A 226,921-nucleotide genomic window follows, 5' to 3' on the forward strand; every position below is an offset into this window, starting at 1 on the left:
CGCCGACCGGGACGACGACGAACTGGCCGCTGTGCTGGAGATCACGGACGTCGCCCCGGTCGCCGTGCCGCACCGGATCCGCGGCCGGGCCTGGATCGCCGGCTGGCTCACCCCGGTGCCCGGCGGCGCCTTCGAGGCCGGCACCGAGCTGCTGCGGCTGGAGCCCGGGGAGATCTCGGTGGACGACCTGTGGGGCACCGGATCCGTCGAGCCGGACGAGTTCGCGCTGGCGGCGCCCGACCCGCTCGCCCGGTACGAGACGGAGGTGCTCCAGCACCTGGCCGCCGCGCACCCGGCCGAAGTGGCGCTGCTGTGCGGGCTGATCGCGGCCCCCGACGGCCGGTGCGCGCCGCGGGTCGCGGGCGGGGCGGTGCCGCTCGCGCTGGACCGGTTCGGGCTGCGGGTGCGGTTCAGCGCGGAGTCGGGGGTCTTCGACGCGCGCTTCGACTTCCCCGAACCGGTCACCGACCTGGAGGGCGCCCGGCGGTCCATGCGGGCGCTGTTCGCGGCGGCCCGGGAGGACTGACGAGCCCGCCGCCGGGCGCCGAACGCCGCGGGGGCCTCAGTCCCCGCGGCCGGCCAGCCGCTCCCTGACCCGCTCCAGCACGTCGAAGTACCGGGCCTCGGCCCCGTACCGGGTCGGCTCGTAGTAGCGGCGGCCGAGCAGCTCCGCCGGGAGGTAGTCCTGCGCCGCGATCGCACCGGGTACGTCGTGCGGGTACACGTAGCCCTGGGCGTGGCCGAGCCTGGCCGCGCCCTTGTAGTGGCCGTCGCGCAGGTGCGCCGGCACCGGCCCGGCCTTCCCGGCCCGTACGTCCGCCAGCGCCGCGCCGATCGCGGTGGTGGCGGCGTTGGACTTGGGGGCGAGCGCCAGCGCGATCGTGGCGTGGCTGAGGATCAGCGACGCCTCGGGAAAGCCGATCATGGCGACCGCCTGGGCGGCGGCCACCGCGGTCGGCAGCGCGGTGGGGTCGGCCAGGCCGATGTCCTCGCTGGCCGAGATCATCAGCCGGCGGGCGATGAAGCGGGGGTCCTCGCCCGCGTCGATCATCCGGGCCAGGTAGTGCAGCGCCGCGTCCGCGTCGGAGCCCCGGATGGACTTGATCAGCGCGCTGGCCACGTCGTAGTGCTGGTCGCCGTCCCGGTCGTACGCCACCGCGGCCCGGTCGACGGACTCCTCCATGGTGGCCAGGGTGACGGTGTCCTCGCCCTTGGCGATCGCCGCCCCCGCGCCGGCCTCCAGCGCGGTCAGCGCGCGCCGGGCGTCGCCGGCGGCGATCCGCAGCAGGTGCGACTCGGTGTCCTCGGGCAGCGCCACCGCCCCGGCCAGGCCCCGCTCCTCGGTCAGCGCCCGGCGCAGGACGTCCCGCAGGTCGTCGTCGGTGAGCGGTTCCAGGGTCAGCAGCAGGGAGCGCGACAGCAGCGGGGAGATCACCGAGAAGTACGGGTTCTCGGTGGTGGCCGCGATCAGCGTCACCCAGCGGTTCTCCACCGCGGGCAGCAGCGAGTCCTGCTGGGCCTTGCTGAAGCGGTGGATCTCGTCCAGGAACAGCACGGTCTCCCGCTGGTACCCGCCGGACTGGCGTTTGGCGCTCTCGATGACCGTACGGACCTCCTTGACCCCGGCGGTGATCGCGGACAGCTCGACGAACCGCTTGTTGGTGGCCTTGCTGACCACGTACGCGAGCGTGGTCTTGCCGGTGCCGGGCGGACCCCACAGGATCACCGAGGAGGACCCGGCGGGGCCGCCGCCGCCCTCGCCCACCAGGCGGCGCAGCGGCGAGCCCGGCCGCAGCAGGTGCTTTTGGCCCACCACCTCGTCGATGGTGCGCGGTCGCATCCGCACGGCGAGCGGGCTGCTGCCGGGGTCCCGCTCCTGCCGGTCTTCCACGGCCGCGGTGAACAGATCTGGCTCCACGTACGGAAGCCTAGGTGACCGGTGTGACAGTGCGGCCGCGGGCGGCCGCCAGCAGGGCGGTGACCAGTGTCGGATCGGCGCCGGCCTCCGGGTGCCACTGCACACCGAGCGCGAAGCCCTCTCCCGCACTCTCGACGGCCTCCACCGTGCCGTCGTCCGCGTACGCCCCCGCCCGCAGCCCGGCCCCGAGCCGGTCGACGGCCTGGTGGTGATGGGTCGGCACCTCGGCGGCGGGCATCAGCCCGGCCAGCAGGGTGCCCCCGACCGGTGTGACCCGGTGGGTGGCGAACCGCCCCGGGGTCAGCACGTGCCCGTCCAGGTGCTGGACGAGGGTGCCGCCCAGGACCACGTTCAGCAGCTGCATGCCGCGGCAGACCCCGAGCAGCGGCGTACCGCCGTCCAGAGCGGCCTGCAGCACCGCGGACTCCCACACGTCCCGCTCCGGCGCGGCCGGCCCGGTCCTGGCGTCCCGGGGCCGCCCGTAGCGGCCGGGCTCCACGTCGGGGCCGCCGGAGACGATCACCGCGTCCATCCGGGCCACCGCCTCGGCGGCGGCCTCCGCCCGGTCCGGCGGCAGCAGCACGGCCAGGGCGCCGGCCCGCTGTACGAGCGTCACGTACCCCTGCGGCAGCAGCGCGGCGGCCGTGTCCCACACACCCCACCGGGCCTGCTCCACGTACGTGGTGATCCCGACCAGCACACGCCCTCCGCTCTTCGCAGCCGACCCCTCAAGCCTAGCGAGTGGGCGGGCAGGGGGGCAGGCGGCGGTGCGCGGTTCCCCCGGTGCGGGCGAGCGCCTAGGTTGGGGGCCCGGTGTGACGAGAGGGGATCCCCTTGCCAGAAGAGCACGTTCCTGCGCTGTCCGTCGAGGAGCTCGGCCGGCTGGTGGCCGCCGGCGAGATCCACACGGTGGTGCTGGCGTTCACGGACATGCAGGGGCGGTTGCAGGGGAAGCGGTTCGCCGCGCCCTTCTTCGTCGAGGAGGTTCTGCCGCACGGCACGGAGGGGTGCAACTACCTGCTGGCCGTCGATGTGGACATGGCCACCGTCGACGGCTACGCGATGTCCTCCTGGGAACGCGGCTACGGCGACTTCGCGATGCGGCCGGACCCGGCGACGCTGCGCCGGATCCCCTGGGAGGACGGCACGGCGCTGCTGCTGGCCGACCTGGTCTGGGACGACGGCAGCCCGGTGGCGGCCTCGCCGCGGCAGATCCTGCGCGGCCAGCTGGACCGCCTCGCGGCGCTCGGCCTGCGGGCGTACGCCGGGACCGAGCTGGAGTTCATGGTGTTCCGCACCACCTACGAGCAGGCGTGGGACACCGGCTACCGCGGGCTGACCCCGGCGAACCGCTACAACGCCGACTACTCGGTGCTGGCCACCTCGCGGGTGGAGCCGCTGCTGCGCCGGCTGCGCAACGACATGGCCGGCGCCGGCCTGTACCCGGAGTCCGCCAAGGGCGAGTGCAACCTCGGCCAGCACGAGGTGGTGTTCCGCTACACGCAGGCGCTGACCACCTGCGACCAGCACAGCATCTACAAGACCGGCGCCAAGGAGATCGCCGCCCAGGAGGGCATGGCGCTCACGTTCATGGCGAAGTACGACGAGCGGGAGGGCAACTCCTGCCACATCCACCTGTCGCTGCGCGACGCCGGCGGCCGGCCGGCGTTCACGGACGCCGGCGGCGGCATGTCGCCGCTGATGCGGCACTTCCTGGCCGGCCAGCTGGCCGCGATGCGCGAGTTCAGCCTGCTGTTCGCGCCGAACATCAACTCGTACAAGCGCTACCGCGAGGGCTCCTTCGCACCGACCGCCGTGGCCTGGGGCCACGACAACCGGACCTGCGCGCTGCGGGTGGTCGGCCACGGCGCCTCGCTGCGGCTGGAGAACCGGGTGCCCGGGGGCGATGTGAACCCGTATCTCGCGGTGGCCGCCATGGTGGCCGCCGGGCTGCACGGCGTGGAGCAGGAACTGGCACTGCCCGAGCCGTGCGCGGGCAACGCCTACACGGCGGACTACGAGCGGGTGCCGGGCTCGCTGCGGGAGGCCGCCGCGCTCTGGTCGGACAGCGCTTTGGCACTCCGCGTGTTCGGCCCGGAGGTCGTCGCGCACTACGCGAACATGGCCAGGGTCGAGCAGCAGCAGTTCGACACGGCCATCACCGACTGGGAGCGGTTCCGGTCCTTCGAACGGATGTGAGCCGGGCGGCGGGCCGTGCGGACGGCAGGCGCCGGGTCCGGTCAGACCAGCGTCTGCCAGTACGCCCACCAGCGGGTCAGGATCAGCGTGGCGATGGTGCCGTACCACAGCACCGGCACCACCCAGTGGAACTCCAGCACCAGGGACCGGGCGCCCTCGGGCACCTTGATGATGCGGTGCTTGACGTTGTGCACGGCGGTGTACCAGAACGAGGCGATGGTGACGACCCAGGCGAGGCTGCACCACAGGCAGAGCGAGCCGATGCTGTACAGCGACTGGTACTGGAGCCAGGTGCAGAATCCGACGCCGAACAGGGTGCCCGCCTGCAGGCCGAGCCAGAACCAGGGCCGGTAGCGGGCACCGGCCAGGACGCCCACGGCCACGCAGATCATGACCGGGTACGCGATCAGGCCGATCATCGGGTTCGGGAAGCCGAAGGCGTGGGCCTGCTCGCTCTTCATGATGTTGCCGCAGGAGATGATCGGGTTCAGGCTGCACCCGGGGACGTAGCCGGGGTCCTCCAGCAGCTTGAACTTGTCGTCCGTGATCACGAACGAGGCGATGCTGCCGAGGACGCCGCAGATCAGCAGCAGCCAGGTGAAGGGGCGGCCCGCCGCGATGCCGTCGGCGGGGCGCTGCTCGCTCTCGCCTTCTGCGCGCGTCTCGTCAAGAGCGGAAGTCGTCATGATCGCCGATCTCTGTGTGGGGGGGCCGTGGGGCGGGCACCCCTCATTGTGCACCAGGGCGGTGAGGACGGAACAAGTCCGCACCGCCCCGGCCGCGCGGGCGGGCGGTTCAGGCCAGCCGCTCCTTGACGGTGGTGACGATCTCGTCCAGCGCGACCGGCCCCTGCTCCCCGGTCGCCAGGTCCTTCAGCTGCACCACGCCCTCGGCCAGGTCCCGCTCCCCGGCGACCAGCGCGAACCGGGCGCCGGAGCGGTCGGCGGACTTCATGGCGTTCTTCACGCCCTTGCCGCCGAAGGCGAAGTCCGCCGCGACCCCGGCCCTGCGCAGCGCGGTGACCGCGGTGAACAGCGCCCGCCTGGCGTCCTCGCCGAGCGGCACCGCGTAGACGTCGGTGGCCGCTGGCAGCGGCAGCTCGACGCCCTCGGCCCGGAGCGCGAGCACGGTGCGGTCCACGCCCAGCGCCCAGCCGACCGACGGCAGCGAGGGGCCGCCGATCATCTCGGACAGGCCGTCGTAGCGGCCGCCGCCGCCCACCGCGGACTGCGAGCCGAGCCCGTCGTGCACGAACTCGAAGGTGGTGCGGGTGTAGTAGTCCAGGCCGCGGACCAGCCGCGGGTCGTCCTCGTAGCCCACCCCGGCCTCCGTCAGCAGCTCGCGCACCTGCTCGTGGTACGCCTTGCACGCCTCGCACAGGTGATCACTGATGACCGGGGCGCCGGCCAGTTGACGCCGGACGGACTCGCGCTTGTCGTCCAGTACCCGCAGCGGGTTGATCTCGATCCGCCTGCGGGTCTCCTCGTCCAGGTCCAGCGCCCGCAGGAAGTCCTGGAGGGCGGCCCGGTAGACCGGGCGGCACTCCCGGTCGCCGAGCGAGTTCAGCAGCAGCCGGAAGTTCCGCAGACCCAGCGAGCGGTACGCGTCCACCGCCAGGACGATCAGCTCGGTGTCGAGCACCGGGTCCTCGGCGCCGATCGCCTCGGCGCCGACCTGTGAGAAGTGCCGGTAGCGGCCGGCCTGCGGCCGCTCGTAGCGGTAGTACGAGCCCGAGTACCAGAGCTTGACCGGCAGGTTGCCGGCCTTGTGCAGGTTGGCCTCCAGGGCCGCGCGCAGGACGGAGGCGGTGCCCTCCGGGCGCAGCGCGAGCCGGCTGCCGCCCTTGGTGGTGAGGGTGAACATCTCCTTGGTCACGATGTCGGTGGACTCCCCGACACCGCGGGAGAACAGCTCGACGTTCTCGAAGCCGGGGGTCTCGGCGTAGCCGTAGCCCGCCCGGCGCAGGGGTGCGGCGATGGCCTCGCGCACCGCGAGGTAGGTCGCGGAGTCGGGAGGCAGCAGGTCGTAGGTGCCCTTGGGGGCCTGGAAGGTGCTCACAGCTGAAGCCGTCACATTCCTCGTCGCGGAGCCGGGTCGCCGGCGCCGGGGCCGCGGGCCGCCGTGCCCAGGTAGGGGTTGGCGGCGCGCTCGCGGCCGATGGTCGTCTGGGGGCCGTGGCCGGACAGCACCACGGTGGAGTCGTCGAGCGGCAGGCACACCCGGGCCAGCGACTCGTACAGCTCGGCCGTGGAGCCGCCGGGCAGGTCGGTGCGTCCGACGGAGCCGGCGAAGAGCAGGTCGCCGGAGAACAGCACCGACGGGATGTCGGTGGTCTCGGGCAGCCTGTACGTCACCGACCCCCTGGTATGGCCGGGGGCGTGCGCGACAAAGAACTCCATCCCGGCCAGCCGCAGCGCGCTGCCGTCGGCCAGTTCCCGCAGGTCGTCGGGCTCGCCGACGGTCAGCTCGCCCATCAGTCGCGCTCCGACGCTCTGGCCGAGCGCCCGCTCCGGGTCGCTGAGCATGTAGCGGTCCTCGGGGTGGATCCAGGCCGGGACGCCGTGGGCGCCGCAGACCGGCACGACGGAGGCGACGTGGTCGATGTGGCCGTGGCTGAGGATGACGGCGACGGGCTTGAGCCGGTGTTTGGCGAGCGTGTCCTCGACGCCCCGGGTGGCGAGGTGGCCCGGGTCGATGATCACGCACTCCTCACCGGCGGCGGGGGCGACCACGTAGCAGTTGGTGCCCCAGGCCCCGGCGGGGAACCCGGCAATAAGCACGTTCGTCCTTCTGTCGTCCGCTGGCGGTGTCCGGGGTGCGCCGAGCGGTGGTCCAGGTCCAGGAGCGCCGATTCACAGCTCGGTGGTGCACGATCCGTTCCACGAGCCTACCGGCGACCTCATGACGGCCGCGAACTCGTATCGTGCCCGCCTCGGCCGGGACGCGGACTGGACGCGGACTGGACTGGGCGCTTGCGGGACGCGAGGATCTGCGAAACGCGGCGTGGACGACGACCGCGGCGCCGGCCGGGCACGGACAGCACGGACAGCACGGTCGGCACGAACGGCAAGGACAGCAGCAGACGGCGTGCCGGACAGCCGGCGCACAGGACACTAACGACGGAGACGGCGAAGTGGTCACCAAGGACCAGCGGCGGCGGCAGCTCGCCCGGGAGAAGTTCGAGCGGCAGCAGCAGCGCAGGGTGGAGCTGCGGCACAAGTCACGGACGCGCAACGCGGTGATCGCCGTGGTGGCCGTGGTGATCATCGCCGGCGTCGGCGGCGCCTGGCTGGGCGGCGCGTTCGACGGCGACGGCAAGAAGACGGACGCGGCGAAGGCGCCGGCCCCGTCGGCATCGGCGACCAGTGCCGCGCCCGCCGCCGACCCGTGCGCGAAGCCCGCGGCGGGCTCGCCGGGGACGCAGCAGTGGAAGAAGGAGCCGGCGCTGACGATCGACAAGGCCGCCAAGTACACCTTCACCCTGCAGACGACGTGCGGCAGCATCCCGATCGCGCTGGACGCGGCGAAGGCCCCCGAGACCGTCAGCTCCTTCAAGTTCCTGGCCGACAAGGGCTTCTTCGACCACACCAAGTGCCACCGGCTGACCACCTCGGGCATCTACGTGCTCCAGTGCGGCGACCCGACGGCGTCCGGCAGCGGCGGCCCCGGCTACACCATCGGCGACGAGAACCTGACGGCGTTCGGCAAGGCCGCCGGCGGCAGCGTCACCTACCCCGCGGGCACCGTGGCCATGGCCAACACCGGCCAGGCGCACACCGGAGGCAGCCAGTTCTTCCTGGTGTACAAGGACAGCCCGCTGGCGCCCAGCTACACCCCGTTCGGCACCATCAGCCCCGACGGCCTGAAGGTGCTCGCCAAGATCGCCGCCGCCGGTGAGGACTCCGGGCAGGGCGACGGGCACCCGAACGCGACCGTGGTGATCAACAAGGCGACCGTCACCGCGTCCTGACCGCCCCCACCCTCCCCGCGGCCCGTACCCGACCGCTCCGGCCCCGTGTCCACCGCCCGTAGCAGGGCGGGGCACGGGGCCGAGACCTGATCGGTATCTGAATCGCGACGGGGGCCCGTACCGGATGCGGACAGCCGGGGCGCCGGTCGCCTATGTTGGCGTTGGACCGGTCAGGGCGTGCGGCCCGGCCGGAGAGAAACTGTGGACGATGCCCGCCGGGTGCGATTCGGTGGGGCGTCACGTGGAGGAGGCGCTGTGAGCAGCGACCCGTGGGGCCGCGTCGATGAGACGGGGACCGTGTACGTGCGTACGGCCGATGGGGAGAAGGAGGTCGGTTCGTGGCAGGCGGGCTCCCCCCAGGAGGCCCTCGCCTACTTCGAGCGCAAGTACGAGGGGCTCGTCGTCGAGATCGGCCTCCTGGAACGGCGGGTGCGGACCACCGACCTCGCACCCAAGGACGCGCTGGCCGCGATCGAACACCTGCGGTCCCAGGTGACCGAGGCGCACGCGGTTGGCGACCTGGAGGCGCTGGGCAGGCGTCTGGACACCCTGGTCGCCCTGGTGGACTCCCGGCGTGAGGAGCGCAAGGCCGCCAAGGCGAAGCAGAACGAGGAGGCCAAGAGCGCCAAGGAGCAACTGGTCGCCGAGGCCGAGCAGTTGGCCGACAGCGAGCAGTGGCGCACCGCGGGCGAGCGGCTGCGGGCCCTGGTCGACACCTGGAAGGGCCTGCCGCGGCTGGACCGCAGGGCGGACGACGAGCTGTGGCACCGGTTCAGCCACGCCCGCTCGGTGTTCTCCAAGCGGCGAAAGGCGCACTTCGCGTCCCTGGACGCGCAGCGCGAGGAGGCCCGGCGGACCAAGGAGAAGCTGGTCACCGAGGCGCTGTCGCTGTCGGACTCCAAGGACTGGGGGCCCACCGCGGCCCGCTACCGGGAGCTGATGGCGGACTGGAAGGCGGCCGGGCGCGCCCAGCGCGAGGTCGAGGACGACCTGTGGAACCGCTTCCGCGGCGCCCAGGACGTCTTCTTCGCCGCCCGCTCCGAGGTGTTCGCCGAGCGCGACAGCAGCGAGCGGGACAATCTGGCGCTCAAGGAGGAGCTGGTCACCGAGGCGGAGAAGCTGCTGCCGGTGACCGACCTGAAGAGCGCCAGGGCCGCGTTCCGCTCCCTCAACGAGCGCTGGGAGGCCATCGGCCATGTGCCGCGCGACGCCCGGCCGCGGATCGAGGCCCGGATGCACACCGTGGAGCGGGCGCTCGCGGAGTCCGAGGAAGCCGAGTGGCGGCGCACCAACCCGGAGGTGCGGGCGCGGGCCGCGGGCCTGACCGGCCAGCTCCAGGCGGCCGTGGACAAACTGCGGGGCCAGATCGAGGCGGCCCGCTCGGCGGGCAACACCGCGAAGGCCGACAAGCTCCAGGCCGAGTTGGACGGGCGGCAGGCGCTGCTGGACTCCGCGCTCAAGGGCTTGCAGGAGTTCGGCGGCTGACCGCCGCTGACCCTACGGCGAAGGGGGCGGGACCGGTCCGGTCCCGCCCCTTCGCCGTGCGGTCAGCGCTGGCGGCCCGAGGTGACCCGGTAGACGTCGTAGACGCCCTCCACGCCGCGGACGGCCTTCAGGACATGCCCGAGGTGCTTGGGATCGCCCATCTCGAAGGTGAAGCGGGAGGTGGCGACCCGGTCGCGGGAGGTCTGGACGGCCGCGGACAGGATGTTGACGTGCTGGTCGGACAGTACCCGGGTGACGTCCGAGAGCAGCCGGGCCCGGTCCAGCGCCTCGACCTGGATGGCGACCAGGAAGACCGAGGACTGGGTGGGCGCCCACTCGACGTCGATGATCCGCTCGGGCTGCTGCGACAGCGCCTCCACGTTCACGCAGTCCGCACGGTGCACCGATACGCCGTTGCCGCGGGTGACGAAGCCGATGATCGGATCGCCCGGTACCGGCGTACAGCAGCGCGACAGCTTCACCCACACGTCGCTGACGCCCTTGACGATGACCCCGGGGTCGGCGTTGGCCCGCCGTTTGGTGCGGCCCTGCGTGGGGGTGGTGATCTCCGCGATGTCCTCGGTCGCGCCCTCCTCGCCGCCGAGCGCGTCCACCAGCTTCTGCACCACCGACTGCGCGGTGATGTGCCCCTCGCCGATCGCCGCGTAGAGCGCGGAGATGTCGGGGTAGCGCATCTCGTGCGCGAGGGTGACCAGGGAGTCGCCGGTCAGCACCCGCTGGATCGGCAGGTTCTGCTTGCGCATCGCGCGGGCGATGGCGTCCTTGCCGTGCTCGACGGCCTCCTCGCGGCGCTCCTTGGAGAACCAGGCGCGGATCTTGTTGCGGGCCCGCGGCGACTTGACGAAGCTCAGCCAGTCGTGGGAGGGCCCGGCGCCGGCCGCCTTGGAGGTGAAGACCTCCACGGTGTCGCCGTTGTCGAGGGTGGACTCCAGCGGGACCAGGCGGCCGTTCACCCGGGCGCCTATGGTGCGGTGGCCGACCTCGGTGTGCACCGCGTAGGCGAAGTCCACCGGGGTGGCACCGGCCGGCAGCGCTATCACGTCGCCCTTGGGCGTGAAGACGAAGACCTCGCTCTGCGAGAGGTCGAAGCGCAGCGACTCCAGGAACTCGCCGGGGTCCTCGGTCTCCTTCTGCCAGTCCAGCAGCTGGCGCAGCCACGCCATGTCGTTGACCGCGTCGTCCTTCTTGTCCGAGCGCGGGCTGTCGGTGCGCACCTTGGAGGTGCCGGCCACCGCCTCCTGCTTGTACTTCCAGTGCGCGGCGATGCCGTACTCGGCCCTGCGGTGCATGTCGAAGGTACGGATCTGCAGCTCGACCGGCTTGCCGCTGGGACCGATCACCGTGGTGTGCAGCGACTGGTACATGTTGAACTTGGGCATGGCGATGTAGTCCTTGAACCGGCCGGGGACCGGGTTCCACCGCGCGTGGATGGTGCCCAGCGCGGCGTAGCAGTCCCGGACGGTGTCGACCAGCACCCGGATGCCGACCAGGTCGTAGATCTCCGCGAAGTCCCGGCCGCGGACGATCATCTTCTGGTAGACGCTGTAGTAGTGCTTGGGGCGGCCGGTGACGGTGGCCTTGATCCTGGCCGCCCGCAGGTCCTGCTGCACCTGGTCGGTGACGACCGCGAGGTACTCGTCCCGCTTGGGGGCGCGCTCGGCGACCAGCCGGACGATCTCGTCGTACATCTTCGGGTAGAGGATCGCGAAGGCGAGGTCCTCCAGTTCCCACTTGATGGTGTTCATGCCCAGCCGGTGGGCCAGCGGGGCGTAGATCTCCAGCGTCTCGCGGGCCTTCTTCTCCTGCTTGTCGCGCTTGAGGTAGCGCATGGTCCGCATGTTGTGCAGCCGGTCGGCGAGCTTGATGACCAGCACCCGCGGGTCCTTGGCCATGGCGACGACCATCTTGCGGACCGTCTCGGCCTGCGCGGCCTCGCCGAACTTGACCTTGTCCAGCTTGGTCACGCCGTCCACCAGCAGCGCCACCTGGTCGCCGAAGTCGCGGCGCAGGGTGTCCAGGCCGTACTCGGTGTCCTCGACGGTGTCGTGCAGCAGTCCGGCCATCAGCGTGGCCGAGTCCATGCCCAGCTCGGCCAGGATGGTGGTGACGGCCAGCGGGTGGGTGATGTACGGGTCGCCGCTCTTGCGCTTCTGGCCACGGTGCCAGCGCTCGGCCACCTGGTACGCCGACTCGATCTGCCGCAGCTGGGCGCTGTCGCCCTTGGGGTCGTTGCCCCGCACGACCCGCAGCAGCGGCTCCAGTACCGGGTTGTACGGGCTGGACCGCTGCACGCCGAGCCGCGCCAGCCGGGCGCGGACCCGGCTGGAGGAGGCGCCGGGGCGGGTGGGCGCCACGCTGCCGGGCGTACGGACCGGCCGGACGGCCGCCGGGCCGCCGGGCGGCGGCTGCGGGAGGGCCGCCGGCTCGGCCGCGGCGTCCTTGCTCCCCGCGCTCTGGGCGGGGGCGTCCGACCGGCCGCGCGCCGGTTCGGTCCCGCCTGCGGCGTCGAGTGGCTGGGCCTGGTCTGGCAAGAGCACTCCTCACGCGGCTGGAAACTCCATGATATCGGCCTAGGGCGTGAGACGGGCGCCCGAGCGGGGCAAGGAGGCCCCGGCCGGCCCGCCGGGGCGGCGCGCGCCCCCCGGCGGGCCCGCGGGCGCCCGGGTGGCGCCGGGCCGGTCCGGGCCGGCGCGCGGGCACCCGGCTCCGGTCAGATCGCGACGATCGCGTCCAGCGGGGCGCCGGACAGGGCGCGCTCCAGCCGGTCGCGACCGCCGAGGAAACCGAGCTCCAGCAGGACGGCCACTCCGGCGACGGTGGCGCCGGCCCGGCGGACGAGCGCGAGGGACGCCTCGGCGGTGCCGCCGGTGGCCAGGACGTCGTCGATGACCAGCACCCGGTCGTTGGGCGCGAAGGCGTCCTTCTGCACCTCGATCTCGGCGGTGCCGTACTCCAGGTCGTAGCTCTGCCCAAAGGTCTCGCCGGGCAGCTTGCCGGCCTTGCGGACCGGGACGAAGCCCAGGTGCGCGCGGGCCGCGGCGGGGGCGGCGAGGATGAAGCCGCGGGCCTCCAGGCCGACCACCTTGGTGGCGGCGTGCCGGCGGCACAGCGCGGCGAGGGCGTCCACCAGCGCGTTGAACGCCACGGGGTCGGCGAGCAGCGGGGTGATGTCCTTGAAGACCACCCCGGGCTGCGGGTAGTCCGGTACGTCGCGGATCCGGGAGAGCAGCAGTTCCCGCAGCTCCGCGGAGGCTTCCGTCGTGGTCATCGCGTGTGTCTCTCCGGTTCTGCGTGTGGTCGGGTGAAACAGTCGGGTGACCGGCGGGATGTCCGGTCCGGCGCCCGGCCGGGGTCCGGCGCGGGGCGCTCGGGTCTCCGGCGCACCGGGCCGGCCTCCGCGGGGGCCCGCGGCTCGGGCCGGGTGCCGGGGGATACCGCGGGGGCGCGTCCACAACGTACCGGGTCGCCGCCGCGCAACGGCCGTCGCCGCCCGGTCCTGTACGGGACCGGGCGGCGACGGGTGGTGGAGCGGGGGCTCGCGCCTCAGCGGCGCTTGCCCGACGGGCGGCCGCGGCCGCCCCGGTTGTTGCGGTTGGCCGGCTGGGTGCGGGCCGGCCGGCTGCCGCCGGCCGCCGTGCCCTGGCCGCGCGGGCCGACCACGCCGGCCGCCGCCGGGGTGCCCTGCTCGTCGTCGGCGAGCCCGTCGTCCGCCGCACCCCGCTCGTCCTCGCCGTCCTCGGCGGGTACCGGCTCGCCGTTCTCGGCGGCCAGCCGGGCCTTGGTCGCGTCGGCCGCCCTCTTGGCCAGCACCCGCTTGCGCAGCGCCTTGATCTGCGGGTCGCGCTCCTTGAAGTCCGCGACGATCGGGGTCGCGATGAAGATCGAGGAGTACGCGCCGGCGGTGAGGCCGACGAACAGCGCGAGCGCGATGTCGTTGAGCGTGCCGGCGCCGAGGATGCCGCCGCCGATGAACAGCAGCGCGGCCACCGGCAGCAGCGCCACCACCGTGGTGTTGATGGACCGCACCAGGGTGCCGTTGAGGCTGCGGTTGGCGATGTCGCTGTACGTGAAGCGGTTCTGCTTGGTGATGTCCTTGCTGGCTTCCTTCAGACCGTCGAAGACGACGACGGTGTCGTAGAGGGAGTAACCGAGGATCGTCAGCAGACCGATGACCGTACCCGGGGTGACCTCGAAGCCGACCAGGGCGTACACGCCGGTGGTGATGGTGAGGTCGTGCAGCAGCGCGACCAGCGCGGCCACGGCCATCCGCCACTCGAAGGCGATGGCCAGGTAGATGACCACCAGCACCAGGAAGATGATCAGACCTTCCAGGGCCTTCTTGGAGATCTCCTGACCCCAGCTGGGGCCGACGATCTCGGCGTCGATCTGGGCCGTGGGCATGCCCAGGTCCTTGGCGATCGCCGCCTGGATCGTCTTGGACTGGTCGGTGGACACCCCGCCGACCTGGATGCGGATGCTGCCGTTGCCGAGCTTCTGCACGGTGGGGTCGTTGCCGCCGGTGTCCCCGGCGATCTTGTTCTGGACGTCCGAGACGGACAGCGACGTCTTGTGGGTGGTGAAGTCGGCACCGCCGGAGAACTCGATGCCCTCCTTCAGCCCGTTGACGGCGAGCCCGATGATCGCGGTGATCGTGATCAGGATCGAGACCCCGTACCAGATCCGGCGCTTGCCGACGAAGTCGTAACTGATCTCGCCCCGGTGCAGCCGGTGACCGAGATTGCCGAGCTTGGACATCAGGCTTCCTTCGTCTCGGTGCTGGGCGTACGGCGGACACGGCGCAGCGGGGTCTTGACGCCGAGGCTCTTCGGGTCGAGGCCGGACCACTTGTGTCCCTGGGCGAAGAACGGCCGCTGGGCCAGGATCGTCATCAGCGGCTTGGTGAACAGGAAGACCACCACGACGTCGAGCACCGTGGTCAGGCCGAGGGTGAACGCGAAGCCCTGGACCTTGCCGACCGAGACCACGTAGAGGACCGCGGCGGCGAGGAAGGACACGAAGTCCGACACCAGGATGGTGCGCCGGGCGCGCGGCCAGCCGCGGGCCACCGCCGGCTGGAGCGAGCGGCCCTCCCGCAGCTCGTCCCTTATGCGTTCGAAGAACACGATGAAGGAGTCGGCGGTGATACCGATGGCCACGATGGCGCCGCAGACCGCCGGCAGGTTGAGGGCGAAGCCGATCGCCTGGCCGAGCAGGCACATGATCGTGTAGGTCAGCGCGGCCGAGACCAGGAGGCTGACGATCGCCACCGAGGCCAGGCCGCGGTAGTAGGCGAACATGTAGATCACGACGAGGGCCAGGCCGACCGCGCCGGCGATCAGGCCGCCGCGCAACTGCTCACCGCCGAGGGCGGCGGAGACGGTGGTCCGGTCGGAGATCTGGAAGGACAGCGGCAGCGAGCCGAACTTGAGGACGTTGGCCAGGTCGTCGGCGCTCTGCTGGGTGAAGTTGCCGGAGATCTGGGCGCTGCCGCCGGACAGGGCCTGGGCCACCGAGGGGGCCGAGACCACGTTGCCGTCGAGGTCGATGGCGAACTGGTTGTTCGGCGGCTGCTGGCTGGCCAGGTCGCCGGTGACCTTGGTGAACTGGCCGGCGCCCTTGGAGTCGAAGCTGAGGTTGACGACCCACCCGTTGCCCTGCTGGGTGTCGAAGGCGGAGTTGGCGCCGGAGACGTTCTTGCCGTCGATCAGGGACGGGCCGAGCGCGTACTTGAACCACTGCTTGCCGACCTGGCCGCAGGCGACGACCTGGTCGGTGGGCTTGCTGCCCGTGCTGGCCTCGGCGCGCTGCTGGGGGTCGTTGCAGTCCAGCTTGTTGAGCTTGTCGGTCAGGGCGGCCGAAATGGAGGTGTCGGCGGCGCCGGGCGTGGTGGCCGGCGACGGGGTGTCCGCGGCGCCCGGGGTGGGCTGGGTGGCCGTCGGGACCGGCGTGGGGGCCTTGAGCGCGCCGCTGACCGCCCGGCCCTGGGGGCTGGAGCCGGTCGTCGGGGTGGAGCTGGGAGTGGAGCTCGGGGTACCCGCCGTGGCGCCGGAGGGCGTGGAGGTGGCCGAGCCGGACGGCTTCGGCGTCGCACCGCCGGACGGGGTCGCGGAGGGGCTGGGCGTGGTGGGCGTACCCGGAAGCTCCTGCAGCACCTGCCGGAAGTAGAGCTGGGCGGTGGTGCCCACCTGCTTCTCGGCCTGGTCGGCGTTGGTGCCCTTGGGGATGTCCACGATGATCGTGCTCGACCCCTGGGTCTGCACCTCGGCCTCGGAGACGCCCAACCCGTTGACCCGCTGGTTGATGATGTTGACCGCGGTGTCCATGTTGGTCTTGTTGACCGCGTCGCCCTGATGGGGCTTGGCGGTCAGCGTGATGCTGACACCGCCCGCGAGGTCGATGCCCAACCGGGGGGTCTTGTGGCCGGAGAGGAAGATCCCTCCGGTCAGCGCCACCAATGCGATGAGGATCACGGCCAGGGAGCGCCCGGGATACCCCTGGCTCCCCGTGGACCTGCGGCCCTTCTTGGCTGCTGCCACCTTCTTGATTCTCCCTGTCCTACCGCCCCCGGGCCTGCGCGCCCAGGGGGTGGCCACGAGTGATGTGAGAGCCGGACCCTACTTGGAGCCGGCGCCGGAGCCGTCCTGCCCCCGCGCCTCCCCGGCCTTGCTCAGGTCGACGTTCTCGTCGGCATGGGCGTCCCCGGTGTCCTTCTTGAGGAGATCGGGGTGTGCGTCGTCCGGACCGGACGCGTCCACCGTCTCCGGGGCGTCCTCGCCGTCCGCCTCGACGGCGTCGGCCGTCTCGTCGTCGTCGAGCTCCTCCGGCTCGATACCGTGCACGATGCGGTTGAACTCCGCCTCGCTGAGCACCGTGCCGATGGCGTTCTTCGCGAAGTGCGCGTGCACGCCGTCGGTCAGCTCAAGGAGCACCGTCTCGTCGTTGACCTCCTTGACCACGGCGTAGAGGCCACCGATGGTACGGACGCCCGCGCCCGGTTCCATCTGGTTGCGCATGGTCGCGGCCTGACGCTGCTTGTTCTTCGCCGACCGCGTCATCATGAACATGACGCCGACGATCAGGATCAAGGGGAGGAGAGTGACGGGATTCACGGTATGGACGTTCCTTCGCGCGGCCGGCGGTGGGGGTCGGCCTGGGTTTCGGGATGTGGGTGCCGATCCGGAGGAAGGGCGTCGGCGGAGTCTAAGCGCTGGCTCGCCGCTGGAACAACGCCAAGCATCGCACCGGGGTTCCTGAACGGACGAGTCCATCCGGGGTCACCCGCCGAACAGCCCGCTCTGTCCCGGTCCCGCCAAACCTGTCCCGGCTCCCCCGGCGCCCTGCGGCGGCACCAGTCCGAGGTGCGTCCAGGCCGCCCGGGTGGCCACCCGGCCCCGGGGCGTGCGGGCCAGCAGGCCCTCCCGGACCAGGAACGGCTCGGCGACCTCCTCCACCGTCTCCCGCTCCTCGCCGACCGCGACCGCGAGCGTCGACAGGCCGACCGGGCCGCCGCCGAACAGCTTCAGCAGGGCGTGCAGCACCGCCCGGTCCAGCCGGTCCAGGCCGCGCTCGTCCACCTCGTACACCTCCAGGGCCTGCCCGGCGATCTCCCTGGTGATCACCCCGTCGGCCCTGACCTGCGCGTAGTCGCGGACCCGGCGCAGCAGCCGGTTGGCGATCCGCGGGGTGCCGCGGGAGCGCCCGGCGATCTCGGCGGCGCCGTCGGCGGCCACCTCCACGTCCAGCAGCCCGGCCGAGCGGTGGATCACCCGTTCCAGTTCGGCGGGGGCGTAGAACTCCATGTGGCCGGTGAAGCCGAACCGGTCGCGCAGCGGCGGCGGCAGCAGGCCGGCCCTGGTGGTGGCGCCGACCAGGGTGAAGGGCGGCAGTTCCAGCGGGATCGCGGTGGCCCCCGGGCCCTTGCCGACGATCACGTCGACCCGGAAGTCCTCCATCGCCATGTAGAGCATCTCCTCGGCCGGCCGGGACATCCGGTGGATCTCGTCGAGGAAGAGCACCTCGCCGTCCTGGAGCGAGGACAGGATCGCGGCGAGGTCGCCGGCGTGCTGGATGGCCGGGCCCGAGGTGATCCGGATCGGCGCGCCCATCTCGGCCGCGATGATCATCGACAGGGTGGTCTTGCCGAGGCCGGGGGCCCCGGAGAGCAGGACGTGGTCGGCGGTTGCGCCGCGCTGCCGGGCCGCCTTGAGCACCAGGTCGAGCTGCTGGCGGACCCGCTCCTGCCCGATGAACTCCCCGAGGTCCTTGGGCCGCAGCGCCGCCTCCACCGCCTGGTCCTCGCGGTCGGCGGCGGAGCCGACCAGTCGCTCCGGCTCGGCGGTGGCGTCGTCCCAGTTCATCGTCGTCTCTCGTCGGGTCGGCGGGCGGCTTGCTTACGGAGGCGGGTCGGCGGACCCGCGGCTCGGTGGCGGTCAGCGGTCAGCGGTCAGCGGTCAGCGGTCAGCGGAGCCTGCTCAGCGGGTGCGGTTGAGGGTCTGCAGGGCGGCGCGCAGCAGGCTGCCCACGTTCGGCTGGGCGGCGGCCTCGGCCTGCGGGGTGACGGCGGCGACCGCCTCGTCGGCCTCCCTGGGGGCGTAGCCGAGGCCAAGCAGGGCGGCATGCAGCTGTTCGTGCCAGGAGGGGCTCACGGGGCTGCCGGGGCCGCGGGATGCGCCCGGACCCACCGGGGCACCCAGCCGGTCCTTCAGCTCCAGCAGGAGCCGCTGAGCGCCCTTCTTGCCGATGCCGGGCACCGCCGTCAGCGCCTTCTCGTCGCCGGCGGCCACCGCGGCCCGCAGCGCGTCCGGGCTGTGCACGGCCAGCATGGTCTGCGCCAGCCGCGGCCCGACCCCGCTGACGGTCTGGAGCAGCTCGAAGACCTGCCGCTCGTCGTCGTCCGCGAAGCCGTAGAGGGTCAGCGAGTCCTCGCGGACCACCAGCGAGGTGGCCAGCCGCGCGGGCTGGCCGACGCGCAGCGCGGCCAGGGTGCCGGGCGCGCACTGCACGGCCATGCCGACGCCGCCGACCTCGATGACCGCGGTGTCCGGGGCGAGGGCGGCGACCGGGCCGCTGACGAAGGCGATCACGTGGCGGGCTCCTGGGTTCGTGCGGTCCTGTGCGCGGCGACGGCCCGCTCCAGGCGGCCGGCGGCGGTGCCGCGCCAGATGTGGCAGATGGCCAGCGCCAGCGCGTCGGCGGCGTCGGCGGGCTTGGGCGGGGCGTCCAGCCGCAGCAGCCGGGTGACCATGGCGCCGACCTGGGCCTTGTCGGCGCGCCCGCTGCCGGTGACGGCGGCCTTGACCTCGCTGGGGGTGTGCAGGTGCACCGGCAGGCCGCGCCGGGACGCGCACAGGATGGCCACCGCGCTGGCCTGCGCGGTGCCCATCACGGTCCGCACGTTGTGCTGGCTGAACACCCGCTCCACGGCGACCGCCTCGGGCCGGAACTCGTCCAGCCACGCCTCCAGGCCGCGCTCGATCAGCACCAGCCGGTCGCCGATCGCCGTGTCCGCGGGGGTGCGGACGACCCCGACGCCGGCCATCGCCAGCGGGCGGCCCGCGGCGCCGTCCACCACGCCCACTCCGCACCGGGTCAGCCCCGGGTCCACGCCGAGCACCCGCATCGCGCCCCCCTTCCCTCGCTCATCGGTTCGTGCAGGCTATCGGTTCGCACCGACAGCGAGGGCGGGCACGACGGGGGTGTGTCCCGTCATGCCCGCCCTCGTACGGCGAAGGCCGGTGCGCGTCAGGCGTCGACCTTCTCCATGACCTCGTCCGAGACGTCGAAGTTGGCGAAGACGTTCTGCACGTCGTCGCTGTCCTCCAGCGCGTCGATCAGCTTGAAGATCTTCCGCGCGCCTTCCTCGTCCAGCTCGACCTGCATGGTGGGCAGGAAGTTCGCGTCGGCCGAGTCGTAGTCGATCCCGGCCTCCTGGAGGGCCTTGCGGACCGGCACCAGGTCGGTGGCCTCGCTGATCACCTCGTAGGACTCACCGAGGTCGTTGACCTCCTCGGCGCCCGCGTCCAGCACCGCGCCCAGGACGTCGTCCTCACCCAGCTCGCCCTTGGGGACGATGACGACGCCCTTGCGGTTGAACAGGTAGGACACCGAACCGGGGTCGGCCATCGAACCGCCGTTGCGGGTCATGGCGACCCGGACGTCGGAGGCGGCGCGGTTGCGGTTGTCGGTCAGGCACTCGATGAGGACCGCGACGCCGTTCGGCCCGTAGCCCTCGTACATGATCGTCTGGTAGTCCGCGCCGCCGGCCTCCTGGCCGGACCCGCGCTTGACCGCGCTGTCGATGTTCTTGTTCGGTACCGAGCTCTTCTTCGCCTTCTGGATGGCGTCGAAAAGCGTCGGGTTGCCGTCCGGGTCGGCGCCGCCGGTGCGGGCCGCGACCTCGATGTTCTTGATCAGCTTCGCGAAGAGCTTGCCGCGCTTGGCATCGATCACGGCCTTCTTGTGCTTGGTCGTAGCCCATTTAGAGTGGCCGGACATCCGACTGTCTCCTTCGCGTCACCCATTGCTGTTCTTTCGTCGCGCGGCCGATCCTACCGGGAGAGCGTCAGCCGGAAGCCCGCACCGTGTCCACGAAGAGTTCATGGACCCGGTGGTCCCCGGTCAGCTCGGGGTGGAACGAGGTCGCCAGGACGTTGTCCTGCCGGACGGCGACGATGTGGCCGCCGTGCTCGGCGAGCACCTCGGTGCCGGCGCCGACCGACTCCACCCAGGGGGCGCGGATGAAGACCCCCTCCACCGGGCCGCCGTCGACCCCCCGGACGTCGACGAACGCCTCGAAGGACTCGTTCTGCCGGCCGAAGGCGTTGCGGCGGACGATCATGTCGATGCCGCCGAAGGTCTCCTGTCCGGACCGGGGGTCGAGGATCTTGTCGGCGAGCATGATCAGACCGGCGCAGGTGCCGTAGACCGGGAGCCCGCCCCCGATGGCGGCGCGCAGCGGCTCGGTCAGGCCGAACAGCGCGGCCAGCTTGGAGATGGTGGTGGACTCGCCGCCGGGGATCACCAGGCCGTCCACCGCGGCGAGTTCCTCGGGCCGCCGGACCTGCGCGGTCGCGGCGCCGGCCGCGGCCAGCGCCGCCAGGTGCTCCCGTACGTCGCCCTGGAGGGCGAGGACGCCGATGGTGGGGGTGCTCGTCATGACGGGGTCACCAGCCGCGGCCGGCGTAGCGCTCGGTCTCCGGCAGGGTGTCGATGTTGATGCCGACCATGGCCTCGCCGAGGTTGCGGGAGGAGTCCGCGACCACCTTGGGGTCGTCGAAGAAGGTGGTGGCGCGGACGATGGCGGCGGCGCGCTTGGCCGGGTCGCCGGACTTGAAGATGCCGGAGCCGACGAAGACGCCCTCGGCGCCGAGCTGCCGCATCAGGGCGGCGTCGGCGGGGGTGGCCACACCGCCGGCCGAGAACAGCACGACCGGCAGCCTGCCCAGCTCGGCGACCTCCCTGACCAGTTCGTACGGGGCGCGCAGCTCCTTGGCCGCGGCGTACAGCTCGTTGTTGTCCAGGCCGCGCAGCCGGGAGATCTCGCCCTTGATCTGCCGCAGGTGGCGGACCGCCTCGACGACGTTGCCGGTGCCGGCCTCGCCCTTGGAGCGGATCATGGCCGCGCCCTCGGAGATCCGGCGCAGCGCCTCGCCGAGGTTGGTGGCGCCGCAGACGAAGGGGGTGGTGAAGGCCCACTTGTCGGAGTGGTTGACCTCGTCGGCGGGGGTGAGGACCTCGGACTCGTCGATGTAGTCGACGCCGAGCGCCTGCAGCACCTGGGCCTCGACGAAGTGGCCGATGCGGGACTTGGCCATCACCGGGATGGAGACGGCGCCGATGATGCCGTCGATCATGTCGGGGTCGGACATCCGGGCCACCCCGCCGTCCTTGCGGATGTCGGCGGGCACCCGCTCCAGGGCCATGACCGCGACCGCGCCGGCGTCCTCGGCGATCTTGGCCTGTTCCGGGGTGACGACGTCCATGATCACGCCGCCCTTGAGCTGCTCGGCCATACCGCGCTTCACACGTGCGGTGCCGGTCTCGGGGCTGGTGGCGGTGGACGGTGCGATGGACACGGTGGCCTCACTCCTGACGAAAGGTGGCTCTTACGGTCATCCTCCGGCGGCGGGGGGCGACCGGAAAGGGCCAATCCGCCGCGGGTGGCTCCCCGGCCGCCTCACAGCGCGCTCGCGCCGCCGTCGGTGGTGAGGGCGGCGGGCGGTTCGTCGTCCATCTCGAAGGCGAGCGGGAAGGGGGCGTGTCCGGCCAGGTGGAACCAGCGCACCACGCGGTGCTCGCGGACGGCGCGGGCGGCTCGGACCGCGTCGTTGTGGAACCGCCGGGCCATGGGCACCCGCCGTACGGCCTGGGTCAGTTCACCGATCGCGGCGGTGCCGCCGGGCGCCTCGCGTACCTCGGCGACCGCTTCCGTGTCGGGGAACACCGCCCGCAGCGCCTGGCTGAGCGCGCTCTCGGCCACTTCCCGCTGTTCGGCGTCGGCCTGCCGGGCCGCGTGCGCGGCTTCGTACAGCACGATCGAGGCGGCCGGGTCCAGTACGCCGGCGGTCGCCAACTCCTGTGCGACGGACGCCCGCCGCACCAGCTGCGCGTCGAGCGCGGCCCGCGCGGCGTCGATCCGCGCGTGCAGCCGGTCGAGCCGGCCGGCCGTCCAGCTCAGGTACAGCCCGATCGCGACGATCGCCAGCGCGACCCAGATGATGGTGCTCACGGGCCGCAAGGCTACCCCCGCCGTTGCCCGCCGCTCCTCCGGCGACCGCGCCGGACACCCGCCGGTGGCACGGCGGGCAACCGCGGCACGGCCGGTGGCCGGCCGCCCGCGGCCCGTCCCGCCACGGCCGCGCCCGGGGCCCTCACCTTCGGCCGGCGCGGTTCCGTCCTGGGTCCGCGGCGGGCAACCGGTGCGCCCGCGCGGCCGGTCAGTCCCTGGCGAGGCCGAAGCGGGCGCGGAAACCGGTGCGTTCGTCCGTGGCGACGCGGGCCGCGCCGTCGGTGACCGTCTCGTAGACGGCGAGGATGTCGGCGCCGACGACGGACCAGTCGAAGCGGCGGACGTGGGCGCTGCCCCGGGTACGCAGCCCGGCGCGCCGGTCCGGGTCGCCCAGCAGCCGGACCGCGGCGGCGGCCAGCGCGTCCGCGTCCTCGTTGGTGAACAGCTCGCCGGCCGCCCCCTGGTCGAGCACCTGGGCGAAGGCGTCGAGGTCGCTGGCCAGCACGGGCGCGCCCGCCGACATCGCCTCCACCAGGATGATCCCGAAGGACTCGCCCCCGGTGTTGGGCGCCACGTACAGGTCCACGCTGCGCAGCAGCCGCGCCTTGTCCTCGTCGGTGACCGTGCCGAGGAACTCCACCTGCCGCCTGGCCGCCGGCGGCAGCGCCTCCACCGCCTCCTGCTGGTCGCCGCGCCCGGCGACCAGCAGCCGCGTGCCGGGGCGTGCGGCGAGGATCTTCGGCAGTGCCCTCATCAGCACCGGCAGCCCCTTGCGCGGCTCGTCGATGCGCCCTATGAAGCCGATCGTGTCGCCCTGCCACTGGTCGCGCGGCTCGGCGCGGGCGAAGAAGTCGACGTCGACCCCGTTGGGGATGACCACCGCGTCGCCGCCCAGGTGTTCCACCAGGGTGCGCCGGGCGTACTCGCTGACCGCGATCCGGGCCCGGATCTTCTCCAGCGCGGGCTGCAGGATCGGGTACGCGGCGATCATCGCCCGCGACCGCGGGTTGGACGTGTGGAAGGTGGCCACGATCGGGCCCTGCGCGGCCCAGCAGGCGAGCAGGCCGAGGGAGGGCGAGGTCGGCTCGTGGATGTGCACGACGTCGAAGTTCCCGTCGTGCAGCCAGCGGCGTACCCGCGCGGCGGACAGGAAGCCGAAGTTCAGCCGGGCCACCGAGCCGTTGTACGGCACCGGCACCGCCCGGCCGGCGGAGACCGCGTACGGCGGCAGCGGCGTCTCGTCGTCGGCGGGGGCCAGTACGGACACCTCGTGCCCGAGCCGGATCAGGTGCTCGGCGAGGTCGCGGATGTGGAACTGGACACCTCCGGGGACGTCCCAGGAGTACGGGCAGACGATCCCGATCCTCACGGGCTCTCCGTTCCGGGGCGGTCGGCCGGGGAGGCGGGGGCGGAGTCGGCGGCGGGCCCGGCGGAGTCGGCGGAGTCGGCGGGCGGCGCGGGAGAGACGGCGGGCCCGGCCACGGGACCGGTGGCGCCGGCGACGTCGGCGGGCCGCGGCGGCAGGTCGGCGAGCCACAGCCGCTGCAGCATGTGCCAGTCCTGCGGGTGGCCGGCGATGCCGGAGGCGTACGCGTCGGCCAGCGCCTGCGTCATCACCCTGGTGCGGTACGGCCGGTCGCCGCCCTCGGGCACCGGGACCGGCGGGTGCACCCGGCCCTGCATGACGGGTGACGCGTCGTACCAGAGGGTGACCGGCAGCAGCAGCGCCCCGGTCTGCTGGGCGAGCATCGCCGGCCCGGCGGGCATCCGGGTCCGCTCGCCGAAGAAGTCGACCTCGACGCCGCCGGCCGACAGGTCGCGGTCGGCGACCAGGCAGACCAGGCCGCCGGCCCGCAGCCGCCGGGCCAGGGTGCCGAAGGCGGCGCCGCCGGTGTGCGGCAGCACCTCCATGCCGAGGCCCTCCCGGTAGGCGACGAACCGGTCGTAGAGCGTCTCGGGCCTGAGCCGCTCGGCGACGGTGGTGAACGGCGTCTCCAGCCTGGTGGTGACCCAGGCGCCCGCCAGGTCGTAGTTGCCCATGTGCGGCAGCGCCAGGACCACCCCGCGCCCGGCCGCCAGCCCGTCGGTCAGGTAGTGCACGTCGGCGGGGTCGAAGCCGCCGCGGATCCGCTCCTTGCTCCAGGCCGGCAGCCGGAAGGACTCCATCCAGTACCGCAGGTACGAGCGCATGCCCGCCCGGGACAGCTCCCGCAGCCCCTGCGGGCCCGCCTCCGGCACCACCCGGGCGAGGTTCGCCTCCAGACGCCGTACGCCCTCGCCGCGCCGCCGCCACGCCAGGTCGGCGACGGTCCGGCCGAGCGCCCGTGCGGCGGGTTCCGGCAGCGTCCTGACGGCGCCCCAGCCCAGTCCGTACAGCCCGTCGGTGAGGCGTTCCTTCACGCGCCGCTCCCGTGTTCTGCGACCTCGCGGGCCTGGGCGGCTTCCGCCTCGGCGGACTCCCGGCGGACCGTGACCACCCGCTGGACCAGGGTGATCAGGCTGCCCACCGCGACGACCCACAGGGCGATCGGCAGCAGCCACTGGATACCGGGCACGCCGAAGGTCCGGTGGAAGCCGGACAGGCCGCACAGCACCAGGGTGATCACCAGCCGCTCGGAGCGCTCCACCAGGCCGTTGACGTTGACGGGCAGGCCGATCGCCTCGCCGCGGGCCTTGGTGTAGGACACCACCTGGCCGCTGGCGAGGCAGAAGATGGACACCGCGCACAGCACCAGGTCGTTGCCGCCGCCCGCGTACCACAGGGCCAGGCCGCCGAAGACGGCTCCGTCGGCGACCCGGTCCAAGGTGGAGTCCAGGAAGGCCCCCCAGCGGCTGGAGCGGCCCATCTGGCGGGCCATGTTGCCGTCCACCAGGTCGGAGAAGACGAACAGCGTGATGACGACGGTGCCCCAGAAGAACTCGCCCCTGGGGTAGAAGGCCAGCGCGCCGGCGACGACTCCCGCGGTGCCGATCAGGGTCACCGCGTCGGGGCTGACCCCCTTGCGGATGAGAAAAGCGGCGAACGGCGTGAGAACACGCGTGAAGAACGCACGCGCGTACTTGTTCAGCATGGCCTTCCCGACGGGTCGGTGGATCGGAACATACGGAGCACAGGAAACACACAGGGACAAAACACGGGGACAGCGGCTGGAGCGGGGCGGTTGGTCGGGCCGCCGGAGGGCCATCGTAGCCAGCCCCGGAGCAGGTGACGCGTGTGGCATCGTCCCCGTCCCCCGCGGCCGCCTCCGAGCGCGGCGGCCCCGCGGTCGCGGCGGCGGGGACCGCGGCGGGGTCGGGGCCCGCGCGGACCGCCGCCCCGGCGGCACGTCTCCCGGACCTCCGGACCTCCGAGCCGCCGGGTTGCCGGTCGGTCGGTCGGCCGGCCGGGCAGGCTGAAAACCGTCCGTTGGGCGGCCGACCGGGCACGTACTGCCGTCCTTCCAGGGGCAATCGACCGCGCTCGGCCACCCGGCGGGGGTCGCGCCGCTAGTGTGGTGACTGCTCCGAACGTGTGATGTGACGGTCCGTGGGGAATGGGCCGGTGGGAGCCGTTGTGCTGCGCCGCGCCGTGCCGGGCGTCGCCGTACCGCGAGCGTGTTGTCCTGGTTGTGCTGGTGGGCGGTATCGGACCGGTTGGGGGCCGCGGTGACGAACGGGTTCGACTTCAGCCCGGGGGCGCAGGTCCCGCTGACCGGGATGGACGGCGAGACGGCCGCCACGCAGGCGCTCGCCTCCGTGGCGTACCGGGACGCCGCACCGGTCACCGCCCTGGTCGACATCCACGACGGCTCGGCCGTCTCCGCGCCCCGGCTGTCGCTGTTCGCGCCGACCCTCGGTGAGGCGTGGGCCCGCGCGGTGCAGAACCGGATGCTCGGCGCCGGCCGGGACCAGGTGGTGCAGTCCTTCGGTATCGAGCCGCAGACCGTCGTGCAGCACTGCCTGGCGGCCATCCGCATCCGCAAGGAGCGCGACACCCGGCTGACCGCCCTGATGTGCGGCTTCGGCCTGCTCTTCCTGCCCGGCGTGCTGCTCTGGCTGGGCGCCTTCCAGCTGCGCCGCTCGCTGGCCACCATGCGCGGCAACGGCAAGCGGGTGGGATCCATGGGCGGCCTGGTCATCGCGGTGGCGATCGGCTTCACGGTGCTGCTCGCCGTCCGGCCGCCGTTCACCGGTTTCTGGCGCGAGTACTTCCGGGTACTGATGATCGCGCCGGTCATCGGCTGGTACTGGGCCAAGCGCATCTGCGAGCGCACCGCGAGGGAGCTTCGCGAGGGCTGGGGCGCGCTGGCCAAGGGCAGCGGTATCGGGGCCAAGATCCCCAGCGCGGTGCCGCGCAGCCCCGACGAGGTGCGCGCCGAGACGCTGCGGCAGTCCTTCGCCCGGCTCGACGCCGAGCAGAGCAGCAACGTCGTGTTCTACGCGGGGCCGCGCGGCATACTCGGCATGGGCCAGCGCTGGGGCGTCTGGCAGATGGCGGAGCAGCTCAAACCGCGCAAGGACGTGGCCGACATCAACCCCTTCCGCAGCTGGGACGTGGTCCGCGCGATCCACGACCGTCTGCGGATGCTGGAGCGCACACCGCTGCACACCGGCGGCTTCTCCAAGCTGTCGGTACGCAACTGGGTGGTGATCCCGATCGGCGCCGGCGCCGGCTCGATCAGCCGCCCCAGCGGCTCGGAGGTCGACGGCTACACCGTCAAGGACGCCGAGATCCAGCGAATCTGCAACGAGCAGCAGTTCGGCAAGGGCAGCCGGCACTACCTGGGCATCCAGTTCGTCCTCTACGACGGCAATCTGGTGGTTACCTTCATGGTGACCGTCACGGTGCTGGGCGCGACCTTGCAGGCCGAGGTCAGCGGGTACGCGCTCGGGCCCATCCACGGGCTGTTCACCTCCGGGCCGCCCGGACTGGAGAAGAAGACGCCCAAGCCGATACGTGCCTGGGAGACCAAGACCGTCAAGCTGCCGCTGATCGACTCCGCGGAGGTGGTCCGGCTGGCCGCCCGCGCCCCGCTGACCTGGTTCCCCCACATACTGGACAACCTGGGCGGCAGCCTGAAGCTGCCCGAGCCGTTCGGCCTGCGGCACACCTGGGCCGGCCAGCCCTGGGACCACCGCTTCATGGCCGACGACGCGCTGCGCAGCGCCACCCCCGTGCTGCGGGCCGTGCACGACGCGGTCGTGCAGGTCATGGACGACAACGGCGTCGACACCACCGGCGTCGGCGGCGGACTCACCCCCGGCATGGACCCCAAGAAGGCCGACGCGTACGACGTCTGAGCCGCGGGGCCGCCCGGTCCCGCCGTGTGCTGCCGCCCCCCGCGCCCTCTCAGGGGGCGGCGGGCGGCCACCGGAACGGGGCCCGCACGGGCGGCTACGCCCGCCAGGCGTCGGCCAGGATCTTGCGGGTGTCGGCCAGCAGTTGCGGTAGCACCTTCGTATGGCCCACCACCGGCATGAAGTTCATGTCGCCGCCCCAACGCGGCACCACGTGCTGGTGCAGATGCGCGGCGATGCCGGCGCCCGCCACCGCGCCCTGGTTCATCCCGATGTTGAACCCGTGCGCGCCCGAGGCCGCGCGCAGCGCCGTCATCGCCTGCTTGGTCAGCTCGGCCAGCTCCGCCGTCTCGTCCGCGTCCAGGTCGGTGTAGTCGGCGACGTGCCGGTAGGGCACCACCATGAGGTGCCCGCTGTTGTACGGGTAGAGGTTGAGCACCGCGTACACGTGCCCGCCGCGCCGGATGATCAGCCCCTCCTCGTCCGACGTCGCCGGAATCGCGCAGAACGGGCAACCGTCCCCGGCACCCGGACCGGTGGGCTTGTTCTCGCCCTGGATGTACGCCAACCGGTGCGGGGTCCACAGCCGCTGGAACGCGTCCGGCTCCCCCACCCCGTTCTGGTGTTCCGGCTCACTCGTCATGCCGATCAGCATAGGACTTCACCCCCCGCGAGCGTGTCGGCGGCCCTGTCCGGCGACCGCGACCGCGATCCTGGGCGGATGGACGCCGACCGGCGCCTGTCCCGCTGGGAGGCCCGCGCCGAGCTCCCACTGTTCGCGGTCTCCCTGCTGTAGCTGGGCTCCCACACACTCCAGGTGCTGGCCCGCGGCCTGCCACCGGCCGCCGTGGACCTGGCTCCTGCCGTCACGTACGGGTCCTGGGCGCTCTTCACCGCCGACTACGCGGTCCGCTGGCGGCTGGGCGGCCCGCGGCGGTTCCTGGCGTACGTGCGCCGCCATCCGCTCGACACGGTGGTCCTGGCACTGCCGCTGCTGCGGCCGTTGCGGGTCATCCGCCTCTACGACGCGGTGCAGCAGCGCCGCGACGAGCCCCGGCTGAGCCTGTACGGCCGCGTCATCGCCTACGCCGGTACGACCGCGGTGCTGCTCGGCTTCGTCGCCGCGCTGGCGGTCTACCAGCAGGAGCGCGGCGCCCCGGGGGCCACCATCCGCACCTTCGGCGACTCGGTCTGGTGGGCGTGCTCGACGCTCACCACGGTCGGCTACGGCGACGTCACCCCGGTGACCCCGCTCGGCCGGGTCGTCGCCGCCGGTCTGATGGTCTGCGGCCTGGCCCTGCTGGGCGCGGTGGCCGGGGCGTTCTCCTCCTGGCTGATCCAGACGTTCGCCAGGGGCGACGAGCAGCTGCCCCCGGCGCGCTGAGCGGACAGCGCGCCGGGGGCCTCCCTCGGCCGTACCGACCGGCGGGTCAGACCTGGACGCGCCGCTCCACCACGTCCACCAGCTTCGCCAGCGCCAGGTCGCGGGGGATCCCGTTCTCCTGCGAGCCGTCGCGGTAGCGGAAGGACACCGTGCCGTTGGACATGTCCTCGTCGCCGACGATGACCATGAACGGCACCCGCTGCTTCTGGTGGTTCCTGATCTTCTTCTGCATCCGGTCCGAGGCGGCGTCCACCTCGACCCGCAGGCCCTTGCGCTTCGCCTCCTCGGCGAACTCCCGCAGGTAGGGCACATGCGCGTCCCCGACCGGGATGCCGACCGCCTGGACGGGCGCGAGCCAGGCCGGAAAGGCGCCCGCGTAGTGCTCCAGCAGTACCGCGAAGAACCGCTCGATGGAGCCGAAGAGCGCCCGGTGGATCATCACCGGCTGCTGCCGGGAGCCGTCGGCCGCGGTGTACTCCAGGTGGAAGCGGGCCGGCTGCTGGAAGTCCACCTGGATCGTGGACATCTGCCAGGTCCGGCCGATCGCGTCCTTGGCCTGCACGGAGATCTTCGGCCCGTAGAAGGCCGCGCCGCCCGGGTCCATGACCAGTTCCAGGCCCTGCTTCCCGGCCGCCTGCCGCAGCTGCTCGGTGGCCTCGGCCCACTCCTCGTCGCCGCCGATGAACTTGTCCGAGTCGCCCCGGGTCGACAGCTCCAGGTAGAAGTCGCTGAGCCCGTAGTCCCGCAGCAGGTTCAGCACGAAGGTGAGCAGCGAGTCCAGTTCGTCGGGCACCTGCTCCTTGGTGCAGTAGATGTGCGAGTCGTCCTGGGTGAAGCCGCGGGCCCGGGTCAGGCCGTGTACCACGCCGGACTTCTCGAACCGGTAGACCGTGCCGAACTCGAAGAGCCGCAGCGGCAGTTCCCGGTACGAGCGGCCGCGCGCGTCGAAGATCAGGTTGTGCATCGGGCAGTTCATGGCCTTGAGGTAGTAGTCCTGCCCCTCGAACTCCATGGGGGGGAACATGCCCTCGGCGTAGTGCGGCAGGTGGCCGGAGGTCTCGAAGAGCTTGGCCTTGGTGATGTGCGGGGTGTTGACGAACTCGTAGCCGGCCTCTTCGTGGCGGCGCCGCGAGTACGCCTCCATCTCCTTGCGGATCACCCCGCCCTTGGGGTGGAAGACGGCCAGGCCCGAGCCCAGCTCGTCCGGGAAGGAGAACAGGTCCAGTTCGGCGCCGAGCTTGCGGTGGTCGCGCTTCTCGGCCTCGGTGAGGAAGTCCAGGTGGGCCTTGAGCTCGTCCCTGGTCGGCCAGGCGGTGCCGTAGATCCGCTGGAGCTGCGGGTTGCGCTCGCTGCCGCGCCAGTAGGCGGCGGCGTTGCGCATCAGCTTGAACGCCGGGATGGCGCGGGTGCTGGGCAGGTGCGGGCCGCGGCAGAGGTCCTTCCAGCACAGGTCGCCGGTCTTGGGGTCGAGGTTGTCGTAGATGGTCAGCTCGCCGCCGCCCACCTCGACGTCGGCGCCGTCCTCGGATCCGGCGGAGGAGCCCTTGATGCCGATGAGTTCCAGCTTGTACGGCTCGGCGGCCAGTTCGGCGCGGGCCTCGTCGTCGGTGACCACCCGGCGGGCGAAGCGCTGCCCCTGCTTCTGGATCTCCTGCATGCGCTTCTCGACGGCCTTGAGGTCCTCGGGGGTGAACGGCTTCTCGACGTCGAAGTCGTAGTAGAAGCCGTCCTTGATCGGCGGGCCGATGCCGAGCTTCGCCTCGGGGAAGACGTCCTGCACGGCCTGCGCCATGACGTGCGCGGTGGAGTGCCGCAGGATGTTGAGGCCGTCCTGGCTGGTGATGTCCACCGGCTCGACCTCGTCGCCGTCGACCGGCCGGTAGGTGAGGTCCTTCAGCTCGCCGCCGACGCGGGCGGCCACCACGGAGCGCTCACCGGGGAACAGGTCGGCCGCGGTCGTGCCCGTCGTGACCACTCGCTCTTCCGGTTCGGCGGAATCACGTTTGATGATCACACGGAGGTCTGACACCGGTCTGCTCCTGACATGGATGATGCGTGACGGCTGGCCCGGCGGTCGCGGTGACCGCCTGCGTGAATCGTACCGAGCCAGGCAAGCCATATGTGTCACGGCCGGTGGCGGACGGTGGCACGGGACGGGCGCCGGGCCGGTGTCCGGCGGACGCGGGCCGGCCGGGGCCCCGCGTGGGCGGGGTCCCGGTCGGCGTAGGTCGGGCCGTCGGGGGGACGGCCCTCAGTGGTCGCGGGCGGTCGGCTACACGGTGACCGGCGGGGCGAAGTCCGCGGCGTCGGGGACGCCGTCGCCGCTGATCTGCACGGAGACGCTGTGCACGGTCACCTGGCCGCCGCCGTCGCGCAGCCGGAAGCGGGTCTGTCGGTTCTGGTGGAAGATCGCATTCACGATCTCCCGCAGATCACAGGACCCCGGATTCCCCGTCGCCGATCGCGCCATCCGGTCCTGCTTCCAGGCCCTGATCATCGGCGCGATCAACGCCCACTGCTGATCAGATAAATCGCCCGGATACGCCCGTCCAGCCATGTGACTGGACGTCCTATCAGGCGGGAAGTTCGGTGATGCTGAGGGCGAAGTCCGGGTTTCCCACACCGTTGTTGGTCAAGGCCACCGTGAGCAGGCCTGCTCCTTCCAGCCAGTGGGCCATCTTGAGGTTGCCGGTGTCCAGCGGGCGCAGTCCCATGCTCTTGACGAACGTCTCCACGCGGGCCTTGGCCTGTGCGTCGTCACCGGCGATGAAGATGTCGGGCCGACCCTTCTCCAGGACATGCCGGAAGACGGTGTTGAACGCCTTCACCACGCTGGCGTCGGCCGGGGCGACCTTGGCGACTTCCTGCGCGATCGAGGTCTCCTCGCGGTGGGCCAGCCCGTCGAACGTGGGATTGAAGGGATTGCTGATGTCGACGATGACCTTGCCCGCCAGAGCCTCTCCGTACTGGGCGACGACCGGCACGACGCCGTCGTACAGCAGGGCTACGATGACGATGTCCCCGGCCGGGGCGGTCCCCCACTCTCCCGCCGTGCCGCCGCCGAGAGTCCTGGCCAGGTCGGCGGCCCTGGCCTGATCGCGGCCCATGACCTCGACGGTGTTGCCGCCGGCTATCGCCCGTACGCCGATGGTGCGGGCCATGTTCCCGGTGCCGATGATGCTGATGTTGCTCATGAGATGTCCTGCCCTGGTGGTGTGCTGTTCGGCTCAGATGGCGGTGGTGCCGCCGTCGGCGACGAGTTCCATGCCGTTGACGTAGCTGGAGTCGTCGGAGGCCAGGAAGAGGGCGGCGGTGGCGATCTCGTCGGGGCTGCCCATCTGGCCGCGCGGGATGAGGGACTCGAACTGACGCTTGGTGGCCTCGTCGAAGAGTTCTGCCTGCTTGGCGGTGGCGACCTGGCCGGGGGTCAGCACGTTGACGCGGATGCGGCGGTCCTTGAGCTCGTTGAGCCAGACGCGGGCCCATGCCTGCTGGACGGCTTTGCTGCCGGCGTAGACGCTCCAGCCGGGGAAGGCGCCCAGCGAGGCGTTGGAGCCGGTCATGAGGATGGAGCCGCCGTCGTTGAACAGCGGGAGGGCCTTCTGGACGGTGAACAGGGTGCCGCGGGCATTGAGCCCGAACCAGGTGTCGAACTGGGCCCCGGTGATCTCGCCGAGCAGAGCGGGCTCACCCCCGCCGGCGCTGGCCCACAGCACGTCCAGGCTCCCCTTCTCACGCTTGACGGTGTCATACAGGCGGTCCAGGTCCTCCAGATCGGCGGCGTCGCCCTGGACACCGGTGACGTTGCGCCCGATCTGCGCCACGGCCTCGTCCAGGGCGTCCTGGCTGCGGCCGGTGATGAAGACGTGCGCCCCCTCCTCGACGAACAGCTTCGCGCCGGCCAGTGCCATGCCGCTGGTGCCGCCGGTGATGACCGCCACCTTGCCGTCCAGCTTTCCCATGAGTCGCTCCCTTAGGTCAGTGGTGCCGTGCGCACCTGGGGAGACGCCATTATGTACACCGTCTCGTATACCTAATGTACGGGGACGGCGGCCAGGGCGCAAACTAAGTACACCGGTCGTTACCAAGTCGAGGTAGCATGGCAGCATGACGGAGTTGGAGAAGGGCCCCACAGGCAGCCGCCGCGGCCGAGGCGCCCGCGAACGCATCCTCAGCGCGTCCCAGGAGCTGTTCCGCGAGCAGGGCATCAACCGCACCGGCATGGACCAGCTCTGCGCGGCGGCCCAGGTGTCCAAGCGCACGGCCTACCAGCACTTCGCCGGCAAGGACGAACTCGTCGCCGAGTACCTGCGCCGGTTCGACCCCTCCGTCCTGTCAGACGTGTTCGACCGCACCGACCTCACACCCCGCGAACGGCTCCTCGCCGCCTTCGACATCCCCGCCACCACCCCGCTGTGCCCCTACATCGCCGCCGCCGTCGAACTCCACGACCCCCAGCACCCCGCGTCCCAGCACGCACGCGACTACAAGAAGGCCGTTGCCGCACGGCTCGCCGACACCGCCCGCGAAGCCGGCGCCGCCGACCCCGAACAGCTCGGCGAACAGCTCGCGCTGCTCATCGACGGCGCCGCGGCACGCACCCGGGTCCTCAACGCCGACGCCTTCCCCACCGCCGCCGCCATCGCCGCCGCCCTCATCGACAACGCCATCCCCACCACACCAGGCGACGACCGGCGCTAGGCAACAGGCACAAACTGACGCGGCCGGACCGCAGGTCACCTCGGTGGCGCCGTTTGACTGACGCAGACGTGGACGAAGCCGAGCGCTTGTACGCACAGGGTCTGTCATTGGCTCGCGTCGCCGAACGTTTGGAACTCAGTGACGGCACAGTGCGCTACCGGCTGATGAAGCGGGGCGTACAGATGCGGGACACGCACGGGCGGCAGCACTGAGGCGCTCTGCCTTGCCGTGGTTCCGGCGAGCAGCATTTTTTCGGCAACGTAAAGCAAATCTTACGCTTGCCGTCACATAATGATAACCCGTCAATTTATTCGAAGGAAGGCTTGCATAAGTGAACAGCAACTAGAGGTACAATCTGACGTGCCGTCGGTAGTGCCACCGGCGGAAGAAGGCGAGTAAGTCGTTGTCTTTGCTGTGCGCATAGACCCAGGCCATCGCGCACAGATTGAGGGGCTGCGAGGCATAACCGGTCAGACGGTGAACGAAGTTGGCGTCGAGGCTCTTGACGGCTGGATAGCGGCTGAGCTTGGAGACCCAGAAGTCGGACAGAAATCCTTAGCCGAGTTAGACGCCGAGGAACAACGACTCAGGGCCCGTCGTGCCACCGTCGCAGGCATCCTAGGACAGCAGGCGGCCACACAAGCAGAAGAGCCCGGAAGCTCGCCGAAAAAAGACGGCGCACCTCGTGCCGGTCGCGGAAAGGCGCAACCCGGATCGTAAACTGAACAGTGCCCCATCCAACCGAACGGGGCACTGTTCATGCCAGGTACGCGTAACTACGCGTCCCCGAAGCTACCAGACACGACATCACGCACGAACGCTGCCCATGCGTCCTGGGAAAATACCAGCGCCGGGCCGGTCGGGTTCTTGCTGTCACGCGTAGCGATCTGGTCGCCATGCGACGTTATTTCCAGGCAAGCCGCATTCTCCGAACCGCTATAGGAGGACTTGCGCCAGTTAGGAAGCACCGACGCATCAAGCATGGGGAGAGCGGTCACTTGGCGTACCCCTTCAAATAGTGGCGGATAAGGTCAAGTGATTCATCTGTCGTGAGAGCCTGGGAGCGCGCCATGTCGAAGCGCTGGATGAGTGACAGCACTCCCTTCGGGGATTCTACACCGGTGCCAGAGTCGAAGCTCTCGACCAGCGCGACCGTGCTGCCATCCCGCAGGGTCAGCAGGGTCAAGCTGCCGCCCATCATCGGATGGAAGCCCCGCGAAAAAGGCAGGACTTGCAGCGTGATGTTTTGGCGCTCCGCCATCTGAATCAAATGCTCGATCTGCCGGGCCATAACTTCTTTACTGGTACTACCTCGCAGTAGAGCGACCTCGTCCATGATCGCCCAGTACAGCGGCGGCTCCTCTCGCTCGAAGATGCCAGCACGGTTCTTTCGCACTACAACACGCGCGTCCAACTCTGGCAGATTCTCACTAGGAAGCCCGAGCTTGAATGACTCACGTACGTATTCCTCGGTCTGGAGCAGTCCTGGAACAAGGCTGCTTGTGAAGACCTGGATGCGGATTGCTTCGCTCTCCTTGGCGACGATCTTTCGACTGTAGTCAGCGATGAGACCATCCTGCGCCAGAGCCAGCAGTTCAACGAACAGTCCATCCGTATGGAAGTACGTGTCGAATGCTTCGGCTAATGCTCCGGATGGCAACTGATCGCCGCGTTCCACTCGGCTGATGTAGGTATGCGGGTACCCTACAGCGCTCGCCAGTCCCCGCTGCGAAAGCTGAGCCTTCTCACGCAAGCGGCGAAGGCGACGGCCGAGCATGGCTCGCGGTGTCGCTGAACTGTCCTCTTCATGAAGTTCCATTGCTCGAACATACCTTCAACTAGGTGTCCACAGGCGGGCTTTAGTTACAGGCCAAGCATGGTAGGAGGCAGGCCCCTTCGGCAAGTCTGGAATTTCCAGTAATGGCCACTCCAAGGAGGCCCAGCCCCATGGCCCCGGCAAATGCCAGCCCTACCCCGACTCGCCCCCTCGGCACCTTCCCCCTGCGCGGTGTCGTCCCGTACATCACCGCCTGGTCGTCAGAAGAGACACTGCGGACCACGCTCACTGCGCACCGAAACCGCCTCGGCTACGAGGGCGAACACCCCCTCGACCGCGACAAGTTCGGCATCCTGTGGCGTCGTATCGGGATCAGCCCCGGCGTGGGCACGCCCGAGTACGGAGCGGTGCACAGCCTGCGCCAACGGCGCACCATGCTGCGCACCTTGTGCCAAGTCTGCGGTGGTCCGGCCGACCAGACCCGTGACGGCGTGCTGTGGCTCATGGGTCGCGCCGAGTACGAACGTGCGCCATGGCCGGCCCCGATTGAATCGCCGCACCCGCCCGTCTGCTTGAACTGTGCCGTGCAGGCGATCAGGCTGTGCCCGCACCTGCGCGACCACTACATCGCCGTGCGCGTCCGGCGCTTCCACCTGTCCGGGGTGTACGGCGCGCTCTACGTTCCGACGCTCCCGGAGCCCCGGGCCACCACGGTGGAAACGCTCGCCCTGAGCGACCGCCGGACGGCCTGGCTCCAGGCCAGCCAGTTCATCATGCGGCTCGTTGACTACCGCGTCGTTGACCTCGACGCCGAGGCCGCCGCGCAGGGCAAGGAGCGCTGACCATGGAACCCGACAGCTCCGTCACCGAGGCCCGTGACAGCTTCCAGGGCTTCGTCACCCAGCACACCGACCCGGACATCGACGACAGCGGGGTGTACCTCGAAACCCTGCTGGCTCAGTGGTTGTACATGGGGATGGGGATCGAGGACACCGCTGCCGACTACGACCACTTCTTGCAGGTGGTGCTCGCCATCGCGGACGGCGTCATGCAGCGCACGCTGAGCCTGGACTACAGCGGCCCGGACACCGCGCCGTACCGGCGCTACATCTCCGGCCTGGTTGACCCCAAGCGCGGAAACAGCGTCCTGACGCGCATCGGCTACGACCAACTGGTTGGGCAGACCCAGGAAGGGCGACGGTCGGAGGAGCTGCAACAGCGCATCGCCGCGACTCGCACCAAACCGCCCGAGCAGCAGGTGACCTCGTGATGACGCACACCAACCGCATCGCACTCGCGGCTGTGCCGAATGCCGTCCGTGACGCCCGGGACTTCGTTGCCCTGGTCCTGCGTCACCAGCAGCGCGATGCACTGGGCGACGCCGCTACCCTCGTCGTCTCCGAGCTGGTCACCAACGCCCTGCGAGCATCTACCGATGCCGGCCCCGCGGCACTCGCTGACGGTTCGTTCGATGAACCCGGCCTGAGCGCACAGATCATCGTCCAGCCGAATGCCGTACGCCTGTCGGTCCGCGACCCCAGCCCCCGGCTGCCACACCTCAGCGCACCAGACCGCGACGCCGAACACGGCCGAGGACTGCTGCTCGTCCAAGCGCTGACTTCTCGCTGGGGCGTCTACCGACTGCCGACAGGCGGCAAGGTCGTCTGGGCCGAACTGACCACCTCGCCCATTACCACGGGCGTGTCCTGCGACGAATCGCATGTGGGACTTACTGGATGACTGGCGGCAAGCGCACCCGTCCGCGCGCTCTCTACCACGAGCCCGAAGCCGTCACCTGGGCACGGCAGAAAGCCGGGCTGACCAAGCGGGCGCTCGCCCAAACAGTCGGCATCTCCGCGCAGTTGCTGGGTGAGATTGAGTCGGGGTGGCGGAACGCCACCCCGGCCAACCTGATCAAGATTGCTGAGGTGCTGAACTGTCCGGTGGTGGCGCTGGAGCGGAAGCACGCAAAGTGTTGAAGTTGCCGAGCCTAGATGAACGAATCCGAGGGTTCGCCTGCGGACATGGTGCGAGGGCGCCCATGGTCAGTGTGTGAAGACAAACCTGGACACCCTCGCGACAGCACTCTATGCCCGGATCGACGAGGAGTTGCAGGCTTCGCCGTGGCTGCTGCCACGACGCCCGAAAGTGGGGATCGGGCCCAGGCTCAGTGACGCGGAACTGCTCACGCTCGCGGTGCTGTCGGCGTTGCCCGGGTACGCCTCCGAGCGGCGCTGGCTGTGCGCCGCGTCGACCGGGACTTCCGCGGTCTGTTCCCCTATGTGCCCGGGCAGTCCGGCTACGGCAAGCGGCTGCGCGCCGCATCGTCGCTGATCACCAGCATCATCCGGATCCTGGCCCGGGACACCTCGCTGTGGAGCGACGACGTGTGGCTCGTCGACTCCACACCGGTCGGCTGCGGCTGCTCCCGGGAGACCGCCAAACGCTCGGACCTGGTGGGCTGGGCCGAGTACGGCTACTGCGCGTCGCACTCACGGTACTTCTGGGGCCTGCGCCTGCACCCGGTCTGCACGCCCGGCGGTCTGCCGGTCCTGTTCGCACTGACCGGCGCGAAGGCCGACGAACGCGAGACCCTGCGCGACATGCTCGACACCGCCCCCGACGTGACAGCCTCCCATCCCCGGCAGACGATCATCGGCGACAAGAACCACTACGGCCGCGAGTTCGAGCACGACCTCACCAAACGTCACCTGACACTGCTGAGGCCAGCCCGCAAGGGCGAGCCCGAGCGGGCCGGCGCCCACCTGTTCAAACCGCTCCGGCAAGTCATCGAGTCGGTCAACCAGACCCTCAAGGGCCAGCTCGACCTCGAACGACACGGCGGCAGGACCCCAGCCGGCGTCACCGTGCGGGTCCTGTCGCGCATCCTCGCGCTCACCGCAGCAATCTGGCACAACGATCAGACCAACCAACCGGTGAAGCGATCACTGATCGCCTACGACCACTAACCGTGACCCCACCCCTTGGACTCAATTATCTTGTCCTGAGTCGTTGATTCGTGTGCAGTATGCGGCGAGATGTCGTCGGCGGTCTTCGTCCAGACGAACGGCCTGGGGTTCTTGTTCCACTCGTTGATCCAGCCGCGGATGTCCCGTTCGAGCTCGTTGACGCTGCGGTGGGCCGAGCGGCGGAGTTTGCGGCAGGTCAGCTCGGCGAACCAGCGCTCGACGAGGTTGAGCCAGGACGCCGAGGTGGGAGTGAGGTGCAGATGGAAGCGGGGGTGCCGGAGCAGCCACTTCTTGACCGGCTCGGTCTTGTGGGTGGCGTAGTTGTCCAGGACGAGGTGGAGTTCGAGGTCCCGGGGGACGGCGGCGTCGATGACCTTCAGGAAGCGGAGGAACTCCTGGTGGCGGTGGCGGCGAAGGTGCTGGGCGATGACCGAGCCGGAGACGATGTCCAGGGCGGCGAACAGGCTGGTCGTGCCGTGCCGGACGTAGTCGTGCGTCATCTTCGCCGGCACGGTCGGCGCCATCGGCAGCACCGGCCGGGTCCGGTCCAGGGCCTGTATCTGCGACTTCTCGTCCACCGCCAGGACCAGGGCGTTCTCCGGCGGGTGAGGGGCCTCGCATTTTCCGGACAGTGATCTGACAGTTTATTTCACGCGGCTATACGAAACTCCATGTATTCGGCGTGAACTTCTCGCGGTGGGCGGTATCCGACAGCCGAGTGGAGGCGTTTGTGATTGTACCAGAGTTCGATGTATCGGGTGATGTCCTGTCGGGCGTCCTCTCGGGTCGGGTACGTCACGCGGGAAACCCGCTCGTTCTTCAGAGCGCCGAAGAATGATTCCGCCATCGCGTTATCCCAGCAGACGCCGGTACGTCCGGATGACCGGCGGAGTCCGAACCGTTTCAGCGTCGCCGCGAACTCGGCGGACATGTAGTTCGATCCGCGATCGGAGTGGAATATTGCACCGTCGGCGAGTTTCCTGTTCCGCGCCGCGTTGCGGATGGCCTGGGATATGAGAGGAGTTTGGTAGTGGTCGTCCATCGCGTAGCCGATGACTTCCTTCGTGCAGCAGTCGATGACGGTCGCGAGATAAAGCCATCCTTCTCCGGTTTTTACGTAGGTTATGTCGCCGACGAGTTTTTCGCCGGGCGCGTCGGCGGTGAAGTTCCGGCTGACAAGGTCCGGCACGTCGCTGGCTGCGGCCTGGGTGAGCGACCACCGCTTCGGCTCGGGCTGGCAGGGCACCAGACCCAGCTCACGCATCAGCAGGCGGACCAGCTCCAGGCCGGCGGGGCGGCCCCAGCGGACGAGCTGGGCGTGGACGCGCCGGTATCCGTAGGTGCTGTCCGACATGTCGAATGCCTTCTTGATGAGCAGTTTCAATTCCTCGCGCCGCTGGGCTGTGGCAGAATCCGGGCGGTTCCGCCATTCGTAGTAGCCGGACTTGGACACGTCGAGCCGTTCACACATGAACTCGACGGGATGCGCGTACTCCGTGGTGTCGAGCCGCATCGTTTCGATGAACTCGTACCTGCTCGCTACCGGGGATCCTTCGCGAAGTACGCCGCGCATTTTTTCAGGAAGACGTTCTCCATCTCCAGTTCACGGATACGCCGGTCCTGTTCCTTCAGGCGTGCCCGCTCATCTAGCGTCAACGGCGAACCTGCCGCTGGCTCGTTCTGCTTCTGGTACTTCTTCACCCAGCCCCGGAGCGTCTCCGGGTTCAATTCGAGCTCGCGGGCCGTCTCAGAGATGGTCCTACTGGACTGGAGTGCGACCCGGACAGCTTCCTCACGGAACTCCGGGGTGTACTTACTGGGTGGCGCCACTTCGTGCTTCCTCGTTTCCTTGACAGGACAACCCTATTGGGTCCCTGTCCGGAAGCTTCGGGGCACCTCAGGGGACAGGTAAATGCCCACCACGTCGCGGACTTTGGTCACGAACTGCGGGTCGGTCGACAGCTTCCAGGTCTCCACGATGTGCGGCTTGAGACCGAACGCCCGCCAGATCCGCGAGACCGCCGACTGCGACATGCCCGCCGCCTGGGCCATCGAACGCGTCGACCAGTGCGAATCACCCGTCGGCGGCGCCTGGTCGAGTGTCCTGGCGACCAGGGCCTCGACCTGCTCGTCTGTAATCTTCCGCGGCGCTCCCGCACGCGGCCGGTCCACCAGGCCCCCCAGCCGGTCCGCGACGAACCGGGACCGCCACTTGCGCGCCGTCTCCCTCCAGGCACCCAGGTCATCCGCAACCTGCGCGTTCGACAGACCCTCCGCACACGCCAGCACGATCCTCGACCGCAGCACCAGCGCCTGAGAAGCGGTCTGCTTGCGCGACCAGCCCCGCAGCACCCTGCGTTCGTGATCGGACAACTCCAACGGTAACGGCTTCGGGCCAGGCACCGACCCACCCTACAACCGCAAGCGAACTACCGACTCAGGACACTAGTTGTCCAACTATGGTGGGCGATACTGGGATCGAACCAGTGACCCCTTCGGTGTGAACGAAGTGCTCTCCCGCTGAGCTAATCGCCCGGGACGGGTTGAACCATACCGTTCGACGGGCGCGGGATTCAAACGGCATGGGCGGCTTCGGCGGCGGGCCGGGTCAGGCCGGTCAGGTGGGCCAGCAGGCCCGAACGGCCGGCGCGCAGCATCACGGCCTGGTCGGCACGGAAGAGCGGGCGGCAGGGTAAGGCGAGCGGGCGCATGAGGCGTTTGCGGACGACGACCTCCTGCTCGAAGAGCAGGTGGGTGCCGGGGACGGGTGGGGCGGGGTGGACGGTCCGGCGGACCAGCCCTCCAGGTCGCCGGCCAGGGCGACTTCGAGGATCCGCCGCTCGGGGGGTCGTGGCGGGTGGAGCGGGCGGTGACGTTCAGGTCGTACGGGAGGGCCGAGCGGAAGCGCAGCACGCCGCTGGTGTCGCCGTTCTGCCGGACCTCGCGGACCTGGGGCCGCCATCGGGGTAGCGGTCGGGTCGTTCCAGTACGCGGTAGACGGCGTCCGGCTCGGCGTTGAGGTGCCACGAGCTGCGGAACCGGGCGTGCGTTGCCATGCTCGAAGCCCGCAACTGCAAACGAAGTGGGAGCGTCGGTCGATGACACATGCGTTCGGTTGCAACGCTCTACGCTGCCGACCATGCCTGACATCGACAGCGTGACGTTCACCCACCACGACGGCCAGGAGGCCGCACGGCTCATCGGCGTACTCAGTAGTGCGTACGCCGACGCGTACGACGTTGAACCGAGCAGCCACAAGGCCACGGCCTTCGAGGAGCGGGCACGTAAGCAGTTCGACCGGTCCGGCTTCGACCTGGTGACGGCGCATGCTGCCAACATGCTCGTGGGGTTCGCGTTCGGGTACCGGCTCAAGGCCGGTGACACGCACTGGTGGGGCGGTGTCGAGCCGGAGCCCTACGCCGACTTCCTGGCCGAGAGCGGCTCGCGGACGTTCGTACTGTCGGAGATCGAGGTACGCCGTACCTGGCAGAGCCAGGGAATCGGCCGGCGGCTGCACGACGCCCTCCTCGGCGACCGACCCGAGGAACGCGCCACCCTGGCGACGGGCCCAGACGCGCCCGCCCAAGCCGTCTACGAGGGTTGGGGGTGGCGGAAGGTCGGCCGTATCCCCGGCGACGATGGCGACTACCTTTCGGCTTACGACCTGTTCGTGCTGCCGTTGGACTTCGCAAAACCGTAGTCGCACGCAGGCCGGCCAACACCAAATGGTCGCTCATCTGCAAAACTACGGCTCGGCTAAGATGACCGTCACCATAACGTTGGTGCGTCTCAATCGGACGGTGTGAAGTCCTTCCGCACGCTTCCTTACGCTTTTAGTTGACCGACCCCATAGTCACGCAGGGCCTCATCGAGTCGCCTGACAGATCTCGTACGCTGCCACGGTGAAAGGCTTGTGCGCACATCTCGAATGGTCTGTTCAAGCCGAGGTGAGCGGTTAACCGCCGTGATGCGCGCTGCATCACCGATAATCTGCGACGCCTCGTGTACGTCACCTTGCAACACATGAGCCTTTGCTTGGTAGGTCAGCGTGTGCGTGTAGTCCCGTACGTTTGTCAGGTCGAGCATCGGGAGCGCTGTTGCGGAGGCGTGCAGCGCGTCGGACGGGTCGTTGAGCTTGAGGCTGACTTCGCTTCGCGTAGCCCAGTAATAGGACTCGTCGTAGAAGTACCACCATGACGCCAGCGGCTCGCTGCTGCCGAAAACCTCCTCTGCGGCTGTGCGTTCGGCATCGAGCGCTGCCCGTGCCTTGGTGATGTCTCCAGCAGCCGCAAAGGCTCGTGCTGCCACATCTGCCGAGTAGGCACGCGCCATGTGACTGTCGGATTGCGTGGCCCATGCCTGAGCGGCAATGGCGTGGTCGATTCCGACTCGGGGTTTACCCTGCCAAGTTGCAAGCTGGCTCATGGTGCTCAAGATGTACGTCACCAACTCGACGTTCTCGGCGTCATGGGCGGCAGTGCGGGCGTCGTCGTAGTAGTACGCGGCGGCCCGGTAGTCCCCAATGTCGAACAGCTCCCAGCCGACAAGCTGGCTGAGTTCGGCGTACAGCGACAGCACTTGCGGTCGAAGATGGCTCGGGGCGTTGACCGCAAACTCCCCGATCACTTTGCGCTGAGCAAGCGCCGTTTGCAATGCGACCTGCGGGCCGAGTACGTCACCTTGCATACGGAAGCTCTTAAGCCCCCGCTCCGCCTGAGAGATTGTGACGGCATCAATCCGGCGCGGGTCGTTGAGGGCGTGTGCTGCTCGGTCGCGTCCGTCCGCGTCGGCCATGTCGAGGAGGGGCGCGGCAGCGGCAACCGTCAGCGCCGCGCTGATCTTCTGCAACAGCTCTCGACGGTTCATTTCGCCAGGCACGCCTTGCACCCACATGACGACCTCCTCGGCCAGTTCCACGTAATTTATATCAGCGGCGAATCGCGTGAGCGTATCGGCAATTGCCGGGACTAACGTTAGCGGTGTGGCGTTGCCGCTCATGGCGGCTAAGGCGCTGCTACGTGACGTTCCCGTCTTCGGGCCGTAGTTCGGCATATCCGTCAGTAGTTCGCTGACGGCACACTCGTATAGCTGCGCCAGACGATTAAGCGTAGGGAACGAGGGTGCATGTCCAGTCGGGCCGGGCCACAACTCCCAGGTCGAGAAGTTCTTGAACGTCTTCGGTTCGTCCGGCCACTGAGCGTTCCAGGTATCGGCGGCTTCGCGCTGGCTCCAACCACGCGCAAGCCGATGCGCCACCCGAGGGTTGACGCGGTACCGGCCGCAGAACTCGGCCGCCACCTGTGCCCAGCTCCGCCCCTGGGCGCGTAGTTCCTGGGCGGCCTGGGTCTGCTCTTGCCGACGGCTACGAGGCTTGACAGCCAACGGTCCTCCCACGTCTGCTACGCGTGCACGGTTCCTCTGCTTGAACGGTAACGCCGAAATGTGGGGCAGCAACACACCAGCAAAAGTTGGTGGTTGAACCGGGAAGTTCTGCGCGGCACCTGCCCTCGCCACACGGTGTGTTGGCGATCACGAGCGGCTGACAGTGGGTAGCCCGAGAGCCCCCAGCCGCAGGGAAGCGCAATGCACCAGTCATCAAGCTCGCACCTCACTACGCTCCGCAACCCCGACCGCCCCCCGATCGGCACGCTTCGCCTGACTGACCGTGTGCCGTTTATCGCCTCATGGTCGGCGGAGACGGCCGCCCAACCCGAAGTCACCATCCGCCGGGGCCGCTTGGCTTACGTCAACGAACGCCCGTGGGACCGCGACAGCAACGGCATCCTCTGGCGTCGAGTGCCGAGCATGCCCGGCAAGGGCAAGCCCCAGTACGCCAAGATTCACTTTCTCCGCCAGCGCCAAGCCATGGAGAGCCTGCTCTGCCAGGTCTGCGGTCAACCCGCCAAGAACGACGCCAGCCCTGACGGCGTGCTGTGGCTGCTGAGCGAGGACCCCGACGACCGGAGCACCTGGCCGGCTGACATGGTGACCGGCCACCCGCCGGTCTGCCTGTCGTGCGGCTGGTTGTCGGTACGTGTCTGCCCACATCTGCGGAAGCAGTACGCCGCGGTACGCGTTCGCCGGTTCAGTTTGAGCGGTGTGCACGGTGTGCTGTACCGCCCGAGCTACCCGGCCCCCGTGCCCCAAGACGTTGGGACCCTGGACTTTGGTGACCGCCGTATGCCGTGGCTGCAAGCCGCCCAGTTCATGATGCGCCTGGACGAGTTCAAGCTCGTGGACTTGGAAGCCGAATACCACGCCTACGGTGAGGGACGTTGACCATGGAACTCGCCACCCACCTCACCGAGACCCGCGACAACTTCCAGCGCCTCGTCTCTCAACACACCGACCCGGAGACCGACGACAGCGGGGTGTACCTCGAAACCCTGCTCGCCCAATGGCTGTACCTCGGCAGCGGCATTGAGGACACGGCCGCCAACTACCACCACTTCTTAGTCGCTGTTGTCGTTCCGGTCCTGAGAGATGCGTGTCGAACGGGAGTCCCGATTGGGTGGTCTCGGAGGCTTGGGCGCATAGAGGTGGGGCCTCCTGAACAGCTCGTTGGTGTCGAATCACCGAGCAACATCAGGAGGCCCCGGTGCCGCAGTGTTCCGTCTCGACGGCAGCACAGTCCAGTTGGGTCGCCCGGGAGTGTGACTGTCTGGCTCACCGGTTCGGAAACGCCGCCGACAACGGAACGCGTCAGCAGTGTTATCCGTCGGACATGACGGACGCCGAGTGGGCTGCTGTTCGGCCACTGCTGCCGGTACCGGGCTGGATGCGCGGGCGGGGCGGGCAGCCGGAGGCGTACTGCCACCGGGCAATACTGGACGCGGTCCGCTATCTGGTCGACAACGGAATCAAGTGGCGTGCGATGCCGGCTGATTTCCCGCCGTGGGACCGGGTCTACGCGTTCTTCCGCCGCTGGCGCGACCATGGCCTGGCCCGGGAGTTCCACGACCGGCTGCGCGGGCAGGTCCGTACCCGTGTCGGCCGGGACAGCGAGCCGACGGCCGGGGTGATCGACTCACAGTCGGTCAAGGCCGATGCCGTCGTCGGCACCGACAGCCGCGGCTTCGACGGCGGCAAGCTGATCAACGGCCGAAAGCGGCACATCGTCGTCGACACGCTCGGCCTGCTGCTTGGCGTGATGGTCACCGCCGCGGATATCGGCGATCGCACCGCCGCGACGGTCCTGCTCCAGCGGGTGGCCGACGCGCACCACCGCCTGGCCCTGGTCTGGGCCGACAGCGGCTACACCGGAAGCCTCGTCGAGCACTGCCTGGCCGTACTCGCCCTGGTCCTGCAGGTCGTCAAACGCAGCGACAACCAGAAGGGCTTCGTGGTGCTGCCCAAACGGTGGATTGTGGAGCGCACGAACGCCTGGCTGATGCGCACCCGCCGGCTGGCCCGCGACTACGAGCGCCGCACCACCACCGCCGAGGCGATGGTCTACTGGTCGATGACCCTGCTCATGACCCGCCGCCTGGCCCGGACACACCCGCAGCAGGCGTGAACCGGCCCGGGCCGGGCTCGGCCAGCCAGCCACGGGCGACCAGGCGTTTCGCCTTCGCCCGCAAGCCCTCCACCCGCGCCGGCACCGCGTCCATACCGAACGATGCGGCCATCTCCTGGCAGGTCAGCGGCCCTTGATGAAGCCGGACACGGTCCGCGAGGAGCTGCACGATGCGCTGGTAGTCCACCGACAGAACCGACCAGCCGAGGCCCTCACGCCACACCGGCACCTGCGATCCCGGCTTCACCGCATCCGCCGGCACCGCCGGCACGTGCTCGCCCGGCGGATCCGGGGTGGTCTTCGTGCTGATGGTCTCGGCGCTGCCGGGTGCCAGCACCGTATCGACGCGCCTGCGGGCGACCGTCCACTCCTGCCATTCCAGCTCGGCCGCGGCCAGCTCGGCCTGGATCCGGTCGGCCTCCTCCCGCAGCCGGCCAACGCGACGACGAGCAGCGAGCTCGTGCTGTTCCAGCAGTCCGACAACCGACGGCATCCCGGCCTCCCCGGCGAGTAACAACCCGACAGGCCACAACTCCCACGAACTCACCGAACCCATGCCTGACCAGTGAAAACGCCGCCCTCAAGTTCGGAACGACAACAGCGACTTACACGTGGTGCTCGCCATCACGGACGGCGTCATGCAGGGCACCTTGAGTCTGGACTACAGCGGCCCGGACACCGCGCCGTACCGGCGCTACGTCCTTGGTCTGGTTGACCCCAAGCGCGGCACCAGCGTCCTGACGCGCCTCGGGTTCGACCAACTGGTCTGGCAAAGGCAGGAGGGGCGACGGTCGGAGGAACTGGAGCAGCGCATCGCCGCGACTCTTGCGAATCCGCCCGAGCAAGGGGTGGCCTCGTGCTGACCCCCGCCAGTCGTCTCACTCTGGCGGTCGTACCGAGCGCTGCTCGCGACGCCCGCGACTTCGTCGCCCTGGTCTTGCGCCACTGGCAACTCGACGCGCTCAGCGACGCCGCCACCCTCGTCGTCTCCGGGCTGGTCACCAATGCGCTGCGAGCAGCCACGGATGCCGGCCCCGACATGCTCTTGGGTGACCCGTTCGGTGAGTCGGGCCTGAGCACACAGGTCATCGTGCAGCCGGATGCCGTACGCCTGTCGGTCCGCGACCCCAGCCCCCGGCTGCCACATCTCGGTACACCGGACAGCAACGCCGAACACGGCCGGGGACTACTGCTCGTCCAAATGCTGACCAGTCGGTGGGGCGTGTACCGCTTGCCCAAAGGTGGCAAAGTCGTCTGGGCTGAGCTGGCCACGCCCGCTACCACGAGCGTTCCCTACGATGACTCGCATGTGGGGCTGGCCGGATGACCGGCCGCAAGCGCACCCGCCCGAGCACCCTCTACCACGAGCCCGAAGCCGTCACCTGGGCACGACAGAAGGCGGGGCTCACCAAACGGGCGCTTGCCAACGCCGTGGGCATTTCCGAACAGCTCATGGGGGAAATTGAGTCGGGGTGGCGAAACGCCACCCCGGCCAACCTCGCGAAGATCGCCGAGGTGCTGAACTGTCCGGTGGTGGTGCTGGAGCGAAAACGGCGGGATTCTTCTTCACCACCGGGCTAGTCCAATGGCCATGAGTTAAGCCGTGTCGGGTGTCAGCTGGTGGAGCACGATGGTGCGAGTGACGCGGCGGGTGCCGGGGTCTGTTGAACTGCGGGTCTGGTAGCTGAGGTGGGGGCGTTTCGTGGTTCGGGGTGCGGTGCGTGTGGGGCGGTCGCGGATGAGCGTGTCGGGGAGGTCGGTTATGAAGAAGTGCAGGGCCTTGGCGAGGAGTTCAGGGGGAAAAGGCCGTCCGCACGGAGCTTTTCACGGCGTCCAGGACGGGCGGGAAGCTGATGCGGGCCGGGTCGACGCCCGCGATCACGGCTGCCTTCGTGATCAGCGTGCGCAGGGCCTGGTAGACGCAGAGCAGGGCCCACAACTCCTGACGTACGCCTTCGGGTTTACCTGACCGCAGGACGCCGCCGCTGGTCCGGAGGTCGACCTTGACCAGCTTGAACAGGACTTCCACCGACCAGCGCCCCGCGTAGTTGCGGGCCAGTTCCAGCGCAGGGGCCGCATCGGGGTCCAGCAGGGTGGTGATCAGGCAGAACACCTCGCTGAGCCCGTCGTCGTCGGCCACGCTGTACTCAATGACCCGCACGGTCGCACGCTCCGGTCGCCTGGTGCCGCGCAGCTCGGACAGGCAGGTGCCATCGGGCAGGCGTTTCTTCACGGGCAGGGCGAAGGAAGCCGAGACGCGCCACAGCAGTTCTGCCCCGGTCGCGGCGGCAGCCGTGTACAGGCCGTAGGAGGGAAAGCCCCGGTCGGCCAGCAGCAGCATGCCCGGGGTCAGCCGGTCCAGCAGGCGCTCGAACAGGGTCCGTTCACCGACCTCGATGGAGTCGAAGGCCGCCCCGGCCAGGGCCAGGGTGCCGCACTCGGCCAAAGCAACCAGGCGGGCCTGCGGGCGGCTGCCACCGGCCGGCACACCGAAGGCAGCCTCATTAGGCTCGCCCGAGGGCAGGTCGAAGACCGTCCCGTCCACCGCCATCAGCCGCAGTCCCCGCCAGAACGCGTCCGGGGTCCGCTCATCGGCCACCGGGGCGGCAACCTCGTCGAACAGGTTGCGCAGCGGCGCCTCGCCCAGCCGGTAGCGGGCCAGGGAGATCGCCCCGTCCGTGGGCACCCGGTAGCCGTCCCAGCCGCCCCGCGACCACCGCAACCCCTCCAGCAGGCCCCGCAGCGTGCGCACATACCCCTTGCCCGGCTCCAGCCACAACGCCATCGCGAGGTACATCATCAGCTTCGACGGCAAGGAGCGCGTCCGCTCCTCCCGCGCCCCGGCCTCGTCCACCGCGGCCTGCACCGCCTCCTCCGGGAACACCGTCGCCAGCAGCCCGACCGACACATCATCCGTCAGCCGCCCCGCGGCCCCACCCTCAGCTCGGCGCCCGCGGCCATGCCGCCCACCAGCGACATCAGTTTCGCCGCTGGGAAGGCGCCGGTGCCGTCCTTCGAATCGGGCAGCCGGACGTGCTCGCCGGCCAGCTTGGGCAGACCGCACCGCTCGGCCAGCCGCACCACCGGCTCCAGCCCGCCGTACGCGATCAGGTTCGGATCATCGAACGCGGATGAGACTGCCGCCGCGGCATGGGAAGACTGCATCTCGGAAGTGCCTTGTCGATCGTGCCTGATGTGGTCCTAGACAAACCCCATCATCGCAGGTCGCAAGGCACTTCTTCGTTTCTGGGTGAACCATCCACCAGCATCAAGCCGGTGGATCCGGGCTCAGGCATCGGCTACGTGGGCGAGGACGTGTACGACCGCGACACCGAAGGAGTGCTTTGGCGTCGGACGGCGCTCGGCCCCGGCAAAGGCAGGCCCGATCTCGGCGCCGTGCATCTTCTGCGGCAGCGTCCCGCCATGAACCACCTGCGGTGCCAGGTGTGCGGCAGGGCTCGAAAAGAGGCAGGGCGCACGAAACGAGCACTGCGACGGCCAACAGCGCCGCCGGCTGAACCAGGCTCTTTTCGAGGCGCTGTACGTCGATGAAGACGCGGACGGCGAACTGCGGATCAACCACCAGTTCAAGGAGCCATTCGACAGCCTGCACACGGCCCAGGCGGCCCAGCAAGGCCCTACTCACGGCCCAGCCGCCCCGGCCAACCTCCGGGCCGCCGCGCTTGGCCCCACACGCAAACAGCGCCCGCCCCGGCCGGGGACGGACGCTGGCCTGCAACCAACAGGGGCCGCCCTGGTGGGCGGCCCCTGGAAGGTGCCGGGTTCTAATTGTCTAACTGTGGTGGGCGATACTGGGATCGAACCAGTGACCCCTTCGGTGTGAACGAAGTGCTCTCCCGCTGAGCTAATCGCCCCGACGTGCCGACAACATTACCGCACTCGGGCGGGCCGCCGTGACCACCCCGGCGTGAGCGGGGGCGCGCCGACGCGGAGAACCGGCGTCCTGAGGGGGCAGGCCGACGCGGAACAGTCGGGCCGCCGCAGGCGCGCGGAAGCGGACAGCCGGCCGTCGCGGGCAGCGCGCGAACCACCGGCCGCGGGTTACGGACCACCGGTCACGGCCACGGCCACGGCCACAGCCACAGCCACAGCCACAGCCACAGCCACAGCCACCCCCGAGGATCACTCTCCGCGATCGAATCCTTAAACCTGTGACATGGGCGGGCGTCACCGGAATGGTGGTTCCGCAGGTCCGAACACTGGGCCGGACGAGGTACCAGAAGCCTCACAAACCGCTCAGAGGGGTTTACAACGGACCCGCAGGTGGCATGTCGATTTCGCCGACGTGCGAATCCCCGAGCGCACACTGAGCGAAAGGCCATGGCGCTTATGAACACCACGGTCAGCTGCGAGCTGCACCTGCGCCTCGTCGTGTCGAGCGAATCCTCACTGCCTGTACCCGCGGGCTTGCGCTACGACACGGCCGATCCGTATGCCGTGCACGCCACCTTCCACACCGGTGCCGAAGAGACGGTCGAATGGGTGTTCGCCCGCGATCTGCTCGCCGAGGGGCTGCACCGCCCCACCGGCACCGGGGACGTCCGAGTCTGGCCGTCCCGCAGCCACGGCCAGGGCGTCGTGTGCATCGCCCTCAGCTCCCCGGAGGGCGAAGCCCTGCTCGAAGCCCCGGCGCGGGCCCTTGAGTCCTTCCTGAAGCGGACGGACGCCGCCGTTCCGCCGGGCACCGAGCACCGTCACTTCGATCTCGATACGGAGCTCTCGCACATCCTCGCGGAGAGCTGAGCCCGTATCCCGCCGTCCGCGGCCGTCCTACTCGGGGGGACAGCCCGGATCGCCGGCTGCCGCGTCCGACCGGCCCGGCAGCCGGCCACCGCATGCGTGAGAGCCGTCGCCGTGGGGACCACACCCCACGGTGACGGCTCTCCCGCGCTAGAGTCACCGGAACCGCAGCCCGCGGCCCCGCCGGCAGGGAGCGATTCCGTGCTGATCAACCATGACACCAGGTGCGCGCTCGACAGCGTGGTCGACCTGATCAACACCCAGCCGCAGATCGAGGGCCGGGAGGGCCTCGGCGACGTCGCCGCGCTGCGCGGGTTCGTGGAGCGCAACCGCATCAGCGAGGTGGGCCGGCTCGACCAACGGGACATCGTCACCGTTCAGACGGTACGGACCCGGTTCACCGAGGTCTTCGCCGCGACGGACGACGCCGAGGCGTCCCACCGGCTCAACGCGATGATCGCCGCGGCGGGCACCACCCCGCGGCTCACCGACCACGACGAGTACGACTGGCACGTGCACTACTTCGCACCCGGCGCGTCACTGGCCGACCACCTGGCGGCCGACTGCGGCATGGCGCTGGCGTTCCTGATCGTCGCGGGGGAACGGGACCGGCTGCGGCGCTGCGAGGCACCCGACTGCCGCCGGGCCTTCGTGGACCTGTCCCGCAACCGCTCGCGCCGCTACTGCGACAGCCGTACGTGCGGGAACCGGCTGCACGTGGCCGCGTACCGGGCCCGCAGGCGCGAGGCCAACGCCGACGCCTGACGGTCGGCCCCGGCCTCCGGCCCCGGGCCTTGGACCCGGGCCCCGGACTCGACCCCGGCCCTCGCGCCCGCGCTCCCGGTGGCGCGAGGGGCTGTCCGGGCCCCGACCGCGGCACCGGACCCGGCCGGCCCCCGCCCCGGCTGCCGCCGCCACGGCCACGGCCGCAGCGGTCACAGGAACAGCATGTCCCAGACCGCTCCCCCGCCGATCAGCCCGCCCACCACGCACAGGAACAGCATCAGCGGCGGCTGCGACAGCGCGTAGAGGCACCCCTTGGGCTCGACGAACACCGGTTCCGGCTTCGCCCGCCGCTTCGGCGCCGCCTGCCGTACGGGCACGGCCACCGGTACGGCCTCGACCGTCGGGGCCGGGGCCGGACGCAGCAGCGGGGACACCCGTGACTCCACCGCCGGGGCGGCGGCGGGGGCGGGGATGCGGAGGGCTGGCGGGTGGGGCGCCGAGGGCTCGGCACCCTCCGGCCTCGACGGGGCGAGATGATCCCCGGGGTAGGTCAGCACAGGCCGATGATCGCCGCAGCGCGCAACCCTCGCAGGCCCCAACACGCAGAGTTTACAAGGCTGTTTAGCTGCGTCTCGGATGCCGGAATCCAACAGCCGAGACAGCTCGTCTCAGATAGCGTGCGTCGGATATCACCTCGCCGGAACGCCGGAATCGAACCATCCGGTTTGTGGAACCGGTGGTTCCGGCCGGTGCCGGCGCCCGGTCCGGCCCGGACCCCGGTCTGCCCGCCGACCCGCTCAGATACCGCGCCGCTTGAGGATCTCCTCCACGTCCGCGAAGTCCGACAGACCGCTGTCGGAGGCTCCCCGCCGCGGGCCCGCGGCGGCACGGCCGGCCGGCAGGGCCGGGCCGGATGCCCCGGGGACCGCGGCGGGCGCCCGGCCGCCGGCCGTCCGCTCAGCGGACGGCGCGCGGCCGGAGAACAGCCGGGTGATCCCGTAGAGCAGCACCGAGCAGGCGATCACGCCGAAGCCGAGCCACACGGTCGGCTTGAAGACCAGGTCGACGGCCCAGTCGCCGACGGCGGTGCCGATCCTGCGGCCGAGGGTGACCAGGCCGGCCAGCGCCAGGCCGGCGGGCAGCAGCGAGAGCGCGGCGATCCGGGTGGCCCGCAGATAGCGGCGGCGGTAGGCGGTGAGGACCGCGAGGGCCAGGCCCGCCGCGGTCAGCGCGACGCATAGGGTCGTGGTCAGCATCGTGCGGCTCCTGGGCACTCGGGTCGGCCCGTGAGGTCCGGCCAAGGGCCCCGCGGCAACTGCTCCCCCCATCCTGCCTCCGCCGCCTCCCCCGAGCCATGGGCGGCGGCCGGGTTCAGGGTCTTCTCGGGGGGCGGCTCCTTCCCGAGTGGGAGACTGTCCGTATGACCGACCCCGCCTCTCCCGTCGTCCTCGACGTCTGGTGCGCGTTGCAGTGCCCGGACTGCCGCACCGCCTTCAACGACCTCGACGCGCTGCGCGCCCGCTACGGCGACGCGCTCGACGTACAGCTGCGGCACTTCCCGCTGGAAAGGCACCGGCACGCGCTGGCGGCGGCGCAGGCGTACGAGGAGGCGTACGCGCAGGGACGCGGCCTGCCGTACGCGGCGGCGGTGCTGGCCAGGGTCGAGGAACTGGACCGGCTGGGCGAGCCGCTGCTGGTGGACGTGGCACGGGAACTCGGCCTGGACGCCGAGGAGGTCGACACCGCGCTGATCGACGGCCGGCATCTGCTGGTGGTCGACTCCGACCAGGCCGAGGGCAAGGCGATCGGCGTCACGGGCACCCCGACGTACCTCATCGGCGGCGAACTTCTCGACGGTTCCAAGGACCAGCGGGGGCTGCGCGAGCGGATCGCCGAGATCACCGACCGGCTGCTGGCCGCGCGGGTCTGAGCCTCCCCCGGCGTGGCGCTCGGCCTGCGGGCCGGTCACCGTCGGCCACCCCGTCGGCCACGTCGGAGCGCCCGCCGCCGCCTCGGCGTCCCGCCCGGCCGGGCCCCGGCGCGGACCGGCGAGCGACGACCGGCGACCGCCCCCTCCCGGCTCAGCCCGGTGCCGCCGGGCCCCGGCCCGAGCAGGCTCAGCTCAGCGACTTCGCGAAGTGCCGTTCCGTGACGCGGTAGCCGAGGGACGCGTAGAGCCGCAGCGCCGGAGTGTTGTCGGCGAAGACGCTGAGGGCGACGGCGGTCGCGCCCGCGTCCCTGGCGGTGTTCTCGGCGGCGAGCATCAGGGCCCGGCCGTGGCCCCGGCCGCGGTGGGCGGCGCCGATCTCGACGGAGAACACGAAGACGGGGTCGGTGAGGCCGAGCCACAGGTGTCCGACGGTGACGCCGCCGTGGTCCAGGCAGAGCAGGGCAGTCCCCTCGGTGGCCTGCCCGTCGGGAAGCGCGGCGGCGGAGACGGCGGCCTCGTGCGCCTCGGCCTGGTCGCGCGGCACCCCGCGCTCCACCAGTTCCGCGACGTAGCCGGCCCGCTCGTCCGCACGCCACTGCCGGTACTCGTCGGCGGTCATCGGGCGCAGGCCGCTGCCGGCCGGCAGCGGGTGCCGGCCGCCGCCACCGGAACCGCCGCTGCCGCCGGCGGGACCGCCAGCGCCGCCGGGCCCATCGGCGCCGTAACCACCACCACCGCCGTAACCAGCGGATCCACCGCCGCCGCCAAAGGGACCGCCGGGGCCACCCGAGCCGGGCCCCCCTGGCGCTCCGGGCGCTCCGGGCGCTCCGGGCACTCCGGGCACTCCGAGGGACTTGGCCATGCTCCGGTTGCGCTCGGTGTAGCCGAGCGCCGCGGTGATCCGCAGCGCGTGCTCCGCGTCAGCCGGTACCGAGGTCTCCACCCGGGCGCAGCCCCAGTAGCGCAGCACCTCCTCGGCGGCCAGCGCGGCCACCGTGCCCCGGCCGCGCCGCCGGTCGGCCTCGTCGACGCTCAGCGCGTCGATCCGGCCGACCGAGGGGCCGAAGCGCCGGTCGGTGCTCAGCGCTATGCCGCCGACGACGCGGCTGTTGACGCACACCGCGTACGTACGGGCCCGTGTGCCGTCGGCTTCCCGCCGTTCGGGGCCGGTGGGTCTCAGGGTCGTGGTCACGCCGGCGCTCCCGGGTCGGTCGCGCTCACAGGTCTGCTCACAGGTCCGCGCACGGGTCCTCCCGCAGGTCCGCTCACGGGTTGGGGTGGGCGGCGGACCGCTCGGCGAAGATCCGCATCGCCTTGGCGGTGACCGGGCCGGGGGCGCCCGGCAGGTCGCGGTCGTCCACCCGGCGCACGGCCTGGACGTCGCGCAGGCTGGAGGTCAGGAAGACCTCCTCCGCCTCGGACAGCGCCTCCAGCGGCAGATCGGCCTCCTGGGCCCCGGACCAGTCGACGACCAGAGCGCGGGTGATGCCGGCCAGGCAGCCGGAGTCGAGCGGCGGGGTCAGCAGCCGTCCGCCGAGGACGACGAAGACGTTGGAGCCGGTGCCTTCGCAGAGCCGTCCCCGGGTGTTGCCGAACAGCGCCTCGGAGGCGCCGCGTTCATGGGCGCGGGCGAGCGCGACCACGTTCTCCCCGTAGGAGGTGGTCTTCAGGCCGGTCAGCGCTCCCTTCTCGTTGCGGGCCCAGGGCACGGTGACGACGGTGGTGGTGTCGGGGCGGGGGTCGGCCGGGCCGAGGGCGACGACGAGGGTGGCGCCGGCGCCGCCGCGGTCGGAGCCGAGCGGGGACGGGCCGCCGGTGTAGGTGATCCGCAGCCGGCCGAGCGGCATCGGGTTGGCGGAGAGCACCGCCTCGCAGGCGCCGGCCACCGCGTCCAGGTCGGGCTCGGGCAGGCCGAGGCCGCGGGCGGATCCGGCCAGCCGGTTCAGGTGGCGGGTGAGCGCGAAGGGCCGGCCCCGTACCGCCTTGACGGTTTCGAAGACGCCGTCCCCGACGGTCAGTCCGTGGTCGAACACCGACACGGTGGCGTCCGCGGCGTCCCGCAGCCCGCCGTCGACCCAGATCCTCACGACTGCATCCTTCCCATCGTCCGGTGTCCGGCCGCCGTGCGGCCGCCGGTCCCTGCGCCGCCCGCTTCCCGATCGCCCGGCGGCTCTCCCGACGCTACCGCCAGCAGCCGCGCGGCCTTGAGTTCCGTCTCCGCCCACTCGCCGGCCGGGTCGGATCCCCAGGTGATGCCGGCGCCGGTGCCGAAGCGCAGTACGGGGGCGCCGGGGACGGTCCGGTCGATCCAGAACGTCCGGATGCCGACGGCGAGTTCGGCGGTCTTCCGGTCGGCGTCCACCCAGCCGACCGCGCCGCAGTACGGTCCGCGGGGCGCGGTCTCCAGTTCGGCGATGGCGCGCAGGGCGCTGGATTTGGGCGCGCCGGTGACCGAACCGGGCGGGAAGGCGGCGGCGAAGAGCTCCGGCCAGCCCGCGTCCGGGCGCAGCTCGCCGCGGACGGTGGAGACCAGGTGGACCAGGCCCGGGTGCGGTTCGACGGCGCACAGCGCCGGGACGGTGACGGTGCCGGTGGCGCAGACCCGGCCGAGGTCGTTGCGCACCAGGTCGACGATCATCACGTTCTCGGCCCGGTCCTTGGGGAGGAAGCCGGCCGCGGTGCGGGCGGTGCCCTTGATGGGGCCCGACTCCACACCGGCCCCGGTACGGCGCAGGAAGAGTTCGGGTGAGGCGGTGGCGATCTCCACGCCGTGCGCGGGCAGCCGGACCGTGCCGGCGTACGGGGCGGGGTTGCCGCGGGCCAGGACCGCGCCCAGGGCGTCGATGTCGTGCGCGTGCGGGGCCCGGCCGGCGCCGAGCGGGGCGGTGAGCACCCGGCAAAGGTTGACCTGGTAGACCTCGCCGGTCGCGATGCGGTCGCGGATCGCCCGGACCCCCGCCTGGTAGGTGTCGCGGTCCATCGAGGAGGTCCAGCTTTCGGCGGCCGGGCCGCGCCAGCCGCCGGGGTCGGGCGCGGGGCCGTCGCGGACGTCGCCGAAGCGGGCGCAGACCGTGCGGCCCTCGAAGTCCACGGCGACCGCCCAGAAGCCGGCCGAGTCGAGCGCGCCGAGGTCGGTGGTGACATCCCGCAGGTCGGAGGCGACGCGGCGGCCGAAGCGGGCCATGGGGGCGAGATCGCTCACGGTGCGTTCCCGGGGGCTGGAGGGGGTGGGACCCGAGTGTAGGCGGGGCCGGCGGGCGGGGGCTTGCGGCGGTCCCGGCGCGGTCCCGGCGGCGTGCGGGCGTCAACCGCTTGTCATCGGCCCGGCACGCTGCGGAAACCGGTTTTTGAGCTGGCCCGGGGATCCGCTAGAGTTCACCTCGTCGTCGGGGAGTGCGAACCTCCCGGCGCGGTGGAGGCCCGGGATTCGTTCCGGGTGGCAGTACCTGCGGACGTGGCTCAGTTGGTAGAGCATCACCTTGCCAAGGTGAGGGTCGCGAGTTCGAATCTCGTCGTCCGCTCGATGTGGGGGATCTTCCCGAGCTCCCGCTGTGTTGGTGGAGTGGCCGAGAGGCGAGGCAACGGCCTGCAAAGCCGTCTACACGGGTTCAAATCCCGTCTCCACCTCCAAGGACGATTAGCTCAGCGGGAGAGCGCTTCCCTGACACGGAAGAGGTCACTGGTTCAATCCCAGTATCGTCCACTGGACCCCGACCGGGTCCGCCGCAGGACCGTCCGACGAGGACCCCGCGCGATTAGCTCAGCGGGAGAGCGCTTCCCTGACACGGAAGAGGTCACTGGTTCAATCCCAGTATCGCGCACGCACCGCCGGTGGTATGCAGTCTCATCGGCGATACCAGGACGATTAGCTCAGCGGGAGAGCGCTTCCCTGACACGGAAGAGGTCACTGGTTCAATCCCAGTATCGTCCACAACAGTCCGGCCATCGCTATCCGGTACGCTCCTGGGGCCGCCTCCTAAGGTGGCTCCAGGCCGTTTTCTGACAGCGCCCGCCCTGCCCGGACGAGCCGGGCGGGGCGGGCGTTGGGCGCTGCTGGCGCGGTTACGGTTGTTTCCGCTCCACCATCCCCACCGCGTACACCCCCTGGCCGTCGATGTCCGGAGCGGCGGTATTTCTGGTGACGAAGCGCTGGAAGCTGTCGCGAACCTCGGTGATCTGGCTGTCGAGTTCCACGGTCAGTGCTCCGGATTGTGGGCCCGGTACTCGGCTTCCAGGTCCACCTGAGTGAACTCGTCCAGGCGCATCATGAGCTGGGCGGCCTGGACCCACGGCATGCGGTCGTCGCCGAAGTCGAGGCTGCCGGCGTCTACCGGTACGGGGGCCGGGTAGCTCGGGCGGTACAGCACTCCGTCCACCCCGCTCAGGCGGAAGCGGCGGACCCGCACGGCGGCGTACCTCCCACGCAGGTGCGGGCAGGCCCGGACCGACAGCCAGGCGCACGGCAGGCAGACCGGGGGGGGTGGCCGGTCACCATGTCGGCCGGCCAGGTGCTGCGGTCCTCCGGGTCCTCGCTCAGCAGCCACAGCAGACCGTCGGCGGTGGCGTCCTTCCTGGCGGGCCGACCGCAGACCTGGCACAGCAGGCCTTCCATGGCTTGGCGCTGGCGGAGGAAGTTCACCGTGCCGTACTGGGGCCCGCCCCTGCCGGGGATGCCGGGCATCCGCCGCCAGAGGGTGCCAGTGCTGTCGCGGTCCCACGGGCGCTCGTTGACATAGGCCAACCGGCCCCGGCGCATGGTGACTTCGGGCTGAGTGGTCGTCTCCGCCGGCCAGGAGGCGATGAACGGCACGCGGTCGGTCAGGCGGAGGCCGCCGACGGGTCGGCGGTCGGAGTGGCGAAGGGTGGCAACACGAGGGCTCGATGGCCGTTGCATAGGAGCTTCCCTGCGAGCGGAGGGGTAGGGCTACCCGCTGTCAGCCGCCTGCGATCACCGGCACACCCTGTGACGGCGGCGGGTTCGGTGCAGAACTTCCCGGTTCAACCGCCAACATTCGCCGTTGTATTGCCGCCCTGCGGTTCGGCGCTACCGTTCAGACAAGAGCCGTGCGTGCATAGCAGACGGGGGAGGAGCGTTGGCTTCAAGCCTCGTAGCCGTCGGCAGGAACAGACTCAGGCCGCCCAGCAGTTGCGCGCCCAGGGGTGGAGCTGGGCGCAGGTGGCCGCCGAGTTCTGCGCTCGCTATCGCGTCAACCCCCCTGGCAGGAAAAACCACGCGTGGGAATCGACCATGCCATCGCCGCCCAGACATGGGCCACCCAGTCCGGCAGCCACATGGCGCGGGCCTATTCGGCAGACGTAGCAGCCAAGGCATTTGCGGCAGCCGGACACGAAGGCAAGGCGAGGGCGGCCCTGGAAGCTGAGCGAACGGCAGCCGCGGAGTCTCGTGCCGACGGTCAACCGCCGGCAACCTGGTGGTATTTCTACGACGAGTCGTTTTACTGGGGAACGCGCAGCAAGGTCAGCCTGGACCTGCGCAATCCCGATGACGCCGTCTACCCGGCAACAACAACCTTGCCCCTCCGGGACCTGGCGAATGCCCGAGACTTCACACACCTTCTGACTCGTCTGGCTGAGGCTCGTGTCCAGCAGGGCGACATTCACGAAGCGAGCCAGGTCGTCACAGAGGCTGCTCGCATCACGGCCGTCAACCGCGCACCCCGGTTGGAGCAGAGCATCCGCGACGTACGCATGAGCCTTTCGCCGTAGCAGCGCACCAGGTCGGTGCGGCGGCTCGATGAGGCACTGCGAGCGTATGGCGTTGGCAGCGTCGGGGTGTGACAGCGCCTAACACAATGAGGTGGATGGGGCCTGGTGGCGGTGTCCGACCTGCGGATTGGGCGTTGGGCGGTCGTGGGAGCCTCCACGAGCCCGCGGAAGCGGGGTCCCGCTGATCGTGGAGCTGGTACTGGCCGACGAGGACACCGTCCGCGAGGGAGTCCACCGAGCCGAACGGCCTGCCGTCGCTCAGCCGGGGCGTCACTCGGGCGTGCCCTGCCGGGTCGGTCCGCGGCAGGCGCTTGCCGCTCCGGGGCCGGTGTCCGACAGCGGTCGCCGAACGGCCGGTACCGGCTCGATCCGGGCTCAGGCCGGGCGGGCGGCGGTGTCACCGCCGCCATCGACCTGTACGGGACGGAGACCGTGCATGCGGCGAGGGAGCTCGGCGTACCGGACGGCCGCATCTGCACCATCGCCGCGCACGTCGACGGCGTACCGGCGGCCAACGGCGCCGACGCGGCTCCCGGCGCCCTGGAAGAGGTCGCCCGCCTGGTCGCGGCGGGCCGGCTCCGGGTGCCTGTCGCGGCGAGCTTCCCGGTCGGGCAGATCCGCCGCGCGGCCGAGCTCCAGGCCGGCCGGCACGTGCACGGCAAGGTCGTCATCGACCTTGCGGCCAAGGCCGTCGTGACCTGAGCCCGGCGTGTCGCCGCGCCCCTGGGTTCGACGATCTCGCCCACCGCCAGGCGCCCGACGCCGGATCGGCCGGCGAGTCGGCAGCCCGGCGCGTCCGCGTGCGTGCACGAACAGGCCGGAGGGCCGGAAGCGATCTCGCTTCCGGCCCTCCGGTGTCTCACCGGTCAGGACGAGAACAGCATGTGCGCGAAGCCGTGACCGCCGCGGTGGCCGCCGCCGTGGTGGCCCCCGTGGTGACCGCCCTGGTGGCCGCCGCCGTACGGGGCCGCGGCCCATGCCGGGGCGGCGGGCTGCTGCGGGTAGGCGGGCGGGGCCGGATAGGACTGCGGCGGCGGGGCGGGCTGGGTCCACCGGCCTTCGAGCTGGGTCAGCGCCTCAAGCTCCCCGTAGTCCAGGAAAATACCCCGGCAGGTGCCGCACTGCTCGATCTGGACGCCGTTGCGGTTGTACGTCTGCATCTGGCCGTGACACTTGGGGCAGACCATGGGCTGTTCAACTCCTCGCAATAAACAGGTACGTTCATTTTAGGTGGGCGATACGGGCGCAGGTGGCCAGCAGTTCGGACTCGGCCTCGTCCAGGTCGCGTTCCTCGCGGGCCGCCTTGGTCACCGCGGTAGCGGCGCTCTGCACCGCCAACGTCCGTGCCGGCACGTCGAGACGGCCCCACGGGTCGCCGTCGCCCGGTACCGCGGTGCCGCCCGCGTCCCGGTAGGCGGCGAGGAAGCGGACCCACACCTCGGGTGCCAGCAGGCCGGCCGCGAACCACATCGCGGGCCGGGCCAGGTCCCAGCCGGGCTCCCCCAGGCCGAGGTCGTCGACGTCGATCAGCAGCCAGCGGCCGTCCGGGGCCGGGTAGCGGACCAGCTGGCCGAGGTGCCAGTCGCCGTGGCACACCGCGGCGCGGCCCTCGCGCGGCGTCTCGTCCCGGGCCCAGCCGGGCAGCCGGCGCCAGGCCAGCCGTACGGTCCGGGCGGCGGCGCTGTCCGGGGCGGCGCGCAGCCGGGCCATCGCGCGGGCGGCCTTCGCCGGGCCGCGCATCGGCGGCAGCGGACCGGGCAGTTCGGCGGGCGGTACGGAGTGCAGCCGGGCGAGCAGCACGGCGGCGTCCTCCCAGGGCGCGGCCCGCGGATCGCCGGGATCCACCGGCCGGCCGTACGGCCAGACGCTCACCGCCCGGCCCTCGGCCGACAGGGCGCCGGCGGCGGGCCGGTACGGGGGCAGCAGGATGTCCCGCATCCGGGGGTGGGCGGCGACGGCGAGCCGGCTGCCGAGCGCGGCGAGGTCGGTGTCGGCGGCGTGCGCCTTGGCCACCGCGCCGCCGACCCGGACGACGGTGGCGTCGGGCCGGTCGGCGACGACGACGGCGGGCCCGTCGCCGCCCGCGACCGCCGCGTACGCAGTTAGCGCGGCCGTCAGCGGGCCGGCGGCCGGCCCGGGCGCGGGCGCGGGTCCCGGCACTGACGTGCGTGCGGGCGCGGACACGGCTGGGGACGCGGACGGGAGCGCCTGCACGGACACGGGCTCCGGTGCGGACGGAGCTGCCGGTGCGGGCGCCGTCGGCGATACCGGCACCGGCTCAATTCCCGGTGCGGGCGCAGGCGTCGGCGCGGGCGGAGGTGCCGGCGCAGGCGCCGGTCCCGGCGCAGGCGCAGGCGTGGGCGTGGGCGTGGGCGTGGGGGAACGTACCGCTGCTGTCGGGTCGGCCGGAATCACGTGCTGCTCCCCGTCCTGGGCCCTGGGTCCTCGCCCCGCGGGAAGGGCGGGACCAGGACAGCGTAATGCCCGGGTATCTGGTGATACCCGGGCAACCGCAGTCGTCCGCCGTACCCCCGTCCCCACGGGGTTGTGCCGGTGTGTCCTCGGCCCGGACCGCTCTTCCGGACCACGGGGTGCCCGAGGGCGCCCCAGGCCGGCCACGGACGACGTATGTGGGGGGCGGCGGGCTCCTGACCTCGGGGGACGAGTGCATCGCCCGCCGCTTGACCTCAACACTAGGGGCGGCCCGGCACCCCGGTCGTCACTCCCTCGTACCCCTTCGCGGGCCTCCCGGAGGATGACGGCCCGGCCGCGGGGTACTCCCCTGGGTGGAGGAACGGGCCCCGGACGCCGGGGACATCCCCGAGACGCGGCGTCGGTTCAGCCGGCCTGGTCGTCGTCCCGCGGGATCGGCTGCTCGACCAGGGCCAGGACGCGGGTGGCCATGAAGCGGGCGGTACGGATCACCGTGCCACTGCGGGTGACCTCGCTGACCTCCACGACCCCGCGGCGTACCGCGGTCTCGACCCGGCGGCCGGCTCGGGTGGCGATGACCTCATAGGTGCGGGTGGTGTCCCCCGCGTCGACGACGATTTCCACACGATCACCTTTCACGGCGTCAATCCCCCTCGGCAGACGGTCCGTTGGCGAATCGGGGAACAGTGGCGGCTCGCTCCCCACTCCCAGGGTCCCACCCGGCACCGACAATTCACGGTCCGTCGCCTGCGGGGCTTCGGCACGGACGGGGACGTGAGTCCGTAAGCTGTGGGCGGCCGACCGGCCAGTCAGCGGAGTGGGGCCCTTCCCCCACCACCGGAGGTAGGGGACGGACAGGACATGGCGATGATGCGGCTCCGGCGCGAGGATCCGCGGGTCGTCGGCGCGTTCCGGCTGCACCGGCGGCTGGGCGCGGGCGGCATGGGCGTGGTGTACCTGGGGGCGGACAAGCGCGGTCAAAGGGTGGCGCTGAAGGTGATCAGGCCGGAGTTGGCCGAGGACCAGGAGTTCCGGTCCCGGTTCGCCCGTGAGGTGTCCGCGGCCCGGCGGATCCGCGGCGGCTGCACCGCCCGGCTGGTGGCGGCGGACCTGGAGGCCGAACGGCCGTGGTTCGCCACCCAGTACGTACCCGGCCCCTCGCTGCACGACAAGGTCGCCGAGCACGGCGTGCTGCGGGCCGCCGAGGTCGCCACGATCGGGGCGGCACTCGCCGAGGGCCTGGTGGCGGTGCACGAGGCCGGGGTGGTGCACCGGGACCTCAAGCCGTCGAACATCCTGCTGTCGCCCAAGGGGCCGCGGATCATCGACTTCGGGATCGCCTGGGCGACCGGTGCGAGCACGCTGACCCACGTCGGAACGGCGGTCGGCTCGCCGGGTTTCCTCGCGCCGGAGCAGGTGCGCGGGGCGGCGGTGACACCGGCCACCGACGTCTTCGCCTTCGGCGCGACGCTGGCGTACGCGGCGACCGCCGACTCCCCGTTCGGGCAGGGCAGTTCCGAGGTGATGCTGTACCGGGTGGTGCACGAGGAGCCGGACCTGGCCGGGGTGCCCGACGTGCTGGCGCCCCTGGTCTACGCCTGCCTGGCGAAGGACCCGGCGGACCGGCCGAGCACGGCGCAGTTGTCGGAGCGGCTCGGGGAGATCGCGCACCGCGAGGCGCGCGGCGTCGGGGCCCCGCGCCGGGAGGGCGTCCCGAAGGCCGCGGGGCCGCGCCCGGAGCGGCCGGTGGGGCGACGGGCCGAGGAGTACGCGGCGCAGCGCACCGCGCCGCGGACCGGCGGAGGCACGGGGCGGGCCACCGGCCGGACGCCGGCGCCGGGCGCCGGGGCGACGCGGCAGGACCGGTTCGCGCAGCCGCCGCATCACTCCCATCCGTCGCACCCCTCGGTCCGGACGCCCGCCGCACGGCGCGCGCAGGGGGCCTCACGCCGGCTGCTGCGGCAGCGGCTGGTGGTCTTCGTGATCGTCACGGTGCTGGCGGCGGTGTGCATCGCGGTGCTCCAGCGGTGACCGGGGCGGGCCGGCTCCACCGTGCGCCGGCTGGCGGGCCGTACGGCCGACCGCGCGATCCCGTTCCCGCCGCGGGCGGTTCGGCGACCGCCTGACGGTTCGTCAGGCCGGGTCCGCCCGTGGTCGCGGCCCACCGTGGCCGCATGGACACGTACAGTGAACCGAGGTACAGTGCCGGCGGCTTCGTCGGTTGTCGGGGGCGGTCCCGCCGGGACTGCTCCCCCGCGGACGGGCCGGTCCGCGGGGACGCCGGGCCGGACCCGCCCGCGCCGCGCAGGAGGGCACCCGCGGCCACGCCGGCCCCACCACACAGGCGTGCCTGCTGGCGGCCGAGGCCCGCGGCTGCGCCCTGCTCGGGGACAGGAGGACCTGCGAGTCGTCCGCAGGAAAGGCGATGGACGCTCTCGACCGGCCCGGCCCGGAGAAGGAGCCCGGTTGGATCGTCCACTTCGACCGGGCGTACCCGGCCGACGGGCAGGCGCACTGCTACCTCGACCTCCGGCAGCCCGAACTCGCCGCGCGCAAGGTTGAGGAGGCGCTGTCCTGGCATCCGGAGCACCGGGTGCGCCGCCGTACCAGCGATCTGCTGCTGCTCGCCACGGCCCGGTTCCAGACCCGGGACGTGGAGGGGGCGTGCGAGAGTGCCACACAGGCGGTGACGCTGCTCGCGCAGCTCAGGTCGACTCTCGACGTCGAGTACCTGAACAGGTTCCGCTCCCCGCTGCGGTCCTTCGAACGGGAGAGCGCGGCGCGCGACTTCGAGGCCGGGCTGCGCGCCGCGGCGGGCCGTTCGATCCTCGGCCGTTCGGAGATCCGGTACGCGTGAGGGCGCCGGGACCGGGCCGGTGGCGGCCGCCCGTCCCGCCCCGGGCCCGGCGGGCCGCCGCGGCGCCTTCCGGGAAAGGCGGGAGCGGGAGAACAACGTTATTCCGATTCCTGAGGATGCCAGGCGTTTCCGCGGCCTACCGTGCGCCGGCGATGGGACGGTGGGCGGCGGCGTCCCGGACCTCGGCGGAACCCACCGGGATTTCCGGGCGCAGGGGCGACCGGGTATCGAGCCGCGACGTACGAACGTAGCCCGCGGCCCGGCCCGTGGACGGGTCGGCATGCCAGGATTTTTACCCGCGTCACCTGAATGGCAGCACGCGATATATGCATCGCGGTCGTTGACAAAACATGAGTGAGTTCACCACCAATACCGCATCGGCGGAATCCGCCGCACCCGTCGGCCACTGGCTCGGCGCATGGATTTTCATCCCGGCCTCCCTCGGCCCCACCGGCGAGCACCGGAACGGCTACCTGCGACGCGGCGGCGATCACGTCCCTCTTCTGCACTGCTCGGTGGACCTGGCCGAGTTCGCCGAGCTGATGGCCGACATCGAGGCGGAGTTCTCGCGGGGATACGCCGCCCGCCAGGAACGCGTGTGACCGGATCATCGGGATGATCAGACCGCCGCGGCCCAGGGCCCCGGACGGCGCAGCCGGAATCACCGGGCCGGGCGAGCCGTCCGACCGGACCGGCGTGAAGCAAGGACACGAGACCTTCCATGTATGAATTCCCCTCCCAGCAGGGTGTGGCGGACAACGATTTCCTCACCGCCCCCTATCCCGGTCCGTGGCACGGCCACGCGACCGTGTACGAGACCATGGAAGAGCCTGGATCTTTCCCGCCCGGTCCTGACGGTATGAACGGAGTCCTGCAGTCGGACGCGGAGCTGCGGCAGTTCCTGGAAGCGTCGATGAGCCATGAGGCCACCGCCGGGCTCGCCCTGCACATCGACACCGGCGACGTCCCGCTGTCCCGGCGCCGTCACCGCAAGGCCCGTGCGGAGCCGCAGCGGTGGAAGCCGACCAGGGGGGAGGCGCTCAGCTTCTCCATGCTGGTCATGTCGGTCGGCATCATGGCCGTCGTCAGCGTGCTGGGCGGGACGGTGACGCACGATCCCCTGCGCCGGTTCGCCGGAGCCCAGACGCCGGGCGGGCTGGCCTGCTGGTGGCCGCTGCTGGTGTACGGCCCGTGGACGGCCGCTTCGCTGTCCATCGTGCGCGCCGCCTTGTACCAGCGCCGGGCCCTGCACGCGTGGGCCGTGGTGCTCGCCTTCTCCGCCTTCGCCATCGTGTTCTGCGTCGTCCAGACGCCGCGGACGTTCACCGGCGTGAGCGTGGTGAGCCTGCCGACCATCGCCACGCTCGCCTGTTTCCAGCAGCTCATCCGCCAGATCACCCTGACCAAACCCCCGGTCCCGCGCGCCACCGGGGCGCACCGCGGGCGCATCGGCCCGCCGAGGGCGCCGAGCCACGGGGGCGCACCGCCGTACCGGCCGCCCGGCGCCTGAGCGGGAGCCGGACACCGGGAGGGGAGCCCGGCGCCCGGCCTGGCGACCCCCTGCTTCCCGGCGCACGATGGGAAAAGAAGGAAAAAAGGGAACGGGAAAAGGGCCGGGGTACGGCACGGGTCGGCGGACGAGGCGACGGGTCCGGCCGGGCGAGGTGGGACGACATGGCATCGGACGACCGGACGGACGGGTCGGGCGCACCGGACACCCCCGTCGCGGGCCCACCGCCGGATCTGGCCGGGCGGGTGGCCCGGTACTGCGGGCAGCTCGGTATCACCGCGTCCGAACTCGCCGACCGCGCCGCGATGGCGCCCGCCTACCTCCGGCACCTGGAGGAGCTGGGCTACGGCTTCGACGAGGACGGGCTCCGGCGGCTGGCCGGAGCGCTGCACGTGACGTACGACGAGCTGCTGGCCGGGCGTGCCGACGAGCCCCCGGACAGACGCCGCCGGTGCCCGGCGCCCGGTTGGAGAAGCTGACCGCGCAGGAGTGCTGGAACCGCCTGGGACACCACGGCATCGGCCGGATCGCGCTGCCCGGCGGGGAGGGCACACTCGTCCTTCCGGTCAACTACGTCGTCGAAGGCGGCGGCATCGTCTACTCCACCGCCCGCAGCGGCGCCGCGGCCGCCGACCCGGGCCAGGACATCACCTTCGAGGCCGACCACACCGGCGAGCACCGCGCCGACGGCTGGAGCGTCCTCGCCTTCGGCTCCGCCGAGCACGTCACCGGCGAGCGGGCTGTCCGCCGCTACGCGCGACGCCCCGGCGCGCAGCCGCGGGCCGGCGGCATCCGCGACCTGTGGATCCGCGTCGTGCCGGCCCGGCTGACCGGCCGCGCCATCCGCACGGCGGGCTGACCGGCCCACTGGCCCACCGGGCAGGCGGCAGGCGGCAGGCGGCAGGCGGCTGATCCGCGCCGGGGGCTCAGCGTTGCCGGGGGACTCTTCCGAAAGCCGGCCGCGGCGGAGAGGGCGACCGCTGCCGGGAGCCGGCCGGCCGCCGGGGACCGTTCACGACTCCCGGCGACCGCGCCGGCGAGCCGGTGGCGCCGCCCCCTGTTGCCGGGCGGGCGGTTCGGTTACGTTTCCAAGCGCTTGCTTAGGCAGGGTCGGACGGCGAGAGGGTGGCGGTATGGCGAGGGCGGGAAAGGACGCGGGCCCCTTCGGGGCGGGGCGCGAGGTCGAGGAGGACCTGCGGCGCCGGGCCGCGGCACTGGCGCGCCGGTGGGACCCGGGGGACGGCGTACCACTGGACTTTCTGCGGGCCCGGTTCGACGCCGGGCTGGCGTGGGTGCATTTCCCGGTGGGGCTGGGCGGTCTCGGCGCGCCGCGCGCCGCACAGCGGGTGGTGGACGAGGAGCTGGCGGCGGCCGGGGTGCCGGACAACGCTCCCGGGCGGATCGGGATCGGGCTGGGGATGGCGGCTCCGACGATCCTGCGGTACGGCACCGAGGAGCAGAAGCAGCGGTTTCTGCGCCCGCTGTGGACCGGCGAGGAGGTGTGGTGCCAGCTGTTCAGCGAGCCGGGCGCCGGATCGGACCTTGCCGGACTGCGCACCCGCGCGGTACGCGAGGGGGCCGGTGCCGGCGCCGGGGGCGGGGAGGAGGCCGGCTCCGGGGACGGGACCGGCGGGGCCCCGGACTGGATCGTGGACGGGCAGAAGGTGTGGACGTCCGGCGCGCACAACGCCCGCTGGGCCATCCTCATCGCCCGCACCGACCCCGGCGTGCCCAAGCACCAGGGCATCAGCTACTTCGTGTGCGACATGACGGACCCCGGTGTCGACGTCAGGCCGCTGCGGCAGATCACCGGGGAGGCGGAGTTCAACGAGGTCTTCCTGACCGGGGTGCGGATTCCCGACGCGCACCGGCTGGGCGGGGTCGGTGAGGGATGGCGGGTCGCGCAGACCACTCTGATGAACGAGCGGGTCGCGATCGGCGGTACGGCGCTGCCCCGCGAGGGCGGGATGATCCGGCCGGTCGCCGCGCTCTGGCGGGAGCGGCCCGAGCTGCGGACGCCGGAGCTGCACGACCGGCTGCTGGGCCTGTGGGTGGAGGCGGAGGCGGCCCGGCTCGGCGCGGAGCGGGTGCGCCAGCAGCTGGCGGCCGGCGCCCCGGGGCCGGAGGGGTCCGGGCTGAAGCTGGCGTTCGCCGGACTCAACCAGCGGATCAGCGGCCTTGAGGTGGAGCTGCTCGGCGAGGAGGGCCTGCGGTACGGAGACTGGACGGCGGTCCGGCCGGAGAGCGTGGACTTCTACGGCCGGGACGCGGGCTACCGCTATCTGCGGGCCAAGGGCAACTCCATCGAGGGCGGCACCTCGGAGATCCTCCGCAACATCATCGCCGAGCGGGTGCTGGGCCTGCCGGCGGAGCCCCGGACCGACAAGGACGCCGCCTGGAAGGACCTGCCCCGATGAACCTGCTGTACACCGACGTGGAGGACACGCTGCGGGCCGCGGTCCGCGATGTGCTGGCCGACCGCTGCCCGCCGGCCGCGGTGCTCGGCCGGATCGAGGGCGGCGAGCCGTACGACCCGGCGCTGTGGCGGGTGCTCGCCGCCGATCTGGGGCTGGCCGGGCTGCTGGTGCCGGAGAAGCTGGGCGGCCAGGGCGCGTCGGCGCGGGAGGCGGCCGTGGTGCTGGAGGAGCTGGGCGGGGCGGTGGCGCCGGTGCCGTTCCTCGGCAGCGCGGTGCTGGCGACCTCGGCGCTGCTGGGCTGCGACCCGGCCGACCCGGGGGTCGCCGCTCTGCTCGGGCGGCTCGCCGGGGGCGCGGCGACGGCGACGCTGGCCGTACCGCTGTCCACCGCGCCCGGGGACCCCTTCCCGCACAGCGTACGGGCGGACGCCGACGGGCGGCTGACCGGGACGGTCACGAGCGTCGCGGACGCGGTGACGGCGGATGTGGCGGTGGTCGCGGCGGTCGGTCCCGAGGGCCCCGGGCTGTACGAGGTGGCCGCGGCCGAGGTGGCGGTCCGGCGGTTCGGCGCGCTGGACCTGACCCGGCCCCCGGCGGACCTGCGGCTGGAGGCGGCGGCCGGGCGGCTGCTGCCCGCGGCCGATCCGGCGGCGGCGCTGGGGTCGGCGCTGCTGACGGGTGCCGCCCTGCTGGCCTCGGAGCAGCTGGGGGTGGCCCAGTGGTGCCTGGACGAGACGGTCCGGTACCTCGGTGAGCGGCGTCAGTTCGGGCGGATCGTCGGTTCGTTCCAGTCGCTCAAGCACCGGCTGGCGGACCTGTGGCTGGAGGTCGTCAACGCCCGCGCCGCGGCCCGCGCGGCGGCGGACGCGGTGGCCTCGGAGGCGGTGGACGCGGCCGTCGCGGTACGGGTGGCGCAGGCGTACGTGAGCGGGGTCGCCGTGCGCGCGGCCGAGGAGGCGGTCCAGCTGCACGGCGGTATCGGCATGACCTGGGAGCACCCGCTGCACCTGTACCTCAAGCGGGCGAAGGCCGACACCATCGCGCTGGGCACGCCGGGCCGCCATCGCGCGGCGCTCGCCGCCCTGGTGGACCTGCCGCCCGCGCGGGGGTGAGGCGCGAGCGACGCGTGAGCGGCAACCGGACCGGGGACGCCGCTGCCCCCGGCGGCTGACCGACCAGGGGCGTGAGGAATCGCGCGCGCAACCGACCCCACCGGCGGATCGTCCGCGCACGACGCCAGCCGCCCCCTCGGGCCGGCACGGCGCCCTCACGCCGGCGGCGGCGCCGTGCTCTTCCTGACCACCAGGCTGGTGGCCAGCTCGATCCGGGTGGTGGTCCGCTCCCCCGCCCGCAGCCGCAGCAGCATCTCCGCCCCGGCCTCGGCCATCCGGCGCAGCGGCTGGTGCACGGTGGTCAGGGCCGGGCGCGACCACTGCGCGACGGCCACGTCGTCGTAGCCGACCACGGAGAGGTCGTCGGGGGTGCGCAGGCCCAGCGTGGCGGCGGCCTCCAGTACGCCGATGGCCTGGAGGTCGCTGCCGGCGAAGACGGCGGTGGGGCGGTCGGGGCCGCGCAGCATGTCGAGGGCGCGCACGTAACCGCCCTCGACATGGAAGTCGCCGTGGGCGACGAGGCCGGGGGTTGTCGTCAGGCCGGCCGTGGACATCGCGGAGCGGAAGCCGTCGAGCCTGGCCAGCGAGCACATCATGTCCTCCGGGCCGGTGATGACGCCGATCCGGCGGTGGCCGAGTTCGATGAGGTGGCGGGTCGCGGCCAGGCCGCCGGACCAGTTGGCGGAGCCGACCGAGGGGACGTCGGGTTCGGGGTCGCCGGCCGGGTCGATGATGACGAACGGGATGGACCGGGACCGCAACTGCCGCTTGAACTCGGCCGGCAGGGCCGAGAAGACCAGGATCACGCCGAGCGGCCGGCGGCGCAGCACGCCTTCGATCCACTCCGGGCCCGGCGCGTGGCGGGTGCCGCTCTGGGTGAGCACCACGCTCGCGCCGTTCTCGGTGGCGACCTTCTCCACGCCGAGGATCAGCTCCATCGCCCAGATCGCGTCCAGTTCGTGGAAGACGATCTCGATCAGCGGCGCGTCCGGCGGGGTGCGGGCGCCGCGCCGGTAGCCGTGGGCCGCCAGCAGCCGCTCGATCTTGAGCCGGGTCGGCGGCGAGACGTCCTGGCGGCCGTTGAGCACCTTCGAAACTGTCGAGACCGAAACTCCGGCGTTTTCGGCAACCTGGGCCAAAGTCACCCGGTCCGCGGTCTCGTCATCGTCGTCCATGGACCGCAGCGTACGTCATTCCGGGCGCGCGGCCGACGTAACGCTTTGATAACCGCCGACCCGAGGGTTGACCCCTCTCCGGTCGAACCCTAGCGTCACAGCACGACGCATGTTTCGGTAGAGATCTCGAAACTTTCGAGAGGCAGGACGATGACAACATACGCACGGCCCTCCCGCGGTGGCCGGCGGCGTGACGCTCGTACTCGGACTGTCCCTCGCCGCCTGCGGCGGTGGCGACTCGGGCGGCAGCGGGTCCGGCCGGTTCCACGTGCTGGTCCACGGGGACGCGACGAACGAGGTGGAGAAGCAGATCGTCGCCACCTTCAACAAGACGTCCGAGGTCAAGGCGGTGCTGGACACCATCCCCGGCGCCGACTACCAGCAGAAGCTGCAGGCCGTCATCAACACCAAGCAGGCCCCGGACGTCTTCTTCAACTGGGGCGGCGGCAGCATCCAGCCCTTCGTCACGGTCCAACCCCTGCTGCCGCTGGACGGCCTCATCGCCAGGAACCCCGCGCTCAAGGCCGACTTCCCGCCCTCGGTGTCCAACACCACGGTGATCGACGGCAAGCCGTACGGCATCCCGATGCGCGACACCCAGCCGGTGCTGCTGTTCAGCAACACGAAGGTGCTCGCGGCCGGCCGGGCCGGCTTCGAACTGACGGGTTCCTGGGAGTACTCCACCCAGCAGGACGCCGGCCCGGACTGCGCGGCGTCCGACCTCGGCTACGGTCCTTCCCCGGTGTCCAGGGCGGCAAGGGCGGCAAGGGCGACCCGGGCGACGTGGTCGGCAACACCAACGACTTCCGCTCGGTGCTGAAGAAGACCAGGTACCCCGACGCCATAGCCGAGTTCCTCAAGCTCCAGTACTCCGACGAGTTCGTGAAGGCGCGACCGGCCGTCGGCAACCTGCTCGGCACGCGCAGCGGCGCATCGGGGTGCTCGTCTTCGTCGGGGCCTGGCAGCACACGCCGTTCCACACCCTCATCTACCAGGGCGCGGCCCGCGCGATCCCCCTGGTGCTCACCCAGTCCGACTCGGCGAAGGTCCTCACCTTGGGCCTGTACAACTTCCGGACCCAGCACGGCGTCGACATCCCCGGCCTGCCGGCCGCGGTGGTGCTGTCCATGCTGCCCATCCTCGTCGTCTACCTGTTCGCCCGCCGCGCCCTGACCCAGGGGCTGATGGGCGTCGGAGGAAAGTGACCGGCACCGTGATCGAAGAGACAGATTCCGCTGCTCCCGCCTGGCGTGACCGGGCGCTGGCGCCGACCGCCAGGGCGGACGCGCTGATCGCCAGGATGACCCTGCGGGAGAAGATCGCCCAGCTGTTCGGCGTGTGGGTGGGGGCCTCCGACGAAGGCGGCGAAGTCGCCCCGTACCAGCACGAGATGGAGGCACCCGTCACCCTGGAGTCGCTGCTGCCGGACGGCCTCGGGCAGCTCACCCGGCCCTTCGGCACCGCGCCCGTCGATCCGGCACTCGGCGCGCTGTCGCTGCTGCGCACCCAGCGCCGGATCGTGGCGGCGGGCCGCTTCGGCATCCCGGCGCTGGCCCACGAGGAGTGCCTGGCCGGCTTCGCCACCTGGGGCGCCACCGCCTACCCGGTGCCGCTGTCGTGGGGCGCGACCTTCAACCCCGCGCTGATCCGCCGGATGGCGGAGCGGATCGGGCGCGACATGCGCTCGGTGGGCGTGCACCAGGGGCTCGCCCCGGTGCTCGACGTGGTGCGGGACGCCCGGTGGGGCCGGGTCGAGGAGACCATGGGGGAGGACCCGTACCTGGTGGGCACGGTGGGCACCGCCTACGTCCGGGGTCTGCAGGCCGGCGGGATCGTCGCCACCCTCAAGCACTTCGCCGGCTACTCCGCCTCCCGGGCCGGACGCAACCTCGCCCCGGTGGGAATGGGCGCCAGGGAGCGCGCCGACGTCATGCTGCCGCCGTTCGAGATGGCGGTACGGGAGGGGGGCGCGCGCTCGGTGATGCACGCCTACACCGACACCGACGGGGTGCCGGCCGCGGCGGACGAGCAGTTGCTGACCGGACTGCTGCGGGACACCTGGGGCTTCACCGGGACGGTCGTCGCCGACTACTTCGGCATCGCGTTCCTCAAGACCCTGCACGGGGTGGCGGCGACGCTCGGCGAGGCGGCCGGCACCGCGCTCGGCGCCGGTGTGGACGTCGAACTGCCCACGGTGAAGGCGTTCGGCGAGCCGCTGCTGTCGGCGGTGGCCGGCGGCGAGGTGGACGAGGCGGTGGTGGACCGGGCGCTGCGGCGGGTGCTGGCCCAGAAGGCCGAGCTCGGGCTGCTCGACGCGGACTGGGACCCGGTGCCGGCCGCGCTGGCCGACCTCGATCTGACGGACCCTCAAGCCCTGCGCGGGCGCCTGGAGTTGGACACCGCCGAAAGCCGCGCGCTAGCGAGGGAGGTCGCCGAGCAGAGCATCGTGCTGCTGCGCAACGACGGCACCCTGCCGCTGGGCCGGCCGGCCAGGATCGCCGTCGTCGGCCCCAACGCCGAGGCGCCGACGGCCGTTCTGGGCTGCTACGCCTTCCCCGTGCACGTGGGCGGGCAGCATCCGGACGTACCGGCCGGCATCGGGCTGCCGACGCTGCGGGAGGCTCTGGCGGCGGAGTTCCCCGCGGCCGAGGTCGTCACAGCCCCGGGGGCCTCGGTCGACGGCACCGACGAGAGCGGCTTCGCCGGGGCGACAGCCCTGGCCCGTACCGCGGACGTGGTCGTCGTCGCGCTCGGCGACCGGGCCGGGCTGTTCGGCCGCGGCACCAGCGGGGAGGGCTGCGACGCCGAGTCGCTGGCCCTGCCGGGCGTGCAGCAGCGGCTGCTGGACGCCCTGTTGGACACCGGGGTGCCCGTGGTGGTGACCCTGCTCGCCGGGCGGCCCTACGCGCTCGGCCGGGCGGCGGGCGAAGCGGCGGCGATCGTGCAGACCTTCTTCCCCGGCGAGGAGGGCACCGGGGCCATCGCCGGCGTGCTCAGCGGCCGGGTCGCCCCCTCGGGCCGGCTGCCGGTGTCCGTCCCCCGCGGCCCCGGGGCCCAGCCGTCCACCTATCTGACGGCCCGGCTGGGTCAGGCCAGCGAGGTGTCCAGCATCGATCCGACGCCGGCCTTCGGCTTCGGGCACGGGCTGACGTACACCACGTTCCGCTGGTCGGAGCTGGAGGTGGAGAGGCTGCGTGCGGCCACGGACGGGGAGATCCGGCTGGCGTTCACCGTGCGCAACACCGGTGCGCGGGCGGGGACGGAGGTGGCGCAGCTGTACCTGCACGACCCGGTCGCGTCCGTGGTGCAGCCGGTCCAGCGGCTGATCGGGTACCGGCGGCTCGACCTCGCGCCGGGAGAGGCGGCCCGGGTCACCGTCCGGGTGCCCACCGACCTGGCCGCCTTCACCGGGCGGGACGGCGGGCGGATCGTGGAGCCGGGCGCGGTGGAGCTGCGGCTCGGCCCGTCCTCCGCCGACCCCCGGCTGACGGTGGTCTGCACTCTGACCGGGCCGGTCCGGCGGTTGGACCACACCCGGCGGCTGCACGCGGACTTCACCGCCGGGCCGCACCGGGCGGACTGACCACCCGTCAGGGGCCGTGCCGGCCGGCCGGGCCCGGCGTACGTCATCTGCTGTTCACCTACCGTAATGCAGCGGAAACACCGCCTTGATGTGCTGTAACGGCAGGAAACCGCCGACGGGCGGCGGGCGGGACCACGGGGTCCTCCCTCCCCGTACCACCGGACGATCGGGACGGCCCCGGCTGCCCGTGCCAGGCCGTCGCGCCGGCGGTCCGCCGGAGCAGGAGGCCGCCCGAATGGTGTCCGACAGATCGTCATCAGCACGGGCCGACGACGCGGTGCCCGCCGCCGCCCGCGGCTTCGTCAGCGTCGAGCGGTACGAGCTCCCGCCCTCGCGGACCGCCCGCACACCCCTGCCGCCGGACGACGCCTTCGCGGCCGCGCCCGCGCTGTCGGTGGCCGTGCGCACCCCGTCGGGCGGGGTGCTGCTGCGGGCCACCGCGGGCGCCGCGCGGCCCGGCGGACCGCGGGTCCTGGACGAGCACTTCGTGGTCGACGCCGACGTCCACCGCGAACAGCGCTGGCTGGACTGCGCCGACGTGCTCTGCGGAAGCCGGACGCGCGGCGCCGGCGACGCGGCCGGATGGCTGCGCCGCATCGCGGCCGGGCGCAGTGGCTGCCGGATGGCCGCGGTACCGCTGGCCAAGGGCGGCTGGGCCGTCCTGGACACCGCTCGGCAGCAGGTGACGGTGCTGCCGGTCGACACCCCTCGCGGGCAGTGGTTATGGCCCTCCTGCCTGCTGGGCTGGCTGACGGCGGGCGGCTCGCTGCAAGAACTGGCGTCCGTGCGGCCCGCCTACCACTCCCCCGCCGGTCCCTGCCGCTGAGCCGCCCTCACGGCCTGGTCGCGTAGAAGGCCACGGCCGAGGCGGCGGCGACGTTCAGGGAGTCCACTCCCCCGTCCATCGGGATGCGCACCCGCAGGTCCGCCGCGCGCAGCGCCGCCTGCGACAGGCCGTCGCCCTCGGTGCCGAGCAGCAGGGCCAGCCTCCGGTCCCGGCGGGCGGCGAGTTGGTCGAGGGTGACGGAGTCCTCGGCCAGGCACAGGGCCGCCGTCACGAAGCCGTGCGCGCGCAGCAGCCCGACGTCGGCCGGCCAGGACTCCAGCCGGGTCCAGGGGACCTGGAAGACGCTGCCCATCGACACCTTCACCGCGCGCCGGTAGAGCGGATCGGCGCAGCGCGGCGTGAGCAGGACGGCGTCGACGCCCAGCGCCGCCGCGTTGCGGAAGGCCGCGCCGAGGTTGGCGTGGTCGACGGTGTCCTCGAAGACCGCGATCCGGCGCGCGCCGGCCAGCAGTCCGGCCGGCGCGGGCAGCGGGCCGCGGGCCATCGAGGCGAGGGCGCCGCGGTGCACGTGGTAGCCGGTGACCTGTTCGGCGACCGCCGGGGCGACCAGATAGACAGGCGCGGTGGACGCCGCGATCACGTCGCCCATCACGCCCCGCCACTTCTCCGACAGCAGCATCGAGCGCATCCGGTAGCCCGCGGCGGCGGCCCGGCGGATGACCTTCTCGCCCTCGGCGATGAACAGGCCCTCGGCGGGTTCGCGGCGGCGCCGCAGTTCCACGTCGGTGAGCGAGGTGTAGTCGGCCAGCCGGGGGTCGGCCGGGTCGTCCAGGACGACGGGTTCAGCCACGGCCGCCCGCCGCCCCCCTGCCGACCCCCACCACGTCGCCGACGACGACGACGGCGGGCGGCCGTACCTCTTCGGCGGCGACCCTCGCCGCGACCGTCGCGAGGGTGGCGTCCACCCGGCGCTGGGCCGCGGTGGTGCCCTCCTGGACGACGGCGACCAGCGTGTCGGCGGCCCTGCCGCCCGCGATCAGGGTGGCGGCGATGGCGCCGATCCGCTCCACCGCCATCAGCAGCACCAGGGTGCCGCGCAGCCGGGCCAGCGCGGACCAGTCGACCAGCGAGCGCGGGTCGTCGGGGGCGAGATGGCCGCTGACCACGGTGAACTCGTGGGCGACGCCCCGGTGGGTGACCGGGATGCCGACGGCGCCCGGCACGCTGATGGAGCTGGAGATCCCCGGTACGACGGTGACCGGGATGCCCGCCTCGGCGAGTGCCTCGGCCTCCTCCATGCCGCGGCCGAAGACGTAGGGGTCGCCGCCTTTGAGCCGGACGACGGCCCTGCCCGCCCTGGCGTGTTCGATCAGCGCCGCGTTGATGGCCTCCTGGGCCATCGCCCGGCCGTACGGGATCTTCGCCGCGTCGATGACCTCGACGTGCGGCGGCAGTTCGTCCAGCAGGTCGCGGGGGCCGAGCCGGTCGGCGATCACCACGTCGGCCTCGGCGAGCAGTCGGCGGCCTCGCACGGTGATCAGGTCGGGGTCCCCGGGGCCGCCGCCGACCAGGGCGACACCCGCGGTACGCATCCGGTGCTGCGGCGCGACCAGGCTGCCGTCCCGCAGGCCGGCGACCACCGCGTCCCGGACGGCCGCGGAGCGCCGCGGGTCCCGGCCGGTCAGGACGGCGACGGTCACCCCGTCGGTGCGGCCGGTCGCCGGGGTCCAGGCGGTGGCCGCCTCGGCGTCGTCGCTGCGTACGCACCACACCCGCCTCGCTTCCGCCTCGGCGGAGGCGGCGGCGTTCGCGGCCCCGTCCGTGCTGGCGACCAGCGCGTACCAGGCGCCCTCCAGGTCCCCGCTCGCGTACGCCCGGCGCTCCCAGCGCAGTTCGCCGGCCGCCGCCATGGCCTCCACCGAGGGGGTCGCCGACGGCGACACCAGCACGATGTCGGCGCCCGCCGACACCAGCGCGGGCAGCCGCCGCTGCGCCACCTGCCCGCCCCCGACCACCACCACCCGCCGCCCGGCCAGCCGCAGCCCGACGGGATACGCGGGCGCGTCGTGCGGCTCCATCTGTGACTCCTCGCGGTTCGTCTGCTTCTCCCAAGCCTCCGGGAGCCCCGCCCCGAGCCACCACCCTACGGGCCGCGGCCCTCGCGGCCTTCCGGGGAGCCGGGCGGCGGGCGTCCCATCGCGGCCGCGGGACCGGACGCGGACCGGGCACGGACCGGATGACGCCGCCGGCCGCCGCGGGCGGCCGGCGGCCCCGGTGGGGGTTACGCCTTCTCGGTGACGCCGGCCGCGTCGAAGGTGGCGACCTCGTGCATGACCCGGGCCGCGCTCTGCACCAGCGGGAGGGCGAGCAGCGCGCCGGTGCCCTCGCCGAGGCAGAGGTCGAGGTCGACGAGCGGGCGCAGGCCCAGGGTGGTGAGGGCGGCCACATGGCCGGGTTCGGCGCTGCGGTGGCCGGCGATGCAGGCCGCCAGGACCTCGGGGGCGATCGCGCGGGCCACCAGCGCGGCGGCGCCGGCGCTGACCCCGTCGAGGATCACCGGGGTGCGCAGGGCCGCGGCCCCGAGGAGCAGGCCCACCAGAGCCGCGTGTTCGAGGCCGCCGAGGGCCGCCAGGACACCGATCGGATCGGCCGCGTCGGGCTGGTGGAGTTCCAGCCCGCGCCGGACCACCTCGATCTTGCGCGCGTGCATCTCGTCGTTGATGCCGGTACCGCGCCCGGTGACCTCCGCCGGGTCGACCCCGGTGAAGACCGAGATCAGCGCGGCCGACGCGGTGGTGTTGGCGATGCCCATCTCACCGGTCAGCAGCGCCCTGTTGCCCGCGGACACCAGGTCCCTGGCCGTCTCGATGCCGATCTCGACGGCGCGCAGCGCCTCGTCGCGGGTCATCGCGGGGCCCGCGGTGAAGTCCGCCGTGCCGGCCCGTACCTTCCGCGGCAGCAGCCCCGGTGTGCTGGGCAGTTCGGTGGCGACGCCGACGTCGATGACGCACACCTCGGCCCCCACCTGGTTGGCGAACGCGTTGCAGACCGCGCCGCCGTCGAGGAAGTTGGCCACCATCTGCGCGGTGACCTCCTGCGGCCAGGAGGTCACCCCTTGGGCGTGCACGCCGTGGTCGCCGGCGAAGATCGCCACCGCCGCGGGTTCCGGAATGGGCGGCGGGCACTCCCGGGACAGCCCGCTGAGCTGTGCGGAGATGATCTCCAGCACGCCGAGCGCGCCGGGCGGCTTCGTCATCCGCTTCTGCCGCTCCCACGCCTCGCCGAGGGCCTTGGCGTCCAGCGGGCGGATCCCGCGCAGGGTCTCCTCCAGCAGGTCCTGCGGTTCCTCGCCGGGCAGTGCCCGGTTGCCGTACTCCTCCTCGTGCACGACCCAGGACAGCGGCCGGCGCTGGGACCAGCCGGCCTGCGTCAGCTCCGGTTCCTCGGGGAAGCCGTCGACGTAGCCGATGCAGAGGTAGGCGACGACCTCCAGGTGCTCGGGCAGGCCGAGCGCGGCGACCATCTCGCGCTCGTCGAAGAAGCTGACCCAGCCGACGCCGAGCTCCTCGGCGCGGGCCGCCAGCCACAGGTTCTCCACCGCGAGCGCCGAGGAGTACGGGGCCATCTGCGGCTGGGTGTGCCGGCCGAGGGTGTGCCGGCCGCCCCGGGTGGGGTCGGCGGTGACGACGATGTTCACCGGGGTGTCGAGGATCGCCTCGATCTTCAGCTCGCGGAACTGCCGGGCCCGGCCCTTGGGCAGCGACTTGGCGTACGCCTCGCGCTGGACCGCGGCCAGCTCGTGCATCCTCGTGCGGGTCTTCTCGGAGCGGATGACCACGAAGTCCCAGGGCTGCGAGTGGCCGACACTGGGCGCGGTGTGGGCGGCCTCAAGGACGCGCAGCAGGACGTCGTTCGGGATCGGGTCGGAGCGGAAGCCGTTGCGGACGTCGCGGCGCTCCCGGATCACGCGGTGCACCGCGTCCCGGACGGCGGGCTCGTACGGCTCTGCGGGGGCGTGGCCCGCCTCCCCCCGGCGCGCGGCCGGGGCCGGAACGGGCGCCGGGGCCGCCGCGGACGCGGGATCGGCTGCCGCCTCCGGACCGGGTAGGGGCTCGGGTGCCGGGCCGGGCTCGGGTGCCGGGCCGGGCTCGGGTGCCGAGCCCTCCGCCGGTACCGGTACGGGCGCGTCCGCCGACGGGGCCGGCTCCGGCGCCGGCGCGGCGCGGCGCCGGCGGCCCTTGCCCGCTTCCGGCTCCACGATGACCACGGTGGGCTGCTGCTCAGCCCCGGCGGCCCCGGCCGCTATGGCCTCGGGCGCCCGCACCACGAACTCCCCCGAGCCGTCCGGGATCTGCGGCACGTGCGGCACGTGCGGAGCAGGCTGATCGGGCGGAGCGGGCTGCTGGACGGCGACGGGGACCCCGGGCACGGCCGGCGGCAGGTCGGCCCCGCCGACTGCTCCCGGGCCGGCCGGGCCGGGAGCAGTCGGAGCGGTCGGAGCGGTCGCGGTCCCGGCGTCGGACACGGCGGGCGCGGGCGGTGCGACGGCTGCCGGGGGCAGCGCAGCCCCGGGCACGGGCACGGCCGCCACCGGAACTCCCGGGGGCGCCTCGACCGCTGCCGGACTCCCGGCGCCGTCCTGGGTACCCGTGGCGGCCGCCGTCTCGGGGGCCGTCGCACCGGGGGCCTCGGCGGGAGCGGGCGCGGCGGGCTGAACGGGTGCCTCGGGAAGGGGCGCCGGGCCGACGGCGCCGGGCAGGTGCCCCACCGGCCCCACCGGCTGCTCCGGTACGGGCTGGTCGGCCAGGGGCTGGTCGGCCAAGGGCTGGTCGGCCAAGGGCTGTTCGGCCAGGGGCTGCACACCCGCGGGCGGCTGCTCGGGCACCGGCTGCCGCTCGGCCACGGGCTGCGGGAGCGGCGCGGCGTCCGGTGCGCCCTCCGCGGCCGGCTCGGGCTCGGGTTCCGGCACGGGCGGGACGGCGGGGACCGCCTCGGGCACCGGCGTGGCCGACGGGGCGGGCGCGGCCACGCCCACCGCGGCGCTCGCCACCTGGTCGGGCGGCGCTCCCGGTGCTCCGGCCGGTCCCCCGGTCTCCGCTGCCCCCTGGAGCCCCTGCGCGCCCGGTGCGCCGGGCGCCGCGAACCGCGGCGCCTCCGCGTCGGGCACCGGCTCCTGGGCCGGCGGGACGTGCTGGGACGGCACGAAGCTGTCGGCGTGCGGGATGAGCGACTGCTGCGAGGGGATCTGGGAGGAGGGCGTCAGAGGTCCGGTGGGCGCCGCGGGCCACGCGCTGCCGGGCGGCGGCGCCGCGGGGTTCGACGGCTCGCCGGTCTGCTGCGCGGGGATGCCCGTCGTCCCGTCCGGGGGGACGTCGAGGTATTCGGGGCCGGGGGCGGGGGGTCCGGGCCGCACCGCCGGGCCGCGGTCGGCGAGGGAGCGCACCGAGACTCCGCCGCTGGGCGTGTCCGGAATGGGCGGGCCCAGGTGCAGCGGGCGGCGCGGGGCGGCGGGCGGGGCGCCCTGCTCGACGGTCCCGGGTCCGGTGGCCACCGCCGACGCGCCGGCCGGCTGCGCGGCCGCCGGCTCGGCGAGGCCCCGCGGCACGGCCAGCGGCTCCGCCGCGGGCAGCGGCGCCCCCGGGTCGAGAGCCGAGGGCGTGTCATAGCGCTGGGGCGGCACCGGCTGCGGATCGCTCCAGCTGCCCTGCGGGCCGGGCATCAGCAGGACGTCGTCCTCGTCGTCCAGCCCGGTGCCGGGCGCGGCGGGCTGGTCGAGGTAGTCGTAGGCGGGCGCGCCGTGCGGGTCGGCCTGCGGGTCCGTCGCCCATCCGGACTGCTGGGGAACGCCGTTGCCGGGAAGGTCGGTGTACGGCTGGTGAACCGCGTCCCCGACCGGGTTCCCCGGTAGCCCCTCGCCGGGGATCTGACCGGTGTCCGTCATGCGTGCCCCTCGCCCATCGGTTCCGCTCCTTCCAGCCGTTGCGCCAGCCACAGCCCGGCCCCCACGAACAAGTAACGAGCGTGTCAGGGATGCGGCACGTCGGCGCCCGGGTGCCCGCGAGCCCGACACCCCGTCAACGCATGACGACAGCACAACGATCCGTCAGCCTACCTCGCGGCGGACGGCGGTCCGCCCAGGAGTCCGAACCTCGGGACGTATCTCACACCACCCCCTCCCGTACTGCTCGCCCACCCCCGCGACCAGCGGAAACACGGTCAACAATGCCCCCGTTCCGACGGCTCGCGGCGGGAAGTCGACCATGGTCTTCAACGTCGGGTGGCGCTCAGCGCGAAGGTCACCGACCGCTCGCGTTCCGCCCACTCGCTGTCCAATTCGACCGATTGCAGCAGCGCGCGTTCGACGGCGTAACCGCCTTCCTGCAGGGCTCGGGTGGCGGCTTCGGCCTTGTCGCGGGTGGCGGCCGTGGTCACGATCCGCTCCGGCCGGCGGGCCGCGCAGGCGGCGACGACCTCGGCGTCGGCCCGGCCGATCCGTACCACGTCCGGCTCGGGGAGGTCCTCGAGCACCTGGGGCGCGGTGCCGTGCACGACGTGCAGTTGTACGCCGCCGCGCCGGGCGGTCACGGTGATCCAGTCGCAGGCGTCGGCGTCGGCGTCCACGGCGATGACGGCGGCGCCGAACCGGGCCGCCTCGATGGCGATCGCGCCGTCCGCGGCGCCGATGTCCCAGACCAGGTCGCCGGTGCGCGGGCCGAGCCGGGCCAGTTGGAAGGCGCGGACCTGCGCGGGCACGTGCCCGCCGTACTCGGAGGCGGCCAGCGCCCAGCCGCGTACCGGGCCGGGGAAGCCCGGGTCGCGGCCGGCGATCCAGCCGCCGCGGCCCGCCACGCCGGGAGCGGTGGAGGTCATGCCGCCGACGACCAGGACGACGTTGGGTTCCCGCCAGATGTGGTCGGCGACCTTGTCGGAGGTGAGGACGGTGACCTGTTCCTGCTCGGTGCCGAGGGCTTCGCAGATGACGAAGGTGCGGTGCACTCCGGTGAGCAGCAGCGCGAGTTCCGCCGGGCCGGCGCCGGGCGCGGTGAGGACGGCGACCTTGGGGTAGGCGCGGCAGACGTTGACCGCGCGGCGCAGGGTGCGGCCGGTGGCGGCGACCACCCGGGCGTCGTCCCAGGGCATCCCGGCGCGGGCGAAGGCGCGGGCGACCGAGGAGACGCCGGGGACGACCTCGACCTCCAGCCCGTGCTCGGGGTCGCGCAGGGCGCGGACCACGCCGAAGAAGCCGGGGTCGCCGTCGGCGAGCACGACCGCGGTGCCGCGGTGGCCGGCGATCCGCCGGGCGGCGATCTCGATACTGCCCAGCACGATGTGCTCGGCGTCCCGGGGGACGTGGGGAAGGGCGAGGTGGTGGCGGGTGCCGGCCACCAAGGTCGCGGCGCTCAGTGCGGCGCTGGCGGCTTCGGACGGGGGTGATCCGTCCCAACCGATCACGGTGACCCGGTCGGCCATCGTCTCTGCCTCTCCATGGCGGTGCGGATCGCGGGGGTCCCGGCGGGCCCTCCTCGGCGTGCCGCGCCGCGGGCCGCAGGGGCGCGCGCGGCGGACGGCGGACGGCGAGGAGCACGGCCCCGGGGTGAGAACCCTAACCCGGCGCGCGGCGGGGTGCGGCGGCGCGGTCAGCGCCAGTCCGCATATGCGGTGTAGTCGGTGTAGTTGTCGTACGCGTCACCGCCGCCGGCGCCCTTGCCGGTGTGCTCGTCGAGGTCCTCCGGCAGCAGGCTCCACACCAGCAGGTCGGTGCGGGTCTCGGCCCAGCGGCCGTCCTCGGCCTGGGTGCGGACGAGTCCGGCGCCGCGGAGCACCCCCTCGCTGACACAGCCGATCTTCTGCGCGACCTGCTGGGAGGCGGTGTTGTCGGCGGCGGTACGCAGTTCGACGCGGGCGAAGCCCTGCTCCTCGAAGAGCCAGCGGCACACGGCGAGCACCGACTCGCAGGCGTAGCCCTCGCCGCGGGCCCAGACGGCGGTGAGGTAGCCGATCTCGGTGGCCCGGATCCGCCAGTCGGTGCTCCGCAGCGTGACGGTGCCGACCAGCCGCTGGGTGAGGAACTCGGTGACGGCCAGCACCAGGCCGCGGCCCTCGGTGCGTTCGGCGGGGGCGGTCCTGGTGACGAACTCACGGGCGTCGGCGGCCGTATAGGGATGCGGTACCCCGGTCCACGCGGTGATCAGCTCGTCGTCCATCATCTCCACCAGGGAGGTCATGTCGTCCTCGTCGTACCCGCGCAGCACCAGCCGCTCCGTGGAGATGGAGATGTCAGGGAAGGCCGGTGCTGAGGTCATTCGCTGCTCCGTAACCAGGGGCATGGGTGGATTGCACAGCTGTGAGCTGAACAGCATGCAGCATCGTGCGCGGCGGCCACCGGGCAGGGTCGCCGCGGCGGCGCGGCGGCGGGCCACGGCGGGGCGCGGCGGCGAACGCCCTTTCAGAGTAGGCCGGATGACGGTCAGGAAGGGTATCCGTGGACGTCATCCGATCCTGCTACCGTCAGCCCGCGTGAGAGTGCACCACGCAGCAGGAGTCGGCTATCAGCGGGCCGCCGGAGTCTACGAGCGCTCCCGGCCCTCCTATCCGCTGGCCGCGGTCGCCGCGCTCGCCGACGCGCTGCCCCTGGAGTCCGGCCGTACCGTGGTCGACCTGGGCGCGGGCACCGGCAAGTTCACCCGGCTGCTGGCGCTGACCGGCGCCGGGGTGCTGGCGGTGGAGCCGGTCCGGGAGATGCGCGAGCAGATCGCCGAGCTGCTGCCGGGGGTGTCGGTGTCGGCCGGCACGGCGGAGGAGACCGGGCTGCCGGCCGGCTGCGCGGACGCGGTGGTGGCGGCGCAGTCCTGGCACTGGTTCCGGCAGGACGCGGCGCTCGCCGAGGTGGAGCGGCTGCTGCGGCCGGGCGGCGCGCTGGCGCTGGTGTGGAACACCTACGACACCTCGGTGCCGTGGGTGCGGGACTTCCAGGACATCTACTTCCGGCTGGCGCCGCGCGACCTGCCGAGCCCGCCGCTGGCCGCGGGGCTGAGCGGCCCGGGGGACTGGCAGCGGGTGTTCGCGGACCGGCCGGGCTGGGGCCCGACCGAGGAGCGGCACTGGCCCAATCCGCATTCGACGACGGTCGCCGACGTGGTGGAGCGGATGATGTCGTCGAGCCATATCGCGGTGCTGGACGCGGCGGCGCAGGAACGGGTGCGGTCCGAGGTGGAGGCGGTGCTGGGCGCGCACGACGCGACGCGGGGCACCGGGGCGATCGAGATGCCGTACACCACGGACGTGTACTGGCTGCGCCACCGCTGAAAGAGGCCGGCGGCGGGTGGGCCCAGGCCGGGGCGGACCCGGGACGGCGGCCCGGTGGGCCCGTGGGTCCTCGGCCACGCGGGGCCCGCGCGCGGGTGGCGGCGCCGGGTCGGAACCGGAGGCCGGGGGGCCGGGGGAAGGGCGCGGGGAGTGCCCGTAATAAAGTCGGCGCATGCTGGACTCGGTCATCGTCACGGTCGCCGTCGCGGCGCTGCTGCTCGCGGCGTGGTGCGGCTTCGCCGCGTACCGTGACTCGGCGACGAAGGACTGGCACTTCGCCGGGATGGCCGTGGTGACGCTGCTCGCCCTGGCGCAGCTGGTGGTCTCGGTGGTGCAGCTGGCGCACGGCGACCGGCCCGCGCAGGGTCTGGCGGTCTTCCTGGCCTACCAGATCGGCGCGGTCTGCGCGATTCCGGCGGCGGCCTTCATGTCCCTTGCCGAGCGCACCCGTTGGGGTTCGGCGATCGTCGCGGCCGGTGGCGTGGTGCTGGCCGTGCTGGAGCTGCGGCTGCACGAGATCTGGGGTGGCGGACGTGGCTGACAGGGCTGAGGACATGACACGACGGACAGCGGAGGCGGGGCCGGTGGCGGCGACGGAGCAGACCGGGGACACCGGGCGGACCGCCGGCGCGGACCCGGCGGCCACCGTGCACGCGGCGGCCGCGGTCCGCGCCGAACCGGCGGGGCAGGACGGGAAGCCCGCGCCCGAGAAGCCGCCGAACCGCATCGGCACCGGCCCCGGACGGCTGCTGCTGTCCCTCTACGCGGTCTTCACCGTGGCCGCGCTCTCCCGCTCGGTCGTGCAGATCAGCACGAAGTACCACGACGCGCCGCTGGCGTACGTCCTGTCAGCGGTGGCCGGAGTGGTCTACGCGGTGATCGCCCTCGCACTTCGGCGGGGCGGCGAGTCGGCCCGCAGGGTGGCGCTGGTGTGCTGCTCGGCGGAGCTGCTCGGGGTGCTCGCGGTCGGGGTCGCGACGATCGTGGACTCCTCCGCCTTCCCGGACGCGACGGTCTGGTCGGACTTCGGGATCGGCTACGCCTTCCTGCCGCTCGCGCTTCCGGTGGCCGGTCTGCTGTGGCTGCGCCGGGCCGCCCGTGAGGCGGGGACGCGGCCGCAGCGGACCGGCCGCTGAGCCGGAACTGCCGGACCGGCCGCGAGGTCAGGCGGTGGCCGCCAAGGACGGGGTCGGGTCGCCCTGGGCGGACTTCTCCATGTGCACCAGGCTCAGCCTGCGGCTCACCGGCTCGGCGGCGCCCACCTGCTCGTAACCGAGCTTGCGGTACATCCGCAGGTTGACCTGGCTGCGGTGGCCGGTGAAGAGCCGGTACCGCTTGGCCGCGGTCTCCTCGGCGAGACGTCCTTCGAGGGCGGCGAGCAGCCGTCCGCCGAGACCGTGCCGCTGGAGGCGCGGGTGGACGATCAGCTTGCCGATCCGAGCGGTGCCGTCGTCGTCCACCGCGCCGCGCACCGAGCCGACGACCTCGGGGCCGAGCCGGGCCACCAGCACGACGCCCTGGGCGAGTTCGGCCCGCAGTTCGTCGAGCGTCTGGGTGAGCGGTTCGATGGTGTAGTCGCCGTAGAGCTCTGCTTCGCCCTGGTAGCAGAGGTACTGGAGTTTCAGGATCTTCTCGGCGTCGCTGTGCTCCGCCGTAGAGATGGTCACGCTCATGCCCATGCGCGCAGGCCTCCCCTTCGGTTCCGTCCGGGCAGTTGAGGGTGAGGTGCCTGCCCGATACGTGTGTCTGGGCGGAGTCGGTGCGGCTCTGCACCGCCTCCGTGGCGCCGATGATCGCACAAACCGCCTGGCCGGGTAGCGTAAGTGTGCTACTCGTCTCAATCCGGTCCACGCACGCCAAGGGTGCCCACAACCGCTGACTGTTTACCGTGCATTACCCCGTCTCACCGGGGATCCAACCCTCGAATTCAGGATCGACCTGAGACAGCCGAGGCAGCGCGAGCGCAGCGGCCCCAGACTGCCCTGTGAGATTCCCAACTCCCGGGAGATCTCCGGGTAGGTGCGGTCGGAGCCGGACATCAGCGCCAGCACGATCCGCGGGCAGCGGCCGGGCAGCAGGCGTACCGCGTCCAGCACGGCGCGCCGCGACTCGGCGGCCAGCACCCGGTCCTCGACGTTCGCGCCGTCCTCCCCGCCCTGTCCGCCGGGCGCGGGCGGACCGGCGTCGGGGGCGCCGCAGGGCCGCTCGCTGCGGATCCGCCGGGCCGCCACGCGCGCCTCGTCGCGTACCGCGCCCCGCACCCACCGGCCGGGCTCGGCGGGTGGCCCGTCCAGCTCCAGCAGCCGCAGCCAGACCGCCTGTTCCAGGTCGGCGGCCTCGACACCGCTGCCGGGCGGGGCCGCCGCGGCCGCCTCCGCGGTCAGCAGCGCGCCGATCGGCGCGTACGCCTCGGGCACGCCGGACCCGCGGTACGCGCCGGGCCGGTCGCGCGCCCTGGCCGGTCCGTGCGGACCGGGACCGGCGGGACCGCCGTACGGGCCCGGGCGGGGACTGCCGGTCGCCACAGGTTCCATGGGACCTGCATATCGGGTGCGAGTCCCGCGGCATGCCCAGACCGCGCCGGGCGGTTGCCCGGCGCGGCCCGCGGGGCGGCGGGTTTCACCCGGGCGGCAGCAGCCTGCCGGCGGCGTCGAGCGGGATGACGGGTTCCGCGGTGGGACCGATGCCCGGCGCGAAGCCGGCCCTCCGTCGGCCGGAACGTGCCCGTGACGTACGTCAACAGTGCGTGGTCAGCGGGTGAACCCGGCGTGCGCGATCCTCGTCCGCGGAAGTATCGTCCTCGCATACGGGCAGGTGGCCGTGGTGCCGGGGGGCCGGCCGGCTGCCGTCCCGACCGTCCCTGTGACCTACCGGAGGGTCTGTTGTTCTCCCGCATGTCCCGCAGTGTGCTGAAGGCGATCCTGCTGGTGCTGATGCGCGTCCTGTACCGCCCGGCGGTCGAGGGCGTGGCCCGGATCCCGGGGTCGGGGCCGGTGATCCTGGCCGGGAACCACGTCACCTTCATCGACTCGTTGTTCCTGTCGCTGGTGGTGGAGCGGCAGGTCTACTTCATCGGCAAGGACGAGTACGTCACCCGAAAGGGCGGCAAGGGGCGGCTGATGGCGTGGTTCTTCACCACCTGCGGGATGATCCCGGTGGACCGGGACGGCGGGCACGGCGGGGTCGCGGCGCTCATGACGGGCCGCCGGGTGCTGGAGCAGGGCAGGATCTTCGGCATCTACCCGGAGGGCACCCGCTCCCCCGACGGCCGGCTGTACCGGGGCCGTACCGGCATCGCCCGGCTGGCCCTGATGACCGGCGCCCCGGTGGTGCCGTTCGCCATGATCGGCACCGACAAGGTGCAGCCCGGCGGTACCGGCATGCCCCGGATCGCCCCGGTCACCGTCCGCTTCGGCGCCCCGCTGGACTTCGCCCGCTACGAGGGCATGGACCGCGACCGCTACGTCCTGCGGGCCGTCACCGACGAGGTGATGAGCCAGGTGATGCGGCTGTCCGGCCAGGAGTACGTCGACATCTACGCGACCAAGGCGAAGGCCGCCTGAGCCGCCGTCCCGGCCGCCGGGCCCCGGGGAGCCCCGGACAAGCCCGGCCGTCTCCCGTACCGGCCGCGGGGCCGGTCGGGGCCGGTACGGGAAACGGCCGGGAACGGCGGCTTCGCGCCCTTCCCGGCCGGCCCCGCGGAGCGGCCCCGCGGCGGCTCAGTCGTCCTTTGCGTGCGCCCACGTGTGCTGCCGGGCCAGGTCCGCCTTGACCTCGGCGAGCTGCACGGCGACGGCGCTCGGCGCGGTGCCGCCGCGGCCGTTGCGCGAGGCCAGCGAGCCGGCCACGTCGAGCACGCCGCGCACCTGCGGCGTCAGGTGCGGGGAGATCTTCGCGAACTGCTCGTCGGTGAGCCGGTCGAGTTCGATGCCCTCGGCCTCGCAGACCTTGACGCACTCCCCCGCGACCTCGTGGGCGACCCGGAACGGCACGTTCTGCCGTACGAGCCACTCGGCGATGTCGGTGGCCAGCGAGAACCCGGCCGGCGCCAGCTGCTCCAGCCGGTCCCGGTGCACGGTGAGGGTGGCCATCATGCCGGTGAACGCCGGGAGCAGCACCTCCAGTTGGTCGCAGGAGTCGAAGACCGGCTCCTTGTCCTCCTGGAGGTCCCGGTTGTACGCCAGCGGCAGCGCCTTGAGCGTCGCCAGCAGCCCGGTGAGGTTGCCGATGAGCCGGCCCGACTTGCCTCGGGCCAGTTCGGCGACGTCCGGGTTCTTCTTCTGCGGCATGATCGAGGAGCCGGTGGAGAAGGCGTCGTGCAGGGTGACGAAGGAGAACTCCTTCGTGTTCCAGATGATGACCTCTTCGGCGATCCGGGAGAGGTTGACGCCGATCATCGCGGTGACGAAGGCGAACTCGGCCACGAAGTCGCGTGCCGCGGTGCCGTCGATGGAGTTGCCGACGCTGCCGTGCTCGAAGCCGAGTTCCCTGGCGACCGCCTCCGGGTCCAGGCCCAGCGAGGAGCCGGCCAGCGCGCCCGAGCCGTACGGCGACACCGCCGTGCGCTCGTCCCACTGCCGCAGCCGCTGCGCGTCCCGGGACAGCGCCTGGACGTGCGCCAGCACATGGTGGGCGAACAGCACCGGCTGGGCGTGCTGGAGGTGGGTGCGGCCGGGCATGGCCACACCGGGGTGGGCCTCGGCGAGGCCGACCAGGGCGTCCTGGAGGTCGGCGATGAGGCCGCCGATGATCCGGGCGTGGTCGCGCAGGTACATCCGGAAAAGGGTGGCCACCTGGTCGTTGCGGGACCGGCCGGCCCGCAGCCTGCCGCCCAGTTCCGGGCCGAGGCGCTCCAGCAGGCCGCGTTCGAGCGCGGTGTGCACGTCCTCGTCGGCGACGGTGGCGGTGAACGCGCCGGCGGCCACCGCCGCTTCGAGGTCGTCGAGCCCCGCGGTCATCCGGTCGAGCTCGTCGGCGGTGAGCAGTCCGGCGTGGTGCAGGGCGCGGGCGTGCGCCCGGGAGCCGGCGATGTCGTAGGGCGCGAGCCGGAAGTCGAAGTGCACCGAGGCGGACAGCCGCTCCAGGGCGGCGGACGGCCCGTCGGCGAACCGCCCTCCCCAGAGCCTGACCTCGGGGTCGTCGGGGCTGTCCTGGGTCACTGCGCCAGGTCCCGCTTGGCCGCGATCTTCGAGGACATGCCGAAGATCTCGATGAAGCCCTTGGACAGCGACTGGTCGAAGGTGTCGCCGGTGTCGTACGTCGCCAGGTTGAAGTCGTACAGCGAGGTGGCGGACCTGCGGCCGTTGACGACCGCCCGGCCGCCGTGCAGCACCACCCGGACGTCGCCGGAGACGTACGCGTTGGCCTCGTCGATGAAGCCGTCCAGCGCCCGCTTGAGCGGGGAGAACCACAGGCCGTCGTAGACCAGTTCGCCCCAGCGCTGCTCGACCTGCCGCTTGTAGCGGGCCAGTTCGCGTTCGACGGTGACGTTCTCCAGCTCCTGGTGGGCGGTGATCAGCGCGATCGCGCCCGGCGCCTCGTAGATCTCCCGGGACTTGATGCCGACCAGCCGGTCCTCGACGATGTCGATCCGGCCGATGCCCTGGGCGCCGGCCCGCACGTTGAGCTGCTGGATGGCTTCGAGCACGGTGACCGGACGGCCGTCGATGGCGACCGGGACGCCCTGCTGGAAGGTGATGACCACCTCGTCGGCCTCCCGGGGGGTGGCCGGGTTCTGGGTGTACTCGTAGACGTCCTCGATCGGCGCGTTCCAGATGTCCTCCAGGAAGCCGGTCTCCACGGCCCGCCCGAAGACGTTCTGGTCGATGGAGTACGGGGACTTCTTGGTGGTGGCGATCGGGAGGTTCTTCTCCTCGCAGAAGGCGATCGCCTTGTCCCGGGTCATCGCGTAGTCGCGGACCGGGGCGATGCACTTCAGACCGGGGGCCAGCGAGGAGATGCCGGCCTCGAACCGCACCTGGTCGTTGCCCTTGCCGGTGCAGCCGTGCGCGACGGTGTCGGCGCCGTGCTTGCGCGCGGCGGCCACCAGGTGCTTGACGATGACCGGCCGGGACAGCGCGGAGACCAGCGGGTAGCGGTCCATGTAGAGGGCGTTGGCCTTGAGCGCCGGCAGGCAGTACTCGTCGGCGAACTCCGACTTGGCGTCGGCGACCTCGGCCTCCACGGCACCGCAGGCGAGCGCCCGCTTGCGGATGACGTCCAGGTCCTCGCCGCCCTGGCCGACGTCGACCGCGACGGCGATGACTTCGGCGCCGGTCTCCTCGGCGATCCAGCCGATGGCGACGGAGGTGTCCAGGCCGCCTGAGTAGGCCAGTACGACGCGCTCGGTCACGGGGTCTCTCCTTACGATACATACGCTGACTAGTATAAGTATGCACTCCCCTGTATGACTCGTCAACGCGGCTGGTCAGCGGGGTGTACAGCGGGTGATCCGGGGGACCCGAAAGGTTCCGGGAGGTTCCGGGAGGATACTCCCCGGTGCCGCGGGCGGCGTCCGGGGCCGGTGCGCCCGGGGACCGGTCAGCCCTCGCCCTGGGCCAGCCGGAGCAGGTGGTCGGCCAGTTTCTGGCCGCCCGCCGGGTCGCGGCTGATCAGCATCACCGTGTCGTCGCCGGCGATCGTGCCGAGGATGTCGTAGACCTCGGCCTGGTCGATCGCGGAGGCGAGGAACTGGGCGGCGCCGGGCGGGGTGCGGACCACGACGAGGTTGGCGGACGCTTCCGCGGAGATCAGCAGCTCGGCCGCCAGCCGCCGCATCCGCTCCTCCTTGACGGACTCGCCGAGCGGCGCCTGCGGGGTGCGGAAGCCGCCCTCGGAGGGGACCGCGTAGATGAGCTCGCCGTCGTTGGTGCGGATCTTCACCGCGCCGAGTTCGTCGAGGTCCCGGCTGAGCGTCGCCTGGGTGACGCTCAGCCCGTCGTCGGCGAGCAGCTTGGCCAGCTGGCTCTGCGACCGCACCGGCTGCCGGCCGAGCAGGTCCACGATCCTGCGGTGCCGTGCGGTGCGGGTCTGCGGTACAGCCTGGCCGTTGCTGTGCGCCGGTGCCTCGCTCATCGTCGCGTCATTCTCCGTCACGTCGTTCCCGGGCGGCCTGATGCTGCTGGTGCACCTGGTCGAGGATGCCGGGCAGGGCCCCGAGGAACGCGTCCGTCTCGGTGTCGCCGACGATCAGCGGCGGCGCGAGCCGTACCGTGTCGGGGACGGCCGCGTTCACCAGAAGTCCGGCGTCCTGAGCCGCCCGCTGGACCTGCGCGGACAGCGGCTCGGTGAGCACGATACCGATCAGCAGACCGGTACCGCGCACATGATCGACCAGCGGGTGTCGCAGCGCCTCCACGCCCTGCCGCAGCTTCTCGCCCTGCCGCTTGGCGTTGTCGAGCAGGCCGTCGGCGGCGATGGTGTCCAGCACCGCGAGCCCGGCGGCGCAGGAGACCGGGTTGCCGCCGAAGGTGGTGCCGTGGGTGCCCGGGGTGAGCAGGTCGGCGGCCGGTCCGAACGCGACGGCCGCGCCCAGCGGCAGGCCGCCGCCCAGGCCCTTGGCGAGGGTGACCACGTCGGGCTCGACCCCCTGGGCCTGGCACTCGAACCAGTGCCCGGTACGGCCGACGCCGGTCTGCACCTCGTCCAGGACCAGCAGGGTGCCGGTCGCGGCGGTGATCTCGCGGGCCGCCGCGAGATAGCCGGGCGGCGGCACGACGACGCCGTTCTCGCCCTGGATCGGCTCGATGACGACCAGCGCGGTGTCGGTGCTGACGGCCGCCCGCAGCGCCTCGGTGTCGCCGAACGGCACATGGGTGACGTCGCCGGGCAGCGGCTGGAACGGCTCGCGCTTCGGCGGCTGGCCGGTGAGCGCGAGGGCGCCCATGGTCCGGCCGTGGAAGGCGCCCTCGGTGGCGACCACGTGCCGGCGGCCGGTCAGCCGGCCGATCTTGAACGCGGCCTCGTTGGCCTCGGCACCGGAGTTGGCGAAGAAGACCCGGCCGGGCCGGCCGAAGAGCTGGAGCAGCCGCTCGGCGAGGGCGACCGGCGCTTCGGCGACGAAGAGGTTGGAGACGTGGCCGAGGGTGGCGACCTGCCGGGTCACCGCGGCCACGACGGCCGGGTGGGCGGTGCCGAGCGCGTTGACCGCGATGCCGCCGAGGAAGTCGTAGTAGACCTTCCCGTCGGCGTCCCAGAACCTGGTGCCCTCGCCGCGCACCAGCGGCAGCCGGGGCACGCCGTAGTTGTCCATCAGCGAGCCCTGCCAGCGCCGGGTCAGCTCGTCGTTCGCGGTCACCGTTCTCCCCCTTGTCCTTCTCGTCCTGGTCCTACTGCTTCCACCGGCGGCACCGCCGCGGTGTGCTCCCCCGCCGCCGGGCGCGCCGCGGCCGTACGGGTCGTACCGGCCGTACCGGCCGTACCGGCCGTGCCGTCGGGTCCGGCCGGATCCGCGTCCGGCACGACCATGGTGCCGATGCCTTCGTCGGTGAAGATCTCCAGCAGGATCGCGTGCTGGACCCGGCCGTCGATCACCCGGGCGGTGCGCACGCCGTTGCGGACGGCGTACAGGCAGCCCTGCATCTTGGGGACCATGCCGCTGGACAGCTCCGGCAGCAGCTTCTCCAGCTCGGTGGCGGTGAGCCGGCTGATCACGTCGTCACTGTGCGGCCAGTCCTCGTACAGGCCCTCGACGTCGGTGAGGACCATCAGCGTCTCGGCGCCGAGGGCGGCGGCCAGGGCCGCGGCGGCGGTGTCGGCGTTGACGTTGTAGACGTGGCCGTCGTCGGAGGCGCGGGCGATGGAGGAGACGACCGGGATCCGGCCGTCGCCGAGCAGCGCCTCGATCGCCCCGGTGTCGATCGCGGTGATCTCGCCGACCCGGCCGATGTCGACCGACTCGCCGTCGATCCGCGGGTAGTGCTTGACGGCGGTGATGGTGTGCGCGTCCTCGCCGGTCATGCCGACGGCGAGCGGGCCGTGCTGGTTGAGCAGGTTGACGATCTCCCGCTGCACCTGGCCGGCCAGCACCATCCGTACGACGTCCATCGCCTCGGGGGTGGTGACGCGCAGCCCGGCCCGGAACTCGCTGACCAGCCCGTGCCGGTCGAGCTGGGCGCTGATCTGCGGGCCGCCGCCGTGCACCACGACCGGCCGCAGTCCGGCATGCCGCAGGAACACCACGTCCTGGGCGAACGCGGCCTTGAGTTCCTCGTCCACCATGGCGTTCCCGCCGAACTTGATGACGACGGTCTTCCCGTGGTGGCGGGTCAGCCAGGGCAGCGCCTCGACAAGGATGCGGGCCTTGGGCAGCGCGGTGTGCTTGCGGGCCGTCATGAGCTGTACGCGCTGTTCTCGTGGACGTAGTCGGCGGTGAGGTCGTTGGTCCAGATCACCGCGCCGGCGTCGCCCGCGGCGAGGTCGACGGTGATGACGACCTCGCGGAAGCGCATGTCGACCAGGTCGCGGTCCTCGCCGACCGAGCCGTTGCGGCAGACCCAGACGCCGTTGATGGCCACGTCGAGCCGGTCGGGTTCGAAGGCGGCGCCGGTGGTGCCGATCGCGGACAGCACCCGGCCCCAGTTGGGGTCCTCACCGTGGACGGCGCACTTGAGGAGGTTGTTGCGGGCGATGGACCGGCCCACCTCGACGGCGTCCTGCTCGGTGGCGGCGTGCACCACCTCGATCCTGATGTCCTTGCTCGCGCCCTCGGCGTCGCCGATCAGCTGCCGGGCCAGGTCGCCGCTCACCGCGCGGACCGCGTCGGCGAACTCGCCGTACTCCGGGGCGATCCCGGAGGCGCCGGAGGCGAGCAGCAGCACGGTGTCGTTGGTGGACATGCAGCCGTCGGAGTCGATCCGGTCGAAGGTCTGCCGGGTGGCGTCCCGCAGCGCCTTGTCCAGGGTGCCGGCGTCCAGGTCCGCGTCGGTGGTGAGGACGACGAGCATGGTGGCCAGGCCCGGGGCGAGCATGCCGGCGCCCTTGGCCATGCCGCCGACCGACCAGCCGGCCGGGTTGGTCACGACCGCCGTCTTGTGGACGCTGTCGGTGGTCTTGATCGCGATGGCGGCCTTCTCGCCGCCGTGCTCGGACAGTTGGGCGGCGGCCAGTTCGACGCCCGGCAGCAGCCGGTCCATCGGCAGCAGGGCGCCGATCAGGCCGGTGGAGGCGACCGCGATCTCGCCCGCGCCGTGCCCGAGCACCTCGGCGGCCTTCTCGGCGGTGGCGTGGGTGTCCTGGAAGCCCTTGGCGCCGGTACAGGCGTTGGCGCCGCCGGAGTTGAGGACGACCGCGGTCACCTCACCGCTCTTGAGGACCTGTTCGGACCACAGCACGGGCGCGGCCTTCACCCGGTTGGCGGTGAAGACGCCCGCTGCGGCGCGGCGCGGCCCGGTGTTGACCACGAGGGCCACGTCCAAACCGCCGTTCGCCTTGATCCCGGCGGCGACTCCGGCCGCCGTGAACCCCTTTGCTGCGGTGACGCTCACCGTGCCTCCTTCTTCGTTTCCTCGCCCGCCGGCCGCCCGGCCGGGGGCGTCGTCGCCGGGTGCCGCCCGGCGGCTTCGCGCGGGCCGCTCACGGGGCGAGCCCGACCGTGGACAGCCCTGTCGTCTCGGGCAGCCCGAGGGCGATGTTCATGCTCTGCACGGCGCCGCCCGCGGTGCCCTTGGTGAGGTTGTCGATGGCGCTGACGACGATGACCCGGCCGGCGGACTCGTCGAGGGCGACCTGGAGGTGCGTGGCGTTCGAGCCGTGCACGGCGGCGGTGGCCGGCCACCGGCCCGCCGGCAGCAGGTGGACGAACGGCTCGTCCCCGTACGCCTTCTCGTACGCGCCGCGTACGTCGGCGGCGGTGACGCCCGGCCGGGCCTTGGCGGTGCAGGTGGCGAGGATGCCGCGGGACATGGGGGCGAGGGTCGGGGTGAACGAGACGCTCACCGGCCGCCCGGCCGCCGCGCTGAGGTTCTGGATCATCTCCGGGGTGTGCCGGTGGCCGCCGCCGACGCCGTACGGGCTCATCGAGCCCATCACCTCGGAGCCGAGCAGGTGCGGCTTGAGCGACTTGCCGGCGCCCGAGGTGCCGGACGCGGCCACGATCACCGCCTCCGGTTCGACCAGGGCGGCGGCGTACGCCGGGGCCAGGGCCAGCGAGACGGCGGTCGGGTAGCAGCCCGGGACCGCGACACGTCTGGCGCCCGCCAGCGCGACCCGGCCGCCCGGCAGCTCGGGCAGCCCGTACGGCCAGCTGCCCGCGTGCGGCGACCCGTAGAACCGCTCCCAGTCCGCCGGATCCTTCAGCCGGAAGTCGGCACCCATGTCCACCACCAGCACGTCCTCGCCCAGCTGCTCGGCGACGGCGGCGGACTGCCCGTGCGGCAGCGCGAGGAAGACCACGTCGTGACCGCCGAGCACCTCCGCCGTGGTCTCCTCCAGCACCCGCCCGGCCAGCGGCACCAGGTGCGGCTGCGACACCCCGAGCAGCTGCCCGGCGCTGGCCTTCGCGGTCACCGCCCCGATCTCCACCTCCGGGTGCCCGAGGAGCAGCCTGAGCGCTTCCCCTCCGGCATACCCACTGGCCCCGGCCACCGCCACCCGCACTGCCATCGGTCCGCTCTCCTCCACGCTCGACAGTATGACTATACGGCGTGCCGCAGTTTTATGCAAAGCCCTCGGGCGTCGCTGTCTCCCGGGGCCGGGCGAGTGACCGGGCGGGCCGTGCGTTCGGCCGCGCGGTCGGCCGCGGGGTCCGCCGGGGCGGGGCGGGGAGGGGGCCGGCGGGGCGGCGGGGCGGCGGGGAGCGGGGCGGCGGGGAGCGGGGCGGCGGAGATCCGGCGAAGCGGCGCCGCGGTCAGCGCTTGACGGCGCGGAGGATGACGAACTTCGGGTCGGAGGCGGCCACTTCACAGTTGCCGAAGAGGCGGCGCAGCCGGACGTGGTAGGGCAGGTGGCGATTGGCGACGACCCAGAGTTCGCCGCCGGGGCGCAGGGCCGCGCGGGCGGAGGCGAACATGTGGCGGGCGGCGGTCTCGGTGGTGGCCCGGTGGGAGTGGAAGGGCGGGTTGTTCAGGACCAGGTCGGCGCTCTCCGGGGGCACCGCGGCCAGGGCGTCGGCAACGAGGAACTCGGCCTTGGCGGCCGGGCCGGTGTTGGCCCGGAAGGTGGCCTCGGCGGAGGCCACGGCCTGGTGGGACTCGTCCACGAAGAGCACGTCCGAGTCGGGGTTGGCGACCGCCGCGGCCGTACCGACCACGCCGTTGCCGCAGCCGAGGTCGACCACCCGGTCCCGGCCGGTACGGACCGGCAGGTGCTGGAGCAGGAAGCGGGTGCCGATGTCGAGCCGGTCGGCGCAGAAGACGCCCGCGTGATTGGTGACGGTACGCCCCGACAGCGGGCCGATGCCGTCGGGAAGGGCGTACCGCAGCGGCCACGGGTTCGGGCCGGGGTCCGGAGTCCGGTCGGCGGGCGCGCACAGGATCAGCCGCGCCTTGCGGACCGCCAGCGAGGTACGGGTCGGGCCGAGGATCCGCTCGAACAACCGCAGTGTGGAGGTGTGGATCTCGGTGGTCATCCCGGTACCGACAACCACCGTGCCCGGGTGGACGGCGGGCGCCAGCCGGCGCAGCTGGTCCTCCAGCAGGGCCAGGCTCTTCGGCACCCGGACCAGGAGCAGGTCGATCCGCTCCGGCGGGGCGTCCCGGGTGGACAGCAGCCGCACCCGGGCGCCCGGGGCGGCGCGCCGCAGGTTGGCCCGGGTGGCCTGCTGGCCCAGGAAGGAGTCCGAGATCTGGGTCAGGCGGTACGGGGCCGGGGCGGTGGTCGGAGGGGCGGCCGGGCCGCCGGTCGGGTCACCTGTCGGGTCACCTGTCGGCTCGCCGGACAGGTCGCCGGTCGGAGCCGCGGCCAGCGCGGTGGTCAGCGCGCCCCAGCGGTCCCCCAGGACGACGGTCCCGCCGCTCGGGCCGCCCGCCTCGGCCAGGTGCCGCAGCAGGTATTCGTCCGCGGCGTCCCAGGCCCTGAGCTGCTCACGCGGCTCGGCCGGGAATCGGGTCAGGTCGAGGTCGCCCCAGGGCGTGGTGAGTCGGTGCATCGTGCCCTCAGCGTAGGGCCTCGGCGTCCATTGCCCGCGCGTCCACCCGACCGTCGTCTCGCACGACGTACCTGGCTGAGTCACTCGACCATCAGGACCTTCGAACACGACCGTGGGGACCTGCCCACTTCGACCATTGCCCGCAGGTTCGAGGAAGTCCTCGGCTGGGCTCCGGGAAGCATCAAGGCCACGCCGTCCGAGGAGACGGGCCTTGCGCCATCGGTTGATTCGAGCTTGGGCCTCAAGTAGGCGCGCCGGTCAGGGCTGCTTGCCGGACGGCTACGGTCGTGGCAGGGCGAACCAGGGCTGTTGCAAGGTCCGGGATCGCGTAGATCGTCCGCGTCGAGGGGGAGTTGACGCGGCAACAGGACAGGCACGAGACCGGTGATCATCAGGGTGTCTATGCCGGCTGATCAGATCGAGGTCCCGTGCCTGCCGCTCCATCCTCCCCGGTCCCTGCCGTCCTGGCACGACTGGGCCTCCTTCACCAGCACGACACCGGCCGCCTGCGCGTCCACCTCCAGCGCGTACCCGACCCGCGTTCGCGTCGCGGGCGGTGGTACCCCCTGCCCGGCCTGCCGCCGATCCGCGCCTGCGCGGTCGTCTCCGGCGCCCGGACCATCACCGAGATCACCGAGAGGGACAGCGCGCCACCACCGCGCTGCTGGAACAGCTCGGCATCCGCCGCCACCTGCCCGGACGGCGACGCGCCCCGTCCCATGCCACCCCCGCCCGGCTACTGGCCGCCTCGACGGCGATGCCCTATACACCGCGAACGGCGCCTGCCTGACCGAACCCGGCCACACCGGCACCGGCACCAACACCGGCTCAACGCCGAGGCCGGCGATCGCGGTGGACGGCAAGGCGCTGTCCGGCTCCGCACACCTCCAGCAGCGCCACCGGCACCTGCTGTCCGCCGTCACCCCGGCCCAACGGGAGGTGGGGGCCAAAACCAACGAGACGGCCGCCTTCAGGCCGCCGCTGGAACCACTCGATCTGGCCGGCACCGTGGTCACCTTCGACGCCCTGCACAGCGTCAAGGACCAGGTCCGCTGGCCGGTGCAGGAAAAGAACGCCCACTACACCGCGGTGATCAAGGGAAATCAGCCGATCGCGTCGGCCCAGCTCAAGGCCCTGCCATGGGAACAGGTGCCCGTGGCGCACACCGCATCGGGGACCGGGCACGGCCGACGGGAGTCCCGCTCGGTCAAGACCATGGCCATCGCGGCGAACCCGGGCGGGATCGCCTTCCCGCAAACGCGACTGGCCCTGCGCATCCACCGGCGCCGCCAGGAGAGCGGCAAGCAACAGACCCGGGAGACGGTCTACGCCGTCACCAGCCTCGACACCCACCAGACCAGCCCCGCCGAACCGGGCGGATACGTACGCGCGGGCACTGGGCCATCGAAACTCCAGCCACCACGTCAGTAGTGCCAGTTCAGCGTGGGGGGCGTGACGTTCGTGCAGCCGGGGGCACTCCGGCTTGCTGCTCCCGATAGGCTTCCTGTGCTGAATCTCGGGGGCTGCATGGGAGACTGTCGATGAGGCGCACGGCCGGGTGGGTGGTGGCATTAGCGGGCATCATCTGTGTGACGAGCTGCGGCGGGTCAGGCCCTGCCGTCGACGCTGTTGACCACTCTGTGTCGCCGAGTCCGCAGCGGGTCACTGTCTTGACGGAGAGCCAGACGGAGTCTGTCATTTTCGGGCCTGCGGATGTCCCGAGTACGTGGAAGGTGTCGGGGGGCCCTGTCATTACTGGACGGCAGTCCGGCGGAAACGTGGCCACGGCCCGGCGGGGCTATCGGGCTCCTGACCTGTCAACGCTCATCGGATTCGGTGCCGCGTCCTATCAGAGCGTTCCCGGCGCCCTCGCCCGCTACCAGGTATTCAAGCAGCAGGGTTTCGATGAGTCTGTGTCGGTGACCGGGGTAGATGAAGCAATAGAGACAACCTGCAGTGGTTGCGGGGGTTCTGTCGTGTTCCGCGTGGGCACGGTCGTGGCCTGGGTGAACTTCAACCCCGACGGGCAAGGCGCCCCACGCACTTCCCCGCTCACCGCCTTTGCTTCAACGCTTGGCGAGCGCATCCGCCAGGTCCTCAGCGGCCAGCGGCCCACTGCGAGGCTGCGGTAGGAAAGGCCGTTCTGGCGGTGTGGCAGTCGTCGCCTGGGCGAGCCCCGACGCGCCGGGGGACGGCCATGCGGGCGCATGCTCCGGCAGCGGACCTGGCTGAACCGTTCCGGGTTCTGTGGAGGCTCGATTCTTTGAGAGGATCGAGTCATGGCACGTCCCTCCCCTTATCCCGCTGAGCTGCGGCGTCGTGCGGTGCGCATGGTCGCCGAGGTGCGCCCGGACTACGAGACCGAGTGGGCCGCGATGAAGGCCGTCGCGAGCAAGCTCGGCATCGGCACGGCCGAGACGGTGCGCCAGTGGGTCCGCCGGGACCAGATCGACTCCGGGACCCGGCCCGGGACGACAACGGAGGAATCCGCCCAGGTCAAAGCCTTGAAGAAGGAAGTCGCCGAGCTCAAGCGGGCGAACGAGATCCTCAAGGCGGCCTCGGCTTTCTTCGCGGCCGAGCTCGACCGGCCACATCTTCGCTCGTGACCTTCATCGACGAGCACCGCGACCACTTCAGCGGCGTCGAGCCGATATGCACCGTGCTCACCGAGCACGGTGTCAGCATCGCGCCCTCCACCTACTACGCCGCCAAGGCCCGCCCGCCTTCCGCCAGGGCGGTGCGGGACGCGGAACTAAAAGTCCTGGTCCAGGAGGTGTTCGAGGCCAACTACCGCGTCTATGGGGCCCGCAAGATCTGGCACCATCTTCGCCGGCAGGGCCACCAGGTCGCCCGCTGCACGGTCGAACGGCTGATGCGCGAACTCGGTATCACCGGCGCCGTCCGCGGGAAGAAGATCGTCACCACCGTCCAGGACCGTGCCGCCGAACGTGCCCCGGACCTGGTCGACCGTGACTTCGTCGCCCAGGCGCCGAACCGGACCTGGGTCGCGGACTTCACCCATGTCGCGGCCTGGGCCGGCACGGTCTACGTGGCGTTCGTCGTCGACACCTTCTCCCGCCGCATCGTCGGCTGGTCCGCGGCCACCACCAAACACACCGAACTCGTCCTTTCCGCAGTCGAGATGGGCCTGTGGCAGCGCGACCGCGAAGGCCACCGCCACCGGCCCGGCCAACTGGTCCATCACAGCGACGCCGGGTCGCAGTACACCTCCTTCGCCCTCGCGGAGCACCTTCAGCGGGAGGGCATCGCGGCCTCCATCGGATCCGTCGGCGACGCGTACGACAACGCGTTGATGGAATCCACGATCGGCCTGTTCAAGACCGAGCTGATCAAGCCCCGCCGACCCTGGCGAACCCTGTCCGACGTCGAACTGGCCACCGCCGAGTGGATCGACTGGTACAACCACCACCGCCTGCACGGTGAAATAGGCCACATCCCACCCGCAGAATACGAAGCCAACTACCACCTGACCGACAAGAAACCCCAGGTCACCGTCAAGATCTAGAGTCTCCACCAGAACCGGAACGGTTCACATTCGTGCGCGCCGGACGTGTCGTCCACCGCCGCCCGGCCGCCGCACCGGGCGGCCCGGCCGCCCCGCGGGCACCGGACAGCGGTAACGTCTGTCCGGTACAGGCGGCGGCACGGCAGAGGCGAGGGGCTGACGAGTGAGTGACATCCAGCGCGTCGGAGTGGTCGGCGCGGGCCAGATGGGTTCCGGGATCGCCGAGGTCTTCGCGAAGGCCGGGCTCGACGTGCGGGTCGCCGACACCACCGGCGAGGCTCTGGAGCTGGGCCGCACCCGGCTGAGCGGCTCGCTCGGCAAGGCCGCCGAACGCGGCAAGATCACCGCGGGGCAGCGGGACGCGGCGCTGGACCGGCTGAGCTTCACCACCGACCTGGCGGAGTTCGCCGACCGCGATCTGGTGATCGAGGCCGTGGTGGAGGACGAGCGGGTCAAGACCGACATTTTCAGGGTGCTGGACCAGGTGGTGACCCGCGAGGACGCGATCCTGGCGTCCAACACCTCCTCCATCCCGCTGGTACGGCTCGCGGTCGCCACCTCCCGCCCCGACCAGGTGCTCGGCGTGCACTTCTTCAACCCGGCCCCGGTGCAGCGCCTGGTGGAGCTGATCCCGGCGCTCACCACCGCCCCCGACACCGTCAAGCGCGCGGAGCACCTGGTCACCGAGGTCCTGGGCAAGCACGCCATCCATGCCCAGGACCGCTCCGGTTTCGTGGTGAACGCGCTCCTGGTGCCGTATCTGCTCTCCGCGATCCGGATGTACGAGTCGGGCATGGCCACCCGTGAGGACATCGACAACGGCATGGAGATGGGCTGCGCCCACCCGATGGGCCCGCTCAAGCTCTCCGACCTGATCGGCCTGGACACGGTGGCCGCCATCGCCGACTCGATGTACGCCGAGTACAAGGAGGCGCTGTACGCGGCGCCGCCGGTCCTCCGGCGAATGGTCGACGCGGGGCGGCTGGGCCGCAAGACCGGCGCCGGATTCTACACGTACTAGGCGGGGGCCGGGCGGCTGCCGGGCGCGGGCGTTCGGGTCCGGGGGCGCCGGAGGAGGGCGCCGGAGGACGCAGGCCCAGGCGGGTCACTTGCCGCCGTGGTCCTCGTACGCCTGGACGACCTCGTCCGTCGGGCCGTCCATCAGCAGCCGGCCGTGCTCGATCCACAGCACCCGGTCGCAGGTGTCGCGGATCGACTTGTTGTTGTGGCTCACCAGGAAGACCGTGCCGGCCTCCTTGCGCAGCTCGCGGATCCGGTCCTCCGAGCGCCGCTGGAACGCGCGGTCGCCGGTGGCCAGCGCCTCGTCGATCATCAGCACGTCGTGGTTCTTCGCCGCGGCGATGGAGAAGCGCAGCCGGGCGGCCATACCGGAGGAGTACGTACGCATCGGCAGCGAGATGAAGTCGCCCTTCTCGTTGATGCCGGAGAACTCCACGATGCTCCGGTAGCGCTCTCTGACCTCCTCGCGCGTCATACCCATGGCCAGACCGCCGAGGACGATGTTGGTGGCGCCGGTCAGGTCGTTCATCAGGGCCGCGTTGACACCCAGCAGCGAGGGCTGGCCCTCGGTGTAGACCTTGCCGCGGTCGGCCGGCAGCAGCCCGGCGATGGCCTTGAGCAGCGTCGACTTCCCCGAGCCGTTGGAGCCGATAATGCCGATCGCCTCGCCGCGGTAGGCGGTGAAGCTGACCCCGCGCACCGCGTGCACGGTGTGGACGTTCGGCGAGCCGCGGCGCAGCACCAGCCGGGCCAGGGCGGCGGTGGCGTTGCCCCGGCCGGTGCCGGCGCCGTAGATCCGGTAGACGACGTGCAGATCGTCCACGACGACGGTCGGCACGCGCGGCTCGGCGGGGCCGGACGCGGGGTCCTGGGCGGACGCCGGAACGGGGGCGGGCGCCGGGCCCCGGCCGGGGGCGGAACCCCCTGCGGAGGCGGAGGCGGAGGCGGGCTCGGAGTCCGGGGCGGACACCGGGTCGGGTGCGGCGGCCGGGGCTGCCCCCGAAGCGGTCCCGGGCGCAGCTTCCGGCACGGCCTCGGAGGCGGCGTCGGGCCCGGCCCTGGGTGCGCCGCCGGCCGCAGGGGGCGGCGGCTCGGGGCCGCGTTCGGCCGCGGCCTCTGCGGGGGCCCGCTCCACGGCGGCCGACTCCGCCGCCTGACCAGCCGTTCGGTCAGCCACGTCCGTACTCCTTTTCGGACGACCGGGGAACGCGTACCCGCGCCCCCGCGACCGCGGTCCGCTCGGGCGGGAGCGGCCGTACCGGGACGCCGGTACGCGCGCGGGCCGTCGCTTCCGACAGTAGGCCGCCCCCCTGTGCGGCGCGAAGCACGGGGAGCCGTCAGGGCGGTCGTACGGCGCACGCGCGTCCTCTCCCGGCCGCCCGGTCGCGAGACGCGGGACGGCCCGGGGCAGTCGTACAGCGCACCCGCGGTTCCCCCAACTGCCCGGCCGTAAGACGCGGGACGGCCCAGAACGGTCGTACCACGCACACGCGGCTTCCTCCGGCCGCGTGTGCGTGGTACGACGCGGAGCGGCCCAGAGCCGGTCCGGGTCGCCGGCCGGCGCGGCGCCGGACCGCCCCCGGCTCCAGCCCGGGGCCCGCCCGGCCCCCGGCACACGGCCCCCGGCCGGGCGGGCCCCGGAGGTTTCACGGCCGCCGCGGAGCGGAAGGGCACTGTCACGGGGAGTCGCCGGCATGGGGGTGCCGGCTCGGGACGAGGGGGGGTACAGCCATGCCGCAGCACAGGGGACCGCGGGTACGGCTCGTCGTGGACGAGGACGTGGCCGACGCGCTGGTGCGGGTCCTGGAGGAGAACGACGGGCCGGTCCTGTCGCGGGGGCCCGCCGACGACCCCGGACGGTTCGCCTTCGACCTCGCGAGTGTCTCGGTGATCGTCACCCTTGCCACCGCGCTCCTGTTCAAGGAACCGGTCATCCCCGAACTGGTGCGGCTGCTGCGCGGCCGGACCGAGGGCTGGCGGTTCACCGCGGAGGGGCCGGCCGGCAGGTTCGAGATCACCTCGCGGGAGGGACCGGTGGAGGAGAGGCAGATCCGCGCGCTGATCGAGATGGCCGCCTGGGTCGGCCCGGCGCCGGTGCGGGCGGGAGCGCCGGGAGAGGCGGCGGCCCCCGGGGCAGCCGGCGGAGCGGGGCCGGCGGGAGCGCCCGGGGCGGGCGACGGGGCCGTGCGGGAGGAAGGCGCGTGAGTTCCGGGTACGGCGAGTTCGACCCGAAGTTCCCGGGGGTCTCGCTGAACGTCGACTCGGCGGCGGGCTGGCAACGGGTCCTGCGGTACGCCCTCGGCACCGACCTGCCCGACCTCGGCGCGGCCTCCTCCGACCAGGACTTCCTGGACGCCGTCTCGTCGGTCAGCACCCTGGTGCACGAGTCGCGGCACTTCCACGACATCCTGATCTCGGACTACGGCGTGCGGCTGCTGCGCTACCGCCTGATGGTCGTGCTCAACATGCTCGAAGTGCTGGCGGCGTTCAGGAAGCTGGGCAACTGGCGGGACGCCAACGTCGTGCTGACGCCGCTCTCCGAATGGTGCCGGCTGACCCCCGAGGAACGCCAGGAGCAGATCGCCTCGATCAGCCTCCAGGATCCGCCCGAGTTCCGGCCGCCCGAGCTGCCGTACTTCACCGAGGACTGGACGCCGCCCAACCGCGCGACGGCCGGCAGCCGGGTCCGTTCCCTGGATGCCCTCGGCGAACAGCTGCGTGTCTGCGGCTACTACCAGCAGCGGATCCGGCAGCTGCACACCAAGCCGCCGGATCTGGCGAAGACGCCGTTCGACCCCCGGCAGTTCGCCGAGGCGTCCGCGGTCCTGGCGCAGCTGGCGGAGATCGCCGGCGCGTGGGACCCGGCCACGGCCGAGCGGTTCCTGTCCGTACTGCTCCGGGGCAGGAACCGCTACGGCTCGGCACTGACCGCGGTCCGGGAGGTCTTCCCCGACGGCGCGGTGGACGCGACGCTGCTGGCGGGCGTGCTGTGCTGGTCCATGTTCGGCAGCCACGCCGGCGGCAACGGCGCCTACGCGATGACGCGTTTCGCCAGGCTCGGCCGGGTCCTGCTGACCCGCCCGGCGCGGGTGCTGCCCGCGTCCGGTCCGGCGAGTCCGGAGCAGTGGCACCGGCTCTTCGCCCGCTGGGACGAGCTGACCGGGCTGCCGCCCACCATGGCGGGCCTGCGCGACTCGGTGTCCGAGGGGGAGGACTTCTTCGCCAGGGTGCGCTCGCGGTTGGAGGCCGCGGGCCGGGCCGGGGTGTACGGGGAGCTGCTCGACGGCTTCAGCCAGGTGCTCAGGGCACGCGCCCACATGGTCGACCGCTTCATCGAGGACCCGGGCGCGTACATCGATCCCGCCGCGTACCGCCGCAACGCCGAGCGCTGGACCGCGGCCCCGCTGAAGGTCACCGCCGCGGCGAACTCCGCCCTCACCCTCACCGCCGCGGACGAGGCCACCTGGGCGGTGTACGCCGCGCATGACGCCCCCGACGGGCGCCGACCGGTCCATGTCATGGCCGCGCACCACCCCCTCCTGGGCGTGCGCCACATCGACCCCGAGGCCACCTTCACCTTCTACAGCCTCACCAGCGCCGCCGACATCCTCATCGGCCCCGCCGCCGACGACAGCAGCCCGCTCGACCGCGAACTGACCGAGCAGCTCATTGACCTCCCCACCGTCCCCATCCTCCGCTGACCCCTGCCCGCCCCGGCCGCTCCCTGCCGGCGCCGGGTGCCGGAGGAAGCCGGGCCGAATCCGGCCCCGGACGCCTCCGCTGACATACCGGCGGCACGCCGGCAGCGGGGTCCTGACCGTCGACGTCCGCTGCCGGGAGTAGCGCCCCCGCCGCCACCGCCGCCACCGCTCCCGTCGTCGCCACCGCCGCGGGCACGTCCGGGCGGGCCGACGCGGTGCGGAGTGGAGCGGTCGTGGTCGCGTCGAGGCCCGCGTCCCCCGGGTGCTTTTCGGGGGGCGCGGGCCTCGGGGGCGTGCCGGCGGGGGGAGCGTCAGGCGCCGCGGAGGGTGGCTCCGGTGCGTTCGGTGGCCGTGGCGACCGCGGCGTCGCGGGCGGTGGTGGCCTCTTCGGCGGTCAGGGTGCGGTCGGGGGCGCGGAAGCGGAGCGCGTAGGCGAGGGACTTACGGCCCTCGCCGATCTGCGGGCCGGTGAAGATGTCGAAGAGGCGCAGCGATTCGAGCAGCGGCCCGGCGCCCTCGCGCAGCGCCTCCTCGACGTCGGCGGCCGGGACACCCGTTTCGACGACCAGGGCGACGTCCTGGGTGGCGACCGGGAAGGCGGAGACCCGGGGCCCGGTGGCGGGCGCGCCGCCCGCGCGGTCCAGGAGGTCCAGGTCCAGCTCCACCGCGGAGGTCCGCTCGGGCAGGCCGAGCGCTTTGACGACCCGCGGGTGCAGCTCGCCGGCGTGGCCGACCGCGGTCCGCGCGCCGTCCGCGCCGACCGCCAGCAGGACCGCGCACCGGCCGGGATGGAAGGGCGCGTACCGGTCCTGCCGGACCTCCAGCCTCGCGCCGGCCTCCCGGGCCACCGTCCGTGCCGCCTCGACGGCGTCGGCCCAGGTCGCCGGGTGGCCGCCGCCCCACCAGCCGGCCTGCTCCCGCGCGCCGGCCAGCACCGCGCCGACCCGGCGCGGCTGGTCGGGCAGAGCGGCCTCCAGCTCGGCGATCTCCTGCGGGGTCGGCCGCCGGTCGACCGGGAGCCGCGGCGGCACCGCGGCCCGCGCCCTGGGCCGGAAGACCAGGCCGGTCTCGAACAGTGCCAGGTCGTGCGCGCCCCGCCCGAGGTTGCGGCGCAGCGTGGCCAGCAGTCCGGGCAGCAGGGTCGTCCGCAGGAACGGCTCGGTGTCATACAGCGGGTTGGCCAGCCGTACGGTACGGCGCCGCTCGTCGTCCTCGGCGAGGCCGAGCTGGTCGAAGATCTCCGCGCCGATGAAAGGGTAGCTGGGCGCCTCGACGTAGCCGGCACCGGCCAGTGCCCGGCCGACCCGGCGGCGCAGCAGCTGGGAGCGGGTCAGACCGGTGCCGGAGCGCGGCCGGGGCAGCGTCGAGGGCAGGTTCTCGTAGCCCTCCAGCCGGATGACCTCTTCGGCGAGGTCGTTGGGGAACCTCAGGTCGGGCCGCCAGCTGGGGACGGTGACGGTCAGCTCGTCGGCGCCGACGACCTCGCAGCCGACCTGCAGCAGCCGCCGTACCACCCGCTCGCGGCCGTACTCGGTGCCGGCCACCCGGTCCGGGTGGTTCGCGGGCATCGCCACGGTACGCGGCGGGGTCGGCGCGGCCACCTCGGTGACGCCGGGCTCCGCGGTGCCGCCGGCCAGCAGCACCAGCAGGTCGACGGCCCGCTGGGCGGCGGCCGAGGTGACCTCGGGGTCGGTGCCGCGCTCGAACCGGCGGGACGCCTCGGAGGACAGCTTGTGGCGGCGGGAGGTGCGCGCGACGGGCACCTGGGCGAAGTGCGCGGCCTCGATGACGATCTCGGTGGTGCCCGCGTCCGTGCCGGCGTCGGCGATCTCGGTGTGGGCGCCGCCCATCACCCCGGCCAGGCCGATCGGGCCGCGGTCGTCGGTGATGACCAGGTCCTCGGCGTCCAGCACCCGGTCGACGCCGTCGAGGGTGGTGAGCTTCTCGCCGGGCTCGGCGCGGCGAACCCCGATCGGACCGTCGAGCCGGGTCCGGTCGTAGGCGTGCAGCGGCTGGCCGATCTCCATCATCACGTAGTTGGTGATGTCCACGGCGAGCGAGATCGGGCGCATGCCGACCTTCTGCAGGCGCCGCTGGAGCCAGAGCGGGGAGGCGGCGTCGGCGTTGACGCCGGTCACGGTACGGGCGGTGAAGCGGTCGCAGGCGGCCGGGTCGGCGATCCTGACCGGGTGGCCCGTGTCGTTGGGCGCGGGCACGTCGATCAGCGCCGGGTCGCTCAGCGGCAGCCCGTAGGCGATGGCGGTCTCGCGGGCCACCCCGCGCAGCGACAGGGCGTAGCCGCGGTCCGGGGTGACCGCGATGTCGAGCACCTCGTCGACGAGTTCCAGCAGGCCGATCGCGTCGGTGCCGGACTCGTGCTCCGGGGGCAGTACGACGATGCCGTCGTGGTCGTCGCCCATCCCCAGTTCCCGGGCGGAGCAGATCATGCCGTGCGAGGTGCGGCCGTAGGTCTTGCGGGCCGAGATCTCGAAGCCGCCGGGCAGCACGCCGCCCGGCATGACCACCACGACCTTGTCGCCGACCGAGAAGTTGCGGGCGCCGCAGACGATCTCCTGCGGGGCGGCGCCTCCGGCCGCGCCGAGGTCGACGGTGCAGAAGCGGATCGGCTTCTTGAAGCCCTCCAGCTCCTCGATGGTCAGCACCTCGCCGACGACCAGCGGGCCCTTGATGCCGGCGCCGAGCTGCTCGACGGTCTCGACCTCCAGGCCGGCGGAAATGAGTTTGGCCTGGACGTCGCGGCCGGTCGTACCGGCGGGCAGGTCGACGTACTCCCGCAGCCAAGAAAGCGGGACCCGCATCAGATCTCCATCCCGAACGGAAGGGTGAAGCGCACGTCACCCTCGACGATGTCTCGCATGTCCTCGACGTTGTGGCGGAACATCATCATCCGCTCGATGCCGAAGCCGAAGGCGAAACCGCTGTACCTCCGGGGGTCCACCCCGCAGGCGATCAGCACCTGGGGGTTGACGATGCCGCAGCCGCCCAGCTCGATCCAGCCCTCGGAGGAACAGGTGCGGCAGGGGCGGTCGGGGTTGCCGACGGAGTCGCCGCGGCACACGTAGCAGAGCATGTCCATCTCGGCGGACGGCTCGGTGAACGGGAAGTGGTTGGGCCGCAGCCGGGTCGTCATGCCCTCGCCGAAGAGGGACACGACCATGTGGTCCAGGGTGCCCTTGAGGTCGGCCATGGTCAGGCCCTCGTCCACGGCGAGCAGTTCCACCTGCGCGAAGACCGGGGTGTGGGTGGCGTCCAGCTCGTCGGAGCGGTAGACCCGGCCGGGGGCGATGACGTAGACCGGCAGCTCGCGCTCCAGCAGGGCGCGGATCTGCACCGGGGAGGTGTGGGTGCGCAGCACCACGCCGGACTCCTCCCGCCCGTCGGCGCCCTGGACGAAGAAGGTGTCCTGGGTCTCGCGGGCCGGGTGGTCGGGCGGGAAGTTCAGCGCGTCGAAGTTGAGCCACTCGGCTTCGACCTCGGGACCCTCGGCGACCTCGTAGCCCATGGCCACGAAGATGTCCTCGATCCGGTCGGAGAGCGTGGTCAGCGGGTGGCGGGCGCCGGCCGGCACCCGGTCGTACGGCAGCGTGACGTCGACGGCTTCCTCGACCAGTACCCGGGCGTCGCGGTCGGCCTCCAGTTCGGCCTGGCGGGCGGCTAGCGCCTGGTTGACCGCGCCGCGGGCCTGGCCGACCCTCTTGCCGGCCTCGGCCTTGGCCTGCGGCGGCAGGGCGCCGATCTCGCGGTTGGCCAGCGCCAGTGGCGAGGTGCCGCCGGTGTGCGCGGTCTTGGCGAGCGCGAGGGCGTCCAGATCGGCGGCGGCGGCGATCGCGGCGAGCGCCTGGTCGCGGATCCGCTCGATCTGCTCGGGCTGCAACGCCTCGACCTCGACAGGGTCGTACGACTTGTTCGGTGCCGACATCTCTTCCCGTTCCGAAATTGGGTGCTGTGCGCGGCTCTGCTGTCCGGGCCGGACACATGCCGAAGCTGAGTCTAGTGGCCCGGGGCGGCGCGCTCTTGGACGCCTGTGGACAACCGGAGGGACCCGCCGGGGCGGCTCCGGTACGGTTCCGGCGGGCCGCCGGGGCGGCTGCCGCGGCTCTCAGGCCAGGAACGCGGGGGCCCCGACGGGGAGGGTGAACCGGAACTCGGCGCCGCCGCCGGGCGCCCGGCCGACCGCGATGGTGCCGCCGTGCGCCTCGACGATGCCCTTGACGATGTACAGGCCAAGACCGGTGCCGCCGCGCTTGCTGCCCCGCCAGAAGCGGGTGAAGACGCGGCCCATGGACTCCTCGGGGATGCCGGGCCCTTCGTCGCTCACGGTGACCGCCGTGCCTTCCGTCGTACGGTCGCCACCCGCGGGTGCGGCGGGCGCCACCTCGATGGTGACGGTTCCCTCGCCGTGGCGCACCGCGTTTTCCAGCAGGTTGCCGAGAATCTGGTCCACTTTGTCGGGGTCGGCCCACAGCGCCGGCAGCGGTCCGCGGACCCGCAGGTGGAAGCGGTCGGGCGGCTGGCCGGCGGCGACGTGGGCGTCCACGTGGCGCTGAACGGCGGCGGCGATGTCCACCGGCTGGCGGCGCACCTCCAGGCGGCCGGAGTCGATCCGGGAGATGTCGAGCAGTTCGGCGATCAGCCGGGTGACGCGGTTGGCGTCGGCGTCGACCGTCTCCAGCATGACCTTCTTCTGGTCCTCGGTGAAGCGTTCCCACTTGGCGAGCAGGGTCGCGGTGAAGCCTTTCACCGAGGTGAGCGGCGAGCGCAGTTCGTGGGCGACGGTGGCGATGAGTTCGGCGTGGCTGCGCTCGGTACGGCGCCGGGCCTCGGTGCCGCGCAGGGTGACCACCAGCCGGCGGACCGGGCCGCCGGGGTGGCTGCGCACGAAGCGGGCGACGACCAGCACCTCGCGTCCGCCGGGCAGCAGCAGGTTGCGCTCGGGCTGGCCGGTGCGGATGGCCAGGCCGCCGTACGGTTCGGTGAGCTGCCACCAGCGGCGGCCTTCGAGGTCCTCCAGTGGCAGCGCCTGCTCGACCGGCAGCCCCAGGACGTCGGCGGGACACAGCGCGGTGATCCGGGCGGCGGCGGCGTTGAAGCAGATCACCCGGCGCTGCTCGTCGGCGACGACCAGGCCGTCGGGCAGGTCGTCGGGGTCGATGCCGAGAGAGTCGAACGCGGGGCCGAAGGGCTCGACCGCGACGGTGTACGGGGGCTGCTGTTCGCCGCCGGGGCCGCCGGAGCGGTGCTCGGTCGTTCGGCGGCCCCCCGGCCTGCCGGCCGGCGTGCCGCGGACGCCGTTCTGCGGCATCACGTCCATACCCGCCACCCCCTCTCAGGGCCCCCGGGCCGCCACACTACTAGGTCGACGCGACGCTGCGGCACCCTCCGGGAGCGCGCTGGGCGCGTGCGGAGGCGTACAGGCACACGGCGGCGGCGGTGGCGAGGTTGAGGCTCTCCGCGCGCCCGTGGATGGGCACGCGCACGACCGCGTCGGCGAGCTCCCTGGTCTCCTCGGGCAGGCCCCACGCCTCGTTCCCGAACACCCAGGCGGTGGGGCCGCCCATGGCGCCGGCGTCGAGTTCGTCGTCCAGATCGCGGCTGCCCGCGCCGTCGGCGGCCAGTACCCGGACGCCAGCGGCGCGCAGCGCCCCGATCGCCTCGACGGCCGGCACACCGATCGCGACCGGCAGGTGGAAGAGGCTGCCGGCGGAGGCGCGTACCGCCTTGGGGTTGTAGAGGTCCACCGAGGCGTCGGTGAGCACCACCGCCTCGGCGCCGGCCGCGTCGGCGCAGCGCAGTACGGTGCCGGCGTTGCCGGGGTCGCGGACGGACGCGAGTACGGCGACCAGTCGGGGCCGGGCGGCCAGCACCTCGGCGAACGGCGAGTCCAGGAAGCGGCAGACGCCGACCAGGCCCTGCGGGGTCACGGTGTCGGAGATCTCCGCGACGACCTCGGGGGTCGCGGTCAGTACCGGCGCCCCGGCCGCGAGCGCCGCCGCCACGATGTCGGCGTGCCGCTCGGCCGCCTCGGGGGTGGCGTAGAGCTCGATGAGGGTGCGCCCTGCCGGGCCGCCGGGGTGCGCGACGGCTTCCCGTACCGCCTGCGGCCCCTCGGCCAGGAAGCGGCGCTCCTTGCCGCGGAAGCCGCGCTTGCCCAGCCGGTGCGCGGCGGTGACCCGCGCCGAGCGCAGGGAGGTCAGCTCGGGGGTGGCCATGGGGCTCGTCTCTTTCCGGAACGGGGGCCGGGGCTTCGGCACCGGCGGCCTGCGGGAGGCGGGCGCGGCGGCCGGGGGCCGTAGGCCAGCGGACACGGCGGCGGGGGCGGGGGCGGGTGCCGCGGGCTGCCCGCGGGCGGCGCCCTCCCTGACCGCCGGCGGGGGCGGCCTCGGCACGGACCGCGGGAACCGGCGCCGCCGCGGACCGCGGAGACCGGTCGGCCCGCGGGAGACCGGCCGCGCGAGCCGCGGAGACCTGCGCCGCAGGCGGCGGAGGCCGGACCGCCCGCGGAGGCGGACCCGCGGGAACCGCCGGAGCGGGCGCCGCGTCGGCCGGCGGTAATTGGTCGCTACGGCGGGAGCGGACTCAGGCGGACATGCCACGGGCCCGCGGGAAGCAGTCCACCCGCAGGCCCGGCACCGTACTGCGCGGACGCGGCGTCGGCGTCACGCGGCCTTCGGCGCGTTGACGTCGGACGGCAGCGCCTTCTGCGCGACCTCGACCAGCGTCGCGAACGCGTTTGCGTCGTTGACGGCCAGCTCCGCGAGGATCTTGCGGTCGACCTCGACGTTGGCGGCCTTGAGGCCCTGGATGAAGCGGTTGTAGGTGATGCCGTTGGCGCGGGCAGCGGCGTTGATGCGCTGGATCCACAGCTGGCGGAAGTCGCCCTTGCGCTTCTTGCGGTCGTTGTAGTTGTAGACCAGGGAGTGGGTGACCTGCTCCTTGGCCTTGCGGTACAGGCGCGACCGCTGGCCGCGGTAGCCGCTGGCCTGCTCAAGGATCGCCCGGCGCTTCTTCTGGGCGTTGACTGCCCGCTTGACGCGTGCCACTTGATGACTCCTTTTGGGGGACCGCGGTGTTCCTCACGCGGTCCGAACGAATGGGGTCCCGGATCGGACGGCGCGCCCCGTTCGGGGCGCGCAGGTCACTTGCCGAGAAGCTTCTTGATCTTCTTGGCGTCCGACTTGGCCACCTCGACCGTGCCGGTCAGGGCGCGCGTCTTGCTGGACGGCTTGTGTTCGAGCATGTGGCGCTTGCCCGCACGCTCGCGCAGCACCTTGCCCGAGCCGGTGATCTTGAAGCGCTTGCTCGCGCCGCTGTGCGTCTTGTTCTTCGGCATGGCGCCGTGGTCTCCTCGTGGCTGGCCCTCCCGTACGCGACAGGGCGCACGGAGAGCGTCAGTGCTGCATTACGACCCGGGGCCGGAGGCCCCGGGATGTTCTCGTCCGGCCGACTCAGCCGACCTCGTGGCCGGCCGACACCTGCTCGGTGTCCTCGACCCCGGCGTCGTCGTCCGCGATCTCGTCCGCGGCGTCGCCGTCACCCTGGCGGCCTGCCTTGCGGGCGGCCTGGGCCTCGCGGGCCTCGGCCATCGCCTCGGTCTTCTTCTTGTGCGGACCGAGGACCATGATCATGTTGCGGCCGTCCTGCTTGGGGTTCGACTCGATGAAGCCGAGCTCCTGGACGTCCTCCGCGAGCCGCTGCAGCAGCCGGTAGCCCAGCTCCGGCCGGGACTGCTCACGGCCGCGGAACATGATCGTGATCTTGACCTTGTCGCCCTGCTTGAGGAACCGGACGACGTGACCCTTTTTGGTGTCGTAGTCGTGCGGGTCGATCTTCGGCCGGAGCTTCATCTCCTTGATGACCGTGTGCGCCTGGTTCTTGCGCGCCTCACGGGCCTTCATGGCCGACTCGTACTTGAACTTCCCGTAGTCCATGAGCTTGCACACGGGCGGACGGGCGTTCGCCGCGACCTCGACCAGGTCGAGGTCGTACTCCTGCGCAAGCTCCAGGGCCTTGGCAAGCGGCACAATGCCCACCTGCTCACCACTGGGACCGACAAGTCGCACCTCGGGAACGCGAATCCGGTCGTTGATGCGGGGCTCGGCGCTGATGGGGCCTCCTCGGTTGTACGACGCGGCTGACTGGCCGACAGCCGCGCTTGAGTCCGTCTCGTCCGACCCCGTACCCAAGGCGTGGAAAACACAAAACGCCCCGGTACGGGAAACAGGCGGGGCTCCTCACAACCGGGAGCACCGCCGCGCTATTCCCGCGGGGCGCATCGGACGGGGCCCGATCGGCGGGAGGCCGTTCGGATGCCGTCTGACCGGAACCCGTCGGCCCGGGGGCCGACCAGGTGGGAGATCGGAGCCTCCACTTGCTGGCCGGACACATGGGTGTCCGGCCGGTCGTCCCCCTACTATACCCGGACCGGCCCGAAGGCCGTAATCGGCCGGACGGGGCATATCGTGTGCCGCATGAGTGACGCACCCTCCGCCACCGGCGCCCCCGGTTTCGACGACCTGACCCGCGACATCGCCGACGTACCGGCCGTCGAGGTGATCACCACCGTGGCCGTGCACCTGATGAGCGCGGCGGCGGTCAACCTGGGCCTGGCCGAGGACGGCGAACGGCACAAGGACCTCGACGAGGCCCGCAAGCTCATCCAGGCGCTGGCCGGGCTGATCACCGCGAGCGCCACCGAGATCGGCTCCTACCACGCGGCACCGCTGCGGGACGGGCTGAAGTCCCTCCAGTTGGCCTTCCGGGAGGCGTCGCTGGTGCCGGACGAGCCGGGGCAGGGTCCCGGCGAGAAGTTCACCGGCCCGGTCTACGGCTGACCGGGCCGCGGCGGCCGCACGGTGCCGCGGCCGCACCGTGCGCCTGAGGGTGCCCGGCGGTCTGCCCAAGGGTGCCCGGCGGTCTACTCGCCGTCGTCCGCGCGGGCCGTGGCCTCCGCCTCGGTGGCCGCCGTCCTGGCGCCCCGGGCGGCGGCGAGCACCGGCTGGGCGGCCTCGTACACGGCTGCGGCGAGCGCGCCGCCCACCAGCGGGGCCACCAGGAACAGCCAGACCTGGGTCAGCGCCGGGCTGCCCGCGAAAACGGCCGGCGCCAGGCTGCGGACCGGGTTCACCGAGGCCCCGGTGAGCGGGATGCCGATCAGTTCGACCACGACCAGCGCGATGCCGACGGGCAGGCTGCCGAAGCCGACCACCGCGACCCGGCGGGCGACCGCGAGGTAGACGAAGACCAGCAGGAACGTCAGGATCACCTCGGCGACGAAGGCACCGAAGATGCTGACGCCGATCGCCGACCGGGTCCCGTACCCGTTGGTGCCGAACGCCCCGTGGGTCCGCAGCCCCGGCACCTGCTTGGCGACCAGCAGCAGCAGCGCGGCGCCGACGATCCCGCCGGCGATCTGGGCGACCCAGTACGTGACGGCGGCGCGCACGTCGATCCGCCGGGCGAGCAGCATGCCGAGGGTCACGGCCGGGTTGAGGTGACAGCCGGAGATCGGGCCGAAGGTATAGACCAGCGTCAGAAGGGTGAGACCGAAGGCCAGCGCGATGCCCAGGGCGCCGATGAACTGGCCGGACAGCACGGCCGCGCCGACGGCGAAGAAGACCAGCAGGAGAGTGCCGAGGAACTCGCAGAACGCGGTCTGCGGATCGACCTCGCCGAGCCCGCCGAACCGCTGCCCGCGCGTCGGGGCTTCCGGGATCTCCATCGGTCCTCCTCAGAGATGATCAACGCCAGCCCTAGCATTGTGGGCCTCGGCGATGCATCGCACATCTCGGGAGGAAACCGGCGGCGGCCGGCGGGTACCGGGCCGGCGGCCGGCGTCGGGCCGACCGGTCAGCGGCCGAACAGCGGCGGTCCCGGAACGGCCGCGTCCGGCGGCAGCAGGGCCAGGTCCAGGCCCTGGACGAGGGCGGCCCGCAGCACCTCGTCGGCGGCGAGCGCGGCGGCCAGCGCCCGGCCGGTGGTCTCGACGTCGGCGCCGGGCGCCACCACCAGGCCGAGTGTGCCGTCGCTGCCCGGCCGGCCGGTGGCCAGGTGGGCCCGGACGACGCCCGGCTGGGCGGCCACCGCGGCCCGCAGCGCCGCGCGGACCGCGGCGTTTGCCAGCGGCTCGGGGCGGCCGGGGCCGAGCACCGCGGCCCGCAGCGCCGGGCCGGTCAGCTCGTAGGCGACCGGCCCGGCAAGGTCGACCAGCAGCGTGTCGGCCCCTTCGTGGGCCAGCGCCTGGAGGGCCCGCGCCAGCGGCACGGCCACCGGGCGGGCGTCCGGCCGCCAGCGGGCCAGGCTCGCGGTGGAGGTGAACGCGGGCAGCGCGCGCCGCCCGTCCGGCGCCTGGATGGTCGGCACCGCCATGTCGCTGGTCTTGTCCCGGCGCAGCCCGTCGGGCCCGGTCTCCGCCTCACCCAGCAGCGCCACGACCGGCACCAGGAGGCGGGCGGTGTGCAGCGCCCCGACCACGGCCTGCTCGGCGGCGGCCTCCCGCGGCGTACCGCGGTCCCCGGCGTACGCGGCGAGCGCGGCGGCCAGCGCGGGGGCGGCCGAGCCGTCGTCGTCGGCGAAACCGGGGTCCGGGATGTTCTTGAGCGCCACCCGGGAACCCTAGCCGCCGCCCGCGGGGCCCGGTGTCACCGGGTCCGGCGGCGGGGGCGGAACCAGAGCAGGGCGGCGGTCGCGACCAGTGCGGCGCCGGCCGCCGCGAACCCGGCGGCCACCCCGTCGCCCAGCACCTGCGCGGGGTCGGCCGCCTGGGGCGGGGGTGTCGGGCCGGGCGCGAAGTAGCGCCCCGGGTACGCCGCCGGGACCGCGTCCACCGGCGCGGGTTTCAGCCTCCCGGCGGCGGCCAGCGCGGCCGGGGGGTCGATCATGCCGGTGCCGAGGGAGTCGCTCCGGCCGCCCTTGGGCTTGTGCCGGGTGGTGGCCTGGAGCACCTGCCTGATCTGCGCCGGGCTGAGCCGGGGGTAGGCCGAGCGGATCAGCGCCACGGTGCCGGAGACGTACGCGGAGGCGGCGCTCGTCCCCCAGCCGGTGTAGTACGTGCGGTCCGGGTCGGCGATCACCACGTCGACGCCGGGCGCGGCGACCGCGGCGTACCAGCGGCGGGTGGAGAAGGAGGCGTGTCCGCCGTCCTGGTCGACGGCGGCGACCGCGATCACGCCGGGGTAGGCGGCCGGGTAGGAGGAGCGGTCGGCGTCCTCGCCGCCGTTGCCGGCGGAGGCGACCACGACGACGCCCTTGGCGAGCGCGTACTGGATGGCGTTGTCCTCGTCGGCGACCGGCGCGGCGGTGGAGCTGTCGTCGCCGAGCGAGAGGTTGATGACGTCGGCGCCGTGGTCGACGGCCCAGCGGATGCCGTCGGGCAGCGCGTCGCCGCGGGTCTGCCGGGCCTTCTGCCGCTGCGGGTCCTTGTCCTCCAGGATCACCCGCACCGGCAGGACGCGGGCCCGGGGGGCGATGCCGAGCACGCCGGAGCCGTGTCCCGCGCCGTGGCCGTGGCCGGCGATGATCGCGGCCATCCCGGTGCCGTGCCGGGCCCAGGCGTGGTCGCCGCGCCCGGCTCCGAAGCCGATCTCGTCCTTGCCGGGCAGTACCTGTCCGGTGAGGTCGGGGTGGGTGCCGTCGACCCCGGTGTCCAGGACGGCGACGGTGACGCCGGCGCCCTCACTGGTCCGCCACGCCTGCCGCGCGTGCAGCGCGCCCAGCGCCCAGTCGGCGTCGCGCACGGTGTCGGCGGTGGCGGGCCCGGCGGTCAGGGTGAGGGCCGCGGCGGCGGCCAGGACGGTGAGCAGGCGTCCGGCGGGCCTGGTCGGCGGCCTCATCGGCGGGGCTCCCGGGCGGTGGCGGGGTGGAGTTCGGCCATGACCGCGGTGCGCAGCCGGTCGTCCACGGTGGAGGCGAGGCCGGTGGCGTCGAAGCCGAGTCCCGCCTGGGCCATGGCGGTGGTCGCGCCCTGGGCGTCGGCCTTGTCGGCGGGCTGCGGTACGGGGACGGCGCGGCCGTCGGCGAAGCCGCTCACCGCGTACACCACGAACGGCAGGTCGGCCGAGACCTGGACGGTCCAGCTGCCGCGCTGCTCGTCGCCGAAGGAGGCCGCGGCGGTGCCGGGGAAGGCTGCGGCCCGGGGTATCAGGTCGCCGCGGCGGCCGAGGCCGTCGGTGTCCCAGCGCAGGTGGAGCGCGTTCATCGCGGGCGCCTGCGCGGAGGTGACGAGCAGGCCGACGGTGGTCACGGTGGTGGAGGTGCTGTCCATGTAGGTGGCGCGCAGCAGGCGTACGCAGCCGATGGGCGCCAGCACCTTCTGCAGCAGCGGGTCGAAGGCGCCCGCGCAGCCGGCGGGGGGCGCCACCCCGATCCGGGTCCAGGACCGTTCCGCGCCGCCGGGGCCGCCGCTCCTGTCGCTGTACCGGGGTGGGAAGAGCTGGTCGACGGGGGTGTTGCGCCAGACGTCGCGGGCGGTGGCGAACGCCTCGGCGCTGCCGTCGGCGACCGGTGCCGGCTGCCGCGGCCCGTGGTTGATCACCGTGCCGGCCGTGGCGCCGCCGATCAGCCCGAGGCCGAGCACCAGGCACAGCGCGGTGGCGGCCCGCCGGCCGGCCCGCGCGGGCGGCGGCCCGGCCGGCGGCGGCCATACGGCAGCCGGCGGTATCGGCGGGGCGGCGTACGGCACGGCGCCGGGGGCGTACGACGGTGGACCCGTGGCGGTGCCCGCGGCCGGCGGGCCGGCGGGCGGCGCGGGAGCGGGTGCGAGGGCCGGCCGGGGCGGCGCGGCCGCCGGCGGGACGGCCGACCGCTGGGCAGGGGGCGGCGCGGCCGGCGGCGGGGGAAGGGGCGGCTGCGGCGGGGCGGCGTTCTCCGGGGCGGATCGGAGGGCCGGCGGGTGGTGCGGGGGCTGCTGCGGCGGCGGAGCGGGGCGGCGGTCCGCGCCGGAGGCCCGGGGTACCCGCGGGTGGAGGGTGGGGAACGGACCCGGTGGTGTCTGTCCGTCGTCCACTCCGGTGCTCACCCGGCGCCCCCTCGTGACCTCTGCGTGCGCGGTTCGCGCGTCACTCTACGGGGTCGCGCGATGGTGCGGTTGCGGCGGGGCGAGGGGCAAGGGGCTACCGTTCGGTAGCCCTGGTCTGGCAGGCTGCACGCCATGTCCGATCGCACTGCCGACCGGGCCCGGTACGACCGGGCCACCGCTCATCTCGACGCCCCGGTGGCGATCGTGGACCTGGAGGCGTTCGACGCCAACGCGGACGACCTGGTGCGCCGCGCGGCCGGGAAGCCGGTCCGGGTCGCCTCCAAGTCGGTACGCTGCCGGGCGCTGCTGGAACGGGTGCTGGCCCGGGACGGCTTCGCGGGCGTCATGTCCTTCACGCTGGCCGAGTCGCTGTGGCTGGCCAGGACCGGGTTCACCGACGTGCTGCTGGCCTACCCCTCGGCGGACCGCGCCGGCTTCGCCGAGCTGGCCGCCGACCCCAGGCTGGCGCGGACGGTGTCGGTGATGGTCGACGACGTCGCCCAGCTCGATCTGATCGACGCGGCCCGCGGCGCGGACGGCACCCAGACCATCCGGGTCTGCCTGGAACTCGACACGTCACTGCGGAAGTTGGGCGGCCTGCTGCGGGTGGGCGCACTGCGCTCGCCGCTGCGCACCGCGGAGCGGATGGCCGGGCTGGCCCAAACGGTCGCCACCCGGCCGGGCTTCCGGATGGTGGGCGTCATGGCGTACGAGGGGCACGTCGCGGGGGTCGGCGACACGGTCCCGGGACGGCCGGTCCGGTCGCTGGCCATACGGCTGATGCAGACCACGGCCCGCAAGGAGCTGGCGGCGCGGCGCGCGGAGGCGGTACGGGCGGTGCGGGCGGTGGCGCCGGACCTGGAGTTCGTCAACGGCGGCGGCACCGGCAGCGTGCAGACCACGGCGGCGGAGGACGCGGTGACCGAGGTCGCGGCGGGCTCCGGGCTCTTCCTGCCGCGGCTGTTCGACAACTACTCGTCCTTCCACGGCCGCCCGGCCGCGCTGTTCGCCCAGCCGGTGGTCCGCCGGCCGGGCGTGGGGGTGGTGACGGTGCTCGGCGGCGGCTACCCGGCGTCGGGCGCGGCGGGCGCCGACCGGCTGCCGGTGCCGTATCTCCCCGAGGGGCTGGCCTTCGACCCGCAGGAGGGGCCGGGCGAGGTGCAGACCCCGCTTCTCGGCTCGGCCGCGGACGATCTGCTGATCGGCGACAAGGTGTGGTTCCGGCACGCGAAGGCCGGTGAACTGTGCGAGCGGTTCGCCGAGTTGCAGCTGGTGACCGGCGACCGGGTGACGGCGGCGGTGCCGACGTACCGGGGCGAGGGCAAAACGTTCCTGTAGGCCCGGCGCCACAAGCCCGGCGCCACAAGCCCGTGGCGGCCCACCGCGTTCTGCGCAGGGCCGCCTCGGAGCTCCGGCTGAGGAGGGCGCCTCGGGCCGGCGGGCCGCAGGCCGCAGGAGCCGGTCAGACGCCGGTGCCGCCCGTGCTGCCGGCCGGGCCGCCGCTGCTGTCCGCCTTGATGCCCTGGGTGATCTCGTCCATGACCTCCAGGCCCGGGGCCTTGTCGGTGATGTCGAAGCCGAAGCGGACCACGACGATGTTGGTCTTGTCCGCCGGGGACGGGAACGCCAGCGACTCCACGTAGCCGTCGGTGCCGGACTCGGTCTGCACCTTCCAGCGGACGTAGTAGCCCTTCTGCCCGGCCACCGTCGCCGATCCGGCGCCGATCTGCTGGTGGGAGGTGGTGGCGCCGTAGGTGTCCTCGTTGTAGGAGTCGGCGGCGTTGCCGGCGATGTCCGCGCGGGCGACCGCCTCGGGCGTGGTGCCGTTGAGCTTGAGGGCCTGCGCGGGCGCGGAGTAGGCGCCGCCGAGCGAGCACGCCTGGGTACCGGAGTCGTCGCCGGGGCAGGTGTAGGCGCCGGTGGAGATGTTGGCGCCGACCCCGGCCGTACCGGGGCTGCCCTGCCAGCCGGCCGGCACCGGCAGCCGGATGCCGTCGTAGACGTCGACGGGCGGTCCCGCGGCGGGGGCGGTCGGCGCGCCCTGGCCGCCGGGGTCGTCCGGGCCGCCGGGGTTCAGCGGTGTCCCGCCCCGGCCGGGCCCGCGCGGGCTCTCCGGGGTGCCGGCACTGGGCGTGGGGCGGCTCTTGGCGTCGTCGTCCTTGCCGCTGCCGCCGCCGGCGGCCAGCACGGCCGCGACCACGCCGCCGATCAGCACCAGGGCGAGCACGACGGCGACGACGACCGTACCGGTCCTGCGCCGCCGGGGCTCGGGGAACGGGCCGGGCGGCGGGTAGCCGACCGGGTAGCCGACGGGATGACCGGGGTAGACCGGCGGGGCGTCCACGGGTGTGGGCGCGGGCGCGGTCCTGGTGTACTCGGTCCACGTGGTCCCGTCCCACCAGCGTTCCATGGCCGGGCCGTTGCCTGTGTGCCCGGGTTCTGGATACCAGCCGGGCGGGGTCGTCGTCGTCACGCCGGTCACCTTATGGCCCCAGCATGAGGATCCCGTAAGCAACGGGGTCGGGTACCGGCCGCACCGGCTGCGGTCAGCGCGCCGCGGCCCGCAGCGCCCGCCCGAGAACCGTGGGCGCCTCGGCGAGCGAGGGTCCGTACCAGGTGAGATGGCGCCCGCTGACGAGGGCGGCGGGCAGTGCGGGGAACGCCTCGGGGCCGTCGGCGGCGGTGAAGCGGTACGGCTCGTCGGGCAGGACCACCAGGTCGGCGGCGGGCAGGTCGGCCGGGTCGATCCTCGGGTAGCGCTCGGGGCTGCCGGCGTGCACGTGGTCGACGCCGAGCCGGGCCAGCAGGTCGCCGGCGAAGGTGTCGCGGCCGAGCGTCATCCAGGGGCGCCGCCAGACCGGCACGACCGCGCGCAGCCGGGGGGCGTACGGTGTCACCTCACGCCAGGCGGCCTCCGCCGTGTCCAGCCAGCCGGGTCTGGCCAGTCCGCAGCCGTCGGTCAGGACGCGTCCGAGTTCGGCGAACGCCTGCGGCAGGGACCGTACCTCGGTGACCAGGACGCGCAGACCGGCGGCCCGCAGGGCGGCCAGGTCCGGCGGGCGGTTCTCCTCCTCGTTGGCGATCACCAGGTCGGGCCGGAGGGCGGCGACGGCGGCCACGTCGGGGTTCTTGGTGCCGCCGACACGCACCACGTCCAGGCCGGCCGGGCGGCTGCACCAGTCGGTCGCGCCGACGAGCAGTCCGGGGTCGCTGACGGCGACGGCCTCGGTGAGCGATGGAACCAGCGAGACGACCCGGCGGGCGGGGCGGACCAGGCGGGCGGGGCGGTCGGGCGGGCTCGGCGGGGTCACCGTCCCACGGTACGGCGGTCTGTCGGCGGGGCGTGCCATGCTGGCGCCGTGACTGACCACAAGCCCGGCAGCCTGCTGCTTCTCGACACCGCGAGCCTGTACTTCCGCGCCTTCTTCGGGGTGCCCGAATCGGTGAAGGCGCCGGACGGCACCCCGGTCAACGCGGTACGCGGCCTGCTCGACTTCATCGCCCGGCTGGTCGCCGACCACTCCCCCGGGCACCTGGTGGCGTGCATGGACGCGGACTGGCGCCCGCAGTGGCGGGTCGAGCTCATCCCGTCGTACAAGTCGCACCGCGTCGCCGACGAACCGGCGGCCGGAGCCGGCGGCGAGGGCGCCGCGGAGCAGGTGCCGGACACCCTCGCGCCGCAGGTCCCGGTGATCGAGGCGGTGCTGGACGCGATCGGCGTCGCCCGGCTCGGCGTGCCCGGCTACGAGGCCGACGACGTGATCGGCACCCTCGCGGTGGCCGCCGCCGGCCCGGTGGCGATCGTGACCGGTGACCGCGACCTCTTCCAGCTGGTGGACGACGCCCGCGGGGTGCGGGTGCTGTACCCGCGCAAGGGCGTCGGCGACTGCGACGTCATCGACGAGGAGGCGATCGCGTCGCGGTACGGGGTGCGCGCCGGCCAGTACGCGGACTTCGCGGCGCTGCGCGGCGACCCGAGTGACGGGCTGCCCGGGGTGAAGGGCATCGGCGAGAAGACCGCCGCCGAGCTGGTCACCCGCTACGGGGACCTGGCCGGGGTCCGGGCCGCCGCCGCCGACCCGCTCTCCCGGCTCACCGCGGCCCGGCGCCGCACCATCACCGAGGCCGCCGCGTATCTGGATGTCGCGCCCAAGGTGGTCCGGGTGGCCGACGACGTGCCGCTGCCGCGGTTCGACGCGGCGCTGCCAAGCGAGCCGGCCGACCCGCGGGCGCTGGCGTGGCTGGCCGAGCGGTGGGGGCTGGGCGGTTCGCTGGCCCGGCTGCTGGACGCGCTGGCGAAGGCGGCGGGCTGACCGGCCGGTCGGGGGACGGGCCGGAACCGGGCCGGCGGCGGGGGCTCCGGTGGCGCCGGGCGCGCCCTACGTGATGGCGCTGGCGCCGGTCGCGGTCCGGCCGTGCTCGGTCGCCGTCGCGCTGGAGATCCGGGGTGAGCGCTGGTCGCTGCTCGCGCTGCGGGAGCTGGCCTACGGGGTGCACCGCTTCTCGAGGATCGCGGGCTGCACGGGCGCGTCCCGCGACATTCTGGCGGACCGGCTGCGCAAGCTGGAGGAGGCGGGCGTCGTCGAGCGCCGGCCGTACAGCGAGCACCCGCCGCGCCACGAGTACCACCTGACGCAGGCGGGCCAGGAGCTGTTCCCGGTGATGCAGGGGCTGCGGGCCTGGGGCGACAAGTGGGCCGTGGACTCGCCCGCCGTGGTGTTCCGGCACACCTGCGGCGAACCGCTGGAGGTCGACCTGCGCTGCGGGCACTGCGGGGAGCCGGCCGCCCGGGAGTCGCTGACCCCGACCCGGCCGGCCTGAGGACGGGCGGGCGGCTCCGCGGTCGGCGGCCGACCGCGCGACGGCCACCCGCAGGGTGCCCGGCCCCGCGGTGCCCGGCCGCTCGGTGCCCCGTCCGGCCGCGCCCGCTCGGCCGGTGCGGCACGCCGCCCACGGGCCCGCCGGCCGGTCAGCGGGCCGGCGCGGGCGGTCGCGGCGGTACGCGGTCCGGGCCGGATACGGGCGCGGCGCGCGTCAGCGCAGCCGGACCGGGATCTCCTTCCAGCCCTGGGCGATGAAGGACGGCACCTGCCGCAGGTCGGCCGGGCCGGCGGCCAGTGACAGGCCGGCGTACCGCTCGAAGAGGGCCGGGAGCGCGATGACCGCCTCCATCCGGGCCAGGGGGGCGCCGATGCAGCGGTGCACGCCGATCCCGAAGGCCAGGTGGTCGTCGGCGCCGCGGGCCGCGTCGAACCCACCCGCGCTCTCGCCGTAGTGGGCCGGGTCCAGGCCCGCTGCCGCGAAGGTGGTGACGATGGCGTCGCCGGCCGGGATGGTCACCCCGGCCACCTCGATGTCCTCGACCGCGAACCGCAGCGGCAGGGCGGCGATCGACGGGTGCACCCGCAGCACCTCCTCGACGACCGCCTCCCAGGAGATCCCGCCGGCCCGCACCGCGGCGAGCTGCTCGGGGTGCCGCAGGAGTGCCACCGCGGCGTTGCCGATCAGGTTGACGGTGGTCTCGAAGCCGGCGCTGATCACCAGCAGCAGGGTGTGCAGGAGCTCCTCGCCGCTGAGCCGGTCGCCGTCGTGGTCCCGTACCCGGATCAGCTCGGTGGTGATGTCGTCGCCGGGGTGCTCGCTCTTGTAGCCCACCAGGGCGGACAGCACGGTCCCGATCTGCTGCTGGACGAGGGCCCCGTGCTCCGGGCTGGTGTCGGAGGTGTCCATGAGGGCGGTGACCAGGGCGCCGGAGGCGCCCACCAGGTGGTCGGGGACGCCGAGGAGTTCGCTGATCATCCGCATCGGCAGCGGGTGCGCGTACCCGGCCCGCAGGTCCACCGGCTCACCGGGGGCGGCCTGTTGGGCGGCGTCCAGGGCGTCCAGGAGTTCGGTGGTGATCGCCTCGATCCGCGGGCGCATCGCCTCGGTGCGGTGGGCGGTGAAGCTGGGGGCGACCAGCTTGCGCAGCCGGGTGTGGTCGGGGCCGTAGGAGGAGAGCATGTTGACCACGCCGACCCAGGCGAGGATCCAGGACCACGACGGGTGCCGGCCGACCTCGGGCCACAGCGACCAGTGCTGCCGCGGGTCCTTGCTGACCCGCGGGTCGAGGATGAGCGACTTGAGGGCGGCGTGGCCGGTGGGCGCCCAGGCGGGGATGCCGCCGGGCAGGTCCACCGGCACCACCGGGCCGAGGGCCCGCAACCGTGCGGTCTCGGCGGCGATGTCACCGCCGAACGGGTCGATGGCCGGGCGGACCGGGCCGGTGGAGCTCGTCATGTGCGTTCTCCAGATTGGTCGGGAGTACGTGGGGGGAAGCGGACGGGCGGTGCCGTCGACGAACGGTGGAAGAGCTCCTGGCGCCGGCTGCGGCGCTCGCGGGCGGTGACCGGCCCGGGTCCGGCAGCCGCCGGGAGAGCCGTTGGACGGACCCGGTCGCGATCAGCGAGGCCTGCCGGCCGGGCGCAGGCGGGGCGGCCGGGACGCGGAGGGTGCGGACCGGCGGCCGCGGCGGCGCAGCGGCCTCCACCGCGGTCGGCGCGCCGCCGTCCGGCACTTCGAGCGGCCCGTACCGGGCGGCCGGCGGCTCGTCGCGCGGGCGGCGGCCGGTACCGACCGGCACGGACGGCCCACGCGGGCCGGGGCGGCCCGGCCACGCCGCCCCGGCGGCGGACGGACAGGCGGGGACCGGACAGGCGGGGACCGGACAGGCGGGGACCGGCGGACGGCCGGTCCGGCGGCGGGTCATGCCGGGATGTCGCCCTGCCCGCCCCGGGGTGCGGCGGTCATCGCCTTCTCACCGAGCCGGGCGACCTGCGAGTGGACGCGGTGGGCGAGCAGGTCCAACCGCACCTCCGGGTCGCTGTAAGCGGCCACGCAGGTGCCGTGGGCGGTGGGCGCGACCAGGATGTAGCCGTGGTCGGACTCCACCACGACCTGCAGGACCCGGGCGTCGTCGCGGTCGGCGAAGGCCGCGGCGGCCGTGCGGCAGGCGCCCTGCACGGTGCTGACGATCGCGGCGGCGCGTTCCGCCGTGGGCCGGGACAGGGTGTCGGTGTAGCCCGAGACCAGGCCGTCCCTGGTGAGCAGGACGGCGGCCTTGACATGGGGGATCTCCAGGATCGGATCGAGCACCCACGCGGTGTCGCCGGTGTCGCGGCTGGTCATCACGGGTCTTTCCCTTCGGTTGGGACGGCTGGGGCCGCCGCCGTGCCCGGCCGGAGGGCGCCGAGCACGGCGGCCGACTCCTCCGGGGTGCGGGCGGGCGGCAGCGGCGGTGGGACGGCCTCGGCGAGGCGGGGGGCGCGGGGCCGGCGGCGGCGCCGGGGCGGTACGCCGCCGGCGCCGTCCTCGGCGGCGCGGTCGGCGCGGGTGGTGTCCGCGGCCCGCGCGGGCTCGGCGCCTGCCGGGGGGCGCGCGGCGCGGCTGCCCGGTTCTGGGGCGGGGCCGGCGGCGGGCCGCGGCGCGGCGGAGCCCTTCGAGCGCCCGGCGGGAGCCCTCGGGTCCCGGCCGGGTGCGGTCGGGACGGGGGCGGTGCCCGGCGACCTCCTCGTGCCGCCGGATGCGGTGCCGGCGGGAGCGGGGCAGGCCGCCCCCGGGACGAGCGCCAGGAAGGTCCCGGCGGCCGGGCCGCCGACGACCGGGTCCGGTGGTTCGGTCATCGAATCGGCCTCGGAAGAGTCTCGGGGAGATCACTGGGAGATCGGCGGCGGACAGCGGACGGGTGCCCGTTCGAGGCGGGTCCTGCCCAGTAGACACTGTGGCGTACGGGTCGCGTGCGGTTTTTGATGAAGATCCTTTCCCTTCCCCGGCGGGGCCGCAGCGTTCCGGCCGAGGGTGTCCGGGCGGTCGTCAAATGTGCCCCGGAAACCGGGAGTCGGCGCCTCCGGGGCGGGCCGGGCCGGCCGCGCGAGGGTCCGGTCCGGGCGCCGCCGCGGCGGCGGTCCCGGCCGCACGGCCGCCGCTTCACTACTTGAAGACCGTCCGCCCCCTTGACGTCCCGTCGGTGGCGTCGCTTTCATGCACACCATATGGGAGCGCTCCCACACCCGGTACCCCCACCGCCCCGACCGCAAGCGTTCCGCCCCCCACCGAGAGGAATCGCACCCGTGGTCCCCACACCCGGCTCACCGACGAGCCCCCGGCGAACGCTCCGCCCGCCAGGGGCCGCACTGACCGCCACCGCCGCGGCGGCCCTGCTGTCGCTCCTCGCGCTTCTCGCGCTGTTCGGCCAGTCGTCCGCCACGGCCGCCGCCCCGGCCGCCGCGCGGGCGGTCGCACCCGCCGCCGCGGGGGCGGGCTACTGGCACACCAGCGGACGGCAGATCCTCGACGCGGACAACCAGCCGGTGCGCATCGCGGGCGTCAACTGGTTCGGCTTCGAGACCAGCAACGACGTGGCGCACGGCCTCTGGTCGCGTGACTACAAGAGCATGATCGACCAGATGAAGTCGCTGGGATACAACACCATCCGGCTGCCGTACAGCGACGACATCCTCAAGCCCGGCACGATGCCGAACAGCATCAACTTCTACAACATGAACCAGGACCTCCAGGGCCTGACGTCCCTTCAGGTGATGGACAAGATCGTCGACTACGCGGGCTCCGTCGGCCTGCGGATCATCCTCGACCGGCACCGGCCGGACGCCGCCGGCCAGTCGGCGCTCTGGTACACCGCCAGCGTGCCGGAGTCGACCTGGATCGCCGACCTGCAGGCACTGGCCACCCGCTACCGGGACAACCCCGCGGTGGTCGGCATCGACCTGCACAACGAGCCGCACGACCCGGCCTGCTGGGGCTGCGGCGACACCTCGGTCGACTGGCGGCTGGCCGCCGAGCGGGCGGGGAACGCCGTGCTCGGGGTGAACCCCGACCTGCTGATCTTCGTCGAGGGCATCCAGACCTTCAACGGCACCTCCGGCTGGTGGGGCGGGAACCTGATGGGCGTCGGCCAGTACCCGGTCCGGCTCAACGTGGCCGACCGGGTCGTGTACTCGGCGCACGACTACGCCACCAGCGTCGCCCAGCAGAGCTGGTTCACCGACCCTGCCTTCCCCGCCAACATGCCCGCGGTGTGGGACCGCTACTGGGGCTACATCTTCAAGCAGAACATCGCCCCGGTCTGGGTCGGCGAGTTCGGCACCACCCTGCAGTCGACGATCGACCAGCAGTGGCTGAAGGCACTGGTCTCCTACCTGCTGCCGACGGCCGGCAACGGCGGTGACAGCTTCAGCTGGACGTTCTGGTCGTGGAACCCGGACTCCGGTGACACCGGCGGCATCCTCAAGGACGACTGGCAGAGCGTCGACACCGTCAAGGACGGCTACCTGACGAGCGTCAAGGCACCGGCCTTCGACGGCACGGGCTCGACCGGCGGCACTTCGGCGGGCACGTCCTCGGGTACCAGCGCGGGCACGTCGTCCGGCACGTCGGCCGGCACGAGCGCGGGCACCTCCTCCGGCACCTCGTCCGGCACCTCCTCCGGGACCTCGTCCGGGACCACCACCGGTACGTCGTCCGGCACGACCAGCGGCTCCACCGGCGGCACGGGCGGCAACGGCTGCACCGCGACCCTCCACATCGACAACCAGTGGGACAGCGGCTTCACCGCGACCGTCACGGTGACCGCGGGCAGCGCGGCCGTCAACGGCTGGACGGTCTCCTGGACCTGGCCGGGAGACCAGAAGGAGACCAGCGCCTGGAGTGCGGACGTCACCCAGACCGGCAGCGCCGTGACCGCGAGGAACCTCTCCTACAACGGCGCCGTCGCGGCGTCGGGTTCCACCAGTTTCGGCTTCCAGGGCACGGCGTCCGGCGCGTTCACCGTGCCCGCGCCGACCTGCACCGCCTCCTGACGGGCCGCACCTCACAGCGCACGGCCCCGACGGGTGCCGCACCCGGCGGCTCCCGTCCGGGCCGTTCCCGCCCGGCCCCGACGCCGGGAACACCGGGAACACCGGGAACACCTTCAAAAGTGGCCGGTCCTTCGGCCGATCGGGACAGTGCGGCCTGCCGCACCCATCCGCGGGCCCCGCAGGCCGAAGGGGAGTGCGGAACCGGTCTTCCGACCGGGGTCCTCCTCCCCACGGAAAGTTCCTCCACGAGTCCACGCAGAACACCGGCCGGCGTCGGCCGGTGGAAGTCCACCGCGCTGCTGCTGGCGCCGGGCACCGCGGTCGCGGGCGCCGCGCCGGTCGGACCCGGCTCGGAGGTCGGCCAGGCGTCCAGCCACCGCGAGGCGCCGCTGATCGCCTCCGACTTGCAGGTCGGCAACACCGACCTCTGAGCGTTCTCCGGCCCGGACAAGTCCGACACGGTGACGCTGATCGCCAACTGGTACCCCTTCCAGGAGCCCAACGGCGGGCCGGACTTCTACCCGTTCACCACCGACGCGCACTACGACATCAACATCGACAGCCAGGGCACCGGCACCCCGGACCTGGTACACCCTGGATCTCCAGGGCCGCACCACCGAGGCCGAGCAGGCGCTGCGGCGGGCGCCGGAGGGCGCCGCCAACCCGGCCGACCAGGCGCTCTGCCAGCACTACCCGGGCGAACTCGCCTGCAGCACCGGCCATCCCCAGCAGGCCCGGGACCACTACCGCAGCGCGCTCCGCCTCGATCCGACCTACACCGCCTCGGTGGCCGGGTCGGCCCGCGCCGAGGCCGCCCTCGGCCGGATCCCCCGCGCGGTGGCCGACTACCGGACGGCCGTCGACCGGGTGCCGCAGCCGCAGCACGTACTGGAGTTCGGCGAGCTGCTGGAGTCCTCGGCCGGGCCCGGGAGGCCGCAGCCCAGTACGGCGTACTCGAAGCCGAGCAGCGGCTCTTCGCCGCCGACGCCCGCAGCCGCCTCACCGCCGTGCGAGGCCGACGATGAGCCTCAGCACCGGGACCCGCACCAGCGCCGGCACCAGCGGCCACGCCGGGGCCCGCGGCCACGCCGGGGCCCGCGCCCGCGCCGGGGCCCGCGCCGACGGCCCCGCCCGTCCGCGAGCCCGGCGCGCCGCCCTGCTGCCGGCCGGCGTCCCGGCCCTGGTCTGGCTGACCGCGCCCGCCGTCTCGGCCCATCCGCTCGGCGACTTCACCGTCAACCGGTACGACGGACTCACCCTGCGTCCAGGCCACGTCGACGACCTCGCCGTGGTCGACACCGCCGAGATCCCGACGCTTCAGGGCCTGCCCGCGATGGACACCGACCACGACGGCCGGCTCGGCGCGGCCCGAGGCCGCGGCCCACGCCAGGACCGCCTGCGACACGCTGGCCGGCCAGGTCCGCGCCCCCGCCGCTCCGGCCCCGCACGCCCCGTCCTCTCCGCTCCGTCCCGACACCCGAGGTGAACGCCATGTCCTCCGGGCACCGCCGCTTCGCGGCTCCCGTCCTGCTCACCGCCGCTCACGCTGACCTCCTGCGGCGGGTCGGGACCGCCGACCGGAGCGCTCGACACCGGCGCCCCGACACCGCGCCCGGTCTGCCGCCCGCACCAACCGGTGCTGCCTGACCGCGACTACGCCGGCGGCAAGGACGGCAGGCCTCTCGCCGTCCTCACCATGCTCCGCCACTTCACCGCCCAAAGGTCGCTCCCCTCCTGCGGCGGAAGGCCGCCCGCCTCCCGTGACGCCGCCTGGACCCGGCTCTACGCCGACCTCACCCGCTCCTGAACCGGCCTCGCTCCGGGCCCGGCCCAACCCGGCGGCCGGGAGGTCGGTCGCGAGGTCGGTCGCGAAGTCGGTCGCGAAGTCGGTCGCGAGGTCCCCCTGGCCGGTTTCCGACCATCGGTTAGGCTTACCTAACCAGGACCGCGAGAGAACGGGCGCACCATGGCCGACCGACCGCAGCGCAGGACCCGCACGCCCAAGCACGCCACCGTCGTCCGCACCGAGCGGCTGACCCCGCACATGATCCGGGTGGTGCTGGCCGTCGACCCGGCCGCCCCGCTGGAGATCGGCTCCTGCACCGACCACTACGTCAAGCTGCTCTTCGCGCCCGAGGGCGTCACCTATCCGGAGCCGCCGGACCTCGACGCGATCCGCGCCGAACTGCCGCGCGAGCAGTGGCCGCGTACCCGTACGTACACGGTCCGGGCCTGGGACGAGGCGAGCCGCGAACTGAGTGTGGACTTCGTGCACCACGGGGACGAGGGGCTCGCCGGGCCGTGGGCGGCCGCGGTCCGCCCCGGCGAGAGCATCCACTTCATGGGCCCCGGCGGCGGCTACGCACCCGATCCGGCGGCCGACTGGCACCTGCTGGCCGGTGACGAGAGCGCGCTGCCCGCGATCGCGGCGGCGGTGGAGCAACTGCCGCCGGGTGCACCGGCGAAGGTGTTCGTCGAGGTCGCGGGACCCGAGGAGGAGCAGAAGCTGCTGGCCGGCGGCGCGGCGGAGATCGTCTGGCTGCACCGCGCCGACCGGCCGGTCGGCGCGGCACTGGTCGAGGCGGTGACCGCCCTCGACTTCCCCGCCGGTGACGTGCAGGTCTTCGTGCACGGCGAGGCCGGCTTCGTCAAGGAGCTGCGCCGCCACCTCCGGCTCGACCGCGGCGTGCCGCGCGAACGGCTGTCCGTCTCCGGTTACTGGCGGCGCGGCGCCGACGAGGACGGCTGGCAGGCGTCCAAGCGCGAGTGGAACGAGCAGGTCGAGCGGGAGCAGGAGTCCGCGGCGGGCTGAGCGGTCCGCCCGGCCCCGCGGCGGCGCCGCCACGCTCAGCTCCCCGCGGCCACGGCCTTGAGTTCGGCGAGCGACTCCCGCATGAGCTGTGCCAGGTCCTGCTTGCCGGTTCCGTCGGTCCAGCGCCCGAACGCGATCTTGAAGACGGCGATCCCCGCCTCGGCGGTCAGGCTCGCGGCCGGTTCGCTGACACCGCGGCGGCGCAGTGTGTCGGCCAGGGCTGCGGACAGCGACGCGAGCTTGATCAGCTCGCGTTCCCTGAGCTCCGCGTTGGCCGCGATGACGACTTGGCGCTGCCGGGCGAACTCGTGGCGCTCGGCGAAGAGTTCGCCGACGGCGTCGAGCACCGCGGCTATCGCGTCGATCGGCGCCGCGGTGTCCGGGGTGCCGGCCAGGGTGTCGACGAAGAACTCCTGCAGCGGGCCCGCGCCCGCGAACAGCACCTCGCGCTTGTCGGCGTAGTGCCGGAAGAACGTCCGCTCGGTGAGCCCCGCCCGTTTGGCGATCTCCGCCGCGGTGGTCTGGTCGAACCCGCGCTCGCGGTAGAGCTCCATCGCCGCCCGTTCCAGCCGGCCGCGCGCGTCCGGCTCCCATCGACTCATACCCGGATCCTACGCGATGGCAGCGGCTGACATCGAGTGCTACGGTTGATGACAGCATCTGACATCGACTCTCCCGGCGCGAGCCCGCGACGGGGGCGGTCGACGCACCCGGAGGTCTTCCCATGCGTGTTTTCGTCACCGGCGCGTCCGGCTGGATCGGATCCGCCGTCGTCCCCGAGCTCATCGGCGCGGGTCACCAGGTCGTCGGTCTCGCCCGCTCGGACGCCTCGGCCGCCGCGCTCACCGCGGCCGGGGCCGAGGTACGGCGCGGCACCCTGGACGATCCGGAGGCGCTGCGCGGTGCCGCCGCCGAGTCGGACGGCGTGATCCACCTCGCGTTCAAGCACGATCTGGCCTTCTCCGGGCAGTTCGACGACGCCACCGCCGCGGACCGGCGGGCGATCGAGACGTTCGGCGAGGCGCTCGCGGGCAGCGAGCGGCCGTTCGTGATCGCCTCCGGGACGCTCGGGCTCACCCCCGGCCGGGTGGCCACCGAGCAGGACAGGCGCGAACCCGAGTCGGCGCCGCTCCCCGGCGGGCCGGCGGCACGGCTGGGCAACGCACACCTGACGCTCGCCCTCGCCTCCCGCGGTGTCAGCTCGTCCGTGGTGCGGCTCGCCCCGACGGTGCACGGCGAGGGCGACAACGGCTTCGTCGCGACGCTGGTCGCCATCGCCCGCGACAAGGGCGTCTCGGGCTACCTCGGCGACGGGGCCAACCGCTGGCCGGCCGTGCACCGGTACGACGCCGCGCAGCTCTTCCGGCTGGCGCTGGAGAAGGCCCCGGCGGGATCGGTCCTGCACGGGATCGCCGAGGAGGGGGTGCCGGTCCGGTCCGTCGCCGAGGTGATCGGGCGGCATCTCGGGGTGCCGGTGGTCGCGGTCTCCGCCGAGAAGGCGGGTGCGCACTTCGGCTGGATGGCCGGCTTCCTGGGCGCCGACAGCCCGGCGTCGAACACCCGGACCCGTGAACTGCTGGGGTGGCAGCCGACCCGGCCCGGCCTCATCGAGGACCTCGACAAGGGGCACTACTTCAGCAGCCCGTCCGCCTGACCGGCCGTCACCCCTCCCCCACCGGGCCGGGCGGCGGACCGGACCGGAACGCCGGTGCCGCTCGGCATGCGGCGGCTGTGTGAGGAGTTCGGCCCGTGGCGGACACGGACGTGTCATCGGTGGGTAACACCCGCTCCCTCGTTTCTTTCGCTCGACAGGAACACGTGACAGGGGTCACCCCCATGACCGCCACCGCACCGTCCGTCCGTCCCGACCCGCCCGACGGCCCGACGGCCCGGCCGGCGACGGCCCGGCCGGCCTGACCGGCTTCGGCTACCGCCAGGAGCTCCACCGCACGCTCGGCCGCTCCGCGTCCTTCGCGGCCGGCTTCTCCTTCATCCCCGTCCCGACCGCCGTCTCCCGGTTCTTCGCCTTCGGCTACTCCTTCGGCGGCTCCCCCTTCTTCTGACCTGGCCCGCCGCGCTCGCCGGCCAGCTCCTCATCGCCCCCCTGCTCCGCCGAACTCGCCGCGCGCTACCCGATCTCCGGCGCCGTCCACCAGTGGTCGAGCCGGCCCGGCGGCAGGGTCTCCGGCTGGTACGCCGGCTGCGTTCCGGACTCCCGTCCGGCACCGACGAGTCGGGCAGCCCCCCCTTTTTCGCTGGGCCGTTTTCGCGTCCCGGTCAACGCCCCGGCCCTCCTGTGCGGCCTCGCCATGACCGTCGGCCTCGCCTGGCCCCGCGCCGCCGTCTACGACCCGTCGGGCGGCCGTGGGTACTTCCTGTGGCTCACCCTGCTGTTCCTGCTGGTCGTGGTGGCACTGGGCCTCCGCTGGCGGACGGCGCGGGCACGGCGCGGAGTCCTCCCCACGCCGGGTCCCGTCCGCGGCACCTCCCGTTTCCGCCCGTCCCCATCCGCGCCCGCGGTCGTCCTAGGACCCGTCCCGGAGGCGGGCGAGGGCGTCGGGGCCCACGCCCGCGATGCGGAGGGCGGCGTCGGCCGCGGCGGCGGCCGTGACGGGGACGGGTCGGGAGGGGGTGGCACGGTGGACCAGGATGAGGCCCTCGACCAGGGCGAAGAGAAGGTCGGCGCGCAGGGCGAGGTCGGCGGGGGTGAGGGCGGCGCCGGGGGCGGTGGCCGACAGGAGGTCGGCGTAGGCGGCCTTGAGGGCGGTACGGGCCCGGTGGAAGCCGGCGAAGCGGGGGGAGGCGACCTCGGGGAGGAGGTAGAGGGCGCCGAGGTTGTGCGGGCCGGCGCACAGGAGTTCCGCGTCAGAGCGGCACAGCTCCCACAGGCGGAGCTCAGCGGGGCGGGTGTCGTCGGCGATCAGCACCCGGGCCAGGTCGAGGGACGGGGTGACCGTGCCGTCCAGGAGTTCGGCGAGCAGGTCCTCCTTGCCGCCGACGTAGTGGTACATCGACGCCTGCCGCATACCCGCCCGTTCGGCCAGCGCCCTGGTCGTGGTGGCGGTGTACCCGCGGGTGGTGAAGAGCTCGGCCGCCGCCGCGAGCAGCTCCTCCCGCGCGCTCATCCCGCTGTCCGGACGCTGCTGTGCCCGCGGCCGGCCGACCCGTCTGCTGTTGACGCTCACCGACTGATCGTCGCACAGCCCGTGGCCAGTGCAGCCCCGCCCGTCCCGTGAGCACCCGGTAACCCCGCCGCAACCCCCGGGCAACCGGGTCGAAGTCACCGCCGCCTACTTTCTGTCGGACGACAGAAAGTCACCCGCCGAGCCGGACCGGAGGTGTGTCGCACCGTGGCGACGAGAAGCACCAGGACATCGAAGGCGGCGTCGAGAGCCGCGATGACGACGGACACGGCCCACGCCGCCCGCGACCACGCCCGCGCCCAGGCGCGCGGTCGGACCCGCGGCGGCGCGATGCCGACCGTGCCCGCGCCGGACGGCCTGCTGTGGGCCGAAACCGTCGCGGGCGGCGGCTACACCCACAAGACACTGGCCCGCGGCACCGAACTGCGCCTCGCGGACCCCACCGGCGACGCCTGCGCCCACCTGCTGCTCTTCGTCGACGGCCGCCCCTGGGAGCGGCTGAACACCGCCGACACCGCCAAGGTCCAGTGGAACGCCTACCTCGGCGCCGGCCAGCTCCTGCTGTCCGACCAGGGCCGGGTCCTCGCCTCCCTGATCGCGGACACCAGCGGCCGGCACGACACGCTGTGCGGTACGTCCACCGCGGTCCGCAACCAGGCGCGCTACGGCGACGGTTCACCGCACGGCCGCACCCCCTCCGGCCGCGAGCTGTTCAAACTGGCCGCCGCCAAGCACGGGTTGGCGCCCCGCGACCTGCCGCCGTCGCTCTCCTTCTTCCAGGGCGTACGCGTCGAGCCGGACGGTGTCCTGGAGTTCATCGGCTCGGCCGGCCCGAACACCGCCGTGGCGCTGCGGGCCGAGCAGCCGCTGACCGTGCTGCTGGCGAACGTGCCGCACCCGCTCGACCCCCGGCCGGCGTACACCTGCGGGCCGTTGGAGGTACGGGCCCGGCACGGCAGCCCGACCGCGCCGAGCGACCCGCTGTGGGACACCACCCCGGAGGGCCGCCGCGCCTTCCTCAACACCGCCGAGTACCTCGCCGCCAGGGGGATCGCGTGACCGCCGGCACCGGCACCGTGACGACCGTCGAAGCCCGCGCCCCCTGGTCGGCGGTGATCCCGGCCGGGGCCCTGCTCACCATCACCGACCTGCACGGCAACCAGACGGTGGACTTCCTCGTCTACGACGCCCACGACACCGCCGTCCGCTACAGCGCGCCCGACACCGTCCACGCCCAGGGCAACATCTTCCTCACCACCGGCAGCGTGCTGCTCTCCAACGAGCACACCCCGCTGATGACGGTGGTCGCCGACACCTGCGGCCGGCACGACACCATCGGCGGCGCCTGCTCCAAGGAGTCCAACACCCTGCGCTACGGCCACCGCACCTGGTCGCAACACGCCTGCGTGGACAACTTCCTGGCCGAGGGCGCCCGTTGGGGGCTCGGCAAACGGGACCTGGTGAGCAACGTCAACTGGTACATGAACGTGCCGGTGGAGGACGACGGCACCCTCGGCATCGTGGACGGCATCTCCGCCCCCGGCCTCGAAGTGGTGCTGCGCGCCGAGACCGACGCCCTGGTACTGGTCTCCAACTGCCCCCAGATCAACAACCCCTGCAACGGCTTCGACCCGACCCCGGTACGGATGACGGTCACACCGGCCGGCGAGGCCGCGACCGCCCTGGCGGCGGTGGCGCGCGCATAAGCCGCGACACCCCGACGCCCCGGAACGCCCCGCGCTCGCCGGACACCCCGCCCGCCCCGGCCGGCCCCTTCGACACCCTGCTGATCGCCACCGGGGCGAGATCGCCGTCCGGATCATCCGTACCGCCCGCCGCATGGGGCTGCGCACGGTCGGCGCCCTCCCCCGCCCGATGGCGCTGGTCAGCGTCGAACCCGCCGGCGGCACCGCCGTCCCCGGCTTCCTCTGCGATCCGCAGGCCCTCCAAGGCACCGAGGACATCACCGGGTACGGCGGCTGGCGCGCCTACCCGGTGGCCCGCCCGGCACCCCGACGGGCCACGTACCGCGGGCGACCGGGTGGCCCCCAGCCCGTCGGGCCGGGCCCGCCGGACGGCCGCCCCCAGGGCTCACCCCACCGAGGAGTACGCCACCACTCCGCGCAGCAGGCCGTCCACCGCGCGCCGGGAGTTGCGCCGCACCGGGCTGTTCTCCGGCGCCGCGTTGCCGATCTGGCCGAGGACGTCGATCAGCTGCTTGCACCAGCGTACGAAGTCGCCGGCCGGCATGTCGGCGTCGGACAGCACCGAGTCCAGACCGTGGCCGGACGCCCAGCGGTACGCGGCCCAGGCGAAGCCCAGGTCGGGCTCGCGCTGGCCGACGCCCTCGGTCTGGCTGATCCCGTGGTCCTCCTCCAGGGCGTCGAGCCGGCCCCAGATGCGGACCATCTCGCCCAGCGCGTCCTTGGCCCGGCCGGTCGGCAGCTTGGGCGCCACCGCGTCGTCGGAGTTCCGCGACTCGAAGACCAGCGCGGAGGCGCAGCCGGCCAGTTCGGCCGGGCCGAGGCCGTCCCACACCCCGTCGCGCAGGCATTCGCTGGCCAGCAGGTCGAGTTCGCCGTAGAGCCGGGCGAGCCGGCGGCCCTCCGGAGTGACCTTGTCGCCTTCCAGGTAGCCGAGTTCGGTGAGCACCGCGCAGACCCGGTCGAAGGTGCGGGCGATGGTGTTGGTCCGCCCCTCGATCCGCCGCTCCAGCTGGTGGGTGTCGCGGCGCAGCCGGTGGTAGCGCTCGGCCCAGCGGGCGTGGTCCTCGCGCTCGTCGCAGCCGTGGCAGGGGTGCGCGCGGATCGCGGCCCGCAGCCGGGCGATCTCGTTGTCGTCAGCCGCCGCCGAGCGCTGCCTGCGGTGCCTGGCGGGCTCCGCCCAGCCCGCGGTGCCGGCCTTGCCGCGCATCGCGGAGGCCAGGTCGCGGCGGGACTGCGGGCTGCGCGGGTTGAACGACTTGGGGATCCGCATCCGGTCCAGCGCCTCCACCGGCACCGGGAAGTCCATCTGTCCCAGCCGCTTGACCTGCCGTTCCGCGGTGAGCACCAGCGGCCGGGGCCCGTCCTGGTACTCGTCGAACCGCCGGCCGTCGGACCGCCCGGCCGGGATGCCGGGCTCCAGGACCAGCGCGAGGCCGGCGTACTTGCCGGCCGGCACCTGGATGATGTCGCCGGGCTTGAGCTTCTCCAGTGCCTCCGAGGACGCCGCCCGGCGCTGGAGCGCGCCCTGCCGGGACAGTTCGGCCTCGCGCTCCTTCAGCTCCCGCCGCAAGGTCATGTACTCGTCGAAGTCGCCGAGGTGGCAGGTCATCGAGCCCTTGTAGCCGTCGAGCCCCTCCTCGTTGCGCTGCACCTGCTTGGAGATGCCGACCACCGAGCGGTCCGCCTGGAACTGGGCGAAGGAGGTCTCCAGCAGTTCGCGGGACTTGTGCCGCCCGAACTGGCCGACGAGGTTGACCGCCATGTTGTACGACGGCTTGAAGGACGACCGCAGCGGATAGGTGCGGGTGCCGGCCAGGCCGGCGACGATCGCCGGGTCGAAGCCGCGCTGCCACAGCACCACCGCGTGGCCCTCGACGTCGATGCCGCGGCGCCCGGCCCGGCCGGTGAGCTGGGTGTACTCGCCGGGGGTGATGTCGGCGTGGGTCTCGCCGTTCCACTTGACGAGCTTTTCCAGGATGACCGTACGGGCCGGCATGTTGATGCCGAGCGCCAGCGTCTCGGTGGCGAAGACCGCCTTGACCAGGCCCTGGACGAAGAGCTCCTCGACCACTTCCTTGAACGTCGGCAGCATGCCGGCGTGGTGGGCCGCGATGCCGCGCTCCAGGCCCTCCAGCCACTCGAAGTACCCGAGCACGTGCAGGTCCTCGTCGGGGATGGCGCGGGTGCGCTCCTCGACGACCGCCCGGACCCGGGCCCGGTTCTCGTCGCTGTTCAGCCGCAGGCCCGCCTGCAGGCACTGCTGCACGGCGGCCTCGCAGCCGGCCCGGCTGAAGATGAAGGTGATCGCGGGCAGCAGCCCCTCGGAGTCCAGCCGCTCGATGACCTCCGCCCGGCCGGGGGTCCAGGTCCGGCTGCGGGCCCGCCGCTCCCGCTCGCGGTCGGCCTCCCGGCCGCGCTTGGCCCGCGGGTGGTAGGTGCGCTGGTTCTCCTCGCGGGCCAGCCGCAGCAGGTCCGCGCTGACCTCGCGCCGGCCGCGGTTGTCGGTGGCGCCGGCCCGCTCCTCGAACAGGTCGTACATCCGGCGGCCGGCCATCACGTGCTGCCACAGCGGGACCGGGCGGTGCTCGGAGACGATCACCTGGGTGTCGCCGCGTACCGTGTCGAGCCAGTCGCCGAACTCCTCGGCGTTGGAGACCGTCGCGGACAGCGACACCAGGGTCACCGACGGCGGCAGGTGGATGATCACCTCCTCCCACACCGCGCCGCGGAAGCGGTCGGAGAGGTAGTGCACCTCGTCCATCACCACGTAGCCGAGGCCCTCCAGGACGGCGGAGTTCGCGTACAGCATGTTCCGCAGCACTTCGGTGGTCATGACGATCACCGGGGCGTCGCCGTTGACGCTGTTGTCGCCGGTGAGCAGGCCGACCTTGTCGGCGCCGTAGCGCTGGGCGAGGTCGTTGTACTTCTGGTTGGACAGTGCCTTGATGGGCGTGGTGTAGAAGCACTTGCGGCCCTCTGCGAGGGCGAGGTGGACGGCGAACTCGCCGACGATGGTCTTGCCCGACCCGGTGGGCGCGGCGACCAGGACGCCGCTGCCGGCCTCCAGCGCCGTGCACGCCTCTATCTGGAACGGGTCGAGGCCGAACTCGTACAGTTCGCGGAACCGGGCGAGTGCGGTGGCGTTCTCTGCGGCGCGGCGCCGGCTGGCGGCGAAGCGCTCGGCGGGGGACATCTCTTCGGTCATCTCGTCCATGAGCCTACCCGTCGGCACCGACACGGCGCGTGATCTTATGGGCCCGAGGTGGGATCCCCCGGGGCAACGTTGACGACACCGACGGTCCCTACCCCCTTCCGGCCGTCCTCACCCCAGCAACCGCACCGCCCGCGGCACGGTCTCGGCGACCAGCGGCAGCGGTCCGACCGGCTCGCCGTCGGCGTATCCGGTGACGCCCTCGGCCGCCAGCCGGACCCGGGCGGCGCGGTGCACGGTCACCGCCGGGTGGGCGGGGTGGGTCCCGCGGTAGACCCGCGGGAAGACCCGCAGCAGCGTCGTACGGCTGCACGGCCCGACCACACACACGTCGAAGAGCCCGTCGTCCATCCGGGCGTCGGCGCAGATCCGCATGCCGCCGCCGTAGGAGGAGCCGTTGCCGACCGCGATCAGGGTGGCCTCGATCTCCCGCTCCGGGGCGTCGTCGAACCGGACCCGGTAGCGGATCGGGCGCAGCGCGGCGAGTTCGGCGAGCATGGCCACGTCGTACCGGTAGCGGCCGGTGGGCCACCGCATCCGGTTGCCGCGGTCGTTGACCCGGGAGTCGAAGCCGGAGGCCAGCACCGTACCGAACCAGCGGTCGCCGATCCGGCCGAGGTCGAGGACCCGGGTGCGGCCCTCGCGCAGCGCCCGGCCGATGGCGGTACCGGCCGCGGCGGGGTCCTTGACCGGCAGTCCGGCGGCGCGGGCGAAGTCGTTGCCGGTGCCGGCCGCGACGACGCCCAGCGGGGTGGCGGTACCGGCCACCGCCTGGAGGGCGAGGCCGACCATGCCGTCGCCGCCGACCGCGACCAGCCCGTCGGTGCCGTCGGCCACCGCCTGCCGGGCCCTGGCCAGGGCGTCCGGCGGGTCCGCGCCGGCGACGACCCGCACGGAGCAGCCGGCGTCGCGCAGCGCGCGGGCGGCCGGCCCCGCGGCGCGCGTGGCCCGGCCGCGGCCCGCGGCGGGGTTGACGAGGAGGGTGATCTCGCGGGTCACGGCCGGACCCTATCCCGGAACGGCCGCCCGCGGCCCGACCGGGATCAGGTCGCGTCGTCGAAGTCGCCGCCACCGCGCCGGTCGGACTCGCTCAGCGGCGCGGTGGAGACCTGCTCGGGGATGTGGCTCAGCGCGGACGCCTCGTCCGGGTCGAGCGCGAAGTCCGGGTCGGCCGCGCGGCGGCGCAGCTTGCGGGAGTCGTTGAAGAAGCAGATGCCCATCGCCACGAAGTACAGGAAGACGATCGGCGCGGCCAGCAGGCACATGGTGAGCGGGTCGCCGGTGGGGGTGGCGACGGCGGCGAAGACGGTGATGCCGATCACCATGCCGCGCCACCAGCCGAGCATGCGGCGGCCGGTGACCATGCCGGTGAAGTTCAGCAGCACCAGCACCAGCGGCAGCTCGAAGGCCATGCCGAAGACGATGACCATCCGCGCGATGAGGTCGAGGAAGTCGTCCAGCGGCAGCAGGTTGGTGGCGTCCTCCGGCACGAAGCCGATCATGATCTTCGCGGTCTGCGGCAGGATCGCGTACGCCAGCGCGGCGCCGGCGAAGAACAGCGGCACACCCGCGCCGACGAAGCCCAGCGTGTAGCGCTTCTCGTTCTTGTGCAGGCCGGGCGCCAGGAACGCCCACAGCTGGTACAGCCAGACCGGTGAGGAGACGACGACGCCGGCCATCAGCGAGACCTTCAACGCGATGGAGAAGCCGCCGAGCAGACCGCTGACGGTCATCGCGGCACACGGCTGCCCGTTCTTCTGCACGATCGCGCCGTGCTCGCAGCCCACCGACTTCAAGATGGGATGCTGGAAGAAGTGGATGATGTCCTTGTAGAAGAACGCCGCCACGATGGTCACGGCGATGATCGCCAGGACCGACTTCAACAGCCGGTTGCGCAGTTCGCGCAGGTGGTCCGCGAGGGGCATCCGCCCCTCGGGGTCCCTCTCCTGCCTGCTGGCGGTCTTGAGCACCCACGTCCTCGTCTCGTACGGCAGCCGTCAGTGGCGCGCGCCGGCCTGGGTCCAGCACCAGCGGGCCGACCGCCCCGAGCGGCGGGCGGTCCTGGTCGTCGGTCTCGGGATCAGCCCTGCGCGGAGGTGCGGTCGGCCGGCTCGGCCACCGGGCGGGCGCTGGCGGTGTCACCGGGCGCGGCCTGGATGGTACGGGCCGCGACCTGCTCCGGCGCGGGCTGCGCGGTGGCCGGGGCGTCACCGTCGTTCTTCATCGCCTTGGCCTCGCTCTTGAGAATGCGGGCCGACTTGCCGAGCGACCTGGCGACGTCGGGAAGCTTCTTGGCACCGAAGAGGACGACGATGACGAGAAGGATGAGGACGATCTCGAAGGGCTTGAGATTGCCGAGCATAAAAGGTCTACCTTCTCACCGGGGCGGCGTGGTCATTGCTGCTTCGTAGCCGGGCGCCGGACGGATGGCCGACCGCCGCGCTGGCTGTGATCGTAGCGCGCACCGGTGAACACCGGGGAATGCTCCGGGGTCCACCTGATTACGGCCCCCGCCGCGCTCCTTGTCGGGCCGCCCGGCCAGACTACCCCGGCCCCGCGCCGGCGCGTCAGGCCCGGTGTCGGGAGATGTCGCCGGCCCGCCCGGCCACCGGCTCCGCGGCCCGCCGCAGCCGCTCGCTCGCCCGGGTCAGCGCCTCGGTGCCGGCGGCGACCTCGCGGGCGAGGTCCTGGACGGCGAGAAAGACCCGGACCGCCGGTACGGCCAGCACCAGGAGTCCGGCGGTCGACAGTCCGACGCAGAGGAAGAGCCACCACATGGCCGGCAAGCCTACCGGTCAGGGGGCGTGCAGCCGCATCGTGCGGACGCCGCCGTCGGTGAGCAGCTCCACTATCCGCTCACCGGCCGGTTTGCGGACCGCCTCGCCGCACTCGGGGCAGGTGAAGGAGTAGAAGGTGGTGCGGGGCGAGCCGCCGATGGCCAGCCGCAGCGCGCCCGCGGTGAGTTCGAAGCTCTCCCGGCAGTGCGGGCAGCCGGCCCGGAACAGCGCGGGCCGGCTGCCCGCGGACGGCGGCGGGGCGGTGCTGGTGGTCATCGTGGGTGCCTCACTCCCCGTAGGCGGCCAGGGCCTGTACGGCCGCGTCGCGCGCGCCCCCCGCCAGTGCGGCGGGGGACACGATCCGGCCGTCGCGGCCGAGCCGCAGTGCGAGCCGCCGCAGCGAGCCGGGGTCGGGGGTGCGCAGGGTGATCCGCAGGTCCCCGCCCGGCAGTTCCTCGGCGCTGTCGTGCGGATAGTACTCGGCGACCCAGCGGCCGCCCGGCCCGACCTCGATCACCACCTCCGGGTCGTCGCCGGCCGGCTGCACCAGGCCCTGCGAGAGGTCGCGGGGCTCCAGCCGGGGCGGGTCGGACGGCTCGTCGAGCAGTTCGATCTCCGCCACCCGGTCGAGCCGGAAGGTGCGGCGGTCCTCGGAGAGCCGGCACCAGCCCTCGAAGTAGGTGTGGCCGACGGCGAACAGCCGGATCGGGTCCACCGTGCGCTCGGTGAGGGTGTCGCGGGCCGGCGAGTAGTAGCGCATCCACAGCGGCCGGCGCTCGGTGATGGCGCGGTCGACGGTGGCGAAGACGCTGCCCTCGGACTCGAAGGTCACCGACAGCTGGGCGCTGGAGCCGGCCGCCTCGCCGGCCGCGGCCTCCAGTTTGGCGGCGGCCCGCAGCAGTGCCTGGCGGTCGCGGTCCCGCAGGCCGGGCAGGTTGGCCACCGCTCGGGTGGCGACCAGCAGGGCGGTGGCCTCGTCGGCGGCCAGCCGCAGCGGCTGCGCCACGTCGTCGGCGGTGCCGGGGTTGTGCCACCAGATGCGTTCGCCGTCGGTGTCGATGTCCAGCAGGTCGCCGCCGCGGAAGCTGGTGCCGCACAGCGGCAGGACGTTCAGGTCCCCGATCAGCTCCGCCTCGGTCACCCCGAACGCCTGCGCCACCTCGCTGACCCGCGCGCCGGGCCGCTCCTTCAGATAGGTGACCAGGGACAGCATCCGCCGGGTCTGGTCGATCGCGTTGCTCACCGCGTGTCCTCGCTCTCCGCCGGGTGCCGCCCGCGGCCGGCCGCGGCTCCGCCGGCCGGTCCCGGAGCCGTCGCCGTCCTGTCCGCCGCCGCCCCGCCGGCCACCGGGGTCCGCGGCCCCGCGGTCCGGGCCGCCGGGGTCCGCGCCGCCACGCGTCGGGGGGCCGGAATGCGGGCCACCACAGATCGGGTGGCCGCGCGTCGGGCGACCGGGGTCCAGGTCACCACGCTCCGGATGGCCGCGCGTCGGGCCACCGCCGTCCCGGGTGTCGTGACCGTCCCGGCCGTTCCGCCCGTCCCCCGCGCCGGCCGCCGCGCGGCGGCCTCGCGTGCCTCGCCCACCATGGCGGAACCCCCTTCAGCCCTTGGCCACGGCGCGCAGCCGTTCCAGCACTTCGGCGCGCAGCTCCTCGGGGGCCAGCACGACCACGTCCGGGCCGAACTCGGCCAGCCAGGCGTCGAGGCCGTGGCCGTAGGGGATCTCCAGTTCGTCCCAGTCGGCGTCCACCGGGGTGGTGGTGACCGCCCGGGAGCGCAGCGGGTAGCCGCTGTCGCGGCGCAGCCGGATACGGGCGGTGGCGGCGGTGGCACCCTCGCCGGCCCAGCGGGCGACGGCCTCGCGGACGTCGACGTGGTCGGGGACCTCGGCGACGAAGGGGCCCCGGCTGCGGACCTTCCCGCTGATCCGGGAGAGCCGAAAGACCCGGACGGCGCCGCGGTCGCGGTCGTGCCCGGCGACGTACCAGTGGCCGCGCCAGCACTCCAGCGCCCAGGGCTCCACCAGCCGGGGCTCCGGACGCACCGCGTTGGCCTTGCGGTAGTCGAAGGAGACGGCGCGCCGCTCACGGGTGGCGAGCATCAGCCCCTCGAAGGCCGGTTCGGGGGTGGGGATACGCGGTTCGAGCACGCTGCTGGCGGCCTCGTACGGCACTCCGGCCGCGCGCAGCTTCTGCAGTGCCCCGCTGGCCGCCTCGGCGAGCCGGGCCTGCTGCCACACCTTCGCGGCGAGTCCGAGGGCCGCGGCCTCCTCGGGGTCGAGGGCGATGTCCGGCAGCCGGTTGCGGTCACTGCGGGCCAGGTAGCCGAACTCGCCGTCGATGCTCTCCACCGTGTCGATGACCAGGCCGAGCTCGCGCAGGTCGTCCTTGTCCCGCTCGAACATCCGGTTGAACGACTCGTCGGAGGTGACCTCGTGGTAGGCCTCGATGGACGCGCGCAGCTCACGCTTGCTGACCGGGCGCCGGGTGTTCATCAGGCACAGCGCCAGGTTCATCAGCCGCTCGGCCTTGGCAATCGCCATCCCGCACCCTCCGCTCGCCGTGCACGGTCGAACCTATCGCTCCCGGCTGCGCGAACCCAAGCCGAGCGGGCGTGGCGGGTGACGGCAAAAGGGGTCCGGGTCCCGGGTCCGGAGGCCGGACCGGGGTCCCGCCGGACGGCGGGACCCCGGTGCCGACCGGCTGCCGCCGCGGCTCAGACCGCGATCAGGTCGCAGACGAAGATCAGCGTCTCGCCGGGCTTGATCGCGCCGCCCGCGCCGCTGTCGCCGTAGGCGAGGTGCGCGGGGATGATCAGCTGGCGCCGGCCGCCGACCTTCATGCCCTGCACACCCTGGTCCCAGCCGGCGATGACCTGGCCGACACCGAGCTGGAAGCGCAGCGGCGCGCCGCGGTTCCAGCTGGCGTCGAACTCCTCGCCGGAGGAGAAGGCCACTCCGACGTAGTGGACGGAGACGGTGTCCCCGGCCTTGGCGACCTCGCCGTCGCCTTCCCAGATGTCCTTGATCTCCAGGTCGGCCGGCGGTTCGCCACCCGGGAAGTCGATCTCGGGCTTTTCGATGCTCACGTGGGTACTCCTCGCGATGTGACAGGCAACCGGGACAGTCTTGCAGACCTCACAGGAGGGCCAGGATGTCCAGGGTGAAGACCAGCGTGGAGTTGGCCGGGATGCCGTTGTTGGCCTGGTTGCCGTAGGCCAGGCCGGGCGGTGTGACCAGCATCACCCGGCTGCCGACCTTCTTGCCCGCCAGCCCCTGCTGCCAGCCCTTGATGAGCTGGGCGAGCGGGAAGGCGGCCAGCTGGCCGTGGGCGTAGGTGGAGTCGAACTCCTTGCCGGTGTCCCACAGCACGCCCTTGTACTGGAGCAGCAGGTTGTCGGTGGCCTTCACCACGGCGCCGTCGCCTTCGAGGACGTACTCGGCGACCAGTTTGGTGGGGGCCTTGGCGCCCTTGGGCACCGTGATGACCGGAGCCTTGCCGTCGGTGTTGGCGCCTACCTTGGGCAGGCTCGCGTCGTTCTGGGCGGCGGCCTTGCCGGTGGCCGAGCTCTTGGCGTTGAAGCGCTCCAGCACGTCCACCACGAAGACCAGGGTGTCGGTGCCCTTGATGCCGGCCTGGGCGTTGCCGGAGCTGCCGTAGCCGAGGGCCGGCGGAATCGCCAGCTCCACCCGGCTCCTGACCTTCTGGCCGAGCAGGCCCTGGTCCCAGCCGGGGATGACCTTCCCCTGACCGATGACGTTGGTGTACGGGCCGCGGCCGAAGGAGGTGTCGAAGACCTTGGCGGTGTCCCACACCTGGCCGAGGTAGTTCACCTGAACGAAGTCGCCGGAGGCGATCGCGGGGCCGTCCCCCTGGATGACGGTCTTGACCGCGAGGTCCTTCGAGGGGGTGCCGCTGCCCTTGGCGACGGTCGGCTTCTTGTCGAAGGAGGTGCCGCCGGTGACAGCCGGTACCGGGCCGCTGACGATCTTCGCGGTGGGGGTGGCGGAGGCCGAGGGCGTACCGGTCGGCGAGGCGGTGTCCGAGGGGGAGTCCGAAGGTGAGGAGGCCGCGTCACCCGAGCTGTCCCCACTGCCGCAGCCGGCGGCGGTAAGCATGAGCGCGGGCACGGCGAGCAGTACGGAACGTCGGCGCACGGGGTTCCTCGTTCGGTTCGCAGGGGGTGGGGCAGGCGGTCTCGGATTCCGCCGCCCCACACCCTACGGGGTGCGCTCGCGCCGTCACATCCCGGCGATCAGCTTCTCCACCCGGTCGTCGACCGACCGGAACGGGTCCTTGCACAGCACCGTGCGCTGCGCCTGGTCGTTGAGCTTGAGGTGCACCCAGTCGACGGTGAAGTCCCGGCGCTGCTCCTGCGCGCGGCGGATGAAGTCACCGCGCAGCCGTGCCCTGGTGGTCTGCGGAGGCACCGACTTGGCCTCGAAGATCTTCAGGTCGTTACAGATTCGCTTGGCCTGGCCCTTGCGCTCCAGCAGGTAGTACAGGCCGCGGCGGCGGTGGATGTCGTGGTACGCGAGGTCTATCTGGGCGACCCGCGGGTGGGACATGGTGATGTTGTCGCGGTTCCGGTAGCGCTCGATGAGCTGGTACTTCATCACCCAGTCGATCTCGGTGCCGATCTTGGCGAGGTCGCCGCTGCCGATCGACTCCAGGGTGCGGCCCCACAGCTCCAGGACCTGCTCGATCACGCCGCTGCGGATGCCGCGGCGCTCGCAGAACTCGACCGCCTTGGAGTAGTACTCGTGCTGGATGTCCAGTGCGGACGCCTCGCGGCCGGAGGCCAGCCGCACCTTGCGGCGGCCGGTGATGTCGTGGCTGACCTCGCGGATGGCCCGGATCGGGTTCTCCAGGGTCAGGTCACGCATCACGGTGCCGGCCTCGATCATCCGCAGCACCAGGTCGGTGGCGCCGACCTTGAGCAGCATGGTGGTCTCGGACATGTTGGAGTCGCCCACGATGACGTGCAGCCGGCGGTAGCGCTCGGCGTCGGCGTGCGGCTCGTCGCGGGTGTTGATGATGGGGCGGGAGCGGGTGGTCGCGGAGCTGACCCCCTCCCAGATGTGCTCGGCGCGCTGGCTGACGCAGAAGACCGCGCCCCGGGGGGTCTGCAGTACCTTGCCGGCGCCGCACAGCAGCTGCCGGGTGACGAGGAACGGAATGAGGATGTCGGCCAGCCGGGAGAATTCCCCGTGCCGGGCGACGAGGTAATTCTCGTGGCAGCCGTAGGAGTTGCCGGCCGAGTCGGTGTTGTTCTTGAAGAGGTACACATCGCCCGCGATGCCCTCCTCGTGCAGGCGCCGTTCGGCGTCCACCAGAAGACCTTCGAGGATGCGTTCGCCGGCCTTGTCGTGCGTGACGAGTTCGGCGACGTTGTCGCACTCCGGAGTGGCGTACTCCGGGTGCGAGCCGACGTCGAGGTAGAGGCGGGCACCGTTGCGGAGGAAAACATTGCTGCTTCGGCCCCATGACACGACACGGCGGAAGAGGTACCGCGCCACCTCGTCAGGGGACAGACGCCGCTGTCCCCTGAACGTGCATGTGACGCCGTACTCGTTCTCCAGCCCGAAAATGCGGCGGTCCATGTCTGAACATTACGCCTGATGCGTGGTGCTGAAACGGGGTTCGACCCCACCGTTTCGATCTTTTTCCGGCCGGGTTTCGAGGTTTGGAACGGTCAGGATTCGCCCGGTGAGCAGCAGTACGAGCATGGCGGCCGCCCCGCTGACGGCGCTGACGGCGAATCCGGCGCTCGTTCCGCCATCCTGGGCGACCAGGCCCGCCAGCGCCGTACCGAGGGCCGCGCCGACGCCCATCGCGGTCACGATCCAGGAGAACGCCTCGGTGACCGTGCCCGCCGGGGCGTGCCGGTCCACGACGAGGAAGGCGCAGGCCAGCGTGGGCGCGAGGAAGAAACCGGACAGGGCGGCCAGCGGCAGCATCCAGCCGAGGCCCGGGGCCGGCAGCAGCGGGGGATAGCAGGCGGCCAGCCCCAGGGACAGCAGCCGCAGCCGCCGCTCCGGGACGCCCGTCCAGACCCGGGCGCCGTAGCCGAGGCCGCCGGCCAGCGCCCCGGCGCCGTTGGCCGCCAGGACGTACGCGGTGGCCGGGTCGCCGCCGTGCGCGTCCCCGTAGGCGACCGCGGCCAGCGACAGGGCGCCGAGCGCGACGCCGATGAAGAGGCAGGCGCCCAGCAGGACGGCCAGGCCGCGGGAGCGCAGCGCGCCCAGCCAGTGCGCCTCGCGGGCCGCCGCCCGCCAGCGCCGGGAGGGCGCGGAGGTGACCACGACCAGGGTCCCGGCGACGCCGAGCAACCCGGTGAGAACCACCGCGGCGGCCTCGGAGGCGGCGGCCACCGTGAGGGTGACCAGGAGCGGCCCGACGGTGAAGAGCACCTCCTGGGCGGCGGCGTCCAGCGCGTACGCCTTCTGCACCTGCTCCTCGTGGCGTAGCACGGCGGGCCACAGCGCCCGCAGGCCGCCCTCCAGCGGCGGGGTCGCCACCCCGGCGAGGACCACGGCCAGCACCGCGACGGGCAGCGGCCGCGGCCCGTTGACGGCCAGCAGCGCGAATCCGGCGGCCGACAGCAGCGCGGCGGCTGTCATCACCCGCGGCTGCCCCCGCCGGTCCACCGCCCGCCCCAGCAGCGGCTGCCCGATCGCCACGGCCAGCCCGTAGAGCGCGGACAGCGTCCCGGCCAGCCCGTATCCCGAGCCCTGCGAGCGCAGGAACAGCACGATGGCCAGCGCCGACATCGCGTTCGGCAGCCGCCCCAGCAGGGTCCCGGCGAGCAGCCGGGCGGCGTGCCGGGCCCGCAGCAGGTCGCCGTATCCGGTAGCCGCCATGCTTCCCCCGCCTCAGTGTTACGTATAACGTCAGGTGGTCATACGTACCATGGCGCCAGCCCGGGGTCCACCCGTACGGCGGAGGCGCCCGGCCGTGAGCAGACCGAAGCAGACCGATTCGCCCCCCGTCCATCCGCAAGCGAGCGGAACGGGCCCGGTGGGCGGGACCGGCGGAGCCGGACGGAGGGAGCGGGCAACGGTGACCGGGAGCACTCGGCCGACCTCGCGGGACGTGGCGCGGGCCGCCGGCGTGTCGCAGGCGACGGTGTCGCTGGTGCTGGGCGGCAAGTGGCCGGGCCGGGTGTCGGAGCGTACCGCGGCCGCGGTACGGGAGGCGGCCGGCGAACTGGGCTACCGGCCGAACCTGGCGGCGCGCAACCTGCGGCTCGGCCGGACCAGGACCGCGCTTCTGGTGGTGCCGGCGCTCACCAACGAGTACTTCGCCCGGATCTACACCGGGGCCGCCCGGGTGGCGGCCGAACACGGCTTCGGCGTGGTGCTCTACCCCTCCCCCGAGGGCGTGGGGCCGGCCCGGGACCCGTTCGGCTCGGCGCGGGCGGCGATCGACGGGGTGATCGCCTCCTCGATGGCCGCCGACGCGCTCGCCGGCATCGGCGACGGGCTGCCGCTGGTGATGCTCGACAGCGACCCGGACGCGCCCGGCGGCGCCCCGACGGTGAACCTGGCCGTCGCCGACGGCATCCGCCAGGTCGCCCGGCATCTGCTGGCGCTCGGCCACCGGCGGTTCGTCCACCTGGCCGGGGAGGTGGACGCCTGGACCTTCCGGGTCCGCGCGTCGGCCGTCGCGGCCGAACTGGACCGGGTGCCCGGAGCCGTACTGCTGCACACCGAGCGCTCGGCGCTGGAGGTGGCCGCCGCCCGGGACGCGGTGCTGCGCGCCCTGGCCCGGCCCGGTCCGCGCCCCACCGCGCTGCTGTGCGACGACGACATCCTGGCGGCCGGCGCCTGCAAGGCGCTGCGGGGCCTGGGGCTGGCCGTCCCGGGCGAGCTGTCGGTCTCCGGCTTCGACGACCTCTCGCTGGCCACCGCGATGGATCCCGAGCTGACGACGGTACGGCTGCCGGCGGAGGAGGTCGGCGCGGCCGGGATGACCGCGCTGCTGGCCCTGCTGGGCGGGGTCCCGGCGCCGGGCGGCGAGCTGCCGGTCCGCCTGGTGCCGCGGGCCTCCACCGGTCCGGCCCCCCGCTGAGCCGCCCGGGGCCCCTCCCGGCGCCGGAGCCGCCCGCTCCCCCCTCCCTGGCGCCGGTCCCTCCCGGCGGGCGGCGAGCGGGAAGGAGCGAGGGGGGAGAACGGGCGGTGCCCCGGCAACCGCTGCCGGGGCACCGTACGCCTGGGAGGTCGGGCCCGGGGGCCTACTGCTCCTCTTCGTCCGAGGGGTCGTCGGTCTTGGCGGTGGCCGCGCTCTCCGTCTCCAGCAGCCGGGAGAGCTGGCGGCCCAGGATGCGCTTGAACTTCCGCTGCTGCGGCCGGGTGCGGTCCAGCACCGCGACCTCCAGCTGCTCGGCGGTGAGCTGCCGGTCGCCGCCGTTGGTGTCGCGGCTGAGGGACTCCACCGCCAGCGCCAGCGCCTCCGCGAGGGTCATCCCGTCCCGGTGCCGCTGGTCGAGGTAGCTGCCGATCTGGTCGGAGTTGCCGCCGACCGCGACCGCACCGTGCTCGTCCACGATCGAGCCGTCGTGCGGCAGCCGGTAGATCTGGTCGTCCTCGGGGGCCGAACCGACCTCCGCGACGATCAGCTCCACCTCGTAGGGCTTCTCGCCGACACTGGAGAAGATGGTGCCCAGCGTCTGGGCGTAGACGTTGGCCAGCCCGCGGGCCGTCACGTCCTCGCGGTCGTAGGTGTAGCCGCGCAGGTCGGCGTAGCGGACGCCGCCGATCCGCAGGTTCTCGAACTCGTTGTACTTGCCGACCGCCGCGAAGGCGATCCGGTCGTAGATCTCGCTGACCTTGTGCAGCGCGCGGGACGGGTTCTCGGCGACGAACACGATGCCGTCGGTGTACTGCAGCACAACCACGCTGCGGCCGCGCGCGATCCCCTTGCGGGCGTACTCGGCGCGGTCCGCCATGGCCTGCTGTGGCGAGACGTAAAAGGGCGTGGACACCGGCTAACCGTGCCTTTCTGCTGTCAGCGCTGTGGTCGAGAGGGGGGACTGATGGCTCCGGGTCGGCTGACCGGAGGTCACAGCACCTGTGCCTGGGGTCCGTCGGGGCGCTCCAGGCGTCCGTCGACCACCGACTGGGCGATCGCGGCGACCTCGCTGTCGGCGAGCCGCCGGAACCCCTCCTCGGTGATGACCGTGATGATCGGGAAGATCCGCCGGGTCAGGTCGGGACCGCCGGTGGCCGAGTCGTCGTCCGCCGCGTCGTACAGCGCCTGGATGACCGCGGTGGCCAGCTGGCTCTCGGTGAGGTCGCTGCGGTAGAGCTTCTTGAGGGCGCCGCGGGCGAAGACCGACCCGGAGCCGGTGGCGGAGAAGCCGTGCTCCTCGCTGCGGCCGCCGGTCACGTCGTACGAGAAGATGCGGCCCTTCCCGCGCTCGGTGTCGTATCCGGCGAAGAGCGGGACGACGGCCAGGCCCTGCAGGGCCATGCCGAGGTTGCCGCGGATCATGGTGGACAGGCGGTTCGCCTTGCCCTCCAGGGAGAGCGTCGCCCCTTCGATCTTCTCGTAGTGCTCCAGTTCCAGCTGGAAGAGCTTCACCATCTCCACGGCCAGGCCCGCGGTGCCGGCGATGCCGACCGCGGAGTACTCGTCGGCCGGGAAGACCTTCTCGATGTCGCGCTGAGCGATCACGTTGCCCATCGTGGCGCGGCGGTCACCGGCGAGGATGACGCCCCCGCTGAAGGTGGCGGCCACGATCGTGGTGCCGTGCGGCAGCTCGATGGCGCCCTTGACCGCCGGCAGCGGACGGCCGCCGGGCAGCAGCTCGGGCGAGTGGTCGCCCAGGAAGTCGAGGAACGAGGACGAGCCGGGCGTCAGGAAGGCGGCCGGCAGTCGCCCGGGCTTGCGAGTGTTGGCTTCCACACGATTCCTTCCACACGATCATGAAGTCGGTACAGACCCTACCCGCGGCCCGGAAATCCATCCGCCCCGCGGGCCATTGCCGCGGGGCGGATCGGAGGGTGAGCGGCTACTCGCCGCCCTTCTGGACGAAGGAGCGCACGAAGTCCTCGGCGTTCTCCTCCAGGACGTCGTCGATCTCGTCCAGGACGGAGTCCACGTCGTCCGAGAGTTTCTCCTGGCGTTCCTTGAGGTCGTCGGCCGCTTGGGAGTCCTGCTGGACCTCCTCGGCCTCCTCCGTGGAACGCGTCGCCTTCTGCTGTCCGCCGTCGGTGTCCTTGGTGGCCATGTCCCTCACCCCGCTCGGTTGCGTGCCTACAAGATCAGACCCTACAAGCAGGGTCCGACTTCGGCTCCGGATTACGAGAACGTCCGAGTGCCACCGGGTTGTTTCCCGGTTCCGGACCGTTTCAGCCCCCGTTCAGCCGCCGGACAGGATCCGTACCAGGTCCTCGGCGGTACGGCAGCGGTCCAGCAGCTCCTTGACGTGGTTGCGGGTACCCCGCAGCGGCTCCAGGGTGGGCACCCGCTGGAGGGAGTCGCGGCCGGGCAGGTCGAAGATCACCGAGTCCCAGGAGGCCGCGGCCACGTCGTCGGCGTACTGCTCCAGGCAGCGGCCCCGGAAGTAGGCCCTGGTGTCCTCCGGGGGCTTCGTGACGGCCCGCAGGACGTCCTTCTCGTCCAGCAGCCGCTGGATGCGGCCACGGGCCACCAGGCGGTTGTACAGGCCCTTGTCGGGCCGTACGTCCGCGTACTGGAGGTCCACCAGGTGCAGCCGGGCGGCGTCCCAGCCGAGGCCGTCCCGGCGGCGGTAGCCCTCCAGCAGCTCCTTCTTGGCCACCCAGTCCAGCTCGCCGGCCAGGCTCATCGGGTCGTTCTCCAGCCGGTTGAGCACGTCCTCCCAGCGGCCGAGCACGTCCAGGGTCTGCTCGTCCGCGTCGGCGCCGTAGCGCTCCTCGACGTACTTGCGGGACAGCTCGTAGTACTCCATCTGGAGCTGGACCGCGGTGAGCTTGCGGCCGTTGCGCAGCGTGACGAGGCGGCGCAGACCGGGGTCGTGGGAGACCTCGTGCAGGGTGCGGACCGGCTGGTCCACGGCGAGGTCCACCTTGATGAAGGAGTCCTCGATCATGGACAGCACCAGCGCGGTGGTGCCGAGCTTGAGGTAGGTGGAGATCTCCGAGAGGTTGGCGTCGCCGATGATGACGTGCAGCCGGCGGTACTTCTCGGCGTCGGAGTGCGGCTCGTCGCGGGTGTTGATGATGGGGCGCTTGAGGGTGGTCTCCAGGCCGACCTCGACCTCGAAGTAGTCGGCGCGCTGGCTGAGCTGGAAGCCGTCCTCGTGGCCGTCCTGGCCGATGCCGACCCGGCCGGCGCCGGTGACGACCTGTCGGGAGACGAAGAACGGCGTCAGGTGGCGCACGATGTCCGCGAACGGTGTCTCCCGGCGCATCAGGTAGTTCTCGTGCGTGCCGTAGGAGGCGCCCTTGTTGTCGGTGTTGTTCTTGTAGAGGTGGATCGGCTGGGCGCTGGGCAGCTGCGAGGCGCGCAGCGCCGCCTCGGCCATGATCCGCTCGCCGGCCTTGTCCCACAGCACGGCGTCGCGCGGGTTGGTGATCTCCGGCGAGGAGTACTCGGGGTGGGCGTGGTCGACGTAGAGCCGGGCGCCGTTGGTGAGGATCACGTTGGCCAGGCCGATGTCCTCGTCGGTGAGCTGGGTGGAGTCCGCCGCCTCCCGGGCGAGATCGAAGCCGCGGGCGTCCCGCAGCGGGTTCTCCTCCTCGAAGTCCCAGCGGGCGCGGCGCGCCCGGTGCATCGCCGCCGCGTAGGCGTTGACGATCTGGGACGAGGTGAGCATGGCATTGGCGTTGGGGTGGCCGGGCACGGAGATCCCGTACTCGGTCTCGATGCCCATTACTCGCCGTACGGTCATGCGGCCCTCCTTGCCCGGCTCCGGCCCGTGCGGGCCGGGAAACACACCGGCTGCGGGTACCCGCTGTCGGGACCCGCAGCCGGAGGGTAGTGCTTACAGATACTGTCCGGTGTTCGCCACCGTGTCGATGGAGCGTCCGGTGTCCGCCCCCTGCTTTCCGGTCACCAGGGTGCGGATGAACACGATCCGCTCGCCCTTCTTACCGGAGATCCGCGCCCAGTCGTCGGGGTTGGTGGTGTTGGGCAGGTCCTCGTTCTCCTTGAACTCGTCCACGCAGGCGGCGAGCAGGTGGGAGACCCGAAGGCCGCGCTGGTTGTGGTCCAGGAAGTCCTTGATCGCCATCTTCTTGGCCCGGTCCACGATGTTCTGGATCATCGCTCCGGAGTTGAAGTCCTTGAAGTACAGGACCTCCTTGTCACCGTTGGCGTAGGTGACCTCCAGGAAGCGGTTCTCCTCGCTCTCGGAGTACATCCGTTCCACCACGGACTGGATCATGCCGTCGACCGTTCCGGCCGGCGACCCGCCGTGTTCGGACAGATCTTCACTGTGCAGCGGGAGCGTGTCGACCAGGTACTTGGAGAAGATGTCCTTGGCCGCCTCGGCGTCGGGCCGCTCGATCTTGATCTTCACGTCCAGGCGGCCGGGCCGCAGGATCGCGGGGTCGATCATGTCCTCGCGGTTGGAGGCGCCGATCACGATGACGTTCTCCAGGCCCTCCACACCGTCGATCTCGGCGAGCAGCTGGGGGACGATGGTGTTCTCCACGTCCGAGCTGACACCGGAACCGCGGGTGCGGAAGAGCGACTCCATCTCATCGAAGAAGACGATGACGGGAGTGCCCTCGGACGCCTTCTCCCGGGCACGCTGGAAGACCAGGCGGATCTGCCGCTCGGTCTCGCCGACGTACTTGTTGAGCAGTTCGGGACCCTTGATGTTGAGGAAGTAGCTCTTGCCCTGCGGACGTCCGGTCACCTCGGCGACCTTCTTGGCCAGCGAGTTGGCCACCGCCTTGGCGATCAGCGTCTTGCCGCAGCCGGGCGGGCCGTAGAGCAGTACGCCCTTGGGCGGGCGCAGCGAGTACTCCTTGAACAGCTCGGCGTGCAGGTAGGGCAGCTCCACGGCGTCGCGGATCTGCTCGATCTGGTTGCCGAGCCCGCCGATCTGGCGGTAGTCGATGTCGGGGACCTCTTCGAGGACGAGCTCCTCGACCTCGCTCTTGGGCACGCGCTCGTACACGTATCCGGAGCGGGGTTCGAGCAGCAGCGCGTCGCCGGTCCGCAGGGCACCGTCGAGCAGCGGTTCGGCGAGCCGGACCACCCGCTCCTCGTCGGTGTGCCCGATGACCAGGGCGCGCTCGCCGTCCTCCAGGATCTCCTTGAGGGTGACGATGTCGCCGACACGCTCGAACAGCATGGCCTCGACCACGTTGAGCGCCTCGTTGAGCATCAGCTCCTGGCCGCGCCGGAGCTCCTTCAGATCCACCGACGGGCTGACGTTCACCCGGAGCTTGCGCCCACCGGTGAAGATGTCGGCCGTGCCGTCTTCGTTGGCCTGCAGGAAAACGCCGAAGCCGGCAGGCGGCTGCGCGAGCCGGTCGACTTCCTCCTTGAGGGCCACGATCTGCTCGCGGGCCCCGCGGAGTGTGTTCGCCAGCCGTTCGTTCTGCGCGGACACGCCCGCCAGATTGGTCTGCAGCTCGACGACTCTCTCCTCGAGAATCCTCGAATGCCGCGGAGAGTCCGCGAGCTTGCGTCGCAGGACGGCGATCTCCTGCTCAAGAAAGGCGACCTGGCTCGTGGAGTCTTCTGAACCACGAGCGGGTCGGCCGCCACGGTTGATGTCGTCGTCGTGGGCCGCCACGGTCCTCACCTCCTCCAAGGGGAGCTGGACGTTTCCAGACCCTACCTGGACCGGTAGGGGTTGAAACCCCTAGATCACAAAGACGATCGCGGTGTGTCCGATCTTCACCCTTGCGTACGTCCCTCCGCCACTGAGATACCCGCCGATCACGATCCGAAAGCCAGCGGTTGTATCGTCGTTCCCCTCAACCGCCTTCGACGGTGGTCTCTTCCCGAACGAGCAAGGGCAGGCGAGGGTTTCCGTGAGCGACGAGACGGCCGAGGCGCTCGAGGTCTGGATCGATCAGGACCTGTGCACGGGTGACGGGATCTGCGTGCAGTATGCACCCGAGGTCTTCGAGCTGGACATCGACGGGCTCGCCTACGTCAAGGGGGCCGACGACGAGCTGCGCCAGACCCCCGGGGCCACCGTCCCCGTACCGCTGACGCTGCTGCGGGATGTCGCCGAGTCGGCCAGGGACTGCCCCGGGGACTGCATCCACGTGCGGCGGGCCGCGGACCGGGTCGAGGTCTACGGTCCCGACGCGGACTGACCCCCGGCCGGACCCGACCGGCCGGGCGGCACCCCCGGGGGCCTCAGACGCTGTTGGCGGCGGGTCCCGGCAGTGCCACGTAGCGGTCGCCGCGCCACTCCCAGGCGTAGGTGCGCCGCAGGTCGGGGCAGCAGCGCGGGGTGTCGTCGCCGGAGAAGCCCAGGACGGTCGCCCGGACGGTACGGCCTTCCAGCCGGAAGTCGCTGACCTGCCGGTCGTCCCGCGGCCTGACCAGGGTCACCACGATCCTCGGCGCGCCGCCGGAGGGCGCCGCGCCGAGCACGAAGACGCCGCTGGGCGGGGTGCCCACGTCGGCGTGGCAGCGGACCACCACGACGGTCTCGGGGCGCCCGTCGCCGTCCAGGTCCCCGCTGACCGCGGAGACCACGTCGGTACGGACCCCGGGAGGGCAGTCCAGCGGGTACGTGACGGCCGCGGGGTCGGGGGCGGCGACCGGACCGGTCGGAGGCCGGTCCCGGGCGGCCTGGGCGCCGCTCTGGGAGGCGTCCGCCGGCTCCACCAGGGCCACCGCCCCGACCAGCACGCCCACCGCGGCGGCGGTGGCGATCCAGTGCACGGTACGGCTGCGGGTGTGCGGAAGGGCCGGGCCTGCGGACGGCTGCACGCGCCTGTCTCCTGGGGTCGAACGGCGGGGGTGGCCAGCATCGTGCCACAGAGCACACGGGGGTGGGACGCCGGGGGCGGTTGTCACGTGTGGGACATGGCCGCAAGGTACAAGAAGGCCGCCGCCGGTGTCCGGTACGGACACATCGGCGGCGGCGCGGTGAAGTTGGCCGAAATCATGAGGCCGCGGTTCAGTCCTCGGCCGCGGAACCGCCGCTTCCGCTTCCGGGTCCCGCGTAGTCCTCGCCGTAGGCGCCCTTGGCGGGCCGGCGGCGGCGCAGCGGCGGCTCCACCCCGTCGGCGAGGCGGCGGGCGGTGAGCAGGAAGCCGGTGTGGCCGATCATCCGGTGATCGGGCCGGACCGCCAGCCCCTCCACGTGCCAGGTGCGGACCATGGTCTCCCAGGCGGCCGGCTCGTTGAAGCTGCCGAACTCACGGATCGCCTCGACGGTGCGGGCCAGCTGGGTGGTGGTGGCCACGTAGGCGCACAGGATGCCGCCGGGCACCAGTGCCTTGGCGACCACCTCCAGGCACTCCCAGGGCGCGAGCATGTCCAGGATCACCCGGTCGACCTCGGTGTCCGAGAGGTTGTCCTGAAGGTCGCCCACGGTGAGCTGCCAAGCCGGGTGCGGGCCGCCGAAGTAGCGCTCGACGTTCTGGGAGGCGATCTCGGCGAAGTCCGCCCGACGCTCGTAGCTGTGCAGCATGCCGTGGTCGCCGATCGCCCGCAGCAGGAAACTGCTCAGCGAGCCCGACCCGACCCCGGCCTCGACGACGCGGGCGCCGGCGAAGATGTCGGCCATGGCCAGGATCTGCCCCGCGTCCTTGGGGTAGACCACGGCGGCGCCGCGGGGCATGGACAGGACGTAGTCGGGGAGCAGCGGGCGCAGCGCGAGATAGGCGACGTTTCCCGTGGTTCTGACCACACTGCCCTCGGGCGCACCGATCAGCTCGTCGTGCGGGAAAGCGCCCTTGTGGGTGTGGAACTGCTTTCCGGCTTCGAGCGTGAAGGTGTAGTGGCGTCCCTTGGGATCGGTGAGCTGGACCTGGTCCCCGACTCTGAAGGGCCCGCGACGGCGGGCGGCACCGGTCGGTTCGGACATGCGCTTCATCTTAGGGGCTCCCCCGCGCCTCCCCTTACCGCCGCCCGAGCCCCCCACCACCGAGCGGCCCGCAGGGCCGCCCCGCCCCGACCACACCGGAACCGGCCCGGGTCCCCCCGCCCACCGGCGAGTGAGCCGAAGGGACGCGCCGCTGCCGAAAGGGAGAACGCGCGCAGGCCCTGAGGAACGAAGGGCCGAGCACGATCGACTGTCGACAGTGGCTGAAGCGACCCGGAGGCGAACCGAGCCGCAAAAAAAGTAGGGCCCAAGGCCTCAGCCCCGGGACATCGCCGCCAGGAACGCGCGCTCCACGTCGGCGGTGGACAGGACGCCGTAGATCTCACCGGTGGGCTCGATGACCAGGTACTCGGTGGCGGGGTTGGCGCGCAGCCGGTCGAGGAGCTCCTCGCCGGACAGCTCGGCGGAGACCCGCATACCGGGGGTGAGGTCCTGGGCGAGGCCCCGGACGGCGACCCAGGGGCGGCGGTGCTCGGGGACGGAGACGATCGCGGACTCGCGGACCAGCGCCGTCGGGTCGCCGCGGCCGTCCACCACGACCAGCGCGCGGGCGCCCGCGTCGTTGGCGCGGCGCAGCGCCTCGGAGAGCGGGGTGTCGGAGGCGACCGGCACGGCGCGCCGGGTCAGGGTGCGGGCCCGCAGCGCGGGGAGCCGTTCGCGCAGCCGGGCCATCCGCAAGCTGTTGCCGGCCCCGGTCCAGATGATGGCCGCCAGCACCGCGGCCAGCAGCGCGTCGGTGAGCGAGTCCGCGTTGTCCGCGGCGCCGCTGCCGTTGACGCCGCCCGCGTACGACAGCAGCGGCAGCCCGATCAGCACCGCGAGCGCGAGGCCGCGGCCGGCCCAGGCGGCGGCGACCGTACCGGTCATCGGCCGGCCGCTGATCTTCCACACCACGGCCCGCAGCATCCGGCCGCCGTCCAGCGGCAGCCCCGGCAGGAAGTTGAAGACGGCGACGATCAGGTTGCTCGCCATCAGGCCGGCCAGCAGCACGCCCGGCACCGTGCCGCGCTCGACCAGCTGCATCCCGCCGAAGAACGCGGCGGCCAGTACCAGGGACAGCAGCGGTCCGACGAAGGCCAGCACGAACTCCCGGCCCGGGGTGTCGGACTCCTTCTCGATCTCCGAGACGCCGCCGAAGAACTGGAGCTGGATCCGGCGCACCGGCAGTTTGAAGCGCAGCGCGGCCACCGTGTGGGCGAGTTCGTGGACCAGCACCGAGGCGTAGAAGGCGACCGCGAAGAACAGCGAGACGAGGTAGCGGAGCCGGCCGAGCTCCGGCAGTACGGCGTCGAGCTGTCCGCCGAACACCCATGTGATCAGCGCGGCGACCAGGAACCAGCTGGGGGCGACGTAGATCGGGACCCCGAAGAACCGTCCCATGAGCAGCCCGCCACCCGGGTTGGGCCTGCGGGAGCCGCCGTCGCCGTCCTCACCGGGGGTGCGGGTGCTCTGGGACGGCGGCCGACCGGTCTCGCTCACTGGTTCCCCTCGTGCTGACAAAAACCCTCGTACCGATCATGGGGGACAAGGGGCTCCGCGGCCATGGTATTGCTCTGTTGCGCCGGACACGCACCGGCACTGTCGGTGGCAGGCCGTAAGGTCGTCTGCCATGGGGACCCCTGCCGAGCTGCCGTCGATTCCACCGCCGCGCGCGTCCGCCGCGCGCCGCGCCACGCCGTCCGCGCCCGTCTCGCTGTCGCCCTCGCGCGCCGCGGACTTCATGCGCTGCCCGCTGCTGTACCGGCTGCGGGTGATCGACCGGCTGCCGGAGAAGCCCAGTGAGGCCGCGACCCGCGGAACCGTGGTGCACGCCGTGCTGGAGCGGCTGTTCGACGCACCGGCCGCCGAGCGGACCGCGGACCGGGCGCGGTCGATGGTGGCCGGCGAGTGGGAGCGGCTGCGGGCGGCCCGGCCGGAGCTGGCGGAGCTGTTCACCGCGGCGGAGGGCGCGGCGGACCCGGCGGCGCTGACGGCCTGGCTGGAGAGCGCCGAGCGGCTGGTGGAGCGGTGGTTCGCGTTGGAGGACCCGACCCGGCTGGAGCCCGCCGAGCGCGAGCTGTACGTGGAGACGGTGCTGGAGTCCGGGCTGAGGCTGCGCGGCTACGTGGACCGGCTGGACGTCGCGCCGGCCACCGGCGACCTCAGGGTGGTGGACTACAAGACCGGCAAGGCGCCCCGCCCGGAGTACGCGGAGGAGCCGCTGTTCCAGATGAAGTTCTACGCGCTGGTGCTGTGGCGGCTGCGCGGGGTGGTGCCGCGCCGGCTCCAGCTGGTCTATCTGGGCAGCGGGGACGTGCTGACGTACGACCCGACCGAGCGGGACCTGCTGTCCACCGAGCGCAAGCTGCTGGCGCTGTGGGAGGCGATCGGCGCGGCGACCCGCAGCGGCGAGTGGCGCCCGCGGCGCGGCCCGCTGTGCGGCTGGTGCGACCACCGGGCGGTCTGTCCCGAATTCGGCGGGACTCCCCCGCCGTACCCGCTGGCGGACATCGCCGGGGCACCGCCGGCCGTGGGCGAGAATGGCCCGGTCTAGCGAAGGAGTACCCGTGGCGATCCGCGTCCTGCTGGTGGACGATCAGCCTCTGCTGCGCACCGGTTTCCGGATGATCCTGGAGGCCGAGCCGGACCTGGCCGTGATCGGTGAGGCCGGCGACGGCCGGCAGGCACTGGACCAGGTGCGGGCGCTCCGGCCCGACGTGGTGCTGATGGACATCCGGATGCCCCGGATGGACGGGGTGGAGGCCACCCGGCAGATCACCGGCCCGGACCGCTCGGGGCCGGCGAGGGTGCTGGTGCTGACCACCTTCGACCTCGACGAGTACGTGGTGGAGGCGCTGCGGGCGGGGGCCAGCGGCTTCCTGCTGAAGGACGCGCCGGCCGCGGAGCTGGTGCAGGCGATCCGGGTGGTCGCCGCGGGTGAGGCGATGCTGGCGCCGAGCATCACCCGGCGGCTGCTGGACAAGTACGCGGGGCGGCTGCCGTCGGGCGAGGAGTCGCTGCCGCAGCCGCTGCACGCCCTCACCGAGCGGGAGGTGGAGGTGCTCAGGCTGGTGGCCCGCGGCCTGTCCAACGCGGAGATCGCCGCCGAGCTGTTCGTCAGCGAGACGACCGTCAAGACGCACGTGGGCCATGTGCTGACCAAGCTGGCGCTGCGGGACCGGGTGCAGGCGGCGGTGTACGCCTACGAGAGCGGACTGGTGCGCCCCGGGATCGGTTGAGGGCCCCGGGGCGCGGACAACCGCGGATGCCGCGGGCGGCGCGGACGCCGGCGTCAGCCGGAGACGCCTCGGCCCAGCTCCCAGAACTGCGTGGCGGTCGTGGCGTTCAGCGCCCACTCCACACCGGTGATGTCACTGCGCGAGGCGATGTACTGCTTGCCCTGCCACAGCGGCAGCATCGGCACGTCCTGGGCGATCATGTCCTGCGCCTGCCCGAAGGCGGAGCTGGCCGTGCTGCGCTCGGACTGGCGCCGGGTGTCCGGCAGGATCTGGTCCTGGATGGTGGTGTTCTTGTACGCCAGGTTGAGGAAGTTGTCCTTGTCGAAGAACGGCGCGATGTAGTTGTCCGGGTCCGGGAAGTCCGGCAGCCAGCTCACCGCGAAGATCTCGTACTTACGCTGTGAGGCGGCCTTCAGGAAGGCGCTCCACTCCTCGCTCTGCGTCGTGACGTCGAACAGGCCGCTGGCGTTCAGCTGCTTGGCGATCGCCTGGGCCTCCGGCTTGTTGACCGTACCGCCGGTGTCCTGGCGGTAGTTGATGGTCAGCGACACCTTGTCCTCGACGCCCGCGTCCTTGAGGGTCTTCTTCGCCTTGCTCACGCTGGGGTTGTGGTAGCGGTTGAAGAAGGAGTTGGTGTGGCTGGTGATGCCCTGCGGCACCACGGAGTACAGCGGGTCGGCGGTCCGCTTGTAGATCTCCCGGGTGATCGCCTGCCGGTCGATGATCTCGGCGATGGCCTGCCGTACGGCCCTGTCCTTCAGGTCGGGCGAGGCGGTGTTCAGGAACAGATAGCGGGTCTCGCCGCCGGGTGCCTCGGTGAGCTTGAGGTTCGGGTCGGTGCTGTTCTGCAGCTCGGTGATCTGGTCCGGCGCCATGGTGCGGCTCATCACGTCGATGGTGCCGCCCTTGAGCGCGGCCTCCATCTTGCCGGAGTCGTTGAACAGCTTCAGCTCGATCTTGTCGTTGCTGATCTTGTCCAGGCCCTGGTAGTGCGGGTTCCGGCTGAACTCGGCCTGCTTGCCCTGGACGAAGGAGTCGAGCACGTAGGGTCCGGAGCCGACCAGCTTGAAGCCGTCCAGCGGCTTGGCCGGGTCGTAGACGCTGCTGTCGACGATCGCCGCGGCCGGGGTGGCGAGCTTGGCCGGGAAGGTGGCGTCCGGCGCCTTGAGGTGGAAGACCACCGTCTTGTCGTCGGGGGCGTTGACCGACTTGACGTCGGCTATCAGCGTGGCCGGGCCGGTGGGCCAGTTGATCTTCTGCATCCGGTCGACGGAGAACTTCACGTCGTCGGCGGTGAGGTTGTGGCCGTTGGAGAACTTCAGGCCGTCACGCATCGTGCACTGGTAGGTCAGCCCGGAGGTGTCCGTGTAGTGGCACTCCTTGGCCGCGTCCGGGGTGGGCGTAGTGCTGCCGCGGGTGTAGCCGAGCAGTTCCTGGAAGGTGTTGTTGAAGACGTTCCAGGTCGCGTTGTCGTACGAGGTTGCCGGGTCGAGCGGTGCCGGGTTGTCCTTGGTCAGCACGATACTGTCGGTGGTGCCGATGACGATGGGATCGCCACTGCCGCCGCTTCCCCCGCCGGAGCCGCCGCAACCGGTGATCACCGGTGTCATGGCGCCCAGCAGGGCGGGCAGCACCAGAAGCTTGCGGTTCATCGTCGTCGTTCTCCTCTTGTGACTGCGCATCTGCTGCCTGCGTGCTCGCGTCGCGCAGGCTCCGCCCAGGCCGAACAGGCCGCCCGTGCGCCGGGATTCCGGGCAGTCGGGGAGCCCGGGACGACCTTACGCGTTCGACCGGCGGCCTCTCACCGCGTGCCGCGCCGCGGGAATTCCAGCACATCCCGCGCGCGTGCTGGGGCGACGATACCGAGATTGGAAGTGATCAGTACCAACGGGATGCCAAAGTTCACCGACCCGAGTCCCGGAGCGTCCCGCGGCGCACGCTCAGTGAATGCGCGTGCGCAGGGAGCGCAGAAAAGGGACGCTGAGCTCCTCCAGCGAGGAGACGACGGTCCGGCCGGGCGCGGGGTCGATCGGCACCAGCGACGGCACCGCGACCACCATGCAGCCGGCCGCCTCGGCGGAGGCCACCCCGGTCAAAGTGTCCTCGACGACCACGCAGTCCGCGGGGTGCGCGCCGAGCCGGGCGGCAGCCGTCAGGTACGGCTCGGGGTGCGGCTTGGTACGGGTCACCTCGTCGCCGGCCACGGTGAGGTCGAAGTGCTCCGAGCCGAGCGAGCGCAGCATGGCGTCGATGGTGCGGCGGTGTGAGGCGGAGACCAGGGCGGTGGGCACGCCGTGCGCGGACAGTTCGGTCAGCAGCCGGTGGGCGCCCGGCATCAGCGGCGCGCCGTGCTCGATGAGCCGCTCGAACCGGCTGTTGATGGCCACGGTCAGCTCGGCGAGGGTGGCGGTGGTGCCGGTCACGGACATCAGGTGGCCGACGCTGCGGGCCATCGGGCCGCCCACCACCACGTCGCGGTGCACTTCGTCCAGCACATGGCCGAGGTCCGCGAAGACCTCGGTCTCCGCCGCCCACCAGATGCCCTCGGTGTCGACCAGGGTGCCGTCCAAGTCCAGCAGCACGGCGTGCGGGCCGGGACCTTGCGCCGTACGGGTGTCGGCGACGGAGATGCTGCTGGTCATAGGCCCCACTCCTCGGTTCTGGGGGGACACAGAGGCCGGTCGCCAGGGCCTTGCGGGGCAAGGTGGCGACCGGCCTCTGCCGGACCGTCAAGCATACGTGGCTCGGCTTCGTCCCGCCGGTCGAGCGGGTAACGGCCGCGGAACACCGCGCCAACGGGCGGTGGGACCGCCCCCGAAAGGCCGGGCGCCCGGGGGCCCGGGTCGGCGCTGAGCGCCCGCCGGGTGCGCGCCGGCGCTCCGGCGGGGCGGGTCAGCGGGCGGGTCAGCGGGCGTTGAAGTACGTGGCCTCCGGGTGGTGGATCACGATGGCGTCGGTGGACTGCTCCGGGTGCAGCTGGAACTCCTCCGACAGCTTCACGCCGATCCGCTCCGGTTCCAGCAGCTCGGCGATCTTGGCCCGGTCCTCCAGGTCGGGGCAGGCGCCGTAGCCGAGCGAGAAGCGGGCGCCCCGGTACTTCAGGGCGAACATGTCCTCGACGTCGCCCGGGTCCTCGCCGCCGAAGCCCAGCTCGGCCCGGACCCGGGCGTGCCAGTACTCGGCGAGCGCCTCGGCGAGCTGCACGGACAGGCCGTGCAGCTCCAGGTAGTCGCGGTAGGAGTCGGCGGCGAAGAGCTCGTTGGCGGCCTCTGAGACCCGGTTGCCGACGGTGACCACCTGGAAGCCGACCACGTCGGTCTCACCGGACTCCTCGGGCCGGAAGTAGTCGGCCAGGCACAGCCGGCGGCCCCGGCGCTGCCGGGGGAAGGTGAAACGGGTGCGCTCGGTGCCGTCCTCGTGCAGCACGACCAGGTCGTCGCCCTTGGACACGCAGGGGAAGTAGCCGTAGGTGACGGCGGCCTCCAACAGGCCCTCGGACTGGAACCGGGTGAGCAGCCCGCGCAGCCGGGGGCGGCCCTCGGACTCCACCAGTTCCTCGTAGGTGGGCCCGCTCGCGCGGGACTGCTTGAGCCCCCACTGGCCCTTGAAGAGCGCGCCCTCGTCCAGCCAGGAGGCGTAGTCGGCGAGCTGGATGCCCTTGACCACCCGGCTGCCCCAGAACGGCGGGGTCGGCACCGGGTTGTCGGTGGCCACGTCGGAGCGGACCTGACCGAGGTTGGGGGCGCTGTCCTCCTGCGGGGTGTCCCGCCTGGCCACCCGGCGGGCCTTCAGCTCCGGCAGCGCCGCCCCGGGGACGCCGCGCTTGATCCCGATCAGGGCGTCCATCAGCCGCAGCCCCTCGAAGGCGTCGCGGGCGTAGCGGACCTCGCCGGCGTAGATCTCGTGCAGGTCCTGCTCGACGTAGGCGCGGGTGAGGGCGGCGCCGCCGAGGATCACCGGGTACCTGGCGGACAGTCCGCGCTGGTTCAGCTCCTCCAGGTTCTCCTTCATGATCACCGTGGACTTCACCAGCAGTCCGGACATGCCGATCACGTCGGCCCGGTGCTCCTGGGCGGCGTCCAGGATCGCCGAGACCGGCTGCTTGATGCCGAGGTTGACCACGTTGTAGCCGTTGTTGGACAAGATGATGTCCACCAGGTTCTTGCCGATGTCGTGCACGTCGCCGCGTACCGTGGCCAGCACGATGGTGCCCTTGCCGGCGTCCTCGCCGTCGGCGACCTTCTCCATGTGCGGCTCCAGGTAGGCCACCGCGGTCTTCATCACCTCGGCGGACTGGAGGACGAACGGCAGCTGCATCTGGCCGGAGCCGAACAGCTCGCCGACCACCTTCATGCCGGCCAGCAGGGTGTCGTTCACGATGTCCAGGGCAGGCCGCCGGGTCAGTGCCTCGTCCAGGTCGGCGCTCAGGCCGTTCTTCTCGCCGTCGATGATCCGCCGCTGGAGCCGCTCCTCCAGCGGCAGCGCGAGCAGTTCCTCGGCCCGGCCGGCCTTGAGGGACTTGCTGTCCACCCCGTCGAACAGCTCCATCAGCCGCTGCAGCGGGTCGTACCCCTCCCGCCGCCGGTCGTGGATCAGGTCGTACGCGGCCTGGCGCTGCTCCTCCGGGATGCGGGCGATCGGCAGGATCTTGGCGGCGTGCACGATGGCCGAGTCCAGGCCGGCCTTGACGCACTCGTCGAGGAAGACCGAGTTGAGTGCGGTGCGGGCGGCCGGGTTGAGGCCGAAGGAGATGTTGGACAGGCCGAGGGTGGTCTGCACCTCGGGGTGGCGGCGCTTGAGTTCGCGGATCGCCTCGATGGTGGCGATGCCGTCCTTGCGGGACTCCTCCTGGCCGGTGCAGATGGTGAAGGTCAGGCAGTCGATGAGGATGTCGGACTCGTGGATGCCCCAGTTGCCCGTGAGGTCGGCGATCAGCCGCTCGGCGATGGCGACCTTCTTGTCGACGGTACGGGCCTGGCCCTCCTCGTCGATGGTCAGCGCGATCAGGGCGGCGCCGTGCTCGGCGGCGAGCGCGGTGACCTTGGCGAAGCGGGAGTCGGGGCCGTCGCCGTCCTCGTAGTTGACGGAGTTGAGCACCGCCCGGCCGCCGAGCTTCTCCAGGCCGGCCCGCAGCACGTCGACCTCGGTGGAGTCCAGCACGATGGGCAGGGTGGAGGCGGTGGCGAACCGGCCGGCGATCTCGGCCATGTCGGCGACGCCGTCCCGGCCGACGTAGTCCACGCACAGGTCCAGCAGGTGGGCGCCCTCGCGGATCTGGTCGCGGGCCATCTCCACGCAGTCCTCCCAGCGGCCCTCCAGCATCGCCTCGCGGAACTTCCTGGAGCCGTTGGCGTTGGTGCGCTCGCCGATCGCGAGGTAGGAGGTGTCCTGGCGGAACGGGACGGTCTGGTAGAGGGAGGCGGCGCCCGGCTCGGGGCGGGGGTCGCGCGGCGTGAGGTCCTGGCCGCCGACCCGCTCGACCAGCTGCCGCAGGTGCTCGGGGGTGGTGCCGCAGCAGCCGCCGACCAGCGCCAGTCCGTACTCGCGGGCGAACGCCTCGTGGGCGTCGGCGAGCTCGACCGGGGAGAGCGGGTAATGGGCGCCGTCCTTGGTGAGCACCGGCAGGCCCGCGTTGGGCATGCAGGTCAGCGGGATCCGGGAGTGCCGGGTCAGATAGCGCAGGTGCTCGCTCATCTCGGACGGGCCGGTGGAGCAGTTCAGTCCGATCATGTCGATGCCCAGCGGCTCCAGCGCGGTGAGCGCGGCGCCGATCTCGGAGCCGAGCAGCATGGTGCCGGTGGTCTCGACGGCGACCGAGCAGATCAGCGGGAGGTCCACCCCGGCCGCCGCCATCGCCCGGCGGGAGCCGATCAGGGCCGCCTTGACCTGGAGCAGGTCCTGCATGGTCTCCACCACCAGGGCGTCGGCGCCGCCGGCGATCAGCCCGGCGGCGTTGGCCTGGTACCCGTCGCGGAGGGTGGTGTAGGAGATGTGGCCGAGGGTGGGCAGCTTGGTGCCGGGGCCGATCGAGCCGAGCACCCAGCGCGGGCGGCCGTCGGCGGCGAAATCGTCGGCGACCTCGCGGGCGAGCCGGGCGCCGGCCTCGGACAGCTCGTGGATCCGGTCGGCGATGTCGTACTCGCTCATCGCGCTCTGGTTGGCGCCGAAGGTGTTGGTCTCCACGCAGTCCACGCCGACCGCGAAGTACGCCTCGTGGACCGATCGGACGATGTCGGGGCGGGTGATGTTGAGGATCTCGTTGCAGCCTTCGAGCTGTTGGAAGTCGTCCAGGGTGGGTTCCTGGGCCTGGAGCATGGTGCCCATGGCACCGTCGGCGACCACGACCCGGGAGGCGAGGGCCTTCCGCAGGGCGGCGGCCCGGCCGGCCTGCGCCGGCCGGGGGCCGGCGGCGCGGCCGGGGCTCGGGGCGGGCTGCTGGGAAAAAGGGGACGGCGAGGCCATGGTTGCTCCCTGGGATGCGACGGCTGTCGGCTATGCGCCACCCGTCGCGTCGGCGGGTCGCGCACCGGGCCAGCGTAGCCGCCGCGGAGCGCGGGCCTCGAAGCCATTTCGCAGGGCGGACGGGTGGTACGAAAACCGGCTCTGCGATGATGATGGTCGACAATGTCGACCAGGACCGGCTGCGTGCTCCCCCCGGCCGTCGCCGTCCCGTCCGTGTCGCCGTCCCGTCCTTGGAGTGCTCGCGATGCCAGGTCCCATCCAGTCGCTGGAACGAGCGGCGGCCATCCTGCGGCTGCTGGCGGGCGGCGAGCGCCGGCTGGGCCTGTCCGACGTGGCCTCCTCACTGGGCCTGGCCAAGGGCACCACGCACGGCATCCTGCGCACCCTCCAGCAGGAGGGCTTCGTGGAGCAGGAGCCGGGCTCGGGCAAGTACCAGCTGGGCGCGGAGCTGCTGCGGCTCGGCAACAGCTATCTGGACGTGCACGAGCTGCGGGCCAGGGCGCTGGTGTGGACCGACGACCTGGCGAGGTCCAGCGGTGAGGCCGCGTACCTGGGCGTGCTGCACCAGCGGGGGGTGCTGGTCGTGCACCACGTCTTCCGGCCCGACGACAGCCGCCAGGTGCTCGAGGTGGGGGCCATGCAGCCGCTGCACAGCACCGCGCTCGGCAAGGTGCTGTCGGCCTTCGACCCGGTGGCGCACCGTGAGGCCGCCGAGGGGCCGCGGCCGGCGCTGACCGCCCGTACGGTCACCGACCCGGCGGATTTCGAGGCGGTGCTGGAGCTGACCCGGGCGCGCGGCTGGGGCGCGGACCTGGAGGAGACCTGGGAGGGCGTGGCGTCGGTGGCCGCGCCCGTCCACGACCGGCGGCGGTTGCCGGTGGGCGCGGTCGGCGTCACCGGGGCCGTGGAGCGGATCTGCGACGCCGCGGGGATCAGGGCCGGGCTGGTGGCGGCGGTACGGGACTGCGCGCGCGCCGTCGCTCGCGACCTGGGCGCCGGGCGCTTCTGAGGGCGCGCACGCCGGGGCGGGCGGATCCGGCGGAGTTCCGGGCCGCACCCCCCTTGACCTGCTCACCTCCGAGGACGAAACTCTCGGTCAGCGGTCGACATTGTCGAACAGCGGACGAGAGCCGATGTCGCCGCCGCCCCCCTGGACGAAGACAAGGGAGTCGCAGTGTCCAACGGCCACATCGTGATCGGCGAACTCTTCGGAACCGCCGTCCTGATCCTGCTCGGCGGCGGCGTCTGCGCCGCCGTGACACTCAAGCGGTCGAAGGCCGTCGGCGCGGGCTGGATCGCCATCTCCTTCGGCTGGGGTTTCGCCGTGCTGGCCGGGGCGTACATCGCCAACGGCTACTCCGGCGGCCAGCTGAACCCGGCGGTGACCCTCGGGGTGGCGATCAAGACCGGTGCGTGGGGCACCGTGCCCTACTACCTGATAGGGCAGTTCGCGGGGGCGATGATCGGCGCCCTGCTGGTCTGGGCGGCCTACCTCGGCCAGTTCCAGGCACACCTGACCGACCCGGAGGTGCTCGCGCAGGCGGCGGGCGGCGCCCCGGCCGGCCCGGGGACCGCGGCCTCGTCGGCGGCCTCACCGGTCGCCGAGGCCGACCCGGCCGGCGCCGCCACCGGCGCGGCCGGCCCCGCCACCGGCGCGGCCGGCGCCGCGAGCGGCACCACCCGGCCCGGCGGCCCGGTACTGGGGGTCTTCTCCACCGGCCCGGAGATCCGCGACCCGGTGCAGAACCTGCTCACCGAGATCATCGGCACCACCGTCCTGGTGCTGTTCGTCCTCACCCAGGGCATGACCCAGGGGCTCGCGCTCAACGGCCTCGGCATCCTGCTGACCGCGCTGGCCGTGGTCGGCATCGGCCTGTCGCTCGGCGGCCCGACCGGTTACGCGATCAACCCGGCGCGCGACCTCGGCCCGCGGATCGTGCACGCCCTGCTGCCGCTGCCCAACAAGGGCCGCTCCGACTGGGGCTACGCGTGGATCCCGGTGGTCGGCCCGCTGGTCGGCGCCGCCGTCGCCGGCGGGCTGGACCGGCTGGCGTTCACGTAGGCACGCGTACGCAGCCGGTCCCGATCCGCCAGACGCACCCGAGGAGCGAACCCCGTGACCGACCCCGCAGCAGCGACCGCCGGCTCGCACGGCAGCGGCCCGTTCATCGCCGCCATCGACCAGGGCACCACCTCCAGCCGCTGCATCGTCTTCGACCGGGACGGCCGGATCGTGGCCGTCGACCAGAAGGAGCACGCACAGATCTTCCCCCGGCCGGGCTGGGTGGAGCACGACGCCGCCGAGATCTGGGCCAACGTCCGGCAGGTGGTGGCCGGCGCCATCCGCAACGCCGCCCGGGACGTCACCGGCTTCACCCCCGCCGACGTGAAGGCGATCGGCATCACCAACCAGCGCGAGACGACGCTGCTGTGGGACCGGCACACCGGTGAGCCGGTGCACAACGCGCTGGTCTGGCAGGACACCCGCACCGACGCGCTCTGCCGGGAGCTGGGCCGCGACGCCGGCCAGGACCGCTTCCGCGCCGCGACCGGACTGCCGCTCGCCTCGTACTTCGCCGGGCCGAAGATCCGCTGGCTGCTGGACAACGTCGAGGGCCTGCGCGAGCGCGCCGAGGCCGGCGACATCCTCTTCGGCACCATGGACTCCTGGGTGATCTGGAACCTCACCGGCGGAGTGGCCGGCGGCGTGCACGTCACCGACGTCACCAACGCCTCGCGGACCCTGCTGATGAACCTGCACACCCTGGACTGGGACGAGGGGATCCTCGCCGCCGTCGGCGTACCCGCCGCGGTATTGCCGCGGATCCGCTCCTCCTGCGAGGTGTACGGCACCACGGGCGTCGGCGGGCTCCCAGACGTGCCGGTGGCCTCCGCACTCGGCGACCAGCAGGCCGCGCTGTTCGGCCAGACCTGCTTCTCCGAGGGCGAGGCCAAGTCCACCTACGGCACCGGCACCTTCCTGCTGATGAACACCGGCGGCACCCCCGTGAACAGCCGCAACGGCCTGATCACCACGGTCGGCTACCGGATCGGCGAGGACGCCCCGGTCTACGCGCTGGAGGGATCCATCGCCGTCACGGGTTCGCTGGTACAGTGGATGCGGGACCAGATGGGACTGATCAGCACGGCCGCCGAGATCGAGACGCTGGCCTCGTCGGTGGCCGACAACGGCGGCGCGTACTTCGTACCGGCCTTCTCCGGCCTGTTCGCGCCCTACTGGCGCGACGACGCCCGCGGGGTGATCGCCGGCCTGACCCGCTACGTCACCAAGGCGCACATCGCCAGGGCGGTCCTGGAGGCGACCGCCTGGCAGACCCGGGAGATCTCCGACGCCATGACCAAGGACTCCGGGGTCGAGCTGGCCTCGCTCAAGGTCGACGGCGGCATGACCTCCAACAACCTGCTGATGCAGACCCTCGCCGACTTTTTGGGCGCGCCCGTGGTGCGCCCGATGGTCGCCGAGACCACGTGCCTGGGGGCGGCCTACGCGGCCGGTCTGGCGGTCGGCTTCTGGCCGGACACCGACGCGCTGCGGGCGAACTGGAAGCGGGCGGCGGAGTGGACGCCCCGGATGGACCCGGCCGACCGCGACCGCGAGTACCGCCACTGGCTCAAGGCCGTTCAGCGGACCCTGGACTGGATCGAGGAGGGGCGCTGACGAACCCGCGGCCGGCCCCGCCCGGTCCGGGCCCCGCCAAACGCGCCCCGCCCGGAGCGCCGTGAGCGTCCCGGTGAAGGAGCCGTGCACCAGGGCGGCGCCGGGCGCCCTTCGTCGGCGCGGCGGATCTCCCGCACCCGGTCGATCAGTCGGTGCTGGGTCACGCGCCCGGTACGGGGCGCGGCGCCGGCGGTCGAACCGGGTTCCGGGGACTGGTGGGCGGCACCCGGTATCTGGCCCATAATGAACCCAAGACATCGGATGTCTGGCGGTGCCTCGGGACCCGGGTTCCCCGGGTTCGGCAGGCCGCGGAGACCTGAACACGGGGAGGGCGCTGATGGCGGTCACCGACGAGGCCATCGAGAAGATCAAGGAGATGATCGTCTCCGGTGCGCTCCGGCCCGGCGACCGGCTGCCCAAGGAGAGCGAGCTGGCGGCCGAGCTGGGCCTGTCGCGCAACTCGCTGCGGGAGGCGGTCCGCGCGCTGTCGCTGATCCGCATCCTCGACGTGCGCCAGGGCGACGGCACCTACGTCACCAGCCTCGATCCGCAGCTGCTGCTGGAGGCGCTGAGCTTCGTGGTGGACTTCCACCGGGACGACACGGTGCTGGAGTTCCTGGCGGTGCGCCGCATCCTGGAGCCGGCCGCGACCGCGATGGCGGCGCTGCGCATCCCGCAGGACGACCTGGACGTGCTGGAGGGCAAGCTGGACGCGCTCGGCCCGGAGCCGTCGGTGGAGGAACTGGTCGCCTCCGACCTGGAGTTCCACCGCGGCATCGTGCAGAGTTCCGGCAACTCGGTGCTGTGCTCGCTGCTCGACGGCCTGTCCGGGCCGACCACCAGGGCCCGGGTGTGGCGCGGCCTCACCCAGGAGGACGCGGTCAGCCGCACCCTGCACGAGCACCGGGCGATCCTGGCGGCGCTGCGCGACCGCGACGCGGAGGCGGCCCGGTCCTGGGCCACGGTGCACGTGGCGAGCGTCGAGCAGTGGCTGCGCTCCACGCTGTGACGCGCCGGGCCGCCGCGGGCCGGGCGGCCGGTCAGCCCAGCCGGTGGATCCGGGCCGCGTTGCCGCCGAGCACCGCGGCCCGCTCCGCCGGGTCCAGCGCGGCCACCGCCTGCTCGGCGAGCGCGTACACGTCGGCGTACTGCCCGGCGAGCGTGCACACCGGCCAGTCGGAGCCGAAGAGCGCCCGGTCGGGGCCGAAGGCGTCCAGCAGCTGCCGGGCGTAGGGCAGCACGTCCCGCGGGCGCCAGCTCTTCCAGTCGGCCTCGGTGACGAGCCCGGAGAGCTTGCAGCTGACGTTGGGCAGCGCGGCCAGCGCGCCGATCAGCCCGGCCCACGGTTCCCGTCCGCCGGCGGCGATCGGCGGTTTCCCGCCGTGGTCGAGCACGAACTCCACCTCGGGCAGCGCCTGTGCGGTCGCCACCGCCGCGGTCAGCCGGGCGGGGGTCACCATCGACTTGTGGTAGACGCACGCCACCTTGGACTGCCAGGCGGCGGTGTCGCCGGGCGCCGGCGCGGGCTCCCCCTGGAAGGAGACCCGGCCGGCGTCGGGCGTGTGCAGCCCGGTGCGTACGGAGACCAGGGTGGACTTCCCGGCGCCGTTGCGGCCGACCAGCGCGTGCGAGTCGCCGGCCGCGACGGTGATGCCCACCCGGTCGAGGGCCAGGGTGGCCCCGAACCGTTTGACGATGCCCTCCGCGTGGACCGCGGCGGGCGGTACGGCCTCACCCATGCGTCAGCTCTTCCCGAGCCGGTTGGCCCACAGGTCGGGGTCGTCCACGTTGGCCTTGGTCACCAGCGGCGCCGGCAGCTGGTCCTCCAAACCATTGGGGATCTGGATGATGTTGGAGCCGTGGTCGGTGGGTCCGGGCTGGAACTTCTTGCCGGCCAGCGCCTCCTTGGCGTAGTACAGCGCGTACCTGGCGTAGAGGTCGGCGGGCTGGGAGATGGTGGCGTCGATCTGCCCGGCCTTGATCGCCTTGAACTCCTCGGGGATGCCGTCGTTGGAGATGATCGTGATGTGGCCGGCGGTGCCGGCCGGCGAGTGCGGTGACCGCGAGCAGTGCGGCACAGGCGGCCACGGTGGTCGTGCGCAGTCTCCTCTTCGAGTCCTGCCCCTTCAGGTGCTGGGTATCGGCTCAGTGGGTGTTCGGTGCTGCGGTGCGCTGTGGTGCCGTACGGCGGAGCCGGTGGAGCGGTACCGCGTGCCGGGTCATCCGGCGGCGGGCCGCAGACGCCGTCCCTGCGTGCCGCCGTCGACGGCGAGCGCGGTCCCGGTCACGCTCGCGGCGGCCGGACTGGCCAGGTACGCGATCGCGGCGGCCACCTCGTCGGCGGTGACCAGTCGGCCGAGCGGCTGACGGGCGTTCAGGGCCGCACGCTCGGCCGCCGGGTCCTCGGCCTGTTCGAGCAGTCGGCCGATCCAGGGGGTGTCGGCGGTACCGGGGTTCAGGCAGTTGACGCGGACGCCTTCGCGTACGTGATCCGCCGCCATCGCCAGCGTGAGGGCGAGTACCGCCCCCTTGCGGGCGCTGTACAGCGCCCGCTGCGGCAGCCCCGCGGTGGCGGCGATGGAGCAGGTGTGGGTGATGGAGACGCTGCCGGGGCGGGCGGCGGCGGCCTCGCGCAGGTGCGGCAGGGCCGCGCGGGCGGTCCTGACCATGCCGAGGACGTTGATGTCCAGCACGCGCTGCCACTCGTCGTCGGGGTTGTCCTCCACGGTGCCGACGGCGCCGATGCCCGCGTTGCTCACCAGGACGTGCAGCCCGCCGAGGGCACCGACGGCCTCCTCCACGGCGGCGCGTACGGCCCGGTCGGAGGTGACGTCGGCGTGGACCGGCACGGTGCCCGCGGGGGCGCCGGACGGGTCGCGGTCCAGTACGGCGACGCGGGCGCCGCGTGCGTCAGCAGCGCGGCGGTGGCCGCGCCGATCCCGGAGGCGCCGCCGGTGACCAGGGCGGTCAGCCCGGCGAAGTCCTGCGGGTGCTCGGTGGTGTTCGTCATCGGGTGAGCTCCTGTCGGGCCGCCCAGACCGGTCCGTCGGGGTAGCGGTAGTCAGCGAGTGTCCCGGGGACCATCCGGGCGGAGAAACCCGGGGCCGCGGGCGTACGGTAGCGGCCGTTCTCCACCACCGCCGGGTCGGTGAAGTGCTCGTGCAGGTGCGGGACGTACTCGATGATGCGGTTGTCCCAGCTGCCGGAGACGGCCACGTAGTCGAACATCGACAGGTGCTGGACCGGCTCGCACAGGCCGACCCCGCCGGCGTGCGGGCAGACCGGCACCCCGAACTTGGCGGCGAGCAGCAGGATGGCGATGTTCTCGTTGACCCCGGCCACCCGGGCCGCGTCGATCTGGACGAAGTCCACCGCGCCGGCCTGCAGCAGCTGCTTGAACACCACCCGGTTGGCGACGTGTTCGCCGGTGGCGACCGGGACCGGCTGCCCGGCGCGGATCGCGGCGTGCGCGAGCACGTCGTCGGGGCTGGTGGGCTCCTCTATCCAGTAGGGGTCGAAGGGGACCAGCACGCGCGTCCAGTCGACGGCCGCGGCGACCACGTCGTTGCCGCGGCCGATCGTGAAGCACAGGCCGTGGCCCGCCAGGCCGCCGGGGGCGTCGGTCCGCAGGACGACATAGGCGGCGGAGTAGTCGGGGCCGAAGTTCACGGCGTCCGAGCCGTCGAGCTGTTCCGAGGTCGGAAAGCGGATGTCGTAGACGTCGACCTCGGTAATGGCCGGACTCATGCACACTCCCGTCGCAAGACATCGGATCTTTTTTCGATGATCCGATGTATAGCGGCGCGGACGGCCGTTCACCCAAGGGGAAGTCAGGACTCGTTGATTACAGATCGGACGTCTTGCCCTGCCCGGCGCCGAAACCCGGCCGACCTGCTGCGACCGCTGCGACATGGGGCCGCGACCGGGGCGACGCGACCCGCGCCCGCCGTCGCGGACGGCGGTGGCGGGGGCGGCGGCGGGGCCGCGGGCAGGGCGGGCGCGGGCCGGCCGCCCGCCGGGCCCGGTGGGCGCACCGTGACGCCCGGTACACCGTAGGCTGGTGCCGCACGTGAAGGATCAGCAGCCGGTACGGGGACGGCACCGCCCCCTCCGGCCGGAAGGAGGCGCTGGGTGATCGAGCTCGAGGGAGTTCCCGAGCTGATCGACCCGGTCATGGTGGCCGCGTTCGAGGGCTGGAACGACGCCGGGGACGCCGCTTCCACGGCGGTCGCCCATATGGACCGGGAGTTCAAGGGAGAGGTCTTCGCCGCACTCGACGCCGAGGACTACTACGACTTCCAGGTCAACCGGCCCACCGTGTGGATGGACGGCGGGGTACGCAAGATCACCTGGCCCACCACCCGGCTGTCCGTGGTCCGCATCACCTCGCCCAAGCCCCGCGACCTGGTCCTCGTCCGCGGCATCGAACCCAGCATGCGCTGGCGCTCGTTCTGCAACGAGATCCTCGGCTTCGCGCACGAGCTGGGCGTGGAGATGGTCGTGGTGCTCGGCGCCCTGCTGGGCGACACCCCGCACACCCGCCCGGTCCCGGTCACCGGGGTCACCTCCGACGCCGACCTGGCCGCCGCCCTCGGGCTGGACGAGTCCCGCTACGAGGGCCCCACCGGCATCGTCGGCATCCTCCAGGAGGCGTGCACGCACGCCGGCATCCCCACGGTGAGCCTGTGGGCGGCGGTGCCGCACTACGTGTCGCAGCCGCCCAACCCCAAGGCCACCCTGGCGCTGCTGAACCGCCTGGAGGACCTGCTGGACCTGCGCATCCCGCAGGGCGAGCTGCCCGAGGACGCCCGCGCCTGGCAGGTCGGGGTGGACCAGCTGGCCGCGGAGGACAGCGAGGTCGCCGAGTACGTGCAGACGCTGGAGGAGGCGCGGGACACCGTCGAGCTGCCCGAGGCGTCCGGCGAGGCCATCGCCAAGGAGTTCGAGCGGTATCTGCGCCGCCGCGACCCGCAGGCGGGCGGCGGCTACGCGACCAGCGAGGGCGGCGACGGCGTACCGCAGTTCCGGGAGCGGACGCAGCAGGCGCGGGAAGACCCGGACGGCGCGAAGGACGGGTCCGAGGACGACGGGCGGGACCTGCCGGACTCCGGGTCGGGTCCCGGCCCCGGACCCCGCTCGGGTCCCGGCTCCCCCGGCGCCGGGTCCGATCCGGCCCCCGGCTCCGGCTCCGGCTCCGGCCCCGGCCCCGGCCCTGGTCCGGGTCCCGCCGCCGGCCCTGACTCCGGGGAGGACGGCACCGGCGCCTGACGGCTGCCGCGGGCGCCCCCGACGCGGGCGCCCGCGGCAGCCGTCTCAGTTCGGCCCCGGACTGTGCCGGCTCACAGCGCCACGCCCAGCAGCGCGTCCACCGCCCGCGAGACCAGGCCGGGCGCGCCCGGGTCCGTACCGCCGCCGGCCTGCTGGCCGGCGGCCCAGTGGTCCACCGCGGCCAGGGCGCGCGGCGCGTCCAGGTCGTCGGCCAGCGCCGTGCGGATCTCCTCCACCAGTGCCTCGGCGGGCGGCCCGTCCGGACGGGAGACCGCGGCGCGCCAGCGGGCCAGCCGCCTGACCGCGTCGTCGAGTACGCCCTCGGTCCACTCCCAGTCGGACCGGTAGTGGTGGGCGAGCAGCGCCAGCCGGATCGCCGCCGGGGCGACGCCCTCGCGGCGCAGCGTGGAGACGAAGACCAGGTTGCCCTTGGACTTCGACATCTTCTCGCCGTTCAGCGCGACCATCCCGGCGTGCACGTACGCCTTGGCGTACGGGTACTCGCCGGTGAGCACTTGGGCGTGCGAGGCGCCCATCTCGTGGTGCGGGAAGGCCAGGTCGGATCCGCCGCCCTGGACGTCGAAGCCCATGCCGAGGTGCTCCAGGGCGATGGCCACGCACTCGATGTGCCAGCCGGGCCGTCCCGGCCCCAGTGATGCGCCGTCCCAGCTGGGCTCGCCCGGACGGGCGGCCAGCCACAGGACGGGGTCCAGCGGGTTCTTCTTGCCGGTCCGGTCCGGGTCGCCGCCGCGCTCGGCGGACAGGATCCGCATGGCGGTCGCGTCGAGCCGGGAGACCTTGCCGAAGTCCGGGTCGGTGTCGACCGAGAAGTAGACGTCGCCGTCGAGCTCGTAGGCGGCGCCGGCGTCCCTGAGTCGCTCGATCAGCGGCACGATGGCCGGTATGGCCTCCACCGCGCCGACGTAGTGGGCGGGCGGCAGCAGCCGCAGGGCGGTCATGTCCTCGCGGAACAGCGCGGTCTCGCGCTCGGCGAGCGCCGCCCAGTCGTCGCCGGTCGCGGCGGCCCGCTCCAGCAGGGGATCGTCGATGTCCGTCACGTTCTGCACGTACTGGACCAGCCGCTTCGTGTCGAGCCACACGCGCTGCACGAGGTCGAACGCGTTGTAGGTGGCCGCGTGCCCCATGTGGGTGGCGTCGTAGGGAGTGATCCCGCAGACGTAGAGGCGGGCCACGGGACCGGGATCGACGGTCACCGGACCGCCGGTCGAGGTGTCGTGAAGACGCAGGACGCGTCCCGTGCCGGGAAGGGCGGGGACGTCGGAAGCGGGCCAGGCATGCATGTCATGAGATTAACCGGGCAGCACACCGCCAAAACGATCGGGAGCGGGGCGAACCGCGATGCGAAGGCCGCGCCGGACCCCGGCGGGGCCGCAGGTCAGACCGGCGGCCAGGGGATCGAGGGCCATTCGCCGCCGGGCCGCGGGTGGGTCCCGGTCTCCCGCAACCGGTGCACCCTTGCTCGCAGTGCGGCGGTCTCCGCCGTGGTCAGGAGGGTCGCGAGCCGCTCGCCGAGGGTGCCGTCCAGCTCCGCGGTGAGCCTGTCCAGAACCGCCACCGCCTCGGCCGGAAAGGGTTCGCCGGCCCATCCCCACAGCAGGGTGCGGAGCTTGTCGTCCGTATGAAAAGTCACCCCGTGGTCAATGCCGTATATCCGGCCGTCGGCGGCGGGCAGCAGGTGCCCGCCCTTGCGGTCGGCGTTGTTGATCACCGCGTCCAGCACCGCGATCCGGCGCAGCCGTATGTCGTCTGCGTGCACCAGCAGGGCGGTCCCGCCCTGCTCCAACTCGGCCTCGACGACCGCCTTCCAGCCAGGGCCCGGCTCCGCGTCCTCGGTGAGGGCGAGCAGCTGCGGCGGACCGTCGCCGCCGTCCTCGCCGCCGTCCCCAGGCGGCTCGATCCAGCGCTGGACCATGCCCTGCCCGTACGGGCCCTCGCGCAGCACCGTGGGCGGCACCAGGCCCCATCCGGTGGCCTCGGAGACCAGGTAGGCGGCCACCTCGCGCTGGGCGAGGGTGCCGTCGGGGAAGTCCCACAGCGGGCGCTCCCCGGAGACGGGCTTGTACACGCAGGCGACCGTACGGCCCCGGTGGGCGCTCTCGCAGTACAGGACCGTGTTGGAGGCGCCGCGCACCCGGCCCTTGACGGTCAGTTCGCCGTGCGTCAGCGCGTCGGTGTCACCGGGGGCGCCGGGCCCGCGGGGAGCGGCCGGTCCGCCGGGAGCACCCGAGGCGCCGCCGAAGGCGTTCAGGCCGACCTCCGGTACCCGTTCTGACGCGGGCATACGTGTCCTTCCGGGTCCAGGGGGAGGCTGCACAGCGGACAGGGCGGACGGCCCGCCGAGACCACGTCGAGGGCGCGTTTGGCGAAGGAGCGGGCCTGGGCGCCGGACAGCAGCACCCGCAGCAGCGGCGGGCCGTTCTCGTCGTCCTGGAGCAGCTCCTCCTCGGCCGCCTCCAGGTCCTCCTCGTCCTCGGCGGCGACCTCGACGAGCGCCTGCGCCTCGATAACCATCCGCTCGTGCGCGCCGTCCCAGGCGAGCGCCATGGTGCCGACCCGGAACTCCTCCTCGACCGGCACGTCCAAAGGCCCGGTGTCGGCCAGCTCGGTCGGGGCGACCGCCGGCACCGGGGCGTTGCCGCCGGTCCGGCGCACCACCTCGTCCAGCAGCTCGTCGATCCGCTCGGCGAGCGCGGCCACCTGGGTCTTCTCCAGTGCGACGCTGGTGGTGCGGCCGGAAGCGGTGGCCTGCAGAAAGAACGTCCGCTGGCCTGGTTGGCCGACGGTCCCGGCCACGAAACGGTCGGGATGTTCGTAGAAGAAGACCTGACGGGGCACGCCTTGCTCCGTTTGCTCGTCCGAATGCGCGTTCTCAGCGGTTACGCTGCCGGGTCCCAACCCTACTGCGGAAGCTGATCACGGGGTGCCGGTGGAGCCACCCACCACGGCGTCGTCCGGCGCGGCGGGGCCCTGCGCGCCGTCCTCGGTCTGCGGGCGCGGCGGCGGGACCAGCCCGGTGAGGTCGCCGGTGTCGCCGAGCCGCAGCAGGAACGGCCGGTGCGGGGTGTACCGGATCACGGTCACCGAGCAGGGATCGGTGCCGATCCGCTGGAAGAGGTCCAGGTGCATGCCGAGCGCGTCGGCGGCCAGCGCCTTGATGATGTCGCCGTGCGAGCAGACCAGGTACAGCGCGTCCGGGCCGTGCTCGGCCTCGATCCGGTCGTTCCAGTCCCGTAGCGCGTCCACCGCGCGGGCCTGCATGCCGCGCAGCGACTCGCCCCCCGCACCGGGGAAGACGGCGGCCGAGGCGTGCCGCTGGACGGTAACCCACAGCGGTTCCTCGGCCAGCTCGCTCAGCTTGCGCCCGGTCCAGTCGCCGTAGTGGCACTCGCCGACGCGGTCGTCGGTGTGCAGCGGCAGTTCCGGCCGGGTGTCGAGCAGCGGCTGCAGGGTCTCGCGGCAGCGCTGCAGCGGGCTGCTGACCACGGCGGCCAGCGGGAGGGCGGCGAGCCGGGCGGCGAGCGCGGTGGCCTGGGCCCGGCCGGTGTCGTCCAGGGCGACACCCGGGCTCCACCCGGCCAGCACTCCATCGGTGTTGGCCGTCGAACGGCCGTGCCGGACAAGGATCACGGTGGGCATGCCCGTCACCGTAACCCTTCCGGGGCGTCCCCGTTGTGCTGGGTGCCGGCCGTGGCGGGGAGGACCCCCCGAGCCCCCACCACGGCCGCGGATTTCCGCGATCCGCCGCCGTCGGCCCGCTCCTCGCCGTCGTACCCCCTGGGTAAGGTGCAGCAAGGGTCAAAGAGGCCCGGGAATCGGCGGCGTGAAGCGGGTGGAGATGTTCGGCAGGGCGACGAGGAGCCGTCCGGCGGTCGCCGCGGCGGCGGGTCCGGCGGGAGCGGGAGCGGACTGGTCGCCCTACCGCCGGCTGGTGGACGCGGCGGAGGCGTACTTCCTGCACGCGGATGTCGCGCTGGACGCCATAGAGGGGGTGGTCGGGCGCCGCCGGGTGCGCGGCTTCACCCTGGAGCGGGTGGTGGACCTCACCGAGGCGGGGGCCTCGCTCTGGCAGGAGGCGGCGGTCTGCGACGGGCGGCGGCTGGTCCTGTGGCACAGCGAGGAGCTGGCGGACGCGGAGGCGCCCGGCGGGACGGTGCTCGACTCGTCGGTGCAGGTGCTGCCGCTGGCGTCGATCGGGCATGTCGGGATGCGCACACTGGTGGGGCGGGACGAGGAGGGCCGGCGGATCGACCGCGGGGTGTACGTGGTGCTGGCCACCTCGACGCCGCACGAGCTGACCGCGGCCCCCACCGACCCGGACTCGCCGCTGCCGGCGGCCTCGGCGCGGTTCCGCCCGGAGACCTTCCGGTTCAGCAAGTCCCTGGACGACGGCGGAGCCGGGCAGATAGCCCGGCTCATCGACTTCGGCCGCCTGCTCGGACGGCTGGTCCCGGACTGACGGCTGCGGCCGGGCCGCGCGGGGCCGGCCGGCGCGGCCCGCGGGTGCGCCGCAGCACGTGCGGGCGCCCGGCGCGGGTCGGGCACACCGGCCGGCCCGGATGCGGTGCGCCGCTGCGCGTGGCGTGCGCCGCTGCGCGTGGCGTGTGCCGCGGCACGTGCGTGTGCCGGTCGCGGACCAGGTGACGAGGCCGCGCCACGGGGCCGGTCAGGACCGGCCGCGGACCGCGCCGGGGGGACGGCGGCGGCTCAGGCGAGGCCGGCCCGTTCCAGGGCCTCGATGCCCGCGCGCAGGCCCGCCAGGCGCTCCTCCAGGGTGAAGCCGGCCGGGGTCAGGTTGAGCGTGTCGACGCCGGCCGCCGCGTACTCCGCCAGCCGGTCGGCGATCCGCTCCACCGGGCCCAGCAGGCTGGTGGAGTCGATCAGCTCCTGCGGCACCGCTGCCGCCGCGCCGTTTTTGTCCCCGGCCAGGTACTTGTCCTGGACCTCCGCGGCCTCCTTCTCGTACCCCATGCGCTGCGCGAGCCGGTTGTAGAAGTTCTGCCTGCGGCTGCCCATGCCGCCGACGTAGAGCGCGGTGTACGGGCGGAAGAAGTCGGCGAGCGCGGCCACGTCGTCGCCGAGGGCCAGCGGCAGCGTCGGGCTGACGTCAAAGCCGTCCATCGTCAGGCCGGCCTTCTCCCGGCCGGCCCGCAGGAAGCGGATCGCGGTCTCCTCCAGCTGGGCGGCGGACGGGAAGAGCAGCAGCGCGCCGTCGGCGATCTCGCCGGTCTGCTCCAGGTTCTTCGGGCCGATCGCGGCGATGTAGAGCGGGATGTGCTCGCGCTGCGGGTGCACGGTCAGCTTGATCGGCTTGCCAGGACCGCCGGGCAGCGGCAGCGTCCAGTGCTCGCCCTGGTAGCTCAGCCGCTCGCGGGACATCGCCTTGCGGACGATCTCGACGTACTCCCGGGTACGCGACAGCGGCCTGTCGAACTTGACGCCGTACCAGCCCTCGGAGACCTGCGGGCCCGACACGCCGAGGCCGAGCCGGAACCGGCCGCCGGACAGCGAGTCGAGGGTGGCGGCGGTCATCGCGGTCATCGCCGGGGTGCGCGCCGGGATCTGGAAGATCGCCGAGCCGACGTCGATCCGCTCGGTGTGGGCGGCGACCCAGGAGATCACGGTGGGGGCGTCGGAACCGTAGGCCTCGGCGGCCCAGCAGACCGCGTAGCCGAGCCGGTCCGCCTCCTGGGCGACGGTGAGGTTGTCCGCGTCCATGCCGGCACCCCAGTAGCCGAGGTTGATCCCGAGCCGCATACCGCTCCCCTTTTGTCCGTGGTGCCCGTGCACCGCCGCCCGCGCGGTGTACTGGTGAGTAACGTCATTGTCACTCCGGACTGTAGCGTGCCGCCACCACTCCGTCGCCTGTCAGGTACGTCACTGCTGCCCTTCGGCGGGTCCGGGCGCTAGCCTCAGCGTCCATGGAGCAAAGGCACCTCGGCCGCACCGGGTTGCGCGTGTCCCGGCTGGGGCTCGGCACCCTCACCTGGGGCCGTGACACCGGCGAACGTGACGCCGCCGATCAGCTCAAGGCGTTCTGGGGCGCCGGCGGCACACTGGTCGACACGGCCGACGTCTACGCCGACGGCGGTGCCGAATACCTGCTCGGCCGGCTGCTGGAGGACCTGGTGCCGCGGACCGACCTGGTGATCGCCACCAAGGCGGGCAGCGTGCCGGACCCGGACCGGCGGTTCGACACCTCGCGCGGGCATCTGCTGTCCGCGCTGGACGCCTCGCTCCAGCGGCTCGGCACGGACTACGTCGACCTGTGGCAGGTGCACGCCTTCGACCCCGGCACGCCGCTGGAGGAGACCCTCCAGGCGCTGGAGATCGCGGTCAGCACCGGGCGGGCCCGCTACGTCGGCGTGTCCAACTTCTGCGGCTGGCAGCTGGCCAAGGCGGCGTCCTGGCAGCTCGCCGCGCCCGGGCGCACCCCGCTGGCCAGCACCCAGATGGAGTACTCGCTGCTCCAGCGCGGGGTGGAGCGGGAGGTGCTGCCGGCCGCGCTCGACCTCGGGGTGGGGCTGCTGCCGTCCTCGCCGCTGGGCCGCGGGGTGCTCACCGGCAAGTACCGGCACGGCACGCCGGCGGACTCGCGCGGCGGCTCCCCCGACATGGCGCCCTTCGTGGCGCCCTACCTGGACGAGACGGCCCGGCTGATCGTGGACGCGCTGGCCATAGCGGCGGACGGGCTGGCCGTCTCCGCCCTGCACGTCGCGCTGGCATGGGTACGCGACCGGCCCGGGGTGGCCGCCCCCATCGTCGGCGCGCGCAGCGCCGCGCAGCTCACCGAGGCGCTGTCGGTGGAGGCCCTTACGCTTCCCGAAGAGATCTGCCTGGCGCTGGACGATGTCTCGGCGCCTTTGCACCGCTATCCGGACCACGACTGGAGCACGCTCTGAGCCGTGGCCGCGCCGCTCCACGGAGGCCCCAGCAGTGACCGACACCCCGCCTTACGTCCCGACGACCCCGCAGCCCGCACCGGCGGCCGGCGGACCCGCCCCGGCCGGCGGTCCCGGCGGTCCCGGCGGCTCCGCGCGACAAGTGGACCTCGCCGGGCTGGCGGCGGCCGTGCGGTCGATCGAGCGCGGCGAGAACCCGGCGGCTCCGGCGCCGCGCGGGGACGCCGCCGAGGCGCGCCGCAAGCGGCGGGAGGCGATGGCGGCGGAGATCGCGGCCGTCCAGGCCGCCGAGCTCGCGCAGGCGGCGGGCACCCCGGCCCCGGCCCCGGCCGCCGGGTCCACCCAGGGGACGGCGCAGGCGCCGGAGACGGGCGCCGAGGCGGACCCGCACGCGGACCCGCGTACGGAAACGGACGCGGCCACGGCGGCCGGCGGCGCGGTGGCGCCACCGGCCGCCGTGGCCGAGGGCCCGGTGCCGGACGCCGTGTCGGTGCCCGGCGGCCCGGCGCCCCGTGCCGCGTCGGCGGCCGGGCCGCCCGCCACCGCGGCCGGGCCCGGCGACGGGGGTCTCGCGGCCGACCCGCAACCGCACGGGACCGGGGCCGGCTCCCGCCGGCGCGGCCCGGCCTCCCCCGCCGCGCCGCGGCCGGTGGCCGTGGACCCCGCCGCGGTGGCGGCGGCCCGGCAGGTGCTGCTGGCCGGCGGCGCCCCCGGCGGGCTGGCCGAGGAGGCGGTCCGGATCCTCGGCGAGCGGGCCGGCGCGGAGCTGCGGGCCGACCCGTGGGAGGTACTGGGCCTGGCGGGGGTGCGGGTGGAGCACGCGGACGCGTTCGCGCGGGCCCTGCTCGGCGCGGGATCCGGGCCGGGGGACGCGCGGCGGGCCAGGGCGCTCGTCGGGTTCCTGATGGAGCGGGCCGCCGAGCAGGGCCATACCGCCCTCACCGCCGACGCCCTCAAGGCCGCGCTGGTCCGCCACACGGTCCCCGACCCCGACGCCGCCGTGGCCGAGGCGGTGGAGGACGGGCGGGTACTGGCCTTCGGCGCCGGCGCCGGGACGGAGGAGGCCGACCCCGACGAGGAGGAAGAGGAGACCGCGGACCGACCGGCGGCCGTACCGCTGCTGCTCGGCCTGGACCGGTACGCGCTGGCCGAGGAGAGCCTCGCGGACGGCCTGATCCGGCTGCTGCGGTCCTTCGATGGCGTCGACGGCCCAATGTGGGAGAAGGCCGCCGCCGACGCGCCCTCCGCCTCCGCCGCCGAACTGGTCCGGGCCGCCGCCGGCAGCGGCCTCGTCCTGCACACGGGCGGCGAGGCGGCCCGCGCCGAGCCCGCCGCGCTCGTCACCGCTGCCCGGGAAGCGGGCCTGCGGGCGTACGCGGCGGCGTACACCGAGAACGGCCGCCGCCGCCTCGCCGAAGCGGTGGGCGAGGACGCGGCGCTGACCGTGGCCGGGCTGCTCGACGGCGGGGCCGGGCCGGGGCGGGACGGCGACGGCACTCTCGCGCTGGACCTGCTCGCCGTGCTGGACGCGCCGCAGCTGTCGGTGGAGGAGGCCGCCGACCTGGTGGAGGCGGTCCCGGACGGCGCCCGGCTGGTGCTCAGCGGCGACCCGCACGCCCTGTGGTCGGCCGGTCCCGGCCGGGCGTTCGCCGACCTGCTGGCCGCCAGGGTCTGCCCGCGGGTCACCTCCCGCACGCCCGACCCGGGCCCGATCGGCGCGCTGACCTCCTATGTGAGCGTCGGCGAGTTCGCCACCGTGGAGGCCCCCGGCCGCGAGGTCGTACTGGTCCCGGTCCGCGACCCGCAGGAGGCCCTGCTCCGTACCGTCCAGCTGGTCGCCGACTCCGTACCGCGGGTCATCGGCGTCCCGGCGGACCGGACCCAGGTGATCGCCCTCGCGCACGGCGGCGCGGTCGGCACCCGGGCGCTGAACGCGGCCCTCAAGGAGCGGCTCAACCCCGGCCCCGGCCGGTTCGGCGGCTTCGACCCGGGCGACCGCGTGGTGTACGTCCCGGCGCCCGGCCGTACGGTGCCGGGCACGGTGGTCGGCGCGGAGCCGGACGGGCTGCGGCTGGAATGCGAGGGGGGCGGCGTCCTCGTTCCGCGCGACGACGTGGCGGGGCCGGGCGGACCGGCGGGGCCGGGCGGGAAGGTCCGGCACGGGTGGGCGGTCACCGCGCACCAGGCGGCCGGGACCCGCTGGCCCGCGGTCGTGGTGGTCGTGCCGGGCGACGCGGGGCCGCTGCTGACGCGTTCGTGGGTCTACACGGCGTTCACCCGCGGCGAACGGCATCTGTCGGTGGTGCGGGGCGGGGACCAGGCCCTGGCGCAGGCGGTCGCGGGCCCCGCGGCGAAGGAGCGCACCACCCGGCTCACGGGGGTGCTGCGGGAGCTGGCGGCGGAGGGCTGAGCGGGGCCGTGCGGGGCCGGGGCGGGGGATGCCGGCCTCTTCGGCCGCCACTCCCCCGCCCGCCGGCCGCCCGCGGCCTTCCCCGCACCGGCCGGGCGGCGGGGCTCAGTCCGGGTCGAGCACACTCAGCTCGTCGTCGAAGACCGCGCTCACGTCGAAGCGGCACACCACCAGTTGCGGGTCGGCCTGGTCGAAGGGGGCGTCGAGCCACTCCCCGGGCTCGGCGGGTTCGACGGCCGTCACCCACAGCGTGGAGTCGCCCTCCTCCAGGCCGAACTCCTTGTGTCGCTGGGCGATCTCATCGGGTTCGTACTCCCCGAAGATCACCCCGATTGCCGCGTTGACCGAGTCGCCTTCCGTGTCGTCGCCCTCGTCGGCCCTTCTGGCCTGCGCGAACAGCCGGTCGGGCTCGACGATGGTGTAGTCGCGGCGGATCAGCACGCTGACCGTTTCCGGCTCCTCGGGCCCGGCGTACTCGACGGTGTCGCCGGCCGGGACCTCGAACGGCGTCACCTCGTCGTACCGCTCGTACAGCAACTCGTCATACACCTCGGCGGCCGAGGCCAGCGCCTCGAACGCCGCGTAGACGACGGGGTCCTCCCCGCCGGTACGGTTCTCGATCGCGTCGAGGTGACGGTCGAGCGCGGCCTTGAACGCCTCGACCGCGGCACGGACCTCGGCCACGGTGGGCTGCACGTCATCAGACATGAGGCAGACGCTATCCGCACCGGGGCGTTGCTTGCACAATAGATGCGATGCCGGAATACGAATTCAGAGAGATGTACGTGCCGCGTGGGGTCTCCCGCAAGGACGCGACACGTCTGCTGACCGACGAGGCGGAGTACAGGCACTGGGAACTGGACCGGGTGCGCCTCTACCCCGACGGCAGCCGCCGGGTGCGCCTGCGCCGCCGCATCATCCGCCAGGCACGGGCCACTTGGTGACCGCGACCGCCGTCGCGGACCGCCGGGCGCGGCCCGCGCGGGCCGGCGGTCCACCCGGCGCGGAACGGCCCGCGCCGACCGGTGGGGGACCGGGCGGCCGATGTCCCGTGCCACCCGGTCCCGTCCGCGCCGGACCCTGAGTCCGCGCGGTCCCGCGGCGCCCCGGTCAGCGCCGGGCGGCGCGACCACGGCGGTACAGGGCGGTTCCGCCCAGCAGCAGCGCGCCCGCGGCGGACGCGGTCAGACCGATCCCGTCCGCTCCGGTGTGCGCCAGCGCGGGCGTCTTCGCCTCCGCGCCGCTGCCCGAGCCCGGGTACGAGACGGGGGCACCGCCGCCGGGGGTTCCCGGGTTGCCCGGGGTGCCGGGGGTGCCGGGGGTTCCCGGGTTGCCCGGGGTGCCGGGGGTGCCGGGGGTTCCCGGGTTGCCCGGGGTGCCGGGGGTTCCCGGGTTGCCCGGGGTGCCGGGCTGACCGGGGGTGTTGGGCGTACCGGGAGTTCCCGGGTTGCCCGGGTTGCCCGGGTTGCCCGGGTTCCCAGGCGTACCCGGCTGACCGGGCGTTCCGGGGTGGCCCGGCTGACCGGGCGTTCCGGGGTGGCCCGGGTGGCCGGGGTGCCCCGGGTGGCCCGGGTGGCCGGGGTGCCCCGGGTGTCCGGGGGTGACGGGCGTCCCCGGGGTGCCGGGGGTGACGGGGGCGGCCGGCGGGGTCGGGTGGACGTCCGCGTTGGCGCAGGCGTTGCCGAAGGCGGGGTTGAGCAGGCCGACGACGTCGACCGTGTTGCCGCAGGCGTTCACCGGCACGTGCACCGGGATCTGCACGAGGTTGCCGGACAGCACGCCCGGCGAACCGACCGCCGCGCCCTGCGCACCGGCGTCCGCGTAGGCGAACCCGGTACCGCCCGCGGCCAGTACGCCGCCGGCGGCGACCACCGTGAGCAGGCCCTTCTTCGTGAGCTGTCGCATAACTTCTGACATCCCTGCTTTCCGTGTCTTCGGGTTCTTCGGGTCTCCCGGGACGTCCCAGACCTCCCGGGTCTCTCGCGCGCGTCCACGTCCGTCGGGCGGGCGTCCGCGCCCGTCCGCGGCCTCCGCGGACACGACGAGCGGCCCCGGAGCGCGGGGAACGCGCCCGGGGCCGGTCCGGCCGATGAGGGCCGGTGCGGGACTACTGGTTGACGCAGACGTTGCCGAAGGCAGGGTTGAGCAGGCCGACGACGTCGACCGTGTTGCCGCAGATGTTCACCGGCACGTGCACCGGGATCTGCACGAGGTTGCCGGACAGCACGCCCGGCGAACCGACCGCCGCGCCCGCCGCGCCGGAGTCGGCGTAGGCGAACCCGGTGCCCGCGAGCACCAGACCGCCGGTGGCAGCCGCTACGGCGACGACCTTCTTGATCATGGACATCCTCCTCATGGGACGTGTGCGGTCCGAGCCGCGGACCGCACACGTCGTAACGAGGACGACTCGATTAGAGCTACGAAAGCACCGGTTCATTCACTCGTACCGGGTATGTACCCCGGTGCCACGGGCACAGGCGACCGAACCGCCGGCCGTGTCAGCTGTTCTCGATGAAGCGGTCGAGCACCCGGACACCGAAGCGCAGACCGTCCACCGGCACCCGCTCGTCCACGCCGTGGAACATCCCGGCGAAGTCCAGTTCGGGCGGCAGTTGGAGCGGCGCGAAGCCGAAGCAGCGGATACCCAGGTCGTCGAAGGACTTCGCGTCGGTGCCGCCGGAGAGCATGTACGGCACGGCCTTCGCGATCGGGTCCTCCGCCCTGAGCGCCGACTGCATCGCCTCGACCAGCTTGCCGTCGAAGTCCGTCTCCAGCGCCTTGTCGGAGTGCAGCGACTCCCGCTTGACCCGGGGGCCGAGGACCCGGTCGAGGTCGGCCAGGAACTCCTCCTCGTAGCCGGGCAGGAAGCGCCCGTCGACGTGGGCGGTGGCCTGGCCGGGGATGACGTTCACCTTGTAGCCGGCGCCGAGCATGGTGGGGGCGGCGGTGTTGCGCAGCGTGGTGCCGATCATCTTGGCGATACCGCCGAGCCTGGCGAGCGTCTCCTCCATGTCCCCCGGGTCCAGCTCCACGCCGAACGCGTCGGACAGCTCGTCGAGGAAGCCGCGTACGGACTTGGTGATCCGCAGCGGGAACTCGTGCCGGCCCAGCCGGCCGACCGCCTCGCACAGCTCGGTGATCGCGTTGTCCTTGTTGGTCATCGAGCCGTGGCCCGCGGTGCCGTCCACCGTGAGCCGCATCCAGTGCATGCCCTTCTGGGCGGTCTCGATGAGGTAGAGCCGCAGGTTCTCGTCGACGGTGAACGAGAAGCCGCCGACCTCGCCGATCGCCTCCGTGACGCCCTCGAACAGGTCGGGGTGCTTGTCGACCAGGAACCTGGCCCCGTACGTGCCGCCGGCCTCCTCGTCGGCGAGGAACGCCACCACGATGTCCCGCGGCGGCTTGCGGCCGGTCCGCAGCCGGTCCCGTACCACCGCCAGCGTCATCGCGTCCATGTCCTTCATGTCGACCGCGCCGCGGCCCCACACGCACCCGTCGGCGATCTCGCCGCCGAACGGGTCGCGGGTCCAGTCGTCGGCGTTGGCCGGCACCACGTCGGTGTGCCCGTGGATGAGCAGCGCGGGCCGTGACCGGTCCTCGCCCTCGATCCGGGCCACGGTGGACGCGCGGCCCTTGTGCGACTCGAAGATCCGCGGTTCGAGGCCGACCTCTGCCAGCTTCTCCGCGACGTACTCGGCCGCCGCCCGCTCCCCGGGTCCCGAGTGGTCGCCGTAGTTGCTGGTGTCGATCCGGATCAGCTCGCTGCACAGGTCGACGACCTCGTCCTCGCCCGTGCCCGCCCTGCCCGGCTCCGATGCGCCCACGCTCACTCCTCGCTCGTTCCCTGCCGCGCCCGCCAACCCTCCCCGGCGGCCACGGTCGCTGCCGCCCCCATCCTCCCCCGCCACCCCCGCTTCCCCCAAGGCTCGCCCCCGCTTCCCGCCCCCACTCCGTGATCGGGCGCCCCCCGATCTTTGCTATGGTTTACCTCGTCGCCACGGCCTCTCACCCGAGGTGACACACCCGGTCCGGGTGGCGGAATGGCAGACGCGCTAGCTTGAGGTGCTAGTGCCCTTTATCGGGCGTGGGGGTTCAAGTCCCCCCTCGGACACCAGCGGAAGCCCCTGTTGACCAGGGGTTTTTCTGTTGTCAGGTGGTCCGCGTGACCAACGCGGTGACCAACCCGTAAATGATCTTCTCTCTAGGCCACCGTGCCCAACCCGATGCGGCCCGCGGTGGACGCAGCCAGCGTGCGGGCTCCCTCTACACGGCGCTTGCCGTAGCGGGCCATTGTGTAGCCAGGTGAGTGGTGCCGGACCTTGGCGGAGACCTCGACGGGATTCTCACCGTTGTCCAGGTCGTTCGTCACGAGGCTGGCCGGCCAGTCGTGGATGCGGAAGTCGTCCGGGAGGCCGAGACGCCTCCGCAGGGTCCGCCAGCGGGCCGGAACCCTCTCCGGGCCCTGCGGGCCTTCGAGCTTGGATACGTCGCGCAGCTTGAACGCGTCACGGGCGAACACCAGGTGGTGATCCGACCACGCCTCCCCGAGTAGCACTCTCTGCCTGCTGCCGCTTCAGCACGTTCATCAACGACTGATCGACGTAGACACGGACGTTCGCCTCGCCGTCCTTGGCGAGGGGGCGAAGGTAGTGAGCTGCTTCGCCCCGGAGATCGAACTGCGGGCGGAGCAGCCCACAACCTCGACACCGCCGTCCGGCAGGCCGTCCAAAGGCCACGCCGGCCACCGGCTGCGGAGCCGGGCCGACGAAGTACTCGGACGACTTCCCACCGCGATCACCGACTGGCGGGCCCGGGCCTGGGCCAAGGCGGGACTCGTTCCCGGGATCGCGCTCACGGCGTCGTCGTCCCCACCGGTGGCACTCCCGAGCGACGCTCTGCTGCTCGGTCTCCAGGGGCCGGAGAACTCCTCTTCGTCACCGCACGACGACGGGCTGAACTTCTCGCTCACACACGACAGACGGCTCCTGGCAAGCCGGGCGACCGCCGCCGAGCGCACGGGCGCTGACCTGCCGTCCCTGCTGGCACGGCGGAGCCTGCTCGGGCGGGACGGCGACATCGAAGGCGTTCCCGCCCGCTTCACCAGCCAGGACGTGGAGCTGCTGATCCTGCGCAGCCGCGACTTCTCCACGTGGTTGCGCACCGAGAAGCCGGTACCGATGGGCCACGTGCTGGCCATGGCCGACATGCTCAAGTCCCCGCCCCGGCTGATCCGGGACCGGCTGGAGCGGCTCGGATACCGTGTGCCCGATGCCGACCACGTCCCCGAGGCGGCAGTGGTGAGCGACGACGACCTGACCATCCTCAGCAGGAGGTTGGACGGTGTCTATCCCTGGCTGTCACCCGCCGACGAGGTACCGGTCAGCCATCTGCTGACGGCGGCGGCGGTCACGGAGAGGCCCCCCGGCAGGTCGCCGACCGCCTGGCGGAACTCGGCCACCGCCCGCTCGACGGTGCTCGCGCGTATCCGGCCTGGCAGATCCCCCTCCGGCCCACCGACCGACGCCTGCTGAGCCGAGACCTTGACAGCAGGGAGCCGTGGCTCGGGGAGGCGGCCGAGGTCTCGGTCGAGCACCTGCTGGCCGCGGCCGCGGCCACCCAGACGTCCCCCGGCAGACCTCCGGCCGCTTCAAGCAGCTCGGGGTGCGCGTGTCGGAGCAGGCCCGCACCCATTCCGCCTGGCGCACGATGATGTACAAGGACGACAGCGTCCTGATCAGCCGTGACCTGGACGGGCGCAGGCCGTGGCTCCGGTTCGGGCAGGAGGTGGAGGCGGACCACCTGCTGCAGGCCGCGGCGAAGCTGCAGCGCACTCCGGCGGAGCTGGCGGAACGGCTCCGCCTGCTCGGCCTGCTCGGCCTGCTCGGCCGCCGAGCAGGACGCCGGCCTTCTCCCCTGGCACACCAGGCTGGGCCGGGACGACTCGGCCCTCATCAGCGAGGGGAGGGAACGGGTCTACCGGGGGGTTCCGGTGTCCGTGTCGCAGATCCTGGAGCGGTCGGCCGCCCTGGAAATGGAGCCGTGGCAGGTGTGGGAACGGCTGAAGGAACTCGGCTTCACGCCGCCACCGGGCGTGGTCTTCCCCCGGCAGGAGGGGGGCCGGGCAGGGGGAGCCGCCGGGCCAGCGGGTTGGGTCGGTGATGCCGACGAGGTGACCGCGCGGGCGTCGCGGGCGGCGGGCTCACCGCAGGACACCGTCTCAGTGGTTGAGCGGCGACGACGCGCTGCGGGGCCGGCCGAGGCGTCACCCGTCATCCGTCGCCTTGTCGCCCGGGTACGGGGAACCGGGCACCGGTGTCCGGGACGTCCGTGATGGAGTGGTACGTGCCGTCGTGGTAGAGGAGCGGGCGGTGGGCGGGGCTGGTGGCGGCATGGGTGACGCGGCCGATGACGAGGCGGTGGTCGCCGGCGGGTATCAGGCTCTCCAGCGAGATCAGCAGCCAGTTGGTGACGCCGTCCAGCAGGGGTTCGCCGTCGGGGAGGCGGGTGTAGCGGGTGGGTTCGGCGAAGCGGTCGATGCCGCTGGTGGCGAAGCGCCGGGCCAGCTCCTCGTGGCCCTCGGCCAGGAAGTGCACGACGGCGGTGCCGCCGTCACGGACGTGCGGCCAGCTGGAAGCGGTCGTGGCGATCCCGAAGGACACCAGCGGCGGGTCCAGGGAGAGCGAGGCCAGGGAGGTGGCGGTGAATCCGGCGGGGCCGGAAGGGCCCGGCACGGTGATCACGACGACGCCCGCGGGGTGCCCGCGGAAAGCCGCCTTGAACCGCTCCGGGACCGGCGGGGCGGCGGGTGCCGCGGCCGGTGGCTCCGGACGCGCCGCGGCCTGCGACCGCGCGGGCGGCTCGGCGGCGGTGGAACGAGGGGTGACGATGGACACGCTTTCTCCCCATCTCGCGGGTGGCTCGGGCATGGAGTCGGGCGGGCGTCGCGCCCGGGTCGCCGGGCTGCCGGTCATGTCGCTGTAGGCTTCCCGAAACCGCAGGTTGGTACCCTCGCGGCATGGCCGAGGTTCTGGACATCGCCGCTCTGCGTACTTTCACCTCGATAGCCGACTGCGGGGGGTTCCACCGCGCGGCCGCCGCCATCGGTCTGTCCCAGTCCGCGGTGAGCCAGCATGTGCGCAGGCTGGAGAAGGCGGTGGGGCGCCCGCTGGTCGAACGGGACGGCAGGGGCATGCGGTTCACCCCGCCGGGCGAGACGCTGCTGTCGGAGGCCAGGAAGATCCTCGCGGCGCACGACGAGGCGCTGTTCCGGCTGGGGCGCGGCGAACGGGAGACCGGCACGATCGTGGTCGGGTCGACCGAGCACGCCGCCGACCGCATCCTGCCCGCGATCACCGGTGTGCTCCAGGAGCGGTACCCGGCGCACGGCGTACGGTTCCGGCTGGACCGCAGCGGCCGGCTGAACGCCGGCCTGGACCGGGGCAGCATCGACGTGGCGGTCTTCCTGGGCGACGCCAAGGACCGGGCGAGCGCGTCCGCCGGGGCGCTGCCGCTGTCGTGGTTCTCGGCGCCGTCCTGGCGGATGCCGGCCGCGGGGGCGCCGATCCCGGTGGTGGTCATCGACAACCCGTGTACGATCCGCCGCCGCGCGCTGGAGACGCTGGCCGAGCACGGGATGCCGGCCGAGGTGGTGGTGGAGGCGGCGTACCTGGCCGGGGTGATGAACGCGATCCGCGGCGGGCTGGGGGTCGGGCTGCTCGCCGACGTCGGCCCACCGCCGGAGGGGCTGGAGCGGCGGGACGACCTGCCGCCGGTGCCGCCGGAGCTGCTGCACCTGCGGACCCGGGCTGACGCGCCGCCGCAGCTGGCCGAGGTGACCGCGGCGGCGGTCCGCGGCCTGCTGGCCGACCGGGTCTGAGCCGCTCCCCGTCCCGGTACCGGCCCGTCCGGCCCCCCGGCGGCAGCGGCCGGACCGCCGCACGGCCCGGCGGCAACCCGTCCGGCGACCCCTGGTCCGGCAGCCCCTGTCCGAGCGGCCCCCGGCCGGACGCGGCCCGGACCGCCGACGCCCCTTCCGGCAACGCCCGGCCGAGCGGCACCCGGTCCGCCGGCGGCCGGCCGGACGCCGCCGCCACCGGGTACGCCCGGGGCACCGGCCGGCCTCCCGACCAAGCCGGTACGGACGCCGCCGCCACCGGGTACGCCCGGGGCACCGGCCAAGCCGGTACGAGCGCCGCCACCACGCACGGCTGGGCCCGGGGCGCCGGCCGCCGCCGGCGGGGGCGTGCCGCCGGAGGCTTCGGGGGAGGTCATCCGGCCGGGGCCGCCGCGGCCAGGACGGCCGCGCCGATGTCGAGCAGGGCGGTGTCCTCCTGGGGGGCGTGGACGCCTGCGGACTGGATGTCGCGGAAGTGGCGTTCCAGCGGGTTGTCCTGCGACAGGCCGGGGTTGCCGAGCAGCCGCAGTCCGGTGTGGACGGCGGCGGTGACGTGGCGGACCGCGACGACCTTGGCGGCGAGCGCCTCGGCGCCGGACACCGGGATGCCCCGGTCCAGCCGGTCGGTGACGCCGTGGACGAGTTGCTCGGCGGTGGACAGCAGCGTCTCGATCTCGCCCGCGGCCAGCCGGAAGCGCTCGGTGGTGGCCACCGGCCGCCCGAGGTTGGTGGGCACCCGCTCGTGCGCGAAGCGGTGCACGTACTCCTGCGCCGCCCGTGCCACGCCCAGGTAGAGGGCGGACAGCAACACGTGCAGGGCACCGGCGGCGAGGTTGTCCTGTTCCGCGCCGGGGCCGCGGTCACTGACGTCGAGGACGTTCCCGGCCGGGATCTCCACCTCGGTGAACGCCACGTCGTGGCTGCCGCTGGCCCGCAGGCCGAGCTGGTGCCAGTTGGGCAGCACCTCGATGCCGGGCGTGTCGGCGGGCAGCACGAAGGTGCCGACCCGGGGCACGGGTTCGTCGGTGGCCGCCCACACCAGGAAGTAGCTGAGCCCCTCCGCGCCGGTGACGAAGCGTTTGCGGCCGCTGACCGACCAGCCGGCCGCGGTCCGCCGGGCCCGGGTGGCGGGCAGGCCGCCGCGGGCCGGGGAGCCGAGTTCGGGTTCGACCCGTGCGTGGTTCAGCAGGGTGGGCCGTACCGCGGACTCGGCGAGCACCCGCCCGTACAGCTCCTCGGGCCAGGGCCGCCGGGCCTGGAAGGCGTGCGGCAGCAGCGTCATCGCCGTGATCAGCGCGGCCGACGGGTCGCCTTTGCCGAGCGCCTGGAGGATGCGGGCGAGGTCGGAGACGCCGGCGCCGGCGCCGCCGAAGCCCGGGGCGACCGCGGCGGTGAGGAGCCCGGCGTCGTGGACGACCTGGATCGCGGCGTGCGGGAAGGCGGCGGTGCGGTCGGTCTCCGCGGCGGTCGCGGCGAGCGCGGCGGTCACCTCGTCAAGCCGGTCGAGCGCGGGCGCCGGCAGCCGTACGGTGGGGGCGCTCACGAGCCGGCCAGCGCGGTGGTCAGCCGGGCGGTGAGGGCGTCGCTCCAGTAGGAGGAGACGTCCACCGTGCCGGGCAGGATGCCGAGTTGGCTGAAGGTGTCGGCCACGTCCTGTTCCTTGGCGATCTGGTCCGGGCCGCCGACCTGCACCTCGCTCGGGATCTGCTGTTCGTCGGCCTGGATCTGGGCCAGGGCCACGCTCTCCGGTTCGTGGGTGGCCGCCGCGGTCAGCTCGGCGTAGTCGGCCTCGTGGCCGTCACGCAGGACGGTGAACGCCTTGTTCACGCGGGCCAGCAGGTCCACCAGGGCGGCCGAGCGGTCGGCGTCGGCGATCAGCTGGTCGGACGCCTCGTAGGGGAAGTTGCCGGACAGGATGTCCTGGCCGGAGCCGATGACCTTCGCGCCCTGCTGCTGGGTGGTGATGATCGAGTTGCCGTAGCTGGCGAGCGCGTCGATCGAGCCGCTGGACAGCGCGGCGACGCCGTCCTGCGGGGTGAGCGGCACCGCGTGGATGTCGGTCCACTTCAGGCCGGCCGCCTGGAGCAGCTTGTAGAGGAAGTAGTGCGCGGTGGTGGCCTGGACGTAGCCCACCTTCTTGCCCTTGAGCTGGGCGATCGTGGTGATCCCCGACTTCTTGCCGGCGACGACGTTCTGGAGCAGCGTGTTGGTGCGCTGGATGCCGACGACCTTCCACTTGGGGGTGGTGGCCGCGGCGGCGAAGACCGGCGGGATGTCGCTGCTGGAGGCCACGTCCAGCGCGCCCGCCTGGAGCGCCTGGATCTGCTTGTCGCCGCCGGGGAAAACCGACCACTTCACCTTGTACGGGGTGTTGTCCAGTCCGGCGACCTTGAGCACGGCCGGCAGCTGCGCCCAGCCGGTCTGGCCGACGCGCAGGGTCACGGAGGACAGGTCGGCACTCTGGGCGGCGGCGGAGACCGTGCCGGACGGCTTGGGGGCGGCGGATCCGGTGTCGGAGTCCGAGGAGCCGCAGGCGGTCAGGGGCAGCACGACCGCCAGGAGGGATCCGGCCAGCGCGGCACTGCGGAATCTGGGCATGGTGGGGTCCTTTGGCGTTGGGCGGGGCGGGGCCGGGGGTGGTGCCGGGTGGTGGTGCAGGGTGGTGGTGCAGGGTGGTGGTCCCGAGCGGGCGGAACGGGCGGGGACGGTGGTCGTACGGCCGGCGGACGGGCCGGCCGTACGACCGCTCGGGTGGTGGGCGGACGCGGCGGCCGGTACGGACGCGGCGGTCAGCCGGCCGCGGCCACCGGTACGGCGGGTGCGGCGGTGGCGGCGCGGTGCGCGAGTTCCTGGCGGACCAGGGGCAGCACGTAGCGGGCGTAGTCGACGGCGTCGTTGAGCGGGTCGTAGCCGCGGATGGACAGCAGTTCGCAGCCGATGTCCACGTAGTCGAGCAGGGCCTTGGCGACCGTCTCGTAGCTGCCGACCAGGGCGGTGGAGCTGCCGGCGGCGTTGGTGGCGGTGACCAGCGGGGTCCACAGCGCCCGGTCGTGGAGCTCGCCGCGGGCGGCGACGTCCAGCAGCCGCTGCGAGCCGACGTTGGCCGGGCGGCCCTGGCCGAGCGCGGCGAAGCGGGCGCCCTTGGGGGCGGCGGCGACGGTCTGCCGGACCTTGCCGAGGATGTCGTGCGCCTTCTCCCAGGCGAGTTCGTCGGTGGCGGCCACGATCGGGCGGAAGGACACCCAGATCCGCGGGTGCGGCCGGCCGGCCGCGTCGGCGATGGCGTTGACCGAGGCGATCTGCTCGGCGGTCTCCTTCAGCGGCTCGCCCCACAGTCCGAAGATGTCGCCCTGCCGGCCGCCGACCCGGTACGCCTCCTGGGAGGAGCCGCCGACGGAGATCGGGATGGTGCCGTGGTAGGGCTTGATGTCGGTGGCGAAGCCGTCGAACCTGTAGAACTCGCCCTCGTGGCTGAGCGGTTCGGTCGCCGACCACACCTTGCGCAGGACGGTGATGAACTCCTCCGACCTGGCGTAGCGCTGGGCCTTCGTCAGGTAATCGCCCTCGCGGGCCTGTTCGGTGTCGTTGCCGCCGGAGATGATGTGCACGCCGAGCCGGCCGCGGCCGATCTGGTCGATGGTGGCGAGCGCCTTGGCGACGCGGGTGGGGAAGACGAAGCCGGGCCGGTGAGCCAGCATCGGCTTGATCCGCTCCGAGTTGTTGACGACGAACTGGGCGAGCTGCTCGGCGTCGACACTGGCCGAGCTGTACGCGACCAGCGTCCAGTCGAAGCCGCCGTCGTCGAGCGCCCGCACGAAGCGGCGGGTGTAGTCGACGTCGAAGCCGATGTGCCGGCCGGGGCCAGACGCCTCGGTGGTGTTGGTGGTGTGCGTGGCGCTGATGAACTCGACGGGCATGGCGGGGCTCCGATCAGTTGGCCAGGGAGTGCGGGTACAGGGAGGTGTCGACCGTGCCGGCCACCTGGACGTCGGTGGGCAGCGAACCGATCCGGTGCATCAGGTCGGAGACGCCCTGCACCTTGGCGGTGATGTCCGGCGTAACCGGCTTCAGCACCCTGGAGCCCTGGGAGACGACAATGCCGGCCACGTCGGCGGGTACGCCGTTCTTCCGCGCGAACACCTGCGCGTACTGGTCGGCGTGCGTGGCGGTCCACGCGTAGGCGGCGGACAGCCGCTTGAGGAAGTCGGCGATGGCGGCCTTGCGGGCCGGGTCGGCGATCGAGGACTGCGCGGCGGACAGGAAGCCGACGCCGCTGGTCCGGCCGTCCCTGCCGTCCACGACGATCGTGGCACCCTTCTGCACGGCGATGTCCTGGTAGATGCCGAAGGTGGCCCAGGTCTGGATCTTCCCGGCGTTGAAGGCGGCCTGCGCGGCGGTCGGCAGCAGGTACTGCACATGCACGTCGGAGTACTTCAGGCCGGCGTCGGTGAGGACCTTGGCCAGCAGGTACTCGGCGATGCTGCCCTTGGCGGAGGAGACCACGACGTCCTTGCCCTTGAGGTCCTGGACGGTCTTCACCGGGGAGCCGGGCCGGGCGAGGATCGCGGTGCCGGATCCGTCGGCGGTGGCGGCGGCGACCAGTTTGATCTTCAGGCCGCCGCTGATGGCCTGGAGGGTGGGCAGGTCGGCGGCGGTGCCGGTGTCGACCTGGCCGCTCTGCATGGCCTGGAAGAGCGGGGCGGCGCCCTGGAACTCGGCCCACTTCACCTTGTACGGGGTGCCCTTGAGAGTGCCGGCCGCGGTCAGCAGGGTCTGCAGGCCGTTGGCCTGGTCGCCGAGGGTGAGGGTGATGCCGGACAGGTCGGGGCCGCTCGCCGTGGCGGGCGCCACGGCCTCCTTCTTCGACGAGCCGCCGCAGGCCGCCAGGGACAGGGCGAGCGCGACGGTGGCGGAGAGCGCGGCGAGCAGCCGCGGGGTGGGGCGGGGCATGGCTGTCCTCGGGGTTCGTGGAGCGGTGCTGGGCGGGGTCGAAGAAGGGTCGGGGATCGGGGCGGCGGCCAGGGGCGGGGCCGCTCGACGGGCCGGTGTCGGGGGCCGCCCGGCGGGCGCGGCTCGGGAGCTGCCGGTCAGTCGTCCGCCGGCGCGGCCTCGCCGACGCCGAGCCGGGCCAGCAGCGCGGTGCGCAGGGCGACGAACTCCGGGGAGCCGATGTCCCGCGGCCGCGGCAGGTCGACCACCGCTTCGTGGTGGATGCCGCCGTCGCGCATGACCAGCACCCGGTCGGCGAGGAGGACGGCTTCCTCGACGTCGTGGGTGACCAGCAGCACACCGCAGTTGTGCCGGGCCCACAGCTCGCCGACCAGCCGCTGGGCGTTGACCCTGGTCAGCGCGTCGAGCGCGCCGAACGGCTCGTCAAGCAGCAGCAGGTCGGGCTGCCGGACCAGGGCCCGGGCCAGCGACACGCGCTGCGCCTCGCCGCCGGAGAGCGTCTTGGGCCAGACCGAGGCCCGCTGGGACAGGCCCACTTCGGCGAGGTAGCGGTCGGCCAGCGCCCGGTCGGCGCGGCCCGGCAGGCCGAGCACGACGTTGCGCCAGACCTTCTTCCAGGGCAGCAGCCGGGGCGCCTGGAAGGCCACCGCGCGGCGCCGGGGCACGGTGACGGTGCCCTCGATGTCGCGGTCGAGTCCGGCCAGGATGCGCAGCAGCGTGCTCTTGCCGCAGCCGCTGTGCCCGAGCAGGGCGACGAACTCGCCGGGCCGGATGTCGAGGTCGAGCCCGTCGATCACCCGGTGCCGGCCGAAGGCGCGGACCAGGCCGCGTACGTGGACGGCGGTGTCCGAGGCGTCCGAGGCGCCGGAGGCATCGGGGAGGCCGGGGGTGCCGGCCGCGGTGGGGGCGTCGGACGCGGTCGGCGTGCCGGCGGCCTCGGCGGCGCTGCCGCCGGCGGGCCGGCCGGCCCGGCGGCGCTGCCCGGTCCGCTTGGTGGGAGTGGTCATCGTCAGGCTCCGTCGAAGGATGAGCGCCAGGACAGCAGGTACGTGGTCCCGATCCGGACGATCAGGTCGCTGATCAGACCGAGGACGGCGTAGACGACCAGACAGACCACGATCACGTCGGTCTGGAAGAACTGCTCGGCGTTGTTCATCAGGTAGCCGATGCCGTTGCTGGCGTTGATCTGCTCGGCGAAGACCAGCGCGAGCCAGGCGCTGCCGAGGGCGTACCGCAGGCCGACCAGCGCGCCGGGGAGGGCGCCGGGGAGCACGATGTGCCGGATCTGCCCCCACCGGCTCAGGCCCAGGACGGTGCCGGCCTCGATCAGCTGGGAGTCCACCCCGCGGATGCCGGCGTAGATGTTGAAGTAGAGCGGGAAGGTCACCGCGATCACCACCAGGGCGATCTTCGGCTTCTCGTCGATGCCGAACCAGACGATGAACAGCGGGATCAGGCCCACCCACGGCAGTGCGCGGAGCATGCCGACGGTGGCGTCGATGAGGTCCTCACCGAGCCGGAACAGACCGGCCAGCACCGCGAGCGCGGTACCGGCGACCGCGCCGATCACGAAGCCCTCGACGACGCGCTGGGTGGACGCCCAGATCGCCGAGCCGAGTTCCCCGTCGGCGGTGAGGTCCCAGCCCTTGCGGAACACCGAGACCGGGGAGGCGAGGGTGTCGGCGGACAGCACGCCGGTCCGGCTCAGCAGCCACCACAGCAGCAGGGCGCCGATCGGGCCGAAGGAGCGGCGCACCGGGCGGGGAACACCGCGTCTGCTGCGTTCGTGGGCCGGGCGGATCGTCTCGACGCCGCCACGGGTCACGCTCGGCGGCTGCGCCTGGACTTCGGCGGGCGGCTCCTGCGCGGGGGCGTCCACCACACCGGTCGGCCGGGATGTCTGACTGGTGCTCATCGTTGTCCCCCAAGGGCTTCGGTGCCGTGGCGCCCGGCCGGGCCGGCGGGCCCGCCCGGTTCGGGGCCGGTGGCGACCGGGCGCCGCGGATCGGCGGACCAGGCCGACCACGAGCCCGGGTACAGTGCGGCGTCGATGCCCGCGGCGGCCAGCGCGGCGATCTGGTGGGCCGCGGTCACTCCGGAGCCGCAGTAGACGCCGACCGCCGTGCCGTCGCCGACGCCGAGGTCGGCCAGCCGCTTCCTGGTCTGCTCGCGGTCGGCGAACCGGCCGTCCGGGCCGAGGTTCTCCGCGGTCGGGGCGCTGACCGCGCCGGGGATGTGGCCGGCCTTCGGGTCGACCGGTTCGGTCTCGCCGCGGTACCGCTCGCCGGCCCGGGCGTCCAGCAGCACGCCGTACGCGGGCAGCCGGGCGGCCTCGTCGGCGGTCAGCACCGGCAGTCGGCCGGGGGCGAGCACGATGTCGCCAGGGGCCGCGGCGGTCTCCTCGCCCTCGGCCGGCGTGCCGCCGGCCGCCCGCCACCCGGCGAACGCGCCGTCGAGCAGCCGGACGTCGGCGACACCCGCCCAGCGCAGCAGCCACCACGCGCGGGCGGCGGCCGTACCGCCGTTGTCGTCGTACACCACGACCGGCCGGCCGGCGGTGACGCCCCAGCGGCGGGCGTGCGCCTGGAGCGCGGCGGGGTCGGGCAGCGGGTGCCGGCCGCCCTCGGGGCTCGCGGGCGCGGCGAGTTCGGTGTCGAGGTCGACGTAGACCGCCGAGGGGATGTGCGCGCGGCGGTAGTGCTCGCGGCCGTGCGGGTCGCCGAGCGCCCAGCGGACGTCGAGCAGTACGGGCGGGCGCCCGCCGGCGGTCTCGGCGCGCAGTTCCGCGGCCGTGACCAGCACCGGGGGCCGCAGCCCGGGGATCGTGGCGGCGAGGTCGGCGGCGCCGAGGGAGCCGGCCGGGGTGCCCTCGCGGGCGGCGCGCCGCAGCCGGGCCACGACGGCGGCGTTGGCGGGCGCGGTACGTCCGGCGAGCCGCGCCTGGAGGACCACTTCGCCGTTGAGGTGGTCCACTTCCAGCGAGCCCGACCTGGCCAGGCTCTGCCAGGTGGAGTTGCCGCCGCGCGGGTGGCCGGGGACGTCGTGGATGACGAGGCCGGACAGGTCCAGTTCGTTGCGGGCCTGGTGGTCGGCGATCGGCAGGCCGGCGGCGGCGAGGACCTCGCGGGCCTCGTCGGCGAGGATCCGGGCGGCGGTGTCGCGCAGGTCGCCGGGCGGGTAGAGGGCCTCCAGCCCGTTGATCGTGTTGGCGATCAGCTTGGTGGCCTTCCAGCCGATGACGTCGGGCACGACCTGCGCCGCGAAGTCGGCCGCGCGCAGGTCGGCGGCCAGCCGTTCGAGCAGCGGGTGGTCGGTGCCGGACGGGTAGCGGCCGAGCCACAGCGCGGCCGGGGTCGGGGCGGCCGGGGAGACCACGACGCCCTCGTCCACGTGCACGGCGGGCACCCACACGACCGCGCCCAGGACGTCGGCGAAGCGGCGCAGCGCGATCCGCTCGCTGTCCAGGCCGTTCTGCAGCACCACGACGGGCAGCGCGGTGGCGGCGGCGTCCTGGCCGCCGTCGCTCCTGCTGACGGGCTGCCAGGCCCACTCGGCCACGGTCGCCTCGGTGTCCTGCGTCTTGACGGCGAGGATGAGCGCGTCGTCCTCGGTGAGCGCCACCTCCTGCGGACCGGCGGCGTACGGCAGCCGGACCACCGTGGTGCCGTCCGGGCGGACCAGCCGCAGCCGGTCCTCGCGCAGCGCGGCGAGCTGCCGGCCGCGGGCGACCAGCAGCACGTCGGCGCCGGCCCGGTGCAGTGCCTCGGCGAACGTGACGCCCACCGCGCCGGCGCCGATGACCACGTAGCGTGTCACGGGTGCAGCTCCTCTCTGACCGCGATGGCGGGGGCGTCGGCCCCGGCGCGGAGCCGTTCCAGGAAGAGCAGCACGGTGGCCGCGCTGGTGCGGTGCGAGATGTCGTTGAGGGCGTCGTGCCGGCCGTCGGCCAGGCTGACGAGTTCCGCCGCGGGCGCGGCGGCGTACACGGGACGGACCCGGTCCAGCGGGCTGATCTCGTCCGCCGCGCCGTGCAGGGCCAGCACCGGCACGGTGACCGCGGCCAGGTCGGCGCGTTCGAACCAGCGCGGCGGCAGCGGGGTGTAGAGGGCGCCGTGCTCGACCCGGCCGGCGGTCTCCAGCCGGCCGCGGTGGGTCGGGCAGGCCGTCCGCGTGCCCAGTTCGTCCTCCCAGGGCCGGGCGGCGGCAGCGGCGTCGGCCTCCCGGGTCGGGAGTCCGGCCAGCAGCAGGGCGTCCACCGCGACCTCGCCGGAGGCGGCCAGCCCGGCGGCGAACAGCGCGCCCGCGTCGGAGCCGGCCAGCACGAACGGCCGCGGCAGTTCCCCGTCCGCGCGCAGCCGCCGGATCAGCCCGGTGACGTCGTCCTCCCAGCGCGTCGGGTCGGCCACCGCCCGGACCCGGTAGGCGTCGGCGCCGATCCGGGAGCCGAACCGCTCGTACAGCCGGGGGTCCTCGCCCCGGCCGGGCACGACGACGACGGTGCCGCGCGGCCCGAGATGAGGTGGGTTGTCCCAGGCGATGACGTCGGGAACGGTGCTGACGGAAGTCATGGGGATGTCCTCGCGACAGGAACGGCTGCTCGGCGGGAGCAGCACGCGACAGGGGGTCGCGGCCCGCGGATCACGGGCGGCGGGGTGCCGGTCGGGGCAGGGGTGCGCGGTGCACCCTCAGACCGTGCGGCAAGGGCACGGCGGGGTCTCGCGCGGGGCGGAGAGCGTCAGTTGCAGCGACAGCGGGCCGACGTGGCCGTGCCGAAGTCGATCACCCTGCGCTGGGTCAGCCGGGGCGCCGCCGCGGCGCTGACACGGGTGCGCACGGCTTCGCGGGCCGGACTGTGTCCGGACGTCCTCGCGAGCACGTGGGTCATCATGATGGAGAGCATGCAGGATGCCGGACTCTTTCGTCCAACGCCTATTCCTGATCGCGACCGATCACGTTTTCTTATCAGTGCAGCCGGTGGGTACGGATCCGGCCACCGGTCCACCCCGAGTGGGGACCGGTGGCCGGACGGGGGTCAGGACGTCGGCAGCGGCGGCAGGCCCAGGTGCTCGCGCAGCGTCGTCCCCTCGTACGCGGTCCGGTAGGAGCCGCGTTCCTGCAGCTCCGGCACGACCTTGTCGACGATGTCGGTCAGCGACGACGGCAGCAGGTGCGGCACGATGTTGAAGCCGTCGGCGGCGCGGGTGCGGACGTACCGCGTCCACTCGTCGGCGATCTGCGAGGGGGTGCCGACGAAGGGCGGGCGGCGGGAGGACACCTCCCGTACCAGCTGGACTATGGACAGGTTCCGTTCGGCCGCCAGATCGCGCCACTTCTGGATCTGCGCCAGCTTGCCGGTGCGGTCCTCGATGGCGATCGTGCCGCGGGACGGGTCGAGTTCGTCCTGGCTGGGCTCGATGTCGGGCAGCGGCCCCTCGGGGTCGTACCCGGACAGGTCGGTGCCCCAGTACTGTTCGAGGAAGGCGATCGCCCGCGGCGGTGAGATCTGCTCCTCGATCAGCCAGCGTGCCTTGTCCTCGGCCTCCTTGGCGGTGTCGCCGACCACGACGATGGCGCCGGGCAGGATGCGGACGGCGTCGGCGGGGCGGCCGTGCCGGGCCAGCCGGGCGCGCAGGTCGGCCGCGTACGCCAGTGCCTTCTCGTAGCCGGTGTTGGCCGAGAACACCACGTCGGCGTGGGTGGCGGCGAGTTCGCGCCCGCCGGGCGAGTCGCCGGCCTGGAAGAGCACCGGGCGGCCCTGGCGGCTGGCCGGCAGCGTCGCGGTGGCCCGCAGCCGCACCAGGTCGGTGTCCCGCACCACGGCGGTGATCGACCCGGGCCGGGCCCAACCGCCGCCGCTCGCGGCGGAGTCGGCGATGGCGCCGGGTGCCCAGGAAGACCACAGCTCCTTGGCCGCCGCGACGAACTCGGTGGCGCGCTCGTAGCGGCGGGCGTGGTCCAGCCAGCCGCCGTGCCGGAAGTTGGCGCCGGTCCAGGCGTTGTCGGTGGTGACGATGTTCCAGCCGGCCCGGCCCTCCGACAGCAGGTCCAGGCTGGCCAGCCGGCGGGCCAGGTCGGCGGGAAAGTTGTACGTGGTGTTCTGGGTGGCGACCAGCCCGATGTGCGTGGTGGCCGCGGCGAGGGCGCTCAGCTGGGTGATCGCGTCGGGCCGGCCGGCGATGTCCAGATCGAAGACCCGGCCCTGGTTCTCCCGCACCCGCAGGCCCTCGCCGAGAAAGAAGGCGTCGAACAGGCCGCGTTCGAGCAGCCGCGCCACTTCGACGAAGGTCTCGACGGCGGTGTGCGATGGCGACTCGGGCTGGGTCCAGATGAGTTGGGGGCCGACGCCGGTGAAGAAGACGCCGAGGTGGACCTGGGCGTTCGGGTCGTACGCGTCGGCGGTGGTCGGTTCGGACATGGCGGTCACCTCAGGAGGTCGCGGTCGCCGCGGCGGCGAACCGGTTGGCCGGACGGGGAAGCCCGAGGGCGGAGCGGAGTGTGTCGCCCGGCCGGGGCGGCCGGTGCAGGCCGGCCTCGGCCAGCGCGGGCAGCACCTGCCCGGCGAGCACCGGCAGGTCGACGGCGAGGACCGCGGGGTACAGCCGGACCCCGTCGACGGTGCGGGCCAGCTCGGCCAGCAGCTCGGCCAGGTCGGCGGCCGAGCCGACGTGCCGCAGCCGGTCGCCCGGCGCCCACGCGGTGGCGGCGTCCAGTTCGGCGAGGCGCTCGGCGGCGGGCCGGTCCGCGTCGAGAACCACCTCGACCTCGGCGAACACCAGGGGCGCACCGGCCTGCCGGGCCGCCGCCGACCGGAACCCGATGTCGGTGAGGCCGGGCCGCGCGACCAGCACGACGTCCGCCCGGTCGTCGGCGTCCAGGTGGTCCGGGGCGAGCACGACGACCTGGCCCTGCGGAGGGCGGGGGGTGATCAGCGGCCCCTTGACGGTGAAGGCGGCGCCTTCGAAGTCGATGTGGTGGACCTTGTGCCAGTCCAGGAAGCGGCCGGTGGCCAGATCCTTGATGACCGCGTCGTCCTCCCAGGAGTCCCACAGCGCGCGGGCCGTGTCGATCACGTCGGCGACCTCGCGGCGCAGCGCCTCGGCGGTCAGCGGCTCGCGCCCGATGGTGGCGTGGGCGTCCGCGTCGTTGGCGGCGCCGACGATCCAGGCGGCGCGGCCGTTGCTCGCGTGGTCCAGGCTGGCCAACTGCGTCGCCAGGTGGAACGGTTCGGTGACGGTGGCGTGCAGGGTCGGGGCGAGCCCGATCCGGTCGGTGAGGACGGACACGTACGCCGCGCGGGTGCCGGCCTCCAGCCGGCCCGCCGTCTCGGGTCCGGGCGGCACGGGCGTGTCGGCGAGGGTGACCAGGGTGAACCCGGCCTCCTCGGCCGCGGCGACGCGCTCGCGCAGCAGCCGCGGGCCGAACACCTCGGCGGGCGGCCGGCCCGAGTGGCGCCAGGCGGCCGGGTGGGCGCCGTCTCCGTCCACCTCCACCGCCAGGTGCAGGCGGGGGTCGTCCCTGTGCGGGGCAGTCATGGGATACGTCTCCGATCGGGGTCGTCCACGGCGCCGGGCAGCGCGGCGCCCTGCCGGATTCCCGGGCGTACGGGACCGGCGCCGCCGACGGCGTGGTGCGGGGGCGCCGTTCCGTGGGCGCCCGCAGCGGGGAAAGGGAGGGGCGGCCGTGACGGCGGGGCGGGAGCGGGCCGTGGCGCTCGGCGCGCCCCGGCAAACCCCCGTCCGTCAGCGGACGGTGGCGGTCCCCGGACACAGCGCGCTGCTCACCCGTCCCAGATCGACGTGCCGCCGCAGCACCGGGGTCTGGAAGGCCCCGGCGGGCCGGGCGGCGTCGGCACGCCGAAGCGGAGGGGTGGGGAGGGTCGGCGGCGGGCCGACGGGGCGCGGGGCGGCGCGGCGGGTGCGGGCAGCGGGCGCGCAGGCGCCGGGCGGCCGGAAAACGCCGGTGGAGCGCGCCGCGGCGCCGGTGTGGCGTACCCGCATGCCCGCCCCCTCGGTCTCGTCGGCCCCTGCGGGCCGCGTGCTCGCGAAACGACGGCCGGCCCGGCCACCGGCCAGGACAACCGCCCGGACGACGGGAGCGCCTCGACGGCGCCCCGCGTCCTCCGTGTCCACGCTAACCGGCGGCCCGCCCGCCGACAATGGCCGCCGGGATGCGGCGGTGGCCGGATCGCTGGCCCCGGCTTTCGCGCGGTGTCCGCCGGGCAGAGCGGACAACGCCGACCGGGCGCCGCCGATTCCCGCGCCCCCGGGCGGGGCGGCCCGGACCCGGCGGCCGGTGCGGCCCGCGGCGGGAAGGCGGCCCGCGGCACAACGGTCCCGGCGGCAGCGCACGGTCAGCCGGGGTCGGCGAACAGCCGCCGGATCAGCTCCGGGTATGCCAGGCCCGCCCGCGCGAGGATCGTCCTGAGGGCCTCGGGCGGGCTCGCCGCGAGGGGGGTCGGGGGGCCGGTACGGCCGGGGACGGCCGAGATGTCGCCGCCGCTGAAGCGGGACTCGGGGGTGGCCGGCGGCCGGATCTCGTAGGCGCGCCAGACCCGGGCGGGGGGATTGAGCAGGACCAGGTACGGGTCGTCCCAGGCCACGAACGCCCACTTCTGCCGGCCGCGGGCCTGCACCAGGACGCCCTCGGCGGTGTGCCGGCCCAGCCGGGCGGCGGCCCGGGTGACGACCTGCAAGGGGTTGCCGAACGAGCCGGTGATCTGCCAGACGCCGTCCTCGTGGACGGCCGTCAGGTCCGCGGCGGCGAACTCCTCGATCACGTCGGCGTACGGGTCGTCGTCCTGCGCGAGGGCGACGAGCCGCTCCACCTCGCTCCAGGTCGCGACACGGGCCCTGGCCCGGTCGGGCCGGAACATCAGGTCGGCGGCCTGTCCGGGCTCCGCCCGCGCGACGGCGTCCTTAACCGTCCGCCAGGTGCGGGCGGCGCGTACGTCGTGCTCGCCGCCGGTGAAGCCGGCGTCCTGGGCGAGCAGCGCCACCAGGACGGCCGCGACGGCGTCGAGCCGCTCCCCGAGCTCGGACGGCAGCGGCGCGTGGTCCGGTTCGGCCGGGGTCAGGGCGGCGAGGAGGACGGCGAGGCCGTCGCGCCAGCCGTCGTCGTCCTCGTTCCAGACGCCCGCGGCCAGCAGCTGGACGTACAGGCCCGCCACCAGCAGGCCGACCGCGAAGTCGCGGGGGGATCCGGGCGGGACGCGCAGCGAGCGGACCCAGCGCCGGGCCCAGCCGCGGCAGTGCGCGCGCTGGTCGGGCGGTACGACGGCGGCGGCCGTCCCCGGCTCGACGCCGCCCGGCTCCTCCCCCTCGTCCTCCTCGTCCGTGCCGTCGCCGTCCGCGTCCTCAGCGTCCTCCGCGTCCTCCTCGTCGTCCGGGGCACCGCCGAGGCCGCCGTCGTCCGCGCCGGTGACCACCGACACCGTCCACCGCGACGAGGGCGGCTGCGGCAGATCCAGGTACAGGCCGCCGAAGGCGAGCCCGGTCAGCGGCACCCCGATCATCCGGCGGCAGTCCGCGAGGTAGGCGTCCCAGCGGTCGATCCCGCTCACCGCCGTCGCGCCCGGGGCCGTACCGGTGGCGGCGGCGGCCCGGGAGGGACCCGCCGCGACGCCGAACTCCCGCAGCCGCAGCAGGTCGTTCTCGAATCGCCGGGCGGCGCGTTCGTCGGCGAACAGCTGCTGGGCGGTGTAGTCGTAGCGGAGCCGGGGCGCGGTGTCGGCGCTGTCGCGGCGGGCGCAGTGGACCGGGCTGTAGACGAAGACGGCCGGTGACTCGGCGGTGCTGCCGTCGGCCCGGACGAAGCCGGCGCGCACCGCCGCGCCGGGTACCTCGGGGCGCGGGAAGGAGGCGGCCCGCTCGCCCGGCGGGACCGGGCCGACCGGGGTCCACGAGCCCGGCGAGCCGTCCGGGGACATGCTGATCAGGACGGGCACCGGCTCGCCGCGGGCCAGCGACACGTGCAGGCCGGCGCTGTCGGTCTTCGCGCCGAGCAGCACGGGGGTGCGCGCGCCCGCGGGGGACGGCCGGATGGTGCGGCCGTGCAGTCCGGCGACCGGTGTGGTGCCGCCCTCGGTCGGGAGCAGCGCCGCGGTGTCGGCGGCGAGCACCGCGAGTTCGCAGTTGCCGCCGTCCGCCGTGCTCGAACACAGCGCGGCCCGGGTGAGGTTGGGGCTGCCGGTGAGGGCGTGCAGGCGGTCGCCGATCCGCCACTGGACGAACTTCCCGTGCCGGGTGCGGCTTTCCTCCAGCAGCCGGATCCGCGCGGAGCGGCCGTCGAGCGCGGCCCGGATCCCGGCGGCGTCGTAGCTGGACCAGCGCGGCTGCAGGCCGAGGACGGTCTCGCGCGGGTCCAGTCGGTCGAGCACCGCCCGCAGGGCCTCGCCCGCCGGGTCGTTGAACGGGGCGTAGGCGTGTAGTTCGTCGACCGGGCCGGCCGGCAGCTGCTCCACCAGCGGGCGGCGCAGGTTGTGCAGCAGCCGGGGCTGCGGACCGGCCGGCGGTCCGTCGGGCGCCTCGATATGCCGCTGGGTCAGCAGGGCGGCGATTTCCCGGAGATGGTCGGCTGACCAGGGGTCGAGGCTGACGGCGGAGGGCAGTTCCTCCAGCCAGTCGGCGAGGTCGGCCAGCAGGGCGTGGGAGGCGTCGTCCTCGGTCTCGGCGACGGTCCACAGTTCGTCGTTGCCTCCCCAGCCGGACAGCGTGGGGTTGCCCGAGCCGACGGCGAGCCGGCAGGCGTGTTCGCCGATCAGCAGGACGACCTTGGGGTGGAAGGCGCCCCGGCAGCCGGCCAGCCCGTGCAGGTAGCCCCGGCCGGCCAGCCGCACGTCGACCGGGTCGTACAGGCTCTGGGCGGCGTCGCCGATCACGGCGGTCCTGGCGCCCAGCAGACCGCGGGCGACGGGGATGGCGACCTTCTCCAGGAACGGCAGGTCGACGGTGAAGCCCAGGAAGAGCGCTTCGTGCAGCGCCGCCCGGTCGGGACGTTCGGCCCATTCGCGCAGCAGGGTGACCGGCGAGGCGAACCGGGTGTGCAAGGCGGCGCTCACCGGGCGGTCTCCAGGACGTTTCGGCCGGCCGCGGTGACCGCGTAGCAGTCGTCCTCGACCGTGAAGAGCCCCAGCTGCTCCGCGCAGAGGCCGAGCTGGGGGATGCGGGTGCCGATGTTGTCGCTGCTCTCCTCGCCGGTCCTGAAGTAGCGCTCGTCGCGCAGGTGCAGCCGGGAGAAGATCCGCAGCCCGCCGGTGGCCCGGTCGGTGCGCAGTTTGGCCAGGGCCACCCGGCGGGACTGGGCGAGCATGTCGTCCACCAGCCGGGCGGCCAGGTCGCGGGCCGGGCGGTCGCGGTAGTCCGCCAGCAGGTTGTCGATCCAGGTGGGGTCGAGGAACTCGGCCCGGTTGGGCTGCCGGCCGAGGAAGACCGCGCGGACGTCGTCCGGGAGGTGCCCGGGGCGCGAGCGCAGGCCCCCGGTCAGCAGGAGCAGTACGTCGGTCATCGGGGTGGCGCCGTCGCGGGCGAGCAGTTCGCGCTCAGCGGGCAGCAGCCGGCCGGCCGGGTCCTTCAGCGGCGGCAGGGCGGCCAACAGCCCGCGTACCGTGGTGGCCGGGGCCTGGTCGGCCAGCCAGTCGCGCAGTTCGGCGGCGGACCGGTCGTGCTCGCCGTCCCTGGTCCCGACCGCGGCCACCAGCGAGGCCCACAGCCGGCGCCAGGCGCCGACGGAGTAGTGGCGCAGCAGCAGGCCCCGCCAGCCCTGGGCCTCAGGGACGGCGGCCAGCACCGGGTCGGCGTCCAGTTCGTCGCCGAAGGCCACCGCGGAGGTTAGCGTGGCCAGGTAGCCGTCGCCGTCGCGGCCGTGCAGTTCGACGGCCCGGCCGAGGATCCGCAAGGTGGCGCGCCGGGTGCGGTCCGACGGCTCCCACTCCTGCGGTACGTGCCCCTGTCCGGGCCGGGTGGCGGTGAACACCCCGGTCAGCCACTCCTGTTCGGCCCGGACGGGGGCGCCGAGCGCCACCGGGGCGGCCCGGTCGAGGTCGGCGAACGGCACGGTGTCGCGGACGGCGAGCGCCAGCAGCGGCGCGAACACCTCGCGGACGGCGGCGGGGCAGGCGTGCCGGCCGGGGCGCAGGGCGCCGTCCCTGACCTCCACGGTGCCGAGCACCGTCGCCGGGCCGCCGTACTGGTCCCAGAAACCCCACCGGCGCGGGGAGTACGAGTGCCGGGTCTGCTCCTCGTCGGCCGCCCCGGCCAGGTCGAGCGCGGTCCCGCAGAAGCGCCGGACCCGGTCGATCCCGTGCGCGGCCGACGCCTCGGCGCCGGGCGGCAGGTCGCGTCCGAGCGCCGCCAGCAGCACCTCGCCGCGCCGGACCAGGGCGCGGCAGGCGGCCTCGTCCAGCCCGCGCCGCTCGGCGTCGGCGGCGATCGCCGCGTACATCGAGTGGTAGCGGATGTACCGGGTCACGGTGGACATGCCGGGCACCAGCCGGTCCACCGCCCGCATCACCGGTCCCTCGACCGAGAGGGGGTACCGCCCGGACCGCACCCCGAGCCCTTCCAGCGCCCACGCGGGCCCCTGGACGTCTGCCGTCACGCCTCCCCCAACCACTTGCTGCCGTCAGGGTAGCGCTGTCTCAGCCGGGGTGGCGGTTCAGCCGGATCCAGCGGAAACCGTGCGGCCCCAACCGGAGTTCGGCGAGATCGGGGGCGGGTTCGTCGTAGCGCCGGTCGGCGAAGACCTCGCCGAAGTCGGGACCGGTGCCGGGCTGCCGGCCGAGGGCGAGGGTGACGGGTTCCGCACCGAGGTTGTGCAGGAACAGCACGGCGCCGGACGGGGAGTCGGCGCGGTGCGCGAGGACCGCGGCGGGCAGTTCGGCGTCGGTCGGCGAGCAGGTGCCCTCGCCCGCCTCCGGGCACTCGCGGCGCATCCGGGTGGCGTGTTCGAGGAAGGTGAGCAGCGAGTCGGGGTCGCGCCGCTGGTCGGTCACGTTGACGTGCTTGTAGCCGTAGGGGCCCTGCCGGATCAGCCGGGTCGCGTTCTCCCTGGTGGGCGCGGTGCTGAAGCCGCCGCCGCGGTGCGCGGACCACTGCATGGGGGTGCGGATGGCGTCCCGGCCGTGCAGGCGCAGGTCCTCGCCCATGCCGATCTCCTCGCCGTAGCGCAGGACCGGGGTGCCGCGCAGGGCGAGCATCAGGGCGTAGGCGAGCCGGAGCCGGGCCTGGTCGCCGCCGAGCATCGGGGCCAGGCGGCGGCGGATGCCCCGGCCGTAGAGCTGCATCTCGGGCTCGGGTCCGAAGGCCGCGAAGACGTCCTCGCGTTCCCGGTCGTCGAGTTGGCTGAGGTCGGCCTCGTCGTGCAGGCGCAGGAAGGTCGCCCTCGCCCACTGTCCGGAGGAGGGGATCGGCGGGCCGTCCCGCAGGACGTCCCGGACCGGTGCCGCGTCGCCGCGGGCGAGGGCGAGCAGCAGCCGGGTGTTGAGCCGGAAGTCGAACAGCATGTGCATGCGGTCGCCGGAGCCGGCCGCGTCGCCGAAGAACTCGGGCAGCCGCTCGGGTTTGGCGTTCGCCTCGGCCAGGACGACCGCGTCGCCCTTGATCCACGACAGGTGCTCGCGCAGCTCGGTCAGGAAGTCCCAGTCCTCCGGGGGGTCCGGCCGGTCGGGGCGGGTCAGCTCGATGACGAACGGGGCCGCGTCCAGCCGGAACCCGGAGACGCCGAGCTGGGCCCAGAAGCCGGTGATGCGCTTGATCTCCTCCCGGACCCGCGGGTTGGCGATGTCGAGGTCGGGTTCGCAGTCGTAGAACCGGTGGTAGTACCAGGCGCCGGCCTTGCGCGAGAAGGTCCAGGTCTCGTCCTGTTCGCCGGGGAAGACCATGCCCTGGCGGCGGTCGGCGGGCTCCCGGTCGGACCATACGTACCAGTCCCGGTAGGGCGACTCGGGGTCGGCGACCGCGGACCGGAACCAGGGGTGCTGGTCGGAGGTGTGGTTGACGACCAGGTCCATGATGACCCGCAGTCCCCGGTCGGCGGCGGCGCGCAGCAGGTCGGCGAAGTCGCCGAGAGTGCCGAGACGGGGGTCGACGGCGTAGAAGTCGCTGACGTCGTAGCCGTCGTCCTTCAGCGGGGAGGGGTGGATGGGGTTGAGCCACAGGCAGGTGGCGCCGAGGCGGGCGATGTGGTCCAGCCGGCCGATGAGTCCGCGCAGGTCGCCGATGCCGTCGCCGTCGGAGTCCTGGAAGGAGTCCACCTCGACGCAGTAGACGACGGCCTGCTTGTACCAGTGCTCCGCCATCACCGCCCCCGGCCGGCTGGGTGCTGGGGGCGCGGCGGTGCGGCGACAGGTCTCATGAGGACCGCTTGGCCGCCCGGGGCGAAATGATGTGCCCGGCGGGGGACCTTTGTCCCGCGGCGCCGATCCGGCCCCGCGGTCTCAGGCCCCGCGGCCCCGGCCCGGCGGTCCCGGTTCGGCCCGCGGCTCCAATCCGGCCCCGCGGTCTCACCCCCGGCCCCGCGGTCTCGGCCGGGCCCAGCCGCTTCACCCCTGCGGTACGGCTCCGGTGCGGAAATTCCGCCGGAACTCGCGCGGCGAGGCGTCCTTGAGCTCGCGGAAGCGGCGGTTGAAGTTGGCGAGGCTGGCATAGCCGCAGTCGGCGGCGATGCCGGCGACCGGACGGTCGGTGTCCCGCAGCAGATGGCAGGCCGCCTCGATCCGCAGCCGGTTGAGGTACGCGGTGATCGTGGTGCCGGTGCTGCGGCGGAAGAAGCGGCTGGCCGAGGTCGGGGACAGGTGGGCGGCTCGGGCGATCTCGTCGAGCCCGAGCGGGCGGGCGTAGGCGGCGTGCATCAGCCCGACCATCGCGTCGATCCGGTCGCCGGCCGCGCGGTCGAGCGGCGGGGTGTGCCGGTCGCCGGCCAGTGTGCGGGCTCCGGGGTGGCCGGCCAGCCGGACCAGCAGCCGCAGCAGTTCCAGGGTCCGGTCGGCCGGCGGCAGGCAGGTGAGCGCGGCCGGGTCCGCCGCGCCGGGCGGGAAGGCGAGCCCGCGGGCGGCGCGCCCCAGCAGGTCGCGGACCGCGCCGAACTCGGGGCACTCGAAGAGGTCCCGGCCGAGGAAGTCGCGGCGGAACTGGGCCACGACCGCCTGCTGCCCGTCCGGGCCGGGCGTGGAGACGTAGGTGTGCGGCAGTTCGGGGCCGATCAGGGTCAGATCGCCAGGACCGTACCCCTCGACGCGGTCGCCGACGATCCGGGTGCCGCTGCCCCCGGTGATCCAGGTGAGCTCGTACTCGTGGTGGAAGTGCCACTGGAAGTCGAAGCGGGGCTCGCGGCGGACGAAGAGCCGCCAGGACGACGCGGCGGTGGGCACGACGTGCTCGAAGGCCGCCCGCACGCTCCTCACCTGCCTCTCCCCCGCCGTGACCGCCCGGCTCGGGGGCAAGAGAGTACCGGAAGCCGCCATCCCAGGCGTGGCTCCCGGCGGGGGCCGCCGGGAGCCTGAAGGCATGCGGACCGGAAGGTACAACCTCGACATCCCCTACTTCTTCGACGCGGCGGCGGCGCGGGCCCGTTTCGACGCCGAGGGCTTCGTCAAGCTGCCCTGCGTGCTGGATCCGGCCGCGGTCACCGCTTACGAGCCGGCGATCACCGCGAAGGTGGTCGAGCTGAACACCCAGCACCTGCCGCTGGCCGAGCGCGACACGTACGGCAAAGCGTTCCTCCAGGTGACCAACCTGTGGCAGCACAGCGAGACGGTACGCGAACTGGTCTTCGCCGAGCGGCTGGCCGGGATCGCCGCGGCGCTGCTGGGCGTGCCGTCGGTGCGGCTCTACCACGACCAGGCGCTGTACAAGGAGCCCGGCGGCGGGATCACCCCGTGGCACGCCGACCAGTACTACTGGCCGCTGTCGACCGACCGGACCGTGACACTGTGGCTGCCGCTCCAGGAGACGCCGGCCGAGATGGGGCCGCTGGCGTTCGCCGCGGGCAGCCACCGGTTCGCGGCGGGGCGGGACCTGCCGATCGGCGACGAGTCCGAGCGGGAGGTACGGCGGGCGCTGGCCGGGCAGGACTTCCCGGTGGTGGAGAGCCCGTACCGGCTGGGCGAGGCCAGCTTCCACGGCGGCTGGACCTTCCACCGCGCGGCGCCGAACCGGTCGCGGACCGCCCGCCGGGTGATGACGGTCATCTACATGGCCGCCGACATCACCGCCACCGAGCCGGTCAACGACTTCCAGCGGCACGACCTGGAGACCTGGCTGCCGGGTACGGCGGTCGGGGCGGTGCCGGTGTCGCCGCTCAACCCCGTGCTGTACCCGCGGGCCTCGCGCGAGGCCCGGTAGCTCCGCGCCACCCCGCCGGCGGCGGACGCGGCGCGGCGGGCGCCGCACGGCGCGGTGACCGCGGACGCGGCGCCCCGGCCGTCGGGTGCGGGTGCGGGTGCGGGTGCGGGTGCGGGTGCGGGTGCGGGTGCGGGTGCGGGTGCGGGTGCGGGTGCGGGTGCGGGTGCGGCGAACGCGACACCCGCGCGGGGCGGGGCGCAACCGCCTGGCGGGGACGGGATGCCAGTAGGGTCCTGCTGAGCCGGTGTGATCACCGGGGCGGCACGCACAGTGCCGCGCAGCACCGCCGCGCAGAGAGGAGAACGGGTTGACGTCCGCATCGCTCCCAGAGTCCGGGGCCGGGCCGGCGCCGGAACCGCAGCCGGTGCTCACCCCGCTGACGGCCGCCGCGATCTTCCTGGTGGTCACGGTCGACCCCGGCGGCGAGGAGACCGTACGCGATCTGCTGGCCGACCTGTCCGGGCTGCGGCGGGCGTTCGGCTTCGGCGCGCCGGACGCGTCCCTCAGCTGTGTGGCGGGCATCGGCTCGGACGCCTGGGACCGGCTGTTCGACTACCCGCGACCGGTCGGGCTGCACCCCTTCGTGGAGCTGGCGGGCACCCGGCACCGGGCCCCGGCCACGCCCGGCGACCTGCTGTTCCACCTGCGGGGCAGCCGCCTGGACGTGTGCTTCGCGCTCGCCGCGGAGATCATGCGGCGGCTGCGGGGCGCGGTGACCCTCCAGGACGAGGTGCAGGGCTTCAAGTACCTGGACGTACGGGACCTGCTGGGCTTCGTGGACGGCACCGAGAACCCCGAGGGAGCCGACGCGCGGGCGGCGGTGCTGATCGGCGCGGAGGACGCGCCGCACGCCGGCGGCAGCTATGTCATCGTGCAGAAGTACCTGCACGACCTGGAGGCGTGGAACCGGCTGCCGGTCGAGGCCCAGGAGAAGATCATCGGCCGGACCAAGGCGACCAACATCGAGCTGGACGCCGAGGGTTCGCACGTCGCGCTGAACACCGTCACCGACCCGGACGGCACCGAGCGGGACATCCTGCGGGACAACATGCCGTTCGGCAGCCCGGGACGCGGCGAGTTCGGCACGTACTTCATCGGCTACGCCCGCACCCCCGACGTCACCGAGCGGATGCTGCGCAACATGTTCCTCGGGGCGCCGCCCACCGGTTACGACCGGATCCTGGACTTCTCCACGGCGGTCACCGGCACGCTGTTCCACGTGCCCGCCGCCGGTCTCCTCGACGACCTGCCCGGGGCGCCGGCGGCCGGTGGCACCGCCGCACGGACGCCCGCGCCCGCCCCGCTCCCCCGGCCGGCCGACGGCAGCCTGGGCATCGGCAATCTGAACAGGAGCACGATCGCGTGAACAACCTGCACCGTGAACTGGCCCCCGTCTCCGACGCCGCTTGGGCCGACCTGGAGGCGGAGGCGGTCCGCACCTTCAAGCGCAATGTCGCCGCCCGCCGCGTCGTGGACGTGCCCGAACCCGGCGGCCCGGAACTGGCCGCGGTGGCGACCGGACACCTGGACTCCTCGCTGCCCGCGCCGGCCGAGGGCGTGCTCGCCCGTGCCCGGCTGTCGCAGCCGATGGTGGAGCTGCGGGTGCCGTTCACCGTCGACCGCGGCCAGGTGGACGACGTGGAGCGGGGCGCCAAGGACGCCGACTGGCAGCCGGTCAAGGACGCCGCCCGGCGGCTGGCCTTCGCCGAGGACCGGGCGGTCTTCGAGGGGTACCCGGCCGCGGGCATCACCGGTATCCGGGCCGCCTCCTCCAACCCGGAGCTGACCCTGCCCGCCGACGTGCGGGCCTACCCCGACGCCGTCAGCCAGGCGATCACCGCGCTGCGGCTGGCCGGTGTGGACGGCGCGTACACGCTGGCGCTGAGCGCCGACGCGTACACCGCGGTCAGCGAGACCTCCGACCACGGCTACCCGATCCACGAGCACCTGGCCCGGCTCCTGGACGGCGACATCATCTGGGCCCCGGCCATCGACGGCGCCTTCCTGCTGGCCACCCGCGGCGGCGACTTCGAGCTGCGCCTGGGCCAGGACGTCTCCATCGGCTACCTCGGCCACGACGCGACCAGTGTCGAGCTGTACTTCCAGGAGACCCTGACCTTCCTGGTGCACACGTCCGAGGCGGGTGTGGCCCTCAAGCCCGCCGCCCCGCCGCTCTGATCCCTCCGGCGGAGCCGGCGCGGCCGGCGGACGGCGCGGCGGTGGGCGGGACCCTTCGAAGGGTCCCGCCCACCGCCGTGTGCGGGCGTCGGCCGGCGGCGGGCGCGGCCCCGGGGCCGCGCCGCCTCAGCCCAGGATCGCCAGTGCCCGGTTGAGCGTGGCCGACGGGCGCATCACCGCTGCCGCCTTCGCCGGGTCGGGCTGGTAGTAGCCGCCGATGTCGGCCGGCCGGCCCTGTACGGCGATGAGCTCGGCGACGATCGTCTGCTCCTGCTCGGCGAGCGACGTGGCCAGCGCGGCGAACGCCTGCGCGAGCTGCGCGTCCTCGGTCTGGGCGGCAAGCTCCTGCGCCCAGTACAGCGCCAGGTAGAAGTGGCTGCCGCGGTTGTCGATGCCGCCCACGCGGCGGCTCGGCGACTTGTCCTCGTTGAGGAAGGTGCCGGTGGCCCGGTCCAGGGTGTCGGCGAGGATCTGCGCGCGGGCGTTGCCGGTGGTCTGCGCGAGGTGCTCGAAGCTGACCGCGAGCGCCAGGAACTCGCCGAGGCTGTCCCAGCGCAGGTAGTTCTCCTTGAGCAGCTGCTGAACGTGCTTGGGCGCGGAGCCGCCGGCGCCGGTCTCGAACAGCCCGCCGCCGTTGATCAGCGGGACGACCGACAGCATCTTGGCGCTGGTGCCCAGCTCCAGGATCGGGAACAGGTCGGTCAGGTAGTCGCGCAGGACGTTGCCGGTGACCGAGATGGTGTTCTCGCCGCGCCGGATGCGCTCCAGGGAGAACGCGATGGCGTCCTCCGGCGACCTGATCTCGATCCGCAGCCCGTCGGTGTCGTGCTCGGGCAGGTACGCCGTGATCTTCTCGATGAGCACCGCGTCGTGCGCGCGGCCCTCGTCCAGCCAGAAGACGGCCGGGTCGCCGGTGGCGCGGGCGCGGGAGACGGCGAGCTTGACCCAGTCGCGGATCGGCACGTCCTTGGTCTGGCACATCCGGAAGATGTCGCCGGCGCCGACCGCCTGCTCCAGGACGGCCTCGCCGTCGGCGTCGACCACCCGTACGGTGCCGGTGGCCGGGATCTCGAAGGTCTTGTCGTGGCTGCCGTACTCCTCGGCCGCCTGCGCCATCAGGCCGACGTTCGACACCGAGCCCATGGTGGCCGGGTCGTAGGCGCCGTGCGCGCGGCAGTCGTCGATCACGACCTGGTAGATGCCGGCGTAGGAGCTGTCCGGGATCACCGCGAGGGTGTCGGCCTCCTTCCCGTCCGGGCCCCACATGTGGCCGGAGGTGCGGATCATGGCCGGCATGGACGCGTCCACGATCACGTCGCTGGGCACGTGCAGGTTGGTGATGCCGCGGTCGGAGTCGACCATGGCCAGCGCCGGGCCCTCGGCGAGCTCCGCGTCGAAGGACGCCTTGATGGCCGGGCCCTCGGGCAGTGCCTCCAGGCCCTTGAGGATGCCGCCGAGGCCGTCGTTCGGGGTCAGGCCCGCCGCGGCCAGCGTGGCGCCGTACTCGGCGAAGGTCCTGGGGAAGAAGGCGCGCACGACGTGCCCGAAGATGACGGGGTCGGAGACCTTCATCATGGTGGCCTTGAGGTGCACGGAGAACAGCACGCCCTCGTCCTTGGCACGCGCGATCTGCGCGGTCAGGAACTCGCGCAGCGCGGCGACGCGCAGCACGGAGGCGTCCACCACCTCGCCGGCCAGCACGGGGACGGACTCGCGCAGCACGGTGGTGCTGCCGTCGTCGCCGTGCAGTTCGATCCGCAGCGAGCCGGCCGCGCCGACGACCGCGGACTTCTCGGTGCTGCGGAAGTCGTCCACGCCCATGGTCGCCACGTTGGTCCTGGACTGCGGGCTCCACACGCCCATCCGGTGCGGGTGCGCCCTGGCGTAGTTCTTCACCGAGGCGGGGGCCCGGCGGTCGGAGTTGCCCTCGCGCAGCACCGGGTTGACCGCACTGCCCTTGATCCGGTCGTACCGGGCCCGTACGTCCTTCTCCTCGTCGGACTTGGGGTCGTCCGGGTAGTCCGGCAGCGCGTAGCCCTGCTGCTGGAGCTCGGCGACGGCCGCCTTGAGCTGCGGGATGGACGCCGAGATGTTCGGCAGCTTGATGATGTTGGCCGCCGGGGTCCCGGCCAGCGCGCCCAGTTCGGCGAGGGCGTCCGGGATCCGCTGCGCTTCGTCGAGGTACTCGGGGAAGGCCGCGATGATCCGTCCCGCCAGGGAGATGTCACGGCTCTCCACGCTCACCCCCGCCGTGGCGGCGTAAGCCTCGATCACCGGCAGGAGGCTGTACGTGGCCAAGGCCGGGGCCTCGTCGGTGTGCGTATAGATGATGGTCGAGTCAGCCACCGGTCGCTCCACTCCAGGTCTGGATTGCTTGATATCAAGATATCCCGTGGGCGCCCGGTGTTCGACAAGGGGCCGGACACCCCGGTGGACCGCGCCGGGCGCGGCGGGCACGGTCCGGTGTGCGGGGCGCGTCCGGTGTGCCCGGCCCGTCCGGTGTCCGGGCGGCTGCCCGCCGGCCCCGCGGGGCTGCCCGGTTCGTACCGCTGAGCGCGATTTTCCGTACCGGGCCCCGGTCGTACGGCAGCATGTGGCCCCATGAGCGACTTCCTGGTGGTCGGTGAGTGCGTGGCGGACATCGTGCGGGCCCCCGGCCGCCCGGACGTGACCCACCCCGGCGGCAGTCCGGCCAACGTGGCGTACGGGCTGGGCCGGCTGGAGCGGCGGGTCACACTGCTCACCCAGCTGGGCGGCGATCCGGCCGGTCAGCTGATCGGCGCCCATCTGCGGTCCGCGGGCGTGGAGCTGCTGGGCGACCTCGGGGCGGGGGCGGTCACACCGACCGCGGTGGTGACGCTGGACGGGTGGGGTCGCGCCTCGTACGACTTCGACGTGCGCTGGACGCTGCGGTCGGCGGGCCCGCTGCCCGCCGGGGTACGGCATGTGCACCTCGGGTCGATCGGCGCGGTGACCGAGCCGGGCGCCGCGGCGGTGCGGGAGGTGGTGGCGGGGCTGCACGGGCGGGCCACGGTGAGTTACGACCCCAACGTGCGGCCGGCGCTGCTCGGGCCGCGGGAGGAGGCGGTGGCCCGGGTCGAGGAGCGGGTGGCGCTCAGCGATCTGGTGAAGGCCAGCGACGAGGACCTGGCCTGGCTCTACCCGGGGCAGGCGCCCGCCCGGGTCGCCCGGCGCTGGCTGGCGTCGGGGCCGGGCGCGGTGCTGGTGACCTTCGGCGCGGACGGCTCGGCGGCGTACACCGCGGCGGGCGAGGTCCGCGCCGCCGCGGTCCCCGGCGAGGTCGCCGACACGGTGGGCGCGGGCGACTCCTTCATGGCGGCGGTGCTGGACGCGCTGGCCGGGTCCGGCCTGCTGGGGGCCGCCGCCCGGCCCGCCCTCGGCGCCCTGGACGAGGCCGGGTGGGCCGCCGCGCTGCACCGGGCGGCCACCGCCGCGGCCCTGACGGTGGCCCGCCCCGGGGCCAACCCGCCGGACCTCACGGAGCTGCGGGCGGCACTCGGCCGGTAGCGGTCCGACGGCCGGCCGATGGCGGCCGGGAAGCCCGTACATGGCCATTGCCTACGTCCGGGAACACCCTGTGGTATCGCCCCGACTCACCGGTAGCATGCGATCACCGGCGTCCCACCGGACCCTTGCCCCTGCTTCCGGGCCGGCCGGTACGGCGTGTGCCGCCCGGCCCGGGTCGCCGCGCCGTCGTCGTGTCACGCTCCCGCCCCTCGGCCGCACCGACCACGCACCGCACCACGCGACCGCCCGACCACACCGCCCGACCACGCCTGCCGTCCGGGCACCGCCCGACCCGCCACCGGACACCCGCCGCCACCCGGCCCTGCCTGCCCGGACACCCGCCGCCACCCCGCCGGACCACCTCGCGTTCGCCCCCCGGTCACCAGCCGTCCGCCACCCGTCGCCGCGGGCAGGGCCGCACCCCCTGCCGCCCCCGGCGCGCCGCCGACCGGGCCCGTACCGCCGGGGAGCCGAACCCACCCGCACCCGACCGGAGTTCACATCCCCATGGCACCCGTCAGCCGACGTGGCCTGCTCGCCTCCGCGGTCGCCGCCGGCGCCGCGATCGGACTCGAACGCGGACGTCTTCGACTCCACCGTGCTGTTCCTCAACTACGACGAGAACGACGGCTTCTTCGACCATGGGCCGCCGCCCGCCGCGCCGTCCGGCACCGCGGGGGAGTTCTACAACGGTACGAACATCGGCCTCGGGATACGGGTGCCGATGATCGCCGTCTCGCCCTGGACCCGCGGCGGCTGGGTCGACTCCGAGGTGCACGGCCACACCTCGGTGCTGCGCTTCCTCGAACGCTGGACCACGGCCATCGGCCGGCCGGCCGCCTGCCCCGACATCTCGGCGTGGCGGCGCAAGGTGTGCGGCGACCTGACCGGTCTGTTCGACTTCGCACACCCGGTGTACGGCCTGCCGGCGCTGCCCGACACGGCGGCGGTGATCGGCGAGGCGGCCTGCGCGCCGCTGCCGAACCCTGCGCCGGTCGACAACCGACTGCCGCAGCAGGAGCCCGCCACCCGCCCGGCCCGCGCGCTGCCCTACCAGCCGAACGCGTACCTGTCGCCGTTCACCTCCGGCTCGCTCGGCCAGATCCCGGCCTGGATCACCATGGCCAACCAGGGCGCCCAGGCCACCGGGACCACCCACTTCGCGGCGTACGCCAACGCGCACCGCGGCGGCGGCCCCTGGCAGTACACCGTCGGCCCGAACGGCACCACCAGTGACTTCTTCAACTGCGGCACCGGTTACGGCGGCGGCGCCTGCGACCTGTCGGTCATCGGTCCCAACCGCTCCCTGCGGCGCTTCCAGGGCGACGCGACCCAGCCGGGCAGGAACCTCACCGTCACCTCTTCCTACGCCGCCGCGCCGGACACCGGCAAGCTCGCCGTCTGGTTCGAGCTGGCCAACTCGGGGACCGCGCCGGTGACGTTCACCGTCACCGCGGCCAACTACCGTTCCGACGGGCCGTGGACGTACACCGTGCAGCCGGGCGCGAGCGTCTCCGACTAATTCAACGCCGTGGCGTACCAGAGCGGCTGGTACGACGTCACGGTCGCCGCGAGCAACGACCCGGCGTGGAACCAGCGCTTCACCGGCCACCTGGAGACCGGTCAGGCCAGCGTCTCCGGCTGACCCCCGACCGCGCGGAAGCCGGGCCGCCGCCGCCCGGCTTCCGCGCCCCGGGGAGAGTGCCGCGGGCGGCCGTCGGCGGTCGCGGGCGCGCTCAGCCCGCCAGCAGGGTGTCGAGCGCCCGCCCGAAGAGCAGCCGGCCGCAGGCCGCGGTCGCCGCGTCCAGGGCGCCCGGCAGCCGGCGCACCCGCAGCTCCTCCCGCCAGCGCACCAGCGAGCCCGCGCCGTCCGGGAACACCTCGATCTCGGCCCAGCCGGTGACGCTCCGCCCGGTCTTCTCCAGCCGGCAGCGCCCGGCCCCGGCGTCCCCCGCGGGCGGTTCCCACACGGTGACGCGCATCGGGTCGTCGAACCCGAGCGGCCCCACCCGGGTCCGCGCGGTGAACACCGTGCCGATCCCGGACGGCGGCGGGGTGTCCACCGTGATCCGGGTGAGGGGCACGGTCGCGGTGTGCCGCTCCCAGGAGGTGACGCGCCGCCAGGTCTCGGCCGGCGGCAGCGCGGTGCGGCGCTCGATCACGAACGGGGACACGAACGGGGGCACGGAAGGGGACACACCGCCACCGTAGCCCGCGGCGCCGGCCGGCGGACGTACCGGCGCTCCGGAGCCGGGCCGGGTGCCCCGGCGCCGGAGCACCCGGCCCGGGGCCGCGTCCGGCCGCGAGGCCGTGCCGCGCTTCGGGGCCGCCCGCACCCCCGTGACGGGCGGCCAGGACGGTCTGTGCCGTCCTCGTTCACCCGGTCATCCTGCCGCCGGGGGCGCCGCGCTGCCACCGGATTTACGGCGGCCCGGCGCCCCGGCGGCTCTACACCGCTACGCTCCGGCAGGCCGGGGCCCCGCTGTCCGGCCGCCCTTGGCGGTCCGGCCTCACCAGGCGGAGGGGCGGTAGTCCTTGAGGAAGCAGCCGAACAGGTCCTCGCCGCGCTCGCCGCGGACCACCGGGTCGTAGACGCGCGCCGCGCCGTCCACCAGGTCCAGCGGCGCGTGGAAGCCCTCGGCGGCCAGCCGCACCTTGTCGGGGTGCGGGCGCTCGTCGGTGATCCAGCCGGTGTCCACCGCGGTCATCAGGATGCCGTCGGTCTCCAGCATCTCCTGCGCGCTGGTGCGGGTCAGCATGTTCAGCGACGCCTTGGCCATGTTGGTGTGCGGATGCCCGGGGCCTTTGTAGCCGCGGGCGAACTGCCCTTCCATCGCCGACACGTTGACCACGTACTTGCGCCGGGCCGCCGCCGCCGCCATGGCCGGCCGCAGCCTGCTGATCAGGATGAAGGGCGCCGTCACGTTGCACAGCTGCACCTCCAGCAGCTCCACCGGGTCGACCTCGCCGACGGTCTGCACCCAGGTGTTGCTGGGGTCGAGGTCGGGCACCAGGCCGCCCGCGTCGATCGCGGTGCCCGCCTCGATCCGGGCGAGCGAGGCGGAGCCGCTGACCAGCGCGAGTCCGGTGACGTCCTGGGCCGACAGCCCCTCGCCGCGGGGCGAGGGCAGCGCGGCGGCGGTCCGCGCGCCCGAGCCGAAGGCGCCGAAGACCTCGGCGGCGGGCAGCTCGCCGGGCGGCAGCGGCGCCGCCTCGGCCGCGACCAGCTCGCTGTAGGCGCGCGGCGAGCGCCGTACGGTCTGGGCCGCGTTGTTGATCAGGATGTCCAGCGGGCCGGCCGCGGCCACCGTGTCGGCGAGCGCCACGACCTGCGCGGGGTCGCGCAGGTCGATGCCGACGACCTTCAGCCGGTGGATCCAGTCGGCGCTGTCCGGCATCGCCTTGAAGCGGCGGATCGCGTCGTTGGGGAAACGGGTGGTGACGGTGGTGTGGGCGCCGTCCCGCAGCAGCCGCAAGGCGATGTACATGCCGATCTTGGCCCGGCCGCCGGTGAGCAGGGCCCGCCGCCCGGTCAGATCGGTGCGGGCCTCGCGCCGGGCCCGGTTCTCGGCCGCGCAGGACGGGCACAGCTGGTGGTAGAAGGCGTCCACCTCGACGTAGCGGGTCTTGCAGACGTAGCAGGACCGGGGGCGCTCCAGGATGCCGGCGATCTCGGTGCTGACGGAGGCGGTGAGCCGGATGCCGAGCGTCTCGTCGTCGATCCGGTCGGCGGCGCCGGTCGCGGTGGCCTCGGTGACGGCCTTGTCGTTGGCGGTCTTGGCGGCCCGGCGCTCCTGGCGGCGGCGCTGCTTCACCGTCCGGTAGACGCCGGCGGTCGCCCGCCGTACCGCTATGGCGTCAGGGTGGTCGACCGGCAGCCCGTCGAGTTCGGCGAGCACGGCGAGGCAGGTCTCCAGCCGGGCCGGGTCGATGCCGGACCCCGCGGCGGCGCGGTCGTACGGTTCGGCACCGTCGGCGTACGGCTCGCCGTCGCGGTCGGCGTGGGGCCCGGTCCCGTGCTCGCCGTACGGCTCGGCGTCGCGGTCGCCGTACGGACGTGGGGCGGTGTCGGCGCGCGGGCCCGGACCGCCGTCGCCGTACGGACCGGCGGCGGCGTCCTGGAGCGCCCCCGATCCTGCGTCCGGCCCCGCGCCGGCACCGGCACCCGACCCCGGCCGGGGCTGCCGGATTCCCCCGGCGGCGGGTTTCTCCCGCGGCCCGGGGTCGTGAAGGTCCTGTGCTGTCGCCGTCATCCCGCCGCTGCTCTCTCTGCTTCCGCCCGGTATGCCAGGGTCCCACCAGGTCTTCGCGCCGAACTTTACGTTTCGACGGACGGCAGCTCCAAACCCGGGCGCCGGTACGCTCGGGACGTCCCGTGATCCCCGGGGTGGTCCCCCGCGTGGTCCCCTTTGTGCGTCCTGCGTCCTGGAGGTCCGTTGCACTCCCCGAGCCCGCTCACCGTGCCGCCCGACGCGCTCTTCGGGGCGCACAACCTGCCGTACGGCGTCTTCAGCACGGCCGCGGGCACCGGGCGGCGACTCGGGGTGGCCTACGGGGAGCACGTCCTGGACGCGGGCGCCGCCGCCCGCGCGACCGGCGCCCCGGCCGACCTGACCGCCCTGCTCACCGCCCCCTCGCTGAACCCGCTGCTGGCCGCCGGGCGCCCGGCCTGGACCCGGGTCCGGGGCGCGCTCACCGAGTGGCTGACCGCCGACGGCCACCGGGCGGCCGTCGAGCCGTGCCTGGTGCCCCGCGCCGACGTGAGCCTGCACCTGCCGTTCGAGGTCGCCGACTACGTGGACTTCTACGCCTCCGAGCACCACGCGGCGAACCTGGGCCGGATCTTCCGGCCGGGCACCGAGCCGCTGACCCCCAACTGGAAGCATCTGCCGATCGGCTACCACGGCCGGGCCGGTACCGTGGTGGTCTCCGGCACTCCCGTGGTCCGCCCCAGTGGCCAGCGCAAGGCCCCGGCCGACCCGGCGCCGGACTACGGCCCCGCCCGCCGGCTCGACATCGAGGCCGAGGTGGGCTTCGTCGTCGGCGCCGCCTCCCCGCAGGGCTCGCGGGTGGCCCTGGCCGACGCGGACGCGCACGTCTTCGGGGTGTGCCTGCTCAACGACTGGTCGGCCCGGGACATCCAGTCCTGGGAGACCGTCCCGCTGGGCCCCTTCCTCGGCAAGTCCTTTGCCACCTCGCTCTCCCCGTGGGTGGTGCCGCTCGACGCGCTGTCCGCCGCCCGTATCGACCCGCCGGCCCGCGACACCGAGCCGCTCCCTTATCTGGACGACCGCGCCGCCCGCCCGCCGTACGGCCTGGACATCTCCCTGGAGGTCCGGCTCAACGGCCACGTGGTGGCCCGGCCGCCGTTCGCCGCCATGTACTGGACGTACGCCCAGATGCTGGCCCATATGACGGTGAACGGCGCGAGCCTGCGTCCCGGGGACCTCTTCGCCTCCGGCACGGTCAGCGGCCGGGACCGGCCGACCCGCGGCGCGCTGATCGAGCTGACCTGGAACGGCGGGCAGCCGCTCGACCTGCCCGACGGCAGCCGCCGCGGCTTCCTGGAGGACGGCGACGAGGTGGCGATCAGCGCGACCGCCCCCGGCCCCGGCGGCACCCGGATCGGCTTCGGCGAGGTCGCCGGCCGGATCCTGCCCGCGCGCTGACCGGGCACGCTTTCTCCCGCCTCCCGCCTCCCGCCTCCCGACCCGCCGGGTCGGGAGGCGGGAGGGAGGTCGGGACGGCCGTCACGGCGCGGCTCCGGTTCAGCGGCGGGCCAGGGCGGGTCGGGCGGCGGCGGTCGCGGCCTGGCGGTGACCGTCGGGCTGGTGGCCGCGTCGGCTGGCTGGCCGGGCTGGCTGTTCACCGATGTCCGCCCGCGCGGGACGGCCGGCTGCCTGCTGGCGACGGCGGTGGCCGGCGGGA

Annotated in this window: 210 protein-coding genes, 8 tRNA genes and 14 pseudogenes (2 of these 232 only partly in view); 92 read left to right on the plus strand and 140 right to left on the minus strand. The window is 73.2% G+C overall.

Features of this window, described 5'->3' with window-relative positions; translation table 11 throughout:
• Positions 1-526, plus strand: the 3' portion of a protein-coding gene (locus RLT57_RS03265) for a DUF2470 domain-containing protein (RefSeq protein ID WP_311295854.1). Its footprint begins 164 nt before the window's first position; only the last 526 of its 690 coding nucleotides appear in the window; the start codon falls outside the window, past its left edge; it ends in the stop codon at positions 524-526.
• A gap of 36 nt (positions 527-562) precedes the next feature.
• Here RLT57_RS03265 and RLT57_RS03270 read toward each other — a convergent pair whose 3' ends face one another.
• Positions 563-1,918, minus strand: coding sequence for a replication-associated recombination protein A (locus tag RLT57_RS03270; protein WP_311295855.1), 1,356 nt, complete (start codon positions 1,916-1,918; stop codon positions 563-565).
• Positions 1,919-1,928: 10 nt separating this feature from the next.
• Positions 1,929-2,618 carry a gamma-glutamyl-gamma-aminobutyrate hydrolase family protein gene (locus RLT57_RS03275; protein ID WP_311295856.1) on the minus strand — a complete coding sequence of 230 codons (690 nt, stop codon included), beginning with the start codon at positions 2,616-2,618 and terminating at the stop codon, positions 1,929-1,931.
• 134 nt (positions 2,619-2,752) lie between these two features.
• Here RLT57_RS03275 and RLT57_RS03280 point away from each other — a divergent pair, with 134 nt between their 5' ends.
• Positions 2,753-4,117: a glutamine synthetase family protein gene (locus RLT57_RS03280; RefSeq protein WP_311295857.1), complete on the plus strand. Its 1,365-nt coding sequence runs from the start codon at positions 2,753-2,755 to the stop codon at positions 4,115-4,117.
• A 41-nt stretch (positions 4,118-4,158) separates the two neighbouring features.
• Here the strand turns inward: RLT57_RS03280 and RLT57_RS03285 are convergent, their stop codons facing one another.
• From RLT57_RS03285 to RLT57_RS03295, 3 genes are all read right to left on the minus strand, one after another.
• Positions 4,159-4,803 carry a vitamin K epoxide reductase family protein gene (locus tag RLT57_RS03285; RefSeq protein ID WP_311295858.1) on the minus strand — a complete coding sequence of 215 codons (645 nt, stop codon included), beginning with the start codon at positions 4,801-4,803 and terminating at the stop codon, positions 4,159-4,161.
• A gap of 109 nt (positions 4,804-4,912) precedes the next feature.
• Positions 4,913-6,175 carry a histidine--tRNA ligase gene (hisS, locus tag RLT57_RS03290; RefSeq protein WP_311295859.1) on the minus strand — a complete coding sequence of 421 codons (1,263 nt, stop codon included), beginning with the start codon at positions 6,173-6,175 and terminating at the stop codon, positions 4,913-4,915.
• Positions 6,176-6,186: 11 nt separating this feature from the next.
• Positions 6,187-6,897, minus strand: coding sequence for an MBL fold metallo-hydrolase (locus tag RLT57_RS03295; RefSeq protein ID WP_311295860.1), 711 nt, complete (start codon positions 6,895-6,897; stop codon positions 6,187-6,189).
• A 353-nt stretch (positions 6,898-7,250) separates the two neighbouring features.
• Here RLT57_RS03295 and RLT57_RS03300 point away from each other — a divergent pair, with 353 nt between their 5' ends.
• Positions 7,251-8,087, plus strand: coding sequence for a peptidylprolyl isomerase (locus RLT57_RS03300; RefSeq protein ID WP_311295861.1), 837 nt, complete (start codon positions 7,251-7,253; stop codon positions 8,085-8,087).
• Between the two features lie 255 nt (positions 8,088-8,342).
• Entirely contained in the window at positions 8,343-9,572 is a 1,230-nt protein-coding gene (locus tag RLT57_RS03305; protein ID WP_311295862.1) for a DUF349 domain-containing protein, read from the plus strand.
• A gap of 62 nt (positions 9,573-9,634) precedes the next feature.
• Here the strand turns inward: RLT57_RS03305 and RLT57_RS03310 are convergent, their stop codons facing one another.
• The 15 genes from RLT57_RS03310 to pgsA all read right to left on the minus strand — a co-directional run bounded on the left by RLT57_RS03310 (position 9,635) and on the right by pgsA (position 25,391).
• On the minus strand, positions 9,635-12,124 hold the full coding sequence (locus RLT57_RS03310; RefSeq protein WP_399127950.1) for a RelA/SpoT family protein: 2,490 nt from the start codon (positions 12,122-12,124) through the stop codon (positions 9,635-9,637).
• 179 nt (positions 12,125-12,303) lie between these two features.
• Positions 12,304-12,861, minus strand: a complete 558-nt coding sequence (locus RLT57_RS03315) for an adenine phosphoribosyltransferase (RefSeq protein WP_311295863.1) — start codon at positions 12,859-12,861, stop codon at positions 12,304-12,306.
• A 275-nt stretch (positions 12,862-13,136) separates the two neighbouring features.
• Complete coding sequence (gene secF, locus RLT57_RS03320; protein WP_311295864.1) at positions 13,137-14,348, minus strand: protein translocase subunit SecF; 1,212 nt, start codon at positions 14,346-14,348, stop codon at positions 13,137-13,139.
• A complete protein-coding gene (gene secD, locus RLT57_RS03325) occupies positions 14,348-16,129 on the minus strand; it encodes a protein translocase subunit SecD (protein ID WP_311295865.1) in 1,782 nt (593 codons plus the stop codon). The genes secF and secD overlap by 1 nt, the downstream gene beginning before the upstream one ends.
• 78 nt (positions 16,130-16,207) lie before the next feature.
• Positions 16,208-16,702 (minus strand): preprotein translocase subunit YajC, encoded by a 495-nt coding sequence (gene yajC, locus RLT57_RS03330; protein ID WP_311295866.1) that lies wholly within the window; start codon positions 16,700-16,702, stop codon positions 16,208-16,210.
• Between the two features lie 165 nt (positions 16,703-16,867).
• Positions 16,868-17,950: a Holliday junction branch migration DNA helicase RuvB gene (ruvB, locus tag RLT57_RS03335; RefSeq protein WP_311295867.1), complete on the minus strand. Its 1,083-nt coding sequence runs from the start codon at positions 17,948-17,950 to the stop codon at positions 16,868-16,870.
• A gap of 114 nt (positions 17,951-18,064) precedes the next feature.
• Positions 18,065-18,676, minus strand: coding sequence for a Holliday junction branch migration protein RuvA (gene ruvA / locus RLT57_RS03340; RefSeq protein ID WP_311295868.1), 612 nt, complete (start codon positions 18,674-18,676; stop codon positions 18,065-18,067).
• Positions 18,673-19,212 carry a crossover junction endodeoxyribonuclease RuvC gene (gene ruvC / locus RLT57_RS03345; protein WP_311295869.1) on the minus strand — a complete coding sequence of 180 codons (540 nt, stop codon included), beginning with the start codon at positions 19,210-19,212 and terminating at the stop codon, positions 18,673-18,675. The genes ruvA and ruvC overlap by 4 nt, the downstream gene beginning before the upstream one ends.
• Positions 19,213-19,334: 122 nt before the next feature.
• Positions 19,335-20,087 (minus strand): YebC/PmpR family DNA-binding transcriptional regulator, encoded by a 753-nt coding sequence (locus RLT57_RS03350; protein ID WP_311295870.1) that lies wholly within the window; start codon positions 20,085-20,087, stop codon positions 19,335-19,337.
• Between the two features lie 67 nt (positions 20,088-20,154).
• A complete protein-coding gene (gene pdxT / locus RLT57_RS03355; RefSeq protein ID WP_311295871.1) occupies positions 20,155-20,748 on the minus strand; it encodes a pyridoxal 5'-phosphate synthase glutaminase subunit PdxT in 594 nt (197 codons plus the stop codon).
• Positions 20,749-20,755: 7 nt separating this feature from the next.
• Complete coding sequence (gene pdxS, locus RLT57_RS03360) at positions 20,756-21,667, minus strand: pyridoxal 5'-phosphate synthase lyase subunit PdxS (protein ID WP_311295872.1); 912 nt, start codon at positions 21,665-21,667, stop codon at positions 20,756-20,758.
• Between the two features lie 101 nt (positions 21,668-21,768).
• On the minus strand, positions 21,769-22,320 hold the full coding sequence (locus RLT57_RS03365) for a hypothetical protein (RefSeq protein ID WP_399127955.1): 552 nt from the start codon (positions 22,318-22,320) through the stop codon (positions 21,769-21,771).
• Between the two features lie 208 nt (positions 22,321-22,528).
• A complete protein-coding gene (locus RLT57_RS03370; protein ID WP_311295874.1) occupies positions 22,529-23,689 on the minus strand; it encodes a glycosyltransferase family 4 protein in 1,161 nt (386 codons plus the stop codon).
• The gene (locus tag RLT57_RS03375; protein WP_311295875.1) at positions 23,686-24,720 is read right to left on the minus strand and encodes a phosphatidylinositol mannoside acyltransferase; all 1,035 of its coding nucleotides are present in this window, start codon (positions 24,718-24,720) and stop codon (positions 23,686-23,688) included. The genes RLT57_RS03370 and RLT57_RS03375 overlap by 4 nt, the downstream gene beginning before the upstream one ends.
• A complete protein-coding gene (gene pgsA, locus RLT57_RS03380) occupies positions 24,717-25,391 on the minus strand; it encodes a phosphatidylinositol phosphate synthase (protein WP_311295876.1) in 675 nt (224 codons plus the stop codon). The genes RLT57_RS03375 and pgsA overlap by 4 nt, the downstream gene beginning before the upstream one ends.
• A 574-nt stretch (positions 25,392-25,965) precedes the next feature.
• On the opposite strand from pgsA, the gene RLT57_RS03385 reads away from it, so the two are divergent.
• The gene (locus RLT57_RS03385) at positions 25,966-27,600 is read left to right on the plus strand and encodes a hypothetical protein (RefSeq protein ID WP_311295877.1); all 1,635 of its coding nucleotides are present in this window, start codon (positions 25,966-25,968) and stop codon (positions 27,598-27,600) included.
• A gap of 94 nt (positions 27,601-27,694) precedes the next feature.
• On the opposite strand, the gene RLT57_RS03390 is transcribed toward RLT57_RS03385, so the two are convergent.
• Positions 27,695-28,252, minus strand: coding sequence for an HIT family protein (locus tag RLT57_RS03390; RefSeq protein WP_311295878.1), 558 nt, complete (start codon positions 28,250-28,252; stop codon positions 27,695-27,697).
• 162 nt (positions 28,253-28,414) lie between these two features.
• Between RLT57_RS03390 and RLT57_RS03395 the strand changes: the two genes are divergently transcribed.
• The gene (locus RLT57_RS03395) at positions 28,415-28,981 is read left to right on the plus strand and encodes a potassium channel family protein (protein ID WP_311295879.1); all 567 of its coding nucleotides are present in this window, start codon (positions 28,415-28,417) and stop codon (positions 28,979-28,981) included.
• A 46-nt stretch (positions 28,982-29,027) separates the two neighbouring features.
• On the opposite strand, the gene thrS is transcribed toward RLT57_RS03395, so the two are convergent.
• From thrS to RLT57_RS03415, 4 genes are all read right to left on the minus strand, one after another.
• The gene (thrS, locus tag RLT57_RS03400) at positions 29,028-31,010 is read right to left on the minus strand and encodes a threonine--tRNA ligase (RefSeq protein ID WP_311295880.1); all 1,983 of its coding nucleotides are present in this window, start codon (positions 31,008-31,010) and stop codon (positions 29,028-29,030) included.
• Between the two features lie 243 nt (positions 31,011-31,253).
• Complete coding sequence (locus RLT57_RS33675; protein WP_432759749.1) at positions 31,254-31,538, minus strand: transposase; 285 nt, start codon at positions 31,536-31,538, stop codon at positions 31,254-31,256.
• Between the two features lie 16 nt (positions 31,539-31,554).
• Positions 31,555-32,175, minus strand: a complete 621-nt coding sequence (locus tag RLT57_RS03410; RefSeq protein WP_311295881.1) for an NADPH-dependent F420 reductase — start codon at positions 32,173-32,175, stop codon at positions 31,555-31,557.
• A 33-nt stretch (positions 32,176-32,208) separates the two neighbouring features.
• Positions 32,209-32,943: an SDR family NAD(P)-dependent oxidoreductase gene (locus tag RLT57_RS03415; RefSeq protein WP_311295882.1), complete on the minus strand. Its 735-nt coding sequence runs from the start codon at positions 32,941-32,943 to the stop codon at positions 32,209-32,211.
• 145 nt (positions 32,944-33,088) lie between these two features.
• On the opposite strand from RLT57_RS03415, the gene RLT57_RS03420 reads away from it, so the two are divergent.
• Both RLT57_RS03420 and RLT57_RS03425 read left to right on the plus strand, forming a co-directional pair.
• Positions 33,089-33,682, plus strand: a complete 594-nt coding sequence (locus tag RLT57_RS03420) for a TetR/AcrR family transcriptional regulator (RefSeq protein WP_311295883.1) — start codon at positions 33,089-33,091, stop codon at positions 33,680-33,682.
• Between the two features lie 68 nt (positions 33,683-33,750).
• Positions 33,751-33,894, plus strand: a complete 144-nt coding sequence (locus RLT57_RS03425; protein WP_399127959.1) for a hypothetical protein — start codon at positions 33,751-33,753, stop codon at positions 33,892-33,894.
• Between the two features lie 564 nt (positions 33,895-34,458).
• Here the strand turns inward: RLT57_RS03425 and RLT57_RS03430 are convergent.
• Both RLT57_RS03430 and RLT57_RS03435 read right to left on the minus strand, forming a co-directional pair.
• Positions 34,459-34,680 (minus strand): DUF397 domain-containing protein, encoded by a 222-nt coding sequence (locus RLT57_RS03430; protein ID WP_311295885.1) that lies wholly within the window; start codon positions 34,678-34,680, stop codon positions 34,459-34,461.
• Positions 34,677-35,501, minus strand: a complete 825-nt coding sequence (locus tag RLT57_RS03435) for a helix-turn-helix domain-containing protein (protein WP_311295886.1) — start codon at positions 35,499-35,501, stop codon at positions 34,677-34,679. Before RLT57_RS03435 ends, RLT57_RS03430 begins: the two co-directional genes overlap by 4 nt.
• A gap of 128 nt (positions 35,502-35,629) precedes the next feature.
• On the opposite strand from RLT57_RS03435, the gene RLT57_RS03440 reads away from it, so the two are divergent.
• The 5 genes and pseudogenes from RLT57_RS03440 to RLT57_RS03460 all read left to right on the plus strand — a co-directional run bounded on the left by RLT57_RS03440 (position 35,630) and on the right by RLT57_RS03460 (position 38,428).
• Positions 35,630-36,301, plus strand: coding sequence for a hypothetical protein (locus tag RLT57_RS03440; protein ID WP_311295887.1), 672 nt, complete (start codon positions 35,630-35,632; stop codon positions 36,299-36,301).
• A 2-nt stretch (positions 36,302-36,303) separates the two neighbouring features.
• Entirely contained in the window at positions 36,304-36,729 is a 426-nt protein-coding gene (locus RLT57_RS03445; protein WP_311295888.1) for a hypothetical protein, read from the plus strand.
• A complete protein-coding gene (locus tag RLT57_RS03450; protein WP_311295889.1) occupies positions 36,729-37,199 on the plus strand; it encodes an ATP-binding protein in 471 nt (156 codons plus the stop codon). The genes RLT57_RS03445 and RLT57_RS03450 overlap by 1 nt, the downstream gene beginning before the upstream one ends.
• Entirely contained in the window at positions 37,196-37,438 is a 243-nt protein-coding gene (locus tag RLT57_RS03455) for a helix-turn-helix domain-containing protein (protein WP_311295890.1), read from the plus strand. The genes RLT57_RS03450 and RLT57_RS03455 overlap by 4 nt, the downstream gene beginning before the upstream one ends.
• Positions 37,439-37,511: 73 nt before the next feature.
• Positions 37,512-38,428 (plus strand): annotated as a pseudogene (locus tag RLT57_RS03460) (IS982 family transposase).
• 21 nt (positions 38,429-38,449) lie between these two features.
• On the opposite strand, the pseudogene RLT57_RS03465 reads toward RLT57_RS03460, so the two are convergent.
• The 5 genes and pseudogenes from RLT57_RS03465 to RLT57_RS03485 all read right to left on the minus strand — a co-directional run.
• A pseudogene (locus RLT57_RS03465) lies at positions 38,450-39,036 on the minus strand (IS630 family transposase); the annotation flags it as partial.
• Between the two features lie 41 nt (positions 39,037-39,077).
• A protein-coding gene (locus tag RLT57_RS03470) for an IS3 family transposase (protein WP_311295281.1) occupies positions 39,078-40,258 on the minus strand; the annotation gives its coding sequence in 2 pieces (ribosomal slippage) (positions 39,078-39,994 and positions 39,994-40,258; 1,182 coding nt in all).
• Positions 40,259-40,291: 33 nt separating this feature from the next.
• Positions 40,292-40,801 (minus strand): IS630 family transposase, encoded by a 510-nt coding sequence (locus tag RLT57_RS03475; protein ID WP_311295891.1) that lies wholly within the window; start codon positions 40,799-40,801, stop codon positions 40,292-40,294.
• A gap of 87 nt (positions 40,802-40,888) precedes the next feature.
• Positions 40,889-40,963, minus strand: a tRNA-Val gene (locus tag RLT57_RS03480).
• Between the two features lie 38 nt (positions 40,964-41,001).
• A pseudogene (locus RLT57_RS03485) lies at positions 41,002-41,484 on the minus strand (SRPBCC family protein).
• Between the two features lie 83 nt (positions 41,485-41,567).
• Here RLT57_RS03485 and RLT57_RS03490 point away from each other — a divergent pair.
• The gene (locus tag RLT57_RS03490; RefSeq protein ID WP_311295892.1) at positions 41,568-42,128 is read left to right on the plus strand and encodes a GNAT family N-acetyltransferase; all 561 of its coding nucleotides are present in this window, start codon (positions 41,568-41,570) and stop codon (positions 42,126-42,128) included.
• A 125-nt stretch (positions 42,129-42,253) separates the two neighbouring features.
• On the opposite strand, the gene RLT57_RS03495 is transcribed toward RLT57_RS03490, so the two are convergent.
• The gene (locus RLT57_RS03495) at positions 42,254-43,726 is read right to left on the minus strand and encodes a hypothetical protein (protein WP_311295893.1); all 1,473 of its coding nucleotides are present in this window, start codon (positions 43,724-43,726) and stop codon (positions 42,254-42,256) included.
• 285 nt (positions 43,727-44,011) lie between these two features.
• Between RLT57_RS03495 and RLT57_RS03500 the strand changes: the two genes are divergently transcribed.
• Genes RLT57_RS03500 through RLT57_RS03510 form a run of 3 tightly spaced genes read left to right on the plus strand, consistent with a single transcriptional unit; the run spans position 44,012 to position 45,944 of the window.
• On the plus strand, positions 44,012-44,707 hold the full coding sequence (locus RLT57_RS03500) for a hypothetical protein (RefSeq protein ID WP_311295894.1): 696 nt from the start codon (positions 44,012-44,014) through the stop codon (positions 44,705-44,707).
• A 2-nt stretch (positions 44,708-44,709) separates the two neighbouring features.
• Complete coding sequence (locus tag RLT57_RS03505; RefSeq protein ID WP_311295895.1) at positions 44,710-45,156, plus strand: hypothetical protein; 447 nt, start codon at positions 44,710-44,712, stop codon at positions 45,154-45,156.
• Positions 45,153-45,944: an IS5 family transposase gene (locus RLT57_RS03510; protein WP_311295896.1), complete on the plus strand. Its 792-nt coding sequence runs from the start codon at positions 45,153-45,155 to the stop codon at positions 45,942-45,944. Before RLT57_RS03505 ends, RLT57_RS03510 begins: the two co-directional genes overlap by 4 nt.
• Here RLT57_RS03510 and RLT57_RS03515 read toward each other — a convergent pair.
• Positions 45,901-46,437, minus strand: coding sequence for a hypothetical protein (locus RLT57_RS03515; RefSeq protein WP_311295897.1), 537 nt, complete (start codon positions 46,435-46,437; stop codon positions 45,901-45,903). The two genes, RLT57_RS03510 and RLT57_RS03515, sit on opposite strands and share 44 nt — an antisense overlap.
• A 118-nt stretch (positions 46,438-46,555) precedes the next feature.
• Between RLT57_RS03515 and RLT57_RS03520 the strand changes: the two genes are divergently transcribed.
• From RLT57_RS03520 to RLT57_RS03530, 3 genes are read left to right on the plus strand one after another with little or no spacing between them, the layout of a single operon-like run.
• Positions 46,556-46,807 (plus strand): hypothetical protein, encoded by a 252-nt coding sequence (locus RLT57_RS03520; RefSeq protein WP_311295898.1) that lies wholly within the window; start codon positions 46,556-46,558, stop codon positions 46,805-46,807.
• Positions 46,801-47,271 (plus strand): ATP-binding protein, encoded by a 471-nt coding sequence (locus tag RLT57_RS03525; protein ID WP_311295899.1) that lies wholly within the window; start codon positions 46,801-46,803, stop codon positions 47,269-47,271. Before RLT57_RS03520 ends, RLT57_RS03525 begins: the two co-directional genes overlap by 7 nt.
• Positions 47,268-47,525, plus strand: coding sequence for a helix-turn-helix domain-containing protein (locus RLT57_RS03530; RefSeq protein ID WP_311295900.1), 258 nt, complete (start codon positions 47,268-47,270; stop codon positions 47,523-47,525). Before RLT57_RS03525 ends, RLT57_RS03530 begins: the two co-directional genes overlap by 4 nt.
• A gap of 211 nt (positions 47,526-47,736) precedes the next feature.
• On the opposite strand, the gene RLT57_RS03535 is transcribed toward RLT57_RS03530, so the two are convergent.
• The 3 genes from RLT57_RS03535 to RLT57_RS03545 all read right to left on the minus strand — a co-directional run bounded on the left by RLT57_RS03535 (position 47,737) and on the right by RLT57_RS03545 (position 49,819).
• Complete coding sequence (locus RLT57_RS03535; RefSeq protein WP_311295901.1) at positions 47,737-48,852, minus strand: IS4 family transposase; 1,116 nt, start codon at positions 48,850-48,852, stop codon at positions 47,737-47,739.
• 8 nt (positions 48,853-48,860) lie between these two features.
• Positions 48,861-49,109, minus strand: a complete 249-nt coding sequence (locus tag RLT57_RS03540) for a hypothetical protein (protein WP_311295902.1) — start codon at positions 49,107-49,109, stop codon at positions 48,861-48,863.
• A gap of 635 nt (positions 49,110-49,744) precedes the next feature.
• Positions 49,745-49,819 (minus strand) — tRNA-Val (locus RLT57_RS03545).
• A 475-nt stretch (positions 49,820-50,294) separates the two neighbouring features.
• Between RLT57_RS03545 and RLT57_RS03550 the strand changes: the two genes are divergently transcribed.
• Together RLT57_RS03550 and RLT57_RS03555 are read left to right on the plus strand one after the other, a co-directional pair.
• The gene (locus RLT57_RS03550; RefSeq protein WP_003959770.1) at positions 50,295-50,708 is read left to right on the plus strand and encodes an SsgA family sporulation/cell division regulator; all 414 of its coding nucleotides are present in this window, start codon (positions 50,295-50,297) and stop codon (positions 50,706-50,708) included.
• A gap of 198 nt (positions 50,709-50,906) precedes the next feature.
• Positions 50,907-51,470, plus strand: coding sequence for a CGNR zinc finger domain-containing protein (locus RLT57_RS03555; protein ID WP_311295904.1), 564 nt, complete (start codon positions 50,907-50,909; stop codon positions 51,468-51,470).
• A gap of 170 nt (positions 51,471-51,640) precedes the next feature.
• On the opposite strand, the gene RLT57_RS03560 is transcribed toward RLT57_RS03555, so the two are convergent.
• Together RLT57_RS03560 and RLT57_RS03565 are read right to left on the minus strand one after the other, a co-directional pair.
• Positions 51,641-51,988 (minus strand): hypothetical protein, encoded by a 348-nt coding sequence (locus RLT57_RS03560; protein ID WP_311295905.1) that lies wholly within the window; start codon positions 51,986-51,988, stop codon positions 51,641-51,643.
• 240 nt (positions 51,989-52,228) lie between these two features.
• A complete protein-coding gene (locus RLT57_RS03565) occupies positions 52,229-52,687 on the minus strand; it encodes a hypothetical protein (RefSeq protein ID WP_311295906.1) in 459 nt (152 codons plus the stop codon).
• A gap of 164 nt (positions 52,688-52,851) precedes the next feature.
• Between RLT57_RS03565 and RLT57_RS03570 the strand changes: the two genes are divergently transcribed.
• The gene (locus tag RLT57_RS03570) at positions 52,852-53,361 is read left to right on the plus strand and encodes a DsbA family protein (RefSeq protein ID WP_311295907.1); all 510 of its coding nucleotides are present in this window, start codon (positions 52,852-52,854) and stop codon (positions 53,359-53,361) included.
• A 187-nt stretch (positions 53,362-53,548) separates the two neighbouring features.
• On the opposite strand, the gene RLT57_RS03575 is transcribed toward RLT57_RS03570, so the two are convergent.
• The 3 genes from RLT57_RS03575 to RLT57_RS03585 all read right to left on the minus strand — a co-directional run bounded on the left by RLT57_RS03575 (position 53,549) and on the right by RLT57_RS03585 (position 56,563).
• Positions 53,549-54,553, minus strand: coding sequence for a GNAT family N-acetyltransferase (locus tag RLT57_RS03575; RefSeq protein ID WP_311295908.1), 1,005 nt, complete (start codon positions 54,551-54,553; stop codon positions 53,549-53,551).
• 73 nt (positions 54,554-54,626) lie between these two features.
• A complete protein-coding gene (locus RLT57_RS03580) occupies positions 54,627-55,448 on the minus strand; it encodes an aminotransferase class IV (RefSeq protein ID WP_311295909.1) in 822 nt (273 codons plus the stop codon).
• Entirely contained in the window at positions 55,445-56,563 is a 1,119-nt protein-coding gene (locus RLT57_RS03585) for a chorismate-binding protein (protein ID WP_311295910.1), read from the minus strand. The genes RLT57_RS03580 and RLT57_RS03585 overlap by 4 nt, the downstream gene beginning before the upstream one ends.
• A 246-nt stretch (positions 56,564-56,809) precedes the next feature.
• On the opposite strand from RLT57_RS03585, the gene RLT57_RS03590 reads away from it, so the two are divergent.
• The 5 genes from RLT57_RS03590 to RLT57_RS03610 all read left to right on the plus strand — a co-directional run bounded on the left by RLT57_RS03590 (position 56,810) and on the right by RLT57_RS03610 (position 57,292).
• Positions 56,810-56,882 (plus strand) — tRNA-Gly (locus RLT57_RS03590).
• 35 nt (positions 56,883-56,917) lie between these two features.
• A tRNA-Cys gene (locus RLT57_RS03595) sits at positions 56,918-56,991 on the plus strand.
• A gap of 1 nt (position 56,992) precedes the next feature.
• Positions 56,993-57,064, plus strand: a tRNA-Val gene (locus tag RLT57_RS03600).
• 46 nt (positions 57,065-57,110) lie between these two features.
• Positions 57,111-57,182, plus strand: a tRNA-Val gene (locus RLT57_RS03605).
• A 38-nt stretch (positions 57,183-57,220) separates the two neighbouring features.
• Positions 57,221-57,292 (plus strand) — tRNA-Val (locus tag RLT57_RS03610).
• A 131-nt stretch (positions 57,293-57,423) separates the two neighbouring features.
• On the opposite strand, the gene RLT57_RS03615 is transcribed toward RLT57_RS03610, so the two are convergent.
• The 3 genes from RLT57_RS03615 to RLT57_RS03625 are packed head-to-tail and all read right to left on the minus strand — an operon-like array spanning position 57,424 to position 58,255.
• On the minus strand, positions 57,424-57,555 hold the full coding sequence (locus tag RLT57_RS03615) for a hypothetical protein (protein WP_311295911.1): 132 nt from the start codon (positions 57,553-57,555) through the stop codon (positions 57,424-57,426).
• A gap of 2 nt (positions 57,556-57,557) precedes the next feature.
• Positions 57,558-57,767: a hypothetical protein gene (locus RLT57_RS03620; RefSeq protein ID WP_311295912.1), complete on the minus strand. Its 210-nt coding sequence runs from the start codon at positions 57,765-57,767 to the stop codon at positions 57,558-57,560.
• Complete coding sequence (locus tag RLT57_RS03625; RefSeq protein ID WP_311295913.1) at positions 57,743-58,255, minus strand: hypothetical protein; 513 nt, start codon at positions 58,253-58,255, stop codon at positions 57,743-57,745. Before RLT57_RS03625 ends, RLT57_RS03620 begins: the two co-directional genes overlap by 25 nt.
• 341 nt (positions 58,256-58,596) lie before the next feature.
• Between RLT57_RS03625 and RLT57_RS03630 the strand changes: the two genes are divergently transcribed.
• Together RLT57_RS03630 and RLT57_RS03635 are read left to right on the plus strand one after the other, a co-directional pair.
• On the plus strand, positions 58,597-59,088 hold the full coding sequence (locus tag RLT57_RS03630) for a hypothetical protein (protein WP_311295914.1): 492 nt from the start codon (positions 58,597-58,599) through the stop codon (positions 59,086-59,088).
• Between the two features lie 384 nt (positions 59,089-59,472).
• Positions 59,473-59,790: pseudogene (locus tag RLT57_RS03635) on the plus strand (zinc-binding dehydrogenase); the annotation flags it as partial.
• A gap of 164 nt (positions 59,791-59,954) precedes the next feature.
• On the opposite strand, the gene RLT57_RS03640 reads toward RLT57_RS03635, so the two are convergent.
• The 3 genes from RLT57_RS03640 to RLT57_RS03650 form a co-directional block, all read right to left on the minus strand.
• Positions 59,955-60,275, minus strand: coding sequence for a zf-TFIIB domain-containing protein (locus RLT57_RS03640; RefSeq protein ID WP_311295915.1), 321 nt, complete (start codon positions 60,273-60,275; stop codon positions 59,955-59,957).
• Positions 60,276-60,309: 34 nt separating this feature from the next.
• Positions 60,310-61,248 (minus strand): phosphotransferase family protein, encoded by a 939-nt coding sequence (locus RLT57_RS03645; protein WP_399127969.1) that lies wholly within the window; start codon positions 61,246-61,248, stop codon positions 60,310-60,312.
• 678 nt (positions 61,249-61,926) lie between these two features.
• Positions 61,927-62,160, minus strand: a complete 234-nt coding sequence (locus RLT57_RS03650) for a hypothetical protein (protein ID WP_311295916.1) — start codon at positions 62,158-62,160, stop codon at positions 61,927-61,929.
• 222 nt (positions 62,161-62,382) lie between these two features.
• On the opposite strand from RLT57_RS03650, the gene RLT57_RS03655 reads away from it, so the two are divergent.
• The 8 genes from RLT57_RS03655 to RLT57_RS03690 all read left to right on the plus strand — a co-directional run bounded on the left by RLT57_RS03655 (position 62,383) and on the right by RLT57_RS03690 (position 69,417).
• Positions 62,383-63,552, plus strand: a complete 1,170-nt coding sequence (locus RLT57_RS03655) for a serine/threonine-protein kinase (RefSeq protein WP_311295917.1) — start codon at positions 62,383-62,385, stop codon at positions 63,550-63,552.
• A gap of 394 nt (positions 63,553-63,946) precedes the next feature.
• Positions 63,947-64,378, plus strand: coding sequence for a hypothetical protein (locus RLT57_RS03660; protein WP_311295918.1), 432 nt, complete (start codon positions 63,947-63,949; stop codon positions 64,376-64,378).
• A 350-nt stretch (positions 64,379-64,728) separates the two neighbouring features.
• Positions 64,729-64,980 carry a hypothetical protein gene (locus RLT57_RS03665; protein WP_311295919.1) on the plus strand — a complete coding sequence of 84 codons (252 nt, stop codon included), beginning with the start codon at positions 64,729-64,731 and terminating at the stop codon, positions 64,978-64,980.
• 119 nt (positions 64,981-65,099) lie between these two features.
• Complete coding sequence (locus RLT57_RS03670) at positions 65,100-65,888, plus strand: DUF2637 domain-containing protein (protein ID WP_311295920.1); 789 nt, start codon at positions 65,100-65,102, stop codon at positions 65,886-65,888.
• Positions 65,889-66,052: 164 nt separating this feature from the next.
• Positions 66,053-66,367 (plus strand): helix-turn-helix domain-containing protein, encoded by a 315-nt coding sequence (locus RLT57_RS03675; protein WP_311295921.1) that lies wholly within the window; start codon positions 66,053-66,055, stop codon positions 66,365-66,367.
• Positions 66,340-66,747: a pyridoxamine 5'-phosphate oxidase family protein gene (locus tag RLT57_RS03680; RefSeq protein ID WP_311295922.1), complete on the plus strand. Its 408-nt coding sequence runs from the start codon at positions 66,340-66,342 to the stop codon at positions 66,745-66,747. Before RLT57_RS03675 ends, RLT57_RS03680 begins: the two co-directional genes overlap by 28 nt.
• Positions 66,748-67,021: 274 nt before the next feature.
• On the plus strand, positions 67,022-68,305 hold the full coding sequence (locus tag RLT57_RS03685) for an acyl-CoA dehydrogenase family protein (RefSeq protein ID WP_311295923.1): 1,284 nt from the start codon (positions 67,022-67,024) through the stop codon (positions 68,303-68,305).
• Complete coding sequence (locus tag RLT57_RS03690) at positions 68,302-69,417, plus strand: acyl-CoA dehydrogenase family protein (RefSeq protein WP_311295924.1); 1,116 nt, start codon at positions 68,302-68,304, stop codon at positions 69,415-69,417. Before RLT57_RS03685 ends, RLT57_RS03690 begins: the two co-directional genes overlap by 4 nt.
• A 155-nt stretch (positions 69,418-69,572) precedes the next feature.
• Here RLT57_RS03690 and RLT57_RS03695 read toward each other — a convergent pair whose 3' ends face one another.
• Complete coding sequence (locus tag RLT57_RS03695; RefSeq protein ID WP_311295925.1) at positions 69,573-70,592, minus strand: LacI family DNA-binding transcriptional regulator; 1,020 nt, start codon at positions 70,590-70,592, stop codon at positions 69,573-69,575.
• Between the two features lie 178 nt (positions 70,593-70,770).
• On the opposite strand from RLT57_RS03695, the pseudogene RLT57_RS03700 reads away from it, so the two are divergent.
• From RLT57_RS03700 to RLT57_RS03715, 4 genes and pseudogenes are all read left to right on the plus strand, one after another.
• A pseudogene (locus RLT57_RS03700) lies at positions 70,771-71,552 on the plus strand (ABC transporter substrate-binding protein); the annotation flags it as partial.
• A gap of 53 nt (positions 71,553-71,605) precedes the next feature.
• Positions 71,606-71,797 (plus strand): annotated as a pseudogene (locus RLT57_RS03705) (carbohydrate ABC transporter permease); the annotation flags it as partial.
• 95 nt (positions 71,798-71,892) lie between these two features.
• A complete protein-coding gene (locus RLT57_RS03710) occupies positions 71,893-74,175 on the plus strand; it encodes a glycoside hydrolase family 3 N-terminal domain-containing protein (RefSeq protein WP_311300555.1) in 2,283 nt (760 codons plus the stop codon).
• A 235-nt stretch (positions 74,176-74,410) separates the two neighbouring features.
• Positions 74,411-75,001: a hypothetical protein gene (locus RLT57_RS03715; protein WP_311295926.1), complete on the plus strand. Its 591-nt coding sequence runs from the start codon at positions 74,411-74,413 to the stop codon at positions 74,999-75,001.
• A gap of 7 nt (positions 75,002-75,008) precedes the next feature.
• Here RLT57_RS03715 and RLT57_RS03720 read toward each other — a convergent pair whose 3' ends face one another.
• The 5 genes from RLT57_RS03720 to RLT57_RS03740 form a co-directional block, all read right to left on the minus strand.
• Complete coding sequence (locus RLT57_RS03720; RefSeq protein ID WP_311295927.1) at positions 75,009-75,812, minus strand: TrmH family RNA methyltransferase; 804 nt, start codon at positions 75,810-75,812, stop codon at positions 75,009-75,011.
• Complete coding sequence (gene cobA / locus RLT57_RS03725; RefSeq protein WP_311295928.1) at positions 75,805-77,040, minus strand: uroporphyrinogen-III C-methyltransferase; 1,236 nt, start codon at positions 77,038-77,040, stop codon at positions 75,805-75,807. Before cobA ends, RLT57_RS03720 begins: the two co-directional genes overlap by 8 nt.
• Positions 77,041-77,243: 203 nt before the next feature.
• Entirely contained in the window at positions 77,244-80,903 is a 3,660-nt protein-coding gene (gene cobT / locus RLT57_RS03730; protein ID WP_311295929.1) for a nicotinate-nucleotide--dimethylbenzimidazole phosphoribosyltransferase, read from the minus strand.
• 326 nt (positions 80,904-81,229) lie between these two features.
• Positions 81,230-82,432: a precorrin-6y C5,15-methyltransferase (decarboxylating) subunit CbiE gene (cbiE, locus tag RLT57_RS03735; protein WP_311295930.1), complete on the minus strand. Its 1,203-nt coding sequence runs from the start codon at positions 82,430-82,432 to the stop codon at positions 81,230-81,232.
• 167 nt (positions 82,433-82,599) lie between these two features.
• Complete coding sequence (locus tag RLT57_RS03740; RefSeq protein WP_311295931.1) at positions 82,600-83,265, minus strand: GNAT family N-acetyltransferase; 666 nt, start codon at positions 83,263-83,265, stop codon at positions 82,600-82,602.
• Between the two features lie 214 nt (positions 83,266-83,479).
• Between RLT57_RS03740 and RLT57_RS03745 the strand changes: the two genes are divergently transcribed.
• The 3 genes from RLT57_RS03745 (at position 83,480) to RLT57_RS03755 (ending at position 85,404) form a co-directional block, all read left to right on the plus strand.
• On the plus strand, positions 83,480-84,268 hold the full coding sequence (locus RLT57_RS03745; RefSeq protein WP_311295932.1) for a class I SAM-dependent methyltransferase: 789 nt from the start codon (positions 83,480-83,482) through the stop codon (positions 84,266-84,268).
• Positions 84,269-84,440: 172 nt separating this feature from the next.
• Positions 84,441-84,809 (plus strand): hypothetical protein, encoded by a 369-nt coding sequence (locus tag RLT57_RS03750; protein WP_311295933.1) that lies wholly within the window; start codon positions 84,441-84,443, stop codon positions 84,807-84,809.
• A 184-nt stretch (positions 84,810-84,993) separates the two neighbouring features.
• Positions 84,994-85,404 (plus strand): hypothetical protein, encoded by a 411-nt coding sequence (locus RLT57_RS03755; protein ID WP_311300556.1) that lies wholly within the window; start codon positions 84,994-84,996, stop codon positions 85,402-85,404.
• Positions 85,405-85,431: 27 nt separating this feature from the next.
• Here RLT57_RS03755 and RLT57_RS03760 read toward each other — a convergent pair whose 3' ends face one another.
• Both RLT57_RS03760 and RLT57_RS03765 read right to left on the minus strand, forming a co-directional pair.
• Positions 85,432-85,947, minus strand: coding sequence for a GNAT family N-acetyltransferase (locus RLT57_RS03760; RefSeq protein WP_311295934.1), 516 nt, complete (start codon positions 85,945-85,947; stop codon positions 85,432-85,434).
• A gap of 204 nt (positions 85,948-86,151) precedes the next feature.
• On the minus strand, positions 86,152-86,802 hold the full coding sequence (locus RLT57_RS03765; RefSeq protein ID WP_311295935.1) for an RNA polymerase sigma factor: 651 nt from the start codon (positions 86,800-86,802) through the stop codon (positions 86,152-86,154).
• 360 nt (positions 86,803-87,162) lie between these two features.
• Between RLT57_RS03765 and RLT57_RS03770 the strand changes: the two genes are divergently transcribed.
• Positions 87,163-87,831, plus strand: coding sequence for a lysophospholipid acyltransferase family protein (locus tag RLT57_RS03770; RefSeq protein WP_311295936.1), 669 nt, complete (start codon positions 87,163-87,165; stop codon positions 87,829-87,831).
• Positions 87,832-87,987: 156 nt separating this feature from the next.
• Here the strand turns inward: RLT57_RS03770 and argH are convergent, their stop codons facing one another.
• From argH to RLT57_RS03810, 8 genes and pseudogenes are all read right to left on the minus strand, one after another.
• A complete protein-coding gene (gene argH / locus RLT57_RS03775) occupies positions 87,988-89,427 on the minus strand; it encodes an argininosuccinate lyase (protein WP_311295937.1) in 1,440 nt (479 codons plus the stop codon).
• Complete coding sequence (locus tag RLT57_RS03780) at positions 89,424-90,620, minus strand: argininosuccinate synthase (RefSeq protein ID WP_311295938.1); 1,197 nt, start codon at positions 90,618-90,620, stop codon at positions 89,424-89,426. The genes argH and RLT57_RS03780 overlap by 4 nt, the downstream gene beginning before the upstream one ends.
• 188 nt (positions 90,621-90,808) lie before the next feature.
• Positions 90,809-91,342: an arginine repressor gene (locus RLT57_RS03785; RefSeq protein WP_311295939.1), complete on the minus strand. Its 534-nt coding sequence runs from the start codon at positions 91,340-91,342 to the stop codon at positions 90,809-90,811.
• Between the two features lie 7 nt (positions 91,343-91,349).
• Positions 91,350-92,519 (minus strand): acetylornithine transaminase, encoded by a 1,170-nt coding sequence (locus tag RLT57_RS03790; protein ID WP_311300557.1) that lies wholly within the window; start codon positions 92,517-92,519, stop codon positions 91,350-91,352.
• Between the two features lie 197 nt (positions 92,520-92,716).
• Positions 92,717-93,601: pseudogene (gene argB, locus RLT57_RS03795) on the minus strand (acetylglutamate kinase); the annotation flags it as partial.
• Positions 93,598-94,752, minus strand: coding sequence for a bifunctional glutamate N-acetyltransferase/amino-acid acetyltransferase ArgJ (gene argJ, locus RLT57_RS03800; protein ID WP_311295940.1), 1,155 nt, complete (start codon positions 94,750-94,752; stop codon positions 93,598-93,600). The pseudogene argB and the gene argJ, both read right to left, overlap by 4 nt.
• A gap of 88 nt (positions 94,753-94,840) precedes the next feature.
• The gene (argC, locus tag RLT57_RS03805) at positions 94,841-95,869 is read right to left on the minus strand and encodes an N-acetyl-gamma-glutamyl-phosphate reductase (protein ID WP_311295941.1); all 1,029 of its coding nucleotides are present in this window, start codon (positions 95,867-95,869) and stop codon (positions 94,841-94,843) included.
• A gap of 244 nt (positions 95,870-96,113) precedes the next feature.
• The gene (locus RLT57_RS03810; RefSeq protein ID WP_311295942.1) at positions 96,114-97,352 is read right to left on the minus strand and encodes a methyltransferase; all 1,239 of its coding nucleotides are present in this window, start codon (positions 97,350-97,352) and stop codon (positions 96,114-96,116) included.
• Between the two features lie 852 nt (positions 97,353-98,204).
• Between RLT57_RS03810 and RLT57_RS03815 the strand changes: the two genes are divergently transcribed.
• The 3 genes from RLT57_RS03815 (at position 98,205) to RLT57_RS03825 (ending at position 101,899) form a co-directional block, all read left to right on the plus strand.
• Positions 98,205-98,783 (plus strand): transposase, encoded by a 579-nt coding sequence (locus tag RLT57_RS03815; protein ID WP_311295943.1) that lies wholly within the window; start codon positions 98,205-98,207, stop codon positions 98,781-98,783.
• Positions 98,784-99,631: 848 nt separating this feature from the next.
• Positions 99,632-100,878 (plus strand): IS3 family transposase gene (locus tag RLT57_RS03820; protein ID WP_311295944.1). Its coding sequence is split into 2 segments (ribosomal slippage): positions 99,632-99,914 and positions 99,914-100,878, totalling 1,248 coding nucleotides; the frame shifts between segments, so codons are not numbered across the junction.
• Between the two features lie 163 nt (positions 100,879-101,041).
• Positions 101,042-101,899 carry a 3-hydroxybutyryl-CoA dehydrogenase gene (locus RLT57_RS03825; protein WP_311295945.1) on the plus strand — a complete coding sequence of 286 codons (858 nt, stop codon included), beginning with the start codon at positions 101,042-101,044 and terminating at the stop codon, positions 101,897-101,899.
• 84 nt (positions 101,900-101,983) lie between these two features.
• On the opposite strand, the gene RLT57_RS03830 is transcribed toward RLT57_RS03825, so the two are convergent.
• The gene (locus RLT57_RS03830; protein WP_311300558.1) at positions 101,984-102,736 is read right to left on the minus strand and encodes an ABC transporter ATP-binding protein; all 753 of its coding nucleotides are present in this window, start codon (positions 102,734-102,736) and stop codon (positions 101,984-101,986) included.
• Positions 102,737-103,629: 893 nt separating this feature from the next.
• On the opposite strand from RLT57_RS03830, the gene RLT57_RS03835 reads away from it, so the two are divergent.
• On the plus strand, positions 103,630-104,103 hold the full coding sequence (locus RLT57_RS03835; RefSeq protein WP_311295946.1) for a hypothetical protein: 474 nt from the start codon (positions 103,630-103,632) through the stop codon (positions 104,101-104,103).
• A complete protein-coding gene (locus RLT57_RS03840; RefSeq protein ID WP_311295947.1) occupies positions 104,100-105,599 on the plus strand; it encodes a hypothetical protein in 1,500 nt (499 codons plus the stop codon). The genes RLT57_RS03835 and RLT57_RS03840 overlap by 4 nt, the downstream gene beginning before the upstream one ends.
• 311 nt (positions 105,600-105,910) lie before the next feature.
• On the opposite strand, the gene pheT is transcribed toward RLT57_RS03840, so the two are convergent.
• The 7 genes from pheT to infC all read right to left on the minus strand — a co-directional run bounded on the left by pheT (position 105,911) and on the right by infC (position 113,725).
• Positions 105,911-108,418 carry a phenylalanine--tRNA ligase subunit beta gene (pheT, locus tag RLT57_RS03845; protein ID WP_311295948.1) on the minus strand — a complete coding sequence of 836 codons (2,508 nt, stop codon included), beginning with the start codon at positions 108,416-108,418 and terminating at the stop codon, positions 105,911-105,913.
• On the minus strand, positions 108,418-109,539 hold the full coding sequence (gene pheS / locus RLT57_RS03850; protein WP_311295949.1) for a phenylalanine--tRNA ligase subunit alpha: 1,122 nt from the start codon (positions 109,537-109,539) through the stop codon (positions 108,418-108,420). Before pheS ends, pheT begins: the two co-directional genes overlap by 1 nt.
• A gap of 180 nt (positions 109,540-109,719) precedes the next feature.
• Entirely contained in the window at positions 109,720-110,931 is a 1,212-nt protein-coding gene (locus tag RLT57_RS03855) for a sensor histidine kinase (protein ID WP_311295950.1), read from the minus strand.
• Between the two features lie 40 nt (positions 110,932-110,971).
• The gene (locus RLT57_RS03860) at positions 110,972-111,829 is read right to left on the minus strand and encodes a TrmH family RNA methyltransferase (RefSeq protein WP_311295951.1); all 858 of its coding nucleotides are present in this window, start codon (positions 111,827-111,829) and stop codon (positions 110,972-110,974) included.
• A gap of 447 nt (positions 111,830-112,276) precedes the next feature.
• Positions 112,277-112,660 carry a 50S ribosomal protein L20 gene (gene rplT, locus RLT57_RS03865; RefSeq protein WP_093739444.1) on the minus strand — a complete coding sequence of 128 codons (384 nt, stop codon included), beginning with the start codon at positions 112,658-112,660 and terminating at the stop codon, positions 112,277-112,279.
• A gap of 95 nt (positions 112,661-112,755) precedes the next feature.
• Complete coding sequence (gene rpmI / locus RLT57_RS03870; protein WP_311295952.1) at positions 112,756-112,950, minus strand: 50S ribosomal protein L35; 195 nt, start codon at positions 112,948-112,950, stop codon at positions 112,756-112,758.
• Positions 112,951-113,065: 115 nt separating this feature from the next.
• Positions 113,066-113,725 (minus strand): translation initiation factor IF-3, encoded by a 660-nt coding sequence (gene infC / locus RLT57_RS03875; RefSeq protein ID WP_311300559.1) that lies wholly within the window; start codon positions 113,723-113,725, stop codon positions 113,066-113,068.
• A 363-nt stretch (positions 113,726-114,088) separates the two neighbouring features.
• Between infC and RLT57_RS03880 the strand changes: the two genes are divergently transcribed.
• Positions 114,089-114,451, plus strand: a complete 363-nt coding sequence (locus RLT57_RS03880; protein WP_311295953.1) for a DUF1844 domain-containing protein — start codon at positions 114,089-114,091, stop codon at positions 114,449-114,451.
• Between the two features lie 83 nt (positions 114,452-114,534).
• Here RLT57_RS03880 and RLT57_RS03885 read toward each other — a convergent pair whose 3' ends face one another.
• The 4 genes from RLT57_RS03885 to RLT57_RS03900 all read right to left on the minus strand — a co-directional run bounded on the left by RLT57_RS03885 (position 114,535) and on the right by RLT57_RS03900 (position 118,296).
• Positions 114,535-115,338 (minus strand): aquaporin, encoded by an 804-nt coding sequence (locus RLT57_RS03885; protein WP_311295954.1) that lies wholly within the window; start codon positions 115,336-115,338, stop codon positions 114,535-114,537.
• A 128-nt stretch (positions 115,339-115,466) separates the two neighbouring features.
• A complete protein-coding gene (locus RLT57_RS03890) occupies positions 115,467-116,222 on the minus strand; it encodes an SseB family protein (RefSeq protein WP_311295955.1) in 756 nt (251 codons plus the stop codon).
• Positions 116,223-116,257: 35 nt separating this feature from the next.
• Complete coding sequence (gene mycP, locus RLT57_RS03895; RefSeq protein WP_311295956.1) at positions 116,258-117,448, minus strand: type VII secretion-associated serine protease mycosin; 1,191 nt, start codon at positions 117,446-117,448, stop codon at positions 116,258-116,260.
• Positions 117,445-118,296, minus strand: a complete 852-nt coding sequence (locus RLT57_RS03900) for a hypothetical protein (protein WP_311295957.1) — start codon at positions 118,294-118,296, stop codon at positions 117,445-117,447. The genes mycP and RLT57_RS03900 overlap by 4 nt, the downstream gene beginning before the upstream one ends.
• Positions 118,297-118,764: 468 nt before the next feature.
• On the opposite strand from RLT57_RS03900, the gene RLT57_RS03905 reads away from it, so the two are divergent.
• On the plus strand, positions 118,765-119,970 hold the full coding sequence (locus RLT57_RS03905; protein ID WP_311295958.1) for an amino acid deaminase/aldolase: 1,206 nt from the start codon (positions 118,765-118,767) through the stop codon (positions 119,968-119,970).
• A 124-nt stretch (positions 119,971-120,094) separates the two neighbouring features.
• Here the strand turns inward: RLT57_RS03905 and RLT57_RS03910 are convergent, their stop codons facing one another.
• Both RLT57_RS03910 and RLT57_RS03915 read right to left on the minus strand, forming a co-directional pair.
• Entirely contained in the window at positions 120,095-121,105 is a 1,011-nt protein-coding gene (locus tag RLT57_RS03910; RefSeq protein WP_311295959.1) for a DUF2510 domain-containing protein, read from the minus strand.
• A gap of 73 nt (positions 121,106-121,178) precedes the next feature.
• Positions 121,179-121,943 (minus strand): helical backbone metal receptor, encoded by a 765-nt coding sequence (locus tag RLT57_RS03915; protein WP_311295960.1) that lies wholly within the window; start codon positions 121,941-121,943, stop codon positions 121,179-121,181.
• Positions 121,944-122,018: 75 nt separating this feature from the next.
• Between RLT57_RS03915 and RLT57_RS03920 the strand changes: the two genes are divergently transcribed.
• A complete protein-coding gene (locus RLT57_RS03920) occupies positions 122,019-122,945 on the plus strand; it encodes a 5'-3' exonuclease (RefSeq protein WP_311300560.1) in 927 nt (308 codons plus the stop codon).
• Between the two features lie 49 nt (positions 122,946-122,994).
• Positions 122,995-123,453: a winged helix-turn-helix transcriptional regulator gene (locus RLT57_RS03925; protein WP_311295961.1), complete on the plus strand. Its 459-nt coding sequence runs from the start codon at positions 122,995-122,997 to the stop codon at positions 123,451-123,453.
• A 213-nt stretch (positions 123,454-123,666) separates the two neighbouring features.
• Here the strand turns inward: RLT57_RS03925 and RLT57_RS03930 are convergent, their stop codons facing one another.
• From RLT57_RS03930 to RLT57_RS03940, 3 genes are all read right to left on the minus strand, one after another.
• Positions 123,667-124,911: a cytochrome P450 family protein gene (locus RLT57_RS03930; RefSeq protein ID WP_311295962.1), complete on the minus strand. Its 1,245-nt coding sequence runs from the start codon at positions 124,909-124,911 to the stop codon at positions 123,667-123,669.
• Between the two features lie 465 nt (positions 124,912-125,376).
• On the minus strand, positions 125,377-125,799 hold the full coding sequence (locus tag RLT57_RS03935) for a roadblock/LC7 domain-containing protein (protein WP_311295963.1): 423 nt from the start codon (positions 125,797-125,799) through the stop codon (positions 125,377-125,379).
• The gene (locus RLT57_RS03940; protein WP_311295964.1) at positions 125,799-126,293 is read right to left on the minus strand and encodes a hypothetical protein; all 495 of its coding nucleotides are present in this window, start codon (positions 126,291-126,293) and stop codon (positions 125,799-125,801) included. The genes RLT57_RS03935 and RLT57_RS03940 overlap by 1 nt, the downstream gene beginning before the upstream one ends.
• Before the next feature lie 447 nt (positions 126,294-126,740).
• On the opposite strand from RLT57_RS03940, the gene RLT57_RS03945 reads away from it, so the two are divergent.
• From RLT57_RS03945 to RLT57_RS03970, 6 genes are all read left to right on the plus strand, one after another.
• Positions 126,741-128,486 carry a cellulase family glycosylhydrolase gene (locus RLT57_RS03945; RefSeq protein WP_399127985.1) on the plus strand — a complete coding sequence of 582 codons (1,746 nt, stop codon included), beginning with the start codon at positions 126,741-126,743 and terminating at the stop codon, positions 128,484-128,486.
• Between the two features lie 119 nt (positions 128,487-128,605).
• Positions 128,606-128,917 carry a hypothetical protein gene (locus RLT57_RS03950; RefSeq protein WP_311295965.1) on the plus strand — a complete coding sequence of 104 codons (312 nt, stop codon included), beginning with the start codon at positions 128,606-128,608 and terminating at the stop codon, positions 128,915-128,917.
• A 30-nt stretch (positions 128,918-128,947) separates the two neighbouring features.
• Complete coding sequence (locus RLT57_RS03955; protein ID WP_311295966.1) at positions 128,948-129,511, plus strand: DUF4331 family protein; 564 nt, start codon at positions 128,948-128,950, stop codon at positions 129,509-129,511.
• Positions 129,508-129,972: a hypothetical protein gene (locus RLT57_RS03960; RefSeq protein WP_311295967.1), complete on the plus strand. Its 465-nt coding sequence runs from the start codon at positions 129,508-129,510 to the stop codon at positions 129,970-129,972. The genes RLT57_RS03955 and RLT57_RS03960 overlap by 4 nt, the downstream gene beginning before the upstream one ends.
• Before the next feature lie 150 nt (positions 129,973-130,122).
• Positions 130,123-130,293, plus strand: a complete 171-nt coding sequence (locus tag RLT57_RS03965; protein WP_311295968.1) for a hypothetical protein — start codon at positions 130,123-130,125, stop codon at positions 130,291-130,293.
• Between the two features lie 159 nt (positions 130,294-130,452).
• Positions 130,453-131,298 carry a siderophore-interacting protein gene (locus tag RLT57_RS03970; protein ID WP_311295969.1) on the plus strand — a complete coding sequence of 282 codons (846 nt, stop codon included), beginning with the start codon at positions 130,453-130,455 and terminating at the stop codon, positions 131,296-131,298.
• 35 nt (positions 131,299-131,333) lie between these two features.
• Here RLT57_RS03970 and RLT57_RS03975 read toward each other — a convergent pair whose 3' ends face one another.
• On the minus strand, positions 131,334-131,900 hold the full coding sequence (locus RLT57_RS03975; RefSeq protein ID WP_311295970.1) for a TetR family transcriptional regulator: 567 nt from the start codon (positions 131,898-131,900) through the stop codon (positions 131,334-131,336).
• Positions 131,901-132,022: 122 nt separating this feature from the next.
• On the opposite strand from RLT57_RS03975, the gene RLT57_RS03980 reads away from it, so the two are divergent.
• The gene (locus tag RLT57_RS03980) at positions 132,023-132,952 is read left to right on the plus strand and encodes an SDR family oxidoreductase (protein WP_311295971.1); all 930 of its coding nucleotides are present in this window, start codon (positions 132,023-132,025) and stop codon (positions 132,950-132,952) included.
• Positions 132,953-133,134: 182 nt separating this feature from the next.
• A pseudogene (locus RLT57_RS03985) lies at positions 133,135-133,505 on the plus strand (amino acid permease); the annotation flags it as partial.
• A gap of 318 nt (positions 133,506-133,823) precedes the next feature.
• Here the strand turns inward: RLT57_RS03985 and RLT57_RS03990 are convergent.
• Positions 133,824-134,423 (minus strand): TetR/AcrR family transcriptional regulator, encoded by a 600-nt coding sequence (locus RLT57_RS03990; protein WP_311300562.1) that lies wholly within the window; start codon positions 134,421-134,423, stop codon positions 133,824-133,826.
• Between the two features lie 273 nt (positions 134,424-134,696).
• Between RLT57_RS03990 and RLT57_RS03995 the strand changes: the two genes are divergently transcribed.
• The 3 genes and pseudogenes from RLT57_RS03995 to RLT57_RS33240 form a co-directional block, all read left to right on the plus strand.
• Positions 134,697-135,500 (plus strand): urea amidolyase associated protein UAAP1, encoded by an 804-nt coding sequence (locus tag RLT57_RS03995; RefSeq protein WP_311300563.1) that lies wholly within the window; start codon positions 134,697-134,699, stop codon positions 135,498-135,500.
• Positions 135,497-136,147, plus strand: a complete 651-nt coding sequence (locus RLT57_RS04000) for an urea amidolyase associated protein UAAP2 (protein WP_311295972.1) — start codon at positions 135,497-135,499, stop codon at positions 136,145-136,147. Before RLT57_RS03995 ends, RLT57_RS04000 begins: the two co-directional genes overlap by 4 nt.
• Before the next feature lie 100 nt (positions 136,148-136,247).
• Positions 136,248-136,421: pseudogene (locus tag RLT57_RS33240) on the plus strand (allophanate hydrolase-related protein); the annotation flags it as partial.
• Positions 136,422-136,532: 111 nt separating this feature from the next.
• Here the strand turns inward: RLT57_RS33240 and RLT57_RS04005 are convergent.
• From RLT57_RS04005 to RLT57_RS04060, 12 genes are all read right to left on the minus strand, one after another.
• Entirely contained in the window at positions 136,533-139,352 is a 2,820-nt protein-coding gene (locus tag RLT57_RS04005) for a DEAD/DEAH box helicase (protein WP_311300564.1), read from the minus strand.
• 117 nt (positions 139,353-139,469) lie between these two features.
• Positions 139,470-140,357 carry a diacylglycerol kinase gene (locus RLT57_RS04010; RefSeq protein ID WP_311295973.1) on the minus strand — a complete coding sequence of 296 codons (888 nt, stop codon included), beginning with the start codon at positions 140,355-140,357 and terminating at the stop codon, positions 139,470-139,472.
• Positions 140,358-140,401: 44 nt separating this feature from the next.
• On the minus strand, positions 140,402-141,328 hold the full coding sequence (gene tatC / locus RLT57_RS04015; RefSeq protein ID WP_311295974.1) for a twin-arginine translocase subunit TatC: 927 nt from the start codon (positions 141,326-141,328) through the stop codon (positions 140,402-140,404).
• A 110-nt stretch (positions 141,329-141,438) separates the two neighbouring features.
• Positions 141,439-141,720, minus strand: coding sequence for a Sec-independent protein translocase subunit TatA (gene tatA / locus RLT57_RS04020; protein WP_311295975.1), 282 nt, complete (start codon positions 141,718-141,720; stop codon positions 141,439-141,441).
• A 205-nt stretch (positions 141,721-141,925) separates the two neighbouring features.
• Positions 141,926-142,135, minus strand: coding sequence for a hypothetical protein (locus RLT57_RS04025; protein ID WP_311295976.1), 210 nt, complete (start codon positions 142,133-142,135; stop codon positions 141,926-141,928).
• An 18-nt stretch (positions 142,136-142,153) separates the two neighbouring features.
• Complete coding sequence (locus RLT57_RS04030; protein WP_311295977.1) at positions 142,154-142,411, minus strand: hypothetical protein; 258 nt, start codon at positions 142,409-142,411, stop codon at positions 142,154-142,156.
• Positions 142,412-142,421: 10 nt separating this feature from the next.
• On the minus strand, positions 142,422-143,348 hold the full coding sequence (locus RLT57_RS04035; RefSeq protein ID WP_311300565.1) for a helix-turn-helix transcriptional regulator: 927 nt from the start codon (positions 143,346-143,348) through the stop codon (positions 142,422-142,424).
• 387 nt (positions 143,349-143,735) lie between these two features.
• Positions 143,736-144,677, minus strand: coding sequence for a helix-turn-helix transcriptional regulator (locus RLT57_RS04040; RefSeq protein ID WP_311295978.1), 942 nt, complete (start codon positions 144,675-144,677; stop codon positions 143,736-143,738).
• Between the two features lie 173 nt (positions 144,678-144,850).
• Positions 144,851-145,222 (minus strand): FKBP-type peptidyl-prolyl cis-trans isomerase, encoded by a 372-nt coding sequence (locus tag RLT57_RS04045; RefSeq protein ID WP_311295979.1) that lies wholly within the window; start codon positions 145,220-145,222, stop codon positions 144,851-144,853.
• Positions 145,223-145,271: 49 nt separating this feature from the next.
• Positions 145,272-146,291, minus strand: coding sequence for an FKBP-type peptidyl-prolyl cis-trans isomerase (locus RLT57_RS04050; protein ID WP_311295980.1), 1,020 nt, complete (start codon positions 146,289-146,291; stop codon positions 145,272-145,274).
• Between the two features lie 84 nt (positions 146,292-146,375).
• Positions 146,376-147,737, minus strand: coding sequence for a Pup--protein ligase (gene pafA / locus RLT57_RS04055; protein WP_311295981.1), 1,362 nt, complete (start codon positions 147,735-147,737; stop codon positions 146,376-146,378).
• A gap of 9 nt (positions 147,738-147,746) precedes the next feature.
• A complete protein-coding gene (locus RLT57_RS04060; RefSeq protein WP_311295982.1) occupies positions 147,747-148,997 on the minus strand; it encodes an MFS transporter in 1,251 nt (416 codons plus the stop codon).
• 199 nt (positions 148,998-149,196) lie between these two features.
• On the opposite strand from RLT57_RS04060, the gene RLT57_RS04065 reads away from it, so the two are divergent.
• Positions 149,197-150,207 (plus strand): LacI family DNA-binding transcriptional regulator, encoded by a 1,011-nt coding sequence (locus tag RLT57_RS04065; protein WP_311295983.1) that lies wholly within the window; start codon positions 149,197-149,199, stop codon positions 150,205-150,207.
• Between the two features lie 163 nt (positions 150,208-150,370).
• Here RLT57_RS04065 and prcA read toward each other — a convergent pair whose 3' ends face one another.
• The 5 genes from prcA to arc all read right to left on the minus strand — a co-directional run bounded on the left by prcA (position 150,371) and on the right by arc (position 155,872).
• Entirely contained in the window at positions 150,371-151,120 is a 750-nt protein-coding gene (gene prcA, locus RLT57_RS04070) for a proteasome subunit alpha (protein WP_311295984.1), read from the minus strand.
• 77 nt (positions 151,121-151,197) lie between these two features.
• Positions 151,198-152,043: a proteasome subunit beta gene (prcB, locus tag RLT57_RS04075; protein ID WP_311295985.1), complete on the minus strand. Its 846-nt coding sequence runs from the start codon at positions 152,041-152,043 to the stop codon at positions 151,198-151,200.
• Between the two features lie 106 nt (positions 152,044-152,149).
• Positions 152,150-152,368: a ubiquitin-like protein Pup gene (locus RLT57_RS04080; RefSeq protein ID WP_311295986.1), complete on the minus strand. Its 219-nt coding sequence runs from the start codon at positions 152,366-152,368 to the stop codon at positions 152,150-152,152.
• 132 nt (positions 152,369-152,500) lie between these two features.
• Positions 152,501-154,012, minus strand: coding sequence for a depupylase/deamidase Dop (dop, locus tag RLT57_RS04085; protein WP_311295987.1), 1,512 nt, complete (start codon positions 154,010-154,012; stop codon positions 152,501-152,503).
• Between the two features lie 93 nt (positions 154,013-154,105).
• Complete coding sequence (gene arc, locus RLT57_RS04090) at positions 154,106-155,872, minus strand: proteasome ATPase (RefSeq protein ID WP_311295988.1); 1,767 nt, start codon at positions 155,870-155,872, stop codon at positions 154,106-154,108.
• Between the two features lie 241 nt (positions 155,873-156,113).
• Between arc and RLT57_RS04095 the strand changes: the two genes are divergently transcribed.
• Positions 156,114-156,404 (plus strand): ferredoxin, encoded by a 291-nt coding sequence (locus tag RLT57_RS04095; protein WP_311295989.1) that lies wholly within the window; start codon positions 156,114-156,116, stop codon positions 156,402-156,404.
• Positions 156,405-156,447: 43 nt separating this feature from the next.
• Here the strand turns inward: RLT57_RS04095 and RLT57_RS04100 are convergent, their stop codons facing one another.
• The 3 genes from RLT57_RS04100 to RLT57_RS04110 all read right to left on the minus strand — a co-directional run bounded on the left by RLT57_RS04100 (position 156,448) and on the right by RLT57_RS04110 (position 159,649).
• Positions 156,448-157,029, minus strand: coding sequence for a hypothetical protein (locus tag RLT57_RS04100; protein ID WP_311295990.1), 582 nt, complete (start codon positions 157,027-157,029; stop codon positions 156,448-156,450).
• Between the two features lie 190 nt (positions 157,030-157,219).
• A complete protein-coding gene (locus RLT57_RS04105; protein WP_311295991.1) occupies positions 157,220-158,131 on the minus strand; it encodes a tRNA (adenine-N1)-methyltransferase in 912 nt (303 codons plus the stop codon).
• 273 nt (positions 158,132-158,404) lie between these two features.
• Positions 158,405-159,649 (minus strand): site-2 protease family protein, encoded by a 1,245-nt coding sequence (locus RLT57_RS04110; RefSeq protein ID WP_399127995.1) that lies wholly within the window; start codon positions 159,647-159,649, stop codon positions 158,405-158,407.
• A gap of 109 nt (positions 159,650-159,758) precedes the next feature.
• On the opposite strand from RLT57_RS04110, the gene RLT57_RS04115 reads away from it, so the two are divergent.
• Both RLT57_RS04115 and RLT57_RS04120 read left to right on the plus strand, forming a co-directional pair.
• The gene (locus RLT57_RS04115) at positions 159,759-160,682 is read left to right on the plus strand and encodes a RecB family exonuclease (protein WP_311295993.1); all 924 of its coding nucleotides are present in this window, start codon (positions 159,759-159,761) and stop codon (positions 160,680-160,682) included.
• A 13-nt stretch (positions 160,683-160,695) separates the two neighbouring features.
• Complete coding sequence (locus tag RLT57_RS04120) at positions 160,696-161,367, plus strand: response regulator transcription factor (protein ID WP_311295994.1); 672 nt, start codon at positions 160,696-160,698, stop codon at positions 161,365-161,367.
• A 53-nt stretch (positions 161,368-161,420) separates the two neighbouring features.
• Here the strand turns inward: RLT57_RS04120 and RLT57_RS04125 are convergent, their stop codons facing one another.
• The 3 genes from RLT57_RS04125 to metH all read right to left on the minus strand — a co-directional run bounded on the left by RLT57_RS04125 (position 161,421) and on the right by metH (position 167,829).
• Positions 161,421-163,019 carry an ABC transporter substrate-binding protein gene (locus tag RLT57_RS04125; protein ID WP_311295995.1) on the minus strand — a complete coding sequence of 533 codons (1,599 nt, stop codon included), beginning with the start codon at positions 163,017-163,019 and terminating at the stop codon, positions 161,421-161,423.
• Between the two features lie 288 nt (positions 163,020-163,307).
• Positions 163,308-164,009, minus strand: a complete 702-nt coding sequence (locus RLT57_RS04130; RefSeq protein ID WP_311295996.1) for an HAD family hydrolase — start codon at positions 164,007-164,009, stop codon at positions 163,308-163,310.
• A 262-nt stretch (positions 164,010-164,271) separates the two neighbouring features.
• The gene (metH, locus tag RLT57_RS04135) at positions 164,272-167,829 is read right to left on the minus strand and encodes a methionine synthase (protein ID WP_311295997.1); all 3,558 of its coding nucleotides are present in this window, start codon (positions 167,827-167,829) and stop codon (positions 164,272-164,274) included.
• A 244-nt stretch (positions 167,830-168,073) separates the two neighbouring features.
• On the opposite strand from metH, the gene RLT57_RS04140 reads away from it, so the two are divergent.
• From RLT57_RS04140 to RLT57_RS04155, 4 genes are all read left to right on the plus strand, one after another.
• Positions 168,074-168,838, plus strand: a complete 765-nt coding sequence (locus tag RLT57_RS04140; protein WP_311295998.1) for an IclR family transcriptional regulator — start codon at positions 168,074-168,076, stop codon at positions 168,836-168,838.
• 165 nt (positions 168,839-169,003) lie between these two features.
• Positions 169,004-169,891: an MIP/aquaporin family protein gene (locus RLT57_RS04145; RefSeq protein WP_311295999.1), complete on the plus strand. Its 888-nt coding sequence runs from the start codon at positions 169,004-169,006 to the stop codon at positions 169,889-169,891.
• Positions 169,892-169,945: 54 nt separating this feature from the next.
• Entirely contained in the window at positions 169,946-171,508 is a 1,563-nt protein-coding gene (gene glpK, locus RLT57_RS04150) for a glycerol kinase GlpK (RefSeq protein WP_311296000.1), read from the plus strand.
• 337 nt (positions 171,509-171,845) lie between these two features.
• Complete coding sequence (locus tag RLT57_RS04155; RefSeq protein ID WP_311296001.1) at positions 171,846-172,517, plus strand: FadR/GntR family transcriptional regulator; 672 nt, start codon at positions 171,846-171,848, stop codon at positions 172,515-172,517.
• Between the two features lie 31 nt (positions 172,518-172,548).
• Here RLT57_RS04155 and RLT57_RS04160 read toward each other — a convergent pair whose 3' ends face one another.
• The 4 genes and pseudogenes from RLT57_RS04160 to RLT57_RS04175 all read right to left on the minus strand — a co-directional run bounded on the left by RLT57_RS04160 (position 172,549) and on the right by RLT57_RS04175 (position 175,255).
• Positions 172,549-173,247, minus strand: a complete 699-nt coding sequence (locus tag RLT57_RS04160) for an amidohydrolase family protein (protein WP_311296002.1) — start codon at positions 173,245-173,247, stop codon at positions 172,549-172,551.
• Between the two features lie 3 nt (positions 173,248-173,250).
• Positions 173,251-173,556: pseudogene (locus tag RLT57_RS04165) on the minus strand (sugar ABC transporter substrate-binding protein); the annotation flags it as partial.
• A 171-nt stretch (positions 173,557-173,727) separates the two neighbouring features.
• Positions 173,728-174,518 (minus strand): annotated as a pseudogene (locus RLT57_RS04170) (SDR family NAD(P)-dependent oxidoreductase).
• Positions 174,515-175,255 (minus strand): enolase C-terminal domain-like protein, encoded by a 741-nt coding sequence (locus RLT57_RS04175; protein ID WP_311296003.1) that lies wholly within the window; start codon positions 175,253-175,255, stop codon positions 174,515-174,517. The pseudogene RLT57_RS04170 and the gene RLT57_RS04175 overlap by 4 nt, the downstream one beginning before the upstream one ends.
• Positions 175,256-175,639: 384 nt before the next feature.
• On the opposite strand from RLT57_RS04175, the gene RLT57_RS04180 reads away from it, so the two are divergent.
• Positions 175,640-176,776: a PAC2 family protein gene (locus tag RLT57_RS04180; RefSeq protein WP_311296004.1), complete on the plus strand. Its 1,137-nt coding sequence runs from the start codon at positions 175,640-175,642 to the stop codon at positions 176,774-176,776.
• 71 nt (positions 176,777-176,847) lie between these two features.
• Here RLT57_RS04180 and mshC read toward each other — a convergent pair whose 3' ends face one another.
• The 4 genes from mshC to RLT57_RS04200 form a co-directional block, all read right to left on the minus strand.
• The gene (gene mshC / locus RLT57_RS04185; protein ID WP_311296005.1) at positions 176,848-178,077 is read right to left on the minus strand and encodes a cysteine--1-D-myo-inosityl 2-amino-2-deoxy-alpha-D-glucopyranoside ligase; all 1,230 of its coding nucleotides are present in this window, start codon (positions 178,075-178,077) and stop codon (positions 176,848-176,850) included.
• 95 nt (positions 178,078-178,172) lie between these two features.
• The gene (locus RLT57_RS04190) at positions 178,173-179,078 is read right to left on the minus strand and encodes an SCO1664 family protein (RefSeq protein ID WP_311296006.1); all 906 of its coding nucleotides are present in this window, start codon (positions 179,076-179,078) and stop codon (positions 178,173-178,175) included.
• A complete protein-coding gene (locus tag RLT57_RS04195; RefSeq protein WP_311296007.1) occupies positions 179,042-179,632 on the minus strand; it encodes a DUF3090 domain-containing protein in 591 nt (196 codons plus the stop codon). Before RLT57_RS04195 ends, RLT57_RS04190 begins: the two co-directional genes overlap by 37 nt.
• 78 nt (positions 179,633-179,710) lie before the next feature.
• On the minus strand, positions 179,711-180,433 hold the full coding sequence (locus tag RLT57_RS04200) for a histidine phosphatase family protein (protein ID WP_311296008.1): 723 nt from the start codon (positions 180,431-180,433) through the stop codon (positions 179,711-179,713).
• A gap of 184 nt (positions 180,434-180,617) precedes the next feature.
• On the opposite strand from RLT57_RS04200, the gene RLT57_RS04205 reads away from it, so the two are divergent.
• Entirely contained in the window at positions 180,618-181,253 is a 636-nt protein-coding gene (locus RLT57_RS04205) for a hypothetical protein (protein ID WP_311296009.1), read from the plus strand.
• Positions 181,254-181,501: 248 nt separating this feature from the next.
• Here the strand turns inward: RLT57_RS04205 and RLT57_RS04210 are convergent, their stop codons facing one another.
• Positions 181,502-182,551: an LLM class F420-dependent oxidoreductase gene (locus RLT57_RS04210; protein ID WP_311296010.1), complete on the minus strand. Its 1,050-nt coding sequence runs from the start codon at positions 182,549-182,551 to the stop codon at positions 181,502-181,504.
• 164 nt (positions 182,552-182,715) lie between these two features.
• Here RLT57_RS04210 and RLT57_RS04215 point away from each other — a divergent pair, with 164 nt between their 5' ends.
• Complete coding sequence (locus RLT57_RS04215; protein ID WP_311296011.1) at positions 182,716-183,696, plus strand: aldo/keto reductase; 981 nt, start codon at positions 182,716-182,718, stop codon at positions 183,694-183,696.
• Between the two features lie 256 nt (positions 183,697-183,952).
• Complete coding sequence (locus tag RLT57_RS04220) at positions 183,953-186,106, plus strand: ATP-binding domain-containing protein (RefSeq protein WP_399129756.1); 2,154 nt, start codon at positions 183,953-183,955, stop codon at positions 186,104-186,106.
• A gap of 105 nt (positions 186,107-186,211) precedes the next feature.
• Here the strand turns inward: RLT57_RS04220 and RLT57_RS04225 are convergent, their stop codons facing one another.
• Positions 186,212-186,814, minus strand: coding sequence for a hypothetical protein (locus RLT57_RS04225; protein ID WP_311296013.1), 603 nt, complete (start codon positions 186,812-186,814; stop codon positions 186,212-186,214).
• 47 nt (positions 186,815-186,861) lie between these two features.
• On the opposite strand from RLT57_RS04225, the gene RLT57_RS04230 reads away from it, so the two are divergent.
• Positions 186,862-187,050 (plus strand): DUF5703 family protein, encoded by a 189-nt coding sequence (locus RLT57_RS04230; protein WP_311296014.1) that lies wholly within the window; start codon positions 186,862-186,864, stop codon positions 187,048-187,050.
• Between the two features lie 166 nt (positions 187,051-187,216).
• Here the strand turns inward: RLT57_RS04230 and RLT57_RS04235 are convergent, their stop codons facing one another.
• From RLT57_RS04235 to RLT57_RS04245, 3 genes are all read right to left on the minus strand, one after another.
• Positions 187,217-188,011 (minus strand): chaplin, encoded by a 795-nt coding sequence (locus RLT57_RS04235; RefSeq protein WP_311296015.1) that lies wholly within the window; start codon positions 188,009-188,011, stop codon positions 187,217-187,219.
• 202 nt (positions 188,012-188,213) lie between these two features.
• A complete protein-coding gene (locus RLT57_RS04240) occupies positions 188,214-188,447 on the minus strand; it encodes a chaplin (protein ID WP_311296016.1) in 234 nt (77 codons plus the stop codon).
• Between the two features lie 157 nt (positions 188,448-188,604).
• Positions 188,605-189,930 carry a M20/M25/M40 family metallo-hydrolase gene (locus RLT57_RS04245; protein ID WP_311296017.1) on the minus strand — a complete coding sequence of 442 codons (1,326 nt, stop codon included), beginning with the start codon at positions 189,928-189,930 and terminating at the stop codon, positions 188,605-188,607.
• Positions 189,931-190,132: 202 nt separating this feature from the next.
• Between RLT57_RS04245 and RLT57_RS04250 the strand changes: the two genes are divergently transcribed.
• Positions 190,133-190,220: transfer RNA gene (locus RLT57_RS04250), tRNA-Leu, on the plus strand.
• An 87-nt stretch (positions 190,221-190,307) separates the two neighbouring features.
• On the opposite strand, the gene RLT57_RS04255 is transcribed toward RLT57_RS04250, so the two are convergent.
• On the minus strand, positions 190,308-190,625 hold the full coding sequence (locus RLT57_RS04255; protein ID WP_311296018.1) for a hypothetical protein: 318 nt from the start codon (positions 190,623-190,625) through the stop codon (positions 190,308-190,310).
• 130 nt (positions 190,626-190,755) lie between these two features.
• Between RLT57_RS04255 and RLT57_RS04260 the strand changes: the two genes are divergently transcribed.
• From RLT57_RS04260 to RLT57_RS33690, 4 genes and pseudogenes are all read left to right on the plus strand, one after another.
• On the plus strand, positions 190,756-191,637 hold the full coding sequence (locus RLT57_RS04260; RefSeq protein WP_311296019.1) for a hypothetical protein: 882 nt from the start codon (positions 190,756-190,758) through the stop codon (positions 191,635-191,637).
• Positions 191,634-191,816 (plus strand): hypothetical protein, encoded by a 183-nt coding sequence (locus RLT57_RS33680; RefSeq protein ID WP_432759756.1) that lies wholly within the window; start codon positions 191,634-191,636, stop codon positions 191,814-191,816. Before RLT57_RS04260 ends, RLT57_RS33680 begins: the two co-directional genes overlap by 4 nt.
• Positions 191,816-191,965 (plus strand): annotated as a pseudogene (locus RLT57_RS33685) (hypothetical protein); the annotation flags it as partial. The gene RLT57_RS33680 and the pseudogene RLT57_RS33685, both read left to right, overlap by 1 nt.
• A 67-nt stretch (positions 191,966-192,032) precedes the next feature.
• Positions 192,033-192,437, plus strand: a complete 405-nt coding sequence (locus RLT57_RS33690; RefSeq protein WP_432759757.1) for a hypothetical protein — start codon at positions 192,033-192,035, stop codon at positions 192,435-192,437.
• On the opposite strand, the gene RLT57_RS04265 is transcribed toward RLT57_RS33690, so the two are convergent.
• Positions 192,376-192,999, minus strand: coding sequence for a flavin reductase family protein (locus RLT57_RS04265; protein ID WP_311296020.1), 624 nt, complete (start codon positions 192,997-192,999; stop codon positions 192,376-192,378). The genes RLT57_RS33690 and RLT57_RS04265 overlap by 62 nt on opposite strands.
• A 122-nt stretch (positions 193,000-193,121) precedes the next feature.
• Between RLT57_RS04265 and RLT57_RS04270 the strand changes: the two genes are divergently transcribed.
• The gene (locus RLT57_RS04270) at positions 193,122-193,982 is read left to right on the plus strand and encodes a LysR family transcriptional regulator (protein ID WP_311296021.1); all 861 of its coding nucleotides are present in this window, start codon (positions 193,122-193,124) and stop codon (positions 193,980-193,982) included.
• A 391-nt stretch (positions 193,983-194,373) separates the two neighbouring features.
• Here RLT57_RS04270 and RLT57_RS04275 read toward each other — a convergent pair whose 3' ends face one another.
• The 16 genes and pseudogenes from RLT57_RS04275 to RLT57_RS04350 all read right to left on the minus strand — a co-directional run bounded on the left by RLT57_RS04275 (position 194,374) and on the right by RLT57_RS04350 (position 214,347).
• The gene (locus RLT57_RS04275; RefSeq protein WP_311296022.1) at positions 194,374-195,543 is read right to left on the minus strand and encodes an acyl-CoA dehydrogenase family protein; all 1,170 of its coding nucleotides are present in this window, start codon (positions 195,541-195,543) and stop codon (positions 194,374-194,376) included.
• Positions 195,540-196,598, minus strand: coding sequence for an ABC transporter substrate-binding protein (locus RLT57_RS04280; RefSeq protein ID WP_311296023.1), 1,059 nt, complete (start codon positions 196,596-196,598; stop codon positions 195,540-195,542). Before RLT57_RS04280 ends, RLT57_RS04275 begins: the two co-directional genes overlap by 4 nt.
• 191 nt (positions 196,599-196,789) lie before the next feature.
• Positions 196,790-197,917, minus strand: coding sequence for an LLM class flavin-dependent oxidoreductase (locus RLT57_RS04285; RefSeq protein ID WP_311296024.1), 1,128 nt, complete (start codon positions 197,915-197,917; stop codon positions 196,790-196,792).
• A gap of 13 nt (positions 197,918-197,930) precedes the next feature.
• Positions 197,931-198,950 carry an ABC transporter substrate-binding protein gene (locus tag RLT57_RS04290; protein WP_311296025.1) on the minus strand — a complete coding sequence of 340 codons (1,020 nt, stop codon included), beginning with the start codon at positions 198,948-198,950 and terminating at the stop codon, positions 197,931-197,933.
• Positions 198,951-199,087: 137 nt separating this feature from the next.
• Positions 199,088-199,957: an ABC transporter ATP-binding protein gene (locus tag RLT57_RS04295; protein ID WP_311296026.1), complete on the minus strand. Its 870-nt coding sequence runs from the start codon at positions 199,955-199,957 to the stop codon at positions 199,088-199,090.
• Between the two features lie 2 nt (positions 199,958-199,959).
• Entirely contained in the window at positions 199,960-200,865 is a 906-nt protein-coding gene (locus RLT57_RS04300; protein WP_311296027.1) for an ABC transporter permease, read from the minus strand.
• Positions 200,862-201,764: a sulfurtransferase gene (locus RLT57_RS04305; protein WP_311300566.1), complete on the minus strand. Its 903-nt coding sequence runs from the start codon at positions 201,762-201,764 to the stop codon at positions 200,862-200,864. The genes RLT57_RS04300 and RLT57_RS04305 overlap by 4 nt, the downstream gene beginning before the upstream one ends.
• Positions 201,765-201,845: 81 nt before the next feature.
• Positions 201,846-202,766: pseudogene (locus tag RLT57_RS04310) on the minus strand (ketopantoate reductase family protein); the annotation flags it as partial.
• Positions 202,763-203,518, minus strand: coding sequence for an alpha/beta hydrolase (locus tag RLT57_RS04315; protein ID WP_311296028.1), 756 nt, complete (start codon positions 203,516-203,518; stop codon positions 202,763-202,765). The gene RLT57_RS04315 and the pseudogene RLT57_RS04310, both read right to left, overlap by 4 nt.
• Positions 203,519-203,685: 167 nt before the next feature.
• A complete protein-coding gene (locus RLT57_RS04320) occupies positions 203,686-203,838 on the minus strand; it encodes a hypothetical protein (RefSeq protein WP_311296029.1) in 153 nt (50 codons plus the stop codon).
• Between the two features lie 144 nt (positions 203,839-203,982).
• On the minus strand, positions 203,983-205,365 hold the full coding sequence (locus RLT57_RS04325; RefSeq protein WP_311296030.1) for an NtaA/DmoA family FMN-dependent monooxygenase: 1,383 nt from the start codon (positions 205,363-205,365) through the stop codon (positions 203,983-203,985).
• Positions 205,366-205,375: 10 nt separating this feature from the next.
• Positions 205,376-206,482 carry an LLM class flavin-dependent oxidoreductase gene (locus tag RLT57_RS04330; RefSeq protein WP_311296031.1) on the minus strand — a complete coding sequence of 369 codons (1,107 nt, stop codon included), beginning with the start codon at positions 206,480-206,482 and terminating at the stop codon, positions 205,376-205,378.
• Positions 206,483-207,300: 818 nt separating this feature from the next.
• Positions 207,301-210,006 carry a hypothetical protein gene (locus tag RLT57_RS04335; RefSeq protein WP_311296032.1) on the minus strand — a complete coding sequence of 902 codons (2,706 nt, stop codon included), beginning with the start codon at positions 210,004-210,006 and terminating at the stop codon, positions 207,301-207,303.
• On the minus strand, positions 210,003-211,544 hold the full coding sequence (locus RLT57_RS04340) for a hypothetical protein (RefSeq protein ID WP_311296033.1): 1,542 nt from the start codon (positions 211,542-211,544) through the stop codon (positions 210,003-210,005). Before RLT57_RS04340 ends, RLT57_RS04335 begins: the two co-directional genes overlap by 4 nt.
• Before the next feature lie 40 nt (positions 211,545-211,584).
• The gene (locus RLT57_RS04345; RefSeq protein WP_311296034.1) at positions 211,585-213,243 is read right to left on the minus strand and encodes an alpha-amylase family protein; all 1,659 of its coding nucleotides are present in this window, start codon (positions 213,241-213,243) and stop codon (positions 211,585-211,587) included.
• A 243-nt stretch (positions 213,244-213,486) separates the two neighbouring features.
• Positions 213,487-214,347, minus strand: coding sequence for an AraC family transcriptional regulator (locus tag RLT57_RS04350; RefSeq protein WP_311296035.1), 861 nt, complete (start codon positions 214,345-214,347; stop codon positions 213,487-213,489).
• A gap of 103 nt (positions 214,348-214,450) precedes the next feature.
• Between RLT57_RS04350 and RLT57_RS04355 the strand changes: the two genes are divergently transcribed.
• The 3 genes from RLT57_RS04355 to RLT57_RS04365 all read left to right on the plus strand — a co-directional run bounded on the left by RLT57_RS04355 (position 214,451) and on the right by RLT57_RS04365 (position 217,465).
• Positions 214,451-215,287, plus strand: a complete 837-nt coding sequence (locus RLT57_RS04355) for a phytanoyl-CoA dioxygenase family protein (protein WP_311296036.1) — start codon at positions 214,451-214,453, stop codon at positions 215,285-215,287.
• Positions 215,288-215,594: 307 nt separating this feature from the next.
• The gene (locus RLT57_RS04360) at positions 215,595-216,653 is read left to right on the plus strand and encodes a Dyp-type peroxidase (protein ID WP_311296037.1); all 1,059 of its coding nucleotides are present in this window, start codon (positions 215,595-215,597) and stop codon (positions 216,651-216,653) included.
• Entirely contained in the window at positions 216,650-217,465 is an 816-nt protein-coding gene (locus RLT57_RS04365; protein ID WP_311296038.1) for a family 1 encapsulin nanocompartment shell protein, read from the plus strand. Before RLT57_RS04360 ends, RLT57_RS04365 begins: the two co-directional genes overlap by 4 nt.
• Before the next feature lie 126 nt (positions 217,466-217,591).
• On the opposite strand, the gene RLT57_RS04370 is transcribed toward RLT57_RS04365, so the two are convergent.
• Complete coding sequence (locus RLT57_RS04370) at positions 217,592-219,811, minus strand: NADP-dependent isocitrate dehydrogenase (RefSeq protein ID WP_311296039.1); 2,220 nt, start codon at positions 219,809-219,811, stop codon at positions 217,592-217,594.
• Between the two features lie 255 nt (positions 219,812-220,066).
• Here RLT57_RS04370 and RLT57_RS04375 point away from each other — a divergent pair, with 255 nt between their 5' ends.
• Together RLT57_RS04375 and RLT57_RS04380 are read left to right on the plus strand one after the other, a co-directional pair.
• Positions 220,067-220,993, plus strand: coding sequence for a carbohydrate kinase family protein (locus RLT57_RS04375; RefSeq protein WP_311296040.1), 927 nt, complete (start codon positions 220,067-220,069; stop codon positions 220,991-220,993).
• A gap of 571 nt (positions 220,994-221,564) precedes the next feature.
• Positions 221,565-222,638, plus strand: a pseudogene (locus tag RLT57_RS04380) (phospholipase domain-containing protein); the annotation flags it as partial.
• A 91-nt stretch (positions 222,639-222,729) separates the two neighbouring features.
• Here the strand turns inward: RLT57_RS04380 and RLT57_RS04385 are convergent.
• Both RLT57_RS04385 and RLT57_RS04390 read right to left on the minus strand, forming a co-directional pair.
• Entirely contained in the window at positions 222,730-223,191 is a 462-nt protein-coding gene (locus RLT57_RS04385) for an SRPBCC family protein (protein ID WP_399128010.1), read from the minus strand.
• A gap of 312 nt (positions 223,192-223,503) precedes the next feature.
• Entirely contained in the window at positions 223,504-225,246 is a 1,743-nt protein-coding gene (locus RLT57_RS04390; RefSeq protein WP_311296041.1) for an SDR family NAD(P)-dependent oxidoreductase, read from the minus strand.
• A gap of 183 nt (positions 225,247-225,429) precedes the next feature.
• On the opposite strand from RLT57_RS04390, the gene fahA reads away from it, so the two are divergent.
• Positions 225,430-226,662, plus strand: coding sequence for a fumarylacetoacetase (fahA, locus tag RLT57_RS04395; RefSeq protein ID WP_311296042.1), 1,233 nt, complete (start codon positions 225,430-225,432; stop codon positions 226,660-226,662).
• A gap of 162 nt (positions 226,663-226,824) precedes the next feature.
• Positions 226,825-226,921 carry the 5' portion of a hypothetical protein gene (locus RLT57_RS04400; RefSeq protein ID WP_311296043.1) on the plus strand. The gene runs 467 nt beyond the window's last position, so 97 of the gene's 564 nt are visible here — the first part of the coding sequence; the start codon lies at positions 226,825-226,827; its stop codon lies beyond the right edge, outside the window.

The sequence above is a fragment of the Streptomyces sp. ITFR-21 genome (assembly GCF_031844685.1).
Lineage (GTDB): Bacteria > Actinomycetota > Actinomycetes > Streptomycetales > Streptomycetaceae > Actinacidiphila.

Coding starts and splice junctions, on each gene's coding strand:
- RLT57_RS03285 (WP_311295858.1), bottom strand. CDS start 4,803: ATGACGACTTCCGCTCTTGACGAGACGCGCGCAGAAGGCGAGAGCGAG.
- RLT57_RS03315 (WP_311295863.1), bottom strand. CDS start 12,861: ATGACCACGACGGAAGCCTCCGCGGAGCTGCGGGAACTGCTGCTCTCC.
- secF (WP_311295864.1), bottom strand. CDS start 14,348: ATGTCCAAGCTCGGCAATCTCGGTCACCGGCTGCACCGGGGCGAGATC.
- ruvB (WP_311295867.1), bottom strand. CDS start 17,950: ATGAACTGGGACGACGCCACCGCCGAGCCGGAGCGACTGGTCGGCTCC.
- ruvC (WP_311295869.1), bottom strand. CDS start 19,212: ATGCGGGTGCTCGGCGTGGACCCGGGGCTGACCCGGTGCGGAGTGGGC.
- RLT57_RS03350 (WP_311295870.1), bottom strand. CDS start 20,087: ATGTCCGGCCACTCTAAATGGGCTACGACCAAGCACAAGAAGGCCGTG.
- pdxT (WP_311295871.1), bottom strand. CDS start 20,748: ATGACGAGCACCCCCACCATCGGCGTCCTCGCCCTCCAGGGCGACGTA.
- pgsA (WP_311295876.1), bottom strand. CDS start 25,391: ATGCTGAACAAGTACGCGCGTGCGTTCTTCACGCGTGTTCTCACGCCG.
- RLT57_RS03390 (WP_311295878.1), bottom strand. CDS start 28,252: ATGCTGATCGGCATGACGAGTGAGCCGGAACACCAGAACGGGGTGGGG.
- RLT57_RS33675 (WP_432759749.1), bottom strand. CDS start 31,538: ATGGCTGGACGGGCGTATCCGGGCGATTTATCTGATCAGCAGTGGGCG.
- RLT57_RS03410 (WP_311295881.1), bottom strand. CDS start 32,175: ATGAGCAACATCAGCATCATCGGCACCGGGAACATGGCCCGCACCATC.
- RLT57_RS03415 (WP_311295882.1), bottom strand. CDS start 32,943: ATGGGAAAGCTGGACGGCAAGGTGGCGGTCATCACCGGCGGCACCAGC.
- RLT57_RS03420 (WP_311295883.1), top strand. CDS start 33,089: ATGACGGAGTTGGAGAAGGGCCCCACAGGCAGCCGCCGCGGCCGAGGC.
- RLT57_RS03435 (WP_311295886.1), bottom strand. CDS start 35,501: ATGGAACTTCATGAAGAGGACAGTTCAGCGACACCGCGAGCCATGCTC.
- RLT57_RS03440 (WP_311295887.1), top strand. CDS start 35,630: ATGGCCCCGGCAAATGCCAGCCCTACCCCGACTCGCCCCCTCGGCACC.
- RLT57_RS03445 (WP_311295888.1), top strand. CDS start 36,304: ATGGAACCCGACAGCTCCGTCACCGAGGCCCGTGACAGCTTCCAGGGC.
- RLT57_RS03450 (WP_311295889.1), top strand. CDS start 36,729: ATGACGCACACCAACCGCATCGCACTCGCGGCTGTGCCGAATGCCGTC.
- RLT57_RS03455 (WP_311295890.1), top strand. CDS start 37,196: ATGACTGGCGGCAAGCGCACCCGTCCGCGCGCTCTCTACCACGAGCCC.
- RLT57_RS03490 (WP_311295892.1), top strand. CDS start 41,568: ATGCCTGACATCGACAGCGTGACGTTCACCCACCACGACGGCCAGGAG.
- RLT57_RS03500 (WP_311295894.1), top strand. CDS start 44,012: ATGCACCAGTCATCAAGCTCGCACCTCACTACGCTCCGCAACCCCGAC.
- RLT57_RS03505 (WP_311295895.1), top strand. CDS start 44,710: ATGGAACTCGCCACCCACCTCACCGAGACCCGCGACAACTTCCAGCGC.
- RLT57_RS03510 (WP_311295896.1), top strand. CDS start 45,153: ATGACGGACGCCGAGTGGGCTGCTGTTCGGCCACTGCTGCCGGTACCG.
- RLT57_RS03515 (WP_311295897.1), bottom strand. CDS start 46,437: ATGCCGTCGGTTGTCGGACTGCTGGAACAGCACGAGCTCGCTGCTCGT.
- RLT57_RS03530 (WP_311295900.1), top strand. CDS start 47,268: ATGACCGGCCGCAAGCGCACCCGCCCGAGCACCCTCTACCACGAGCCC.
- RLT57_RS03540 (WP_311295902.1), bottom strand. CDS start 49,109: ATGCAGTCTTCCCATGCCGCGGCGGCAGTCTCATCCGCGTTCGATGAT.
- RLT57_RS03550 (WP_003959770.1), top strand. CDS start 50,295: ATGAACACCACGGTCAGCTGCGAGCTGCACCTGCGCCTCGTCGTGTCG.
- RLT57_RS03565 (WP_311295906.1), bottom strand. CDS start 52,687: ATGCTGACCACGACCCTATGCGTCGCGCTGACCGCGGCGGGCCTGGCC.
- RLT57_RS03570 (WP_311295907.1), top strand. CDS start 52,852: ATGACCGACCCCGCCTCTCCCGTCGTCCTCGACGTCTGGTGCGCGTTG.
- RLT57_RS03625 (WP_311295913.1), bottom strand. CDS start 58,255: ATGCAACGGCCATCGAGCCCTCGTGTTGCCACCCTTCGCCACTCCGAC.
- RLT57_RS03640 (WP_311295915.1), bottom strand. CDS start 60,275: ATGGTCTGCCCCAAGTGTCACGGCCAGATGCAGACGTACAACCGCAAC.
- RLT57_RS03655 (WP_311295917.1), top strand. CDS start 62,383: ATGGCGATGATGCGGCTCCGGCGCGAGGATCCGCGGGTCGTCGGCGCG.
- RLT57_RS03660 (WP_311295918.1), top strand. CDS start 63,947: ATGGACGCTCTCGACCGGCCCGGCCCGGAGAAGGAGCCCGGTTGGATC.
- RLT57_RS03665 (WP_311295919.1), top strand. CDS start 64,729: ATGAGTGAGTTCACCACCAATACCGCATCGGCGGAATCCGCCGCACCC.
- RLT57_RS03670 (WP_311295920.1), top strand. CDS start 65,100: ATGTATGAATTCCCCTCCCAGCAGGGTGTGGCGGACAACGATTTCCTC.
- RLT57_RS03675 (WP_311295921.1), top strand. CDS start 66,053: ATGGCATCGGACGACCGGACGGACGGGTCGGGCGCACCGGACACCCCC.
- RLT57_RS03685 (WP_311295923.1), top strand. CDS start 67,022: ATGGCGAGGGCGGGAAAGGACGCGGGCCCCTTCGGGGCGGGGCGCGAG.
- RLT57_RS03690 (WP_311295924.1), top strand. CDS start 68,302: ATGAACCTGCTGTACACCGACGTGGAGGACACGCTGCGGGCCGCGGTC.
- RLT57_RS03695 (WP_311295925.1), bottom strand. CDS start 70,592: ATGGACGACGATGACGAGACCGCGGACCGGGTGACTTTGGCCCAGGTT.
- RLT57_RS03710 (WP_311300555.1), top strand. CDS start 71,893: ATGACCCTGCGGGAGAAGATCGCCCAGCTGTTCGGCGTGTGGGTGGGG.
- RLT57_RS03715 (WP_311295926.1), top strand. CDS start 74,411: ATGGTGTCCGACAGATCGTCATCAGCACGGGCCGACGACGCGGTGCCC.
- cobA (WP_311295928.1), bottom strand. CDS start 77,040: ATGGAGCCGCACGACGCGCCCGCGTATCCCGTCGGGCTGCGGCTGGCC.
- cobT (WP_311295929.1), bottom strand. CDS start 80,903: ATGACGGACACCGGTCAGATCCCCGGCGAGGGGCTACCGGGGAACCCG.
- cbiE (WP_311295930.1), bottom strand. CDS start 82,432: ATGGCCGACCGGGTCACCGTGATCGGTTGGGACGGATCACCCCCGTCC.
- RLT57_RS03740 (WP_311295931.1), bottom strand. CDS start 83,265: ATGACCTCAGCACCGGCCTTCCCTGACATCTCCATCTCCACGGAGCGG.
- RLT57_RS03750 (WP_311295933.1), top strand. CDS start 84,441: ATGCTGGACTCGGTCATCGTCACGGTCGCCGTCGCGGCGCTGCTGCTC.
- RLT57_RS03760 (WP_311295934.1), bottom strand. CDS start 85,947: ATGGGCATGAGCGTGACCATCTCTACGGCGGAGCACAGCGACGCCGAG.
- RLT57_RS03765 (WP_311295935.1), bottom strand. CDS start 86,802: ATGGAACCTGTGGCGACCGGCAGTCCCCGCCCGGGCCCGTACGGCGGT.
- RLT57_RS03770 (WP_311295936.1), top strand. CDS start 87,163: ATGTCCCGCAGTGTGCTGAAGGCGATCCTGCTGGTGCTGATGCGCGTC.
- RLT57_RS03785 (WP_311295939.1), bottom strand. CDS start 91,342: ATGAGCGAGGCACCGGCGCACAGCAACGGCCAGGCTGTACCGCAGACC.
- RLT57_RS03790 (WP_311300557.1), bottom strand. CDS start 92,519: ATGGACAACTACGGCGTGCCCCGGCTGCCGCTGGTGCGCGGCGAGGGC.
- argC (WP_311295941.1), bottom strand. CDS start 95,869: ATGGCAGTGCGGGTGGCGGTGGCCGGGGCCAGTGGGTATGCCGGAGGG.
- RLT57_RS03810 (WP_311295942.1), bottom strand. CDS start 97,352: ATGCACCGACTCACCACGCCCTGGGGCGACCTCGACCTGACCCGATTC.
- RLT57_RS03835 (WP_311295946.1), top strand. CDS start 103,630: ATGCCGCAGCACAGGGGACCGCGGGTACGGCTCGTCGTGGACGAGGAC.
- pheT (WP_311295948.1), bottom strand. CDS start 108,418: ATGCGGGTCCCGCTTTCTTGGCTGCGGGAGTACGTCGACCTGCCCGCC.
- pheS (WP_311295949.1), bottom strand. CDS start 109,539: ATGTCGGCACCGAACAAGTCGTACGACCCTGTCGAGGTCGAGGCGTTG.
- RLT57_RS03855 (WP_311295950.1), bottom strand. CDS start 110,931: ATGGACGTGATGCCGCAGAACGGCGTCCGCGGCACGCCGGCCGGCAGG.
- RLT57_RS03860 (WP_311295951.1), bottom strand. CDS start 111,829: ATGGCCACCCCCGAGCTGACCTCCCTGCGCTCGGCGCGGGTCACCGCC.
- rpmI (WP_311295952.1), bottom strand. CDS start 112,950: ATGCCGAAGAACAAGACGCACAGCGGCGCGAGCAAGCGCTTCAAGATC.
- RLT57_RS03880 (WP_311295953.1), top strand. CDS start 114,089: ATGAGTGACGCACCCTCCGCCACCGGCGCCCCCGGTTTCGACGACCTG.
- RLT57_RS03885 (WP_311295954.1), bottom strand. CDS start 115,338: ATGGAGATCCCGGAAGCCCCGACGCGCGGGCAGCGGTTCGGCGGGCTC.
- mycP (WP_311295956.1), bottom strand. CDS start 117,448: ATGAGGCCGCCGACCAGGCCCGCCGGACGCCTGCTCACCGTCCTGGCC.
- RLT57_RS03905 (WP_311295958.1), top strand. CDS start 118,765: ATGTCCGATCGCACTGCCGACCGGGCCCGGTACGACCGGGCCACCGCT.
- RLT57_RS03930 (WP_311295962.1), bottom strand. CDS start 124,911: ATGACGAGCTCCACCGGCCCGGTCCGCCCGGCCATCGACCCGTTCGGC.
- RLT57_RS03935 (WP_311295963.1), bottom strand. CDS start 125,799: ATGACCAGCCGCGACACCGGCGACACCGCGTGGGTGCTCGATCCGATC.
- RLT57_RS03940 (WP_311295964.1), bottom strand. CDS start 126,293: ATGACCGAACCACCGGACCCGGTCGTCGGCGGCCCGGCCGCCGGGACC.
- RLT57_RS03960 (WP_311295967.1), top strand. CDS start 129,508: ATGAGCCTCAGCACCGGGACCCGCACCAGCGCCGGCACCAGCGGCCAC.
- RLT57_RS03970 (WP_311295969.1), top strand. CDS start 130,453: ATGGCCGACCGACCGCAGCGCAGGACCCGCACGCCCAAGCACGCCACC.
- RLT57_RS03975 (WP_311295970.1), bottom strand. CDS start 131,900: ATGAGTCGATGGGAGCCGGACGCGCGCGGCCGGCTGGAACGGGCGGCG.
- RLT57_RS03980 (WP_311295971.1), top strand. CDS start 132,023: ATGCGTGTTTTCGTCACCGGCGCGTCCGGCTGGATCGGATCCGCCGTC.
- RLT57_RS03990 (WP_311300562.1), bottom strand. CDS start 134,423: ATGAGCGCGCGGGAGGAGCTGCTCGCGGCGGCGGCCGAGCTCTTCACC.
- RLT57_RS03995 (WP_311300563.1), top strand. CDS start 134,697: ATGACGACGGACACGGCCCACGCCGCCCGCGACCACGCCCGCGCCCAG.
- RLT57_RS04005 (WP_311300564.1), bottom strand. CDS start 139,352: ATGACCGAAGAGATGTCCCCCGCCGAGCGCTTCGCCGCCAGCCGGCGC.
- tatA (WP_311295975.1), bottom strand. CDS start 141,720: ATGCTCGGCAATCTCAAGCCCTTCGAGATCGTCCTCATCCTTCTCGTC.
- RLT57_RS04025 (WP_311295976.1), bottom strand. CDS start 142,135: ATGTGGTGGCTCTTCCTCTGCGTCGGACTGTCGACCGCCGGACTCCTG.
- RLT57_RS04030 (WP_311295977.1), bottom strand. CDS start 142,411: ATGACCACCAGCACCGCCCCGCCGCCGTCCGCGGGCAGCCGGCCCGCG.
- RLT57_RS04035 (WP_311300565.1), bottom strand. CDS start 143,348: ATGCTGTCCCTGGTCACCTATCTGAAGGAGCGGCCCGGCGCGCGGGTC.
- RLT57_RS04040 (WP_311295978.1), bottom strand. CDS start 144,677: ATGGCGATTGCCAAGGCCGAGCGGCTGATGAACCTGGCGCTGTGCCTG.
- pafA (WP_311295981.1), bottom strand. CDS start 147,737: ATGGACCGCCGCATTTTCGGGCTGGAGAACGAGTACGGCGTCACATGC.
- RLT57_RS04060 (WP_311295982.1), bottom strand. CDS start 148,997: ATGGCGGCTACCGGATACGGCGACCTGCTGCGGGCCCGGCACGCCGCC.
- RLT57_RS04080 (WP_311295986.1), bottom strand. CDS start 152,368: ATGGCCACCAAGGACACCGACGGCGGACAGCAGAAGGCGACGCGTTCC.
- dop (WP_311295987.1), bottom strand. CDS start 154,012: ATGACCGTACGGCGAGTAATGGGCATCGAGACCGAGTACGGGATCTCC.
- RLT57_RS04105 (WP_311295991.1), bottom strand. CDS start 158,131: ATGTCCGAACCGACCGGTGCCGCCCGCCGTCGCGGGCCCTTCAGAGTC.
- RLT57_RS04115 (WP_311295993.1), top strand. CDS start 159,759: ATGGGGACCCCTGCCGAGCTGCCGTCGATTCCACCGCCGCGCGCGTCC.
- RLT57_RS04125 (WP_311295995.1), bottom strand. CDS start 163,019: ATGAACCGCAAGCTTCTGGTGCTGCCCGCCCTGCTGGGCGCCATGACA.
- RLT57_RS04130 (WP_311295996.1), bottom strand. CDS start 164,009: ATGACCAGCAGCATCTCCGTCGCCGACACCCGTACGGCGCAAGGTCCC.
- metH (WP_311295997.1), bottom strand. CDS start 167,829: ATGGCCTCGCCGTCCCCTTTTTCCCAGCAGCCCGCCCCGAGCCCCGGC.
- RLT57_RS04140 (WP_311295998.1), top strand. CDS start 168,074: ATGCCAGGTCCCATCCAGTCGCTGGAACGAGCGGCGGCCATCCTGCGG.
- RLT57_RS04155 (WP_311296001.1), top strand. CDS start 171,846: ATGGCGGTCACCGACGAGGCCATCGAGAAGATCAAGGAGATGATCGTC.
- RLT57_RS04160 (WP_311296002.1), bottom strand. CDS start 173,247: ATGGGTGAGGCCGTACCGCCCGCCGCGGTCCACGCGGAGGGCATCGTC.
- RLT57_RS04175 (WP_311296003.1), bottom strand. CDS start 175,255: ATGAGTCCGGCCATTACCGAGGTCGACGTCTACGACATCCGCTTTCCG.
- mshC (WP_311296005.1), bottom strand. CDS start 178,077: ATGCATGCCTGGCCCGCTTCCGACGTCCCCGCCCTTCCCGGCACGGGA.
- RLT57_RS04190 (WP_311296006.1), bottom strand. CDS start 179,078: ATGCCCGCGTCAGAACGGGTACCGGAGGTCGGCCTGAACGCCTTCGGC.
- RLT57_RS04200 (WP_311296008.1), bottom strand. CDS start 180,433: ATGCCCACCGTGATCCTTGTCCGGCACGGCCGTTCGACGGCCAACACC.
- RLT57_RS04210 (WP_311296010.1), bottom strand. CDS start 182,551: ATGCGGCTCGGGATCAACCTCGGCTACTGGGGTGCCGGCATGGACGCG.
- RLT57_RS04215 (WP_311296011.1), top strand. CDS start 182,716: ATGGAGCAAAGGCACCTCGGCCGCACCGGGTTGCGCGTGTCCCGGCTG.
- RLT57_RS04220 (WP_399129756.1), top strand. CDS start 183,953: ATGGCGGCGGAGATCGCGGCCGTCCAGGCCGCCGAGCTCGCGCAGGCG.
- RLT57_RS04225 (WP_311296013.1), bottom strand. CDS start 186,814: ATGTCTGATGACGTGCAGCCCACCGTGGCCGAGGTCCGTGCCGCGGTC.
- RLT57_RS04230 (WP_311296014.1), top strand. CDS start 186,862: ATGCCGGAATACGAATTCAGAGAGATGTACGTGCCGCGTGGGGTCTCC.
- RLT57_RS04235 (WP_311296015.1), bottom strand. CDS start 188,011: ATGCGACAGCTCACGAAGAAGGGCCTGCTCACGGTGGTCGCCGCCGGC.
- RLT57_RS04240 (WP_311296016.1), bottom strand. CDS start 188,447: ATGATCAAGAAGGTCGTCGCCGTAGCGGCTGCCACCGGCGGTCTGGTG.
- RLT57_RS04270 (WP_311296021.1), top strand. CDS start 193,122: ATGGCCGAGGTTCTGGACATCGCCGCTCTGCGTACTTTCACCTCGATA.
- RLT57_RS04280 (WP_311296023.1), bottom strand. CDS start 196,598: ATGCCCAGATTCCGCAGTGCCGCGCTGGCCGGATCCCTCCTGGCGGTC.
- RLT57_RS04285 (WP_311296024.1), bottom strand. CDS start 197,917: ATGCCCGTCGAGTTCATCAGCGCCACGCACACCACCAACACCACCGAG.
- RLT57_RS04290 (WP_311296025.1), bottom strand. CDS start 198,950: ATGCCCCGCCCCACCCCGCGGCTGCTCGCCGCGCTCTCCGCCACCGTC.
- RLT57_RS04295 (WP_311296026.1), bottom strand. CDS start 199,957: ATGACCACTCCCACCAAGCGGACCGGGCAGCGCCGCCGGGCCGGCCGG.
- RLT57_RS04300 (WP_311296027.1), bottom strand. CDS start 200,865: ATGAGCACCAGTCAGACATCCCGGCCGACCGGTGTGGTGGACGCCCCC.
- RLT57_RS04315 (WP_311296028.1), bottom strand. CDS start 203,518: ATGACTTCCGTCAGCACCGTTCCCGACGTCATCGCCTGGGACAACCCA.
- RLT57_RS04320 (WP_311296029.1), bottom strand. CDS start 203,838: ATGATGACCCACGTGCTCGCGAGGACGTCCGGACACAGTCCGGCCCGC.
- RLT57_RS04325 (WP_311296030.1), bottom strand. CDS start 205,365: ATGTCCGAACCGACCACCGCCGACGCGTACGACCCGAACGCCCAGGTC.
- RLT57_RS04330 (WP_311296031.1), bottom strand. CDS start 206,482: ATGACTGCCCCGCACAGGGACGACCCCCGCCTGCACCTGGCGGTGGAG.
- RLT57_RS04345 (WP_311296034.1), bottom strand. CDS start 213,243: ATGGCGGAGCACTGGTACAAGCAGGCCGTCGTCTACTGCGTCGAGGTG.
- RLT57_RS04355 (WP_311296036.1), top strand. CDS start 214,451: ATGCGGACCGGAAGGTACAACCTCGACATCCCCTACTTCTTCGACGCG.
- RLT57_RS04375 (WP_311296040.1), top strand. CDS start 220,067: ATGAGCGACTTCCTGGTGGTCGGTGAGTGCGTGGCGGACATCGTGCGG.
- RLT57_RS04390 (WP_311296041.1), bottom strand. CDS start 225,246: ATGACGGCGACAGCACAGGACCTTCACGACCCCGGGCCGCGGGAGAAA.